Below are 226,196 nucleotides of genomic sequence, written 5' to 3' on the forward strand. Positions count from 1 at the left end.
CGAGGTTGGCGCCCTTGCTCAGGGAGGTGGCTGTCATACGCCCAGTCTGCCGAGACGGGTCCCCGGTGGGGAGGGGGCAGGCCCGGCGGTCCGCCCCCTTCGTCACCTGAGCCGTTCGCTCAGTCGGCGATCGGCAGGTAGACGCGGTTGCCGGCGGCGGCGAACTCCTTCGACTTCTGGGCCATGCCCTCCTCGATCTCGGACCTGCTGCCCCCGTGCTCGCGCCGGATGTCCTGCGAGATCTTCATCGAACAGAACTTCGGCCCGCACATCGAGCAGAAGTGAGCCGTCTTGGCGGGCTCGGCCGGCAACGTCTCGTCGTGGAACTGCCGAGCCGTGTCGGGGTCGAGGGCCAGGTTGAACTGGTCCTCCCAGCGGAACTCGAAGCGGGCGTCGGACAACGCGTCGTCCCACTCCTGCGCACCTGGGTGCCCCTTGGCGAGGTCGGCGGCATGGGCGGCGATCTTGTAGGTGATGACGCCGGTCTTGACGTCGTCACGGTTGGGCAGGCCCAGATGCTCCTTGGGCGTGACGTAACAGAGCATGGCCGTGCCCCACCAGGCGATCATCGCGGCACCGATGCCGGAGGTGATGTGGTCGTACGCCGGCGCGACGTCCGTCGTCAGCGGGCCGAGCGTATAGAACGGAGCTTCATCGCAGATCTCCTGCTGAAGGTCGATGTTCTCCTTGATCTTGTGCATCGGGACGTGGCCCGGGCCCTCGATCATGGTCTGTACGTGGAAACGCTTGGCGATCGTGTTGAGTTCCCCGAGCGTGCGCAACTCCGCGAACTGCGCTTCGTCGTTGGCGTCCGCGATCGAGCCCGGCCGCAGTCCGTCGCCGAGGGAGTACGTGACGTCGTAGGCGGCGAGGATCTCGCAGAGTTCCTCGAAGTTCTCGTACAGGAACGACTCCCTGTGATGCGCCAGACACCATGCCGCCATGATCGAGCCGCCGCGCGAGACGATGCCGGTCTTTCGGTTCGCGGTGAGCGGTACGTACGCCAGGCGCACTCCGGCGTGGACCGTCATGTAGTCCACGCCCTGTTCGGCCTGCTCGATGACCGTGTCCTTGTAGATCTCCCAGGTCAGGTCCTCGGCCCGGCCGTCGACCTTCTCCAGGGCCTGGTAGAGCGGCACCGTCCCGATGGGGACGGGCGAGTTGCGCAGCACCCACTCGCGGGTGGTGTGGATGTTGCGGCCGGTGGACAGGTCCATGACGGTGTCGGCGCCCCAGCGGGTCGCCCAGGTCATCTTCTCGACCTCCTCCTCGATGGAGGAGGTCACCGCCGAGTTGCCGATGTTGGCGTTGACCTTCACCAGGAACCGCTTGCCGATGATCATCGGCTCGATCTCCGGGTGGTTGACGTTGGCCGGCAGTACGGCGCGGCCCGCCGCGATCTCCTCGCGGACCACCTCCGGGCTCACGTTCTCCCGGAGCGCCACGTACTCCATCTCCGGTGTGATCTCACCGCGGCGTGCGTAGGCGAGCTGCGTGACCGCGCCGCCGTCCCGTCCGCGGCGCGGCTGACGCGGGCGGCCGGGGAAGACCGCGTCGAGGTTGCGCAGGCCACCGCGCGGAGAGGTGTGCTTGATTCCGTCGTCCTCGGGACGGACGGGGCGGCCCGCGTACTCCTCGGTGTCCCCGCGGGCGATGATCCAGTTCTCCCGCAGCGGCGACAGTCCCCTGCGGACATCGGTGTCGACGAGCGGATCGGTGTACGGGCCGGAGGTGTCGTACAGCGTGACCGACTGCCCGTTGGTGAGGTGCACCTGACGGACCGGCACCCGCAGGTCGGGGCGTGAGCCCTCGACGTACGCCTTGTGCCAGCCGACGGACTTCCCGGTCTCCGCGGGCTCCTCCTGGGCGGAGTTCTGCGCGGAGGCAGGCGTGCGTGCGTCCTTGATGGTCATGAGACCTACTCCCTACGCCGGCATTACCCGGTAACAGGTTCGGCGGTCGACGCAGCGGCTTCCGTCTGCGGACGCTTCGTGGGAAACATCACTCGATGTCGGTGACGTTTCCCGTGAAACATCGCTGGGACGGAGGTCAGCGCCCTCTCAGCCCGGTGCTCCGAGCTCCCGCGTGTACAAAGGTGCCTCCACGCTAGCGTCAATTCGGGCGCGGTGAACAGAGGGCCCCCCTCGTTCTTGCGATGATCGGTCGGTGACCACTCCGCAGCATCCCCCGTTCCCGCCGCACGAGCCCCGCCGCGGGCCGGGTGCCGAGGACGGTGACGGCCGTGCGGCCGGTCCCGTCCCGCACGGCGCCCACGCCGCTCACGGCGCGGGGGGCGGCAGACACGACGCGGGTGGCGGGCACGACGCGGGTGGCGGCCACGACGCGGGTGGCGGCCACGGTGTCGGTGACGGCCATGGAGGCGGTGGCGGTCACGGTTCCGGTGGGGGCCATGGTGCCGGTGGCGGTCACGGGCACTCCCACAGTCACGGTCCGGCTGCACCCGTCTCCCGGCATCTGCGGAAGGTCATCGCCGCGGTCCTGATCCCGTTCACCGCCGCGGTGCTGGTCGGGCTCGCGGTGCTGTGGCCGGGCGGTGCGCCCCCGCACGAGCGCACGGGCGTCGGTTTCGACCGGCAGACGGAACAGGCCACCGTCACCAAGGTGGTCGAGCTGAGCTGCCAGTCCGCCGGCAACTCGGGCGTCCCTCCGACGGGCGACACCTCCACCGCCGAGGGCTCCTCCGCGGTGCAGCGGGAGAACGGCGACTGCAAGCGAGCGACCATCCGCGTCGACAGCGGCAAGGACAAGGGCCGCACGTTCACCGAGATCGTGCAGCCCGACCAGTCGCGGCAACTGCAGCAGGGCCAGGAGGTCGTGGTCGCCTACGAGCCCTCAGCCCCGGAGGACCTCCAGTACTCGGTGACCGACATCAACCGTCGGCTGCCGCTGGCCCTGCTCGCCGGCATCTTCGCGCTCGCCGTCGTGGTCGTGGGACGGCTGCGGGGCCTCATGGCGCTCATCTCGCTGGCCATGAGCTTCCTGCTGCTGAACTTCTTCATCCTGCCCGCGATCCTTCAGGGGTCGAACCCGCTGGTCGTGGCGGTGGTCGGGGCCAGCGCCATCATGCTGATCGCGCTGTACCTGTGCCACGGCCTGTCGGCCCGGACGTCCGTGGCGGTGCTCGGCACCCTCATCTCGTTGCTGCTGATCGGCGTTCTCGGGTCGCTGTTCATCGACTGGGCCGCGCTCACCGGCAACACGGACGACAACACCGGCCTCATCCACGGGCTGTATCCGACGATCGACATGAGCGGTCTGCTGCTCGCGGGCGTCATCATCGGTTCGCTCGGCGTACTCGACGACGTGACGGTCACCCAGACGTCGGCGGTGTGGGAACTGCACGAGGCCAACCCGACGATGGGCTGGCGCGGGCTGTACCGCGCCGGCATCCGCATCGGCCGCGACCACATCGCCTCGGTCGTCAACACGCTCGTCCTCGCCTACGCGGGCGCCGCGCTGCCGCTGCTGCTGCTGTTCTCGATCGCGCAGAGCGGGGTGGGGACGGTCGCCAACAGCGAGCTGGTCGCGGAGGAGATCGTGCGCACCCTGGTCGGTTCGATCGGCCTGGTGGCGTCCGTCCCGGTGACCACCGCCCTCGCGGCCCTCGTCGTGTCGGCCGATCGTCCGGCCGACCGGGCGACGGCTCGGGTCGCCGGGGCGGGCGCCGCGCCCGCACGCGGCGGGCGGGGCCGTCGGCGCAAGCGCTGAGGTGCTCCGGTGAAGCGTTACGCCACTCCCCGTAGAGCTGCGGGAACGGTTCAGCCCGCGCTCTGTTCCTCCGCCAGGATGCGGTCCAGAGCCTCGTCGAGGTGAGCGTCGAAGTCGGCGAGCGCGCCTTCCTGCCCCAGCGGCACCAGCTTGTCGGTCCGGTCGAGGAAGGCCACCAGGGGCGCCGCCGACGAGCGGAACAGCGCCTGGTCCGTGCCGACCTGAAGACGGATCAGCACCTCGGCCAGCGGCTCGGGATCGACGGGCGCGATGCGCACGTCACCGTCACCGCACGGCCGGCCCACCCCGTCGACCAACAGCTCCCGGCCGAAGGCCCACGTCACCGGGGCGTCCCCGGGCAGATGGAAGGTCAGTCGCACGGCATAGGGATCACAGGTCTCGTACCCCAGCTCCACCGGGATGCGGAACGAGAGCTCCTCGGACACGAGAAAGCTCATCATGACCTCTGCCTGTACGGACTCGCCCATCGCCTACCCCGTCATTCGCCGTCGACTGGCCGGGAATCAAACCTCTAACACTGGTGGCATCTTGCTCAACGTACACACCAGATCACAAGGAGTGAGTTTTCAGATACTGATAGAGAGGGCGAGTGACCCCAGAAGGCGTCCCACTTCGTCCTGCAATCGCTGCGCCGCGGGCAGCAGCCGATCGGCCTGGTGGACGGGCAGGGACAAGGCCATGGTGGCGGCGGTGGTGCCCACGGTGATCGGGATCGCGGCACAGACGGTCCCCAGTGCGTACTCCTGGCGTTCGATCACCGGCACCATCCGGCGCATGCGTTCCAGTCGTTTCAGCATGGCATTGCCATCACGCACCGTGTATGGCGTGACGGGCTGCACCGGGTAACGGTCCAGGTGGTCCCGGCGGGCTTCCTCGTCCAGCTGCGACAGCAGACACTGGCCGATGGCGTGGGCGTGCCCGGTCTCGCGGAAGTCCGCCCACTCCTCCACCGCGGGGTTGCCCGGGGTGTCGGAGACGCACACGACGTCGATCTCGCCGTCCCGGTACATGGCGTAGTACACGGGTGCGCCGATCGCGTCCCGCCAGCGCGCCAGCGCGTCGACCACCGTGCTGCGACGTTTCTGCGCGGCCCCGCTGCTGCTCAGCCGCTCGGCGGCCTCGCCGAGGAAGAACAGACCCTTCTCACGGCGCAGATAGCCCTCGTGCACCAGCGTGCGCAACAGGTGATACGCCGTGGGCAGCGCCAGCCCGGTCTCACGGGCCAGTTGCTTGGCGGGGGCCCCGTACGCGTGCTCGGCGACGCACTCCATCAGGCGCATCGCCCGCTGCACGGAGCCGATGAGGGTCGCGGAGGGAGCGCCCGCGGCAGGGGCGGTGGGTGTCCGGGGCGTCGAGTGGGGCTGCGCGGGCAGGGTGAGCGGAACGAAAGCGGTGTCAGCCGTGGCCAAGGGGCACTCCCGGGACGCGAGGGGGGAGCCCGTGCGGGGAACACGGGTGGGGGTGTACGCCACTCGCGGGGTCGCCCCCGCGTGGAGTTCCGGACTCTAATCGCCGGTCACCGGCCGCCGACGGCCCGTCCGGGAAACTTCCCTCGCGCGAGGGAACCGGTGGTTCCTGTTACCGCCACCGGTGTCCCACGGCTTTCACCAGTCGCTGCGCGACGATGAACTCGACATGAACTTGCGTACGACGTAGATCAGTCCGCCGACGAGCGCGACGAAGACCAGCAGCTTGAACAGCAGTCCGATCACGAAGCCGACCACGCTGGCGATCAGCCCGCCGAACACGACCAGGGCGATGACCGGCACCGCGATCCACTTCACCCACCACGGCAGTCCTGTGAAGATCTCTCGCATCGCCCTCTTCCTTACCTTTCCGCCCGTTCGAGTGCCGGGACCTCCAGCGGCCCGGGATCCCTCTGGGAATCTCCTGGTGTACTGCACTCGATGCTAGGGCCGCGGACGCCCCGGCAGGGCCCTCGCGGCCCTTGTCTCACCCTGACCGATCCCCTAGGGAACCCCGAGGCCGCGGCTCAGCTCTCGGGCGGAGAGAACACCACCAGGACCCTGAGGTCCTCGCTGATGTGGTGGAACTTGTGGGCGACCCCGGCCGGCACGTACACCACGCTGCCGCGGGCGACCTGGGTGGTCTCCATGCCCACGGTGATCGCGGCCCGTCCGCTCACCACGAAGTACACCTCGTCCTGTGCGTGCGGCTTCTGGGGGTCGGCCGTGCCCGCGTCGAGGGCGTACAGGCCGACCGACATGTTCCGCTCACGCAGGAACTGCAGGTAGGCACCGTCGTTGGCGGCGCGCTCCGCCTCCAGTTCGTCCAGCCGGAATGCCTTCATCGCCTCGTCCGCCCCTGCCTCACCGTTCGGTTCCGATCGCGTCTGCCACGATCAGACACATGAAGAATTTCCTAGTCAAGACGATCGCCAACGCGGGTGCCCTCGCGGTCGCCGTGTGGCTGCTCGACAAGATCACGCTGACCGGGGGAAGCACCGGCGAGAAGGCCGCCACACTGATCGTGGTCGCCCTGGTGTTCGGCCTGGTGAACATGCTGGTGAAGCCCGTCGTACAGGTGCTGACCTTCCCGTTGTTCATCCTGACCCTCGGCCTCTTCACGCTGGTGGTCAACGCGCTGATGCTGTTGCTGACGTCGTGGGTCGCGGACAAGGTCGACCTGAGCTTCCACGTCGACGGGTTCTGGACCGCCGTCCTGGGCGGCCTGATCATCTCGGTCGTCTCCTGGGCCCTCAACGCGTTCCTGCCCGACAAGGACTGATCTTGATGACCTACCGCGTCTGCTTCGTGTGCACGGGCAACATCTGCCGCTCCCCGATGGCCGAGGCCGTCTTCCACGCGCGCGTGCAGGACGCCGGGCTGGACGGCCTGGTCGAGGCCGACAGCGCCGGCACCGACGGCTGGCACGAGGGTGAGGGCGCCGACCCGCGCACCCTGGCCGTCCTGGAGGAGAACGGCTACGGCCTCGACCACACGGCCCGCCGGTTCCGGGCGTCCTGGTTCTCCCGCCTCGACCTCGTCGTCGCCCTCGACGCGGGACACCTGCGGGAACTGCGCCGCCTCGCGCCCACGGAACAGGACGCGGCCAAGGTGCGGCTGCTGCGGTCCTACGACCCCGCCGCCGACCGCGCCGACCTCGACGTACCGGACCCCTACTACGGGGGCGCGGACGGCTTCGACGCATGCCTTGAGATGGTGGAGGCGGCGAGCACCGGACTGCTCGCCGCGGTACGCGAGCAAGTGGAAGGACGGGCGGCATGAGTGATTCCGCTACCAACGACGGATTCGGCACGGACGAGGACGGCCGTCCGCACACCGGGGACGGCACGCGCGCCGTGCGGGCCGGACTGCCCGAGCCCGTCAAGCACGAGCCGACGTTGCCCGGCCCCGTCTTCGCCGCCCACTTCCACCTGCCGGGTGAGCCGACCGGACCGTACACCTACGGCCGCGACGAGAACCCGACCTGGACCCGTCTCGAGAGCGCCATCGGTGAGCTGGAGGCGCCCGGGCGGGACGACGTCGAGACGCTCGTGTTCGCCTCCGGCATGGCCGCGATCTCCGCGGTGCTCTTCTCGCAGCTGCGCGCCGGTGACGTGGCCGTTCTGCCCGAGGACGGCTATCAGGTGCTGCCCCTGGTCCGCGCCCAGCTGGAGGCGTACGGCATCGAGGTGCGCACCGCGCCGACCGGCGGGGACGCCCAGCTCGGCGCCCTGGACGGGGCGAAGCTGCTGTGGATCGAGACGCCCTCGAACCCCGGGCTGGACGTCTGCGACGTCCGGCGGCTGGCCGAGGCGGCCCACGCGCGCGGCGCCCTGGTGGCCGTCGACAACACGCTGGCCACCCCGCTCGGGCAGCGCCCGCTGGAGCTCGGCGCCGACTTCTCGGTGGCCAGCGGCACCAAGCAGCTCACCGGCCACGGCGACGTCCTCCTCGGCTACGTGGCCGGCCGCGACGCCGCCGCCATGAGCGCCGTACGGCGCTGGCGCAAGATCGTCGGCGCGATTCCCGGCCCCATGGAGGCCTGGCTCGCACACCGCTCGATCGCCACCCTGCAGCTGCGCGTGGACCGGCAGAACGCCACGGCGCTGAAGGTGGCCGAAGCCCTGCGGACGCGCCCCGAGGTCACCGGGCTGCGGTACCCGGGGCTGCCGGACGACCCTTCGCACAGGATCGCCTCGCAGCAGATGCTGCGCTACGGGTGCGTCGTCTCCTTCACGCTGCCCTCACGCGCGCGTGCCGATCGTTTCCTGGAGACCTTGCGGCTGGTGGAGGGCGCGACGAGCTTCGGCGGGGTGCGGTCCACGGCCGAGCGGCGCGGCCGCTGGGGCGGAGACGCGGTACCGGAGGGCTTCGTCCGGCTCTCGGTCGGTGCGGAGGACCCGGAGGACCTGGTGGCCGATCTGCTGCGCGCGCTGGAGGAATCGGCGGACTGATCGCGGCCGCACTCCTCCGTGACGTGCGGCCCGGATACGACGGACGGTCCGAGCCTCCCCCCTCGTGGCTCGGACCGTCCTCCGGTTCTGCGCGCGAAGAACCGCGCGATTAAGGCTAGTTGACTCTGTGTCAGTGTCCAATCACGGTAACGACAGCGACCTATCGACATATTTATAGTTGAACGCGGCCGGAAGGCTGGAGGAGAACAGCAGAGGGGGAGGGCTGCCGTGGATCTGGCCTTGCTGCGCACTTTCGTGACCGTGCACCGAGCCGGTTCCTTCACGCGCGCGGCGGCCTTGCTGGGCCTCTCCCAGCCGGCCGTCACCTCGCAGATCCGCACGCTGGAGCGGCAGCTCGGCCGCCCTCTGTTCCTGCGCCAGGCCCGGGGTGTGACACCGACGACCATCGGTGACGAGCTCGCCCACAAGACCGCGCCGCATCTGGACGCCCTGGTGGAGATCACGGAGACCGGGCTGGAGGACGACTCGTCCCTGCGCTCCCTGCATCTCGCCGGGCCTCCCGAGTTCACCGCCGAGCGAGCACTGCCCGCGCTCACGCGGCTCACCGGCGAGGACGGTCAGGCCTTCGCCCTGCGTGCCTCGTTCGGGAACGCGGAGGAGATCATGGAGGGACTGGCCGCCGGGCATCACGATCTGGCCATCGGCACGGCCCGGCCGCGCGGCGCGCTGCTCACGGCGACTCCGCTCTGCGACGAGGAGCACGTCCTGATCGCCGCACCCCAGTGGGCGGTGATGGCCGGCGACGAGAGGCCTCACCGCAGCGCCGCACTCGCTCTGCAGCACATCCCCGTGGTCGAGGTGCACGAATCGCTGCCCTTCGTCGCCCGCTACTGGGCATCCGTCTTCGACGCCCGTCCGGCGTCTCCGGGCTCGATCGTCGTCCCCGACCTGCGTGCGGTACTCGCCTGCACGGTCGCCGGCGCCGGACTCGCGGTCCTGCCCCGCTATCTGTGCGCCGACGCGCTGGAGCGCGGTGACGTCGTCGCCCTGCACGAACCGGTGGTGCCGCCGCTGCGGACGTACTTCTTGATCGTGCGCACCGGCACCTTGGCGATGTCGCACGTCGCCCGGGCCCACGAGTGGTTGCTGCGCGCGGCCTCCGGCTGGAACTGAGTCCGCGGAACCGCAGGACGCCCGCGATGTTTCACGTGGAACCAGCCGGGCCACATTTCTCCCATGACCGTCCGACCCGTGGTCAAGCGCACCGCCCGCGCCGTCCTGCTGGACGGCGACAACCTGATCCTGATCAAGCGCACCAAGCCCGGCGTCGATCCCTACTGGGTCACTCCCGGAGGCGGGGTCGAGCCGGACGACACCACCGTCGTGGACGCCCTGCACCGCGAGGTGTACGAGGAACTCGGCGCCAAGATCTCCGACGTGGTCCCCTGCTTCGTGGACACGGTGGAGCACATCGGCGAGGACGACGGCGCAACCGGCGTGAAGGTGCAGCACTTCTTCGTCTGCCGTCTGGAGTCCATGGATCCGTCCCTGCGGCACGGCCCCGAGGTCGACGAGCCCGCCGGCGAGTACGAGATCGTCCGGGTGCCGTTCACCAGGGTCGGGATCGCCTCCGTCCACCTCGTACCGCTGTCGTTGCGGCACTATCTGGACGGCAACATCGAGGGTGTGCGCGCGATGCACGCTCCCGACCTCGGCTGACCGAGCGGCGAGCGACGAGCGTCGGGGGCGGCCTGTCGGTCCGCACGGCGTCCCGCACGTGGCGGGCCGCTCTGCGCACCACCGCGACATGGCCAAAAGATCGCCTCTTCCAGCGGAAAGTGGTGGACGCGGAGGGCCCCCGTCGGACAGCCTGACCTGCGTGCCGACACCTTCCCTCGCCTCGCTGCCGATCCGCCGTCTGACGCTCCGCGACCTCACCGCGTGCGCCGACCTGTCCGAGGACCGGGGGTGGCCCCGCGAGGAGCACAAGTGGGGCTTCCTCCTCACGGCCGGGAAGGGCTACGGCATCGACGATCCCGCCGGCGGCCTGGTCAGCGCCTGTGCGGTCACCGAGTACGGACCCCACGAGCGACCCTCCCTCGCCGCCCTCGGCATGGTGCTCGTCGCCGAGCGGCACGCCCGCCAGGGGGTCGGACGGCGCCTGATGCGTCATGTCGTCGCCGCGCTGGGGACGACCCCTCTGACGCTGCACGCGACCCCGTACGGCCGGCCGCTCTACGAGGAGCTCGGCTTCAAGGCCACGGGGCGGGCGGAGATGGTGCGCGGGCGTTTCACTCCGGGCGGGTCGGAGCCCGCCGTCGCCACGCGCGCGGCCACGGCCGAGGACCTCCCCGCGATCCTCCGGATCGACGAGGAGGTGTTCGGCGCCGATCGCACCCACATCATCACGCGGCTGCCCGCCTTCGCGGACCAGCTGCGCGTCGCCGAGGAGAACGGCCGCCTCACCGGGTACGCGGCGGCCTGGCCCAACATGGACACCCATGTCGTGGGCCCCTTGATCGCCCGTGACACCGAGACCGCCAAGGCGCTGCTCGCTTCCCTCGCCGCCCGCACGGACCGTCCGCTGCGCACGGACATCGACGTACGGCACGAAGAGCTGCTGGGCTGGGCCCGTGAACGCGGATTCGCCTCCGTCGCGTTCAACTCGGTCATGACGTACGGCATCACGGAGCTGCCCGGGGACTGGACCCGGCGGTTCGCCCCACTGACGGTGGCGGCGGGCTGACCGGCGGGCAGGTACGCGCGGTACGACGGCGGTCGTACGAAGAAGCCGGTTCCCGGTGGCATCCCGGGAACCGGCGTCACGTGCGCCGTGGCCGCCGTCAGACGAGGGCCGTCACGGCGGCGGTGGCGAAGGAGTGGTCCTGTTCGGGCGCTCCGCCCCCCACCCCGACCGCGCCGATCAGCCGACCGTCGCGGTGCACCGGCACGCCGCCCGCGATGAACAGCAGGGGCCGGTCGAGCGCGGTGGGCAGGGTGTGGAAGAGACCTCCGGGCTGGACGGCGTCGACCAGGTCGGCGGTGGCGGCGTTCAGCTGCAGCGCCGTGTAGGCCTTGCGGGTGCTGGTCTCCCCGGAGATCAGCACGGCCCGGTCGTCGCGCCGGAAGGCGAGGAGGTGACCGCCCGCGTCGAGGACGGTGACGCTGACGACGACCCCGGCGGCCTCGGCGGCGCGGTGGGCCGCGGTGACCAGGGCCTCGGCGTCCTGGATGGTCAGCGGGGCGACGGCGGTGGTGCTCATGGTGATGCTCCTTGGTCGGTACTCAGTGGTGCGGCGCCTCGGTGTCAGTGAGGCGGGAGGAGCCACAGGGGAAGGGGACGGCCCTGGCCCCGCCCCCTGTGGCCGGTGGTTCAGTGGTGGGCGACGGCCGGCTGCTCGGTGGGCAGGGAGCCCGCGGCCGGTCGGGAAGCGCCGTCACGCCGTTCGAGCGCGGCCGAGAGGAAGGCGAGGACCAGAGCCGCCCCGGCGAGCACGGCACCGACCCAGTTGGGCGCGGTGTATCCGAAGCCGGCGGCGATGACGACACCCCCGAGCCAGGCGGAGAGCGCGTTGCCGAGGTTGAAGGCACCGATGTTCACGGCCGACGCCAGGGTCGGGGCGCCGTGCGCATGGTCCAGGACACGCTTCTGCAGCGGCGGGACGGTGGCGAAGCCCAGGGCGCCGATCAGGACGATGGTCACAGCCGACGCGACCTTGTTGTGCGCGGTGAGCGTGAACAGAGCGAGCACGACGGCCAGTGCGCCCAGCGAGACGTACAGCATGGGCATCAGGGCGCGGTCGGCGAACTTGCCGCCGACGAGGTTGCCCCCGATCATGCCGATCCCGAAGAGGACCAGCAGCCAGGTGACCGAACCGTCGGCGAAGCCCGCGACATGGGTCATCATCGGCGCGATGTAGGTGATGGCCGCGAAGACTCCGCCGAAGCCGAGGACCGTCATGGCCATCGCCAGCAGGACCTGCGCGTTCTTGAAGGCGGCCAGCTCGTGCCGCAGCCGCACACCCTCCGCCCTCGGTACGTCGGGGACCAGCTTGGCGACCCCCGCCAGGCCGACGACACCGAGCGCGGCGACGAGGGCGAAGGTGACGCGCCAGCCGACGGACTGCCCGACCAGCGTTCCCAGCGGAACACCGACGACATTGGCGACGGTCAGCCCGGTGAACATCATCGCGATCGCGCCCGCCTTCTTGTGCGGGGCGACCAGATCGGCCGCGACCACCGAGCCGATGCCGAAGAAGGCACCGTGGGCGAGCGAGGCGACCACACGGCCGGTCAGCATGACGGAGAAGGCGGGGGCGAGGGCGGAGAGCAGGTTGCCGACGATGAACAGACCCATCAGGAGCATCAGCATCCGCTTGCGCGGGACCTTGGTGCCGAGCACGGTCATCAGCGGCGCGCCGAACATGACGCCGAGCGCGTATCCGGTCACCAGGAAGCCGGCGGTGGGGATGGAGACCCCGTAGTCGCTCGCGACCTCGGGCAGCAAACCCATGATCACGAACTCGGTCGTTCCGATCCCGAAGGCCCCGATCGCGAGGGCCAGAAGCGCGAGAGGCATGGAGGGGTACACCTTCCCAGAAGATTGCAGGAGCGCTTTGCGTGCGTTCACAATAATTGCAGACGCGGGCAATATGCAAGCGCCGACAATTGCGGCGCTGGTCTACCCTGGTCTCAGTCACTCCGGGACGGAGGAACCACATGACAGCGACGGACCCCGCGCTCACCGCCCTCTCCCAAGGCTGGTGCGCCCTCTCCCTGCTGCACGGGAGGATCGAGGCCCGCATCGAGCGCGCCCTGCAGGCCGGGCACGACCTGAGCGTGCGCGAGTACTCCCTGCTCGACGTACTCAGCCGGCAGCACGACGGCGACGGGGGGCACCTGCAGATGAAGCAGGTCGCCGACGCCGTCGTCCTCAGCCAGAGCGCCACCACGCGCCTGGTCACCCGACTCGAGGAGCGCCGGTTGCTGGAGCGCTACCTGTGCCCCACCGACCGGCGCGGTATCTACACCAACGTCACCGCGGCGGGCCTGAAGCTGCTGGACGAGGCGCGACCCACCAACGACGCCGCGCTCCGTGAGGCCCTCGACGAGGCTGCCCAGAACCCTGACCTGGCCCCACTGGTCCGGGTGGTGGAAACCCTCAAGACACCGGTGCCCGCCTAGCCGGGGCGACGCCGGCCCGTTCCGTGCCTCTCGCGGCGGCTCTGCATAGGCTGCGGCCATGGGAGATCTTGAGATACGGCCCACCACCGAGGACGACATCCCAGCGGTCGTCGCGATGCTCGCCGACGATCCGCTGGGCGCCCAACGCGAGTCACCGGACGACCTGAGCCCTTACCTGGCCGCGTTCGAGCGGCTCAGCACCGACCCAAACCAGCATCTGGTCGTCGCCGTCCGCGACGGTCACGTCGTCGGCACTCTGCAGCTGACGATCGTCCCCGGCTTGTCCCGGCGCGGTGCCACCCGGTCGATCGTCGAAGGGGTGCGTGTCCACGCCGACGAGCGTGGCAGTGGCCTGGGCACACAACTCATCGAGTGGGCCGTCGAGGAGTCCCGTCGCCAGGGGTGCCAGCTGGTGCAGCTCACCTCCGACAGGAGCCGCGTCGACGCCCATCGTTTCTACGAGCGCCTCGGTTTCTCGGCCTCGCACACGGGCTTCAAGCTCCCACTCTGAGCGAACGGTCCGAGCCGTCCGTAGGCGCCCCCTTCGGGCCGTTGCCGGTCCTGTTTCACGTGAAACAGGACCGGCAACGGCACCCGGGCGGCAGTGGCTAGCCGATCCCCCGCCACCCCTCCGGGTCCACACCTCCCGGTACCGAGGCCCCCTCCTCGTACGGCTGACGCGTGAACACGAACGATCCCAGGTCCAGATGGCTCACGGCCCCGTCCGGACGCCGCACGGCACGCAGGAGTTCCCCGGCGTAGTAGCCCTCGAGCCCGGTCCACGTACCGTCGTCGTTCGCCCGGAAACGCGAACGGCGGCCGAAGCCCGACAGCGGCTCCAGCGATACTCCCCCGTCGGGCGTCAGCCGCAGCGCGAAGGCATGCGTTCCCCAGTACCACTGCCCGGCCAACTCCAGCACGGCGGCGTCGGCTTCCGGCAGGGGACGCCACGGTTCGGGGATCCGGGGCTCCGCCTCGGCGACGATGCGCACGAGGTCGGCACCGACCCCGGCCGTCAGCGGCCCGGAGGTACAGTTGGTCAGCACCACCGCGGCCACGTCGTCCTCCACGCTGATCGTGAGGTTGGCCAGGAAGCCCGGCAGGGACCCGGAGTGGCCCACGAGCAGCCGACCGTCCCGGTACTGGATCTGCAGGCCCAGTCCGTAGGCCGCGCCGTCCACCACGTCCGCGGCCTCGGCCGGTGCCGCCGGCGCCCGCATCTCCCGGACGCTCCGCGCACTCAGTACCCGGTCGTCCCCCCTCGTCAGAAAGACGGCGAACCGCGCCAGGTCCCCGGTGGTGGACCAGAGCTGACCGGCCGGGGCCATTCGCCCGAGATCCTCGGCGGGCTCGGGCAGCAACACGTCCGCCCACGGATGCACCGCCCAGCCACCGGCGTGCGGAGCCTGCGGCTGGGCGGTCGTACGGTCCAGACCCAGCGGCTCCAGGACCTCACGCCGCAGCACGTCCTCCCAGGGAGCACCGCGCAGCTTCTCGACCAGCGCGCCGAGCAGGGTGTAGCCAGGGTTCGAGTAGTGGTGCCGGCGGCCCACCGGATGCACGAGGGGCTGCTTGCCCAGCACATCGGCGAGCTCCGGCCGCAGGGAGCCCGGCGTCCGCTCCCACCACGGCGCGGGCGACTCGGCGGCCAGCCCGCCCGAGTGCGCCAGCAGCTCGGCGATCGTGGCCTCGCCCGCGCCGGTACCGGGCAGATGCTTCTCCAATGCGTCCCCGAGGTCGAGCACCCCCTCGTCGCGCAGACGCAGAACGAGCACGGCGGTGAACGTCTTCGTGATGGAGCCGATCCGGTACTGCACGTTCTCGTCCGGGCCGTGCCCGTCGACCGAGCTCCGTGCGCCGTGCCACACGGCTCGCCCGTCCCGGACGACCGCCGCGACGAGCGACGGCGTGCGCCCCTCGGACTGCGCCACGGCGATCCGGTGCAGCAACGCCCGGCGGGTAGCGGGGAGCAACTCTTCCTGAGGTGTCGTCATGCCCCCAGTCCACCGGCCCGGACACCGCGCGTCGAGCCAATTTGCCCGCGCCGGGCCATCAGGTCTGTGCCATGTCCACGAAGCGGGAGTAGTGGCCCTGGAAGGCGACGGTGATCGTGGCCGTGGGGCCGTTACGGTGCTTGGCCACGATCAGGTCCGCCTCGCCGGCACGCGGCGACTCCTTCTCGTAGGCGTCCTCGCGGTGCAGCAGGATGACCATGTCGGCGTCCTGCTCGATGGACCCGGACTCACGCAGGTCGGAGACCATCGGCTTCTTGTCGGTGCGCTGCTCGGGGCCACGGTTCAGCTGGGAGAGCGCGATGACCGGGATCTCCAGCTCCTTGGCCAGGAGCTTGAGGTTACGGGACATGTCCGAGACCTCCTGCTGACGGCTCTCTGCCCGCTTGGAGCCTCCGGACTGCATGAGCTGGAGGTAGTCGATGACGACCAGCTTGAGGTCGTTGCGCTGCTTGAGGCGGCGGCACTTGGCGCGGATCTCCATCATCGACAGGTTGGGGGAGTCGTCGATGTAGAGCGGGGCGGCCGAGACGTCCGGCATCCGGCGGGCCAGACGGGTCCAGTCGTCGTCCGTCATCGTGCCGGAACGCATGTGGTGCAGCGCGACGCGCGCCTCGGCGGACAGCAGACGCATGGCGATCTCGTTGCGTCCCATTTCGAGCGAGAAGATGACGCTCGGCAGGTTGTTCTTGATCGAGGCGGCGCGGGCGAAGTCCAGCGCGAGCGTCGACTTGCCCATGGCGGGTCGCGCGGCGATGACGACCATCTGGCCGGGGTGCAGGCCGTTGGTCAGCGAGTCGAAGTCCGTGAACCCGGTGGGCACACCGGTCATCTCGCCGCTGCGCGATCCGATCGCCTCGATCTCGTCGAGCGCGCCCTCCATGATGTCGCCGAGCGGCAGATAGTCCTCACTCGTGCGCTGCTCGGTGACGGCGTAGATCTCTGCCTGCGCGCGGTTGACGATCTCGTCGACGTCGTCGTCGGCCGCGTATCCCATCTGGGTGATCCGCGTGCCGGCCTCCACCAGGCGCCGCAGGACGGCCCGCTCGTGCACGATCTCCGCGTAGTACGCGGCGTTCGCGGCCGTCGGCACGGTCTGGACGAGGGTGTGCAGATACGAGGCGCCGCCGACCTTGTTGATCTCACCGCGTTTGGTGAGCTCGGCCGCGATGGTGATGGGGTCGGCAGGTTCGCCCTTGGCATAGACGTCGAGGATGGCCTGGTAGACCGTCTCGTGGGCCGGCTTGTAGAAGTCGTGGCCCTTGAGGATCTCGACGACGTCGGCGATGGCGTCCTTGGAGAGGAGCATGCCGCCGAGGACGGACTGCTCGGCGTCCAGGTCCTGCGGTGGCACCCGCTCGAACGACGGACCACCGCCGTCCCACGCACCGTTGTCCGGGCCGCGCTCGTGCTGTTCGTCGCGGCTGCGTCCTCCGTCACCGCGACGGCGGGAAGCGGGCAGACGATCGCTGGGACCGCTGTCGGCCCACGGGTCGTCCAAGGGCTCGGAAATGCTCACCGAGCCACCTCCTCCCGTCCGCCGAGCGGACCTCGCCGTGCTCTCATTTCTACGGCACGGCACTGACAAATAAGACGCCCCACTTCGCTTCTGGCGCGTCGGTTTTGGGCTGGTTCGAAAGGCGACGGACGGAGGGGGCGCCGGACCACCGTAGGCCTGCCGGCACCGTCAGCCAATCTGGTTATCCACAGGCCATGTGGACGACGGGCCAGATGCTGTGGAGAACTCGGCCAAACCTGTGCACGACCCGGTGGACAGCCCTGTGAACAAGCACTCGCCTCGACCGGAAGAGGGCCTCTGAACTGCGCTTTCACCATCCACGCCCTGTGCAGAAGAAAAACTTTCCCCATCGGATCAAGATCGTTCCGAACCGTGCCCAGAAGCACACGCGGTGAGACGGAGCGTAAGGGTCATCCAGGCATTGCATCTCTTACCTGTGGACGATTAGATTGGTGCTCATGACACAGGCCCCAGCGCGCTCGCGGACCCTCCGGCGCCGACACGACCGAGAGATCATCGCGCTGGCCGTCCCGGCCTTCGGCGCCCTCGTCGCCGAGCCCCTCTTCGTCATGGCCGACAGTGCGATCGTCGGCCATCTCGGCACCGCGCAGCTGGCCGGCCTCGGCATCGCCTCGGCACTGCTCACCACAGCCGTCAGCGTCTTCGTCTTCCTCGCCTACGCCACCACCGCGGCGGTGTCCCGGCGCGTAGGCGCGGGCGACCTGCAATCGGCGATCCGTCAGGGAATGGACGGCATCTGGCTGGCCCTGCTGCTCGGCGCCGCCGTCATTGCGGTGGTGTTCCCGACGGCGCCCGCACTCATCGAGCTCTTCGGAGCCTCCGACACCGCGGCACCGTACGCCATCACCTATCTGCGGATCTCCGCCCTCGGCATCCCCGCCATGCTGGTCGTGCTGGCCGCGACCGGGGTCCTGCGGGGGTTGCAGAACACCCGGACCCCGCTCTACGTGGCCATCGCCGGCTTCCTTGCCAACGCCATCCTCAACGTCGTCCTCGTCTACGGCGCCGGCCTCGGCATCGCGGGCTCCGCCTGGGGCACCGTCATCGCCCAGTGGGGCATGGCCGCGGTGTACCTGTGGGTGGTGGTCCGCGGGGCCCGTCGCCACGGCGCCTCCCTGCGTCCGGACGTCGCCGGGATCAGAGCCTCCGCCCAGGCGGGGGTCCCGCTGCTCGTACGGACGCTCTCCCTGCGGGCGATTCTCATGATCACCACAGCGGTGGCGGCTCGCCTGGGCGACGCCGATATCGCGGCCCACCAGATCATCCTGTCCCTGTGGAGTCTGCTCGCCTTCGCCCTCGACGCCATCGCCATCGCCGGTCAGGCCATCATCGGGCGCTACCTGGGGGCCGGTGACGCCCAGGGTGCCCGCGACGCCTGTCGCAGGATGGTCGAGTGGGGCGTCGCGGTCGGCATCGCACTCGGTCTGCTCGTGGTGCTGTCCCGTCCGGTCTTCCTGCCCCTGTTCACCGGCGACTCCGCGGTGACGGACGCAGCCCTGCCCGCCCTTGTCATCGTGGCCGCCTCGCAGCCGATCTGCGGAGTGGTCTACGTCCTGGACGGCGTCCTCATGGGCGCGGGTGACGGCCCGTATCTCGCCTGGGCGATGCTGCTGACCCTGGCGGTCTTCATTCCCGCGGCACTCCTCGTCCCGGCCGTCGGTGGCGGGCTCACCGCGCTGTGGGCGGCCATGACGCTGATGATGGCGATGCGCCTGGTGACTCTGTGGCTGCGCGCCCGCTCGGGACGTTGGGTCGTCACCGGTGCGACGCGCTGACCGTTTCACGTGAAACACGACGTTTCCCGTTCAGGGCGGAGACACAGACCGCGCAAGGCCGCATGAATACAGCACCGCATCCTCGGGAGACGCGGCCATGAAGAGGGGGCCGCATCCCGTTGCGGGGATGCGGCCCCCTTTCATCGCTTCAGCGTGAGCAGAGCTCAGGCAGCGACGACCTCGATGTTGACCTTGGCGGCAACCTCGGGGTGCAGACGCACGGACGTCTCGTGGGCGCCCAGGGTCTTGATCGGCGCACCCAGCTCGATGCGACGCTTGTCGACGTCGGGACCGCCGGCGGCCTTGATCGCGGAAGCGACGTCGGCCGGGGTGACGGAGCCGAAGAGGCGACCGGCCTCGCCGGAGCGGACGGCCAGGCGAACCTTGACGCCCTCGAGCTGGCCCTTGATCTGGTTGGCCTGCTCGATGGTCTGGATCTCGTGGATCTTGCGAGCGCGACGGATCTGCTCGACGTCCTTCTCGCCGCCCTTGGTCCAGCGGATGGCGAACTTCCGCGGGATCAGGTAGTTGCGGGCGTAGCCGTCCTTGACGTCGACGACTTCGCCCGCGGCACCGAGGCCGGAGACCTCGTGGGTGAGGATGATCTTCATTAGTCGGTCACCCTTCCCTTATCGCGCGGTGGAGGTGTAGGGCAGCAGCGCCATCTCACGGCTGTTCTTCACGGCCGTGGCGACGTCACGCTGGTGCTGGGTGCAGTTGCCGGTCACGCGGCGGGCACGGATCTTGCCGCGGTCGGAAATGAACTTCCGCAGCATGTTCGTGTCCTTGTAGTCCACGTACGTGACCTTGTCCTTGCAGAATGCGCAGACCTTCTTCTTCGGCTTGCGCACAGGCGGCTTAGCCATGATGTCTCTCCTGTGTGATCAAGAAGTGTGGGTAGAGCCCGTCTAGAAGGGGGGCTCGTCCGAGTAGCCGCCACCGCCGCCGGAGCCACCGCCCCAGCCGCCGCCACCCTGGCCGCCGGCACCCTGCTGGCCACCGGCGGGAGCGCCGGTCGCCCAGGGGTCGTCGGCCGGAGCGCCGCCGCCCTGCTGGCCACCGCCGGGGCCGCCGCCCCAGCCGCCGCCACCCTGGCCGCCACCGCCGCCGTAACCGCCCTGGCCGCCTCGCCCCTGGCCCGAGGTCTTGGTGACCTTGGCCGTGGCGCTGCGCAGACTGGCGCCGACCTCGTCGACGTCCAGCTCGTAGACCGTGCGCTTGACGCCCTCACGGTCCTCGTAGGACCGCTGCTTCAGCCGGCCCTGCACGATGACGCGCATGCCTCGCTGGAGCGACTCGGCGACGTTCTCCGCCGCCTGTCGCCAGACCGAGCAGGTGAGGAAGAGGCTTTCGCCGTCCTTCCACTCGTTCGTCTGGCGGTCGAAGGTGCGGGGGGTCGACGCGACACGGAACTTCGCGACGGCCGCACCGGACGGGGTGAAGCGCAGCTCGGGGTCATCGACAAGATTGCCGACGACCGTGATGACGGTCTCGCCTGCCATGGGGGAACCTCTCGGCGGGTTTGCTGCTGGCTGCTTGTGCTGCTACTCGAATCCCGGGATCGGCTGAGCGGGAAGGCTCAGTGCATCTCGGGACGGAGGACCTTGGTCCGGAGGACCGACTCGTTCAGGTTCATCTGGCGGTCGAGCTCCTTGACGACCGCAGGCTCGGCCTGCAGGTCGATGACCGAGTAGATGCCCTCAGGCTTCTTCTTGATCTCGTACGAGAGACGACGACGGCCCCAGGTGTCGACCTTCTCGACCTTTCCGCCGCCGTCACGGACGACAGAGAGGAAGTTCTCGATCAGCGGGGAGACAGAACGCTCCTCGAGATCGGGGTCGAGGATGACCATCACCTCGTAGTGACGCATGTGGAACCCACCTCCTTTGGACTCAACGGCCACGGTCGTTCCGTGGCAGGAGGGTTGCGATGCGTTGGCACCGGCATCCGCGAGTAAAGCAGGACCCACTGACAATCGGGCTTCCTCCGGAGAGGAGGCCCGGGCGCGGCGGGCAGCAGACACCAGTGCAGAAGGTACAGAGTACCCGGCCACCCGCTTGCGGTTGAAATCCGGCTGTGAGGGGACACAATCGGTACTCAGCGGATGTGACGGGCGACGACACACTGCCTTCGGCAGGAGGTTCCCCATGGCACAGATCATGCGACCCGCCAAACCCAGGACCGGCTTGCTGGCCACCGACGGCAAACCGCACCCCCTCCAGGACACCCTGCTGGCCGCGGCCCTGGTGCTGGGCGTGCTCGCCCTGGCCACCGCGAGCTTCCGCGGGCTCCACATCCTGACCTCCTGGGCAGGTCTGCTGGGTGTGCTGACCGCCGGATACGGCCAGCTCATCTCGGTGACGACACGCGAGCGCTTCGGTCTGGTGCTGGCGCTCGGCGCCTCCGCACTCGGCCTGTTCTTCGGCATCAGCCACGGCGGGTTCTTCGGCTGAGCCCCGCACCACCCGTCCTCCCGAGAGACCTCCGGGGGACCCCTTGCACCCGTACGCCGGACGGGGCGCTCACAGGGCGCAGTAGGCTTCGCGCGAGAGCCGGAGCCCCTGTACCCATGGGGACACACCAGCCCGAGGAGCGCCCCGAATGAGCCTGACCCTGAGGACCATCAGTCGTGAGCAGCATCTGGCATACATCCAGAGCCTGCCGGCGGCTAGTCACATGCAGGTCCCGGCATGGGCGGACGTGAAGGCGGAATGGCGCTCGGAGAACCTCGGCTGGTTCGACGACCGGACCGGTGAGCTGGTCGGTGCGGGCCTCGTCCTCTACCGGCAGCTCCCCAAGATCAAGCGCTACCTCGCGTACCTGCCCGAGGGCCCGGTCATCAACTGGTTCGCGCCGAACCTCCAGGACTGGATGGAGCCGATGCTGGCTCACCTCAAGCAGCAGGGCGCCTTCTCGGTGAAGATGGGCCCCCCGGTGATCATCCGCCGCTGGGACGCCGCGTCCATCAAGAAGGGCATCCAGGACCCCGACGTCAAGCGCCTGCGCGACATAGAGGCCGACCACATCGAGCCGCGCGCCTTCGAGGTGGCCGACAAGCTGCGCCGCATGGGCTGGCAGCAGGGCGAGGACGGCGGTGCCGGCTTCGGCGACGTACAGCCCCGCTACGTCTTCCAGGTGCCGCTGGCCAACCGCTCCCTGGAAGAGGTCCACAAGAACTTCAACCAGCTGTGGCGGCGCAACATCAAGAAGGCCGAGAAGGCCGGCGTCGAGGTCGTCCAGGGTGGCTACCACGACCTCGAGGAGTGGCAGCGGCTCTACGAGATCACGGCCGTGCGCGACCACTTCCGGCCGCGCCCGCTGTCCTACTTCCAGCGCATGTGGGCGGCCCTCAACAACGAGGACCCCAACCGCATGCGGCTGTACTTCGCCCGGCACAACGGGGTGAACCTGTCTGCCGCGACCATGCTGGTGGTCGGCGGGCACGTCTGGTACTCGTACGGCGCCTCCGACAACATCGGCCGCGAGGTCCGGCCCTCGAACGCGATGCAGTGGGCCATGCTCCGCGACGCCTACGCCCTCGGCGCCACCGTCTACGACCTGCGCGGCATCTCCGACTCCCTGGACGAGAGCGACCACCTCTTCGGCCTGATCCAGTTCAAGGTCGGCACGGGCGGGCAGGCGGCCGAGTACCTCGGCGAGTGGGACTTCCCCCTGAACAAGCTGCTCCACAAGGCGCTCGACATCTACATGTCGCGCCGCTGACCCCTTCGCTCACCCCTATCCCGCACCTCTGACAGCCACGAGAAAGGTCCCAGGTCCGGCCATGGCGCTCACCCTCTACGTCGACACCGCGCGCTGGCGGGCGCACCACAAGCACGTGCAGGAGCAGTTCCCCGGGCTGGTCCCGGTCTGCAAGGGCAACGGCTACGGCTTCGGGCACGAGCGGCTGGCGGAAGAGGCCACGCGGCTGGGCTCGGACGTGCTGGCCGTCGGCACCACGTACGAGGCCGCCCGGATCAAGGACTTCTTCGGCGGCGACCTGCTGGTCCTGACGCCGTACCGGCGCGGCGAGGAGCCCGTCCCGCTGCCCGACCGGGTCGTGCGCTCCGTGTCGTCCATCGACGGCGTGTACGGCCTCGTGGGCGCGCGCGTGGTCATCGAGGTGATGTCCTCGATGAAGCGCCACGGCATCAGTGAGCAGGACCTGCCCCAGCTGCACGCCGCCATAGAGAACGTCCGGCTGGAGGGCTTCGCCATCCATCTGCCGCTGGACCGCACCGACGGTTCGGACGCCGTCGAAGAGGTCATCGGCTGGATGGACCGGCTGCGCGCGGCCCGGCTGCCGCTGCACACGATGTTCGTCAGCCACCTCAAGGCGGACGAGCTGGCGCGGCTCCAGCAGCAGTTCCCGCAGACCCGCTTCCGCGCCCGGATCGGCACCCGGCTGTGGCTGGGCGACCACGACGCCACCGAGTACCACGGCGCGGTCCTGGACGTCACACGGGTCACCAAGGGCGAGCGCTTCGGCTACCGGCAGCAGAAGGCGGCCTCGGACGGCTTCCTCGTGGTCGTGGCGGGCGGTACGTCGCACGGCGTGGGCCTGGAGGCCCCGAAGGCACTGCACGGCGTCATGCCGCGTGCCAAGGGCGTCGCCCGGGCCGGTCTCGCCACGGTGAACCGCAACCTCTCGCCGTTCGTGTGGGGCGGCAAGCAGCGGTGGTTCGCGGAGCCGCCGCACATGCAGGTGTCCATCCTGTTCGTGCCTTCGGACGCGCCGGAGCCGAAGGTCGGCGACGAGCTGGTGGCTCATCTGCGGCACACCACCACGCAGTTCGACCGGATCCTCGACCGCTGAGGTACCGCGCCGGCCGTGGGTCCCGCGGCAGCCGAAAGGCCGTACACGCTGTTGCGTGTACGGCCTTTCGCATGGCTACCGGCGGCGGACCACCGTGGAGTCCGTTCGCTCAGAGCGAACCTCCGGTCGGCTGCCCCGCTCCCCACCGCACCGTGGAGGCCTCGGAGTGGGCCGCGTGCCGGGCGGGGCGAGCCGCGGGGCCGAGAACGAAGACGTCTTCCGCCCCGTCGAGTGCACCGCCCGACGGATCGTCGTCCCCCGTCCGCCGCACGGGATCCCGGTCCGGCATCAGGATGTCGCGCACGACCATGACGCACAGGAACAGCGTTCCCAGCAGATGCACGGCGATGGCCCAGTGGTAGCCGTCCGTGGGCAAGCCCTTGTGGGCGTCACCGCTGGTCGTGTAGGCGAGGTACATCCAGATGCCCAGGAAGTACGCCACCTCGCACGTCTGCCAGATCAGGAAGTCACGCCACTTGGGCCGGGCCAGCGCGGCCAACGGCACCAGCCACAGCACGTACTGCGGTGAGTAGACCTTGTTGGTGAGGATGAACGCGGCGACGATCAGAAAGGCCAGCTGGGCGAAGCGCGGACGCCGGGGGGCGGTCAGCGTGAGCGCGGCGATGCCTCCGCAGCACAGCAGCATCAGGAGCGTGGCGAGTGTGTTGACTGTCTCGGTGCTGGGCGGGTTGTCGGAGTTGTGGACCAGGATCAGCCAGAAGGACCCGAAGTCGACACCCCGTTCCTGGCTGAACGTGTAGAACTTCGACCAGCCGTCGAAGGCGAAGAGCATGACCGGCAGATTCACCACCAGCCAGGCGACGGCCGCTCCTCCCACGGCCTTTCCGAAGTCACGCCATTTGCCCGCGCGCCAGCACAACACGAGCAGCGGGCCGAGGATCAGGAACGGGTAGAGCTTGGCAGCCGTGGCCAGGCCCAGCAGAACGCCGAAGGCCAGCGGACGTCCTCGGGACCACATCAGGAGGGCGGCGGACGTCAGGGCGACCGCCAGCAGGTCCCAGTTGATGGTCGCGGTCAGCGCGAGGGCGGGCGCGAGGGCGACCAGCAGTCCGTCCCAAGGGCGCCGGGTGTGCGTGCGGGTCACGCAGACGGCGATGACGGCCGCGCACGCCATGAGCATCCCGGCGTTGACCATCCAGTACCACTGCTCCTGGTCCTGGATGCTGCCGCTGCCCGGCGTGAGCCAGGACGCGGCCTCCATGAACACGCCGGTCAGCACGGGGTACTCGAGGTACTCCATGTCGCCGGGGAGCTTGTCGAAGTACGGCACGAGACCGTCGACGAACCCACGCCCCTGGTAGAGGTGCGGGATGTCCGAGTAGCACGCGTGCGTGTACTGGGAACTGGCACCGAAGAACCAGGCGCCGTTGTAACAGGGCGCCTTCTGGACCAGGCCGAGGGCGAACATGCCGATCGCCACGAGCGCGATCACCCGGACGGGCGTCCACCAGGACGTCCCCAGCAGGGCACGCCGACCGGCAGGGCCGCCGATCAGCTCACTGCCCGCCGCGGCGACCGCGTCCTCCCTGGTCGGCCGCACGGGGTCCGGCTCGTGCACGCTCGCTGGTGTCGATTCTGCACTGGGCATGGGGCACATCCTGCCGTACGTACCCGGCCATACGCCGGGGCCGCCGCACCCCGTTGGATGCGGCGGCCCCTGTTTCACGTGAAACTTGCGGGTGTTTCACGTGAAACACCCATGCCGGACGTTCCGACAGCTATCCCTCCTGGCCGGCGATGAAGCCACCGCCTCCGTTCTGATTTCCTCTGGTGTCTTCCTCTTCCCCTGACCCGCTGGGCGACGGCGAGGGTGACGGACTGACGTCCGAGCCACCGTTCTCATTGCCGCTGTTGTCGTTGCCGCTGTTGTCGCCGTCCTCGCAGTTCCACTCGAAGACGCCACAGGTGTCACTCGGCGAGGGGGAGGGGGTGGTTTCGGACTCACTGGGCGACGGCGTCGGCGACGGGCTCGTCTTCTCCTCCGTCTCGGAGGGCGAGGGGGACGGGCTCGGCGGCGGGGTGTCGTTGATGACCTCACCGATGGGCTCGGGCTTCGGGAACTTCTCCTTCGGCTTCCCCTTCAGCGCGTCCGACATGTAGTCCTGCCAGATCACCGACGGGAACGAAGCACCGTGGATCTCCTCCTCGCCGCCCGTTCCGTACATCTCCAGGAACTTGCGGTCCTTGAGGGTTTCGTCATCCGGGTAGCGGAACATGCTGATCGCGGTCGACAGCTGCGGGGTGTAGCCGACGAACCAGGCGGACTTGTTTCCGTCCGTGGTGCCGGTCTTACCGGCCACCTCGCGGCCGGGCAGCTGGGCGTTGGTTCCCGTGCCGTCCTCGACGACGGTCTTCAGGACGTCCGTGACGTTGTCCGCCACCTTCGCGGTGAACGCCTGCTTCGACGTGACCTTGTGCGTGTAGATCGGGCCCTTCTTCGTCACCTTGGTGACGGAGAACGGCTCGCGCTGCTTGCCGCTCGCCGCGAAGGTGGCGTACGAACCCGCCATGCGGATGGCACTCGGGTCCGACACACCGATGGAGAACGACGGGTAGCCGGCCCCTGCCAGGCTGCTCTCCAGCAGCCCCGCGTCGACGGCTGCCTCCTTCACCTTGTCCAGTCCGACGTCCATGCCGAGCTGCACGAAGGCGGAGTTCACCGACTGGCGCATGGCCTCACGAAGATCGATCTTGTACGAGGGCGGCTCGCCGACCGACTCCTTGCCGTCGTTCTCCTGGCGCCACTGCTCGCCCTTCTCGTTCTGCCAGATCGACCCGTCGTAGTTGTTGATCTTCAGGTTGTTCTTGCCGCTGTAGAGACTCTTCGGCGAGACGACGGTGCGCTCGTCCTGGGCCTGGTTCTCACCGAGCTCAGGATCGCGCACACCCCACTTCATCGCGGCCGCGAGCACGTAGGGCTTGAACGTCGAACCGACCTGCGCACCGGTCACGTCGGCGTTGTTGGTGAAGTGCTTGGTCGCGTCCTCGCCGCCGTAGATGGCCTCGATGGCCCCGGTCTCGGGGTTGACGGACGCCCCGCCGAACTGAACGTGGGTGTCCTCCTCGGGCCTCTTCTTGGGGTCGATGTTCTTCTTGTAGACGTTCTCGACCGCGGTTTCGAGCTCCTCGACCTTCTTCTTGTCGAAGGTCGTGTAGATCGAGTAGCCGCCCTTCTCCAGCTGCTGCTCCGTCACGCCGGCGTTCTTGATCACGGAGGACTTGGCGAGCCGGACGAGATAGCCGATCTGGCCGCCCAGCTGCGTGTTCGACTGCGGGTTCTGCACCTTGGGGAGCTCGGTGTACTGGGCCCGCTTCTCCTGGCTCAGGTGTCCGTACTCGACCATCTTGTCGAGCGTGTCCTGCATCTGCCGCTGCGCCCGGTCACTGTTGGCCTCGGCGGTCGCGTTCACCGGGTCGATCGACGGCGAGCCGGCCGGGTCGTAGTACGTGGCGCCCTTGAGCACCGCGGACAGGAAGGCGCACTGGCCCGGGTTGAGGTCGACGGCGTCCACGTTGAAGTAGGCCCGGGAGGCCGCCTGGATGCCGTAGGCGCCGCGTCCGTAGTAGGCGGAGTTCAGGTAGCCCTCGAGGATCTTGTCCTTGGGCTCCTCGGCGCCGACCTTGATCGATACGAAGATCTCCTTGACCTTGCGGGAGATCGTCTGCGACTGGTCGTTCAGCATCGCGTTCTTCACGTACTGCTGGGTGATCGTGGAACCACCCTGCGTCTCGCCTCCCCTGGCCATGTTGAACACGGCGCGGGCGATGCCCTTGGGGTCGATGCCGCTGTCGGAGTAGAAGGTCTTGTTCTCCTGGGAGATGACCGCGTTGCGCATCTCCATGGGGATCTGCGCGAGATCCACGCTCTGGCGGTTCAGCTCACCGCCCGTCGCGACCATCTGGCTGCCGTCGGCCCAGTAGTAGACGTTGTTCTGCGCCGTGGCGGCCTTGTCCGGCTCGGGGATGCCCACCATGGCGTAGGCGATGCCCGCCGCGGCCACCATGGTGCCGAAGAAGCCGATGCACACCCCGGAGACGAGCTTCCAGGAGGGCACCCAGCGACGCCAGCCGTCCCTGTCGAAGCGCGGGTAGTCGATCATCCGCTTCCTGCCGGACGCGGCCGCACGCCGGCCGGCCGCCCCACCCGCGCCGACGGCGGCGGCACGTCGGCCTCCGCGGCCCGGCTCGGCCGCTCTGCGGCGACCGCCTCCATTGCGCTGTGCCGCACGCCGGGCCTCGGCACGGCTGCCGTACGGACGCTCCTCGCTCTCCGGACCGTACGAGCCGGACGGAGACCCTGTGGCGCCTCGCGGTGCCGCACGGCGGCCGGAGGACGAGCCGGACTGGCCGCGTCGGGCCGCGGCACGTCCGCCTCCCTGCGGCTGCGGCGGTTTGCGACGGTGCTCGCTCATCGAACGACTACTCCTCGGGCAGGCGCACCTTACGCGCGCCTGGTAAAGGCGGCTGGTTTCCGGTCCCCCCGAAGTACGGATGCGGTCCCTTCCGCATTCACCCGTACTGCACCGGGGACAAGGACGCCCCCAGGCGTCACTCGGTTCCCGGTGGTCTGCATGGCGCACAGACTACGCACCGTCAAAACCCCCGAGACTCGAAGTTCACCTCAAATCAGGCAACTTGCTCTCCCTGAATCCCTGATGTGATCCCGTTCACCATTCCGCCTCTTGTCGCGCGCGGAAGCTCGTTCTATCGTGCAGATGTATCGAGTCGATACATCACCGCGGCATAAGGGCGAGAGGAGGCGACGATGAGCCGACGTTCCGGCATCCTCGAGTTCGCCGTACTCGGCCTGCTCCGCGAGTCCCCGATGCACGGCTATGAGCTGCGCAAACGGCTCAACACGTCACTGGGTGTGTTCCGGGCGTTCAGCTACGGGACGCTCTACCCCTGCCTCAAGACGCTGGTCGCCAACGGCTGGTTGATCGAGGAACCGGGGAACGTCGGCGAGGCCGCCGCCTCCCTCACGGGACGCCGCGCCAAGATCGTCTACCGGTTGACGGCCGACGGTAAGGAACACTTCGAGCAGCTCCTCTCCCAGACCGGCCCGGACGCGTACGAGGACGAGACCTTCGCCGCTCGCTTCGCGTTCTTCGGGCAGACGTCGCGCGACGTACGCATGCGCGTGCTCGAGGGCCGGCGCAGCCGGCTGGAGGAGCGCCTGGAGAAGATGAGCGCCTCCCTGGCGCGCACCCGGGAGCGACTCGACGACTACACGCTTGAGCTCCAGCGCCACGGAATGGAGTCCGTGGAGCGCGAGGTGCGCTGGCTGAACGAGCTCATCGAGAGCGAGCGGGCGGGGCGGGACCTGCGGGGTTCCGCTGCGGAGGGGACCGCTCAACAGGACACGACATCTGGAGCGACGGGCGGCCTGCCCCGGCCGGGGGACGACCCCCGGCCGGATACGCCCGGCGACACCGCCACGTGAGCGCCCAGTCAGGGCCTCACTCGTACACACAGGGAGCAACCGGAATGGGTTCGGTTCGCGTAGCCATCGTCGGTGTGGGCAACTGCGCCGCATCGCTGGTGCAGGGCGTCGAGTACTACAAGGACGCCGACCCGGCGGCCAAGGTCCCGGGCCTGATGCACGTCCAGTTCGGCGACTACCACGTCCGTGACATCGAGTTCGTCGCCGCCTTCGACGTGGACGCCAAGAAGGTCGGCCTGGACCTCGCGGACGCCATCGGCGCCTCCGAGAACAACACCATCAAGATCTGCGACGTGCCCAACAGCGGCGTCCAGGTCCAGCGCGGCCACACCCTGGACGGTCTCGGCAAGTACTACCGCGAGACCATCGAGGAGTCCGCCGAGGAGCCGGCCGACATCGTCAAGGTCCTCAAGGACAAGCAGGTCGACGTCCTGGTCTGCTACCTGCCCGTCGGTTCCGAGGACGCGGCGAAGTACTACGCCCAGTGCGCCATCGACGCCAAGGTCGCCTTCGTCAACGCCCTCCCGGTCTTCATCGCCGGCACCAAGGAGTGGGCGGACAAGTTCACCGAGGCCGGTGTCCCGATCGTCGGTGACGACATCAAGTCGCAGGTCGGCGCCACCATCACGCACCGCGTCATGGCGAAGCTGTTCGAGGACCGGGGTGTCATCCTGGACCGCACGATGCAGCTGAACGTCGGCGGCAACATGGACTTCAAGAACATGCTCGAGCGTGACCGCCTCGAGTCGAAGAAGATCTCCAAGACGCAGGCCGTCACCTCCCAGATCCCCGACCGGGACATGGGCGAGAAGAACGTCCACATCGGCCCGTCCGACTACGTGGCCTGGCTGGACGACCGCAAGTGGGCCTACGTCCGCCTGGAGGGTCGTGCCTTCGGTGACGTCCCGCTGAACCTGGAGTACAAGCTCGAGGTCTGGGACTCCCCGAACTCGGCCGGTGTCATCATCGACGCCCTGCGCGCCGCGAAGATCGCCAAGGACCGCGGCATCGGTGGCCCGATCCTGTCGGCGTCGAGCTACTTCATGAAGTCCCCGCCGGTCCAGTACTTCGACGACGAGGCCCGCACCAACGTCGAGAAGTTCATCGCCGGCGAGGTCGAGCGCTGACAAGCGCGGACTGAGTCCGTCGGAGGTCCCCGGGTCGCATGACCCGGGGACCTTTCCCGTATGTGAGGCTGTGCACCATGGCCGTCGTCCGTGACCTGCGCGTCCTGCTGCGCCTGAAGGGCTTCCGGCGTCTGCTCGCCGTGCGCCTGCTCTCCCAGGGTGCCGACGGCGTCTACCAGGTCGCGCTCGCCACTTACGTCGTCTTCTCACCGGAGAAGCAGACCTCGGCCGCCGGGATCGCCTCCGCGATGGCGGTCCTGCTCCTTCCGTACTCCCTGGTGGGCCCCTTCGCCGGTGTCCTGCTGGACCGCTGGCGCCGCCGCCAGGTCTTTCTGTACGGCAACCTGCTGCGCGCCGTGCTGGCGGCGGTGACGGCCCTGCTGATGATCGTCTCCGTCCCCGACTGGCTCTTCTACGTCTCCGCCCTCTGCGTCACGGCCGTCAACCGCTTCGTCCTCGCGGGTCTGTCCGCGGCGCTGCCGCGCGTGGTCGACGCGGAGCGCCTGGTCATCGCCAACTCGCTCTCCCCGACCGCCGGCACCCTCGCCGCGACGGCCGGCGGCGGCCTCGCCTTCGTCGTACGCCTCGTGGTCGCGGACTCCGATGCCGCCGTGGTGCTGCTCGGGGCCGCCCTGTACCTGTGCGGGGCACTGGCGTCGCTGCGCATCGCCGTGGAGCTGCTGGGTCCGGACCCCGAGCACGTGCCTCCACGCCTGGCATCGGCCCTGGCCGGTACCGCGCGCGACCTGGTGGCCGGCGTACGGCATCTCGCCGCGCCGGCTCGGCGGGAGGCGGCCTGGTCGCTCGCGGGCATGACGCTGATGCGGTTCTGCTACGGCGCCCTGCTGGTCATGCTGCTCATGCTGTGCCGGTACGCCCTGACCTCGACCACGGACGAGGGGCTCGCCCTGCTGGGGCTGGCGCTGGGCGTCTCCGGCGCGGGCTTCTTCGCGGCCGCGGTGATCACCCCGTGGGCGGCGGGCCGGCTCGGGCCGGGCCGCTGGATGGCCGTGTGCGCGGGGGCGGCCACGGTGCTGGTACCGGCGCTCGGCCTGCCGTTCGCCACCGCGCCGCTGCTGGTCGCGGCGTTCGTGCTGGGCCTGACGACGCAGGGAGCGAAGATCGCGACCGACACGGTCGTGCAGTCCTCGGTCGAGGACGCCTTCCGTGGCCGGATCTTCTCCGTCTACGACGTGCTGTTCAACGTCGCCTTCGTCGGCGCCGCCGGCGTGGCCGCCCTGATACTGCCGCCGGACGGCCGTTCCGTGACGCTGGTCGTGACAGTGACCGCGGTCTACGGAGCGGTTGCGGCGGCTATGACCTGGTTTGAACGGCAGTAAGTGTCACATCAGTGCCACGAAGCCTCGACGGGCTACAGAGATGTCAGTGCGGACCGATAACTTACGTGGGTCTTATTCGCGTCATGTTCGCGACACGCACCTATGTTTCAGGGGGACCCCCAAGTGACTACTCCGCCGTCCCAGGGCAATCCGTTCGCGCAAGGCCAGCCGCAGGCTCCGCAGCAGCCGCAGGGGCAGAACCCCTACGCCCAGGGACAGCCGGGCTTCCCTCAGCAGGCAGGCCAGCCCGGATTCCCCCAGCAGGGTGCGCCGTTCGCACCGGTCCCGCCGCAGCCGGCCCGTCGCAAGCCGAGCTTCAAGACGATCAAGAACATCGTCATCGCCGTCATCGTCGTGTGCGTGGCGGTCGGCGGCTACATCGCCAGCCGGGACGACGCCGACCAGGCCGGCGTGGGTGACTGCCTGAAGTCCGCCTCGTCCTCCTCGGACCGCATGGAGGTCGTGGACTGTACGTCCACGGACGCCGAGGCGAAGGTCCTCAAGAAGATCAAGGGGCACTACTCCCAGATCACCGCCGAGTCCGCATGCCGACCGGTCGAAGGCGCCACGGGCTTCTACGCGGAGACGGGCGACGGCGAAGAGTTCCTCCTCTGCCTCGGTGACGTCTGATCCGACCTGTCACAGGCGTAGGGGCGGTGTTTCACGTGAAACACCGCCCCTACGCATGCTCAGCCTCGCGGTCGTGTTTCACGTGAAACACGACCGCACGGCTCACGCCTCCTGCTCGGCCCACCACTCCTTGAGCGCTGCGACCGCGGCGTCGCGCTCCATGGGCCCGTTCTCCAACCGGAGCTCCAGCAGATGCTTGTAGGCCTGACCGACAGCCGGCCCGGGGCGGACACCGAGGATCTCCATGATCTGGTTGCCGTCCAGGTCGGGACGGATCGCGTCCAGCTCCTCCTGCTGCTGAAGCTGCGCGATCCGCTCCTCCAGCCCGTCATACGCGCGCGAGAGGGCCGAGGCCTTGCGCTTGTTGCGGGTCGTGCAGTCGGAACGGGTCAGCTTGTGGAGCCGGTCGAGCAGTGGGCCTGCGTCCCGGACGTACCGGCGGACCGCGGAATCGGTCCACTCCCCCGTGCCATAGCCGTGGAAGCGCAGGTGCAGTTCGACCAGGCGTGAGACATCCTTCACCAGGTCGTTGGGGTACTTGAGCGCGGTCATGCGCTTCTTCGTCATTTTGGCCCCGACCACTTCGTGGTGGTGGAAGGAGACCCGGCCGTCCTCCTCGAAGCGCCGAGTGCGGGGCTTGCCGATGTCGTGCAGCAGGGCAGCCAGGCGGAGGGTCAGGTCAGGCCCCTCGCTCTCCAGGGCCATGGCCTGTTCCAGGACGATCAGCGTGTGGTCGTAGACGTCCTTGTGCCGGTGGTGTTCGTCCCGCTCCAGACGCAGGGCCGGCAGTTCCGGCAGGATGCGCTCGGCGAGCCCGGTGTCGACCAGCAGGGAGAGCCCCTTGCGCGGCTGCGCGGAGAGAACGAGTTTGTTCAGCTCGTCACGGACCCGCTCGGCCGAGACGATGTCGATGCGGCCGGCCATGTCCTTCATGGCCTGCACGACCTCCGGCGCCACCTCGAAGTCGAGCTGCGCGGCGAAGCGCGCGGCGCGCATCATGCGGAGCGGGTCGTCCGAGAAGGACTCCTCGGGAGTACCCGGAGTGCGCAGCACACGGGCCGCGAGGTCGTCGAGCCCACCGTGCGGATCGATGAACCGTGCCTCCGGCAGCGCCACCGCCATGGCGTTCACCGTGAAGTCCCGCCGGACCAGGTCCTCCTCGATCGAGTCACCGTACGACACCTCCGGCTTGCGCGAGGTGCGGTCGTACGCCTCCGAACGGTAGGTGGTCACCTCGATCTGGTAACCGTCCTTCTGCGCCCCGACCGTCCCGAAGGCGATCCCGACCTCCCAGACGGCGTCCGCCCACGGACGCAGGATCTTCAGGACGTCCTGCGGGCGGGCATCGGTCGTGAAGTCCAGGTCGTTGCCGAGCCGGCCGAGCAACGCGTCCCGGACCGAGCCGCCGACCAGGGCGAGGGAGAACCCGGCCTCCTGGAAACGGCGGGCGAGGTCGTCGGCGACAGGGGCGACCCGCAGCGGTTCCCTCACCGCTCGGTGCTGCTCCTGGCTCAGGGCACTGGGGGTGACTTCCTTGGCGTTCGGCACAACAGAAAAGGGTACGTGGCCCGGGAGGACACCGGCGCCCCGATTGATCCCGCCCGAACACACCCCGTTGCACACCGCTCCCTCTATAGGCGCACATACGGGACAGCCTCGTTCGGCGGCGGATCTTGTGGCGTACACCGCGGCACTTCCCCTCGCCGCACATCGTTACCATGCGTGGACGCACATTCCGACGACCACTGACGACGACGAGGGACGGGCGAGCGCGTGGCCGAGGCGGCAGACTTCCAGGGGACCAGTCCCTCACCTGCCCGCCGGTGGCTAAGGCGCACCACGGCGCTGCTCGCCGGTGCGCCCCTGCTGACCGGCCTGGTCCAGCTGCCGACCGCCGGCCCGGCGCACGCCGACGGCCAGTCCTCCGCCAAGGCCGACGCCGAGACGGGCTCGGTGGACGTGGCGGTCGACTCCCTCACCCCCTCGGCGCCCACGGACGGGGACACGGTGACCGTGTCGGGCACCGTCATCAACAACGGCAAGCAGACCGTCACCGACGCCCACGTCGGCCTGCGCCTGGGGGCCGAGGTCAACACCCGCTCGGCCGTCGACGCGATCGCCAAGGAGAGCACCGATCTCCAGGGCGCCATCGCTCCGGAGATCGACGACAAGTACACCCAGAAGTTCTCCGAGCTCACCCCCGGTGTCGCCGAGCACTTCAACATCTCCGTGCCGGTCGACGACCTCGACCTCGGCGGGGACGGGGTCTACGAATTCGCCGTCTCACTGTCGGGGGAGACCTCGGCGCAGCCGTGGGAGCAGATTCTCGGCATCCAGCGGACCTTCCTGCCCTGGCAGCCCGACGAGGCCGGCACCAGGACGAAGACGACGGCCCTGTGGCCGCTCGTATCGACGACGCACATGGCTGCCGAGACGGGACCGAACGAGGAGCAGACACCGGTCTTCCTCAACGACGACCTGGCCAAGGAGATCTCCCCCGGAGGCCGCCTGAACCAGATGGTGACGCTGGGCAAGGATCTCGACGTCACATGGGTGGTCGACCCCGACCTGCTGGCCTCCGTCGACGCGATGACCCGCAGCTACCGCGTCCGGGACGGCGACAGGACGGTCGCCGGCACCCACCAGGCGGTCGCCAAGCAGTGGCTCACGGAGCTGCGGGAGGCGGTGACCGACGAGGAGGTGGTCGCCCTCCCCTTCGCCGACCCGGACCTGGCGTCTCTGGCCCACAACGGCACGGACGTCACCGGCTCGCTGAGCCAGCTGAAGGACGCCACGGACGTGATCCCCAACACGGTCCCGCCGATCCTCGGTGTGAAGCCGAGCACCGACTTCGCGTGGCCCGTGGAGGGTGCGGTCGACCGGTCGATCGTCAAGGTCGCCACCTCCGCGGGCGCCGACAAGGTGATCGCCCGCAGCGACAGCCTTCAGGAGACCAACGACCTCCCGTACACGCCGTCCGCGGCCCGTCCCATCGGCGGCGGTACGACGGCCGTCGTCGCGGACGCCCGGATGTCCAAGGCGTTCGAGGGTGATCTGACGAAGGCCTCCGCGTCCACACTCGCGGTGCAGCGCTTCCTCGCCCAGAGCCTCGCGCTGGGCCTTCAGACCGGCAAGCAGCGCAGTGTCGTCATCGCCCCGCAGCGCACGCCCTCCGGCAGCCAGGCACGTGCGATGGCCGAGGCGCTGCGGACGCTGCAGGACGGCACCTGGTCCGAGTCCCAGAAGATGGCGGCGGCCGCCGCGGCCAAGCCGGACCCGGACGCCACCACGACGGTGCCGGGAACCTCCTCCTACCCCTCGGCGCTGCGCAGGAAGGAACTGCCCCGGTCGGCGTTCGTGCAGATCGCGCGCACGCAGGACACGCTCGACAACTTCAAGGTCGTCCTGTCCGACCCCTCCCGGGTGGTGACCCCCTTCGGGCGCGCCCTGAACCGGGAGATGTCCGCCTCCTGGCGCGGCCGAGCCACCGAGGCCGAGTCGTTCCGCGCCGGTGTGAAGAAGTACCTCGACGGGCTGACCGGCCGGGTCAGACTGATCGACAAGTCGGAGACGAAACTCTCCGGTCGCAGTGCCACGATCCCCGTGACGGTGCAGAACAATCTGGTCCAGGACGTCGGACCGCTGGTCCTGCGGCTGACCTCGACGAACCCGACACGACTCGAGATCGACGGCGCCGACTACGAGGAGCAGCCGATCTCGGTCTCCGGTGGCCACAGCCAGTCGGTGAAGTTCACCACGTCGGCCAACGCCAACGGCCGTGCGACGGTGATCGCCCAGCTGTACACGATGGACGGGCGCAAGTACGGCGCTCCCGTCACCTTCGACGTGAAGGTCACCGAGATCACGGCGACCGTGATGCTCGTCATCGGCGGCGGAGTCCTGCTGCTCGTCCTCGCCGGCTTCCGGATGTACACGCAGCGCAAGCGGGCGGCAGCCCGTGAGGGCGAGACGGCGGACCCGGACGCCGCGGAGAGGGCCGAGGACCCTGACGAGTCCGAGGAGCCCGCAGAGGCGAAGGAGTCCGAGGACGGCCGGGAGAACCCGGAGGGCTCCGACGAACGTCTTGAGAACGAGTCCGAGGCACACTCTCGGGCAGCCGACCCGGAGCAGCCGAGTGACCCGACACCGGACACCGCAGCGGAAAGCGCCGACCCGTCCGGCACGGGTGAGAGAGTGGACCGTTGAGGATGTCGTGGCCGGTCGGCCCGGGACGATGAGGTGGGGTAACCATGAACGCGCCGTACGACGGTGACCGCGGTCAGACCGTGGACGGCTCGGGTCACTCCGAGGGTCCGCCGCCCGACCCCGGCCAGACGCCGCAGCCGCCCGCGGACATGTACCTCCAGGACGCCTACGACCAGGACCCCTACCGGGCGCAGGACCTCTCCGCCCAGGACCCGGTCTCCGAGGCGCTCTACGACCGCGCCGCGCACCCGCCGCCCCCGCCGGGCGCGTACCCGCCGCAGCAGCCCCTGTACACCCAGCCGTCCCAGTCGCCCTACGCCCCCGACCCACGGGTCTGGGCCCAGACGCCGGCCCCGGAACCGGAGGGCCCGACACAGTACCTGCCCTACGGCGACGATCCGCGCAACACCCAGTTCGTCGGCGTCGACGACCTGGTCACCCAGGCCGGTGAGCAGCGCCACGAGCCGGACGCCTTCGCCCACCTCTTCCGCGACCAGCAGCAGGGCGGCGGCCACCCCTCGTACGACGACCACGCGTCCGTACCCGCGCCTGCCCCGGCACCGGGGCAGTACGGCGGAGCGGCGGGGCCGGGACAGTACGGCGGAACAGCGGATCCCGGGCAGTACGGCGGGACACCGGGACCCGGACAGTACGCCGGGCACCAGGGACCCGACCCGTACGGAGCCGCTCCGGCCCCCGGCCAGTACGGCGGTCCCGCTCCCGCACAGGGCCACTACGGCGGTCCCGCGCCGGCCCCCGGGCAGCACGCGGCGCCGGCGCCGGGCCAGTACGCCGTCGCTCCCACTCCGGAAGCCGCCGAGGCTCCTCTCCAGGAGCCCGAGCCCGTTCCGGCCGCCGCGCCGAAGAAGGGCGGGCGTGCGGGGGGCCTGCTGAAGTCGAGCGCCGTGATGGCCGCGGGCACGATGGTGTCGCGGCTCACCGGATTCATCCGCTCGGCACTGATCGTCTCCGCGCTGGGCGTCGGCCTGCTGGGTGACACCTTCCAGGTCGCCTACCAGCTGCCGACGATGATCTACATCCTCACCGTCGGTGGCGGCCTCAACTCGGTCTTCGTACCTCAGCTGGTGCGTGCCATGAAGGACGACGCCGACGGCGGCGAGGCCTTCGCCAACCGCCTGCTGACCCTCGTCATGGTGGCCCTCGGCGCGCTCACCGTGATCACGGTCTTCGCGGCACCGTTGCTGATCCGGCTGCTGTCCAACCCCGTCGCCAGCGATCCGGCCGCGAACGAGGTCGGCATCACCTTCGTCCGCTACTTCCTGCCCTCGATCTTCTTCATGGGCCTCCACGTGGTGATGGGGCAGATCCTCAACGCCCGCGGCAGGTTCGGCGCGATGATGTGGACCCCGGTCCTGAACAACATCGTCATCATCGTGACCCTGGGGATGTTCATCTGGGTCTACGGCACCGCGGAGAGCTCGGGGATGAAGGTCACGAGCATCCCGCCGGAGGGAGAGCGGCTGCTCGGCATCGGGGTGCTGCTGGGCCTCGTCGTGCAGGCCCTGGCCATGATCCCGTATCTGCGGGAGACGGGGTTCCGGGTCCGGCCGCGCTTCGACTGGAAGGGCCACGGTCTCGGCAAGGCCATCACCCTGGCCAAGTGGACGGTCCTGTTCGTCCTCGCCAACCAGGCGGGTGCCATGATCGTCATCCAGCTCTCGACCGCTGCGGGCAAGGCTTCGCCCGTCGACGGCACCGGCTTCGCCGCCTACGCCAACGCGCAGCTGATCTGGGGCCTGCCGCAAGCCATCATCACCGTCTCCCTGATGGCCGCCCTGCTGCCCCGTATCTCCCGCTCGGCGTCCGAGGACGACGGCGGTGCGGTCCGGGACGACATCTCCCAGGGCCTGCGCACCACGGCCGTCGCCATCGTTCCCGTCTCCTTCGGTTTCCTCGCGCTCGGCATCCCGATGTGCACGCTCATGTTCGGCTCCTCGGGTACCAGCGAGGCCACCAACATGGGCTACATGCTGATGGCCTTCGGCCTGGGCCTCATCCCCTACTCGGTGCAGTACGTCGTCCTGCGCGCCTTCTACGCCTACGAGGACACCCGGACGCCCTTCTACAACACGGTCATCGTGGCCGTGGTCAACGCCGTGGCCTCGGCCCTGTGTTACTTCCTGCTGCCCTCCCGCTGGGCCGTCGTCGGCATGGCCGCCTCCTACGGCCTCGCCTACGTGATCGGCATCGGCATCGCCTGGCGCAGGCTGCGCAAGCGGCTCGGCGGGGACCTGGACGGCGCTCGGGTGCTGCGGACCTACGCCCGGCTGTGCATCGCGTCCGTTCCGGCGGCCCTGCTCAGCGGTGCGGCCTGCTACGCGATCAGCAAGGCGCTCGGCCAGGGCGCCGTGGGATCGCTCGCCGCGCTGCTGGCCGGCGGGCTGCTCCTGTTCGGCGTCTTCTTCGTCGCCGCACGCCGCATGCGCATCGAGGAAGTCAACTCGCTGGTCGGTATGGTGCGCGGACGCCTGGGACGCTGAGACCCGGGGTAGGCGCACAACCATCGTCCGCCGCCGTGTGTCGTGCATAGCGGCGGACTGTGGGCACAATTGGGTTCGGCGTCGGACTGCGCGCATCGGAGTCGGTCGGCGCGCATCGAATGGGGAGGCAGGAACGACGGTGGCGGAACGGAGCACAGCTGCCGTCGACGTGGCAGACAACAGTGGTGACGAGCCGCTGACCGCGGAGACGGACCAGTCCACGGCCGACGGGGTGGCCAACAACCGGGAGCGGGACACGGACAGCGACGAGGCACAGGGGAGCCCCACGAGCGAGGATTCCGGCAAGGCCTCGCCTCCCGAACTCCACAGCGGGCACAAGCTCGCCAGACGCTACCGTCTCGAGGAATGCGTCACCCGTCTGGACGGCTTCAGCAGCTGGCGGGCCGTCGACGAGAAGCTCCGTCGCGCGGTCGGCGTCCACATCCTTCCGTCGGACCACGTGCGCGCCCGCTCCGTGCTGGCCGCGGCGCGTTCCTCCGCCCTGCTCGGTGACCCCCGCTTCGTTCAGGTGCTCGACGCCGTCGAGGACAACGACCTCGTCTACGTCGTACACGAGTGGCTCCCCGACGCCACCGAACTGACCGCGCTCCTCGCCTCCGGACCGCTGGAGGTGTACGACGCCTACCAGATGGTCAGTCAGGTCGCGTCCGCCATGGCGGCCGCCCACCGCGAGGGACTCGCCCACCTGCGCCTGAGCCCGACCGCCGTGTTGCGGACGTCCACGGGCCAGTGGCGGATCCGCGGTCTCGCCGTCAACGCCGCGCTGCGAGGCATCAGTTCCGACTCCCCCCAGCGCACCGACACCGAGGCCATCGGCGCCCTGCTGTACGCCGCGCTCACCCAGCGCTGGCCCTACGAGAGCGACGCCCACGGTCTGGCCGGACTGCCCAAGGACATCGGCCTGATCCCGCCGGACCAGGTGCGTGCGGGTGTCCACCGCGGCCTGTCCGAGCTCGCCATGCGGGCGCTCGTCAACGACGGTGCCACCGCCTCCCGCCACGAGTCCCCGTGCACCACGCCGGAGGAACTGGTGAAGGCGATCAGCGAGATGCCCCGCATCCGTCCGCCGGAGCCGACGTACACCGCCCCGCCCACGTACCAGCGCACCGCCTACCAGCAGGGCGCCTACGGCCGTCCGGCGCCGCACCCCGGTGTCACCCAGCCGGTGCCCTCCCCGCCGCCCCCGTTGCAGAGCCGTACCGGCAGGGCACTGAAGTGGAGCGTTTCCGCCCTGCTGATCGCCGCCCTCGGCCTCGGCAGCTGGCAGCTCGCGGACGCGCTCATGGAGCGGGGCGGCAAGGCCGACGACCAGAACCAGACGCAGACGGTCGACGGTGACAACGACAAGAGCCAGAAGAAGCCGGTGAGCCGGCCGATTCCCATCTCGGGTGGGCACGACTTCGATCCGTTCGGCTCCGACGGGTCCGAGTACCCGGAGGACGTCAGCAAGGCCTACGACGGCGACCCCGCCACCTACTGGCAGACGAGCCACTACGCCAGCGCCGACTTCGGACGGTTGAAGCAGGGCGTGGGCATCGTGATCGACCTGGGCGAGGTCCAGCAGGTCGGCAAGGTGGCGGTGTCGTTCGGTGGCGACACGTCGGTGGAGCTCCGGGCCGGGGGCGACACGGATTCGGAGCCGCAGTCCTTCGGCGGTTACACGAAGGTGGCCGACGGCTCCGGTACGACCGTGGAACTCAAGCCGGGCGAGGCACTGCGGTCCCGCTACCTGCTGGTCTGGCTGACCGAGCTGCCCCTGACGGACGGGCAGTTCCGAGGCCGCGTCACCGACGTCAAGGTGACCAGCTGAGGTCGTCTGCCGACAGGGGAGAGGGTCCGATGGCGGAAGGCGCCGAGTACGACGGGGTGAGCGATCAGGACCTGCTCACCCGCCACGTCGAGGGTGATCCCGAGGCCTTCGGTGAGCTCGTCCGGCGCCACCGTGATCGTCTCTGGGCAGTGGCCCTGCGGACTCTGGGAGACCGCGAGGAGGCCGCTGACGCCGTCCAGGACGCCCTGGTCTCCGCCTACCGGGCCGCCCACACCTTCCGCGGGCAGGCAGCCGTCACGACCTGGCTGCACCGGATCACGGTGAACGCCTGTCTGGACCGTGCCCGCAAGGCGGCTTCCCGGAAGACCGCCCCCGTCGACGACACCGAGCGCCTGGAGCAGCTCCTGGAGCCGCACGAGGCGGCTTCGGCGCCCGCCGAGCGCAACGACCTGCACCGCCAGCTCCTGAAAGCCTTGAGTACCCTGCCCGCCGACCAGCGGGCGGCCCTCGTCCTGGTGGACATGCAGGGCTATCCCGTCGCCGAGGCGGCCCGGGTCCTCGACGTGCCGACCGGCACGATCAAGAGCCGGTGCGCCCGTGGCAGGGCGCGACTCCTGCCGCTGCTCGCCCACCTGCGCCCGGACGGCGGCGGCGGCGAGAACAGGAAGCCTGCTGCGGAACGGAACCGGACGCAGGGGACATCCGTCCCACCCGCAGCGGGTCCCGGCCGTGCGGGTTCCCCGGGTACGGACCAGAGTGATTCAGCCGCAGTGAAGGGCGGAGGTGGACGAGCGTGACGTCGTCGACGACAGACATGGCCGGGCATCCGGACGTCGCGGAGATCTCCGACCTCGCCGAGGGCCTCCTCCCGCCCTCACGGACCACGGATCTACGACGGCACCTGGACACCTGTGAGCTCTGCGCGGACATCTACGCGTCGCTGGAGGAGATCCAGGGTCTGCTCGGAACGCTTCCAGGGCCGTCCCGGATGCCCGACGACGTGGCCCGCCGTATCGACGCCGCCCTCGCGGCCGAGGCTTTGCTGAGCGCCTCAGCACCCGAGCGATCGGAAGGGGCGTCTTCCGCCGCGCCCCCCGAGCATGCCGGTGAGGACGACGACAGCGCACGCGTTTCACGTGAAACACCGGCATCGGCGAGCCGACCCGCCGGGAACGTCCGTCCCTCCTCCACCGGCCCCGGCCGTAAGCAACACCGACGAGGCGGACGACGCAGGATCGCCGCCCTCGGGGCGGTGGCCGCCGCTGCCGCCATCGGGCTCGGTTCTGTGATCGTCTCCTCGATGACCGGGGAGAACCCGTCCGACAGCACCGCACTCGCGGACACCTTCTCCGAGGGCAAGCTGAAGGCAGAGGTCACCAGCCTGATCGCGGACGGGCAGGGCACCCAGAGCGGGCCGCGCACGCCGCGCAGCTTCGGGATGGAATCCGAGACCGGTGACGGGAACCGCGTGTTCAAGCAACCGACGGTCCCCGAGTGCGTGCAGAAGGGCATCGGACGCGACGACGCGGCGCTCGCCACGAAGGAAGGCGTCTACAAGGGCAGGGAAGCGCTTCTCGTGGTGCTGCCGGACGCCTCCAACGACAGCAGGGTCACCGCCTACATCGTGGAGTCCGGCTGTGTGGATCAGCCTGCCGTCAGCAAGGCCCAAGTCCTCCTGACCCACTCGTACGCGCGTTCCTGAGCACTCGGCCGCGCGTTCCTGACCACTCGGCGAGCACCGGCGACGGTTTCCTTCCCGCAGGCCCAGGCCCTCGGCTCCGTGTGCCCGGACACAGCGGGAATGCGCGCCCCGTAGGATCCGTTGGGTGGGGTGAGAGTTCCGAGAGAAGCTCCACCCGGCCCTGAAGACGCAGTCCAGAGACGAGGAATGAAGCCGTGAGCGACGTCCGAAACGTGATCATCATCGGCTCCGGGCCCGCCGGCTACACGGCGGCGCTCTACACCGCGCGCGCGTCGCTGAAGCCGCTGGTGTTCGAGGGCGCCGTCACTGCGGGCGGTGCGCTGATGAACACCACCGAGGTGGAGAACTTCCCGGGCTTCCAGGACGGCATCATGGGCCCCGAGCTCATGGACAACATGCGTGCCCAGGCGGAGCGCTTCGGCGCCGAGCTGATCCCGGACGATGTCGTCGCCGTCGACCTGACCGGTGAGATCAAGACCGTCACCGACACCGCGGGCACCGTCCACCAGGCCAAGGCCGTCATCGTCACCACCGGTTCCCAGCACCGCAAGCTGGGCCTGCCGAACGAGGACGCCCTGTCCGGTCGCGGCGTCTCCTGGTGCGCGACCTGCGACGGCTTCTTCTTCAAGGACCAGGACATCGCCGTCATCGGCGGCGGTGACACCGCGATGGAGGAGGCTACGTTCCTCTCCCGGTTCGCGAAGTCCGTGACGATCGTCCATCGGCGGGACACCCTGCGCGCTTCCAAGGCCATGCAGGAGCGTGCCTTCGCCGACCCCAAGATCAAGTTTGTCTGGGACAGCGAGGTGGCCGAGGTCCAGGGTGACCAGAAGCTGTCGGGCCTGAAGCTGCGCAACGTCAAGACCGGCGAGCTCTCGGATCTGGCGGTGACCGGCCTGTTCATCGCGATCGGCCACGACCCGCGTACCGAGCTCTTCAAGGGCCAGCTCGACCTGGACCCGGAGGGCTACCTGAAGGTCGAAGCCCCGTCGACCCGTACCAACCTGACCGGTGTCTTCGGCGCCGGTGACGTGGTCGACCACACCTACCGCCAGGCGATCACCGCCGCCGGCACCGGTTGCTCCGCCGCCCTCGACGCCGAGCGCTTCCTCGCCGCGCTCACCGACGGGGACAAGGCCGAGCCCGAGAAGACCGCAGTCTGACCCCCATCCTCCTCCCGCACGCACCAACCAGTTAAGGAGCCCGCCGTGGCCGGCAACCTGAAGCAAGTGACCGACGACTCCTTCGAGCAGGACGTCCTCAAGAGCGACAAGCCCGTCCTGGTGGACTTCTGGGCCGCCTGGTGCGGTCCGTGCCGCCAGATCGCGCCGTCCCTCGAGGCGATCGCCGCTGAGTACGGCGACAAGATCGAGATCGTCAAGCTGAACATCGACGAGAACCCGGGTACGGCCGCCAAGTACGGCGTCATGTCCATCCCGACCCTGAACGTGTACCAGGGTGGAGAGGTCGCCAAGACCATCGTCGGTGCGAAGCCGAAGGCCGCGATCGTTCGCGATCTCGAGGACTTCATCGCCGACTGACGTTTCACGTGAAACACGGAGGGGCCGACCTGGGCGGGTCGGCCCCTCCGTCGTACAGCGGGCTCGGCACCGCGCCTCCGTCACAGCGGCCGCAGCACCGGTTCCTTCTGGACGGCGCCGAGGAGGCGGTCCAAGGCCATCTCCACGTCTTCCTTCCACGACAGTGTGGAGCGAAGGTCCAGCCGCAGCCGGGGATGAGCGGGATGAGGCCGGACCGTCTTGAAGCCCACCGCCAGCAGATGGTCCGCGGGAAGAAGGCAAGCGGGCTCCTTCCAGCGAGCGTCTCCGAACGCCTCGATCGCTTTGAAGCCCCGCCGCAGCAGATCCTTGGCAACCGTCTGGACCAGTACCCGCCCCAGGCCCTGTCCCTGGTAGCCCGGCATCACGAACGAGGTCATCAGCTGCACCGCGTCAGGCGAGACAGGGCTCGTGGGAAAGGCCGTCGAGCGCGGCACATACGCCGGCGGCGCGTAGAGGACAAAGCCCACCGGCACCTCGTCGACATAGACCACTCGGCCACATGATCCCCAGTCCAGCAGGACGGCGGAGATCCAGGACTCCTTCTCCAGGGCGGCCGTGCCCGTCTTTACCGCGGCTTCGCCGCTGACGGGGTCCAGTTCCCAGAAGACACACGAGCGACAGCGCTGGGGAAGATCCTGAAGATTGTCCAGCGTGAGCGGTACGAGCCGGCGCCCCATGAAGGCTGTTCCTCGCTTCCTTCGCCCGCAGCAACGCGGGCAGCTGTCAGAGCGCTCCGTTCCCTGAGCAGGCTGCCGAAGAACCCACCCACCGCGGCCAGCCCCAAGCCTGCGCCCACCAGTCCGGTGCGGCTCATCGTTCGCATGGCCCCTGCCTTCGTCTCAGAGGTACCGCCAGGTGATTGCGCCATCCCGATCGCATCGTATCCACGATGCGATGGGCCCGACACCGACGCAAAGCAAAGGGCGGGTCGTGTCCGGTGCGTACCGGACACGACCCGCCCTGTCAGCAGGAGATCCTTCGGGCAGGGCTCCACCTGCCCGAGCTTCAGGAGTCGAGGTCCTCGGCTTCGCCGTCCAGCAGGCCCTTCTGCAGCACAGGACCCTCACCAGGGGCGAGGCTTCCCAGGATCCGCTCAAGGTCCTCCATGGAGGCGAACTCCACGGTGATCTTGCCCTTCTTCTGCCCCAGGTCGACCTTCACCCGCGTCTCGAAACGGTCCGAGAGCCGCGTCGCCAGATCGGACAGGGCCGGGGAAACCAGGGAGCCGGCCCTCGGGCCCTTTGCTCGTTGCGGCTTCTGCGGCCGGGAACCCATCAGGGTGACGATCTCCTCGACCGCCCGCACCGACAGCCCTTCGGCCACGATCCGATGGGCCAGCCGCTCCTGCTCCTCCGAGTCCTCGACGGAGAGCAGCGCCCGCGCATGCCCGGCGGACAGCACCCCGGCGGCCACCCGGTTCTGCACCTTTGGGGAGAGCTTCAGCAACCGCAGCGTGTTGGAGACCTGCGGGCGAGAGCGGCCGATGCGGTCAGCCAGCTGATCGTGGGTGCAGTCGAAGTCCTTGAGCAGCTGATCGTAGGCCGCGGCCTCTTCCAGCGGGTTCAGCTGAGCCCGGTGCAGGTTTTCCAGCAGCGCGTCCAGGAGGAGCTTCTCGTCCTCGGTGGCACGCACGATCGCCGGGATCGCCTCCAGTCCCGCCTCGCGGCAGGCACGCCAACGACGCTCACCCATGATGAGCTCGTAGCGCCCCGGCCCCACCTGCCGAACGACGACTGGCTGGAGAAGACCCACCTCCTTGATGGACGTGACCAGCTCGGCCAGCGCATCGCTGTCGAAGACCACGCGGGGCTGATGCGGGTTCGGCGTGATGTCGTCGAGCGGAATCTCAGCGAAGTGAGCCCCCGGAGGAGAGGCGGGACTATCCGCCGCGCCCCAAACCGACGGCTCCTCCGTTTCACGTGAAACAGGCGGCAGCGTGGCCACCTTCGCCGCAGCCACCCCACGGTCGCTCGGCAGCAGGGGCGCTGACCCCGGGGATGCGGAAGCCGCATTCCCCAGCGCCGCCGACGCCACCGACTTCTCCGTCGGAGCATTGGGGATCAGTGCGCCCAGACCACGGCCCAGCCCCCTCCGTCGCTCACTCACTGGATCCCCTCCACCATGCTCGGGTCGTTCTGTGCACCGATGTGGGCGTGCGTCGCTTCATAGCTGACACCCACACCCTTCAGCGCGATCTCGCGTGCCGCCTCCAGGTAGGAGAGGGCTCCACTCGATCCTGGATCGTAGGTCAGTACCGTCTGTCCGTAGCTCGGGGCCTCGGAGATACGGACGGAGCGGGGAATGCTCGTCCGCAGCACCTCTTCGCCGAAGTGGCTGCGCACCTCGTCGGCCACCTGGGACGCGAGCCGCGTCCGGCCGTCGTACATGGTGAGCAGGATCGTCGACACATGCAGGGTGGGGTTGAGATGTCCCCGGACCAGGTCGACGTTGCGCAGCAGCTGCCCCAGCCCCTCCAGGGCGTAGTACTCGCACTGGATCGGGATCAGGACCTCCTGGCCCGCGACGAGTGCGTTCACCGTCAGCAGACCCAGGGAGGGCGGGCAGTCGATGAGGATGTAGTCCAGCGGCTGCTCGTACGCCTGGATCGCCCGCTGGAGACGGCTTTCTCGCGCCACCAAGGACACCAGCTCGATCTCCGCACCGGCGAGATCGATCGTGGCGGGAGCGCAGAAGAGGCCTTCGACGTCAGGTACCGGCTGGACCACCTCGGAGAGTGGCCTGCTCTCGACCAGGACGTCGTAGATGGAGGGGACATCCGCATGGTGGTCGATACCCAGCGCAGTGGAGGCGTTGCCCTGCGGGTCGAGGTCGACGACCAGAACCCGGGCGCCGTGCAGGGCGAGCGACGCGGCAAGGTTGACGGTCGTCGTCGTCTTGCCCACACCGCCCTTCTGGTTGGCGACCACCATGACCCTGGTCTGCTCCGGCCGTGGCAGGCCCTCGCCGGCGCGGCCCAGAGCCTCCACCGCCAGTTGGGCGGCACGCCCGATCGGAGTGTCGTCCATCGGAGGCGGTGTTTCACGTGAAACATCCGCCCCCATCGACTCGGTACGGGGACCGGGGACCGGATCGGTCATCGGTCCCGCGATATTGGCGTCGGACCGCAAGGATTCACTCTCCTCGACTTCAGGCTCGCAATGAACAGAGCCTCCCATGTCTTCGGGGTCATGAACCAGTGAGGCCTGGTCTTCTGTGGAGAAATCCACCTCTGTGGACAACTCCTTACCCTCTCCGAGCGACCCGAGAGGCTTTCGGTCGCGGGGATCGGCCGCAGCGCGGCCGCGACTGATGATGCCGTGCAGCAGTGAGCGACGTTTCACGTGAAACACGATGCACAGCGGCTGATGCCGAACAGCCGCGACACTCCGGCATGACGGTGTCGGGCAGGCTGTGTGGAGTAGAGGCACCCGTCGAGGCATATCAACGCATCGACGGTACTCATCCGCAGCGCGGCCGACTCCGACGCTCAGCCGCGCCGCCGCCGCGCGCGTCCCGTCCGGGCCGCCTTGGCCCTCTTGGCGGCAAATCGCACGCCTCCCGGGCTCTCCCCGACCTCGACCCGCACCACGGTGGACATGGGGCTCACGACGCCCTCTCCTACATGCAGGATGGAGGTCTCCACCGCACCCAGCTTGGTCAGCGCCGTCGCGGAGGCCTTCAGCTCCTCCTCGGCCGTGTCGCCCTTGAGGGCGAGCATCTCGCCGTACGGGCGCAGCAGCGGGATCCCCCAGGTGGCAAGGCGGTCGAGCGGAGCAACGGCACGAGCCGTCACCACGTGCACCGGCTGCAACTTGCCCATGACCTCCTCGGCCCGACCACGCACGACGGTGACATGGTCCAGGCCCAGCAGCTCCACGACCTCCGTCAAGAAGTTCGTACGCCGCAGCAGGGGCTCCAGAAGGGTGATCTTCAGGTCGTCCCGCACCAGCGCCAGCGGAATGCCGGGCAGGCCTGCGCCCGAGCCGACGTCGCACACCGTGACGCCTTCCGGCACGACCTCCGAGAGCACCGCGCAGTTCAGCAGATGCCGCTCCCACAAGCGGGGAACCTCACGCGGACCGATCAGACCTCGCTTCACCCCCGCCTCGGCGAGCAGCTCCGCGTAGCGGACCGCGTCCGCGTAGCGATCGCCGAACACGTCACGTGCCTTCTCGGGCGCGGGGGGAAGCTCCGCTGCCTCCGTCACGGGGACCGTCCTTCCGTACGACACCGGCGCGCCAGTCGCCGCTACCAGAATCACCAGAACTATCAGGCTGACAAAATTCGGCCCCGCCTGCGCAACAGACGGGGCCGGAGAACGTGAGGACCGATCAGGCGGGAAGCACGACGACGAAGCGCTCCGGCTCCTCGCCCTCGGACTCGCTGCGCAGCCCCGCGGCCTTGACCGCGTCGTGCACGACCTTGCGCTCGAACGGCGTCATCGGCTTCATGCGCACCGACTCGCCGGTGCTCCTGACCTCGGCCGCGGCCTTGGCCCCCAGCTCGGACAGCTCGGCGCGCTTCGTGGCCCGGTGGCCCGCGATGTCGAGCATCAGCCGACTGCGGTCGCCGGTCTCCCGGTGCACGGCCAGGCGCGTGAGCTCCTGCAGAGCCTCCAGCACCTCGCCGTCCCGGCCGACCAGCTTCAGCAGGTCACGGCTGTTCGTGTCGCTGATGATCGAGACAGCGGCACGGTCGGCCTCGACGTCCATGTCGATGTCGCCGTCGAGGTCGGCGATGTCGAGCAGACCCTCCAGGTAGTCCGCAGCGATCTCGCCCTCCTGCTCCAGGCGAGTCAGGGTGTCTGCACCCTCGGCAGCGGCGGAGATGGTGCCTTCCGTCACGGGATGGACTCCTTCTTACTTCTTCGACGGGGACTTGGGCCGCTGCGGGCCCTTGCGCTGTCCGGACTGGGCCTTGCTGCGACCACCGCCACCGGACTTCTGCGCCGGCTTCTTCGCGGCACCGGCGGGTCGGGTGTCCTGCTTGCCGTCCTGCGGCTCGTCCGACTTGGTCAGCGAGGTCTTGGGCTCGGCCTCGCCGGCCGCCTTCGTGGCCTGGCGCTGGGACTTGCTCTGCCGCTTGGGCTGCTGGCGCTTCGGCATGGCCGCGGTGCCCACGGTCGCGCCGTCCTCGGTCTGGGCGGCGACAGTGGTGTCACTCTTCACCACGGTGCCGTCGGTCTGGGCCGCCAGGCCCGCCTTGTTCAGACCGTTGATGAACTTGCGCTCGAACTCGTTGCGGTCCCGGCCCTTGGCGACGATGGCCTTCACGATCGCCCGTTCACCACGCCCACGCGTCTTGCCGTTCTGGGTGACGCTCTTGTGCAGGCGCTCCAGGTAGGCGGCCTGGGCCTTGGAGCCCGGCGTCGGGTTGTTGCGGATGACGTACATCTGCTGGCCCATGGTCCACACGTTGGTGGTCAGCCAGTAGACGAGGACACCGACGGGGAAGTTGATGCCGAAGACGGCGAACATGACCGGGAAGACGTACATCAGCATCTTCTGCTGCTGCATGAACGGCGTCTTCACCGTGGTGTCGACGTTCTTGGTCATCAGCTGGCGCTGCGTGAAGAACTGCGACGCCGACATCAGCACGATCATGATCGCGGTGACGACACGGACGTCGGTCAGCGAGGAGCCGAGGGCCTCCACCTTGGAGGAGCCGTCGGTGAACTTCGCGGCCAGCGGCGCGCCGAAGATGTGGGCCTTCTGAGCGCTTTCCAGCAGGCGATCGTTGATCACACCGATGGTGTCGTTCGACGCGATGCTGTTGAGCACGTGGTACAGGGCGAAGAAGAACGGCGACTGCGCCAGGATGGGAAGGCACGAGGAGAGCGGGTTGGTACCCGTCTCCTTGTACAGCTTCATCATCTCTTCGGACTGGCGCTGCTTGTCGTTCTTGTAGCGCTCCTGGATCTTCTTCATCTCCGGCTGGAGCGTCTGCATGCCGCGCGTCGCCTTGATCTGCTTCACGAAGAGCGGGATCAGGCAGATGCGGATGAGAATCACCAGGGACACGATGGACAGGCCCCAGGCCCATCCCGTGTCAGGGCCGAAGATGGCGCCGTACACGCTGTGGAACTGGACGATGACCCAGGAGACAGGTGTCGTGATGAAGCTGAAGAGGCTGGCAATCGTGTCCACTAATCATGCTCCTTGGGCATGGGACTGGGTCTCTGCGGCCGGGCTCGGAGGACCGGACGGACTCGCGGGAGAAGCCTGTCCTTCGATGGCCGGTTCGGCGGCGGAGGGCCCGCCCTTGCGTGCACGCCACGCACCGCGCACCATTTCGTGCCACCGCGGGCGCTTGCGCTGCGGGACATGGTCCACACCGCCCGGCGACCACGGATTGCACCGCAGGATGCGCCAGGCGGTGAGCGCCGTGCCCTTGATGGCACCGTGCCGGTCGATGGCCGTGTAGCCGTAGTGGGAACACGACGGGTAGTACTTGCAGACCGGCCCCAGCAGCGGACTGATCGTCCACTGGTACAGCTTGATCAGAGCCAGCAGCGGGTACTTCATCGCGCGCCCCCTCCCGTCAGCCGCTCGATGGCGGCGTCCAGGTCTCGGGCCAGCTGTGCATGGTCGGCGTCACCCGCACCGGGCAGCGCTCGTACGACTACCAGGCTACCGGGGGGGAACAGGTCGATCCGGTCGCGCATCAGATGGCGAAGCCTGCGCTTCACCTTGTTGCGCACCACCGCGCCACCCACAGCTTTGCTCACGACGAAACCCGCACGTGTCGGGGGAGCGCTCTCCCCAGGCGCGTGCGGGTCCGTGGCACCGCTTCGGTGGTGGACGACGAGGGCCGGGCGGCCGGCCCGGCGGCCTCGTCGTACCGCGGTCGCGAAGTCCTCGCGCCGCCTCAGCCGGTTCTCGGTGGGCAGCACGATGTCATGACCTGACCGGGATCAGGCGGACAGACGGGCGCGACCCTTGCTGCGGCGGGTCGCGAGAATCGCGCGGCCGGCACGGGTGCGCATACGCAGCCGGAAGCCGTGGGTCTTGGCGCGACGACGGTTGTTCGGCTGGAAGGTGCGCTTGCTCACTCGGGGGCTCCAGAAAGAATCGGGGTTGGCGGGGTGCCGTCCTGGCTGTCACCGTGCGCCCACGAGTAGCTCGCGTTACGCCCGAGTGCACCGCTTTTGGATCACCTTGGACGTGACCTGTGCCCATCGGAGGCAGGCGGCAGCAGCCATCGACAACTCGACCTGGTTACGGTACGTGCGACTGCGCCATTCGGTCAAACCAGCGGTGACCGGGAGACACTTGTCCACAGGCTGGGGACAACAACTTGAACCCTACCGGCCGCGCTGACTACCGTGGCTGAACTCCGATTCGTTCCCTTATCCCTGCCCCACCCGAGTTTCATCCCGACCCGTCCCCGAATCACACCTTCGAGGGACTCGTGAGAGAGCGTGCCCTGTGGCTGACGTACCTGCCGATCTTGCCGCAGTGTGGCCACGCGTACTGGAGCAACTCCTCGGGGAGGGCCGTGGGCAGGGTGTCGAGTCGAAGGACGAGCACTGGATCCGGCGCTGCCAGCCCCTCGCGCTGGTCGCCGACACCGCCCTGCTCGCCGTACCGAACGAGTTCGCCAAGGGCGTACTGGAAGGCCGCCTCGCCCCGGTCGTCAGCGAGACGCTGAGCCGCGAGTGCGGCCGGCCCATCCGGATCGCGATCACCGTCGACGACACCGTCGGCGAGCCCGCGGCCCCCGCCCCGCAGGCGCCGCCCGCCCGGCCGCAGCCCCGCTACGAGGAGCCCGAGCTCCCCGCGCCCGGCCAGGGCCAGGGCGGTCGCGACGAGTACGAGGGCTACGGCCGCCATCGCGCCGAGCAGCTCCCCACCGCGCGCCCCGCCTATCCGCAGGAGTACCAGCGCCCCGAGCCCGGCTCCTGGCCGCGCCCGGCGCAGCCCGACGACTACGGCTGGCAGCAGCAGCGCCTCGGCTTCCCCGAGCGCGACCCGTACGCGTCGCCGCCGCAGGACGCCTACGGCCAGGAGCCGTACCCGAAGGACCCGTACGCGCAGGACTACCGTGCGCAGTCGCAGGAACGCCCGCCGTACGACCCGCAGCGCGGCGACTACGACCAGCCGCGCAAGGACTACGACCGCGGGGACTACGACCAGCCCCGCAAGGACTACGACCGCGGCGAGTACGACCAGTCCCGGAGCGACTACGAGCAGCAGCGCGGTGACTACGACCAGCGCAGGCCCCGCCGGGACCTGCCGGAGCCGCCGTCGGGCACCGGGCACGTCCACCGCGGCGGTCCCGTCGGCCCCGGCCCCACCACCGGCGCCCCGGGCCCGCTCGCGGCCCAGCCCGCGCCGGCGACCGGACCGGGCGAGCCGACCGCGCGGCTGAACCCGAAGTACCTCTTCGACACCTTCGTCATCGGCGCCTCCAACCGCTTCGCCCACGCGGCGGCCGTCGCCGTCGCGGAGGCGCCCGCCAAGGCGTACAACCCCCTGTTCATCTACGGGGAGTCGGGACTCGGCAAGACCCACCTCCTGCACGCCATCGGGCACTACGCCCGGAGCCTCTACCCCGGCACGCGCGTGCGTTACGTGAGCTCCGAGGAGTTCACCAACGAGTTCATCAACTCGATCCGCGACGGCAAGGGCGACAGCTTCCGCAAGCGCTACCGCGAGATGGACATCCTGCTCGTCGACGACATCCAGTTCCTGGCGGACAAGGAGTCGACGCAGGAGGAGTTCTTCCACACCTTCAACACGCTCCACAACGCCAACAAGCAGATCGTGCTGTCCTCCGACCGGCCGCCCAGGCAGCTGGTGACGCTGGAGGACCGGTTGCGGAACCGTTTCGAGTGGGGCCTGACCACCGACGTCCAGCCGCCCGAGCTGGAGACGCGCATCGCGATCCTGCGCAAGAAGGCGGTGCAGGAGCAGCTCAACGCCCCGCCGGAGGTGCTGGAGTTCATCGCCTCCCGGATCTCGCGCAACATCCGCGAGCTGGAGGGCGCGCTGATCAGGGTCACGGCGTTCGCCTCGCTCAACCGGCAGCCGGTCGACCTGGGCCTGACGGAGATCGTCCTGAAGGACCTGATCCCGGGTGGCGAGGACTCGGCCCCCGAGATCACCTCGACGGCCATCATGGGCGCGACCGCCGACTACTTCGGGCTCACCGTCGAGGACCTGTGCGGCACCTCGCGCGGGCGAGCGCTGGTGACGGCCCGGCAGATCGCCATGTACCTGTGCCGTGAGCTGACGGACCTCTCGCTGCCGAAGATCGGCGCGCTGTTCGGCGGCCGGGACCACACCACGGTGATGCACGCGGACCGCAAGATCCGCAATCTGATGGCCGAGCGGCGCTCCATCTACAACCAGGTGACCGAGCTGACCAACCGCATCAAGAACGGCTGAGGGCCGCAGGCCTACGTTCCCGCGCCCACTCGACGAGGCGCCCCCGGGGGAGACCTGGGGGCGCCTTCTCCGTGCCCCGGCGCCCCGCGGGACGGCGGCTCCGGCGCCCTTCGGGACGGCCGCCCCGGCGTCCCTCGCCTTCCCATCAGGCCCCTCCCGTCTCTCCCGCCCCCTGGCGTCTCCACCGGCCGCTCCGGTGCCACGCCTCGCTCTCCCGTCCGCTCCGCCCCTCGCCCGGCGCTCCCACCGCCGCCGTCCGTCGCCCATCCGTCCCCCGCCGACCCTCCTGCCCGCCCCTCGACCGCACCCCACGCCGGCCTCTCCGCATGCGGGCTGTTCGAATACTCGCCGGGTTACGGCCGCCCTCCACAGATTCGGCGACTTTTTCCCGTCCACACCTTGGGGACCGGGAAGTTGTCCCAACGCCGTCCACAGGCCAGGGTGGCGGGAGACGATCAGACCAGGTCAGCCTCCTGTGGATTCGTGGACGAACGATCTCCACAGGCTGTGGACAAGAAAATGGTCCACAGCCTGTGCATCGAGTTGTCCACGGCCGACCCACAGGCCGGAGCGGGTTGTCCCCAGCGATCGCCCGCTTCTCCACATGCCTGTCCACTGTTCGGCAACGTGACGCGCCTCCTCACCGGGTCGAGTGAAAGGCGTCACACCGAGGTGCCTGATTGGGCTGTGGGAAAGACGGGTAAACCTGGGGACGGCTCTGGGGAGAAGTCGCCGCTCCCTGTGCACGGAGTGTGCAGAACTTTCTGTTCTCCACAGAAGCGCCCGGTTGTCCACCGGCTCCGCCCACAGGCCCGGTGGACAAAATTCCTGCGCTGACCTGGGCAAACGAGGTTATCCACGGTATCCACAGGCCCTACTACTACTCCCGACTAGAGAGAGTGCGGAATCCGTTTCGAAGCGGGACCTGTGCACAACTCGCTCTCTCGGGCCCGACCGCCCCTCGGCACGACTTGACCCCGAACGGCACCTACTGTCAGTGGGGTGCGTCAGACTGGTCCCCGGTGTTCTGCCCCCCGAGGGGACCGACGACACCGACCCAGACGACGAAGGCCAGGCAGGGCGAGCAGCGCCGGCAACAGCAGGAGGCGGCAACAGTGAAGATCCGGGTGGAACGCGACGTACTCGCGGAGGCGGTGGCCTGGGCGGCCCGCAGCCTTCCGGCCCGTCCGCCGGCGCCGGTCCTCGCGGGCCTGCTGCTGAAGGCCGAGGAGGGGCAGCTGAGCCTGTCCAGCTTCGACTACGAGGTCTCCGCGCGGGTCTCGGTGGAGGCGGAGGTCGAGGAGGAGGGCACGGTCCTCGTCTCGGGCCGTCTGCTCGCGGACATCTCCCGCGCCCTCCCCAACCGGCCGGTGGAGATTTCCACAGACGGTGTACGGGCGACGGTGGTCTGCGGTTCCTCGCGCTTCACCCTCCACACCCTGCCGGTCGAGGAGTACCCGGCCCTGCCGCAGATGCCGGAGGCCACGGGCACCGTCCCCGGCGAGGTCTTCGCCGCGGCCGTGCAGCAGGTCGCCATCGCCGCGGGCCGCGACGACACGCTGCCCGTGCTCACCGGTGTGCGCATCGAGATCGAGGGCGACTCGGTCACGCTGGCCTCCACCGACCGCTACCGCTTCGCGGTCCGCGAGTTCCTGTGGAAGCCGGAGAACCCGGAGGTCTCCGCGGTCGCCCTGGTGCCCGCCAAGACGCTCCAGGACACCGCCAAGGCGCTGACCAGCGGCGACCAGGTGATCCTCGCGCTGGCCGGTTCCGGTGCGGGCGAGGGCCTGATCGGGTTCGAGGGTGCGGGCCGCCGGACCACGACGCGTCTGCTGGAGGGCGACCTCCCGAAGTACAAGACGCTGTTCCCGACGGAGTTCAACAGCGTCGCCGTGATCGAGACCGCCCCCTTCGTGGAGGCCGTCAAGCGCGTGGCCCTGGTGGCGGAGCGCAACACCCCGGTGCGGCTCAGCTTCGAGCAGGGCGTGCTGATCCTGGAGGCCGGTTCCAGCGACGACGCACAGGCTGTGGAGAGGGTCGACGCGCAGCTGGAGGGCGACGACATCTCGATCGCCTTCAACCCGACGTTCCTGCTGGACGGCCTGAGCGCGATCGACTCCCCGGTGGCCCAGCTGTCCTTCACGACGTCCACGAAGCCGGCGCTGCTCAGCGGCAAGCCCGCGGTGGACGCCGAGGCGGACGAGGCCTACAAGTACCTGATCATGCCGGTGCGGCTGAGCGGCTGAGCGGCTGAGCGGCCGACGCTTCGAGGGGTGACCCCGGACCGTCCACAGGCTGGGGACGAAACCGCAGATGAGGGCGTGCGTCTGAGCGCGTACGCCCACAACTGTGCACGGACGTCCGGGTTTAGGCTCGGCGCGGGTACGAAAGTGCCGCGGCACGCATCCGGCTGGTGAGGACGTGCCGTCCCGCCCCCTCGCACACCTAAGGAAAGCAACTGATGGAGCTCGGTCTCGTCGGCCTCGGCAAGATGGGCGGCAACATGCGCGAGCGGATCCGCCGCGCGGGCCACACCGTCGTCGGATACGACCGCAATCCGGACCTCGCCGACGTCCACAGCCTGGAAGAGCTCGTGGGCAAGCTGGAGGCCCCCCGCGTGGTCTGGGTCATGGTCCCGGCCGGCGAGGCCACCCAGGCCACCGTCGACCGGCTCGGCGAGCTGCTCGAGCCCGGTGACGTCGTCGTGGACGGCGGGAACTCCCGCTGGACGGACGACGAGAAGCACGCCGAGGAGCTGGCCGCCAAGGGCATAGGCTTCGTCGACTGCGGCGTCTCCGGCGGCGTGTGGGGCCTGGAGAACGGCTACGCACTGATGTACGGCGGCGACGCGGAGAACGTCGCCAAGGTGCAGCCGGTCTTCGACGCCCTCAAGCCGGAGGGCGACTTCGGTTCCGTGCACGCCGGCAAGGTCGGCGCGGGCCACTTCGCGAAGATGGTCCACAACGGCATCGAGTACGCCATGATGCAGGCCTACGCCGAGGGCTGGGAGCTGCTGGAGAAGGTCGACTCCGTGGACAACGTCCGCGAGGTCTTCCGCTCCTGGCAGGAGGGCACGGTGATCCGCTCCTGGCTGCTGGACCTCGCCGTCAACGCGCTCGACGAGGACGAGCACCTCGGCGACCTGCGCGGTTACGCACAGGACTCCGGTGAGGGACGCTGGACCGTGGAGGCCGCGATCGACAACGCGGTGCCGCTGCCGGCGATCACGGCGTCGCTGTTCGCGCGGTTCGCGTCCCGGCAGGACGACTCGCCGCAGATGAAGATGATCGCCGCGCTGCGCAACCAGTTCGGCGGCCACGCGGTCGAGAAGAAGTAAGCAACACCCGAAGGTGGGGAGGTCGGCGAACGACCATGCACGTCACGCATCTGTCGCTGGCCGACTTCCGTTCGTACGCCCGGGTCGAGGTGCCGCTGGACCCGGGCGTCACCGCCTTCGTCGGCCCGAACGGGCAGGGAAAGACGAATCTCGTCGAGGCGGTCGGCTACCTCGCCACCCTCGGCAGCCACCGGGTCTCCTCCGACGCCCCCCTGGTGCGCATGGGCGCCGAGCGCGCGGTGATCCGCGCCCAGGTCCGGCAGGGCGAGCGGCAGCAGCTGATCGAGCTGGAGCTGAACCCGGGCCGGGCCAACCGCGCCAGGATCAACAGATCGACGCAGGTCAAACCCCGTGACGTGCTCGGCATCGTTCGCACCGTGCTGTTCGCGCCCGAGGACCTCGCGCTGGTGAAGGGCGACCCCGGGGAGCGCCGCCGCTTCCTGGACGAGCTGATCACCGCCCGCTCCCCGCGCATGGCCGGGGTGCGCTCCGACTACGACCGGGTCCTCAAGCAGCGCAACACCCTGCTGAAGTCGGCCGCGCTCGCGCGTCGGCACGGCGGGCGCACGATGGACCTGTCCACGCTCGACGTCTGGGACCAGCACCTCGCGCGTGCCGGTGCCGAGCTGCTGGCGCAGCGGCTCGACCTGATCGCCGCCGTGCAGCCGCTGGCCGACAAGGCCTACGAGCAGCTGGCTCCGGGCGGTGGACCCGTCGCGCTGGAGTACAAGCCGTCGGCGCCCGGTGAGGCGCACACGCGCGAGGACCTCTTCGAACAGCTGACGGCCGCGCTCGCCGAGTCCCGCAAGCAGGAGATCGAGCGGGGCGTCACCCTGGTGGGGCCGCACCGGGACGACCTGCTGCTCAAGCTCGGTGAGCTGCCCGCCAAGGGATACGCCTCCCACGGCGAGTCCTGGTCGTACGCGCTGGCGCTGCGGCTGGCCTCGTTCGACCTGCTGCGGGCCGAGGGCAACGAGCCGGTGCTGGTGCTCGACGACGTCTTCGCCGAGCTGGACGCACGCCGTCGCGAGCGGCTCGCGGAGCTGGTGGCGCCCGGCGAGCAGGTGCTGGTGACGGCCGCGGTCGACGACGACGTACCGGATGTGCTGGCGGGGGCGCGGTACACGGTGGCCGAGGGCACGGTGGAGCGCGTATGAGCGCGGACGGGCCGGTCCCGGAGAAGCCCTCCGGCGACAGCGCCAGGAACCCGGAGCCGTCCGGCGTCGACCTCGCGCGCGTGGCGCTCAGGGCGGCACGCGAGGCGGCACGCGCGCGTGGGGACGCGGCGCAGCAGAAGCAGCAGGCACGGCGCGGCGGTCTGCGCTCCGGTGCCCGCGCGGACGGGCGTGACCCGATGGCGCTGGGTTCCGCGATCAACCGGCTGATCACCGAGCGCGGCTGGGAGACCCCGGCGGCGGTCGGCGGGGTGATGGGGCGGTGGCCGCAGATCGTCGGTGAGGACGTGGCCAAGCACTGTGTGCCGGAGCGGTACGACGAGGACGAGCGGGTGCTGGTCGTCCGCTGCGACTCGACGGCGTGGGCGACGAACCTGCGGCTGCTCGCGCCGACGCTGGTGGCCCGGCTCAACGAGGATCTCGGCCACGGCTCGGTACGGGTGATCAAGGTGCTGGGCCCCGGCGGTCCCGGCGGCCCCGGCCGTCGATACGGCCCGTTGCGCGCCCCCGGCAGCCGGGGTCCGGGCGACACCTACGGGTGATCTGGCACCCCGTCAGGGGTGGGTGATGTACCTCACATAAATGGGCGTCAGTGGTCGGTGTGAACCGTTGGCGCCCTCTTGGTCGTACCACCGCACACGGTTGCGAATCACGTTCTGACTCCCAAGTAGCCAAGGGTTGACGTCTCGAAGCGCTGAGTGCCGTCGTGAGCCTCTTGAGGCCCCCATCCGCATATCGGGAGTCGGACGAGCACGGTTCAGGGCGGCACATGCGGACTCAGGTACCGGCAAACCCCCATCAGTGTCAGTGCTACCGGTAGAATGGAAGACAATCCCGCCCCGAACGTGGGGACCGTCCGGGACAAGCTGAGCAACGCTGATCAAGGCTTACCAACGCAACATGCCGCAGCCGCTCCGGCAATCCGCCGACGAGCCCGGCTCGTGCTGTGCCAGAAAGGGCGCTTCGTGGCCGATTCCGGCAACCCCAACGAGAACAATCCGTCCACCGACACCGGCGTGAACGACGCGGTGAGCACCTCGACCGGCGAGGCTCCCACCTCGTACGACGCCAGTGCCATCACCGTCCTCGAGGGTCTGGACGCGGTCCGCAAGCGACCCGGTATGTACATCGGCTCGACCGGTGAACGGGGCCTGCACCACCTGGTGCAGGAGGTCGTGGACAACTCCGTCGACGAGGCGCTGGCCGGCCACGCGGACACGATCGACGTCACGATCCTCGCCGACGGCGGCGTCCAGGTCGTCGACAACGGCCGTGGCATCCCGGTGGGCATCGTCCCCTCCGAGGGCAAGCCCGCCGTCGAGGTCGTGCTGACCGTGCTGCACGCGGGCGGCAAGTTCGGCGGCGGCGGTTACGCGGTCTCCGGTGGTCTGCACGGCGTGGGTGTCTCCGTCGTCAACGCCCTTTCCACGCGGGTCGCCGTGGAGGTCAGGACCGACGGCTACCGCTGGACGCAGGAGTACAAGCTGGGCGTCCCCACGGCGCCGCTCGCCCGGCACGAGGCCACCGAGGAGACCGGCACGTCGGTCACCTTCTGGGCCGACGGCGACATCTTCGAGACCACCGACTACTCCTTCGAGACGCTCTCCCGGCGCTTCCAGGAGATGGCCTTCCTCAACAAGGGCCTGAAGATCAACCTCACCGACGAGCGCGAGTCGGCGAAGGCGACCGCCGGTGCGGACGAGGCGGGCGAGGACGAGAAGCACGAGGTCAAGAGCGTCTCGTACCACTACGAGGGCGGCATCGTCGACTTCGTGAAGTACCTCAACTCCCGCAAGGGAGAGCTGGTGCACCCCACCGTGATCGACCTGGAGGCCGAGGACAAGGAGAAGAGCCTCTCCCTCGAGGTCGCGATGCAGTGGAACGGCGGCTACACCGAGGGTGTGTACTCCTTCGCCAACATCATCCACACGCACGAGGGCGGTACGCACGAAGAGGGCTTCCGCGCGGCGCTCACCTCCCTGATCAACAAGTACGCGCGTGACAAGAGGCTGCTGCGGGAGAAGGACGACAACCTCACGGGTGACGACATCCGCGAGGGTCTGACCGCGATCATCTCGGTGAAGCTGAGCGAGCCGCAGTTCGAGGGCCAGACCAAGACCAAGCTGGGCAACACGGAGGTCAAGACCTTCGTCCAGCGCGTGGTCTACGAGCACCTGACCGACTGGCTCGACCGCAACCCGAACGAGGCCGCGGACATCATCCGCAAGGGCATCCAGGCGGCCACCGCGCGCGTGGCGGCCCGCAAGGCCCGCGACCTGACGCGTCGTAAGGGCCTGCTGGAGACGGCGTCCCTGCCGGGCAAGCTCTCCGACTGCCAGTCGAACGACCCGACCAAGTGCGAGATCTTCATCGTCGAGGGCGACTCCGCCGGCGGCTCCGCCAAGTCCGGCCGGAACCCGCAGTACCAGGCGATCCTCCCGATCCGCGGCAAGATCCTCAACGTCGAGAAGGCGCGCATCGACCGCATCCTGCAGAACCAGGAGATCCAGGCGATGATCTCCGCGTTCGGCACGGGTGTGCACGAGGACTTCGACATCGAGAAGCTCCGCTATCACAAGATCATCTTGATGGCGGACGCCGACGTCGACGGCCAGCACATCAGCACCCTGCTGCTGACCTTCCTGTTCCGCTTCATGCGACCGCTGGTCGAGGCCGGGCACGTGTACCTCTCCCGCCCGCCGCTCTACAAGATCAAGTGGGGCCGGGACGACTTCGAGTACGCGTACTCCGACCGCGAGCGCGACGCCCTGATCGAGCTGGGACGCAACGCCGGCAAGCGCATCCGCGAGGACTCCGTGCAGCGCTTCAAGGGCCTCGGCGAGATGAACGCCGAGGAGCTGCGCGTCACGACCATGGACCAGGAGCACCGTGTGCTCGGCCAGGTCACGCTCGACGACGCCGCGCAGGCCGACGACCTGTTCTCGGTGCTGATGGGCGAGGACGTCGAGGCACGGCGCGCGTTCATCCAGCGCAACGCCAAGGACGTCCGCTTCCTCGACATCTGAGTCGGTCTCAGCTGACCGCACCAGGAAGGACCTTCACCAGCAATGACCGACGAGAACACTCCTGTGACGACGCCCGAGGGTGACGCCCTGGCCATGCGTGTCGAGCCCGTCGGGCTCGAGACGGAGATGCAGCGCTCCTACCTCGACTACGCGATGTCCGTCATCGTCTCGCGTGCGCTGCCCGACGTCCGTGACGGCCTCAAGCCCGTCCACCGCCGGGTCCTGTACGCCATGTACGACGGCGGCTACCGCCCCGAGCGCGGCTTCTACAAGTGCGCCCGTGTCGTCGGCGACGTCATGGGCAACTACCACCCGCACGGCGACAGTTCCATCTACGACGCCCTGGTGCGCCTCGCCCAGTCGTGGTCGATGCGCATGCCGCTCGTGGACTCCAACGGCAACTTCGGCTCGCCGGGCAACGACCCGGCGGCGGCCATGCGCTACACCGAGTGCAAGATGGCGCCGCTGTCGATGGAGATGGTCCGCGACATCGACGAGGAGACCGTCGACTTCACGGACAACTACGACGGCCGCTCCCAGGAGCCGACCGTCCTGCCCGCCCGCTTCCCGAACCTGCTGATCAACGGCTCGGCCGGTATCGCGGTCGGCATGGCGACCAACATCCCGCCGCACAACCTGCGCGAGGTCGCGGCCGGCGCCCAGTGGTACCTGGAGAACTACGAGGCCTCGCACGAGGAGCTGCTGGACGCGCTCATCGAGCGCATCAAGGGCCCCGACTTCCCGACCGGCGCCCTGGTGGTGGGCCGCAAGGGCATCGAGGAGGCCTACCGCACCGGGCGCGGCTCGATCACCATGCGCGCGGTCGTCGAGGTCGAGGAGATCCAGAACCGCCAGTGCCTGGTGGTCACGGAGCTGCCGTACCAGACCAACCCGGACAACCTCGCGCAGAAGATCGCCGACCTGGTGAAGGACGGCAAGGTCGGCGGCATCGCGGACGTCCGTGACGAGACCTCCTCGCGCACCGGTCAGCGCCTGGTCATCGTGCTGAAGCGGGACGCGGTCGCGAAGGTCGTCCTGAACAACCTGTACAAGCACACCGACCTGCAGTCCAACTTCAGCGCCAACATGCTGGCCCTGGTGGACGGGGTCCCGCGCACCCTCTCCCTGGACGCGTTCATCCGCCACTGGGTGAACCACCAGATCGAGGTCATCGTCCGGCGGACGAAGTTCCGGCTGCGCAAGGCCGAGGAGCGGGCGCACATCCTGCGCGGCCTGCTCAAGGCCTTGGACGCCATCGACGAGGTCATCGCCCTGATCCGGCGCAGCGACACGGTCGAGATCGCGCGCGGCGGCCTGATGGACCTCCTGGAGATCGACGAGATCCAGGCCAACGCGATCCTGGAGATGCAGCTCCGCCGGCTGGCGGCCCTGGAGCGGCAGAAGATCGTCCAGGAGCACGACGAGCTCCAGGCCAAGATCCGCGAGTACAACGAGATCCTCTCGTCCCCCGTCCGGCAGCGCGGCATCGTCAGCGAGGAGCTGGCCGCGCTGGTCGAGAAGTACGGCGACGACCGCAAGACCAAGCTGATCCCCTACGAGGGCGACATGTCCATCGAGGACCTGATCGCCGAGGAGGACATCGTCGTCACGGTCACGCGGGGCGGCTACATCAAGCGCACCAAGACCGACGACTACCGCGCCCAGAAGCGCGGCGGCAAGGGCGTGCGCGGCACGAAGCTCAAGGAAGACGACATCGTCAACCACTTCTTCGTGTCCACCACGCACCACTGGCTGCTGTTCTTCACCAACAAGGGCCGCGTCTACCGGGTGAAGGCCTACGAGCTGCCCGACGCCGGCCGGGACGCGCGCGGCCAGCACGTGGCCAACCTCCTCGCCTTCCAGCCGGACGAGACGATCGCCCAGATCCGCGCGATCCGCGACTACGAGGCGGTCCCCTACCTGGTCCTGGCCACCAAGGCCGGCCTGGTGAAGAAGACGCCGCTGAAGGACTACGACTCGCCGCGCTCCGGTGGTGTGATCGCCATCAACCTGCGTGAGCAGGAGGACGGAACCGACGACGAACTGATCGGAGCCGAACTCGTCTCGGCCGACGACGATCTGCTGCTGATCAGCAGGAAGGCGCAGTCGATCAGGTTCACCGCCTCGGACGACACGCTGCGTCCGATGGGCCGTGCCACCTCGGGCGTCAAAGGCATGAGTTTCCGCGAAGGGGACGAGCTGCTCTCGATGAATGTTGTTCGAGCCGGTACGTTCGTGTTCACTGCCACCGACGGCGGTTACGCGAAGCGGACCTCCGTCGACGAGTACCGCGTCCAGGGCCGCGGCGGCCTCGGCATCAAGGCCGCCAAGATCGTCGAGGATCGCGGGTCGCTCGTGGGTGCGCTGGTGGTCGAGGAGCACGACGAGATCCTCGCCATCACACTCTCGGGCGGTGTGATTCGTACGCGAGTCAGCGGGGTCAGGGAGACGGGCCGTGACACCATGGGCGTCCAACTGATCAATCTGGGCAAGCGCGATGCCGTCGTCGGCATCGCACGCAACGCCGAGGCGGGACGCGAGGCGGAGGAGGTCGACGGCGATGTGGTCGTCGACGAGACCGCCGAGGGTGCCGCGACCACCGGCACGGACGAGGGTGAGGCGCCCTCGGACGAGTAGCACGAGGAGAGAGTCATCGTGAGCGGAGCCACGGGCGCCGGATCGGCCGGTACCTCCAGGGGTACGGAAACGGGCGGCGGCGGCCGTGGCTCCGCCGCGCGTGCGACCGATCCGCACACCACTCAGCTGCGCAAGATCGACGACGGCGCGACCGACTCGCACTCGGGGAGCCCGTCCACAAGCCATGGATCCCAGGGGGGAACTGTGACGGACACCCGAGGCCAGCAGACTCAGGCGGCCTCGCCGCTGCCGGGAGAACGGCAGCCCCAGCAGCCCGGCGGGCCGTACCACCCGCCGCAGGCCTACCAGACGCAGGGCGGCAACGCGACCGCCGCCGTGCGCCGCCCCCGCACCGGCGCCCGCACCACGCCCCGCGTGCGCAAGGCGCGCCTGCGCGTCTCGAAGGCGGACCCGTGGTCGGTGATGAAGGTCAGCTTCCTGCTCTCCATCGCGCTCGGCATCTGCACGATCGTCGCGTCCGCCGTCCTGTGGATGGTCATGGACGCCATGGGCGTCTTCTCGACCGTCGGCGGCACCATCTCCGAGGCGACCGGCTCGAACGAGTCCAACGGCTTCGACCTGCAGTCGTTCCTGTCGCTGCCCAACGTGCTGCTGTTCGCGACGGTCATCGCGGTCATCGACGTCGTGCTCGCCACGGCCCTGGCCACGCTGGGCGCGTTCATCTACAACCTGTCCGCCGGCTTCGTCGGCGGTGTGGAGCTGACGCTCGCCGAGGACGAGTGATCGTCCCTCCCGGGTCCCGCGCCAACCGATTTTGGGACTGCCCGCCTCGTGCGCTAATCTTCAGGAGTCAGCGCGCGGGACATACACCGCAGAGCGCGGCGGGGCTATAGCTCAGTTGGTTAGAGCGCATCCCTGATAAGGATGAGGCCACAGGTTCAAATCCTGTTAGCCCCACCAGCGAGAAGACCCCCAGTCGATACCGGCTGGGGGTCTTTGTCATCCTCGGCGACATCCCCGGCGACATCCACGGCTGACATCCTGGGCGCCCTTGGGGCACCAGCGCTTACCTCCGAGGTCATTGAGGCGTGCGACGCTCCTGGCTACGTTCGCGTTCTCCCACCGGAACGAACGAAAGGGCCGGACGTGCCCGCATACGGGTTCGCACACCTACGTGACCGTCGCCACCATCCGGACGTCCTCGAGTACCTCGTGAGGATCCAGGACACCCTCGACCCGTTCCATGGCCGCTTCCTGATCCACGGCCCGCCGACGGCGGTGGTAGAGGGCAGCTGGCCGGGCAGCATGGTGCTGATCGAGTTTCCCGGCATGGCCGAGGCCCGCGCCTGGTACGAGTCTCCCGAGTACCAGAGGATCCTGCGGCTGCGGGCCGACCACATCAGTGGAGACCTCGTACTGGTCGAGGGCGTCGGACCCGGATACGACCCGCGTGAACGTGCGGAGAAGCTGCGGGCCCAGACACCCGGGCAGCACACCCGACAGCCCGCGCAGACTCTGGCGACCGCGCCCGCCTCCGCCGACACCGGTCTCTGACACCACCGAGCACGAGGAAGGCCGCGGGTCGACACGGCTGGGGGCCTTCGGCATGCAGGGGGCGGAGCCGTTCACCGGTCGCACGGGTCCTCGTAGGAGAGGCGGGGCAGGTGCTCGTGCCACTTCTCCTCGGTGAGCACGCCCCGGGTGGACGAGCAGATGCGGTCGATGGCGTCGTCCACGTCCAGGTTCCACAGCCGCACGGTGTCCGTGCCGCTGGAGATCCCGAGCATGTGACTCAGGGGGCTGAAGGACAGGAAGGTGCCCGTCTGGGTGTTGGGACTCATCGACTCCCCGATGGGCGCGGCCTCGGCGGGCGTACCGACGTCCCAGAGCCGGACCGTGTTGTCGTTGGCCCCGCTGGCCAGGGTGTCGCCGTCCTCGCTGAACGTCAGCGACACCACCGAGTCGGTGTGACCGGAGAGGGTGGAGTCGGGCCGGGGCGCACCGGAGGGGTCGGTGGTGTTCCAGAGCCGGACGGTGCCGTCGTCGCTGCCACTGGCCAGCGTACGGCCGTCGGGGCTGTAGGCCAGGACGTTGACGGGTCCCAGGTGGCCCGTGCGCGGGGGACCGAGGGGGCCGGCGTGCCCGGGGTCGCCGACGTCCCAGAAGCGGACGGTGTCGTCCGCGCCGCCGCTGGCGAGGGTGCGTCCGTCCGGGCTGAAGGCGAGGGTGTTGACGTATCCCGTGTGGCCGGCGAGCGGTTCGCCGAGCGGGCGGGGGCGGGACGGGTCGGCGGTGTCCCACAACTGGATCGTGCGGTCGTCGTAGGCCGTGGCCAGCGTGTCGCCCTCCGGGCCGAACGCCAGGGTGCCGGGCCCGGCGTAGCGGGTGCGCAGCGCCACGGGCGGGCCGTGCGCGGTGGGCCGGGTGGGGTCGGAGACGTCCCACAGCTGCATCGCCCGGCTGCCCGTCAGCACCGCGAGCGTGCCGCCGTCCGGGGAGAACACCAGCGACCGCACGTCGCCCTCCGCCGGCCGGAAGGGGGCGCCCAGGGCCCTGGGCCGGCCGGGGTCGGACACGTTCCACAGCCGGACCCGCCCGTCGCGCGCCGCCGTGGCCAGCACGTGGCCGTCCGGGCGGAACGCCCCGGTGCGGCCGATCACGTCCGACGTCGGGACCGACCACAGCCGGACCTTGCTGTCGCCGCTGCCGGTGGCGAGCGTGCGGCCGTCCGGGCTGAAGCCCAGGGCGTACATCTCGCCGCTGCTTCCCGAGAGGGGCACGCCCACCTGCGAGGGGTAGGCCGGGTCGCTGACGTTCCACAGGCGCGCCGTGCTGTCGGCGCTGCTCGCGGCGATCGTGTCCCCGTCGGGGCTGAAGGCCACCGACCAGACGGGCCCGGTGTGCCCGGTCAGGGGTGAGCCGATCCGCGTGGCGTCGCCGGGCTCGGCCACGTTCCAGAGCCGGACGGTGTCGTCCGCGCCGCCGCTGGCCAGGGTGCGTCCGTCGGGGCTGAAGGCCACGGAGTGCACCAGGCCGGTGTGGCCGGTCAGGGGCCGGCCGACCGGTGCGGCGTCGCGGGGGTCGGCCACGTTCCAGAGCCGGACCGTGTCGTCGTCGCCACCGGCCGCCAGCGTCCGTCCGTCGGGGCTGAACGCCACCGAGCGCACCGCCGCGGTGGGGCCGGTCAGCGTGCCCAGCTTCTCGGGGCGGCGCGGGTCGGCCACGTTCCACAGGCGGACGGCGTGGTCGTCGTGGGCGGAGGCCAGCGTGCGCCCGTCCGGTCCGAAGGCGAGCAGGTAGACGGTGCCGCCGTTGCCGGGCACGGGTGCGCCGAGCGGGCGCGGGTGGTCGGGGGCGCTGACGTCCCACAGCCGGATGGTGCCGTCGTCCGAGGCGCTGGCCAGGGTGCGCCCGTCCGGGCTGAACACCGCGGCGCTCACCCAGCTGGTGTGGCCGGCGAGGGGAGCGCCCAGCGGTTCGGGACGGGCCGGGTCCGACACGTCCCACAGCCGTACGGTCCGGTCGTAGCTGGCCGTCGCCAGGAGCCGGCCGTCGGGGCTGAAGGACGTGAGGTAGACGGCGCCGGTGTGGCCGAGGAGCGGCGTGGCCAGCGGCGCGTTCACGATGGAGAGCAGCCGGTTCCGCACGTTCTCGTCGTCCGGGCGCAGGCGGTGCGCCGCCAGGTCGAGCTGGGCCGACAGCGAGGGGTCCGTGTACTGGACCTGGTCCGCCTCGGCGACCACCTGGTCGAACACCGCGTCGTTGCGCTGCTGCCAGGCGATCACCGCGGACCCGACCGCGAGCAGCGCCAGGACGACCAGCGCCGACACCGCCGCGCGGCTGATCAGGACGGTGCGCCGGCGCAGCCTGACCGCCGCGGCCAGGAACTCCACGGCGCTCCGGGTGAGGAAGGTGTCGCCCGCCGACTGCGCCCAGCCGCGGGCCTGCTCCAGGCGGGAGCCCCGGTAGAGCAGTGAGGCGTCCCGGTCCGACTCCTCCCAGGCCCGGCCGTCCTCCTCCAGCCGCTGGCGCAGCAGGTTGTCGGCCCGGCCCTCGTCGATCCAGTCGCGCAGGCGCGGCCAGGCGTGCAGCAGCGCCTCGTGGGTGATCTCCACGGTGTCCGCGTCGAGGGTGACCAGCCGGGCCCGTACCAGCGCTTCGAGCGACTCCTCGGTCTTGCCGGGGTCCCTGGACTCCTGTGCGAGCCGGCGCCGCGTGCCGCGCCTGCGGGTGGCCTGGGTGTCCTCGCTCACCCGGACCAGTCTCAGCAGGAGCAGGCGCGCGGCCGTGCGTGCCGCCGGGTCGAGGCCGGACCAGGCCCGCTCGGCGGTCGCCGCCACCGCTCCCTGGATGCCACCGGCCGCGCGGTAGCCGGCCAGGGTCAGCCGGCCCGCCTTGCGCCGCTGCCAGGTGGCGAGCAGCGCGTGGGAGAGGAGGGGCAGCACGCCCGCGTCGTGGGCCCCTCGCGGGCCGTCGCTGCTGACCTCCCGGATGATCAGTTCGGCCAGTCCCGGCTCGAGTTCCATGCCCACGGCCTTGGCCGGGCCGGTCACCGCTTCGCGCAGCTCCGCGGTGGTCAGCGGCCCGAGCACCATGTGCCGGTGCTGCAGCGCGTCGGCCAGTTCGGGGTAGCGCAGGCACTGCTCGTAGAAGTCGGCGCGCACTCCGAGGGCCACGAGCACGGGCGCCGGGTCGTGAGGACCGCCGGGTGTGCAGACGGCCTGGAGAAGCTGGACGAACAGGCGCCGGTCCGTCTCCTCGGCGCAGAGGGTGAAGATCTCCTCGAACTGGTCCACGATGACGACCGGGCGGGCGGGCGAGGACGCCCTGGCGCGGGCCCACGCCGTGACGGCCTCCCGCGCCGCACGCGTGACCTCCGGGGTGCCGGGCCCGTGCGCCGCGGGGTCCTGCGTCGGTCGGTCCTGCGTCGGCCGGTCCTGCGTCGGCCGGTCCTGCGTCGGCCGGTCCTGCGTCGCGTGGTCCGGCGCCGAGGCCGCCTCCGTCGCGGCGGCCTCCGTCGCGGCGACGACGGACGCGAGCCCGGGTATCCGTCGGGTCAGCTCACCGAGCGGATCGCCTCCCGGTACGAGCTGGACCACCTCTCTCCGCGGGCCGCTCCCCCCGTCCAGCGCGCCGTGGCGCAGGGCGGGCACCAGGCCGGCGTTGAGCAGCGAGGACTTCCCCGCCCCCGAGGCGCCCACGAGCATGACCAGGCCGCCTGTGGCCTCGGTCGCGCGGAGCTGGGTGACGAGGGCGTTGGTGCTCCGCTCCCGTCCGAAGAACCAGCCGGCGTCCTCCTGGCGGTACGCGGCCAGCCCGCGGTAGGGGCAGACCCCGCCGGGCGCGGGCCCGGTCTCGGACGCGTGCTGCTCCTCCTCCGGGTCGGACGGCGCCGGGCGTTCACCGGTCGGGTCGGCCACCGCCCGCTCCCACAGGCGCTGCCACTGGGTCAGGTCGTACAGGCCGGCGGAGACCGGTACCGGCCGTGCGCGCCGCGCCTGGGGTATGAGGACGTGCAGCACCGCCGCGAGGGCGGGGAACTGGGCCGGTACGTTCCGGGCCCGCCGCCAGTCGCTGATCCGCTGGGCGGAGACCCGTACCGGGCGCCCGCGTTCGTCGACCCGCTGGAGCCGGACGACCGCTTCGGAGACGCGTTTGAGGGGAGGGTTGCCGGCCTCCCTGTACAGCAGTGCGAGACGTTCGGCGAAGGCCGTGCGTGCCCCTGAGTCGAAACCCAAGGTTTCCACTCCTCACTTCCCCCGCGCCTGGACGTCCGGACCGGAAAACTCACTCTATATGTCTGACCTGCGGCTACGTCATCGTCGCGGCACCAGGACCTCCTCGGTGGCGGCCCCGACTGGCAGGATCGCGTCGCAGTGGCGAGACGGCCGCCCGACGCCCGGACAGGTCAGCGGCCCAGCGCCAGGGGAGCCATCCGGTGAGGCCGCATGTTCTCGGTCAGCTTCGGTCGGCTTCCGTCTGCCCGGCCCCGTCCCGGTCCACACCGCGCGCAGCACGCCGCCGGCATGGTCCGGCACCGGTCCCCACGAGGGGAGGGACCGGTGCCCGATCATGCCGGCGGGGCGCCGGGGGCCGTGACGGGCGGCGGCCTCGGGTGACCGGCTGCGGTGCGGGCGGGGCGGCGGGTCTCGCCCCGGGTGCCGACGGGTCCAACGCGCGCGTGCACGAGGCGGGTTCGGGGCGCCGGTCAGTGGGCAGGCACGTCCTGAAGGTTCCGATGCCGACCGCCGCTGGAGTACGTATGAGGATCTCCGTCGACCCCGAGCAGTGCTACGGCTCCGGAGACTGCGTGCACCGGGCCCCGTCCGTCTTCACCCAGGTGGACGGGCTGGGCGCCGTGATACCGGGCCGTGAGTACGACGTCGACGCGCCGCGGGTGCGGGAGGCGGCCGAGGGGTGTCCGGCCGCCGCGATCACCGTGACGGGGAGGGACTGAGGATCGCGGGGAGACCGGGTATGCGCGTGCCGGAGGCGCTGGTGACGCTCGGCAGCCGCTACGTGCGGAACGCGCCCGGGGGGTGGGGCAAGGCGGAGCTCGCCGCGCGCTGGCTGAACCCCACTCTGCGCGAGCGTCCGCGCCGACGGGTCGTCAGGGTCCGTTCCGGCGACCTGTTCGCCGTGGACACCCAGGACCTCATCCAGCGGTACCTCTACCTGTTCGGCGTCTGGGAGCCGCACATGACGGCCTGGCTGCGGCGCCGGCTGCGGCCGGGGGACGGCTTCGTCGACGTGGGGGCCAACATCGGGGTCTTCAGCGTGCTGGCCGCCCGACTCGTCGGCGAGGAGGGCCGGGTCGTCGCGATCGAGGCCTCCCCCGACTTCCACCGCCGACTGGTGCGGCACGGCCGGCTCAACGGCCGCGGGAACATCCGGGCGCTCAACGCCGCCGTGTCGGACGGTCACAAGACGCTGACCTTCGTGCTCGCCAGCTCACGCAACATGGGCGCGAACAGCATCGTCCCGTACGACGGCCCGGCGGAATCGACCTTCGAGATCGAGGCCCGGCCGCTGCCGGAACTCCTCGAACCGGCCGAGATCGCGAACGCCCGGGTGATCAAGATCGACGTCGAGGGCGCGGAGGGGAGCGTCGTGCGCGGGATGGCGCCGATGCTCGGCGGACTGCGGCCCGACGCGGAGATCAGCGTCGAGGTGACGCCCGAGCGGATGGCCCGGCTCGGGGACTCCATCGAGGACCTGCTGGCGGTGATGGGCGACGCGGGCTTCCACGTCTACCGGCTGGCCAACGACTACGCGCCCGGAAGCTATCCGCCGGCCCTGAGCGGTGAGCCCGGTGTGCCGGTCCGCTGGCGCGGGCCCGTGACCGGGGAGAGCGACCTGATCTTCTCGCGGGTGGACGCGGAGACGCTCCCCTGAACCGCCGGTCCGGTCACCTCGGCGCCCGGTTCACGGACGCTCCCGCGGGCCGCCGGCCGCGGGTGGGAAGCCCCACCCCGAGGAGGCCAGCGCCAGCGCCCTGGCTTCCACGACCGCCATCCGGGCGGCCCGCTCGGCCGGGTCCACGTGGGGCGCCTGACCGGTGACCTGTCCCTGCCACTTGCGGTAGAGGAGCCCCACCTCCTCGGAGAACCAGCCACGGCTGACGCAGTTGAGCGCCAGCAGCAGGCCGGTGTCCTCGGAGGCGGGCAGGGCCATCCAGCCGCCGAGCGCGAGCAGCAGATCGCGCCGTACCAGGAGGGTCGCCGGGTGGACCTGGGAGCGGAAGTCGTTCGCCTTCCAGTGGTCGAGCACCTCGCCGGGCTCGATCGGCCCGTGCGCCGGATCGCCGGGGAAGCCGGCCGTCGAGCCGTCCGGCAGCAGGTCGAGGGCGCGCGACGTGGCCCACCCGAGGGTCGGGTCGGCCTCCAGAGCGGCCAGGTCCCGGGCCAGGGCGCCGGGGGTGAGCTGGTCGTCGGCGTCCAGGATCTTCACGTACTCGCCGTCCGCGTGGGACAGGGCGAGGGTGCGGGCGACTCCGGGGCCGCCCTGGCGGTCCCGCCGTCCCTGCCGGAAGACGACGCGCGGGTCGTCGGGCACGTACGGCCGTACGTCGTCCGTCCGCCCGTCCTCCTGGACGACCCAGCGCCAGTCCCACCCGGCGGGCAACTCCTGTGCGCACAGGGACGCGTGCGCCTCCGTGAGGAAGGGGGCGGAGGGGCCGTGGACGGCCGTGACGACGACGACGTGCCTGCTCATGCCGGTCCTCACCACCTTTCCGTCGTCGGGCCGGGTCCTGGTGCGGCACCAGGCTACGGCTCGCGGGGAACCTCCATGAGAAGGGGCCTCGGCGGACGGGACGACGGCCGAGGGGTCCCCGCACACGGCGGCGGCCCGGCTGCTCTGTCGAGCGGCCGGGCCGTTTCTCGCGTGCGGTGCGGTACGCAGATCGCCGTGACGTCGGTGTCGGGCGGCGCGCCGGGGTCCTGGCGCTCGCCGGGTCGCTCAGCGCTGGAGGGGAGCGGTGTGCTGGGCGGGGGACTCCGCCGTGTCGTCGTCGCACAGGAGACCGGTGGCCGAGGCGGCGTCGGTGAGCGGGCGGTGGCGGCAGCTGGGGGCCTTGCCGTGGGCCTCGGCGCGGATGCGCTGTTTCATCGTGGGGGGCAGGGAGCCGGTACGTGACCCGGACCAGGGGGCCACCGCCGCGGGTGCCGCCTCGGGGGAGGCGCTCTCGCTGTTGCTGTGGGTTCGGGGCTGCGGTACGGCCGCGGAGGCGGTCGTCGTGATGAGTCCGAGCGCCGTGCACAGCGCGAGGAAGGCGGTGACGATGGTGGTCCACAGCGTCATGACCTTGTTCCGGGCCATAACCCCTCACTTTCGGGTTGGGCGATTTGCGTACTTTCCTCATGATGTGTATGCGGGCCGCGAAGTGGTGGACCTCCACACGTGGCGCGGCGATGTTCAGATGAACACCACTCGGATGGCCGCAAGGCGCCGGAAAAGGTCCCCAGACGGGAGGGAGGGGGGCAAAAGTCACCGTCCGTGGAGATGTGATCACCCTCCGATCGGAACGGTTTCGTCCGTCCGTATCGGGCTCCGGAGACGGGAAGTTGGCCGTCGGCACAGGTCACCGATCGGTATCGGCCGGTGTGTATAGTCGGGCGCCAGAGGTCCCCTACGTCAAGGAAAGACGAGGTCGCGCGGTGAAGAAGCTTCTCCTGGTCGCACTGGCCGCCATCGGCGGGCTCCTCGTGTACCGCCAGATCCAGGCGGATCGCGCCGAGCAGGATCTGTGGACGGAGGCGACTGACTCCGTGCCCACGGGTTCGTGAGTAGGACCGACATCCGGTTCTGAGCAGACCCCGGCCGTCCTACGGTCGGGGTTTTGTGTTGCCCGGATTACGTGCGGGGGCGCGGGAGTACGGGGTCGCGCGGCAGGATGGGCCGGGGTCCGGTCCGTACGGCGGCGGCGCCGGCGAGCGCGAGGGGTGGCGGATGGTGGGACGGTGGTGTACGGCTCGACGCCGGGCCGGATCAGGGGACGACCGGCGTCCGGTGCCCACGACCGTGCGGCGTGTGGCGGTGCGACACGGGTCCGCACGCGGGGTGCGGGGGGAGGACGTGTCCGCACGCTCCTCGGGTGCGCGCGGTGATCGGGCGTACGGGGTGCCGGTGCGGTCGGCCGCCCTGACCGCCGTACTGGCCACGGCCGCCGCCCTGCTCGGCGGCCCGGGCCTGCTGGGCGGTCCGGGCCTGCTGAGCGATCCGGCCCTCGCGGCCGGTGCGCCCGCCGGCTACGCATTCGCCGAGGACGCCCGGCCGATCGAGGGCGCGAGCGGCACCGCGGACGCCGCCCCGCTGGAACCCGGCGCCACGTACCGCAGCTCCCTGCCGAGAAACGGCGTCCTCTATTACCGCGTCGCACTCGACGCCTCCTCCGACACCCACGTCTCCGTCACCGCCGTGCCCGGCTCCGCCGGGGAGGTCACCGCCGTCGACGGCATCCGCGTCTCCCTGCGGGACGCCGACGGCAACTCCTGCTCCACCGACAGCGCCACCTTCGGCGCCGCCCACAGTCCCCGCCCGGTCACCGCCTGGACCGTCCGCGAGATGGCGCCCGGCGCGACCCGCTGCCAGGACCCCGGCACCTACTACGTCACCGTCGAGCGGACCCGGCCCCAGGACTCCCCGCCCCGGGCCTGGGACCTGGAACTGGCCGCCGTCACCGAACCGCCCCCCGCGGCGGCCGACACGCCCACCACGCCCGGGCCCTGGGACTCCGCCTCACCCGAACCCCTCGCCGGCGCCCCGCAACGCCGTGCGGCCGGTGAGGGGTTCGCCCAGGCCACCTCGGTCGGGCAGGGTGTGTGGCGCGACGACATCCGACCGGGACAGACCCTCTTCTACGAGGTGCCGGTCGACTGGGGCCGCCGGGTGCACGCGACCGCGGAACTCGACGGCTCCGGCGACGCCTCCGGCTACGCCACCAGCGCCCTGCACCTGGCCCTCCACAACCCGGTGCGCGGCGAGGTCGACGACGCGGCCAAGGGGTACACCGGCCGCCGGACCACGGTCGGCCTCGCTCCCCTGCCTCCGGTGGACCACGCCAACCGGTACGCGGCGGACGGCCAGGTCGGCGGGATGCGGTTCGCCGGCGCGTACTACCTCGTGGTGCACCTCGCGGCGCAGGTCGCCGACGACTTCGGCGAGGGCCCCTTCGAGCTGACCCTGCGGGTCCGGCTCAGCGGGACGGGGCGGGCCGGGCCGCCGTACGCGGGGGAGTCCCGGCCGAAGGGCGTCTTCGAGGTCTCGGCCCAGGACCGGGTGGCCGCCCCGGAGGGCGGGGCCGCGGACGGCGGGGCCGCGGAGGGCGACGACCTCGCCATGAAGGCGGTCGCCGCGGGCGGGATCGGCACCGGCAGTCTGCTGCTCGTCGGCCTGGGCGTGTGGACGGCGGTGGCCCGGCGCAGGGCCTAGCGGACGTCCGTCCTCAAAGGCGGCTCAGGGCCCAGAAGCCCACGGCGTAGCAGGCCAGCGCGAGGAGCAGGAGCGGGACCGCGACCCTGGCCGGAGGGCCGGGCCGACGCCGCCGCCGACGACGCGCGCGGTGCTGCGCGGGCGCCTGCGCGGGAGAGGCCGCCCGCGGGGTGCGGGCGGTGTACGACGCGGTCGGGTCGTCGGCGCGCCGCGGCGGGGACGGTGTCATGGCCGGCGCGGGAGGTGGCGCGTACGCGGCCTCGTACCGCGGGCCGTGGGGACCGACCGGCGACGGCGACGGCGACGGTGCCTGGGGCTGGGGCTGGGGCTGCGGTTGGGGTTGGCGTTGGGGCTGAGGCTGTGAAGGTGGCTGGGGAGCGGGCGCCGGCGGGGAGGTGACGGTCGCCTGCGGGGGCGGCAGGCGGAAGCTGCCGGTCTCCGACATGGCGGCGGGCCGCACGGCCCCGCCGGACGATGCCGACGACCCGTCGTCCGAGGCGGGGACCGGTACCGCCGGGGTGGGCGGTGCCGGCGTGCGGGCCGGCGGGGGGCCGGTCGGGACGGGCGGTGACAGGCCGGGGGCGAGGGGACTTCCCGCCGAGGTGGGCGGAGTGCGGCCCGGTATGCCGTCGTGTCCCGCCGGCGCGTGGCCTGCCGGCGCGTGCTCCGGGAGCGGTGGGGTGCCGTCCGGAGGGCTCGGTGTCCGGCCGAGGGTGGATGGGGTGCCGTCCGGGGGTGTCGGTGGCCGGCCGAGGGTGGATGGGGTGCCGTCCGGAGGGCTCGGTGTCCGGTCCGGCGTCGGTGGGGTGCCGTCCGGAGCCGTCCCCGGGGTGGGGGGCCGTCGTGGGTCCGTCGGGGTGTGGTCGACGCCGGAGGCCCTGACGAGCGGCCCGGCGGGGCCGAACCCGGAGGGCAGCGGCCCGACTTGGTCGAAGATCTCGATCAGCTCGTCGTCGGGTCCGGGCTCCGGCAGCAGCTCCGCCGCGGCGGCCAGCGCCTTGCGCGCCCCGGTGGCGGTGCGGAACCTCGCCGGCGGATCCGGCTGGACCAGCGTCGCGACGACCTGCCACAGCGGCTCGGGAATGCCCTGCGGCGCGGGCGGCGTCCCGTGCTCGGCGAAGTACTGCACCAGCGCCTTGGCGTCCGGCTTGGCCCCCTCCAGCAGATACAGGGCGACCAGGCCCACGGCGAACAGATCGGCGGGGAAGTCCGGCTCCGCGCCCATCATCTGCTCCGGCGCGAGATAACCGGGCGTTCCCACCACGAGGTTGGTCTCCGTCAGCCGGGGCTCCCCCAGCCGCATCGCGATCCCGAAGTCGGACAGCCGCAGCCGGGGCCGGCCCGTTCCGGTGGCCTCCAGCAGCAGGTTGGCGGGCTTGATGTCACGGTGCACGACGCCCTCCGCGTGGACCGCCGCCAGCCCCGACAGGAGCTGGTCGAGCAGGGTGCACACGAACCCGGGCGGCAGGGGGCCGTAGTCCCCGACCAGGTGGACGAGCGAACCCCCGGTGACCAGGTCCATGGTGAACAGGACCTGGTCGTCGTCGGCGGCCCAGCTGGCGGGCGCCAGCACATGAGGGTGATCGATCCGCAGCGCCTGCTCGCGTACGAAGCGCAGCAGGGCGTGCGCGTCCCTCTGCTGGAGCACCTTGGCGGCCACGTAGCGCCGGCGGCGATGGTCCCAGGCGCGCCAGACGGCACCGACCCCACCGCGACCGATCGGGTCGACCAGCTCGTACCGTCCGGCGAAGACCTCACCCATGACCGTGCGTCGCTCCTCCCCTGGCGCCCCTTCGGCGCCCGGCCGCCACCCCCCTGGGCGGCCGGGCCCGCGATCAGTTCTGGTGGGACTGGTAGTGCGCCACCGCGTCCGAGGTGCGGCCGGCGCCGTACACCCGCAGGAACTCCGCCAGCTCCGGGTGGGTGGGGGAGAGCGCGTCCGCCGCGTCGATGATGTCGCCGGCCGCCGCCACCGACCGCAGCAGCGACTGGATCTCGCGCACCACGCGCTTGACCGTGGGTGCCCCCGAACTGTTCGTCGTCTGCGTGGTGTTGCTGAGCACCGAGCCCCCCTGCGACTTCTTGATCTCGTCCATGCGCTCCGTCGCCTCGGCCGCGCTCACGCTGCCGTCCGCGACCTGGCCCGCCAGCTCCTGCAGCAGCTGCACCCGCTGGACCACCGCGGGGTTGCCGATCTTCGCCCGCTGGCCGCTCATCAGCTGCGACAGCATCGGCGCGGACAGCCCCAGCACCCCCGCGAGACGGGCCTGGTTGAGACCAAGATCGTCGATGAGCCTACGGAAGAGCGCCCCCAGCGGCTCCCCGTACCAGTTCCGCTGCAGTTCCCGCGCTCTTGCGGTGGCTTCCTGCTGTGCGGCGTCCATTGCGTCTCCCCATCGCTTCCCCAAGAACCGCAGTTCGCTCCAGCGAACCACGCCGAGCATCTTACGGAGCGTGGTTGTTCCCCGGGAGCCCCAATCATTTGTGAGATACGGGGGGCGACCCGGTACTCTTGTCTGCGGCGCCCGCCGGTACGCGGTTCCTCCGGCTGGAAGCCTCCTACGGGGCCTTAGCTCAGTTGGTAGAGCGCTGTCTTTGCATGGCAGATGTCAGGGGTTCGACTCCCCTAGGCTCCACACCTCAAGAGCCCGTCCGACCTGCGGAAACGCAAGTCCGGACGGGCTCTTCGCATCCACGGCGGAGCCACGCCGCAGCCTCGGCGCGGCCGCGGCCGCGCCCCCGGAACAGCCGGTGGCGCAGCCGGCCCGTCACCCCTCGTGTCCGCCGCACAACGACTCGACGAAGAAGGCCAGTTGATCGACATGAACGACCGACCGCCCCCCGCGCCTCCCCGCGCGGGGGCCCACGGACGGACGCCGCTCGGCACCGGGGCGGTGCGGTCTGCTCTTGATATCGTCACCCCACAGGGCACCAGCGCCACACCCCTGCGGGGCGGTGCCACGTGGCTCATCGCCGTCGGAGCCGTCCGGTCGCTGCCGACGAGGTGGAAGGGGTAACCATGCGGGCGAAGGTTCGGGCCGCTCTCGACAAGCTCTATATGAAGCGCCTGGTCAGGGAGTTGGAGGGACGCCCACGCCCCCAGCACATCGGCATCATGCTCGACGGGAACCGCCGGTGGGCCAAGATGTCGGGCATCGACGACCCGCGTGAGGGCTACCGGGCCGGCGGCGCCAAGGTGCTGGACTTCCTGCGCTGGTGCGACTCCGCGCAGATCGAGCACGTCACCCTGTTCATGCTCTCCGACGACAACCTCCACCGGCCCGAGGACCAGCTGAACCCGCTCATCGACATCATCGCCGAGGTCGTCGAGCAGCTGGCCGCGCCGGGGAACCCCTGGCCCGTCGAAGCGGTCGGGGCCCTGGACCTGCTGCCCGCGGAGTCCGCGAGCCGCCTGAAGACCGCCACCGCCGCCACCCAGGACCGCAAGGGCGGAACCAAGGTCGACGTCGCCGTGGGCTACGGGGGTCGCCGGGAGATCGTCGACGCCGTACGGTCCGCCCTGACCGAGCACAGCTCGCAGGGTGGGGACATCGACGAGTTCATCGAGACCTTCACCATGGAGCACATCTCCAAGCACCTGTACTCCAAGACGCGGTCCGAGTCCGACCTCATCATCCGCACCTCGGGCGAGCAGCGTCTCTCCGGATTCCTGCTCTGGCAGTCCGCCTACGCCGAGGTCCACTTCTGCGAGACCTACTGGCCGGACTTCCGGGAGATCGACTTCCTGCGCGCCCTGCGCTCCTACTCCCTGCGCGAGCGCCGCTACGGTCGCTGAACGACCGTTTCACGTGAAACAACGCCGTGGGGCGGGAGACCTCGAAGTCTCCCGCCCCACGGCGTCGCGCGTCGGCCCCGCTGAGGTCAGCGGGGTTCCTCACCCTCCGCCGCCTCGTCCTGCGCCTGCTTGGCCTGGACCTCGGGGTCGAGGATCGCCTCACCGGTGCCGTCCACCGACGTCAGCCGCCCCGCCTCCGGAACCTCGGTCGCCTCCGGCGGCTCCACCAGCCAGTCCGGGTTGGCCTGCTTGTCCCACCACTTCCAGGCGGCGAATGCGCCGCCCGCGACGACACCCGCCACCGCCAGGGCCTTGGCGATACGACCGGCCCTCGCCCGTCGCTGGTGCCTGCGCGTCAGCTTCTGGATCTCCTTGGCCGTGACCTGGCCCCGCAGCGCGGCCAGCGCGGCGGCACCCCGCGCCGCGGCCTCGTCCCTCACGGGTCCGGCCGCGGCCACCGCCTGCTCGATCATCGGCTTGGAGTAGTCGGCCGCCTGCCGGGCGGCCAGGCGCGTACGGACGGCAGCCTCCTGGGCGGCCGCGTCCATCTTCGGCGGAACATGCGTACGGGCCTGCTCCAACCGCGGCGCGACATGCGTGCCGTACTGGAGACGAGCCTGGCATGCGGCCTGCGACACCTTGGGCGCCAGCCGTCCGCGCGCCTCCTGTGCGTAGTGCGCGGCCCTGTCCTTGGCCGTGTCGGCGTAGGGCGCCACCACTTCCGCGGCGTGCAGCACGCTGTCCTTCGCCGAACCGGTCGCGGCGCGCACGCTGTCGATGCGGGTCACGGGTTCCTCCTCCTCGGTGGCGTACGGTAATTCGACTTTCCACCCTTTTACGGATCATGCCTGCGGACGCACTGCCAGGCATGTGAGGGCGGGCATCCGGGTCACGGACGATGTCTCCGGGCTCTCTGGGGCAAGTGATACGAAGTTGCGGACAAGAGCCGATCAATCTCGATAACGGATGAATACCGGGCAACGGGAGCCTGCCGACGACAATGCCACGGATCGGCGCCCCGCGCTCGTGACCCAGTAGTACTCGTCGTAGCACCTCCTCCCGTCACCCGAGCGGGTATCCGCAACCGGCGTCGCCGAATCGGAGCAGGTTCCGCCCGCCGGTCGACGTACGCGCCCCGGGCCGTGCGAGGATCGGTGGGCACGAGAAGACGACGGAAGGCACATCGTGGCCGAGCAGCTCTACGCCACCCTGAAGACCAACTACGGCGACATCGAGGTCCGGCTCCTGCCGAACCACGCCCCGAAGACGGTCAGGAACTTCGTCGAGCTCGCCAAGGGCGAGCGGGAGTGGACCAACCCCGAGACCGGGGAGAAGTCCACGGACCCGCTCTACGACGGCACGGTCTTCCACCGGGTGATCAGCGGCTTCATGATCCAGGGCGGCGACCCCCTGGGCAACGGCACCGGCGGCCCCGGTTACCAGTTCGAGGACGAGTTCCACCCCGACCTCGCCTTCGACAGGCCCTACCTCCTGGCGATGGCCAACGCCGGTCCCGGCACCAACGGTTCGCAGTTCTTCGTCACGGTCTCCCCGACGACCTGGCTGAACCGCAAGCACACGATCTTCGGCGAGGTCGCCGACGCCGCCGGCCGGAAGACCGTCGACACCATCGCCGCCGTACAGACCAACCCGCGCACCGACCGTCCGCTCCAGGACGTCGTCATCGAGTCGGTCGTCGTCGAGACCCGCGAGGGCTGACCGAGCGGCACACCGGGCAGGAACCAAACGCCCCGCTCATCCGTAAAGATGGGCGGGGCGGTGCGATGGCGCACACCGCTCGCAGGACGATCGAGGGGAAGCCATGGATCACGCGGCAGCCAGCTCACCCGATGCCCGGAGCCTGCCCGGCTGCTACCGCCACCCGGACCGTGAGACCGGCATCCGCTGCACCCGCTGCGAGCGGCCCATCTGCACGGACTGCATGGTCAACGCCTCCGTCGGCTTCCACTGCCCCGACTGCGCCGCCGGTCGCACGGGCGGCCACGGACCCGCCCCGGCCGCGTCCCGGCCGCGCACCCTGGCGGGCGGCACCGTCGCCGCCGACCCGCACCTCCTCACCAAGATCCTCATCGGGATCAACGCGGCGGTGTTCCTCGCCGTCCACGCCCTGTCGGACTCGTTCCTGAGCGACATGGTGCTGATCGGACGCTGGCCCCCGGCCCCCTTCGTCCCCACCGAGGGCGTCGCGGAGGGCGAGTGGTACCGCCTGGTCACCACGATGTTCACGCACGAGGAGATCTGGCACATCGGCTTCAACATGCTCAGCCTCTGGTTCCTCGGCGGCCCCCTGGAAGCGGCTCTCGGCAGAGCCCGCTACCTCACGCTCTACCTCGTCTCCGGCCTGGCCGGCAGCGCCCTCACCTACCTGCTCGCCTCGCCCAGCACGGCCACGCTCGGCGCCTCCGGCGCGGTCTTCGGACTGTTCGGCGCCACCGCCGCTCTCGTACGCCGGCTCAACGCGGACATGCGGCCGGTCGTCATCCTGCTGGCGATCAACCTGGTCTTCACCTTCACCTGGGCCAACATCGCCTGGCAGGCCCACATCGGCGGCCTCGTCGCCGGCGCCGTCGTCGGCTACGCCATGCTCCACGCACCGCGCGAGCGGCGCGTCCTCGTGCAGTACGGAGCCTGCGCGCTGGTTCTCGTGGCCGTCGTAGGGGTGACCCTGTTGAGGACCGTCCAGCTCACCTGAGCACAGGTTTGTCCACAGCGGGTGCCCGATCTTGTGCACAGCGTGCGGGAACAGGTGTGCCCCCTGTCACTGACCCGTGTTTTCGCAGGTCAGGCAGGGGGCGAACATGTTTTCGGTTGCCGGTACTTCCGTCACACCGGCGTCAATGCCCAGCGGGTTATCCACAGATCGTCTTTCTTTTCCCCACCGTGTGGACAGCGCCTGTGGATAACTCCGTGGATAGCCCTGGGCAGAGCTGCTGTCGGGCTATCGCCGGGCTACTTCCACTGCGTGGAGACGCCGAATCCGGCGGCGATGAAACCGAAGCCCACCACGATGTTCCAGTTGCCCAGCGAGTCGACGGGGAGGGAACCGTCGGTGACGTAGAAGAGGACGATCCAGGCGAGGCCGATGACGAACATGGCCAGCATGACGGGCGCGACCCAGCCGCGGCTCGTCAGCTTGATGGTGGTCGCCTGCTTCGAGGGCGGCGGCGTGTAATCGGCCTTCTTGCGGATACGTGACTTCGGCACGAGGGTCTCTCCTGTCGATGCGCTGCGTGGCCGCGCAGGGAACGGGGTCGGGGACTTCGAGCGCTCCCCCGGGCGTCCGTTAGCGTAGTGCTTCCGTGGCGCCGAAGGAGATAAGGGTACGTTGAGCAATTCTGCCGACTCCCCCCAGGCGGGATCCAGCCCTGTCCGCCGGCGCCGTTTCCGGCCCTTGCGGGTACTCACGGCGGCCGTCTTCGCTCTCGCGGGGCTCATTTTCTTCACCAGCTTCGACACCGCCAAAGGCACCGATATCCGTACGGACGCCTCTTTGCTCAAGTTGTCCGATCTCATCCACGAGCGCAGCCGGGAGAACGGCGGCCTGGAGGAGTCCAACGCGGCCCTGCGCGAGGACGTCGACGCGCTCGCCGACCGGGACGACGGCAGCACCAAGGCCGAGGACGACAAGCTCGCGGAGCTGGAGAAGAAGGCGGGCACGCACAAGCTGAAGGGCGAGGCGATATCGGTCACGCTCGACGACGCCCCGCCGGACGCCACCGCCAAGCTGCCCGGCTACCCGGAGCCGCAGCCCGACTACCTGGTGATCCACCAGCAGGACCTCCAGGCGGTCGTGAACGCGCTCTGGCAGGGCGGCGCCGAGGGCATCAAGGTCATGGACCAGCGGCTGATCTCCACCAGCGCGGTGCGCTGCGTGGGCAACACCCTGATCCTGCAGGGCCGCGTCTACTCACCGCCGTACAAGATCCAGGCGGTCGGTGATCCGGAGCGGCTGAAGGAGGCGCTCGCGGCGTCGCCGACGATCCAGAACTACATGGTGTACGTCAACGTCTACGGGCTCGGCTGGAAGGTCGAGGACGACGGGACGGTGACGCTGCCGGGTTACTCGGGCACGGCGGACCTGCACTACGCCCAGCCTGTGGATTGACGCCGTTCCGGAGGGCACCACGCCGCTAGTCTGGTGCGGTACGGCGTGAGTCTGGCGCCGTGGTGCGACGGAAGGGACGGCATGTACGGCTGGATCTGGCGGCATCTGCCGGGGAACGCGTGGGTGAAGGCACTGCTCTCACTCGTGCTGGCGGTGGCCGTGGTCTACGTCCTCTTCCAGTACGTCTTCCCGTGGGCCGAACCGCTGCTTCCCTTCAACGATGTGACGGTGGACAACCAGTGAGCGCGCGCATCCTCGTCGTCGACAACTACGACAGCTTCGTCTTCAACCTGGTCCAGTACCTGTACCAGCTGGGCGCCGAGTGCGAGGTGCTGCGCAACGACGAGGTGTCCACGGCGCACGCGCAGGACGGCTTCGACGGCGTGCTGCTCTCCCCCGGACCGGGCACGCCGGAGCAGGCGGGGGTCTGCGTGGAGATGGTGCGGCACTGCGCGGCGACCGGGGTGCCGGTCTTCGGTGTCTGCCTCGGCATGCAGTCCATGCAGGTGGCGTACGGCGGCGTGGTGGACCGGGCGCCGGAGCTGCTGCACGGCAAGACCTCACCGGTCGAGCACACGGGCCGGGGCGTCTTCGCGGGCCTGCCCTCGCCCTTCACGGCGACGCGGTACCACTCGTTGGCGGCGGAGCCGGCCACGGTGCCGGCCGAGCTGGAGGTGACGGCGCGTACGCACGACGGGATCGTGATGGGGCTGCGCCACCGTGAGCTGCCCGTGGAGGGCGTGCAGTTCCATCCGGAGTCGGTGCTCACCGAGCACGGGCACCGGATGCTGGCCAACTGGCTGGCGGAGTGCGGCGACCAGGGCGCGGTGGCGAGGTCGGCGGGGCTCGCCCCGGTGGTGGGCAGGGCCACGGCGTGACCGCGCTGCGCCCCGAGCGCGACTCCGGCGCGGCCGGTGACCAGGGATCCTCGTACGGGTGGCCGTACGGGGATTCCGGTGCGTTCGGGGACGGTCGTCACGAGGACCTCTCGTCGACCGGGCCGTACGGCCCGGTCGTCGACGACGAGACGGTGGCGCTGCGGGTGCCCGGCCCGCCGCCGGCGCGGGCCGGGGCGGCTCCTCCCGCGGACAGCCCGGCGGTCGGTGGGCGCGCGGCCCGCAGGAAGGCCGCGAAACGGCGTCACGGGCGCCGTGGGGCGTCCCGCGGGCCGTCGACGGTGTCCGGGTCGGCCGCCGAGCCGAAAGCGCCTCTGTCGCGCGTGGAGGCGCGTCGGCAGGCCCGTGCGCGCAAGCCGGGTGCCGCGGTGATCGCCAGCCGTGCGATAGGCGAGGTCTTCATCACGACCGGCGTGCTGATGCTGCTGTTCGTCACCTACCAGTTGTGGTGGACGAACGTGCGGGCGCAGGCGCAGGCGGACAGGGCGGCGAGCAACCTGCAGGACGACTGGGCGAGCGGGAAGCGCAATCCGGGGACCTTCGAACCGGGGCAGGGCTTCGCGCTGCTGCACATCCCCAAGCTGGACGTCGTGGTGCCGATCGCGGAGGGCATCAACAGCAAGAAGGTGCTGGACCGGGGCATGGTCGGGCACTACGCCGAGGGCGCGCTGAAGACGGCGATGCCGGACGCGAAGACGGGCAACTTCGGGCTGGCGGGGCACCGCAACACGCACGGGGAGCCGTTCCGGTACATCAACAGGCTGAGCCCGGGCGATCCGATCGTCGTGGAGACGCAGGACGAGTACTTCGTCTACAAGATGGCGTCGATCCTTCCGGTGACGTCGCCGAGCAACGTCAGCGTCCTCGACCCGGTGCCCCAGCAGTCCGGCTTCAAGGAGCCCGGCCGCTACATCACCCTCACCACCTGCACGCCGGAGTTCACGAGCAAGTACCGCATGATCGTCTGGGGCAAGATGGTCGAGGAACGGCCGCGCAGCAAGGGCAAGCCGGATGCGCTCGTCAGTTAAGGGCGGATGACCAGTGGCATCGACCACCGACACGCAGCACCAGGAGCACGCCGGCGAGGACGGCCCACCGGAGCCCGCGGCACGCCGCCGCGGCCCCGGGCGGATCGTCGCCCAGGTCGTCAGCGTCTTCGGCGAACTGCTCATCACCGCGGGCCTGGTGCTCGGCCTGTTCGTCGTCTACTCCCTGTGGTGGACGAACGTGGTCGCCGACCGCGCGGCGGACGAGCAGGCCGACAAGGTCCGTGACGACTGGGCCCAGGACCGGGTCGGGCCGGACGGCCCGGGAGCGCTCGACACCAGGGCGGGCATCGGCTTCCTGCACGTGCCGGCGATGGGGAACGGCGACATCCTGGTCGAGAAGGGCACGTCGATGAAGATCCTCAACGACGGCGTGGCCGGCTACTACACGGACCCGGTGAAGGCGACGCTGCCCACGTCGGGCAAGAAGGGCAACTTCTCGCTCGCGGCCCACCGCGACGGGCACGGGGCGAAGTTCCACAAGATCGACAAGATAGAGGAGGGCGACCCGATCGTCTTCGAGACGAAGGACACCTGGTACGTCTACAAGACCTACGCCGTCCTTCGCGAGACCTCGAAGTTCAACGTCAAGGTCCTCGACGCGGTGCCCCGGGAGTCCGGCAAGAAGAAGCCCGGCCGCTACATCACCCTGACGACCTGCACACCGGTGTACACGAGCAAGTACCGGTACGTGGTCTGGGGCGAACTGGTCCGCACGGAGAAGGTGGACGGGGACCGGACGCCCCCGGCGGAGCTGCGGTGAGCTGACGGTGCGTGTCCGGGACCTCGGCCCCGGACACGCGAAGGGCCCCGAGAACGCGAAGGAGCCCCGGTCCCTCGTCCGAGGGACCGGGGCTCCTGCGGTGGGTCAGTCGTCGCTGCCGCGGAGGCCGCCGATGAAGCCGCCGCCGTTGTCACCGCCGCCGTTGCCGCCGCCGTTGCCGCCGACGGTGGTGAGGGTGATCTGGGTGGCCGCCGGGTCGTCGACCTCGGTGCCCGCCGGCGGGGTCTGCTGTATCACCACGGCGTTGCCGTCCGCGGGGCCGGAGACCTGGATGTTGGTGAAGCCGGCCTGGTTCAGGGTCTGCTGTGCCTGACCCAGGGGGGTGCCCAGCTTGATCTCCGGGACCTTCGTCTTCGCCACGGCCTTGCCGACGACGATCGTCACCTTCGACCCCTTGTCGACCTGCTGGTTCGCCGAGGGTGTCGTGGAGATGACCTTGTCGACCTGGTTCGGGTCGTTGGTCGGCTGGTCCGTGCAGGTGGCTTCGAGGTCGTTGTTCTGCATCTGGGCCTTGGCCTCGTCGCAGCTGCGGCCGAGCACGTCGGGCACGGTGGCCTTCTCCTCGGCCTTGGCGACCTCCAGGGTCACCGTGGAGCCCTTCTCCAGCTCGGTGCCCGGGTCCGGGTCCTGGCTGAGGACCGTGCCCTCGTCCTGCGAGGACTCGGTCTGCTTGGTCTCGACCTCGAAGCCCTTGGCCTCGAGCTGCCGGGTGGCCTCATCGACGTTCTTGTCGATGACGTTCGTCACGGCGACCTTCGGCGCACCGGTGGAGACCACCAGGTTGACGGTGGACTCCTTCTTGACGTCGGTGCCCTGCTCGGGGTCCTGGTCGCAGACGTTGCCCTTGGGCTGTTCCTCGCAGGGCTTCCGCTCGACCGTACCGAGCTTCAGGTCGGAGTTGGTGAGCAGCTGCTTGGCGTCGGCCTGGGACTGGCCGACCAGGGCGGGCACCGCGACGTTGTCGTTGCTCGGCCCCCCGTCGTCGCCGAAGACCTGCATGCCGATCAGGATCGCGCCGACGAGGACGAGGACGCCGGCCAGGACGAGGAAGATCGTCGAGGTGTTCGACTTGCGCGGCTGCTGGCGGCGCCGGTCGGGGCGCTCGTCGTAGCCGTAGCCGCCGTCGTCCGGGTTCATGGGCGGCAGCATGGTCGTGGCGCCCGCGCCGGCGTCGGAACGCAGGGCGGTCGTCGGCTGGTCGTCCGGATAGGCGCCGTAGCCCCCCGCGGCCATGGCGCCCATCGCGGCGGTGGCGGCGACGGGCTGGCCGTCGAGGCACGCCTCGATGTCGGCCCGCATCTCGTCGGCCGACTGGTAGCGGTAGTCGGGGTCCTTGACCAGCGCCTTCAGCACGATCGCGTCCATCTCGGGCGTGATCTCGGGGTCGAAGACGCTGGGCGCCTGCGGTTCCTCGCGTACGTGCTGGTAGGCGACGGCGACCGGGGAGTCGCCGACGAAGGGCGGCCGTACGGTCAGCAGCTCGTAGAGCAGGCAGCCCGTGGAGTACAGGTCGGAGCGGGCGTCGACCTGCTCGCCCTTGGCCTGCTCCGGGGAGAGGTACTGGGCGGTGCCGATCACCGCGGCCGTCTGGGTCATCGTCATGCCGGAGTCGCCCATGGCGCGGGCGATGCCGAAGTCCATGACCTTGACCTGGCCGTTGCGCGTGAGCATGACGTTGGCCGGCTTGATGTCGCGGTGGACGATGCCGGCCCGGTGCGAGTACTCCAGCGCCTGGAGGATGCCGATGGTCATCTCCAGCGTCCGCTCCGGCAGCAGCTTGCGGCCGGAGTGGAGCAGCTCACGGAGCGTGGAGCCGTCGACGTACTCCATCACGATGTACGGGATCGACACGTTGTCGATGTAGTCCTCGCCCGTGTCGTAGACCGCCACGATCGCGGGATGGTTGAGCGAGGCGGCCGACTGGGCCTCCCGGCGGAAGCGGGCCTGGAAGGACGGATCGCGCGCGAGGTCCGCGCGCAGCGTCTTCACCGCCACGGTGCGGCCGAGCCGGGTGTCATGCGCGAGGTAGACCTCCGCCATGCCACCACGGCCGAGCACCTGGCCCAGCTCGTACCGGCCGCCGAGGCGACGCGGCTCTTCCATGGTTACCTACCAGCCCTCTCCGTCGGTCCCGACCGGCATGCTTGTACGGTCGGAGGCTGCCGTCCGGCCTACCGTACCCGGCTCGTTCCGGGTGACCTGGCCAAGCTCGATACCCGATACAGGACCGGTATCGCAACGTGCGCCTATGTGAAGGGGACGTGACCGGAGTCACGCCCTGTTCAGCTCGTGGTCACTTCTTGCTGTCCAGAACGGCCTCCATCACGTTCTTCGCGATCGGCGCCGCGAGGCCGCCGCCGGAGATGTCGTCGCGGACGGCGTTCTCGTCCTCGATCACCACGGCCACGGCGACGGGCGCGCTGCCGTCGTCGCCCTTGGCGTACGAGATGAACCAGGCGTAGGGGTTCTCGCTGTTGTCGACGCCGTGCTGTGCGGTGCCGGTCTTGCCGCCGACGGTGACGCCGTCGATCCGGGCGTTGGTTCCCGTGCCGTCCTCCACGACGGTCTCCATCATGGACTGCAGGATCTGGGCGTTGTCCGCGGAGAGCGGCTTGCTCATCTCCTCGGGCTCCGTCTTCTCGATGGTGTCGAGGTTCGGGGCCTGGAGCTCGTCGACCATGTACGGCTTCATCAGCGTGCCGTTGTTGGCGATGGCCGAGGTGACCATGGCCATCTGGAGCGGGGTGGCGGCGGTGTTGTACTGGCCGATGGAGGAGAGCGCGGTCTGCGACGGGTTCATGTCGTCGGAGAAGACCGAGGCGCTGGAGCGGACGGGGACGAACTGCTCCTCGGTGAAGCCGAACTTCTTGGCCGTCTCGAGCATCTCGTCGTTGCCGAGGTCGGAGCCGATCTTGCCGAAGACCGTGTTGCAGGACACGCGCAGGGCCTCGCGGAGGGTGGCGTTCTCACAGGGGAGGTCGCCCTCGTTGGGCAGTTCGGTGGTGGTGCCCGGCATGGTCCAGGGCAGCGGGGAGTCCGTCTTCTCGTCCGCCGAGTCGTACCTGCCGTGCTCCAGTGCGGCGGCCGCGGTGAGCACCTTGAAGGTGGAGCCGGGCGGGTAGACCTCGCGCAGGGCGCGGTTGAGCATCGGGTCGTTCGGGTTGTTCTTCTTCTGGAGCCTGTTCCAGGCCTCGCCGGCCGCTTCGTTGCTGCCGGCGATCGCGGTGGGGTCGTACGACGGGTAGGAGGCCATCGAGAGGATCTTGCCGGTGGACGGTTCGAGCGCCACGACGGATCCCTTGGCGCCCTGCTTCTTCAGACCGTCGTAGGCGGCCTTCTGCGCGGCGCTGTTCAGGGTGGTGACGACGTTGCCGCCCTCGCGCTTGCGGCCCGTGATCATGTCGAGGGTGTTGCGGAAGAAGAGCCGGTCGTCGTTGCCGGTGAGGATGCCGTCGTCGATGGCCTCGAGCTGCGTCGCGCCGTAGGCCTGGGAGACGTAGCCGGTGACGGGCGCCCACATGGCGCCGTCCTTGTAGGTGCGCTTGTACTTGAAGTCGCCCTTGGTGGTGGCGTGTCCGGTGATGGCCTTGCCGTCGACGATGATGTCGCCGCGCGGGGTGGCGTACCGCTCGATGGCGACACGGCGGTTGTGCTCGTCCTCCTTGAGCTCGTCGGCCTGGACGTACTGGAGCCAGTTGTCGCGGACGAGCAGGGTGAGGACCAGGAGGCCGCAGAAGATCGCGATGCGGCGCAGTGGCTTGTTCACGGTCGGACCACCTGGGTCATCTCGGCGTCTGGGTTGGCGGGAGCGGCGGGTGCCGGTCTGCGCGCGGTGTCGCTGATGCGCAGCAGGATGCCGATCAGGGCCCAGTTCGCGATGACGGAGGAACCTCCGTACGCCAGGAAGGGCATGGTCATACCGGTGAGCGGGATGAGACCCATGACACCGCCGGCGACGACGAACACCTGGAGGGCGAAGGCGCCGGACAGGCCGATGGCCAGGAGCTTGCCGAAGGGGTCGCGGGCGGCGAGGGCGGTGCGCACGCCGCGTTCCACGATCAACGCGTAGAGCAGCAGCAGCGCCATGAGACCGGCCAGGCCGAGTTCCTCGCCGAAGGTGGCGAGGATGAAGTCGGAGTTGGCGGCGAAGCGGATCAGCTCGGAGTGGCCCTGGCCCCAGCCGGTGCCGAGGGTGCCGCCGGAGCCGAAGGCCCACAGGGCCTGCATGGCCTGCTCGGAGTGGCCCCCGACGCCCGCGCGGGAGAGCGTGTACTCCTTCATCGGGTCGAGCCAGGCGTCGACGCGCTGCTGGATGTGGGGTTCGAAGCTGGCGACGCCGACGGCGCCGACCCCGGACATCAGCAGACCGAAGACGATCCAGCTGGTCCGCTCGGTGGCCACGTACAGCATGATCACGAACATGCCGAAGAACAGCAGCGAGGTGCCGAGGTCGGTCTCGAAGACCAGGATGAGGATCGAGACCATCCAGACGACCAGGATGGGGCCGAGGTCGCGGCCGCGCGGCAGGTAGAGGCCCATGAAGCGGCGGCTGGCGAGGGCGAGCGCGTCGCGCTTCACCATCAGGTAGCCGGCGAAGAAGATCGCCAGGACGATCTTGGCGAACTCGCCGGGCTGGATGGAGAAGGAGCCGACCTGGATCCAGATCTTGGCGCCGTAGATGTTCTTGCCGAGGCCCGGGACCAGGGGCAGCAGCAGCAGGAACAGGGCGCCGACCATGGAGATGTAGGTGTAGCGCTGGAGGACGCGGTGGTCCTTGAGGAAGATCATCACGGCGACGAACAGGGCGATGCCCATCGCGGTGTACATCAGCTGGCGGGGCGCGGCGGTGCCGGCCTGCTGGATGTCCTGGAGCAGCTCGGACTGGTCCAGACGCCAGATGGCGACGAGTCCGAGCCCGTTCAGCAGGGTGGCCAGCGGCAGCATCAGCGGGTCCGCGTAGGGGGCGAACTTGCGCACGACGAGGTGGCCGACGCCGGCCAGCAGGCCGAGCCCGAGGCCGTAGCTCAGCAGGCCGGCGGGCACCTCGTCGTTGATGGCCAGCCCCACGTTGGCGTAGGCGAAGACCGGGATGAGGACGGCGAACACGAGCAGTGCCAGCTCGGTGTTGCGCCGGCTCGGCGCGCCGATGGCGCCGATCGTGGACGTGTGGTGCGTCGGCGAGTTGGTAGTACTGCTCATCGTGTGACAGGGCCTCTCACGGCTTGCCTACTGCTTACCGCACAGCGAGACGACCTTCTGCTCTTCCTCCGAGAGGGTCGGTCCGGAGCCTGGAGTGGGTGCGGTCGTGGACGGGGACTCGGACGATTCGGGTGCCTTCGGCGACTGCGACGCGTTCGGTGACACGTTCGGAGTCGGTGAGGCCTTGGACGTGAAGGAGGCGGGAGTGGTTCCCGTGGTGCCTCCGGCCTCGCCCTCGCCCGTCTTCGCGTTCTTCTCGGTCTCCGCGGTGCGCCGGTCGGCCTGCTTCTTGCAGGCCGAGGCCTGCACCGCGAGTTCCTCGATCTTGGCCCGGGCGTTGTTCAGGTCGCTCTCGGGGATGGTGGCCTCGACCAGTTTCTGCTGGTAGGGCGGCAGGTACTTGAGTTCGATCTCGGGGTGGTCCTTCTGGACCTTCGAGAGCGACACCCAGGCGAGGTCCTGGCTGATGCCCCGGTACAGCGCGAGGTGGTCGTCCTTGGTGCCGACGTAGTACTGGGTCTGCGTCCAGCGCCAGCCGCCGTAGACGCCGCCGCCGATGACGGCGAGGGCGAGCACGGTGTACAGGGATCTCTTCAGCCACCGCCGGTTCTTGCGGGGCTTGACGAAGTCGTCGGGACCGTAGTCGTCGAAGTCGCCGGCGGGGATGTAGCCGGTGGTGTCACCGCTGCCGGGCGGGCCGAACTCGCCGCCCCCGCGGCGCTGTCCGCCGCCCTGGCGGCCGAGGCCGGCGGCGCGGCCGGCCGGGGTCTGCATGATGCCGTTGTCGCCGAACTGGGCCTGGTTCTCGGCGACGGCGCCGACGACCACGGGGGTGTCGGAGAGCTGTCCGGCGAGGGTGTCGCCCGTGTCGAGGTCGAGGACGTCGGCGACGATGACGGTGATGTTGTCGGGGCCGCCGCCGCGCAGGGCGAGCTGGATCAGCTCCTGCACGGTCTCCTGGGGGCCCTGGTAGCTGGCGAGGGTGTCCTCCATCGTCTGGTGGGAGACGACGCCGGAGAGTCCGTCGGAGCAGATGAGGTAGCGGTCGCCGGCCCGCACCTCGCGGATGGACAGGTCGGGTTCGACGTGGTCGCCGCTGCCGAGGGCACGCATCAGCAGGGAGCGCTGCGGGTGGGTGCCCGCCTCCTCCTCGGTGATGCGGCCCTCGTCGACGAGGCGCTGCACCCAGGTGTGGTCCTGCGTGATCTGCGTGAGGACGCCGTCGCGCAGCAGATAGGCGCGGGAGTCGCCGACGTGGACCATGCCCAGGCGCTGGCCGGTCCACAGCAGGGCGGTGAGGGTGGTGCCCATGCCTTCGAGGGCGGGGTCCTCCTCGACCATCTGCCGCAGCTGGTCGTTGGCGCGCTGCACGGCGGTGCCGAGGGAGGTGAGGATGTCCGAGCCGGGCACGTCGTCGTCGAGGGCGACGATGGTCGAGATCACCTCCGAGGAGGCGACCTCGCCGGCGGCCTGGCCGCCCATGCCGTCGGCGATGGCGAGCAGGCGCGGACCGGCGTAACCGGAGTCCTCGTTGCCCTCGCGGATCATGCCCTTGTGCGATCCGGCGGCGAAGCGCAGTGACAGACTCATGCGCACCTCGCCCGTCGGCTCCGACTGCAGCCGGTCGTGTCGAGCCACACTGCCCACCCTCCGGTCGGGAGCGCGCCGGGGCCCGGGGTGCCGGCCGCCGCTGCGTGCTCGCTCCGCTCGCGCTCATTCATTGGTGTAGCACTACTTCCGCAGCTCGATGACGGTCTTGCCGATGCGGATCGGCGCGCCCAGCGCAACGGGCGTGGGGGTCGTCAGCCGGGACCGGTCCAGGTACGTGCCGTTCGTGGATCCCAGGTCCTCGACGATCCACTGACCGTTCTGGTCCGGGTAGATCCTGGCATGGCGGCTGGAGGCGTAGTCGTCGTCCAGCACGATCGTCGAGTCGTGTGCCCGGCCGAGCGTGATGGTCTGGCCCTGGAGGGCAACGGTGGTGCCGGTGAGGGTGCCCTCCGTCACGACCAGTTTGGTGGGCGCGCCCCGGCGGCCCCGGCCGCCGCTCTGCTGCTGGCGCTGCGGTGGAGGCGCCTGGCCCTGGCGCGCGGTGGCCTGCTGTGGTCGGGCGGCTTCGCGCCGCGCCCCGCGCTGGGTGACCCGCGTACCGAACAGGTCGCTGCGGATGACCTGCACGGCCACGATCACGAACAGCCACAGTACGGCCAGAAAACCCAGCCGCATGACCGTGAGGGTCAGCTCTGACATTGCCCCCGGATCACCCTTCGGCTTGCCTATAGATAACGGTGGTGCTGCCCACGACGATCCGCGAGCCGTCGCGGAGCGTAGCGCGGGTGGTGTGCTGCCCGTCCACCACGATGCCGTTGGTGGACCCGAGATCCTGGATCGTCGAGGGCGTTCCGGTCCGGATCTCGCAGTGCCGGCGGGAGACGCCGGGGTCGTCGATCCGCACGTCGGCCTCGGTGCTGCGTCCGAGCACGAGGGTCGCGCGGGAGATCTGATGGCGGGTGCCGTTGATCTCGATCCAGTGGCGGGTGCGTCCGCCGGCCGCGGGTGCGGCCGGGGGCTGCTGGCCGCCCGCGGGCTGCGGGTAGCCGTATCCGCCGGGGCGTCCGCCGGGCGGCGGGGCGCTCGGCATGGGCGGGGCGCCCGCGGGGGCTGCGGGCTGCGGGTACCCGTAGCCACCGCCCGGGGCGCCGGGCCGCCCGGAGGGGGCGGCAGGCGCGGCCGGGCCCGCGGGCGCCGGGCCGCCGCCCTGATGGCTGCTGGAGGAGGCGAGCGTACGGCTGCGCACCCGGTACAGACCGGTGTCCAGGTCGTCGGCCTTCTCCAGGTGGACCTTGATCGGTCCCATGAAGGTGTAGCGCTGCTGCTTGGCGTAGTCCCGGACCATGCCGGCGAGCTCGTCGCCCAGCTGGCCGGAGTAGGGGCTGAGGCGCTCGAAGTCGGGCGTGCTCAGCTCCACGATGAAGTCATTGGGTACGACGGTGCGGTCGCGGTTCCAGATGGTCGCGTTGTTGTCGCATTCGCGCTGGAGCGCTCCCGCGATCTCCACGGGCTGCACCTCGGACTTGAACACCTTCGCGAAGGTGCCGTTGACCAGACCTTCGAGACGCTGCTCGAACTTCTTCAGGACTCCCATGGGGCACCTCCTCCGTCGCTGCCGTCCTGTCCACTGCCGTGCGCACTGCCGCCTTGCGTGCTGCCTTGCGTACTGCGTTGTGTACTGCCGCCTTGCGTACTGCTGCCTTGTGTCCTGCCCGGGTGTCTACCGCTCACCCGCGCACTGTCCACCTGGTACTGCTTACTGATCGTATCCACGCGCCGGTCGATCGGCTGGTTCCCCCTGTCGGCCCGGTCGACAGGTGTCGACGCCTCTCGGAGTTCCCGCCGAAGGTCCCCTTCGAACTCGCGGGGCCCCACGGGACGCGCTCCCGCAGGTACTCATGCCCAGGATCGTAGAGGCGGCCGCAGACCAGTGTCCCGCACCTGGCCGCGGACCCCTACCGGCTCCCGGGGAGACGGCCCGGACCGGTACGAGGTTGATACGTGAACGGCCGGCAGTCGGGACGAGTGCCCGAAGGAGGGCGGGCGCCCCGGTCCCCGGCCCCTCCCGCCTGGAAAGGGATGTGAATCCACCCCGTACAGCGTGCTAATGTTCTCGTGTCGGAAGGCGCCGGACCGCAAGGAAAGGCCCCGAGGACACACCCAATGCGCGGGTGGCGGAATAGGCAGACGCGCTGGATTCAGGTTCCAGTGCCCGCAAGGGCGTGGGGGTTCAACTCCCCCCTCGCGCACCAGTCGAAAGCCCCCCAGGTCTCGGACCTGGGGGGCTTTCGCATGCCTGGGCGCGGTGCGCCGGCCTCCGGTGTGGCGTCGCGTTGTGAGGAAGGTCTCAGGGCTCGGAGCGCCACAGGGCGGGCACGTTGGGCGGTTCCCAGCCCGCCATCGAGGTGTGCGCCTGGAGACAGCGGTAGGAGCGGCCGCCGTGGGTCACGCGGTCGCCGACGGCGTACGGGCGGCCGGCCGTCCAGGTGCCGCTCGGCGGGTCGGTCGGCGGTTCGGTGGGGTCAGGGCCCGGGGCGCCGTCCACGTTCAGGACGAAGTCGAAGGTGGCCGTCCTGCCGCCGCCGACGGCGCGCACGTTCATCAGCAGTGCCGGGTCGAAGAGGGCGTCCGTGCCGTTGCGGGGCTCGCCGGGGAAGTACAGCTGGGTGGTCAGGACGGGTTCACCGGGGGCCTGCGCCTTGACGTGTATGTGCCGGGTACGGCCCGGATAGAGGCCGGGGACGATCGTCCGGAGGGTGAACCCGCCGGAGGCGTCGGTGAACTGGTGGCCGCGGAAGGCGTACCCGGCCATGTCGTAGGCGCCGGCGTTGTCGGCCTGCCAGAAGTCGAGGAGGACGCCGGGCAGGGGGACGCAGTTCCGGCCGAAGACGTAGCCGCTGACGGTCAGTCGGGTGCCGGCGGTGCCGGGCGTCACCAGGTCGGTGCGCAGCGGGGAGTTCGGTCTGAAGTAGGGGCCCTCCATCTGGTCCGGCGTCGGGTCGTCCCCGTCGTCGCAGAAGGGGGTCGGCGGCAGGGGCCGGTCGGTGGAGGAGCGGACGGCGTCCCGGGCGAGCGCCAGGGAGCCGGTGGCGAGCAGCGGGACGGCCGCGCCGGCGGCGACGGCCGCCCTGAGGAGCGTCTTGCGGCTGATGCCGCGGTCGGTGGCGGGGGCGGTGGCGGGGCCGGGCTCGGTGGCGGGGCCGGAACCGGTGCCGGAACCGGTGGCGGGGTCGGGGCCGTCGGGGACGGCGGGCGTGTCGGAGGTCATGGCGGTTCCTCGGTCTCCTCGGTGGGGGTGGTCCCTGGGGAAGGCGGACGGGACGTGCGGCATCCGGGACGTCGGGGACAGGGAGCGCGCCCGCCGGCGCGGGGCAGGCCGCCGTTGTGGCTTCGGCGGGCGCGCTCCGTGGTGATCGCTGGAAACCGTAGGCGCGCCGGTGGGGGCGCGGGCACCCCCTGTTCCGCCCTCTGCCCGGCGTTATGCGGGCGCTGGGGCTGGGCCGTGTACGGGCGGGCCGGCCGGGGGTACGGTCGTGGCGCGGCGGCGTCGGTGGACGGCGGCGGCACGGTGCGGTGCGGGTCGGGTAGGTGTCGGGTCGGGCAGGAGTCGGGTCGGGTGAGGCCCGGGTCGGGCAGGGCTCGCGTCGGGCAAGGCGCGGGTCGGGTACGGGTCGGGGTGCAGGTGAGTCGCGTGCGAGTCGGGTACGGGGAACGGGGAGGGCGGCCGGGATGACCGGGGCGAAGCAGGGGGCGGGTACGGACGCGGGGGCGCCCGCGGGCGCGAAGGAGGGCGCGCGGTTGCCGGTCGTGCCGGGGTTCGCGGAGTGGCCCTGCGGCGGCTCGCCGAAGGCCGAGGGCAAGGCGCTGCGCACGCGCGTCCCGCGCTCCGCGCACGCCGCCCTCGACCTGGACGGTTCCCGGCCGGACGCGGTGAGCGCGGTGGAGGAGTCCAACCGCGGCCGGATACCCGGGCTCGTCCCGCTCCGGGCGGGACGGATGTCGGCCACGCCGTTCGCCTTCCTGCGCGGGTCGGCCGGGCTGATGGCGTACGACCTGGCGCGCACGCCGACGACCGGGATCGGCGCGCAGATCTGCGGTGACGCGCACGCCGCCAACTTCGGCCTCTACGGGGACGCCCGCGGTGACCTGGTCATCGACCTGAACGACTTCGACGAGACGGTCTTCGGCCCCTGGGAGTGGGACCTCAAGCGGCTGGCCACCTCCGTCGTCCTCGCGGGCCGCGAGGCCGGAGCCGACGAGGACGCCTGCCGCGAGGCCGCCCACGGCACGGCCGGCGCCTACCGGCGCACCATGCGGCTGCTGGCCAAGCTCCCGGCGCTGGACGCCTGGAACGCCATCGCGGACGAGGAACTCGTCTCCCACAGCGACGCCCACGACCTGCTCGGCACCCTGGAGCGGGTCTCCGAGAAGGCGCGGGCCAACACCAGCGGGCGCTTCGCCGCCAGGTCGACCGAGTCCACCGAGGACGGCGGACGGCGCTTCGTGGACGCTCCGCCGGTGCTGCGCCGGGTCACGGACGAGGAGGCGGCGGCGGTCGCGGCCTCCCTGGAGCAGTACCTGACGACCCTGTCCGAGGACCGGCTGCCGCTGCTGGCCCGCTACGCGGTGCACGACGTCGCCTTCCGGGTCGTGGGTACCGGCAGCGTGGGCACGCGGTCCTACGTCGTGCTGCTCCTGGACCATCGCGGCGAGCCGCTCGTGCTCCAGGTCAAGGAGGCCCGGCCCTCCGCGCTGCTGCCGCACCTGGCGACCGCGGGCTTCGACGTCCCCGAGGTCGCGCACGAGGGGCGCCGGGTGGTCATGGGGCAGAAGCGGATGCAGGTGGTCAGCGACAACCTGCTGGGCTGGACGTCCGTCGACGGGCGGCCGTACCAGGTGCGGCAGTTCCGCAACCGCAAGGGCAGCGTCGACGCCACGGCCCTGGCCGCCGACCAGATGGACGACTACGGGCGCATGACCGGGGCCCTGCTGGCCCGCGCCCACGCGCACAGCGCCGACCCGTGGCTCATCGCCGGCTACTGCGGCAAGAACGGTGAACTGGACGAGGCGGTGGCCGCCTTCGCCGTGGCCTACGCCGACCGCACGGAGGCCGATCACGCCGAGCTGGCCGCCGCGGTGCGGGCGGGGCGGGTCGCGGCGGAGCGGGGGATGTGAGGACGGTTCCCGGGCTCGGGCGGGCCGCCGCGCGGGCCGGAGGGGGCGGGCGGATCGTGGCCTAGGCTGGACGGGTGACGACGCCGGAAGCTGAGCCCGAGCAGGGGGGTGCGCCGCGTCCCGAGGAACGGCTGGAACAGGCCGTACGGGCCGCCGAGCAGGCACTCATCGAGTACGAGATCGCGCTGGAGACCTTCCGCGTGGAGGTCGAGAACTTCTCCCGGCTGCACGAACAGCGGCTCGGCCCGGTGTACGCGCGGCTCGAGGAGCTGGAGGCGCAGATCCTGGAGGCCCGGGCGGCCCGCACCGGCGACGCCGAGGACCGGCGCCGGGCCGACGAGGCGCGGGCCGCGCTGCTGCCGATCCCCGGGGTCGAGGAGCTGCTGCACGGCTGGATGGACGGGGACGGGCTGTTCCCCGAGGCCTCGGCGATGCTCACCGACCAGGCGGTACGCCCGCCGCAGCGGGTGCGCCCTGGTGAGGAGGCCCGCAAGCTCTACCGCGAGCTGGCCCGCAAGGCCCACCCCGACCTGGCGCAGGAGGAGGACGAACGGGTCCGGCGTGAGGAGTTCATCACCCGGGTCAACGCCGCCTACGCCCGCGGTGACGAGGCGCAGCTGCGGGAGCTGGCCGAGGAGTGGGCCGCCGGTCCGGTGCCCGAGCGGCGCCCGAGTCGCGGCGAGGAGCTGTACGCCCGTCTCGAATGGCTCGACCGGCGCAAGGAGATGCTCACGCTGCTCGCCAAGGAGCTGGAGGAGAGCGCGATCGGCGCCATGCTCCGGCTGGCCCCGGACGATCCCGACCGCCTGCTGGAGGAGATCGCCGAGCAGTTGGCGACCCAGGTGCGGGAGCGGGAGTCGGAGCTGGCGGCGGCGCTCGGGCAGGACTGAGCCGGGGCGCCGGCTCCGGTAGCGTCTGGGGCATGAGTTTCGGAGCTGGTGTGCCCACGGTCGAGGTCACGGACCTCAAGGACGGCGACTTCCTGCTGGACGTCCGCGAGGACGACGAGTGGCAGGCGGGTCATGCCGCCGGGGCGCTGCACATTCCCCTCAGCGAATTCGTGGCCCGGTACGGTGAGCTGACCGAGGCGGCGCCGCAGGACGGCCGGGTCCACGTGATCTGCCGGTCCGGCGGACGTTCGGCCCAGGTCACCATGTACCTGGTCCAGCAGGGCGTCGACGCCGTGAACGTCGACGGCGGCATGCAGGTGTGGGCCGCGGCCGGCCGGCCGGTGGTGGACGGCAAGGGCGAGCCGGGGCACGTCCTCTAGGACCGTCCGGTCCGTCCTGCGCGTCGCCGCGGGTGTGCCGGCCCGTGCCGGTTCGGGCGGTGGACGTGGTGACGGCCACGGCGCCGTCGGTCCGCCGGGGGTGTGCGGGCGGACGGTCCTGAGTACCGTTCCCGTTCGAACGCCGCCGAGCAGCCGCACGAGTGGCGCCCGCGCGCCCCGGTGGGGCGCGGACGGGGGCGGAACGACGGATCGGGACCGGAACGGGGCGGGATGGACGCGTACGACACAGGCTCGGGCGCCCGGCAGGGGCGGGACGAGCGGGAGGGCCGGGCCGAGCGGGAACGCTCGGGCCCGTCCGAGCGGGAGGGCTCCGGCGGGTCCGACCGGCCCGGACAGCCGGAACGGTCGCGCGAACCGTCCCAGTCGGAGAAGTCCCAAGAATCAGAGGCATCCGAACCGTCCGAACCGTCCGAGCGGACGGAGGGGCCGGAGGGGCCGGGACGGGCGGACCGGGAGGCCGGTGCCGCCGTCGGGGTCGCCGACCAGGCCGCAGCCTCCAGCGGGGTCGCCGCCGAGGCCGTGGCCGGTCCCCCGGAGGAGGTCGCGGAGCCCCGTACCGGTGTCGCCGCGCTCTCCCCGCGCTACCAGATCGGTGCCGTGGTGGCCCTCGCGGTCGTCGCGGTCGCCGTCTGCGCCCACATAGGCCTGGTGTTCCTGCACGTGGCCCCGTCGAACACGCTCACCAAGCAGCACGGCGCCGCGGTCGACGAGTGGGTCTTCCCGGAGTTCGAGCAGAACTGGAAGCTCTTCGCGCCCAACCCGCTCCAGCAGAACGTCTCCGTCCAGGTCCGCGCCGAGGTGAGCGCGGCGGACGGCTCGATACGCACGACCGGCTGGTACGACCTGTCCGCCGAGGACGGCCGGGCCATCGACGGCAACCCGCTGCCGAGCCACACCCAGCAGAACGAACTCCGCCGGGCCTGGGACTTCTTCGTCGCCACCCACGACTCCGACAACCGCCCGGTGGGCCTGCGGGGCACGCTGTCCGAGACCTACCTGCGGCGCATCGCGGTGCTCCGTCTGGACCGTGCCGAGGCCGCCGAACCGGGCGGTGTCGTCGAGCGCGTCCAGTACCGTTCCCGGACCACGAACGTGAAACCGCCCTCGTGGAGCGGTGAGAAGGTCTCCGACCGGGTGACGTACCGCGAGCTGCCCTGGTGGCCGGCGTCCACCCGTGAGAAGGAAGGGGAAGCCGCGTGAACGGCATCACCCTCTCGGTCTCCCGCGGCATCGCCCGCGTCACCGGTGCCGCCCTCGGTCCCTACCAGACCGCGGTGATCCGCATCGGTTTCAGCGCCACCTGGCTGCTCTTCCTGCTGCGCGAGCTTCCGCACCGCGACGAGTTGTACGGGCCCGGCAGCCCCTGGACCCACGGCCTCGCCGAGCAGCTGATCGCGGACAACGGCGCCTTCACGGCGCTGATGTGGTCCGACGGCCGGGCGTGGTTCGAGATCGTCTACGCGCTGGCCGTGCTGAGCAGTGTGCTGCTCCTGCTGGGGTGGCGCACCAGGACCATGTCCGTCCTCTTCATGGTCGGCGTGCTCTCGCTGCAGAACCGCAGCGTCTTCATGGGGGACGGCGGCGACAACGTCCTGCACCTGATGAGCATCTACCTGGTCCTCACGCGCTGCGGCCAGGTGTGGTCGCTGGACGCGCGCCGGGCGCGGCGGGAGCACGAGGCCCGCGCGCGCGGGGAGCGGGTCGTGGACCGGGTCGGTCCGGCGCTGTGGTGCGTGTTCGGGTTCGTGCTGCTCACGGTGGTGCTGGCGGGCGGACTGGACGGCGACTGGTTCGTCCCGGCGCTGCTGTGGGCGGTCTGGGTCGCGCAGGGCCTGTGGTGGGCCGTGGGGCGCCTCACCGGGAGCGGCGAGCCGCGTCAGCTGCTCGACGTGATCACCAACATCGTGCACAACGGCGCGCTGGTGGTGATCATGGCCGAGGCCTGCCTGATCTACGCCACCGCGGGCTGGTACAAGATCCAGGGGTCGCGTTGGCAGGACGGCACCGCGGTCTACTACCCGCTGCACCTGGACTACTTCTCGCCGTGGCCCGCGCTCTCCGACGCGCTGTCCGCGAACGGCACCATGGTCATGCTCATCACCTACGGCACGGTCGCCGTGCAGGTCGCCTTCCCGTTCACGCTGTTCAACCGGCGGGTGAAGAACGTCCTGCTGGCCGCCATGATGACGGAGCACGCGGTGATCGCCGTCGTGCTGGGGCTGCCGTTCTTCTCGCTGGCGATGATCGCCGCCGACGCGGTCTTCCTGCCCACCTCGTTCCTGCGCCGTGCGGGGGACCGGGCCGTGCGGGTGCGTGACCGGCTGGCGGGCCGCCGGCGGGCCGGGCGCGAGGGCGGGGCGACGGTGCCCGGCCCCCGGACCGGGTCCGGGGCACTCGGCGCGGCGACCGGGACGGGCGGCCGTGCGGAGGCGGGGACCGGAGCCGGGGCCGGGGACAAGAGGGACGCCGAGCAGGCGCACGTAGGCTTCGGGGCATGACCGACTCCGACCTGCTGGGCGCCTGGCGCCGGCACGCCGGTGCGTGCGTGCTGCTGGACGGCTTCCACGCCCTCAAGCACGCGCTGCGCTTCGGCGCCGAGGTCCCGGTGGCCGTCACCGGCGACCGCGCGGGCGCCCTGGCCCTCGCCGAGGAGCTGGCTCCGGATCTGCGGGAGGCCCTGGACGCTCTGCTGGCCGAGGTGCCGCGGGAGACCTACGCCTCCCTCGTCCCGCGCCCGCACCCCACCGCGGTGGCCGCCCTGGCCGTACGGCCCGCGCGGGAGGCCCAGCTGCGGGCGCTGGGGCACCTGCCCCGCACCGCGCCCGTCGTCGTCCTCGACCAGCCCCGCAACCTGGGCAACGCGGGGGCGGTGGTCCGGCTGGCCGCCGGTTTCGGGGCGACCGGTGTCGTCACCACAGGCCCGCTCGACCCGTGGCATCCCACGGTGGTGCGCGGCGGAGCGGGGCTGCACTTCGCGACCGCCGTGGAGCGGCTGGACGTCGGGGACCTGCCGCCGGGTCCGGTGTTCGCCCTGGACCCGGAAGGCGAGGACATCCGCGGGCTGAAGCTGCCGGACGACGCGCTGCTCGCGTTCGGCTCCGAGCGCAGCGGACTCTCGGACGAGCTGCGCGCGCGTGCCGACCATCTGGTGGCGCTGCCGATGCGCCCCCAGGTCTCCAGCTACAACCTCGCGACCAGTGTGGCCATGACGCTGTACCACTGGAGCGCGACCGGGGGCGCGGTCCGGGCCTCCTAGGCCTCCCGGCGCACCTCCACCACCCGGAAGCGGTTCGCGACGAACGCGCCGTCGCACAGGGCCGCGTTGGCCGCCGGGTTGCCGCCCGAGCCGTGGAAGTCGGAGAAGGCCGCCGTCTGGTTGACGTACACCCCGCCGGTGAGGTTGAGGGAGAGCTGGGCCGCCTCCTCCAGGCAGACCTCCCGCACGGCCTCCTCGACCTGCGTGTCGTTCGTGTACGCGCCCACCGTCATCGCGCCCTTCTCCCGGATGCTGTGCCGCAGCAGCCGCACGGCGTGGTCCGCGGAGTCGACGGCGACGGCGAAGGAGACGGGGCCGAAGCACTCGCTGGTGTAGGCGGCCTCGTCGTCCGGCTTGGCGCCGTCCAGCTTGACGATCACCGGGGTGCGCACGACCGCGTCCGGGAAGTCCGGGTTGGTCACCTCGCGGGAGGCCAGGGCGACCTCGCCGAGGCCGGCGGCGGCCTCCAGACGGGCCTTGACGTCCGGGTTGACGATCGCGCCGAGCAGGGCGTTCGCCCGGGCGTCGTCGCCGAGGAGTCCGTCCACCGCCCGCGCCAGGTCGGCGGTCACCTCGTCGTAGGACTTGGCGCCCTGGTCGGTGCGGATGCCCTCGCGGGGGATGAGCAGGTTCTGCGGGGTGGTGCACATCTGGCCGCTGTAGAGGGACAGCGAGAAGGCCAGGTTGGAGAGCATGCCCTGGTAGTCGTCGGTCGACTCCACGATGACCGTGTTGACGCCGGCCTTCTCCGTGAAGACCTGCGCCTGGCGGGCGTTGGCCTCCAGCCAGTCGCCGAAGGAGGTGGAGCCGGTGTAGTCGATGATCCGGATCTCGGGGCGGGTCGCCAGGGTCTTGGCGATGCCCTCGCCGGGACGCTCGGTGGCCAGCGCGACCAGGTTCGGGTCGAAACCGGCCTCGGCGAGGACCGCGCGGGCGGCCTGCACGGTCAGCGCCAGCGGCAGCACCGCGCGCGGGTGGGGCTTGACCAGGACCGCGTTGCCGGTGGCGAGGGAGGCGAAGAGGCCCGGATAGCCGTTCCACGTGGGGAAGGTGTTGCAGCCGATGACCAGGCCGATGCCCCGCGGCACCGGCGTGAACCGCTTGGTCAGCGCCAGCGGGTCGCGCTTGCCCTGCGGCTTGGTCCACTCCGCGGTGTCGGGGGTGCGGACCTGCTCCGCATAGGCGTACGCCACCGCCTCCAGCCCGCGGTCCTGCGCGTGCGGGCCGCCCGCCTGGAAGGCCATCATGAAGGCCTGTCCCGAGGTGTGCATGACGGCCTGCGCGAACTCCATCGTCCGGTCGCTGATCCGCTTGAGGACCTCCAGGCAGACCATGGCGCGCAGCTCGGCGCCCGCGTCCCGCCACGCCTTCTGGCCGGCCCGCATGGCGGGCAGCAGCACGTCGACGTCCGCGTGCGGGTACGTCACGCCCAGCTCGACGCCGTACGGGGAGACCTCCCCGCCCACCCAGTCGTCGGTGCCGGGCTGGCCGAGGTCGAGGCGGGTGCCGAGCAGGGCGTCGAAGGCGGCCTTGCCCGCGGCCGTGTCCAGGCTGCCGTTCTCCCCGTAGGCCTTGGGGTGCTCGGGGTGGGGGGACCAGTACGCGCGCGTGCGGATCGTCTCCAGCGCCTGGTCCAGGGTCGGCCGGTGCCGGTCGATCAGCTGGTGCGCGGTGAGTTCGGCGGCCATGCGGGACCAACTCCTCGTCTCTCACGAACCCGCCGTCGACTCCTTCGTCGAGTTCGTGACCTGGGGGGAAACCTGGGCAGAAACAGGCGGACACGGCTAGAGTAACCGAACGATCGGTCGGGACAAGGGGGACCGCCGCATCTGTGGAAAACCCCGTGCGGGAGGATCGCGCACATGACAGCACTCGACCTCAGCAGCCCCGTGGCCGTCGTCGGCACCGGCACCATGGGCCAGGGCATAGCCCAGGTGGCGCTGGTCGCGGGCCACCCCGTACGGCTGTACGACGCCGTCGCCGGGCGGGCCCGGGAAGCGGCCGACGCGATCGGCGCCAGGCTCGACCGGCTCGTCGAGAAAGAGCGGCTCACGGGCGCCGAGCGGGACGCGGCCCGCGCCCGGCTGAAGCCCGCCGAGGCGCTCGGCGACCTCGCCGGCTGCGCACTGGTCGTCGAGGCGGTCCTGGAGCGGCTGGACGTCAAGCGGGAACTGTTCCGTGCGCTGGAGGACGTGGTCGGCGACGACTGCCTGCTCGCCACCAACACCTCCTCCCTGTCCGTCACCGCCGTCGGTGGCGCGCTGCGCGTACCCGGCCGCTTCGTCGGCCTGCACTTCTTCAATCCCGCGCCCCTCCTGCCGCTGGTGGAGGTGGTCTCCGGGTACGCGACCGACGCCGCGTCGGCCACGCGCGCGTACGAGACGGCCCGCGCCTGGGGCAAGACCCCGGTCGCCTGCGCCGACACCCCCGGCTTCGTCGTCAACCGCATCGCCCGGCCCTTCTACGCGGAGGCCTTCGCGGTGTTCGAGGAGCGGGCCGCCGACCCCACCACCATCGACGCGGTGCTGCGCGAGTCGGGCGGCTTCAGGATGGGCGCCTTCGAGCTGACCGACCTCATCGGGCAGGACGTCAACGAGTCCGTCACGCGCTCCGTGTGGGAGGCGTTCTTCCAGGACGTGCGGTTCACGCCGTCCCTGGCCCAGCGCCGCCTCGTCGAGTCCGGCCGGCTCGGGCGCAAGAGCGGGCAGGGCTGGTACGACTACCGGGACGGGGCCGGGCGGCCCGCGCCGCACACCGCCGAGCCCGCCGACCGGCCCGCCCGCGTGGTCGTCGAGGGCGACCTGGGGCCCGCCGCCGAGCTGGTCGAGCTGATCCGTGAGGCGGGCATCGAGGTCCGCGAGGAGAGCGGCGACGACCGGCCGTTCGCGCCGCTCGCCGGGGCCGGGGCGCTCACCCTGCCCGGCGGCGGACGGCTGCACCTCACCGGAGGGCAGACCTCCACCGAGCTGGGCGACGTCGTCCACTTCGACCTCGCCCTCGACTACCGGCGGGCCACGCGCGTCGCCCTGGCCCCCTCCCAGACCGCCTCGCCCCGCACCCTGGCCGAGGCCACCGGCCTCTTCCAGGCGCTCGGCAAGCAGGTCAGCGTCATCGGCGACGTGCCCGGCATGATCGTGGCGCGCACGGTCGCGCGGATCGTCGACCTCGCGCACGACGCGGTCGCCCGGGGGGTGGCCTCCGCCGAGGACGTCGACACCGCGATGCGCCTCGGTGTGAACTATCCCCTCGGGCCCGTCGAGTGGGGCCGCCGGCTGGGTCCGTGGTGGGTGCACGACCTGCTCGGCGAGCTGCACCTGCGCGAGCCCACCGGGCGCTACGCCCCGTCCCGCGCGCTCAACCGTCAGGCGCACCTGACCGACGCAGGGGAGGACACCCCCTCATGACCACCGCCAAGCGCGACACGTACACGCCCGAGACCCTCCTGTCCGTCGCCGTGCAGGTCTTCATCGAGCGCGGCTACGACGGCACCTCCATGGAGCACCTGTCCAAGGCGGCCGGCATCTCCAAGTCGTCGATCTACCACCACGTCACGGGCAAGGAGGAGCTGCTGCGCCGGGCCGTGAGCCGGGCCCTGGACGAGCTCTTCGGGATCCTCGGCGAGGAGCACGCGTGCGTGGGGTCCGCCGCCGAGCGGCTGGAGTACGTCGTGCGCCGCATGGTCGAGGTGCTCATGGCCGAGCTGCCCTACGTGACCCTGCTGCTGCGGGTGCGCGGCAACACGGACACCGAGCGGTGGGCGCTGGAGCGGCGGCGCGAGTTCGACCACCGGGTCGCCGACCTGCTGAAGGCGGCGGCGGCCGAGGGGGACGTGCGCGCGGACGTGGAGGTGCGGCTCGCGACCCGCCTGGTCTTCGGCATGATCAACTCGATCGTGGAGTGGTACCGCCCCGAGGGCCCCGACGGCCGGGGCGGCGCACGGGAACGCGAGGTGGTCGACGCGGTGGCGCGCCTGGTGTTCGGGGGGCTGCGCAAGGCCTCCTGAGCCGAGTGGGCCGAGTGGGCCGAGTGGGCCGAGTGGGCCGTTCGGGCCGAGTGGGCCGACTGGGCCGGGAACAGGCTCGCTTTCGGCTCGTCTCCCGGTCCGGCGGTCAGCTCTGCGGTTCCAGGTCCTCGGTCTCGAAGACCAGCAGGGTGCGGGTGCTGAGCACCTCCGGGATGGCCTGGAGCCGGGTGAGCACCAGCTCGCGCAGGGCCCGGTTGTCGGGCGTGTGCACCAGGAGCAGGACGTCGAAGTCACCGCCCACCAGGGCGATGTGGGAGGCCCCGGGGAGCTGCCGCAGCTGCGCGCGGACGGTGCGCCAGGAGTTCTGGACGATCTTCAGGGTGATGTAGGCCGAGGTGCCGTGCCCCGCCCGTTCATGGTCGACGCGGGCGCCGAAGCCGCGGATGACACCGTCCTCGACGAGCCGGTTGATGCGGGCGTAGGCGTTCGCGCGCGAGACGTGCACCCGATCGGCGACCGAGCGTATCGAGGCGCGTCCGTCCGCCTGGAGCATGCGCAGGATGTCCTGGTCGATGGCGTCCAGCGGACGGGCGGGCGGCGGGGGTCCGGCGTCGTCCGGGCCGTCGGCGTCCTGCGGGCGCTCGGCCATTTGTTCAGATGCCATGTGCCCCCGCCTTCCCGCCGTGGACGTACTGCGTCCATCTCAGGCTGTGGAGAACCGTTTGTCCACAGCCTGGGGCCGCCTGTAGCCAAAATGTGCCGGCGACCGAACAATCGGTAGGTGAGGCCCGTCACACCCGTGGCGAGCCCGAAGCCGCTCCCACGAGGAGGTGCCGTCATGACGGTCATGGAGCAGCGGGGCGCTTACCGGCCCACACCGCCGCCCGCCTGGCAGCCCCGTACCGACCCCGCGCCGCTGCTGCCCGACGCGGAGCCGTACCGCGTCCTCGGCACGGAGGCCGCCGGGCAGGCCGACCCCGACCTGCTGCGCACGCTGTACGCCCGGCTGGTCAGCGGCCGGCGGTACAACGCGCAGGCGACGGCACTGACCAAGCAGGGCCGACTGGCCGTCTACCCGTCCAGCACCGGCCAGGAGGCCTGCGAGGTCGCCGCCGCGCTGGCCCTCGAGGAGCGCGACTGGCTCTTCCCCAGCTACCGCGACACGCTCGCCGTCGTCGCCCGCGGCGTCGACCCCGTCGAGGCGCTCACGCTCCTGCGCGGCGACTGGCACACCGGCTACGACCCCTACGAGCACCGGGTCGCCCCCCTGTCCACCCCGCTCGCCACCCAGTTGCCGCACGCCGTGGGCCTCGCGCACGCCGCCCGCCTCAAGGGCGACGACGTGGTCGCGCTGGCCATGGTCGGCGACGGCGGCACCAGCGAGGGCGACTTCCACGAGGCGCTGAACTTCGCCGCCGTCTGGCAGGCCCCGGTCGTCTTCCTCGTGCAGAACAACGGCTTCGCGATCTCCGTCCCGCTCGCCAAGCAGACCGCCGCCCCGTCGCTGGCCCACAAGGCCGTCGGCTACGGGATGCCCGGCCGCCTGGTCGACGGCAACGACGCCGCCGCCGTGCACGAGGTCCTCTCCGACGCCGTACGCCACGCGCGCGCGGGTGGCGGCCCGACCCTGGTGGAGGCGGTGACGTACCGCGTCGAGGCGCACACCAACGCCGACGACGCCACGCGGTACCGGGGCGACGCCGAGGTGGAGACCTGGCGCCGGCACGACCCGATCGATCTTCTCCAGCGGGAGCTGACCGAGCGCGGCCTGCTCGACGAGGACGGAGTCCGGGCCGCCCGCGAGGACGCCGAGACCATGGCCGCCGACCTGCGCGCCCGGATGAACCAGGACCCGCGGCTGGATCCGATGGACCTGTTCGCCCACGTCTACGCCGAGCCCACCCCGCAGCTGCGCGAGCAGCGGGACCTGCTGCGCGCGGAGCTGGCGGCGGAGGCCGAGTCCGGGGCGGCCGAAGGGGGGCACCGATGACGACCGTCGCCGCCAAGCCGGCCACCATGGCGCAGGCCCTCACGCGCGCGCTGCGCGACGCCATGGCCGCCGACCCGGGCGTGCACGTCCTGGGCGAGGACGTGGGCGCCCTCGGAGGCGTCTTCCGGGTCACCGACGGACTGGCCGCGGAGTTCGGCGAGGACCGCTGCACGGACACCCCGCTCGCCGAGGCCGGCATCCTCGGCACGGCGGTCGGCATGGCGATGTACGGGCTGCGCCCGGTCGTGGAGATGCAGTTCGACGCCTTCGCCTACCCGGCGTTCGAGCAGGTCGTCAGCCATGTCACCAAGATGCGCAACCGCACGCGCGGCAAGATGCCCCTGCCGCTGACCATCCGCGTCCCCTACGGCGGCGGCATCGGCGGCGTCGAGCACCACAGCGACTCGTCCGAGGCGTACTACATGGCGACTCCGGGGCTCCATGTCGTCACGCCCGCGACCGTCGCCGACGCCTACGGGCTGCTGCGCGCGTCCATCGCCTCCGACGACCCGGTGGTCTTCCTCGAACCCAAGCGCCTGTACTGGTCGAAGGACGCCTGGAACCCTCAGGAGCCGGCACCCGTTGAGCCGATAGGCCGCGCGGTGGTGCGGCGCCCCGGCCGGAGCGCCACACTCATCACGTACGGGCCGTCGCTGGTCGTCTGCATGGAGGCGGCCGAGGCGGCCCGGGCCGAGGGCTGGGACCTCGAAGTCGTCGATCTGCGCTCCCTGGTGCCGTTCGACGACGAGACGGTGTGCGCTTCGGTGCGGCGGACGGGACGCGCGGTCGTCGTCCACGAGTCGGGTTCCTTCGGGGGCCCGGGCGGGGAGATCGCGGCCCGGGTCACGGAGCGCTGCTTCCACCACCTGGAGGCGCCGGTGCTGCGTGTGGCCGGGTTCGACATCCCGTATCCGCCGCCGATGCTGGAGCGTCACCACCTGCCCGGTGTGGACCGGATCCTGGACGCCGTGGGGCGCCTGCAGTGGGAGGCCGAAAGCTGATGGCACAGGTGCTGGAGTTCAAGCTCCCCGACCTCGGTGAGGGGCTCACCGAGGCGGAGATCGTCCGCTGGCTGGTCGAGGTCGGTGACGTCGTCGCCGTCGACCAGCCGGTCGTCGAGGTCGAGACGGCCAAGGCGATGGTCGAGGTGCCCTGCCCCTACGGCGGCGTGGTCACCGCCCGCTTCGGCGAGGAGGGCGCGGAGCTGCCCGTCGGGGCGCCGCTGCTGACGGTGGCGGTGGGCGAGAGCGCCGCCGACCGTCCGGCCCGGGACCCGGGCACGGGCGGCGAGGCGGCGGAGGCGGCACGAGGGGCGGACACGGGGGCCGGGGAGCCGAAGGCCGGCGAGTCCAGGAGTGAGGGCTCGGGCAACGTCCTCGTCGGGTACGGCACCTCCGAGGCGCCCGCGCGCCGGCGCCGGGTCCGGGTGGACCGGCAGGCGTCCCCCGCGGCGGGCGGAGGGGCGAACGGCCGGGACCGCGGGGCCGATCCGGCCGCGGAGGGCCCCGTCCCCGTGATCTCCCCGCTGGTGCGCAGGCTGGCCCGGCAGCACGACCTGGACCTGCGCGAACTGACCGGCTCCGGCCCCGAGGGACTGATCCTGCGGGCGGACGTGGAGTACGCGCTGCGCGCCGCCGCCGCGCAGGGCGGCCGTACGGCGGGCCAGGAGGACGGGACGCGGGCGGCAGGCGCGGGGCGCACTCCGGCCGGCCTCGCGTCTTCCGCCTCCTCCGCGTCCTCCGCGCCCGTCACGACCGTGGCGTCCTCCGCGTCCTCCGCGGCGCGGTCGGGTGGCATCCGCACCCCGCTCAGGGGCGTCCGCGGCGCCGTCGCCGACAAGCTCTCCCGCAGTCGGCGTGAGATCCCGGACGCGACCTGCTGGGTCGACGCCGACGCGACCGAGCTGATGCGGGCGCGCACCGCGATGAACGCCGCCGGCGGGCCGAAGATCTCCCTCGTCGCCCTGCTGGCCCGGATCTGCACGGCCGCGCTGGCCCGCTTCCCCGAGCTGAACTCCACGGTCGACACCGAGGCCAGGGAGATCGTCCAACTCGACCAGGTCCACCTCGGTTTCGCCGCCCAGACGGACCGAGGGCTGGTCGTGCCGGTCGTCCGGGACGCGCACGCGCGCGACGCCGAGGCGCTCACCTCGGAGTTCGCCCGGCTGACCGAGGCGGCCCGGGCGGGTCGGCTGACGCCCGGCGAAGTGACCGGTGGCACCTTCACGTTGAACAACTACGGCGTGTTCGGTGTCGACGGGTCCACACCGATTGTCAACCATCCCGAGGCCGCGATGCTCGGCGTCGGCCGCATCGTCCCCAAGCCGTGGGTGCACGAGGGCGAGTTGGCGGTGCGTCAGGTCGTCCAGCTGTCGCTGACCTTCGATCACCGGGTGTGCGACGGCGGCACGGCGGGCGGTTTCCTGCGATACGTGGCGGACTGCGTGGAACAGCCGGCGGTGCTCCTGCGCACGCTGTGACACCGGTGCCGACGCGCACCCTCTGATCGCGCGTGCTCCCCCGCGTTCCCTGTGATCGAGCAGGGACGCATACTCAGGGGGTGACCGCGTACGAGCCCACCGGTGAACCCGGCGCCGGCCCCGGACCCGCGCCGGGCCCGGCGTCCGCCGGGTACGACGCCGTCGTGCTCGCGGGCGGGGCCGCCCGGCGGCTCGGCGGCGCGGACAAGCCGGGTCTCCGCGTGGGCGGACGCGCGCTGCTGGACCGCGTGCTCGCCGCCTGCGCCGGAGCGCGGACCACCGTCGTCGTCGCCGGACCACGGCCCACCGCACGGCCGGTGACCTGGGCCCGCGAGGACCCGCCCGGCGGCGGGCCGCTCGCCGCCCTGGCCGCCGGACTGGGTCACACCTCGGCGGAGCACGTGCTGGTGCTCTCCGCCGACCTGCCGTTCCTCGCCGAGCCCACCGTCGGACACCTGCTGTCGGCGCTCGCCGCCGGCGACGTCGACGGTGTGCTGCTCACCGACGCCGACGGCCGCGACCAGCCCCTCGTCGCGGCCTACCGCGCGCGGGCGCTGCGCCGCGAACTGGCCGCGCTCACCCGGGACGGAGCGGATCTCAGCGGCCTGCCCCTGCGCCGCCTGACCGGCGCCCTCCGCCTCACCCGCGTTCCGGACGCCGTCGCGTCCTTCGACTGCGACACCTGGGACGACATCGCCACCGCAAGGGCACGCATCAGGGAGCATGGTCACGTGTTGGATGAATGGATCTCCGCAGCCAAGGACGAGTTGGGCATCGACCTCGAGGTCGACACACACCTCCTGCTCGACCTCGCCCGGGACGCCGCCCACGGTGTGGCCAGGCCCGCGGCCCCGCTGACCACCTTCCTGGTCGGGTACGCGGCCGGGCGGACCGGAGGGGGCCCCGAGGCCGTCGCCGAAGCCGCCCGCAAGGCCGCGGCCCTCGCCCAGCGCTGGGCCGAGGAGGCCGCCTCCGCGTCCGCCCCCGCCGCGGGCCGGCCCGACGTGGCGTCCGACGCCGCCCCCGACACCCGCCCGGACGCGTGATGGCCTCCCCCGGCACACGGGCGGACGAGGAAGCGGAAGACCTCGACGTGGAGGAGGCGCTCGCCCTCGTGAAGGAGAAACCCGTCCCTTCGCACGGCGCCCCCGTACCGGCCGGTGCGCCCTCACCCGCCGCGCACCAAGGCACGAGCCAAGGCACCCCGCTCCGGCCGCCGGGGCCCCACCACCACGCGACGCCCTGGCCCGAAGCACGCGCGACCGCCGAGCGCGCCGCCCGCGCCGCCGTGCGCGCCGCCCACCGGGACCCGGTCTCCGCGCCCCTGGACGCGGCCCTCGGACTGACCCTGGCCGCGCCGCTGGCCGCCCTCACCGACCTGCCCTCCTTCGACACCTCCGCGATGGACGGCTGGGCCGTCGCCGGGCCGGGCCCCTGGGCGGTACGCGACGAGGGCGTGCTGGCCGGGCACGCGGAGCCCGCGCGCCTCACCGACGGCGAGGCCGTCCGCATCGCCACCGGAGCGCGCGTCCCCCAGGACACCACCGCCGTACTGCGCACCGAGCACGGCCGCACCGACGGCAGGGACCGGCTGCAGGCCACCCGTGACGTCGCCCACGGCCAGGACATCCGCCCGCGGGGCCAGGAGTGCCGCAGCGGCGACCAACTGCTGCCCGTCGGCACCCTGGTGACTCCGGCGGTGCTGGGCCTCGCGGCGGCCGCCGGCTACGACACCCTCACCGCGGTCCCCCGCCCCCGCGTCGACGTCCTGGTCCTCGGGGACGAGCTGCTCACCGGAGGGCTGCCGCACGACGGCCTCATCCGGGACGCGCTCGGCCCGATGCTGCCCCCCTGGCTGCGGGCCCTGGGCGCCGAGGTCCGCACGGTCCGCCGGATCGGTGACGACGCCGAGGCCCTGTACCGCACCGTGACGGCCTCCGACGCCGACCTGCTCGTCACGACCGGCGGAACCGCCGCGGGCCCCGTCGACCACGTCCACCCGGTCCTGGACCGGATCGGTGCCGAACTCCTCGTGGACGGCGTCAAGGTGCGCCCCGGCCACCCGATGCTGCTGGCCCGGATCAAGGAGGAACAGCACCTCGTCGGCCTCCCCGGCAACCCCCTCGCCGCGATCTCCGGACTGCTCACCCTCGCCGAGCCGCTGCTGCGCACCCTCGCCGCGCGCCAGGCGCCGGAACCCTACGCGCTGCCCCTGCGGGACGCGGTGCACGGGCACCCGTACGACACCCGGCTCGTCCCCGTCGTCCTGCGGGGCGACGGCGCCGTGCCGCTGCGCTACAACGGACCGGCCATGCTGCGCGGCATCGCCGCCGCCGACGCCCTGGCCGTCGTGCCCCCGGGCGGTGCGCGGCCGGGGCAGGAGACCGAGCTGCTCGACCTGCCCTGGACCACCGGCGGAATCGGAGTGTGTTTCACGTGAAACTTCCGGGCCAGGACGCGATCGCCCGCCAGGCGGACGAGCATCTCGTGACCCATCGGGTGAAACTCCCGAGGAAGCTGGTGGAGCACCCCATCCGCCAGGTCGGCAAACGGTTGTCCATGGCCCTCGTGGTCCTCCTGGCGACGGCGTTCATCGTCTACGCCGACGCCGACGGCTACAACGACAACTCCGACGGCTCCGTCGATCTCCTCGACGCCTTCTACTACGCCACCGTCACCCTCTCGACCACCGGGTACGGCGACATCACACCCGTCAGTGACGCGGCCCGGCTGACCAACATCTTCGTCATCACGCCGCTGCGCGTGATGTTCCTGATCATTCTGGTCGGCACCACCCTGGAAGCCCTCACCGAGCGCACTCGGGAGGAGTGGCGCCTGAACCGCTGGAGGTCCACCTTGCGCGATCACACCGTCGTCGTCGGTTTCGGCACCAAGGGGCGGTCGGCGATCCAGACCGTCTGCGCGACCGGTCTGCGCAAGGAGCAGGTCGTGGTGGTCGACCCCAGCGGGAAGGCCATCGAGGCCGCGACGGCCCACGGCTACGCGGGGGTGATAGGGGACGCGACCCGCAGTGACGTGCTGAACCGTGCCGAGGTGTACCGGGCGAAGCAGATCATCATCGCCACCCAGCGGGACGACACGGCCGTCCTGGTGACGCTGACGGCCCGGCAGCTCAACCGGGGCGCGAAGATCGTCGTCGCGGTCCGCGAGGAGGAGAACGCGCCGCTGCTGAAGCAGTCCGGCGCCGACGCCGTGATCACCAGCGCCAGCGCCGCGGGCCGGCTGCTCGGGCTCTCCGTGCTCAGCCCCGCCGCCGGCATGGTCATGGAGGACCTCATCAGCCAGGGCAGCGGGCTCGACCTCGTCGAGCGGCCGGTCATAAAGGCCGAGGTGGGCCGGAGCCCGCGCGAGACGGACGACCTGGTGGTGAGCGTCGTGCGCGGACACCGGGTGCTCGGATACGACGATCCGGCCGTCGGTGGGCTGGAGTTGGCCGACCGTCTGATCACGATCGTGCGGGCGACGCCGGCCACCCATGTGGCGCCCGACGCCCGCCCGCTGCCCCGCGACTGACGGGGCGCCGACCGCGTACGCGAGGGTCTACTTGCGGTTGTAGAGCCGCATCGTGACGGGGCCGAAGACCAGCAGGAGCACACCCGCCCAGCCCAGCGTCCAGGCGATCTCGGCACCGGGCCAGTCACCGGCCATCAGGCCCCGCACCGCGGATGCCAGGTGGGTGATCGGGCTGTTGTTGACGAACGCCTGGAGCCAGCCCGGCATGGTCTTCGGGTCGACGAAGACGTTGGACAGGAAGGTGAGCGGGAAGATCACCATCATGCTGACGCTCATCACCGACTTCTCGGAGCGCATCATGAGCCCGAACATCGTCCAGATCCACGAGAAGGCGAACGAGAACACCAGCAGCAGCGCGATCCCGGCGACCACCCCCACGAATCCGCCGTCCGGCCGGTAGCCGAGCAGCAGGCCCATGGCGAGCATGACGACGGACGCGATGGTGTAGCGCAGCATGTCACCGAGCAGGTAGCCGACCATCGCCGAGGGCCGCCAGATGGGCAGCGAACGGAAGCGGTCGAAGACGCCCTTCTCGATGTCGATGTTGACCGAGACCCCCGTGTACATCGTGATCATCACGACCGACATCACGAGGATGCCCGGCAGCACGAACTGGATGTACTCGCTGGGCGAACCCGCCAGCGCACCGCCGAAGAGGTACGTGAACATCAGCAGGTTCATGATCGGGAACGCGGTGACGTCGAAGAGCTGCTCCGGCACGTGCTTGATCTTGAGCATCGCGCGCCACCCGAACGTCACGGACGTGGAGAGCGCGCTGGGCCGTGGCGGCCGCTCCTTGGCGACCAGCAGGGCCGCCAGCGACTCGGTGCTGACCGTGGAGAGTTCCTTGGTCTCGGTGCTCGTGGCCGTGCTCATGCCGCCACCTCGTCCTTCGTGTCAGGGCCGGTGCCGGTGCTGTCGTCGGTGCCGTTGCCGGTGTTCTGGCCGGTGTCGCGCCCGGTCAGCGCCAGGAAGACCTCGTCGAGGCTGGGCTGTCCCAGGGAGAAGTTGTCCACGGTGATGCCCTGCCGGACCAGCTCGCCGAGCGCCTTGGCGGCCAGGTCGGCGGCCGCGTCGCTCGCCGCCGTCGCCAGGCGGGCGGTCAGCGCCACCGGATCCGGTTCCAGCTGGATTTCGGCGGTCAGCAGGTCGCGCAGCAGCCGCTCGGCCTCGGGCCGCTGTTCCGCGTTCCGCAGCCGCAGGTGGACGGAGCCGGCGCCGACGGACGCCTTCAGCTCGCCCTTGGTGCCCTCGGCGATCACCCGGCCCTTGTCGATGACGGCGATCCTCGACGCCAGCTGGTCGGCCTCGTCGAGGTACTGCGTGGTCAGCAGCACGGTCGTGCCCTGGGCGACGACCGCGCGCACGATGTCCCACACCTGGTTGCGGCTGCGCGGGTCGAGGCCGGTCGTCGGCTCGTCGAGGAAGAGCAGGTCCGGGGTGTTGAGGATGGACGCGGCGATGTCGATCCGCCGCCGCATGCCACCGGAGTAGTGCTTGACCTGCTTCGCCGCGGCGTCCGTCAGTCCGAATGCCGCCAGCAGCTGCTCGCTCCGCTCCAGCGACGCCTTCTTGCCGTGACCGAGGAGCCGGCCCAGCAGGGTCAGGTTCTCGGTGCCGGTGAGGTCCTCGTCGACCGAGGCGTACTGCCCGGTGAGGCTCACCCGGCTGCGTACCTCGTCGGCCTCGCGGACGACGTCGCGGCCGAAGACGTGGGCCTGGCCGCTGTCCGGCCGCAGCAGGGTGGCGAGCATCTTCACCGTGGTGGTCTTGCCCGCGCCGTTCGGCCCGAGGACGCCGTAGACGGTGCCGGCGGGCACCGCGAGGTCCACCCCGTCCACGGCGCGGGTCTCACCGAACGTCTTCACCAGCCCCGCGGTCTCGATCGCTAGTCCGGACGTCTGCGTGCTCATGCTGGGGGGTCCTTCCGCCTTCTCGGCCGGCCGGGTCGTGGCGGTGCGCTCTGGGCCACGAGCCCTTGGCTGTGCTCTCTTGGGTTGTCCATGGGGAGACCTTTACCCTCGCGCAAACTAATCGGTCGCGCACAGGATTTCCCGAACAGACGGTTCGAAAGTCCGAGGGCGCTCCGGCCGTGGACCGAGGTGGGCGGGTCCGCCCGGGGGCGGAGGAGTAGCGTCGCCCCCATGCATGCGATCACGATTTCCGAACCCGGAGGCCCCGAGGCGCTGGTGTGGGCCGAGGCCCCAGATCCGGTACCCGGCGAGGGCGAGGTCCTGGTCGAGGTGACGGCCAGCGCCGTCAACCGCGCCGACATCATGCAGCGCCAGGGCTTCTACGATCCCCCGCCCGGCGCCTCCCCCCACCCCGGCCTGGAGTGCTCCGGGCGGGTGGCGGCCGTGGGGTCCGGCGTGTCCGGCTGGTCCGTCGGCGACGAGGTGTGCGCGCTGCTCGCGGGCGGCGGTTACGCCGAGAAGGTCGCCGTGCCGGCCGGCCAGCTCCTGCCGGTTCCGAAGGGCATCGACCTCAAGCGGGCGGCGGCCCTGCCCGAGGTGGTCTGCACCGTCTGGTCGAACGTCTTCATGGTCGCCCACCTGCGCCCCGGCGAGACGCTGCTCGTGCACGGCGGCTCCAGCGGGATCGGCACCATGGCCATCCAGCTCGCCAAGGCCGTCGGCGCCAAGGTCGCCGTGACGGCGGGCACCGCGGAGAAACTGGAGCGCTGCGCCGAACTGGGCGCCGACATCCTGATCAACTACCGGGAGCAGGACTTCGTCGCCGAGGTGAAGGAGGCCACGGGCGGCGCCGGTGCCGACGTCATCCTCGACAACATGGGCGCCAAGTACCTGGACCGCAACGTCCAGGCCCTCGCCGTCAACGGCCGGCTCGCGATCATCGGCATGCAGGGCGGCCGGAAGGGCGAGCTGAACATCGGCACCCTCCTCGCCAAGCGCGCCGCCGTCAGCGCGACCTCGCTGCGGGCGCGGCCGCTGGAGGAGAAGACGGCGATCGTGGCGGCCGTGCGCGAGCACGTCTGGCCGCTGCTGGACGGGGGGCACGTCAGCCCGGTCGTCGACCGCGAACTCCCGATGAGCGAGGCCGCCGCCGCCCACCGGATCGTGGAGGAGAGCGGGCACATCGGGAAGGTGCTGCTGGTCACCTCGTCGTAGGGCTGCGTGCGGTCCTCGTCGGCCGGCGTGTGGCCCGTCCCGGCGGGGCGGGCCGGCCGGCCGGGGGGTACGGGACCCGGTCGCCCGGCGCCGGGTGCCCGACGCCGGCAGCGGGTGTCGTCTAACCGCGTCGCAGACGCAGCCCGACGAGACCCAGGGCCAGGCCGAGGCCGATGAGGACCAGGCCGCTGCCCAGCGGAAGGACCCGCAGTACGGGCTCGGTGGCCTGCTCGGTGCGGGTCCGGTCCCCGGACGGGGAGGCGGACGGCACCGCGACGGCCTCCCCGGGCGGCAGGGTGCCGGCCGGGTCCTCGGCGGCGTCCTGGTCGTCACCGTCCACATCGTGACCGGACACCTCGTCCGCTCGGCCCTCCTCGGGCTCCCGCTCCGCGGGCCGCCCGGGGCGCCGGCGGCCCTCGCCCGGCCGGCTCCCCGCGCGGGAGGGGTCCGGGCCGGCCGTCGGGGCGCCGGACGCCGAGGAGGAGGGGGAGGGCGACCCGGAGCCGCGCGCCTCACTGCCCGCCGGGCCGGAGGGCGGCCGTCCGGACGGGCCGGGGTCCGCCGCGGAGGGAGACCCGGGACCCGCCCCCGGGACGTCACGGCCGTCCTCGTCCCCGGAGCCGTCATGCCCGTCAGGCCCGTCGTGCCCGTCCTGTCCGTCGTGGTCCCCGGGCCGCCCGTTGCCGTCATGGTTCTTGGGATGCTCGTGAGCCCCCTGCCCGCCGGAACCGTCCCCGTCGGACTCCGTCCCGGAAGCGGGAGCGGACACGGAGGGAGAGGGGACCACGGCGGTCCTCTCGGCGCGGGCGGTCCTGTCCGCTACCGCGGCCCTGTCCGCCAGAGTGGTCCTGTCCGTCACGGTGGACCTCTCCACGGCGGTGGCCCTCACCCCTGCCGCGGTGTTCGCCGCCTCGGTGGTTCTGTCCGGTGGCGTGGTGTTCGCCCCCTTGGTGGTCCTGCCCGGTGGCGTGGTGTTCGCCGCCTCGGTGGTCCTGCCCGTCGCCGCGGTGCTCGCCACCCCCGCCACCCCCGCGGCCCCCGCGCCGCTCGCCACCCCCACGGCTACCGCGCCGCTCGCCACCCCGGTGGTCCGCCCCGCCGGGCTCCCCGCCCCGTACGCCGCCTCCGTCCCGCAGGCGGACAGCAGCACGCTCACTCCCACAGCCCCCACCAGTCCCGTCGCTCGCAGGGTGCGTCGCCATGGAGTCACGTCCGTGACCCCCTCCCGGTGAGAACCAGTCGCAGAAATCGACGGAACAAGCCTCACACCCCGCCGTCATACCGGCATATCGGGTGCCGCCGATCGTGTCGGGCCGCTCCTGCCCGGGGGGCACCGCCCGGCCGGGGCGGACGCGTGCGAGACAATGGCGCCATGGAGATGCCGAGGAACGACAGGTCGCCGGAGAACCCCCAGATCCTGGTCGTCGGCCAGGACGGTATGGCGCTCAGCAGCGGTGGCGGGGACGACGACTCCCGCGAGATCCCGGTGACCGAGCAGGTGGAACAGCCTGCCAAGGTCATGCGGATCGGCAGCATGATCAAGCAGCTGCTGGAAGAGGTACGCGTCGCACCCCTGGACGAGGCGAGCCGGGCCCGGCTCAAGGAGATCCACGCCAGCTCGGTGAAGGAGCTGGAGGACGGTCTGGCGCCGGAGCTGGTCGAGGAGCTGGAGCGGCTCTCCCTGCCCTTCACGGAGGACACGACCCCGACCGACGCCGAACTGCGGATCGCCCAGGCGCAGCTGGTCGGCTGGCTGGAGGGCCTGTTCCACGGCATCCAGACCACGCTGTTCGCCCAGCAGATGGCCGCGCGCGCCCAGCTCGAGCAGATGCGCCGCGCGCTGCCGCCGGGCGTCGGCCAGGACGGCGAGGAGCCGCCGCACCCGGGCGGCCGCTCCGGCGGTCCCTACCTGTAGGGACACCCAGGACACGCACTGACCGGCAAGACGAGGGGCCCGGCGGCGACTGCCGCCGGGCCCCTCGTCACGCCGGGTGGGATCAGGCCGACGGCGGGTTGCCCGTCGAGACCTTGAGCTGGATCTTCGGCATGTCGTCCGGGTCTACGTCCGTGCCGGGCGCCGGGAACTGGTCCCGGATCGAGCCCTCACCGTAGGTGTTCTCGTCGACCTCGACGACCTCCATCGTCCAGCCGGCGGCCTGGAAGCACTCCTTGACCGAGCCGATGTACTTGAAGGTGAAGTCGGGCACCTGGATCTTCTCGGGGTCGTTGTACGACTCCTCGGGCTCGGTGCACTCGTCCTTCTCGATCGTCTTCGTCTTGTCCGGCCCGCGGTAGCCCGCCGCCTGCGTGTCCGACACGGAGGCGCTGGCGGTGGCGTCACCGCCCTTGGGGTCGTCCCCGCCGCCGCCGTTCATCGCCAGCGCGCCGATCACGCCGCCGACCACCAGGACGGCGACCGCGATCGAGCCGATGACCACCATCTTGTTGCTCTTGCCGCCGCCCGGGGAGCCGGACGCCGGTGTGGAGGGCGTGAGGTTGTACGGCGGCGGCGTGGACGCGCCCTGGTGCTGCTGCGGCGCGTACGGCGAGGCGGCCGGCGTCTGGTAGCCGCTCTGCTGGGGGTAGCCGTACGCGGGGGAGGGCGCGGCGGGCGCCGGGGTGCCGTACGGGCCCGGGGCCGGCGTCGGCTGGTACGGCGTCTGGACGGGGCCGGTGGGAACCGGTCCGCTCTGGTCGACCGGCGGGAACACCGCGGAGCCGACACCCGCGCCGCTCGACGCGGGCGCGCCCGGCACGATGCTCGGCGGGGCCGCGTGGAAGGAGGCCGCGACGCGCAGGCACTCGTCCCGCATGGCCACGGCGCTGGGGAACCGTTCGTTGGGGTTCTTCTTCAGCGCGCGGGACACCAGCGCGTCCACGGCCGGCGGCAGGGCGCGGTTGACCGACGAAGGAGCCACCGGCTCCTCCTGCACGTGCGCGTAGGCGATGGCCAGCGGCGAGTCCGCGTCGAACGGCAGGCGCCCGGTGACCAGCTGGAACAGCATGATGCCGACCGAGTACAGGTCGGAGCGGGCGTCCACGCCGCGGCCGAGGGCCTGTTCCGGCGAGAGGTACTGCGGGGTGCCGACGACCATGCCGGTCTGCGTCATCGAGGTCACGCCGGACTGCATGGCGCGGGCGATGCCGAAGTCCATCACCTTGACCACGCCGCGCTTGGTCATCATCACGTTGCCCGGCTTGATGTCGCGGTGGACCAGGCCCATCTCGTGGCTGATCTCCAGGGCCGCCAGCACGTCGGCGGTGATCTTCAGCGCCTTGTCGGCGGGCATCGCGCCCTGCTGCCGGACGTCCTCGTCGAGCACCGAGCCGAGCGGGCGGCCCTCGACGTACTCCATGACGATGTACGGCGTCGTCAGGCCGCCCAGATCGTCCTCGCCGGTGTCGAAGACCGAGACGATGTTGGTGTGCGTGAGCTTGGCCACTGCCTGGGCCTCGCGGCGGAAGCGCTCGCGGAAGGCCTGCTCCCGGCCCAGCTCGGTGTGCAGTGTCTTGATCGCGACCTGCCGGTCCAGGACCGAGTCGTACGCCAGGTGCACCGAGGCCATGCCGCCCTCGCCGAGCAAGTCGCGCAGCTGGTAGCGGCCGCCGGCGAGCGCCCGCCCCGCGTACCGGCCCTGTCCGGCGTCCTGGCTCATTGTCTGCGTCCCCCATAGGCGTCGGCGCCGTTGGCCGCGGCACGCACGCTCGTGATCGAAAGTGCTATTCCCGGCCAAGTCTGCCCCAGGGCACTGACACGTCAAGCGCGGTGCCCGTTCCGTGACCGTACGCGAAAGAAGCGTCGCGGAAGCGTTACAGCCGGCGTACTGCCGGTACACAGAATTTGCACGACAGTACGGAACCAGGGTTTCATGACCGGTCCGTCTCGATGCCGGTCCCGGCGCCCATCTCGGACCGGAGGCCACCGCGAAGGCTGTAGCGTGGCCGACGGAGACCGTAACAACACCGCGCGCACCGCGGGCAGAAACGACGGCGAGGACTGATGGCACAGCAGCAGCGCGCCCAGGGCCCGTCCGAACCCGAGGCGACTGGCGGCGGTATGTCTGACGCGCCGGAGACCTGGGGCAACGGCGGCCTGGTCGGCGACGGCCGGTACCGGCTGACCCGCAGGCTCGGGCGGGGCGGCATGGCCGAGGTGTTCGCCGCCGAGGACGTCCGCCTCGGACGCACCGTGGCCGTCAAGCTGCTGCGCGCCGACCTCGCCGAGGACCCGGTCTCCAAGGCGCGCTTCACGCGTGAGGCCCAGTCGGTGGCCGGACTCAACCACCACGCCATCGTGGCCGTGTACGACTCCGGCGAGGACTTCGTCGGCGGCCAGTCCGTGCCGTACATCGTGATGGAGATCGTCGAGGGGCGCACCATCCGCGACCTCCTCCTGAACGCCGAGGCGCCCGGCCCCGAGCAGGCCCTGATCATCGTCTCCGGGGTGCTGGAGGCGCTCGCCTACTCGCACCAGCACGGCATCGTCCACCGTGACATCAAACCGGCCAACGTGATCATCACGCACAACGGCGCGGTGAAGGTGATGGACTTCGGCATCGCCCGCGCCCTGCACGGCGCGTCCACGACGATGACGCAGACCGGCATGGTCATGGGCACCCCGCAGTACCTCTCCCCGGAGCAGGCCCTCGGCAAGGCCGTCGACCACCGCTCCGACCTGTACGCGACGGGCTGCCTGCTGTACGAACTCCTCGCGCTGCGTCCGCCGTTCACCGGCGAGACGCCGCTGTCGGTGGTCTACCAGCACGTCCAGGACATCCCGACGCCCCCGTCCGAGGTCTCCGACGCCACTCCGCCGGAGCTGGACGGCCTGGTGATGCGGTCCCTGGCCAAGGACCCCGACGACCGCTTCCAGACCGCCGAGGAGATGCGCGGCCTGGTCCAGTACGGGCTGCAGATGCTGTACGAGCAGGGCGGCCACACCGGCACGTGGAACACCGGCCCGGTGACCGCGCACGACGGCCGTCACACCGCGGCGGCCGGTCTCGCGGGCACCTCGGTGCTGCCGCACCCCGACCACGGCGCCTCGGGCACCCAGCAGATCCCCCAGCCGATCCTGCCGAACGGCTACGGCGGGGGCGACGACGGCGGCTTCGAGGGCCGCGGCAACAAGGGCAGCGGCCGCGGCAAGCTGTGGATACTGGCCGTCCTCGCGGTGATCGCCATCGCCGCGGGCGTCGCGCTGGCCCTGAACAACGGTGACGGCGGCAAGGGCGGCGGCGAGACGGACAAGAGCCCGTCGGCGACCACCTCGCAGAGCACGGACGACGAGTCGGCCTCCGCGTCCCCCAGCGACGAGGAGACGCAGGAGACCACCGACCCGGGCTCGGAGCAGGGCAACGGCGGGGGCGGCACGGGCGACGGGGACTACACGCCGTCGTACACACCGTCGTACACGCCGTCGTACAGCGCCACGCAGGACCCGACGGGGGACCCGACCGGCGACCCGACGACGGACCCGACGACGCCGACGGACGACCCGACGACCGACCCGACCGGCGACCCGACGACGGACCCCACCGGGGACCCGACGGGCGGCACCGACGGCGGCGCGACCGGCGAACCGGGCGGCGGGGGCGAACCGGCCGGCGAGTGACGCGGAATCCGTCCCACGCGCGCGTGCGACCCGGAAACGGGCTCCACGCGCGCGTGGCGTTTCCGGGACGTCACAGGGGGGCGGCGGCGCCGTCCGCGGCGTGCACCGCGCCGAACTGCGGCTCGATCCGCAGGTAGACCGGGTCGAAGGGCTCGCCGTCCACCCGGCGGGGCTCGCGGCCGAACCGTTCCCTCTCGTCGGCGTCCGGTTCGTGGACCTCGCACCGGCCCACGACCTGCACGGCCCACAGGCTCTCGCCGGGCGCGGCGGAGCTCAGGTTGTCGGCCCCGTACGCGACGACGCTCCCCGCGCACAACCGGTGGTACCCGCAGCTCCTGGGCATGCGCAGCAGGATCCGGCCGTCGGCCACGATGTGCCGTGCGAAGGCGAGGAAGGGCAGGGCGCGCAGGGTGGTGGCCGCCCGGCCGTAGGCGGTGCGGCCGAGCAGGCCGACGGCGAGCTGTGCGTCGGAGGGCATGGCCTCACTGTGCGGGAGCGAAGGCGGACGGGAACAGGGCCGCCCGCCCCGACACGGGGGGACGTAGGTCCCGGACTCCTCGGCCATCCGGGTTTCCCGGGTCTCCCCGGCCTTCCGGGTTTCCCGGGTCTCCCCGGCCATCCGGGTCTCCAGGTGTCCCGGAGGTTCCGACCGCCCCGGAGGTCCCGCGCGGGGGTGGTCCGCGTGTCTCAGCGGTTCTCGCCTGGAGCCGGGCCACGAAGGCGGCGGCCTGGGAGCGCCGCTGCATGCCGAGTTTGGCCAGCAGGCTGGAGACGTAGTTCTTGATGGTCTTCTCGGCCAGGTGCAGCCGCTCGCCGATCGCGCGGTTGGTCAGGCCCTCCCCGATGAGCTCCAGGATGCGCCGTTCCTGGTCGGTGAGGCGGGCGAGCCGGTCGTCGGCCTTGGCGCCGCCGTCGCGCAGCCGCTCCAGCACGCGTGCGGTGGCGGCGGGATCGAGCAGGGACTTGCCCGCGGCCACCTCCCGCACGGCGCCCAGCAGCTCGGCGCCCCGGATGTCCTTGAGGACGTAACCGGAGGCACCCGCCATGATCGCGTCGAAGAGGGCCTCGTCGTCGGCGAAGGAGGTCAGCATGAGGCACCGGACGGACTCGTCCCGGGAGCGGATCTCGCGGCACACCTCCACGCCGCTGCCGTCGGGCAGCCGGACGTCCAGGACGGCCACGTCCGGACGGGTGGCCGGGATCCGGGCCAGCGCGTCGGCCGCCGTGCCGGCCTCGCCGACCACCTCGATGTCGGGCTCGCCCGCGAGAAGGTCGTGCACCCCCCGGCGTACGACCTCGTGGTCGTCGAGGAGGAATACCCGGATTTTTCCGTCTTCGCGCACGCGGTCAGTGTCACACACCGACTCTTCCCGTGCCCGGGGTGGCCGGGATAACGTGCCGTTGTTCCGGCCCCCTGCGAGGCTGTGACCAGGAAAACTCCCGCACTTCGCCGATTTACTTGGAAATCCGAGTAAAAACGCAGGTCAGGAGGGGTTTCACAGAAATGTGGAGCACTGGGTAACGTGCAGTTCGCAGGGCGCTCGCCGGGGCACCTGTCACGCCTGTTCCCGACCGGGCCGCACCCACCCTCGTGCGTCCGCCGGGCCGCAGGTGAGCCGCACTGGCTTCCGGCGAACCCGGGGGCCGGACCGACGGAGGAGCACACGTGACCGAGAGCACTGCCGCGCGCAAGCCGCGACGCAGCGCCGGAAGCAAGGCGACCGGCACCACCGGCACCAAGGCCGGCGCCGCAGCCGCGAAGGCCGGCACCGCCGGCGCCAAGCGCACCACCCGCACCGCTGCCACCAAGGGTCCCGCGACGGAGCTGGTGCAGCTGCTGACGCCCGAGGGCGAGCGGGTCGAGACCGCCGCCTACGCCGAGTACGCCCAGTACGTCGCCGGCATCACCCCGGACGAGCTCCGCGGCCTGTACCGCGACATGGTGCTCACCCGGCGCTTCGACGCCGAGGCCACCGCCCTGCAGCGTCAGGGCGAGCTGGGCCTGTGGGCCTCGCTGCTCGGGCAGGAGGCCGCCCAGATCGGCTCCGGCCGTGCCACCCGCGAGGACGACTACGTCTTCCCGACCTACCGCGAGCACGGCGTCGCCTGGTGCCGCGGCGTGGACCCGACCAACCTCCTCGGCATGTTCCGCGGTGTGAACAACGGCGGCTGGGACCCCAACAGCAACAACTTCCACCTCTACACCATCGTCATCGGCTCGCAGGCGCTGCACGCCACGGGCTACGCGATGGGCATCACCAAGGACGGCGCGGACTCGGCCGTGATCGCCTACTTCGGCGACGGCGCCTCCAGCCAGGGCGACGTCAGCGAGGCGTTCAACTTCGCCGCCGTCTACAACGCCCCGGTCGTCTTCTTCTGCCAGAACAACCAGTGGGCGATCTCCGAGTCCAACGAGAAGCAGACCCGGGTGCCGCTCTACCAGCGCGCCCAGGGCTTCGGCTTCCCCGGCGTCCGCGTCGACGGCAACGACGCGCTGGCCGTCCTCGCGGTCACCCGGTGGGCGCTGGAGCGGGCGCGGCGCGGTGAGGGACCGGCGCTGATCGAGGCGTACACGTACCGCATGGGCGCCCACACCACCTCGGACGACCCCTCCCGCTACCGGCACGACGACGAGCGGGTCGCCTGGGAGGCGAAGGACCCGATCCTGCGCCTTCGCCGCTTCCTGGAGTCCGCACACCACGCGGACGAGGGATTCTTCGGGGAACTGGAGGCGGAGAGCGAGGCGTTGGGCAAACGAGTGCGCGAGGTGGTCCGTGCCATGCCGGACCCGGACCGGTTCGCCATCTTCGAGAACGTGTACGCGGACGGGCACGCGCTCGTCGACGAGGAGCGGGCCCAGTTCGCCGCCTACCAGGCGTCGTTCGCTGAGGCAGAGGGGGTCTGACATGGCTACGGAAAAGATGGCGCTGGCCAAGGCGATCAACGAGTCGCTGCGCCGCGCGCTGGAGTCCGACCCCAAGGTCCTGATCATGGGCGAGGACGTCGGCAAGCTCGGCGGCGTCTTCCGGGTCACCGACGGTCTCCAGAAGGACTTCGGCGAGGACCGGGTCATCGACACCCCGCTGGCCGAGTCCGGCATCGTCGGTACCGCCATCGGCCTGGCCCTGCGCGGGTACCGCCCGGTGGTGGAGATCCAGTTCGACGGCTTCGTCTTCCCGGCCTACGACCAGATCGTCACCCAGCTGGCGAAGATGCACGCCCGCTCGCTGGGCAAGGTCAAGATGCCGGTCGTCATCCGCATCCCCTACGGGGGCGGCATCGGCGCGGTCGAGCACCACTCCGAGTCCCCCGAGGCGCTGTTCGCGCACGTGGCGGGCCTCAAGGTGGTCTCCCCGTCGAATTCGGCGGACGCCTACTGGATGATGCAGCAGGCCATCCAGAGCGACGACCCGGTGATCTACTTCGAGCCCAAGCGGCGCTACTGGGACAAGGCCGAGGTCGACCCCGAGGCCATCCCCGGCCCGCTGCACGCCGCGCGCGTGGTGCGCGAGGGCACCGACCTCACGCTGGCCGCGTACGGCCCGATGGTGAAGCTCTGCCAGGAGGCCGCGGACGCGGCGGCCGAGGAGGGGCGCTCGCTGGAGGTGCTGGACCTGCGGTCCATCTCGCCGGTCGACTTCGACACCGTCCAGGCGTCGGTGGAGAAGACCCGCCGCCTGGTCGTCGTCCACGAGGCGCCGGTGTTCCTGGGTTCGGGCGCGGAGATCGCCGCCCGGATCACGGAGCGCTGCTTCTACCACCTGGAGGCCCCGGTGCTGAGGGTCGGTGGCTACCACGCCCCGTACCCGCCGGCGCGCATCGAGGAGGACTACCTGCCCGACCTGGACCGGGTGCTGGATGCCGTCGACCGCTCGCTGGCGTACTGAGGAGAGGGTCGTGACGACGATGACTGCAGGGTCCGTACGCGAGTTCAAGATGCCCGACGTGGGCGAGGGACTCACCGAGGCCGAGATCCTCAAGTGGTACGTCCAGCCCGGTGACACGGTCACCGACGGCCAGGTGGTGTGCGAGGTCGAGACGGCCAAGGCCGCCGTCGAGCTGCCCATCCCCTACGACGGCGTGGTCCGCGCGCTGCACTTCCCGGAGGGCACCACGGTCGACGTGGGCACCTCGATCATCGCGGTGGCCGTCGGTGACGCGGCGGACGCCGGGGAGCCGGCGCAGGCGCCCGTCGAGGACACCTCGGCCGCACCGGCCCCGGCCGCGGCCGAGGAGAAGAAGCCGGAGGGCCGCCAGCCCGTCCTGGTCGGCTACGGGGTGTCCACCTCCGCGACCCGCCGCCGCCCCCGCAAGAGCGCTCAGGCTCCGGCGGCCTCGGCGGCGTCCGCCGCGATCCAGACGGAGATGAACGGCCACGGGCCGGCCGCGCCGGTCACCCGGGACCGTCCGCTCGCCAAGCCCCCGGTGCGCAAGCTCGCCAAGGACCTCGGCGTCGACCTGGCCACGGTCACCCCGACCGGCCCGGACGGCGTCATCACCCGCGAGGACGTGCACGCGGCGGTGGCGCCGGCCCAGACCGCCGGATCCGAGGCGGCACCGGAGGCGCCCGCCGCCACCGCCCCCGCGGCTCCCGCCCCGTCCCCGGCGGCGGTGTCGTACGACACGGCGCGCGAGACCCGCGTCCCGGTCAAGGGCGTCCGCAAGGCGACGGCGGCGGCGATGGTCGGCTCGGCGTTCACGGCGCCCCACGTGACCGAGTTCGTGACGGTCGACGTGACGCGCACGATGAAGCTGGTCGAGGAGCTGAAGCAGGACAAGGAGTTCGCGGGCCTGCGGGTCAACCCGCTCCTGCTGATCGCCAAGGCCCTGCTGGTCGCGATCAAGCGCAACCCGGACGTCAACGCGTCCTGGGACGAGGCGGCGCAGGAGATCGTGGTCAAGCACTACGTGAACCTGGGCATCGCCGCCGCGACCCCGCGCGGCCTGATCGTGCCGAACATCAAGGACGCCCACGCCAAGACGCTGCCGCAACTGGCGGGCGCCCTGGGCGAGCTGGTGTCGACGGCCAGGGAGGGCAAGACCTCCCCGGCCGCCATGCAGGGCGGCACGGTGACCATCACCAACGTCGGCGTCTTCGGCGTCGACACCGGCACGCCGATCCTCAACCCCGGCGAGTCCGCGATCCTCGCGGTCGGTGCGATCAAGCTCCAGCCGTGGGTGCACAAGGGCAAGGTGAAGCCGCGTCAGGTGACCACCCTGGCGCTGAGCTTCGACCACCGCCTGGTCGACGGCGAGCTGGGCTCCAAGGTCCTCGCCGACGTGGCGGCGGTCCTGGAACAGCCCAAGCGCCTGATCACCTGGGCGTAGACCCGAAGGACGGAGCCGCGCGACCCCGAGGGGCCGCGCGGCTCCGTCCTTTTCCGTTCACCCGCCCGTTCACCCTCCGGTCGTCACCGGCCCTCGTCGAAACGGGGGCCGATGACGGCTGCCCCTGGTCCCGGAGATCCCAGCGATCCCGGAGCTTCCGTTCGCCCCCGACGATCCCGGCGGCCGACCGCGGGGGCGCTCAGGGACGGGACCGCTGCCCGGCCAGCGCGTTCAGCAGGGCCGCTCCCCGCTCGGCGTCGTCGACGCTCACCGCGAAGTCGGTACGGCGGCCCCGGGGCCGTACGACGAGGCACTCCCCGGCGCGCAGCATCACCGTGGTGCCGAGGCCGCTGAGGCGGTAGCCCCAGCCGCCGACCTGGGCGGGCCGGCGGACCTCGGCGCGCGCCGCGTCGATGTCGCCGGGCGACCAGCGGCGCCTGGGCCAGCCGAGCGGCCCGAAGGACACCTCCAGGCCCCGCTCCGAGACCCGTGCCTGCACCGAGGAGAAGAGGGCGCAGGAGAGGGAGGCCGCGGCGAACCCGGCGAACAGCGCCCACAGCGCGCCCGGGGCGGCCAGGCCGCCGGCCAGGGCGACGAGCGCGGCCACGGCCACCAGGCCGGTCACGGCAGCCACCAGGTGGAGCCAGGGGTTGGCGGTCCGGGAGAACCACGCCATTCGCCGGCCCTTCGGCAGGATCGGCGCGAGACCGTCAGCGCCGGACGCGGCGTCGTCGTCCGCGCCGGGCGTCGCCTCGCCGTCCCCGCCGGACCGGCGGGTGGCGAGCAGCCGTCCGCCCACTGCCGCGAGCACGGCCAGGACGAGGACCGCCACGATCCAGGCGGTCGGCTGCCGGGCCTCGTGCCAGTCCGCGCGGTCCAGGTTCGCCCGGACGACGGCGGCCTGCGCACCGCCCAGGACGACGCCGGTGGGCAGCAGGACCACCATGGTCCACCGGGCCCCCGCCGCCGGTCCGGCCCGCAGCAGCGGGACGGCGGTCGCCGCCGCGGTCACCAGCCAGATCAGCGCGGGCACGAGGGAGGCCGCCCACAGGGGCATCGAGCCGTCCGGGGGCCCGCCGTCCAGGTCCCAGTGGGTCGCCAGCCGGTCGGGCAGCCGTCCCCCCGCCACGAGCGGCAGTCCGGCGAGTACGGCCGTGACACCGGCCGTCCACACCGCGGCCGTGGCCCGCACCGCCACCGTCTTGTTCTTCACGGCATCCCCCTGATCAGGTCGATGAGATCGGTCCTGCTGTAGCCCAGCCGCGCCGCCTCGGCGACCAGTTCGCGGACGCGGATCTGCAGGCCGGAGTGCTGGTGGGCTCCCTCGGCCACGGTCACCCCCCGGCCCCGCCGGAACTCCAGGAGGCCTTCGTCGCGCAGTCCGCGCAGCCCGCGCAGCACGGTGTTGACGTTGACGTCGAGGGCCTCGGACAGGTCGCGGGCCGAGGGAAGGCGGTCGCCGGGACCGCACTCCCCTTCGGCGATGGCACGCCGGACGGCGCCGGCGACCTGTTCGTGCAGGGGGCGGGTGTCGTTCTTGTCCAGACTCAGCAGCATGGTGCTAATGAAACTATCACCATTCCTTTCATCGGTACAGGGAAGCCGGTGGCCGGGACTCGCGTGGGCCGGCCCGGAGAAGCGGAAACGGGCCCGTCGCCGTGGCGACGGGCCCGTTCCGGTCGGGCGGGGTGGCGGGGTGTCAGCCCAGCTTGGCGAAGCCGTAGTTCATGAGCTTCGTCGCGTCCGTGGCGCGCTGCGTCGACGACGAGGAGGTCAGCACCGTGCCGATGACGGTCTTGCCCTTCCGGGTCGCGGCGAAGACCAGGCAGTACTTGGCCTCCGGGCCGGAGCCGGTCTTCACACCGATCGCGCCGCTGTAACTGCCCAGCAGCGTGTTGGTGTTGGTCCAGGGCGCCATCGTGCGGGTGCCGCCCTTCTTGGTGACCGTCTTCGCCGTGTACTTCTTCGTCTTCACGATCGTGCGGAAGGTGGAGCTCTTCATCGCGCTGCTCGCGAGCTTCGTCAGGTCGCGCGGCGTGGAGTAGTTCTTGCCGTTGCCGATGCCGTCGAACGAGTCGAAGTGGGTGTTCTTCAGGCCGAGGCTCTTGGCGGTGGAGTTCATCTTGCCGATGAACGACTTCACGCGCGCCGCCCGCGTCGAACCCGAGCCGAACTTGTCGGCCAGCGCGTACGCGGCGTCGCAGCCGGACGGCAGCATCAGCCCGTACAGCAGCTGGCGGACGGTCACCTTGTCGCCGACGATCAGGCGGGCCGAGGAGGCGTTCTTCGAGACGATGTAGTCGCTGTACGCCATCTGGACCGTGACCTTGGCGTCCAGGTTCAGCTTGGGCTGCGACAGCACGACCTTGGCGGTCATGATCTTGGTCGTGGAGCCGGTGGAGCGCTTGGTGTCCGCGGCCTTGGTGTAGAGCGACGCCCCGTTCGCGTTGTTCATCACGTAACCGCCCTTGGCCACGATCGAGGGCACGGCGGGAGCGGCCTTGGCGTTGGCCGTGAGGTGCCGCGCGACCAGACCCTTGCCGACCGCCCGGTAGTCCCCGGGGTGCGTGGGGGCCGCCTGTGCGGGCGCGACGGACAGGACTCCGGCCGCGAGCACGGCTCCGCCGGTCACGGCGACGGCGGTGGCTCTGCGGAGGCGGGCGCGCTTCATGTCGTTTATCAAGTCGATTACCCCGATTGTCTGAAATCCCCTGAGGTGCGCCCGAGTTGTGGTCGATCCTGCTTCGGTCGCGTCTGTGCGACTCGTGAATAGCACGAATGGTTGTGCGGCGGCAGGGGGAGGCGGTCCGGTCCCCCCGCACGGGTGGCGGGACGTCCGCATCGTGGACCCTCCCCCTCTTGTGTCCCTGTTGTATCTATCCTGTCGGCATGACCACGGCAGTGAAGCAACCCCCCGCGGCGGACCGCGTCTACACCCACGTCAAGCAGGGCGTCCTGGAGCGCCGCTACGAGGGCGGGACCCTGCTCACCGAGGGAGAGCTCGCCGACGCGGTGGGCGTCTCCCGCACGCCGGTGCGCGAGGCGCTGCTCCGGCTGGAGGTCGAGGGGCTGATCCGGCTCTACCCGAAGAAGGGCGCCATGGTCCTGCCGGTCTCCGCGCAGGAGATCGCGGACGTGGTGGAGACCCGGCTGCTGGTCGAGGAGCACGCGGCGAGGAAGGCGGTACCCGCACCGCCCGGCCTCGTCGAACGGCTGGAGGGACTGCTGGCCCGGCAGCGGGAGCAGGCCGCCGCCGGTGACTACGCCGCGGCCTCGGTCTCGGACCGCTGCTTCCACGCGGAGATCGTCCGCAGCGGCGGCAACGAGATCCTCAACCGCCTCTACGACCAGCTCCGGGACCGCCAGCTGCGCATGGGCGTCGCGGTCATGCACTCCCATCCCGACCGGATCGCCAAGACCCTCTCCGAGCACGAGGAGATCCTCGACGCACTGCGCTCCGGGGACGCGGAGGCGGCCGTCGGCGTGGTCCACCGGCACGTGGGCTGGTTCTCGCACCTGGCCCGGGGTGAGGTCCGATGAGCGGCTCGGCCGGTCTGCCGGGCGACCCGCCGGGCGGCCGGCGCGCGCTCGCCGTGTGGGGCGTCGGCGTCTCCGTCTACTTCGTCGCCGTCATCTTCCGCACGTCCCTGGGCGTGGCCGGACTCGACGCCGCCGACCGCTTCCACGTCAACGCCTCGGCGCTGTCCACCTTCTCCATCCTCCAGCTGCTGGTCTACGCCGGTATGCAGATACCCGTCGGCCTGCTGGTCGACCGGCTGGGCACCAAGAAGGTGCTGGGCATCGGCGTGGTGCTGTTCACGGTCGGCCAGCTCGGCTTCGCCTTCTCACCGTCCTACGGCATGGCGCTCGCCTCCCGGGCGCTGCTCGGCTGCGGGGACGCGATGACGTTCATCAGCGTGCTGCGGCTGGGCACCCGCTGGTTCCCGGCCAGGCGGGGCCCGATGGTCGCCCAGCTCGCCGGGCTGGTCGGCATGGCCGGCAACCTGGTCTCCACCCTCGTCCTCGCCCGGCTGCTGCACGGCATCGGGTGGACGGCGGCGTTCGCGGGCAGCGCGCTGGCGGGCGTGGTCGTGTTCGTCCTCCTGCTGCTGTTCCTCAAGGACCACCCGGAGGGGCACGAGCCGGAACCGCTGCCGCACCAGGGTGCCGCGTACGTACGGCGGCAGATCGCCACCTCCTGGCGGGAGCCGGGCACGCGGCTCGGCCTGTGGGTGCACTTCACCACCCAGTTCCCGGCGATGGTGTTCCTGCTGCTGTGGGGGATGCCGTTCCTCGTCGAGGCGCAGGGGCTGTCCCGGGGCACGGCGGGCGGGCTGCTCACCCTCGTCGTGCTGTCCAACATGGCGGTCGGCCTGGTCTACGGGCAGATCATCGCCCGGCACCACGCGGCACGGCTGCCGCTGGCGCTCGGCACGGTGGGCGCGACGGCCCTCCTGTGGGCGGTGACGCTCGCCTACCCGGCCGACCGGGCGCCGATGTGGTTGCTCGTCGTGCTGTGCACGGTCCTCGGCGCGTGCGGCCCGGCGTCGATGATCGGCTTCGACTTCGCGCGGCCGGCGAACCCGCCGGAGCGGCAGGGGACGGCGTCCGGGATCACGAACATGGGCGGCTTCGTGGCGTCGATGACCACGCTGTTCGCGATCGGCGTGCTGCTGGACGCCACCGGGGACGACTACCGGGTCGCGTTCTCCTCGGTGTTCGTGCTCCAGGCGCTCGGTGTCACGCAGATCATGCGGCTGCGCGGGCGGGCGGCGCGCAGGGAGCGGGAGCGCCTGGTCGCCAGCCGGGTGGAGACGGTGCACGTGCCGGTGTAGGCGGGGGTGGGAGGCGCGGCCCGGCGCTGACGGGGTGCCGCCTCCCCCGCTCCCGGCGTCTCCCCCACGCTCGGCTTCGAGGGGCCGCTCAGGCCCGGGGGAGGCACGACTGCCCGCGGCTAGGGCGTCACCACGAAGTTCCGCAGGATCGCCGCCGTCAGGTCCGGGTCGCCCTCCGCCTTGATGCGGTCCGCCGCCGCCTCCGGGGTCACGCGCCCGCAGGCCAGGCGGACGTAGGTCTCCCAGTCGAGGGTGAGGGTGGCGGCGGGACCGAGGGCGGGGGCCGTCTCCAGGGTGCCGCGGCCCTGGATGTCGACGCGGATGGTGCGCAGGAACTCGACCGGGCCGTGCACGTCGAAGACGACGGCGGAGCTGCGGGGCGCGTCCGCGCGCTCGGCGACGACGGCCGGCAGCTCGGCGAGCAGCACGTCACGGGCGACGTGCGCACCGGGGGAGTCGAGGTTGCCCGGACGGCCGAGGGCCGTGCGCAGGTCCTGCTCGTGCGCCCACACGTCGAAGGCGTGCCGGCGCATCGCCTCCTCCAGGGTCAGCTCGGTGCCGAGCGGTCCGCGCACCTTCGTGCCGGGGTCCCGCGACTCGTTCCGCAGCTGGCGGTTGCGCCGGATGACCATGTACTCCAGCTCGGACGTCATCTCCGGCGCCGTGTGGTGGCGGCGGACGTCGACCTGCATCTCCATGTAGCGCTGGTGCTCGTTGGTGACGTGGAAGAGGTCACGCGGGAGCGTGTGGATGGGCCGCGGGTCCCCCAGCATCTCCGAGTCCAGGCCGAGGACATGGGAGACGATGTCGCGCACCGACCACCCCGGGCAGGGGGTGCGGCGGTTCCACTCTGCCTCCACGAGGGGCTGGACCAGCTCGGATATCGCCTCGATGGAGTGAGTCCAGGCGTCGGCGTAGGGCTGGAGGGTGGGATGCAGACTCACGGAACGGGACCCCTCGGCGGTCGGTACACGGGCGGTTTGCGGCGGCGGTGCCAGTGGGAGGTGGCTGCGGTCGGCGTCTTGGGACTCCCCCGACTCTCGGCTTCGCTCGAGCCGGGAGGGATCCCCAAGTTACGCTGCTGTGCGGCACCCCGGCAGTGCTTTCGTGTGACGATCGTAGGCCCGAGTGGACGGCCCGAATGCCAGGACGGTGGTAGTGTGCGCGCCTCTTTGATCCAAATCGCCGTGAACGAGGACGAATCGGTGGAAGCGCGCCGTCGGCGAACGGCGTCGCTGGTACGGGAGCAGGCGGGCGCCGCGGATCTCGTCGTGCTGCCGGAGCTGTGGACCACGGGTGCCTTCGCCTTCGAGGCGTTCGACGCCGAGGCCGAGCCGCTCGAGGGGCCGACGTACGAGGCGATGGCGAAGGCGGCGAGCGACGCGGGCGTGTGGCTGCACGCGGGCTCCGTCCCCGAGCGCGCCCCTGACGGACACCTCTACAACACCTCTCTCGTCCTCTCCCCCTCCGGTGACCTGGCCGCCGCCTACCGCAAGATCCACCGGTTCGGCTTCGACAAGGGCGAGGCCGTGCTGATGGGCGCGGGGGAGGAGCTGGTGACGGTCCGTCTGCCCGAGACGACCCTCGGTGTGGCGACCTGCTACGACCTCCGTTTCCCCGAGCTGTTCCGCGGTCTCGTCGACGCCGGTGCCGAGACGCTGGTCGTCCCGGCGGGCTGGCCGGAGCGCCGCCGGTCGCACTGGACGCTCCTGGCACAGGCGCGGGCGGTGGAGAACCAGGCGTTCGTCCTCGCCTGCGGAACGGCCGGGACGCACGCCGGGGTTCCGCAGGCCGGTCACTCGATCGTGGTCGATCCCTGGGGCGAGGTGCTGGCGCAGGCCGGAGGGGACGAGGAGGTCCTCACGGTGGAGTTCGACCCGGCGCGGGTGGCGCGGACCCGGGAGCAGTTCCCGGCCCTGAAGGACCGGATGCTGGGACTGCCGGCCCCGCGCCGGTGACGGACCCGGCGCGGACCGTGACGAACGGCCCCTCGCGCCGCCTAGAATCCCGCGCATGGCACCCACCGGTACTCCCGGCATCCGTCGTGTCCGGGTGGACCCGGACGGCGCCCATCGCGCGTCCGCCTTCGCGCTGCCGACCGCCGGACTGCCCCGCCTGACGCCCGAGGAATGGGTGCGCGCCAGCTACGAGGACGTCCCGGCGCCGCTGCGCGAGCTGATCCGCGCGGGCTGGGCCGGCGTGCTCGGTCTGCGGCTGGGGCCGCGGCACTCGGCGCGGCACGTGGCGGGATGGCGCACGGTGGAGTCCGGGCCGGCCAGGCTGGCCGTGGAGGCCCGGGCCCCCTCACTGACCGTCCGCAACGTCGTGACGGCCGACGGCGCGCGTCTGGTCTGGGCCACCTATGTGCGCTACGAGCGCCGGGCCGGGCGGGCGCTGTGGTCCCTGGCCGCGCCGGTGCACCACCTGGCCCTGCCCCTCCTGCTCGGCCGGGCCGTCCGCCGCAGGACCTGAGCCGCGGCCGGGCCCGCCCGTCAGCCGTCCGCCGCGTCCGTCCGGTCCGCCCCGTCCTTCTCGCGTTCCTTCTCCGCGAGGTGGATGACGCACACGGTCAGCGCGATCAGCAGGGCCGGGTCCGCGTCGTCCCGTACGACGTCCACGCCGTAGGTGTCGCGCAGGGTCAGCCACCGCCGGGAGACGACCGCGAGCAGTTCGCCGTCGTACTCGATGGCGAACTCCCGGTCGAGGATCTTGCCGCTGACGTCCAGCTCGGTGCCGTCGGCCAGGGAGACGCGGTAGTGGTTGCGCAGCAGGGACAGCCGCTTGCGCTTGATCCGCGCCAGCGGCTCGTCGCCCCGTTCGATCACCATCGTGTCGCGCAGGGCGAACATCTTCTGGTGGATGTCGACGAGCACCCGTCCCTGGGTGTCCTTCAGCTCCCAGGTGTCCCGCAGACGCATCGCCTTGCCGTCGACGAGGTACACCTTGTTGCCGCTGTCGTCCTCGATCCAGTAGTCGTCACCGAAGCCGAGGAGCCGGTCGTACACGAGGAATCTCATGACGTGATCGCTTCCCCGCGGGGCGTCGCGGGACGCCGCCGGTAGGCCGACAGGCTGAGTGCCGAGGGCGGGGAGGGCCCCCGCCGGGCCGGCAGCCCGCCCGCCCGTCGGACCCGTCCACCCGTCCGCTCGTCCCGTCCGCCTCGTCCCGCCGGCCGCCGGCCGGCGAGGACACGTTGCTGATGTGACGCCCGACGCGTCGGGTGTCAGGCGCCGTAGCCGTTGTTGTAGCCGTCCCGCGTGTGGGGCCTTTCCTCGACGACCGGGGTCGTGGGCGGCATCATGACGCGGCGGCGTCGGGCGATGCTGCTGAACGTCGCGACACCGATCAGGCCGACGATCATGAAGATCACTCCGACGAGGTCGAGGTTGACGCCCTGCATGTCCCAGTCGGTCGCGAACGTGAGGATGGCTCCCACGGCGATGAGGATGATGCACCCGCCGAGGCCCATGAGTATTGCCTCCCTGTAGATCCGGTCGGTTCCGGCTTTCCGGTCGATCCGGTTCCGTTCGGGTACCCCGGGTGTCAACCCCCATGCAGCGGCGTGTCGTTCCGCGGCACGACCGGGCGGCGGGACTACGGGCGGAGGAAGGCCACCAGCGCGTTCGCCAGCAGGTACGGGTCGTCGGCGCCGCACAACTCCCGGGCGCTGTGCATCGAGAGGATGGCGGCGCCGATGTCGACGGTGCTGATGCCGTGCCGGGCCGCGGTGATCGGGCCGATGGTCGTGCCGCACGGCATGGCGTTGTTGGAGACGAAGGTCTGGAAGGGGACGTCCGCCTTCTCGCAGGCCGCGGCGAACACCGCGCGGCCCGAACCGTCGGTGGCGTAGCGGTTGTTGACGTTGACCTTCAGGATGGGGCCGCCGTTGACGCGCGGGTGGTGCGTCGGGTCGTGCCGCTCCGCGTAGTTGGGGTGGACGGCGTGGCCCGTGTCGGAGGAGAGGCAGACCGTGCCGGCGAAGGCGCGGGCCCGGTCCTCGTACGAGCCGCCGCGCGCGAACACCGAGCGCTCCAGCACGCTGCCGAGCAGCGGGCCGTCCGCGCCGGTGTCCGACTGGGAGCCGGTCTCCTCGTGGTCGAAGGCGGCGAGGACGGGGATGTACGGCAGGCCGGTGCCGCCGGACGCGACCGAGGCCAGGGCGGCCACTCCGGCGTGCACGGAGAGGAGGTTGTCCATGCGGGGGCCGGCCACCAGCTCCCTGTCGCGCCCCAGGTACGCCGGCGGCTCCACGGAGTGGGTCATCAGGTCCCAGCCGGTGACCTCGCCGCGGTCCAGTCCCGCCTCCTCCTCCAGGAAGGCGATCAGGTCGCCGTCGCGGACGGTGTCGCCGAGGCCCCAGACGGGCTGGAGGTGGCGCTGCTTGTCGAGCTTGAGGCCCTCCGCGGACACGTTGCGGTCCATGTGGATGGCGAGTTGCGGGACGCGCAGCAGGGGGCGGTCCACGTTCACCAGGCGCGTGGAGCCGTCGCGCAGGGTCAGCCGGCCGGCCAGGCCCAGGTCCCGGTCCAGCCAGGAGTTCATCAGCGGGCCGCCGTAGATCTCCACGGCGACCTGGCGCCAGCCGTGCGTGCCGGTGTCGGGGCGCGGCTTCACCCGCAGGTTGGGGGAGTCGGTGTGCGCGCCGACGATGCGGAACGGGGTGTGCGGCTCGGCGCCCTCGGGGACGTACCAGGCCACGATCGCGCCGCCGCGCAGCACGTACCTCCCGCCGGCCGTCCCGTCCCAGGCCTCCGTCTCCGCGACCTGCCTGAAGCCGGCCTTCTCCAGCCGCTCGGCGGCGTTCGCCACGGCGTGGTACGGCGTGGGACTCGCCGCCAGGAAGGTCATCAGGTCGTCGGTGTGGCCGCGGTGGAAGCGGGACGGTGCGCTCATGGGGTTCACCTTAACGACGTACGAGGGCCCGCTCCCCGGATGGCGGGAGCGGGCCCTCGTGAGGGTGTGTGGGATTGGTGGAGAGACCTCCGGGACCCCTAGAAGGCCGCCTCGTCCAGCTCCATCAGGTCCAGCTCGACACCCTGGGCGACCTTGCGGGCCAGGGTGAGGCCGGGCAGGACGTTGGCCGCGAAGAACTTCGCCGCCGCGATCTTGCCGGTGTAGAACGCCTTGTCCTTCGCGCTCGCCGTCGGCAGCTTCTCGGCGGCGATGGCGGCACCCTTGAGGAGCAGGTAGCCGACGATCACGTCACCGGAGGCGAGCAGCAGGCGGGTGGTGTTGAGGCCCACCTTGTAGATGTTCTTGACGTCCTGCTCGGTGGCGGCGAGGTCGGTGAGCATGACGCCGACGATGGCCTCCAGCTCGACGGCGGCCTTGGCCAGGTGCTCGCGGGCGCCGGCCAGCTCCTCGCCGCCGGTGGCGAGGGCCAGGAACTTCTTGATGTCCTCGGCGAGCGAGTTCAGCGCGGCGCCCTGGTTGCGGACGATCTTCCGGAAGAAGTAGTCCTGGCCCTGGATCGCCGTGGTGCCCTCGTACAGGGTGTCGATCTTGGCGTCGCGGATGTACTGCTCGATCGGGTACTCCTGGAGGAACCCGGAGCCGCCGAAGGTCTGGAGCGACTGGGCGAGCTGCTCGTAGGCCTTCTCGGAGCCGTAGCCCTTGACGATCGGCAGGAGCAGGTCGTTGAGGGCGTGCTCGGTGGCGGCGTCCTCGCCGTTCGCCTCCTTGACCTGGATCTCGTCCTGGACGGAGGCGGTGTACATGACCAGGGCGCGCATGCCCTCGGCGTACGCCTTCTGCGTCATGAGGGAGCGGCGGACGTCCGGGTGGTGCGTGATGGTGACCTTGGGGGCCGTCTTGTCCATGAAGTTGGCCAGGTCGGGGCCCTGCACGCGCTCCTTGGCGTACTCCAGGGCGTTGAGGTAGCCCGTGGAGAGGGTGGAGATCGCCTTCGTGCCGACCATCATGCGGGCGAACTCGATGATGCGGAACATCTGGCGGATGCCGTCGTGCTTGTCGCCGATCAGCCAGCCCTTGGCGGGGTGGCGGTCGCCGAAGGTCATCTCGCAGGTGTTGGAGGCCTTCAGGCCCATCTTGTGCTCGACGTTGGTGGCGTAGACGCCGTTGCGCTCGCCCAGCTCGCCGGTCTCGAAGTCGAACTCGTACTTCGGGACGAGGAAGAGGGACAGGCCCTTGGTGCCGGGGCCGGCGCCCTCGGGGCGGGCGAGGACGTAGTGGAGGATGTTCTCCGACATGTCGTGCTCGCCGGACGTGATGAAGCGCTTGACGCCCTCGATGTGCCAGGAGCCGTCCTCCTGCTGCACGGCCTTGGTGCGGCCGGCGCCCACGTCCGAGCCGGCGTCCGGCTCGGTGAGGACCATGGTGGAGCCCCACTGCTTCTCGACGGCGATCGAGGCGATGTGCTTCTGGACCTCGTTGCCCTCCTCGAAGAGGATGCCCGCGAAGGCCGGGCCGGAGGAGTACATCCACACGGCCGGGTTGGCACCGAGGATCAGTTCCGCGTAGGCCCAGATCAGGGAGCGCGGCGAGGTGGTGCCGCCGATCTCCTCGGGCAGGCCCAGGCGCCAGTACTCGGAGTCCATGAAGGCCTGGTAGCTCTTCTTGAAGGACGCCGGGACCGGCGCGGTGTTGGTCTCCGGGTCGAAGACCGGCGGATTGCGGTCCGCGTCGGCGAAGGACTCGGCCAGCTCGTTCTCCGAGAGGCGGGTCAGCTCCTCCAGAACGCTCTTGGCGGTGTCCGTGTCCATCTCCGCGAACGGGCCGGTGCCGTAGACCTTGTCGCGGCCGAGCACCTCGAAGAGGTTGAACTCGATGTCCCGGAGATTCGGCTTGTAGTGCCCCATGGCGACGGCTCCGTTGAGAGATCGGCGAGGCACTGACTCCTCGCATCTGTACACATACCGACTGCGCGTACCAAGCAGTAGCTACGATGATGCTACCCGTCGGTAATAAGAAGCAACCCCGAGCGGGTCATCTGTGACTCGTTACTCGTTAGTCTGTGCGGCATGTACGGCTACGACCAGACCGCGGGTCCTCAGCAGCAGCAGTACGCCCCGCCGCAGCAGCCGATGTCCGGCGGGTACGGACAGCAGCCGCCGCTGTACCCCGAGCCGTCCCCGCCCTCGCTCGCGGACGCGGTGCGCGCCTTCACCACGGGCCAGATGTCCGCCGAGGACTTCCAGCAGATCTTCGCCACCTCGAAGGTCTACTGCCCGCGCGGCGACAACCCGGGCTTCCTCGCGCTGCACAACACCCAGCAGCCCGTGATCCCGATGTTCACCGGCCTCAAGGAGCTGCGCCGGTACGCGGGCAAGGAGTCCAAGTACTTCGTGATCACCGGCGCGGAGGTGATCGACCTGCTGCCCACCGGCTACGGCTTCGTGCTGGACATGGAGGGCGAGCACCGGATGGTGTTCGACGCCAAGGCAGTCGAACAGATGGTCGATTTCGCGATGCGCCGGATGTACGGCTAGACGTCTTGCCCCACAGGCGGCCGTACGCGACCGCGGATACCGCGAGCCCGGAGGGAATGCCCTCCGGGCTTTCGTGGTTCCAGGTGACAAGAAGTTCAACGCTCAACTAAAGTGAACCGCACACCGCCCGAGGAGGTCGACATGCCTGCCGTGACCGTCGAGAACCCGTTGACGCTGCCCCGCGTATCCGCGTCCGCCGACGCCGTCGCACGTCCCGTGCTCACCGTGACGACCGCGCCCAGCGGTTTCGAGGGTGAGGGCTTCCCGGTGCGCCGCGCGTTCGCCGGGATCAACTACCGCCATCTCGACCCGTTCATCATGATGGACCAGATGGGTGAGGTGGAGTACGCGCCCGGGGAGCCCAAGGGCACGCCCTGGCACCCGCACCGCGGCTTCGAGACCGTCACCTACATCATCGACGGGATCTTCGACCACCAGGACTCCAACGGCGGTGGCGGCACCATCACCAACGGCGACACGCAGTGGATGACGGCGGGCTCCGGCCTGCTGCACATCGAGGCGCCGCCGGAGCAGCTGGTCATGTCCGGCGGGCTCTTCCACGGCCTCCAGCTGTGGGTGAACCTCCCGGCCAAGGACAAGATGATGGCCCCCCGGTACCAGGACATCCGCAGCGGATCGGTCCAGCTGCTCACCTCCCCCGACGGCGGCGCGCTGCTGCGGGTCATCGCCGGCGAGCTGGACGGCCACGACGGCCCCGGGATCACGCACACGCCGATCACGATGGTCCACGCGACCCTCGCGCCCGGCGCCGAGGTGACCCTGCCGTGGCGGGAGGACTTCAACGGCCTGGCGTACGTGATGGCCGGCCGCGGATCGGTCGGCGCCGAGCGGCGGCCGATCCACCTGGGCCAGACCGCGGTCTTCGGCGCCGGGGGCTCGCTGACCGTCCGCGCGGACGACAAGCAGGACGCGCACACCCCCGACCTGGAGGTCGTGCTCCTCGGCGGACAGCCGATCCGGGAGCCGATGGCGCACTACGGTCCGTTCGTCATGAACACCAAGGACGAGCTGATGCAGGCCTTCGAGGACTTCCAGAAGGGACGGCTCGGCACGGTCCCGGCCGTGCACGGCATGTCGGCGGCGGGGCCCGAGGCCTGACACCGGCCCCGGCTGACAGCACGTCACGCTGACACCGCGTCACCCGGGCGGGCGGTCCGCGCAGGACAGCCCGCCCGGTGCGTGATCGGCTGGTGGAGTGCAGCTGCTTCCCGGTCCGGTGCGTCGGTTCGCCGCCTGGTGCGCCGTCATCCTGCTCGCCAGCGGGGTCGTCTACGTCGCGATCCGGCTCTGCGTCGAACTGCGCACCGCCGTGACGCCGGCGCTGCTCGCACTGCTCGGCACGGCCCTGCTCCGCCCGTTGCACCGGCGGCTGGTGAAAGCGCACGTCCAGCGGTCGCTGGCCGCCGGGCTCACCTGCGTCGCCGTCGTCGCCGTGGTCGGCGGGGCCGTGTACATCGTCGTCTCCGCGCTCATCGAGACCGGTGACCAGATCGTCGCCTCGGTGCGCAGCGCGGCGCGGGACATCGCCGACCACTTCGGGGCGGCCGGGACCTCGCTGGACGACATGGCGTCCAACGCGCGCGAGCTGCTCGGGAAGTTCGGCGGTACGGCCGCCTCCGGCGTGGTCACCGGGATCAGCGTCGTCGGCGAGATGATCGCCATGGCCGTGCTCGCGCTGCTGCTCGTCTTCTTCTTCCTGCGCGACTCCGACCGGGCCGTCGGCACGGTGCGGGCCCTCTCGCCGCGGCACAGCGCCGACATGGTGGAGGCGATGGCCCGGCGGGCCTTCGGGGCCGTCGAGGGCTTCATGCGGGGCACCACCCTCATCGCCCTCATCGACGCGGTCTGCATCACCGTCGGGCTGCTCGTCCTGCGCGTCCCCGGTGCGGTCGGACTCGGGGCGCTGGTCTTCGTCGGCGCCTACATCCCCTACCTCGGCGCCTTCATCTCCGGGACCGTGGCGATCCTGGTCGCGCTGGCCGACCGCGGGTTCGTCATCGCGCTGTGGGCGCTCGGCGTGGTGCTGGCCGTGCAGGTGCTGGAGGGACACGTGCTCCAGCCGATGGTCCAGAGCCGGACCGTGCAGATGCACCCGGCCGTCGTGCTGCTGGCGCTCACCGCGGGGGCGTCGGTGGCGGGCATCCTGGGGATGCTGCTCGCCGTTCCGCTCACCGCGGCCGCCTTCGGCGTCGTGCACGAGCTCCAGGGCCGTTACGCGGCCTCGGGACCGCCCTCCGCGCCCGGGCCGAGGCCGGCCTCGGGGTCCGTGGACTCGTAGACCTCGTACCAGATGCTCTTGCCGTCGCCGCGCGGTGCGACGCCCCACGCGTCGGCGAGCAGCTCGATCAGCATCAGGCCGCGCCCCGAGGAGGCCATCTCCCCCGGCCGGCGTTTGTGCGGCAGGTCGTCGCCGCTGTCGGTGACCTCGACCCGGATGCGCCGTTCCCCCGGCTCCCCGGTGACCTCGGCGACCAGCAGGGCGTCGGCGTCCGTGTGGACCAGGACGTTCGTCAGCATCTCGGAGAGCAGGAGCACCGCCGCGTCCCGCTGCTCCTCGCTGGGCCAGTCGTGCAGCAGGTCCCGCAGGTGCTGCCGGGCGGTGGCGATCCGCTCCGGCTCGGCCTGGGCGACCGTGAGCATGGTGCGGCGCAGGGGCGTGCGGAGCACGGGGCTGTCCCCGCAGCCGCAGCCCTCGCCCTGCCGGCACAGCAGCAGCAGGGCGATGTCGTCCTCGCGCCGGTCGGCGAGCGGGCCCGTGGTGTGGTGCGAGGAGGGACCGTGCACGGCCTGGACCAGCGCGTCGGCCAGTTCCTCCAGGGCCCCGTCGTGCTGCTCCAGGATGACGCGGAGCCGGTCCCAGCCGGAGTGCAGGTCGTGGCCGCCGGTCTCGACCAGGCCGTCCGTGCACAGCATCAGGGTGTCCCCGGGCTCCAGGGCGAGCCGGGTGGTCGGGTAGTCGGAGTCCGGGTCGATACCGAGCGGCAGCCCGCCCGCCGTGGCCCGGATCAGTGCCGTCCCGTCCGCCATGCGCACCACCGGGTCCAGATGCCCGGCGCGGGCGCTCTCCAGGGTGCCGGTGGCCGGGTCCACCTCGGCGTAGTAGCAGGTGGCGAAGCGCATGTCGGCGGGGTCGTCGTCGGCCTGGGTGAGGCCGTGGAAGAAGTGGGAGGCGCGGGAGAGCACCGCGTCGGGACGGTGCCCCTCGGCGGCGTAGGCGCGCAGGGCGATGCGCAGCTGGCCCATCAGTCCGGCCGCGCGCACGTCGTGACCCTGGACGTCGCCGATGACCAGGGCGAAGCGGCCGCCGGGCAGCGGGATCATGTCGTACCAGTCGCCGCCCACCTGGAGGCCGCCGCCGGTGGGGACGTAGCGGGCGGCGATGGCCATGCCCGGGACCTCCGGGACGAGCACGGGCAGCATGGAGCGCTGCAGCCCGTCCGTCAGCTCCCGCTGGGTCTCGGCGGCGCCCGCCCGGGACAGGGCCTGCGCCAGCATCCGCGCCACCGTGGTCAGCACCGACCGCTCGTCCGGCGTGAACGCGACCGGGTAGGCGAAGGCGGCCATCCACGCCCCCATGGTGCGTCCCGCGACGGTCAGCGGCAGGAAGGCCCAGGAACGGCGGCCGAAGCGCTCGGCGAGCGGCCAGGTGAGGGGGTAGCGGGAGCGGTACTGCTCGGGGGAGGAGAGATAGACGGCGCGTCCGGTGCGGACCACCTCGGCGGCCGGGTAGTCCGTCTCCATGGGCATGTTCACGAACGGGTTCATGTCGTTCTCGGGCTGCCCGTGGTGGCCGATGACCGTCAGGCGGTCGCCCGAGACGCCGAAGACCGCCAGCCCGTCCGGCGAGAACCCCGGCATCGACAGGCCCGCCGCGACCCGCAGCACCTCTTCGGTGGACCGCGCCTCGGCCAGTGCCCGGCCCGCGTCCAGCAGGAAGGCCTCCCGGGAGCGGCGCCAGTCGCCGGTGACCGCGCGGCGTCCGGCGGGGGTCCCCGGCGCCGGCTCGGCGACCTCCTGGAGGGTGCCGATCAGCTTGTAGGCCTTGCGCACGGGGTCGACCGAGGGCCTGGAGCGGCTGCGCACGATGCGGACGACATGGCCCTGCTCGTCCATGATCCGGATCCGTACCTCGGCGAGGGTGCCCTCGGTGGCGGCCAGCTGGATCACACCGGTGATCTCGTTCCAGTCCACGGGATGCAGCCGGGACCGCACCCGGGCCTCGGTGAGCACGGCGCACCGTGTCGGCAAGCCGAGCAGCCGGGCGGCCTCCGCGTCGACCGTGACCTCCCCGGTGGCGGTGTCCCACTGCCACAGGCCGGTCGCGAGAGCGGCAAGGAGGTCCCCCACCTCGGGCAGGGGGTCACCGGTGCGCATTGCCCCACTGTAAGAACAGGTGATCGCACGCTGCCACCGGTCGCTCCTCCCGGCGCCCCTCGGCACCTATGGGGAGGAACGCAGCGGTGGGTCCCCGGTACGCTGGGGTTGTTTCACGTGAAACGCGAAACACCATCCCCGATCCACGAAGGCTGGATGAACGACGATGCATCGGTACAGGTCCCACACCTGCGGCGAGCTCCGCTCCTCTGACGTCGGCACCGACGTCCGACTGAGTGGCTGGCTGCACAATCGGCGCGACCTGGGCGGCATCCTCTTCATCGATCTGCGCGATCACTACGGCATCACGCAGCTCGTCGCCCGTCCGGGCACCGAGGCGTACGAGGCGCTCGACAAGCTGACGAAGGAGTCGACCGTCCGGGTCGACGGCAAGGTCGTCTCCCGCGGCGCCGACAACATCAACTCCGAGCTGCCGACCGGTGAGGTCGAGGTCGAGGTGGGCGAGGTCGAGCTGCTGGGCGCCGCCCAGCCGCTGCCCTTCACCATCAACACCGAGGACGGGGTGAACGAGGAGCGGCGCCTGGAGTACCGCTTCCTGGACCTGCGCCGCGAGCGCATGCACCGCAACATCATGCTGCGCACGGCGGTCATCTCCGCCATCCGCCACAAGATGGTGGCCCTCGGCTTCAACGAGATGGCGACGCCCATCCTCACCGCCACCTCCCCCGAGGGCGCCCGCGACTTCGTCGTGCCCTCGCGCCTGCACGCGGGCCGCTTCTACGCCCTGCCGCAGGCGCCGCAGCAGTTCAAGCAGCTGCTGATGATCTCCGGCTTCGACCGGTACTTCCAGATCGCGCCCTGCTTCCGCGACGAGGACGCCCGCGCCGACCGCTCGCCGGGCGAGTTCTACCAGCTCGACGTCGAGATGAGCTTCGTCGAGCAGGAGGACGTCTTCCAGCCGGTCGAGCGGCTGATGACGGAGCTGTTCACGGAGTTCGGCGGCGGCCGTGAGGTGACCTCGCCCTTCCCGCGCATCCCGTTCCGCGAGGCGATGCTGAAGTACGGCTCCGACAAGCCGGACCTGCGCGCCAAGCTGGAGCTCGTCGACATCTCCGATGTCTTCGAGGGCTCGGAGTTCAAGGCCTTCGCCGGCAAGCACGTCCGCGCGCTGGCCGTCCCGGACGTCTCGGGCCAGCCGCGCAAGTTCTTCGACCAGCTCGGTGACTACGCCGTCTCGCAGGGCGCCAAGGGCCTGGCCTGGGTCCGCGTCGGCGAGGACGGCACGCTGAGCGGCCCGATCGCGAAGTTCCTCACCGAGGAGAACGTCGCCGAGCTGACCAAGCGCCTCTCCCTGGCCGCCGGCCACGCGGTGTTCTTCGGTGCGGGCGAGTTCGACGAGGTCTCGAAGATCATGGGCGCGGTGCGGGTCGAGGCCGCCAAGCGTGCCGGGCACTTCGAGGAGAACGTCTTCCGCTTCTGCTGGATCGTCGACTTCCCGATGTACGAGAAGGACGAGGACACGGGGAAGATCGACTTCTCCCACAACCCCTTCTCGATGCCGCAGGGCGGGATGGACGCCCTGGAGAACCAGGACCCCCTCGACATCCTGGCCTGGCAGTACGACATCGTCTGCAACGGTGTGGAGCTGTCCTCCGGCGCCATCCGGAACCACGAGCCGGACATCATGCTCAAGGCCTTCGAGATCGCGGGCTACGACGCCGAGACCGTCGAGCGCGAGTTCGCCGGCATGCTCCGCGCGTTCCGCTTCGGCGCCCCGCCGCACGGCGGCATCGCCCCGGGCGTCGACCGCATCGTCATGCTGCTGGCCGACGAGCCCAACATCCGCGAGACCATCGCCTTCCCGCTCAACGGCAACGCCCAGGACCTGATGATGGGCGCGCCGACCGAGCTGGACGAGTCCCGGCTGAGGGAGCTGCACCTGACGGTGCGCAAGCCGCAGCCGAAGTAGTCCGCCGACGGCACTGCGTAGGGCCCGGCACCGGATCGATCTCCGGTGCCGGGCCCTTCGTCGTCGTCACGCCTGGTCCTCGCCCCGGTAGAGCGGCAGGTTCTGGGTCGGGATGGTCCAGTCGGCGATGGTGACGTCCTCGCCGTAGACGAAGTCCTTGCGAGTGGCGTAGCGGGGGCCGTCGGGGGTGGTGTGGATGTCCGTGAATACGGCGCCGGTGCCCGTGCGGGGGTCGAAGACCGCGTAGACGGGGATGCCGAGCAGGGGGTAGTCGCGCACTTTGCCCACCCAGTCGTTGCTCGGGTTGGAGCGGGAGACGACCTCGACGGCAGCGATGAGCGACCGAGGGTCGAACGACCCCTCGATGTCCATGTCCTCCTCGGCGATCACCATCAGATCGGGCCGCCGCATGACGCCTTCGGGCTCGTCCTCCACGTCCGGCTCACCGGTGTGCGCCACGATCTCTTCCGGCATCACCTTTTCCAGGCGCTTCCGGAGCCGCAGTGTGGTCAGCTCGTGCCGACCGCTGGGCGACATCATGTCGTGGACGATCCCTTCCTTGGTGATCTCGAACTTCCCGGGCAGCGTGTCGTCCGAGGACTGAACGAAGTCGCGCATGGCCCGGTAGAGGTGGGAGGCGCCCTGCTGTGCGTCGTCGGGTGCGATGGTCATGGCGCTCGCTCCTCGTCGGGTGTGCCCACGGGCTCGGGCAAGGATCGTCGAATTCATGCTAGGCGCTTTCCAGGTGATCGGTTCGGCAGTCGCGGCAGTGGCCTGGGACGGGGGCGCGGAAGGCTCGGTCGCAGCCGTCGCAGGTCTGGAGGGGGTGCTGAGGCTCGGGGACGGCCGAAGGAACTGGTGGCCGGAACGGCGGTGGGGGCGGCAGCTGGGCGGTCAGGCGGTGGGCGAGGAAGGCGGCGGGCCGGATCAGGGGCTCGTTGGGCAGGTTCTCGGTCAGGGCGTGGCGTACGGCGGTGGGGGTGACCTCGCGCTCCAGCCAGGCGGCGACGCCCGGGGCGAGGTGTTCGGCGTCGGTGGCGGAGAGGAGGAGCCGAGGGTCGCGGCGGCGCAGGCCGGTGAGGACGTCGACGGCCGCCTGGAGGAGGGCGGGGGCGGGACACGACGGCCGGGGTACGGCGGGGAGGCGCTTGCGCGGCGGCGGCTTCTCCTGGGCCGCGCGCCGGGCGGAAGAGCGGGATGCCGTCTCCCGTGCGCCGCCGGCGCTGTGTCCGGGCCTGTTGCGGGAGACCGTGCGGGTGACGATCCGGCCGGTGGACGTGCGTGTACACGTGCGTTGCAGGTAGCCGTGCTTCTCCAGCTCGCGCAGCCCGGCGGCGATGCGGGTGGGGCCCTCGGGGAAGCGGGCGGCGAGGGTCTTGATGTCGACGGAGGTGCCCTGGCGCACGGACTGGATGTAACAGGAGAGTCCGATGGCGAGCAGGGACAGCTCCTCGTGCTGGACGAGGTGGTTGCCGACCACCGTGAAGCTCTCGGTGTGGCGGACGTTGTCGTGGACGACGCCTGCGAGGGGCTGCTCGTGGGGGTGGTCTTCGTCCGGGGTTCGGGACGTGGCGGGCATGGGCGCGTTAGGGTGCTGTGCATCCATCGGGGAAGCCTTTTTCTTCCTTGGCGGTCAGGCCCTCGCATCGGGAAGCCACTCCCGGCGGGGGCCGTCGCATGTCTGGTGGTCGTGTCGCCGCTGAGCGTAGGGCAGACAACCGGTCCCGAATCCAGCCGAGTTGGCATATTCACTCTCGGGAGTGACCGCGCCCGACGGGAGGGAGGGGAGGGGCTTGGTGGGGTGCTTCTCCCCAGTTGGTGGTTCACAGGGGGCGCCGGTGGGACCGGCACCCGGCTCGTCGCGTTCCGGAGTTCCTCAGTGATGGCGCCGTCGCGTACGGTCACTGTCCGTCAGTTGTCCGGTGATGTCCGGGCTTGTCAGGGCGGTGCGTACGGGTAGGGCGTGGCCGTTACACGGCGGTACGACGGAGGGGCGCGCGCATGTCGGTGGACGGTGAGGTTCGACAGCTCAGGACCGAGGCTGACGAGCCCGGGTGGGAGGTGGACCCGGACGACGATTGGGGCGTGGCGGTGGTCGCCACCGTGGGGCGGCAGTTGAAGCTGCGCCGGGAGGCCGTGGGGATGCGGGCCGGTGACTTCGGCAGGGCCGTGGGGTACGGCGAGGATCTCGTCTACAAGATCGAGGGCGGGAAGCGGATTCCCCGTCCGGAGTACCTGGAGATGGCCGACGAGGTGCTGGAGGCCGGTGGGCTGCTCGCTGCCATGAAAGAGGACGTGGCGAAGGTCCGGTATCCGAAGAAGGTGCGGGATCTTGCGCAGATGGAGGCGCGGGCGGTCGAGATCGGGGTGTACGAGAACAGCAACATCGCTGGTCTCTTGCAGACTCCGGAGTACACCAGGGCGCTGCTTGAGTCGTGGCAGCCCGCCTACACGCCGGAGGACCTGGAACGTCGAGTAGCCGCCCGTATCGCTCGGCAGACTGTGTACGAGCGGTCTCCTGCGCCCGCGCTGAGCTTCGTCCTGGAAGAGGGGACGCTCCGGCGCAAGGTTGGGGGCACAATGGTTCGACGGCAGCAATTCGAACGCTTGCTGGAGGTGGGGCGGATGAACAGCGTCACCCTCCAGGTCATGCGGATGGACAGTGGACCGCACCCCGGCATGAGCGGCAGGATCGAGGTGCTGAAGTTCGAGGACGGCACGGCGGTGGGGCGCTCCGACGGGGCGTTCAACGGCCGCCCGACGTATGACCCGAGGCAGCTTCGCATCCTTGAGCTTCGCTATGGCACCATCCGGGCGCAGGCTTTCCCGCCTGGGGAGTCGCTGGCCTTCATCGAGCAACTCCTGGGAGACACATGATCGGCAAGGCCCCCGCTGGCGACGCCTCCGCACTGGCGTGGTTCAAGAGCAGCTACAGCAGTGGCCCTGACGGCGACTCCTGCGTCGAGGTGGCGGCCACCCCCGGCACCGTCCACGTCCGTGACTCCAAGTACCGCGACGCGAGCCCACGCCTCGCGTTGGCGGCGCAGGCGTGGGCGGGCTTCGTGGCGTACGCGTCCGGGAGCTGAAGAGCTGCCGTAGTGCTACCGCGCCACGAACTGGGTGAGGATCGCCTGGACCTCGTAGATGTCGACGCCCTTGGTGAAGGTCTTCTGGATGGGGGCCTGGGAGCCGGAGAGCCAGATCTTCAGCTCGGCGTCGAGGTCGAAGGTGCCGGCCGTCTCGACCGCGAAGTGCGTGATGCTGCGGTACGGGATCGAGTGGTACTCGGTCTTCTTGCCGGTGATGCCCTGCTTGTCGACCAGGATCAGTCGCCGGTCGGTGAACAGGATGGTGTCGCGGATCAGCAGGTAGGCGGCGTGTACCTGCTCGCCGTGGCCGAGCAGTCGCGCGTACTCCTGCTGCGCCTGGGCCGGGTCGATGCTGTGCGCGTTGCCGAACAGTGCCATGGCTGGCTCCCCCCGTGTGAGCTGGTTGCTCGTCCGATCCTCGCAAAACGCGGGGCCCGGGAGAAGGGCTGCTTCTCCCGGGCCCCGCGCTGTGGCGAGCGCGTTACGCGGTCGGCTTCTCCTCGAGACGAGGGAAGAGCACCGCGCCCTTGGTGACCGTCGAACCGGCCGGCAGCCGGCCCCAGTCCGCCGCCTCCTGGACCCGCTGGTCCGCGAGGCCGCCGAGGGAGGCTTCGGCGCCGAGGGAGTCCCAGAGCTTCTGGGAGGTGTCCGGCATGACCGGGTTCAGCAGGACGGCCACGGCGCGGAGCGACTCGGCGGCCGTGTAGAGGATCGTCGCCAGGCGGGCCCTGCCCTCCGGCGAGTCGTCCTTGGCGACCTTCCAGGGTTCCTGCTCGGTGATGTAGCCGTTGACCTGCTTCACGAAGTCGAAGACCGCCAGGATGCCGCCCTGGAAGTCCAGCTCCTCGCCGATCTTCCGGTCGGCCTCCGCGACGGCCTTGGTCAGGCCGTCGTGGATCGCCTTCTCCGCGTCACCGTCGGCCGTGGCGGCCGGCAGCTCGCCGCCGAAGTACTTGCCGACCATGGCGGCGACGCGGGAGGCGAGGTTGCCGTAGTCGTTGGCCAGCTCGCTGGTGTAGCGGGCGGAGAAGTCCTCCCAGGAGAAGGAACCGTCCTGGCCGAACGCGATCGCGCGCAGGAAGTACCAGCGGTACGCGTCCACGCCGAAGTGCGAGGTCAGGTCCTGCGGCTTGATGCCGGTCAGGTTGGACTTGCTCATCTTCTCGCCGCCGACCATCAGCCAGCCGTTCGCGGCGATCTTCCCGGGCAGCGGGAGGCCCTGGGCCATCAGCATCGCCGGCCAGATGATCGCGTGGAAGCGGAGGATGTCCTTGCCGACCAGGTGCACGTCGGCGGGGAAGGTGGCCTCGAACTTCTCCGGGTTCTCGTTGTAGCCGACCGCGGTGGCGTAGTTCAGCAGGGCGTCGACCCACACGTAGATGACGTGCTTGTCGTCCCAGGGGACCGGGACGCCCCAGTCGAAGGTCGAGCGGGAGATGGAGAGGTCCTGGAGGCCCTGGCGGACGAAGTTCACGACCTCGTTGCGCGCGGACTCGGGCTGGATGAAGCCCGGGTTGGCCTCGTAGTGGGCGAGCAGCTTCTCGCTGTACTCGCTCAGCTTGAAGAAGTAGTTCTCCTCACTGAGGATCTCCACCGGCTTCTTGTGGATCGGGCAGAGCTTCTGCCCCGCGTACTCGCCCTCGCCGTCGAGCAGCTCGCCGGGGAGCTTGTACTCCTCGCAGCCGACGCAGTACGGGCCCTCGTAGCCGCCCTTGTAGATCTCGTCCTTGTCGTACAGGTCCTGCACGAACTCCTGGACGCGGTCGGTGTGCCGCTTCTGCGTGGTGCGGATGAAGTCGTCGTTCGCGATCTCCAGGTGCTCCCACAGGGGCTTCCAGGCCTCGGTGACGAGCTTGTCGGCCCAGGCCTGCGGGGTGACCCCGTTCGCCTCGGCCGTACGCATGATCTTCTGACCGTGCTCGTCCGTGCCGGTGAGGTACCACACCTTCTCGCCGCGCTGGCGGTGCCAGCGGGTGAGCACGTCGCCTGCGACGGTCGTATAGGCGTGGCCCAGGTGAGGAGCGTCGTTGACGTAGTAGATGGGGGTCGAGACGTAGTACGCCTTCGCCCCCTGCTTCTCGTTTCCAGTGGCCGCCATGGGCGAAATCCTACTGGTCCGCCGGAGATCGGCTCACACGCGTTTCGGGGGGTGGACGGGGGTTCCCCCGTCCACCCCCCGAAGGGTTGTTCGTGGTGGCGCGGTGCGGCTACGGGCGCCAGGCGGCCAGTACGCCCTCGTAGAGCTCCTTGTCGGTGAGCTCCTTCGGGGTCTCGCCGGCCAGGAAGTGCGACGCGTTGCCCGTCTTGAGCTTGCGGAGGTAGTCGAAGGCCTTGTTCTCCGGGTCACCGAACGCGACGAAGGAGAAGTGGACGTGCGGGTGGTTCGCCGCGGCGTCCGTCAGGGCCTGGGTGGCCGGGGTCTTGGCGTCCGGGGCGCCGTCGGTCTGGAAGACCACCAGGGCGGGGGTGCCGGGGGCCTCCTTCTCGTGGTGCGCGAGGACGGCCTCCACGGCGGCGTGGTAGCTGGTGCGGCCCATGCGGCCGAGCGCCGCGTGCAGCTCGTCGATCTTGTTCTCGTGCTCGGTGAGGGTGAGCTCGCCGGTGCCGTCCACCTCCGTGGAGAAGAAGGTGACGTGGACCGCGGCCTCGGGGTCCAGGTGCGCGGCGAGGGCGAGGGTCTGCTCGGCGAGGGCCTGGGCGGAGCCGTCCTTGTAGTACGGGCGCATGGAGGCGGAGCGGTCGAGGACGAGGTGGACCTTGGCGCGGGCGCCGGTGAGGTCGTGCTTCTTGAGGGCGGTGGCGGCGGCCTTGTAGGCGGTGGTGAGGCCGGGGGCGTGCGAGCGGATTCGCGCCGCGGGGGTGGCGGGTTTGGGGGTCTCCGTCTCCGGCTCCGGGTCCGGCTCCGGGTCCGGGTCCGGCTCCGGGTCCGGCTCCGGGTCCGGCTGGGGGGCCGGCTGGGGGGCCGGTGACGCCTCGGCTTCGCCTTCGGCGTCCGTGTTCCCACCCGCACCACCCGTGCTGCTTTCGTCGTCGGGTGCGGGTGGCCCCTGTGGGGCTTCCTCGCCGTCGGCGGGTGCGGGTGCGGGTGCGGGTGCGGGTGCGGGTGCGGATTCGGTTGCGGCTGCGGCTGCGGCTGCGGCTGCGGCTGCGGGTTCGGGGGACGGGGTCGGGTCGGGCTTGGCCTCGGCCTCCGGCTTCGCCTCGGCCTCCGGCTCCGGCTTGGCCTCAGGCTCCGGCTCGGCTTCGGCCTGGGGCTTCTGTTCCGGCTTCGCCTTCGCCGCGAGCTCCGGCTCTGCCTCGGCCTCCGGCTTCGCCTTGGTCTCCGGCTTCGCCTTGGTCTCGGGCTCGGGTTCCGCCTCCGCCTTCGGCTCCCGCTCCGGTTCCGGTTCGGTCTTCGGCTCCGGCTTTGCCGAGGCTTCCGGCTCCTGCGCTGCTTCGGGTTCCGGCTTCTGGGCCGCCTCCGGCTTGGGCTCCGGCTCGGCCTTCGGCTTCTGGGCCGCCTCCGGCTCCGGCTCGGGCTTCGGCTTCTGGGGCGTCTCGGGAGCCGGGTCCTGTGCTGCCTCGGGTGCCGGTTTCTGTGCTGCCTCGGGCTTCGGGGGCTGGGGGGTCTCGGGCTTCTGTTCCGGGGTGGTGGTGGCCTTCTGTTCTGGTTCCGGGGCGGGGTCCGGGGACTCCGTCGGCTTCGGGACCGTGACGTTGGCGAAGGCGGCCTTGACGAGTTCGTGCTCGTCGGGGGAGAGGCCCGCCGTGCGGGGCTCGGGGACCTGGGCGGTCTCCGCCCGGTCCGGGGCCTCGGCCGGCTCCGGGGGTGCGGTGGGCTGGGACGGGAGCTTCGGCTCCGGCGCGGTGGCCGGCGGTGCCGTCTCCTGCGTCGCACCCTCCGCCTGGGCGGTCCGGTCTTTGCGTGACCGGCCGAACACGTTCCGCAGAGAGGTGAGAATGCCCATGTGCGCAACCCTTCGCGTGAGTTGATGCCCGTCAATCCCTGGCCAGGACGGACACGTAAGGTTAGCGGCCCTGGATTGTGATCTTGTGCAGGGTCTGCCACGAAAGTATCGGCGCGTCAAGACGGGATCGAGACGCCGCGGCAATTCCCCTCCGGCTGCCACGGGTTCACCCGCCGTTCACCGCGGCGCCCGTCTCCCGCACGTATGTGCACCTACGGTCGCGCTGACACCAAGGGCATCCAAGGGCTTCTCAGGGGAGAACACAGTGCGCAAGCTGCTGCCGTTGATCGGAACGCCGTCCGGTTCGCATCCCGGCGGCCGGTCCGCCATGACCTGCCGTTTCCGGTGTGGTGACGCCTGCTTCCACGAGGTGCCCAACACCAGCTCCAACGAGTACGTCGGCGACGTCATCGCCGGCGCCCTCAGCCGCCGTTCCATGATGCGCGCCGCGGCCGTCGTCACCGTCGCCGCGGCGGGCGCCGGGGCGGTGGGCGTGGCCGGGGCACCGTCGGCGCAGGCCGCGCCGGCGACGACCGGCCGGGGCCACGGGAAACCGGCGCGGAACGAGGGTGCGCGCGGGCTGCGGTTCACGCCCGTCGCCCCGAACACCGACGACGCCGTCACCGTCCCGGAGGGGTACCGGCAGGACGTCGTGATCCGCTGGGGCGAGCCCATCCTGCGCGGGGCGCCCGCCTTCGACCCGGAGCGGCAGACCGCCAAGGCGCAGGCCGGGCAGTTCGGGTACAACAACGACTTCCTCGCGCTGCTGCCGCTGCGGGGCGAGCACGGCCGGCAGGTCCTCGTCGCCAACCACGAGTACACCGACGAGGTGCTCATGTTCCGCGGCTACGACCCCGAGAACCCGACGCGCGAGCAGGTCGAGATCGCCTGGGCCGCGCACGGGCTGTCCGTCGTCGCCGTGGAGGAGGAGCGCAGGAGCGGGAAGCTGACGCCCGTCTCCCGGCACCGGCTCAACCGGCGGGTCACCGCGACCACCGAGTTCCGCCTGACCGGGCCCGCCGCCGGGTCCGACCTGGTGAAGACCTCCGCCGACCGCAGCGGCCGCAAGGTGCTCGGCACCCTCAACAACTGCTCCGGCGGCACCACGCCGTGGGGCACGACGCTGCACGGCGAGGAGAACTTCAACCAGTACTTCGCCCACAGCAGCCGCGCGACGGACAAGCGGTACGGCATCGGCACCGGCGCCACCGAGCGCAAGTGGGAGCGGTTCGACAAGCGTTTCGACGTCGCCCAGGAGCCGAACGAGGTGCACCGCTTCGGGTACGTCGTCGAACTCGATCCGTACGACCCGGAGTCGACCCCGCGCAAGCACACCCTGCTCGGCCGCTTCAAGCACGAGGCGGCGACCGTGCGGCTGACCCGCGACGGGCGTCCGGTCGTCTACACCGGCGACGACGAGCGGTTCGACTACTTCTACAAGTTCGTCGGCAGCAAGCGGATGCGGCACGGCGCCAGCCGCTGGGCGCGCGAGCACAACCTGTCGCTGCTCGACGAGGGCACCCTCTACGTCGCCAAGCTCAGCGGCGACTCCCCGGCGATCGAGATCGACGGCACGGGCAAGCTGCCGTCCGACGGCGAGTTCGACGGCAGCGGTCACTGGATCCCGCTGGTCACCGCGACCGAGGACGGCGCCGTCTCGCACGTCGAGGGCATGACCGCCGAGGAGGTGTGCGTCTTCACGCGGCTGGCCGGTGACAAGGTCGGCGCCACGAAGATGGACCGCCCCGAGGACATCGAGCCGTCTCCGACGACCGGCAAGGTGTACGTCGCCCTCACCAACAACTCCAACCGCGGGGTCGGCTCGGGCGCCAAGGCGGACGAGGCCAACCCGCGCAACGCCAACAAGCACGGGCACGTCCTGGAGCTGACCGAGCGCTGGAACCGGGCCGACGCCACGTCCTTCGCCTGGTCGCTGTTCCTCGTCGCCGGGGACCCGGAGGACCCGGCGACCTACTTCGCGGGCTTCCCGAAGGACCGGGTCAGCCCGATCTCCTGCCCCGACAACGTGGCCTTCGACGACCACGGCAACCTGTGGCTGTCCACCGACGGCAACGCCCTCGGCAGCCACGACGGCCTCTTCGGCGTCGCGACCAAGGGCGACCGGCGCGGTGAGCTGAAGCAGTTCCTGACCGTGCCGACCGGCGCGGAGACCTGCGGTCCGCTCATCCAGGACCGGCGTTTGCTGGTCGCCGTACAGCACCCGGGCGAGGTCGACGGTGCCTCGGTGGAGGAGCCGGCCAGCACCTGGCCCGACGGACCGGGGAAGCTCGTGCGCCCGGCGGTCGTGGCGGTGTGGCGCGCGGACGGCCGCGACATCGGCGTCTGAGCGCCTCCTAGGAGCGGGGCCGGTGTCAGCCGGCCCCGTGCAGCGTGAGGTCGACGACCAGGGCGCGGTGGTCGGTGTCGGCCAGGTCCAGGAACCGGGCGCGGTGCGCGGTGAAGTCGTCCGACACCAGGACGTGGTCGATCTGCACGCCGAACGCCGGGGCGGTCCGGGCCGGCCAGGTGGCCGTACGGTCGGCCCCGGTCAGCCGGGCCGCGTCGCTCAGCCCCGTGTCGAGGATGCGGCGGAAGGCGGCGTGGTCCTGGGAGGCGTTGAAGTCGCCGGCCAGGACGGTGGGGGTCTCGCCGTCCTCGGCGGCGGCGTCGCGCAGGGCGTCCAGCTCCTCGCGCCAGAGGCCGACCTGGTCCGGCAGCGGTGGCATCGGGTGGGCGAGCTGCAGCCGTACGGCGTGGCCGCGCACGTCGGCCACGGCGCCGGGCATGCCCATGGTGCCGGGGACCCCGGGGGTGGCCTCCAGCGGGTAAGTGCTGAGGATGACCGACCCCTCGGAGCCGCCGCCCTCGACGGCCTGCCGGTGGGGATAGGCGGCGGCGAGTTCGCGCCGCAGTGTCGCGTCGCACGCGTATTCGCACTCCTGTACGAACACGAGGTCGGGCTTCGTCCGCCGCACGGCGGAGACGAGCTCGTCGGTGCCCTGCCCGAACTCGACGTTCGAGGTCAGCACCCGCAGCTCGGCGACGGGCGGCCCGGCGGGCTCGCCGGTCCTGCCGTAGGGCTCGATGAACCACGCCAGCAGTCCGAGCAGCGTGACGCCCCACACCGCGCCGGCCCACCACCGGGTGAGCAGGGTCAGCAGCAGCCCGGCCCCGGCCGGCACGAGCAGCCAGGGCAGGAAGGCGAGCAGCTGCGGTACGGGCGTGACCCCGTCGCTGTCGGCGAGGCGGCAGCCGACGACCGCGCTCACCCCGGCGAGCAGCAGCCCCGCGCACCCTCGGGCGAACCGCCGTCCGGCGCGGCGGGGCGCCGGACGCCCGCCGGAGTCCGTCCACTGGTCGGTCGCCGTGTCGGTGTCCAAGTCCCGGCCTTCCCCTCGCGGGCGCGACGCCTGCCTCTGCGATGCCCGCATCCTCCCTCGAAGACGGGAACGGCGCGCGGAAAGTTGCGCCCGGCGCGGCAGCCGGCCAGGAGGCTCACGAGGCGGCGGGCGGCTCAGAGGCGGGCTCGGGGCGGGGCCGGGTCGACGGCGGTGCCGGCCGGGGCCCGGCGGCGGCGCGGACGTCCGTAGCGTCCCGTGAGCCAGGAGGCCAGGGCGACCGCCAGGCCGAGGCCGACGAGCAGCCAGGAGGCCGTGCGCAGGGTCTCGGTGAGGGCGTCGTAGACGGCGCCCGCGGCCGGTCCGTCCACGGCGCCGTCCACCGCGCCGGGGAGTTCGGCGACGGTGAGCCGGCGGCCGACCACGACGGCGAGGGCGAGCAGCGCCCCGCCGAGGGCGGTGCCGACCCCGGCGGCGGTGACGGCGCGCCGGCGGCACGCGGCGACGGCGATGCCGGTGACCGCGAAGACGACGGCCGCGAGCGGCAGCCAGAAGGCGGCGACGTCGAGCACGTGGTAGCCCTTCCTGAGCCGGTCCACCTCGTGGGCCGGGAGCACGGTGACCGCGGTGTGCCGGACCGGGATGCGCCGTGCGAACGGCACGTCCTCGGTGAGCCGGTCCTTGACGCGTGTGGTGACCGGGGCCAGGTCGACGGTGACCGCGCGGCCGTGCGCCCCTTCGTCCCGCAGCGCGCGCAGGACGGCCTCGTGCACCGTCCGGTTGGCGGCCTCCCAGCCCTCGCGGAAGGCCTCGGTCCGGGTGAACGACCGTGTCGCGTCCTGGGCGAACAGCCGCACGGAGTCGTGCAGGGGGCCGGCCGCGACCTGTTCCGAGAAGCGGTCGCCCACCGCGGCGGCGACCGCGTCGCGCACGTTTGGATCGTCGGCGAGCGGCGCCACGGCGGCGACGTACCGCCCGGTGTCGCCCGGCCCGTACGTCGCCCAGGCCGCCAGCGTGCCGCACGGCGCGAGCAGGCAGGCGAGGGCGATGAGGGTGGTGGACAGGGCGGTCCGCAGGCGTGGGGGCACCCTTCCAGGCAAGGTCCCGGCGACGGTCGGGGCGACCGGCGTGACTGCATTCGGCGGCCCATGACGAGCCGAACGGGCGGTTGGGCGGGACCGGAGGGCACCGGGTCACCGGGTCACCGGGTCACCGGGTCACCGGGTCGCCGGGTCGCCTGGCCACCGTCGTATTCCCATGGGGGAAGCACCGGTGTACGGGCGGACGGCAGCCGTGGCCGATCGCCCGACCGCCCTTCCGCCCTTCCGCCCGACCGCCCGGGACCCGCGCCGGCGGACCTCAGTCGACGCGGCGGTGCCCCTGCGCGTCCTCGTGGGTGTAGTAGCGGTAGAAGAGGGAGGCGAACACCGCCGCCGCGAGCAGCAGGGACACGACGACGGAGGTGAAGACGGCCACGCCGCTGCGGGAGTACAGGAATCCCAGCGCGCAGCCCGCGAACGCCGCCCACAGCGCCGCGTGTCCTTCGCGCGGCAGCCGCTCGGCGACCGCCCGGACCACGGCGAAGAGGACGACGAACGCGAGCACGGTCAGGAAGCCGAACAGGACGTTCCAGCCGGTGATGGGGCCGCCGCGGCGGCTGATGGACGCGGCCCAGTAGCCGTAGACCAGCCCGATCCCGACGGGCACCGCCCACTTCGCCATCCGGTGGGCCCGCGGGCCGAAGACGTCGGGTGTCGTCGTACGGTCACGGGTGCCCGGCCCGCCGGGTGCTCCGGTGGGCGCCTGGGTGGCCGTGCCGCGTGTCGGTACCGCATGAGCCATGAGCGCACTCCTCTCACCTCGCCCCCGACTACCAGCGCACACCTCGGCAGGCCCGTCGGCAAGTCAGGATGCGGGCCGCCGGGGAGCGTGCTTCGCTGAGGCCCGTGAGGGGTCGCTACCGCAGTCCGGTGCGCGGCCGGTGGCGGCTGCTCGGCCGGCTCGTCCAGGCCGCCGGCCGGGGCGACGCCGTGTCCCGGCACGAGCTGCTCAGCGTCCGGGGTCACAGCGTCGCCTGGATGTTCCCGCTGCTGCTGCTCGCCGCCATCACCATGGCCGACACCACGACCGGCGCCTTCGAGATCATCTCGTGGACGGTGCTCGTCCCCGGGGTCTCCGCCGCGGTCTGCGGGGTGCGGACCACCGCGGTGTACGCGGTGATCGCCGTCGCCGTCTACGTCATGGCCGACACCGTCTGGCAGCACCGTGCCCAGACCGGCCTGCCCGGCCTGTTCCTGGTCGCCCTCGGCGGCGCGATCGCCGTGGTGGCCGCCGCGCTCCGGGTGGGCGGCGAGCAGCGCATGGTGCACATGCGGGACATCGCCGACACCACCCGCCGCACCGTGCTGCGGCCCCTGCCGGTGGGTTTCGGCGGCCTGGAGCACGCCGCCGTCTACCTCTCGGCGGACACCGAGGCCCGCGTCGGCGGCGACTTCTACGACATCCAGCCCGGCCCGCACGGCACCCGCGTCCTCGTCGGTGACGTGCAGGGCAAGGGGCTGGGCGCGGTGGAGGCGGCGGCCGCGCTGCTCGGCACCTTCCGTGAGGCCGCCTACCACGAGCCGGACCTCGCGACGGTCGCCGAGCGGCTGGAGATCCGGATGCGCCGTCACCGCGCGCACACCGCGGCCCTCGGCCGGTCGGACGGAGACCGCTTCGCCACCGCCGTGCTGATCGGCTTCTCGGAGGACCGGTCCGACACCGTGGAGGCCGTCGTCTTCGGCCACGATCCCCCGCTGGCGGTCGGCCCGGCCGGCGTACGGTCCGTGACGGTCGCCGGAGGACTGCCGCTGGGCATGAACGACCTCGTCCCCGGCCCGCCGGTGCCGCCGGTGCACCGCGTCGCGCTCGCCGCGGACGAGACGCTGCTGCTGGTCACCGACGGGGTGACCGAGGCCCGCGACCCCGAGGGCTGCTTCTACCGGCACGCCGAGGAGGTCGCCCGCGCGGTGGCCGCCGACCCGTCGGGAGCCGCACCGGGGCGGCTGGTGGCGCTGGTGCGGGACGGCACCCTGCGGCACTGCCGGGGGCGGCTGGCCGACGACACCACGGTCTTCGCGGTACGGCGGTGGGGGCGGCCGCCGGACTGGTAGGTGCCCCGCTGTGCGTCCGCAACGGTTACGGTGCTGCCGTACGTGATCGACAGGGGGAGGGACATGCCCGGAACCGTGCTGCTGCTCGCGGCGTCGCCCGTGGGCAGGGGGTGCCTGGTGGACGCCGCCTCCGTGCTCCCCGTGCTCGCGGCCGTGCCGCCCGCCGTGCTCTCCGGCACCGACACCGCGAACGTCGTCGAGCTCGCCGATCCGCTGGAGCCGCAGGCCGTCCTCACCCGGCTGCGTGCCGCCGCGGCGGCTCCCGGCCCGCTGACGGTGTACGTCGTCGGGCAGCTCCAGCTGGACCGGCGCCAGCGCCTGCCGCACCTGGCGCTGGCCCGTACGACACCGGCGACCGTCCGCTACACCGCCCTGCCCTGGCACTGGATCCGCGAGGAGCTGCGGCTGCGGCCGAGTGGCGCGACGACGCTCCTGCTCGACCTGCACGCCGACCAGGAGACCTGGCAGTGGCTGCGGGCCAACCCGCTGGACTCCGGGCGCAACAACGCCGTCTACGGCCGTGTCGCGCCGCCGCCCTCGCGGCGGACGGTGGGCACGCCGTCGTACATGCGCGCCGTCGCGACGATCCTGCGCAGCGGGCACCGGCCGCCGCCGGACCAGTTGCACCAGCAGGCGCTGGCCCGGACCGCGGCCGAGAGCGCGGCCGGCGGGGCGGCGGCCGGTGCCGACCTGGTGCTGACGGCGCCGGGCCCGGTGGCGGGCGATCCGCACGCCGTCATCGCCGACGCCGTGCGGTCCGGCCGGCACGCGGACGCCGACGCGCTCGCCGCCCGGCACGAGCACGCCGCCGCCCTCGCGCACGGGCCCGCCTCCGCGGACGCGCTGCACTGGGCGGAGGTCCGGGCGGACCTGGCGATGTTCGCGGGCGACCCGGTGCGCAGCTGCCGTGCCTGGCTGAGGGTGGCCGAGGCCCGGCTGGGCGCCGGGCAGCCGCCCGGGGCGCCCGCGGTGGAGGCGGCCGTGGACCGGGCCCACCACCAGTGGGGGAAGATCCACGACACCGGCCCCGCCCGGGAACTGGGCGCGGCGCTCGCCGTGCTGCGGGGCCGGGTACCCGGCCGGCGTGAGGGTGCGCTGGACCATGTCCAGCGCGAGCTGAGCCGCTTGCAGACCCAGGGCTGAGGCGGCCCCTGGCACCGGTCCGCCGTGTGCGGGTTGGGGTGGCTGCGGGCGTCGGTCCGCCGTGTGCGGGGTTGGGTGGCTGCGGCGTCGGTCCGCCGTGTGCGGGGTTGGGGTGGCTGCGGGCGTCGGTCCGCTGTGCGCGGGGTTGGGGTGGCTGCGGGCGCCGTCCGCTGTGCGCGGGGCTGAGGCGGCCCCTGGCACCGGTTCGCCGTGTGCGGGGCTGGGGTGGCTCGGGTGCCGGTTCGCAGATCCTGGGTGGGGTTCGGTGGGGTGGCGTCCGCTGATGCGGGGGCGAGGCGGCCCTCGGCGTCGGTCTGCCGGCGCGGGGCGGCTGCGGGCGCCGGTGCGCAGGCCCAGGGGCGAGGCGGCCCGGGTGCCGTCCGCCGGCGCGGGGGCTGGAGCGCCCCCGGGCGGGCTCGGTCGGCCCGCGCGCCCGCGTGCGCATCGCGAGAGCGGCGCACAGACCCTCCCCTGCACGCAACCGCGGTGCCATGATGGTGAGTTATGGCTGAGGGGGACGGAGTGGCGACGCACGGTATCCGCGTCCGGTTGGACGGGACGGCGAGCGAGAGCGACATCGACGCACTGCACAAATGGCTGGAGCGGGAGAAACCGCTCGCCGACCTGGCCCGCACCGACCAGCTCCGTATCGACGAACGGATCCGGATCGACGAGGCCGGCGCTCCCATGGGCACCGGCATGGACATCGTCGTGGCGGTGCTCGGGGGCGCCGCGGGCGCGATCTTCCAGTCGGTGGTGGACCAAGTCAGGCGGTCCGTGGAGGCCTGGCGGGCCAACCGCCGCGAGGTGGAGAACGGCGAGCCGCCCGAGGCGAGCGTCGAGCCGGTGCGACCCGACGGCAGGTAGGCGGCCGGTGACCGGTTACGACCCGCGGGGGAAGGCGAACCGGGCGCTGCTGGTCGGAGTGTCCGAGTACGACCACACGGCTCCGCCGGACGGCGTGCCCGGCGACCTTCCCGCGGTCAGGCACAACCTGAACCGGCTGGAGGAGGCGCTGCGGCACGGCGGCGTGTTCGGCGAGCGGGGGATCACGGTGTGCCGCTCCCCCGACCAGGGCACCTTCGACCAGGAGCTGTGGAAGGCCGGCACGGAGGCCGACGGCGTCCTGCTGCTGTACTTCGCCGGGCACGGGGCGATCCCCAACGCGGGCGACGAGCTGTTCCTCCAGATGCGCAAGGCACGCGTGGTCGCGGGAGGGCACGCCGTCTTCCCGGGGGCGGAGCTGTTCAGCGTCGCCCAGGCGATGCTGGCCGCCAGTCCCGCCCAGCGGATCGTCATCGTCCTCGACTGCTGCTTCGCGGGCAACGCCGCCTGGATCCGCCCGGACCCGCGCGACAAGCGGCGGGTGCTGCTGCTGATGAGCGTGCAGGCCAACCACCGGATCGACGCGGGCGATCCGGGGACTCCGACGCCGTTCACCGCCGAGCTGGCGGCGCTGCTGGAGCGCGACGGCGAGGTGTGGTTCAGCGAGCTCGTGGACGAGCTGCGGGCCCGGATGTCCGCGGGCGGCCGGCGGACGCTGCGCGGCGATCCCTGGGAGCCCCAGAGCCGCACCGAGCCGGGGGAGGACGTGCTCCTCGGAGCCCGCTCCCCCTCGGGCGGCCCGGGTGTCCCGCTCCCGCCGGACGCGCAGGAGGACGAGACCACCGAGCCGGAGCCCTCGTGGTGGGCGGTGGCCGCCCGCCGGACGTGGACCGGCCTGACCAGGGCGGCGGGGGTGGTGGCCGGGGCCGTGGGCGGGCTGCTCCGGCCAGGGCCCGACGGGCCGCCCTTCGGGGTCGCGGCGCGGCGGCTGGTCGCGGGAGCGGCGGTGCTGCTGTTCGTGGCCGTCGTCGGCATCGGCACGTACCGTTTCGCCGCCATGAACGGTGACTCGTCCACCTGTCCTCCGCCCCTGGAGCTGCGGGTGCTCACCGACCCGGACCTGGAGTCGACCGTCCGGGCCGCCGCCGACGCGTACCTGACCTCGGAGGAGAACACCGCCGACGGCTGCCGGTCCAGCGGCATCACCGTCTACAGCGCGGGCGCCGCCGACGCGGTCACCGCCCTGCGCAGGCAGACCGGCGCCTGGCAGGAACCCCGCGACGACGACACCAACCCGCAGCGCGACGTCGGCCCGCAGCCCGACGTGTGGATACCCGGCTCCCCGGCCGACGCCGCCCGGGTCTCCGCGGGACAGGACACCGACGCCGTGGCCGCCCTGGACCCCGACGAGGAGCCCTTCGCGTACTCGCCGATCGTGCTCGCCGTCCCGCAGGACATCGCCGCCGACAAACTCGGGGAGCGCACCGGTCTCCCGCTCACCCGGATGATCGACGCCCTGCGCGACCGGCGCGAGGACGCCGAGGTGCGCCGTCCCGACCCGGAGTTCACCGACACCGGGCTGCTCGCCACGATCGGCCTGCACCGGGGCGCCGGCGACACCGGCGCCCCCGACGCCCGCCGCGCCGAGGCCCGGGTGGACCAGCCGGGACCGCCCTCGCCGACCGCCGCCGAGCTGCTGTGCGCGCTGCCCGACGACGACGCCCTCGACAACCGCACCGCGGCCCTCGTCCCCGAGTTCCTGCTGCGGAGCGGCGTCGGCTGCGACAGCGCCCGCCGCACCCCGCGCATGGCGCAGTACCCCGGCGACGTGCCCGGCCTGGAGCCGCTCTTCGTCCGCGTCCGCTGGCAGGGCGCCGACCGCGACGAGGCCGACCGGGACCGGGCGGCGGACGGTTTCCGGCAGTGGCTCACCGGCGGGGGAGGACGGGCCGCCCTCGCCCGGGACGGCTTCCGCGCGCCCACCGGCGACCGGGCCCTGCTGGACACCGAGGAGGTGGCCGACGCGGTGTTGCGGGCGCCGTCCCCGCTGACCGAGTCCGCCGGACGGGACGCGATGGAGGCGTCCCTGGAGGGCTACCGGGGTGCCAACGGCCCGGGACGCGTGCTGTTCCTGCTCGACAGCTCCGGCTCGATGGCCGGCCAGTGGGAGGGCGCCAGCGGCGGCCCCGGCCTGCTGAAGCAGTCGCTCGGCGGGCTCGGCGACCGGGACGAGTACGGCGTGTGGGCGGTCTCGGGCACGGGCGAGGACACGTACGACACGCTGCTGCCCTTCGGCCGGCACACCCGCAAGGACGCCGAACGCGCCATCGACCGCGAGGCCCGGGTCCGGGACGCCGGGGCCGACCCGGCCGGGGCGCTGCGGGAGGCGCTCGACGCCATGGAACGGCGGGGCGCCCACGACGAGCGGCCCGGCCTGATCGTCTTCGTCACCGACGACGAGGACGCGGGCCGGCCCTCCGGCGACCGTTTCACCGGCCTCCTCGCCCTCGCCGGCGCGGGGGAGACGCCGGTCGCGATGGTCTCCCTCAAGGGCGGCGCCTGCGACGCGGGGAAGCCGGACGCCCTGATCTCCGAGGCGAGCGGCGGGCGCTGCGTGGACGCCGACGAGGACCTCGGCGCGGCCCTGCACGACGAGGTGGCACGCATCGGAACGGGGGAGACGTGATGCTCCGACCACGGCTCGCCGGGGCGGCGGGGCGACGGCTCGCGGTCCTGGCGGCCCCTCTGCTCCTGCTCCTGCCGACCGCCTGCGGCGGGGGCGGAGGCGGGGGCGGGGGGAACGGGCACGCGGCCACGCCCTCCGCCGACGTGCCCGGTGACATCGTGGTCGCCAGCGGACGGGACGTCACCGGCAAGAACGGCATCCGCCAGCGGCTCATCGACGTGTGGAACACCGGACAGGAGAAGTCCGGCACCGGCTACCGCGCCCGGCTGGTCGAACTCCCCGGCAACGCCGACGAGCAGCGCAGCCAGCTGCTCGGTGCCCTCCAGTCCGGCAGCGCCGCCTACGACGTGGTCAACCTCGACGTCACCTGGGTCCCGGAGTTCGCCGCCGCACGTCTGATCAGCCCGCTGCCGAAGACGCTGCTCGACGACGACGTGATCGAACCCGTGGCCCGTACGGCCCGCTGGGACGGTGAGGTGTACGCCGCGCCCTTCAACAGCGACGTCGGCCTGCTCTACTACCGGCGGGATCATCTGCGGGAGGCGGGCGTCGAACGCCCCGACCTGGGCGGCGGCCTGGAGTGGCCGGAGCTGAAGAAGCTGATCACCACCCTCGACGAGCGCCGGCCCGACGGCTACGAGAAGGGCTGGACCACCCAGCTCGCCGCCTACGAGGGACGCACCGTCAACGCCGTGGAGGCGTTCGCGTCGGCGGTACCCGGCTTCACGCTCACCGACGAGGACGGCCGCTACGAGGCGACCGTCGAGGAGCTGACCGAGGGCATCACGGAGCTGCGCCGCCGCACCGAGGCGGCCTCCGTCCTGCCGGACGCCTTCCGCTCCGACGAGGCGGCCTCCCTCGGTGACTTCGCCGCCGGCCGCACCTCCTTCCTGCGGCACTGGCCGTACGTGTATCCGGCCCTGCACCAGACCTTCCCGAAGGACCGGCACGGCGAACGGCTCGGTGTGACCGCGCTGCCGGGCCGCGCCGTGCTCGGCGGCCAGAACCTCGCCGTGACCGCCGCCTCCCAGCGGGCGGACAAGGCGACCGAGCTGATCAGGTTCCTGACCGGCAAGGAGAGCGAACGCTGTCTGCTGGACGCCGGTTTCGCGGCGACGCGCGTCTCCGCGTACACGGACGACGCGGTGACCTGCGCGGTGGGCGCCGCGCCGACTCCCTCGGCGGCCCCCACCGGGGAGGGCGCCGACACCGTTCCCCGGGACGCGGCGGGGCGGCCCGAGTACGCGCACGACGTCCTGCTCCCGGCGTTGCAGGAGGCGGCCCACCGCCCCCGCACCCCGCTGTACGGCGCCTTCACCCAGACCTTCACCACCGAACTGGGCGCCCTCTTCGCCGACGATCCGCCGGGCGACGCGGAACTGGCACGGCGCCTGGCCGGGGCCCTGGAGCAGGCCCTGCCGCACTGACCCCGGGCAGCGGGCCCGGTCGGCACGCCCGGGTCAGCGGGTGACGGTGACCAGGGAGTCCGTGACCGGGACCGCGTCCCGCTCCGGTGCGGGGGCCGGTGGGGGCGCGGGGTCCGCCGGGCCCGCGTTCGCGGCCAGCAGCAGGCAGGCCATGGCGGCGACGGCGGCGGCGAGGGCCCTGGCGTAACGTGCGGCGGTGCGTGTGCGTTCGAGCACGGCGTCCTCTGCGGGTGGTACGGGTGGCGCCAAGCGCGGTTAAGCACGCTTAATCCGCCGTTTAACCTAGAGTCGGCGGAGTCGAACGGCAAGGGCCGCAGGGGGAGTTGGCAGTGGGCGACCGTGACGACCGGGAGACCATAGGGCGCCGCGTGCAGCGGCTGCGGGCCGAGCGGGGGATGACCCAGCGCCAGCTCGCCGAGCCGGCGTACACGCCCGCCTACATCTCCACCCTGGAGGCCGGCCGCGTCCGCCCCTCCGACGAGGCGCTGCGGCATCTCGCCGAACGGCTCGGCGTCGATTACGAGGAACTGGCCACCGGGCGCCCGGCGCGGCTCGCCACCGGTCTGCGGCTCAGGCTCACCGAGGCGCGGCGCACGCTCGCCACCGGGGCCGCCGAACAGGCGGCCGGGCAGTACGCCGAGCTGCTCGCCGAGGCCGAGGCGTACGCGTGGCCCGAGGAGCGGGCCGACGCGCTGCTCGGACTCGGGGAGTGCGCGGTGGAGACCGGCGAGCTGGTCACCGCCCGGCAGTACTTCGAACGGGCGCAGGAGTGCCTCACCGACGCCGGCGCCCCCCTGCCCGCCCGGGTCCCCGCCCTGCGCGGACGGGCCCTCGCCCACTACCTCGCCGGTGAACTCCGGTACGCCGTGTACCTGCTGGAGTCCACCCTGGACGAGCTCAACCGCGGCGGCCTGCACGACCCCGACGCGCTGCTGCTGCTGTACGCCAGCGCCATCGGCCCGTACATGGACATGGGCGCGCACGCGCGCGCCGCCCAGGCCGCCGAGCTCGCCCTCGCCCTCGCGCCCCGGGCCGGCGACCCGGCGCTGGTGGCCCGCATGCACCGCTCCGTCGCCCGCACCCTGCTCGCCGAGGGCCGCCTGGAGGAGGCCGACGCCTCGCTGGCCAAGGCCGCCGAGCTGTACCGCACGCTGCAACTGCGCACCGAGCTGGCCAACTGCCACTGGATGCGCGGCTACGTCTGCGCGCAGAACGGTGAACTCCCCCGCGCCGAGGAGGAGATGCGGGAGGCCCTCGGCATGCTCTCCGCCACCCGCGCCGCCCTCTACACCAGCCAGGTCGCCGTCGAACTGGCCGACGTGCTGCACCGGCGCGGCAAGTCCGAGGAGGCCGCCGGGCTGCTGCACGGGGTGCTGGACGACCTCTCCTCCGAGCGCGGCGCCGTGCACGCCGCGGGTGCGCACCGGCTGCTCGGCGTCATCGCCGAGGACGCCCGGGACACCGAGGCCGCCGAGGAGCACTACGTCCGCGCCCTCAGTCTGCTGGAGCGGGCGGGCGCGGCCGGTGACCTGGCCGACCTGTGCCGGCTGCTGGGCGACCTGCTGCGGCGCACCGGCCGCGTCGAGGCGGCCCTCGACGCCTACCGCACCGGCCTCGGGCACCGCACGGCACCGGGCACGACCACGCTGGGCCCGGCCCCCGCCCCGCCGCCGCTGTAGCGGGCCGCGGCGCGGGTTTCCCCCGGTCGGGCAGGGGTAACCGGGTCTCCGGCCGCTTTCGAGCGAAGGAGGCGGTGCGCGTGCGGCCCAGTGACGGAGGCTGGTGGCCCTCGGACGGGTCACGTGCCGCCGAGGTGATCGCCGCCCGTGTGCGCGGCGCTTCGCCCGGCGAGGTGCCGGGCCGGCTGTGCGAGACGGTACTGGGGCTGCTGCCGGTGAGCGGCGCCAGCGCGTCGCTGCGCAGTGCGGGCCTGCCGGTGCGGCTGTGTGCCACGGGCGACCGGGCGTCGTACCTGGCGGAGATCCAGGCCACGCTGGGGGACGGGCCGTGCGTGAGCGCCGCCGAGTCGGGCACACCGGTGCTCGCCCGTGATCTGACGGCCGGCGCCGACGCCGGCCGGTGGCCCGTCTACGCCCAGCAGGCCACGGCGCTCGGCGTACGGGCGGTCTACGCGCTGCCGCTGGGCAGCGACTCGGCGTGTCTGGGCACCCTCGACCTCTACCGGGACACCCCCGGCGGGCTGACCGGCCCGCAGCTGCGCACGGCACGGCTGGTGGCCGGTGCTATGACGGTGGCGCTGATGGCGCTGCCGCACGGGGAGGGCGCCTGGCTGGACGAGCTGGCCGGCGACCACGACGAGGTGTACCGGGCCGTCGGCATGATCATGGCCCAGTTGGGCGTGGGCGCCGACGAGGCCCTGGCCCGGCTGCGTGCCGACGCGTTCGCCCGGGGCCGCAGCGCCTACGAGGCGGCCCGTGACGTCACCACCCACCGACGCCGCTTCGCCGGAGAGGGCTAGGCCCCCGCGCCCTCGGCCCCGCCTCCGGGGTGTCCGTCCCGGGCCTTCCTCCGAGGCTGTTCGCCAGGTCCGCCGACAGCTCCTCAGACCTGCGCCCGCCCCTGCCGCCGGACCTCCGCCAGCCGGCCGGCCCCGACCTCCGCGGCCGTCCGTGTGGCGTCGTCGACGGGTTCGCCGAGGGTGCCGTGGGTGAGGCTGATCGCGTCGTCGCCCACGCGCACGGCGGCGAGGTCCACGGTGAGGACGGCACCCGCGGTGTCCGCGCCCCCGGCGTCCGCCGGACCGCTGACCGTCACCCGCAGGCCCTGTCGGGCGTCCCCCGGCTCCGGCAGGGGCACGGCGGTGACCCGCACGTCCCGGACGGCACCACGGGCGGAGCGTGCCGTGAAGTGCCCGCAGGTGTCCGGCAGCGTCCCGAGCCAGGCCAGCGTCCGGTCGATGTCGGCGGCGCGGTGCGAGGTGACCCGGTAGTGCAGCTGGGCCCCGCCCGCCGTGTCGTCCAGGGCGACCGTGGCCCGCGGCGCGGTGGCGGAGCCGAAGAGCTCCTCGGTGTAGAGGACGTCCAGCAGCCGCCGGCAGTCGGCCCGCTCCGCGGTGGCCTTGAGGACACCGTCCCGCCAGGTCGCGGCGCCCCGCGTCGGCTCCCAGGTCTCCCCGAGGTCGGCCTCCGTGATCAGGGCCGCCCGGGCCTGTCCCCGGGTGAGCACGGGCGGCACGGCGGGTGACGGGAGCGCGGCCGGGGACCGTGTGCTCGCCGGCGCGGTGCCCGTCGGCCGGTCCCCGTGCCGCTCGCCGCCGGCGCAGCCGGCCGCCGTCAGCGCCAGCGCCGCCGAGAGCGCGCAGGCGAGCGGGGGGCGGGCGGCGGCGTGCTGCATGGGCGTGCCTCCTGGGGGGCCGGGCGGGCGGCCCTCCGGGACCGGCCGCACCCTCCACGGCACCACCGCCCCCGCCCCGCCACCAGCGTGCGGGGCCGTCCGGGTGAGGCGGGGACGGGCGGAGCGCCTAACGCCCCAGCCACACCGTCGTGTCCGGCCCGAGGCGGCCGTCGTCCAGGGGTGCGCTGCTCAGCAGGACCTCCCCGGCCGGCAGGTCGACCGTCGTGCCGGAGAGATTGGCGACGCAGCGCCAGGTGTCCGTGCGGTCGAACTGAAGCACCCCCGCCGGGACATCGTCCGCCCAGGTCAGCGACTCGCCGTCGAGCAGTTTGCGGCGCAGGCGCAGGGCCGTCCGGTACAGCTCCAGGGTCGAGCCCTCCACCCCGTCCTGGGCCTGGACGGCGTACGACGCGAAGTCCGGGGGCTGCGGCAGCCACGCCCCGCCCGCGCCGAAGCCGTACGACGGTCCGCCGGTCGTCCACGGCAGCGGCACCCGGCATCCGTCGCGGCCCTTGCGGACGTGCCCGGTCTGCTCCCAGATCGGGTCCTGGAGCACCTCGGTGGGCAGGTCGGCCACCTCGGGCAGTCCCAGCTCCTCGCCCTGGTAGACGTACGCCGACCCGGGCAGCGCCAGCATCAGCAGCGTCGCCGCCCGGCCCCGGCGCAGCCCGGCCCGCCGGTCGACGGCCGGTGCGTGGCCGCCGGACAGCAGCCAGGCGTCGGTGTCGGTGCCCGGCGGCAGGGCGAGGCGGGTGGCGTGGCGGACCACGTCGTGGTTGGAGAGCACCCAGGTCGCCGAGGCACCGGCGGCGCGGGCGTCGGCCAGGGAGCCGGTGATGATCTCGCGCAGCTCGGCGGCGTCCCAGCCGCCCTGGAGGTACTCGAAGTTGAAGGCCTGCCCCAGCTCGTCCGGGCGGGCGTACAGCGCGCGCCGGGCACCCGGCACCCAGGCCTCGGCCACCGCCATCCGGGGCGGGGTGTAGGCGTCCAGGATCTTGCGCCAGTCGCGGTAGACCTCGTGCACCTCGTCGCGGTCGTAGAACGGGTGGGCGCCCGGTGCGAACTCCGCGAGCGCGGCCTCGCTGCTCAGTTCGGGGGCGCCGAGGTCGCGCAGCGGCTCGGTCAGGTCCTTGACCAGCGCGTGCGCCACGTCGACGCGGAAGCCGTCGACGCCCCGGTCGCACCAGAACTTCAGCGTGGTGCGGAAGTCGGCGCGGACCTGCTCGTTGTCCCAGTTCAGGTCGGGCTGCTCGGGGGTGAAGAGGTGCAGGTACCACTGCCCGTCGGGCACCCGCTTCCAGGCGCTGCCGCCGAAGACGGACTGCCAGTCGGTGGGCGGCAGTTCCCCGTGTTCGCCGCGGCCGTCGCGGAAGACGTACCGGTCGCGGGCCGCGGAACCGGGGCCCGCGTCCAGGGCCTCCCGGAACCACGCGTGACGGTGCGAGGAGTGGTTGGGGACGAGGTCGACGATCACCTTGAGGCCCAGCCGGTGGGCCTCGGCGGCCATCGCGTCGAAGTCGTCCAGGGTGCCCAGGCGGGGGTCGACGTCCCGGTAGTCGTCGACGTCGTAGCCGCCGTCGGCGAGTTCTGAGGGGTAGAACGGGCTGAGCCACAGGGCGTCGACGCCCAGGGCGGACAGGTGGGTCAGGCGCTGGGTGACGCCGCGCAGGTCACCGAGCCCGTCCCCGTCGGCGTCGGCGAAGCTGCGGGGGTAGACCTGGTAGATGACGGCCTGCCGCCACCAGTTGGGGTCCTTGGACGACAGATCGGGCGTGCTGCTGGTGGTGGGGCGGACGGTCACGCGGTCTCCTTCGCGGTGCGTGCGGGCGACACGAACAGGTCTGTCCACATCACCCGAAAAGTGAACCCGCGCGAGGGAGCGACGCGCCGTCTCCCGCGCGCCCCCTACTCGACCTTGTGTTCGACGGTGCTCAGGTACAGCTCCACGTACCGCGCCACGTCCACGTCCAACGCCACGTCCACCAGCGGCTGTTCGCGCGTGCCCTCGTGCAGCTCGGACTCGCCGGGGCGGCCCCGGCGGTCGACGAGGGTCTGCCCGCGGGCCGGGCCAGGCGCCAGGGACACCTCGACGGGCAGCCGGTGGGTGGTCAGTCCCCGCGGGTCGATCACCGCGCAGACCGCGCCCGCGTCGCCGAGGCCGCCGCCGGGGTCCGCCTCGTCGGTGGCCGGACCGCGGTGGGCGAGCAGCTCGCCGGCGAGCCGGGTGCCGGGCTCGGCGCTCGCGCGCAGCCGGCGCACGTCCGGGCCCGGGACGATCACCCGCTGGAACACGTCCAGCCCGTACATCGTGATCGGCACCCCGGCGGTGAGCAGGATCGCGGCGGCCTCCGGGTCGTGCCAGACGTTGAACTCGGCGACCGGTGTGGCGTTCCCGGTGGCCACCGCGCCGCCCATGAACACGATCCGCTCGATGTTGCCGGTCACCTCCGGGTGGGTGCGCAGCAGCAGCGCGATGTTGGTCGCCGGAGCGGTGGGGATCAGGGTCACCGGACGGGGGGAGGCGAGGATCTCCCGGCGCAGCAGGCTCACCGCGTCCAGGTCGACCGGGGTGCGGGCCGGCGCGGGCAGACCGAGGTCGCCCATGCCGTCCTGCCCGTGCACGTGACGGGCGGTGCGCACGGCCTCGATCAGCGGGCGCCCGGCGCCCCGGGCGACGGGGACGTCGGGGGCGCCGGCCTGCTCCAGCACCGTGAGGGTGTTCCGTACGACCCCCTCCACGTCCGTGTTCCCCGCCACGCAGGTGACCGCGCGCAGGTCGAGCCCCGGGTGGCGGACCGCCAGCAGCAGGGCCAGGGCGTCGTCGATGCCGGTGTCGCAGTCGACGATCACCGGGATGGGCGGCCGGCCGGAGTCGGTCGTCACGGCGGGGCTCCTCGGACTGGGTGGGGGACGCGGGCCCCGCGACCCTAGCGGGCCCATCCGCCTTCCCCCGGTCCGGGTCCGCGCCCACGGGCCCGGCGGTCCGGTGCGGCGGACCGGCGCCGGTCACCCCGCCCGGGGCGGGGGACCGGACCGGCCTGCCCGCGTCCGGCGTCCGCCGTGGGCCCGGGTCACACGTGTCCCGACCCACCGCTGCCGAAGGAGCCGCTCGATCCCGGCAGCCAGCGGCGGCGGTTCTGGTCCTCGCCCCGTCTGCTGCCCGAGTGGTGGAGCTCGTACGGCATGAGCCGTGGGCTCCCGTCGGCCGCCAGCGGGATCTCGTCCGGCTCCCGCATCTCCCGCTCCTCGTGGACGGCGCCGGTCGCGGGAAGCTTGCCGTGCTCGTCGGCGTGGGGGCGTTCGGGTTCTCGCTCCATGACGTTCAGGCCCATGCGTACGGCCCAGATCAGCGCTCCCACGATCACCAGCCCGCCGATGAAGGCCACCGTCATGTTCACCGCGTGCGAGGACGCGGCCAGCAGTTCATACGTTGCCGTACTCATGTTCTGATTATGTACCCCCAAATGAGATAAAGCGCCAGGAATGCCCGATTGCTCCCCGGGGTCGGCTCCCCCGGCGGCCACCGCTCAGCAGAACGTTCCCCTGATGGCGTCCAGGACCGAGCCGGTCTGCTCCCACGTCACCCGGAACCGCTGGAGCACCACGCCTCGCACCTCGTCCTCGGGCTGTCCCCGCCTGATGTCCACGCAGATCCAGCGGGCGTCCTCGACCGCCTGGTCCTCGTCCGCCACGAGACCGGAGCCGATGGCCTCCAGGTCGTCGAGCAGCAGCTCCCGCTGGCCGGCGTCCGGGGACGGCACGACGTGCTGTTCCCCGGCGCCGATGGTGCGGGAGTGCTCCGTGTCCGAGGTCCCGTCGTCCCCGTCGCCCCCGCCGCCGAACGCCACCGCGGCCACCGTGACCGCCGCGGTGACGAGCCCCGACACGGCGACCGCCGTCCGCTTCCTCATCCCGCCCCCCTTGATCGGCTGCCGAGCCTACGCCGCCCGTCCCCGCCGCCTCAGCGCGCCCGCAGCGCGTCCACCGCGATCCGGGCCGCCGTGCCGATCACCGCGTCCGCCGCCGGGAGCGTGGCCGCCGTGCGGGCGGTGCGGGTGAAGACGGCCACGGCGTAGCGTCCGCCGTCGGGGTACTCGACGACGCCGACCTCGTTGCGCAGGGTCGGCAGGGTGCCGGTCTTGCCGGCCACGTGGACGTCGTCGAAGGGGAAGCCCGAGGCCAGGCGGTGGGGCCACACCTGGAGACCCATGATGCGGCGCATGGCGGCGCCGTACTCGGGCGGACAGGCCTCGTCCCGCCAGAGGGCGGAGAGCAGCCGGGTCATGTCGCGGGGGGTGCTGCGGTTGGTGCGGGCCGGGTCCAGGGCGCGCAGCCGGCTGATGACGTGCGGGTCGGTCAGCGCCCGGGCGCCGGCCGGTCCGGCGTCCTCGCGCATCAGGCCGAGCATCTCGCCGAAGCCGTGCACCGCCCGCGTCCTGGTGAGACCGAGCCGGGCCGCGGTGCGGTTGACGGCGTCCAGCCCGACCCGGCCCAGCAGCAGGTCGGCGGCGGTGTTGTCGCTGACGGACATCATCAGGAACGCCGCGTCGCGCAGCGACAGCCGGACCGGGTCGAGCATGGCCGCGAGCCCGGTGGGCCCCGGCGTGCGCCCGGCCGGCGGGCACTCGACCCGCTCGGTCAGGTCCAGCGCCCCGGCCGCCGCCAGCTCGTGCAGCGTGACCAGTACGCACACCTTGTGGACGCTGGCCGTGCACACCGGCTGGTCCGGCCCGTGCTCGACCTGCGCCCCGGAGTCGATGTCCACGGCGTGCAGCCAGCCGGTGACCCCGGCGTCCGCGAAGGCCGCGTGCAGCCGGCCGGGGGCGGTGGTGTCGGTCATGGCCGGTCCTCCGGTGCCGGGCGGGGCCGCGAGGGCCGGTGGCCGGGGGCGGCGGTGTCGTTCACAGCCAGAACTCCGATGCCGGGCGAAGGTGCAGGGGGCGGGCGGGTGCCTCGGCGTGGGCGTCGGCCGTGGTGCGCAGGGCGTGCGTGGCCGCGTCCGCGAAGGCGCCGACGGCGGCGTCGCCGCGGCCCCTGGGCCACGCCACGGAGTGCCGCCAGGCGGGCGCGGCCCCCGCCAGCGGACGCCAGACCAGGTCCCCCTCGGCGGGCGCGGCGAGGTGGGTGTCGCGGGGGCCGAGGGCGACGGCGCCGGCCGACAGCACCAGGCCGCGGACGAAGCTGGCGCCCTGTCCGTGCCGTACGGCGGCGGGGGTGTAACCGCCCCGCGCGCAGGCGGTGAGCAGGTCGTCGTAGACCGCGGGGGCGTGGGCGCGCGGGAAGAGGACCAGGTCGTAGCCGTCGAGAGCGGCGAGCGGTACCTCGTCGAGGTCCGCCTCGGGGGCGCCGCGCGGCAGCAGCACCCCGAGGTCGCGGCGCAGGACCGGGCCGAGCTCAAGGCCGGTGACGTCGCACGGGTGGTGGATGAGGCCGACGTCCAGTTCACGGGCGGCGAAGGCGGTGAGCTGCTCGGCGGTGGACAGCTCGTGCAGCTCCAGTTGCAGGCCGGCGTGCCGGCGCCGGAAGTCCGCCAGCAGCGCGGCGACGGTCTCGCCCGAGATGTCGGGGGACAGGGCGGCGCGCAGCAGGCCGGTCTCGCCGTCCCGGATGCGGCGCGCGACGGTCAGGAAGGACTCGGAGCGGTCGAGCAGCGCACGGGCCTCGGTGAGCAGCAGGGTGCCCGCCTCGGTGATCGTCACCTGACGGCTGGTGCGCTCGAAGAGCCGGACGCCCAGCTCCTCCTCCAGCCGTCGGATGCGCTGGGACAGGGGAGGCTGGGCCATGCCGAGGCGGGCCGCGGCACGCCCGAAGTGTGACTCTTCTGCAACAGCCACGAAGCACTCCAGGTGCCGCACCAGGTCCACGACCAGTAATCATATCGGGGATTGATCGATCCGACATCCATATGAATCTTGGACAGGGGTGCGGTGGTGTTGCTCTCCTCGGGGGCATGCGCTCCCTCCGTGACCTCACGCTCCGCCCCCGCCGGTGGCCCGGCGCGCTCGCCCTCGTCCTCGCCCTCCCCCTGGCCGGCTGCGCCGGCGACTCCGAACGCCCGGACCCGGCGCCGTCGGCGAGCGCTCCGTCCCGGGCCGGCGCGACGGCGGGCGCCGCGCCGGACGTCCGCGCACGCCTGAGGGTGGACGGAGTCACCCGCGAGTACCTCCTGCACCGGCCCGCCGACGGTGCCGGCGGAGGCCCGAGGCCGCTCGTCATCGCCTTCCACGGCCGCGGCGCCGACGCCGCCGAGCTGCGCGAGAAGAGCCGGCTGGAGCGGGCCGCCGGGGCGCGCGGCATGCTGGTCGCCTACCCCGAGGGCCTCGACGAAGGCTGGGGGGCGGGCACCCGGGCCACCGAACGGCGCCCGGACCCGGACCTCGACGTGCGGTTCACCGAGGCACTGATCGAGCACCTGGTCCGCGCCGAGCGGGCCGACCCCGAGCGCGTCTACGCCACCGGCTTCTCCAACGGCGGCTCCATGGCGCTGCGGGTGGCCGCCCAGCGGCCCGGCCTGCTGGCGGGGGCGGCCTCGGTCTCCGGCCAGCTCCCCGCGGGCGCCGCCGGGATCGAACCCACCGGTCCCGTCCCCGTCATGGTCGTCTACGGCGCCGACGACCCGGTGCGCCCCCTGGCCGGGTGGCCCTCCCCTCCGCCGGACCCCGAGGAGCCGATCCTGCCGAGCCTGTCGGCCCGGGACAGCGCGGAGGCGTTCGCCACCGCGGGGGGCGCCGGCGCACCGGTCACGGAGGAGAGGAAGGGCTACGACCGCACGGTGTGGCGCCTCGGGGCGGCACCGCGCTCCGCGCACGGGGCGGCGGCCACCGTGCAGCTCCTCGTCGTCCACGACGCCGGCCACACCTGGCCGGGCTCGGACGTCACCCCGCCCAAGGGCTTCGGCCCGACCAGCAGGGCCCTGGACGCCACCGACACGATCCTCGACTTCTTCACCGACGAACCCTGAACCACCCCTGCGACGCCGCCCACCTCTCACGGCCCCCGAGCCCGGCTCGGGACGGCACCGGCTCGGCGCGATGCCCACCCCGGCCCCCAGGTGAGCCGTCGCCCTCCGACCGGACGCTGCCCGCCGCCAGACCCGCCGGCCGCCGGACCCGCCGCCCGCCAGACCCGCCCGCCCCAGGACCCGCCCGCCCACAGACAAGGACCCCTCCGATGCCGGACACCCCTTACGTCACCTCGCCCCGCCGCCGTGGGCCGCGCAACGGTGTGCGCGCCGTCGCCGCCGTGGGGGTCGTGCTCGCGATCGCCGCCGGCGGTTCGTACGCCACCGGCTTCGGCCCCTTCTCGCGCGGCGACGACGGCCCCGACCCGGCCGCGACGGAGCAGGCCCGTGCCTTCCTCGCCGACTGGGCCGCCGGACGTCTGCCGAGCGCGGCCGGCCGTACCACCGAGCCCGGCAAGGCACGGGAGGTGCTGCGGAGCTTCACCGCGGGCCTGGACATCGGCAAGCCCCGGCTGACGGCGGCGGGGGAGGTGAAGGAGGCCGAGGACGGCACCCTCGGCGTCCCCTTCACCGCCCGGATGCCGATCACCGGCCTGGGCACGTGGACGTACCGGTCACGACTGCCGCTGCGCGAGCAGGACGACGGCAGCTGGAAGGTGGACTGGCGGCTGTCCCTGGTCCACCCGCGGCTGAGCGACACGGAGAAGTTCCGGCTGGAGCGCGAGGAGGCGACCCTGCCCGAGGTCACCGACCGGAACGGCACCTCCCTCTCGGGCGGCGGCCACCCCTCGCTGGCCCCGCTCCTGGGCCGGCTGGCGGGCGGAGCCGACGGCGGGCCGCGCGGCGCGGTCGAACTGATCGACCGGGCCACCGGCGAGACCGTGCGCACCGAGGCGCGCTTCGGGAAGGAGCCCGACCCGGAGAAGGCCGGCCGGCCCGTCCGCACCACCCTGGACGCCACCTGGCAGTCCGCCGCCGAACGGGCCCTCGGCGAGGCCGACGGCAAGAACGCCTCCCTGGTCGCCCTGCGCGTCGACGACGGCGAGGTCCTCGCCCTCGCCAACTCCCCCGCCGGCGGCTTCAACCGCGCCGCCTCCGGCACCTACGCGCCGGGCTCCACCTGGAAGATCGTCACCAGCAGCGCCCTGCTGCTCAAGGGCGCCGTCGCTCCCGACGACGTCGTGGACTGCCCCAAGTACCTGACGGTCGGGAAGGAGTTCCACAACGTGGAGACGTCCGAGTACCGGGGCGCCACCTTCCGCAAGGACTTCACGGAGTCGTGCAACACCGCCTTCATCAGCCTGCGCGGCGAGCTCGACGACGGGGAGCTGGGAGAGGTCGCCCGTACCTACTTCGGCGTCGGCCAGGAGTGGCACATCGGCATCCCGACGTACGACGGTTCCGTGCCGGTGCCGAAGGACGAGACGGAGAAGGCCGCGTCGATGATCGGTCAGGGACGGGTCCAGGCCAACCCCCTGATCATGGCGTCGGTCACGGCCACCGCGGTCTCCGGCGAGTTCCACCAGCCGTCCGTCACCGCCGGGAACGCCGACGGGACCCGCACCGAGCCGCTCCCCGACCGGGTCGTCACCCAGCTGCGCGGGCTGATGCGCGCCACCGTGACCGACGGCACCGCCCGGGTCCTGGCCGACCTGCCCGGCGAGATCGGCGCCAAGACCGGCACCGCCGAGGTCTCCGACGACCAGGACAACAACGGCTGGCTCGTCGCCCACCGCGGCAACGTGGCCGTCGCCGTCGTCGTCGAGGAGGGCGTCACCGGCGGCGGCTCGGCGGGCCCGGTCATGCACAGCCTGCTGTCCGCCGTACCGGAGGGCCCGTCCTGAGTCCGGCCGTCGCGCGACTCAGCCGAGGCGCACCGGCAGTTCCGTCAGGCCGCGCAGCAGGGTGCCGGTGCGCCAGGTGAGCGTCGCCGGGTCGGCGGCGAGGGAGAGCGAGGGGTGCCGCCGCAGGAGCAGCCGTACGGCGACGGCGGCTTCGAGGCGGGCCGCCGGGGCGCCGAGGCAGTGGTGGAGGCCGTGCCCGAAACCGAGGTGGCCCGCCGTCCGGCGGCCGATGTCGAAGCGGTCGGGGTCGGGGAAGTGGCCGGGGTCGCGGGAGGCGGCGGCGAGGGAGACGAGTACCGAGTCGCCGGCCGCGATCCGGGTGCCCGCCAGCTCCAGGGGTGCGGCGGCGTACCGGAACGCGGTCGAGTGGACCGGGGAGTTGAACCGCAGCGACTCCTCGACCGCGCTCCCGGTCAGGCCCGGGTCGGCCCGCAGCAGGTCGAGCAGGCCGGGGTGGGTGAGGAGGCTGTGGACGGTGGCGGAGATCAGGTCGACGGTCGTCTCGTGTCCGGCGACGAGGATGAGGAAGACCATGCCGAGCAGTTCCTCGGCCGTCAGCACACCGCTGTCCGCGGCGACGACCAGCTCGCCGAGCAGCGTGTCGTCCGGGGCGCGCCGCTTGCGGCCGGTCAGCTCGGTGAGGTAGCCGGTCAGCGCCTCGGACGCCGTCGAGGCCGCCTCGGCGGAGGTGGGCGCGACCAGCTCGCCCGACCAGGTGTGGAAGCCTTCCCGGTCGGCCTCCGGGACGCCCAGCAGGTCGCAGATCACCGTGACGGGCAGCGGCAGCGCGTACCGGCCGACCAGGTCCGCCGTGCCCCGTCGCGGCAGCGCGTCCAGCAGTTCCTCCGCGACGCGCTCGACGCGGGGGCGCAGGGCGGCGATCCGGCCCGGCGTGAAGTGGCCCGCCACGAGCCGGCGCAGCCGCGTGTGCTGCGGCGGGTCGCTCTGCACCATGTTGCGGCCGATGGCGTGCCCGCCGTCGGTCCGCCAGGAAGCGGAGTGCCGGATGTCGTTGCGCAGCCGCGGATCGGTGAGCGCGGCCCGTGCCGCGTCGCGCGTCACGACCAGCCAGGCCTCCCCGCTCCCCGGTACCCGTATCCGGTGCACGGCTCCCTCGGCCCGCAGGGCGGCGAGGACGGCGTACGGGTCGGCCACCGGGTCGTGTCCGGCGGGTGCGAGTTCGTCGAGGGTGGGCGCGGTCATGGGACCTCCCGGCGAGGATGAAACGGGGAGTACTCCCCGTTTGGGGCCGACGATAGCATCGGCAGCCGGAGCGCGGGGAGCAGTCCCCGGTTCACCGGACCCGTGGGATCAGGAGCGTGAGGATGACCGTCGGCGCACACGACGGAGCTCCCCGGCAGCGGCGCGACGCGCGGCGCAACCGGGAGCTTCTGCTGGGGGCGGCCCACGAGGTGTTCACCGAGCAGGGGCTGGACGCGCCCCTGGACGTGATCGCGCGCCGGGCCGGGGTCGGCAACGCGACGCTCTACCGCCACTTCCCCACCCGCGCCGCGCTCGTGGACGCCGTGTTCCGGGACTCGCTGACGGACACGATGGACGCCGGTGAGCGGGCCAGGAAGGCGCCGGACGCGTGGGCGGGCCTCACCGCCTACCTGGAGGTCGTCTTCGCCACCCTGGCCGCCGACCGCGGCACCAACGACCTCATGACCACGCGTCTGCGGGGTGTCGACAGCCTGGAGGCCGTGCACGAGCACAACCGCCGGACCGTGGACGCGCTGCTGTCCCGCTGTGCCGACGAGGGCACCGTCCGCCCCGACGTCACCACCGAGGACGTGCTGTTCGCGCTCGCCGCTCTCGGCCGTGCCGTCCCCGCCCTGACCGCCGCGACGGCACCGGACGCCTGGCGCCGCCCCCTCGCCCTGCTCCTCGCCGGGCTGCGCCCCGCACCGGCCGCGCCGCCCCTGCCCGCGCCCGCGCTCACCGCCGCCGAACTCGGCGACGCCCTGCGGGAGCTGGGCCCGCACCGCACCCGAGGTGCCGACGGGGAGCCCGACGCGTGAGGCGCCCGCGCCGACGCGCGGGAGGGCGGCGCGGGAGGGCCGGCCCCGCGGCGGAGCGGGCGCGGGGAACGGGGGCGTCAGCCCTGCGGGCCGACCCGGTGCCCGGACTCCGGGCCGCCGTCCCCGGCGTCGCTGGTGCCGCCGGTGTTCCTGGTGTCCCCGGTGTCCTCGTGCCGCACCGCCTCGCCCCGGACGACCCGGTGGCCCTCCCGGTCCCTCGCCGGCTCCCGCTCCTCGCCCTTCGTCTCCCGGGCCTCGGCCTTGAGGATGCGGGCCGACCTGCCCGCCGAGCGGCTCAGCTCGGGGAGCTTCCTGGCGGCGACGACGGCTATGACGACGATGAGGATGATCGCGAGCTCGCTCAGTCCGAACACGGCACTCCCCTGGTGGACGTACGGTCGGGCCCGCGGCACGGGCCCCCACGGAATCTACGGCACGGCGGGCGGAGGTCAGAGGCCGAACTCGTGCGGCGGCAGGTCCCGCGCGAGGCAGGCCTCGCGCACCACGTCTCCCTCTTCCGCACGCCTCCCTCTACGCGTCTGCAAGAGCTGTCGGCCCGTCGGGTCGCCGGGTCCGCGGAACGGACGGCTCCCCGGTTCCGTGGCCGTACACGGCCTGGGAGCCGTACGCCGCACGGTGCTCGACCAGTTCCCGGACCCAGCCGTCGACCAGGGCGGTCCAGTCCCGCGACCCGGCCGGCCCGTCGTGCGGGACGGTGAACCGGCTGAGCGCGTCGTGGCCGTCGGAGCACGCGCCGCCGCGCTTGTCCGCCTCCAGCACCACCTCCAGGGCGCCGGGCACCGCGAGGAAGGTCAGCTCGATCTCCTCCACCTGGTCGGCGTAGCGCGGGGGCGCGGAGAGCTCGATCTCCTGGCGGAAGGGCAGCCGCTGCCCGGTGCCGCCGATGCGGCCGTGCTCCAGACCGGCGGAGCGCAGGCCGAAGCCGAGCCGCCCGAGGGCCTCCAGGACGGCCTCCTGGGCCGGCAGGGGCGTCACGGCCAGCGGGACCGCGCCGCCCGTGTCCGCGGTGCCGGCGACCGCCAGCTCGGTGCGGACGCCGAGCGCGATGCCCGGCGGCCGGCCGTACGGCTCGGTGACCGGCGTCTCCCAGGGCAGCGGCAGCGAGAAGGGCACGCTGCGCCGCTCTCCCGAGGCCAGCCGGAAGGGCCCGCCGAGGCGGCGCCGCTCGAAGACGACCACCTCCTCGCGGCCCCCGCCCTCCTCCCCGTCCCCGCCCTCGCGCCGGACCCCGTCTCCGCGCCCACGCCGGTCCCCGTCCCCGGTGTGCCCGGCCGCCGCCACGTGGGCCACCAGTTCCAGCACGACGTGCTCCACGTCGTGGCCGGCGGTGCCGCCGACGAGGTCGACCCGGCCCGACAGGACGCCCCCCGGCCGGGCGGCGCCCGGGTCGAGGACCGTGTCGACCGTGGGGCCGTCCACGCCGAGGGGACCGGGCAGCGGCTTGAACACCATCGAGGCGTGCACTCCTTCACGTCGGTGCGAGGGACTTCCGTGCGGGGAACATCCGGAGGCGTCCGACTGTTCTCTACAGGCGAGTAGAAGCCTAGGGGTCCGAGGACTCCCTGTCGTTTTGCTCGTCCTTTACCATGAGGGGGAACCCTCGGGCGACCGGCTGGTACCGGCGCCCACCGAGCTGTCAAAGGAGTCCCGTTCCGTAATGGAGCCTCCCAGTACCGGCCGTGCCACGGCCGGCCCGCAGTCCCCCCGGTACACGCGTGAGGGAAGCGGGGTGGCACGGTGACCGAGGTCCTGCTGCTCCTGCTGGCCCTCCTGCTCACCCTGGCCTGCGCCGTCTTCGTCGCCGCCGAGTTCTCCCTGACCACCGTCGAGCGCGGTGACCTGGAGCGTGCCGCGGAGTCGGGCGAGCGCGGTGCCGACGGCGCCCTGAAGGCCGTCCGGTCCCTGACCCTCCAGCTCTCCGGCGCCCAGCTCGGCATCACCGTGACCTCCCTGGTCATCGGCATGCTGGCCGAACCGTCGATCGCCGTGCTGCTGCGCGGCCCCCTGACGGCGATCGGCCTGGGCGGCGCCGCCTCGACGGTGGCGACCGTGCTCGGCGTGGTCCTGTCCACCGTCGTCCTGATGGTCGTCGGCGAGCTGGTCCCGAAGAACTGGGCGATCTCCCGCCCGCTGGCCGTCTCGAAGGTCGTCGCGGGTCCGCAGCGCGGCTTCACCACCGCGTTCGGCCCCTTCATCCGGCACCTGAACAACACGGCGAACCGCTTCGTACGCCGCTTCGGCCTGGAACCGGCCGAGGAACTGGCGTCCGCCCGCAGCCCCGAGGAACTGGTCGCCCTCGCCCAGCACTCGGCCGCCGAGGGCGCCCTGGAGGCGGACTCCGCCGAGCTCTTCGTGCGCACCCTGCACCTGGGCGAGCTGACCGCGGAGAACGTCATGACACCGCGCGTCGACGTCAAGGCGCTGGAGGCCCACGCCACCGCCGCCGACGCCGCGAACCTCTCGCACGCCACCGGCCTGTCCCGCTTCCCGGTCTACCGGGACAGCCTCGACGAGGTCATCGGCACCGTGCACATCCGCGACGTGCTGGCCCTGGAGCCGGACCGGCGCGCGTCCACCCCCGTCACCGAGCTGGCCACCGCGCCGCTCCTGGTGCCGGACAGCCTGCCCGCCGACCGCCTCCTGGAGCGCATGCGCTCCACCCGCACCATGGCCGTCGTCATCGACGAGTACGGCGGCACGGCCGGCGTGGCGACCGTCGAGGACATCGTGGAGGAGGTCGTGGGCGAGGTCCGCGACGAGCACGACCCGGTCGAGATACCGGACCTGCTGCCCGCCCCCGCCGAGTCGGACGGCCGCGCGGCCTGGGAGGCCGACGGTTCGCTCCGCCTGGACCGGCTCGCCCGGATCGGCCTGGCCGCACCGGACGGACCGTACGAGACCCTGGCCGGCCTGGTCGCCACCCATCTGGCGCGGATCCCGGCCAAGGGCGACGTCATCAACCTCGACGGCTGGTGCCTGCACGTCCTGGACGTCGACCACCACCGCGCCGACCGCCTCCGGGTCACCGCACCCGCGCCGGTCCCGTCGGCCGACCGTGAGCCGGAGGTGGCCCGATGACCGCCGTGCAGCTCCTCATCGGCGCCCTGACGCTGCTGACCAACGCGTTCTTCGTCGGCGCCGAGTTCGCCATGATCTCCGTACGCCGCAGCCAGATCGAGCCGCGCGCGAAGACGGGCGACAAACGCGCCCGGATGACCCTGTGGGGCCTGGAGCACATCTCCGCGATGATGGCCACGGCCCAGCTGGGCATCACCGTCTCCTCGCTGGTGCTCGGCGCGGTCGCGGAACCGGCCATCGCGCACCTGATGGAGCCGGTGTTCGAGGCGGTCCACATGCCGCACGCGCTGGTCCACCCGATCGCCTTCGCGATCGCGCTGGCCCTGGCGACGTACCTGCACATGCTGATCGGCGAGATGATCCCGAAGAACATCGCGCTGGCCGCCCCGGCGACCACCGCGCTGATCCTCGGCCCGCCGCTGGTCGCCCTGACCCGGGCGCTGAAGCCGTTCGTCTTCGGCATCAACGCCTTCGCCAACACCCTGCTCAAGCTGCTCAGGGTGGAGCCGAAGGACGAGGTCGAGGCCGTCTTCACCGACGACCAGCTCGCCCGCATGGTGGTGGACGCCAGCGAGGCCGGGCTGCTCAGCCCGGCCGACGGCGAGCGGCTGCGCGACGCGCTGGAGCTGGGCACCCGCCCGGTCGGCGAGATCCTGGTCCCGGCGCAGAAGATGCGCACGGTCGGCCACACGGTCACCCCGGCCGAGCTGGAGCGCCTGGCCGCCGAGGCGGGTTTCTCCCGCTTCCCGGTCACCGGTCCGGGCAACGCCGTCCTCGGCTACCTGCACATCAAGGACACGCTGGGCCTCACCGACCGGGACGCCCCCTTCCCCCGAGCGGCGCTGCACCGCGTCACGCGGGTCCGCATCGACACCCCGCTGGACGACACCCTCACCGCCCTGCGCGCCGAGGACAGCCACCTGGCCGCGGTCACCGGCGAGACGGGCGCTGTCCTGGGCTTCGTGACGATGGAGGATGTCCTGACCGAGCTGGTGGGACCGGCCGCGGTCACGTCGTGACCTGACCCGTGCTCAGGAGTCGCGGGCGCCCGGGAACCCCCGGGCGCCCGCGGCCGTCTCCCCCGGTGACACCGCTGGGGGAGGCGCTCATGGCCATGGTCGGCCTGTTCTGGATCACCGAGGACTGCGTGTACGTGGGCGCCGAGCCCACCGGCACCGCGCCGGGCGTGCGGCTGACCAAGGACGGGGTCGAGATCCTGGGGCTCGGCCAGGGCGGCCGCGGCCGGCGCTGGGACGAGATCCGGGAGATCGACGTACGGGACGTCGCCGTGCGGTCCGCCGCGCGGCGCCTGCTGTCCATGGCGTTCGACTCCGCCCTCGTGCTGATCAGCGGCGACGGCGAGCAGCCGCCGGCCTTCACCGTACGGGTGGTGACCGAGACCGACGGCACGATCGAGGCGAGCGCCCTGGCCGCCGTCCCCGGCGGCATCCACACCCCGGACGAGTACGCCCTCTCCCGCGCCCTGCTGACCCGGCTCGTCGACGGCGACACCCTCGTGGACGACCTCCTCACCTGGTGCCGGGACCGGTTCGGCGAGCCCGCCCCGGCCGGCGACGAGCGCCTGGCACTGCTCCGCCGCTGGACGGCGTCGCCCGCCTGACCCGTTCCCGGACCGACGTGCCCCCCCGGATGTACGTTCGCCGCGACAGCTTTCCGGCAGGCGCGACTAGAGTTCAGGTGTGGGGGGACCGGTCCCCCGTGGCGGCCCGTGTCCGATGCGGTCCGCGGAAAGGCATGCATGACCCCGGAGAGCAGGCTGAGCGCCGCAGGTCGGCCGCAGGCCGCCGACCGGCTCGACGACGACCAGTACCCGGCGTACACGATGGGCCGGGCGGCCGAGCTGATCGGCGCCACGCCCGGTTTCCTCCGCGCTCTGGGTGAGGCGGGTCTCGTCAGTCCGACACGTTCGCAGGGCGGGCACCGCCGTTACTCGCGCCGGCAACTGCGCCGCGCGGCGCGCGCCCGTGAACTGGTCGATCAGGGAACGCCCATCGAGGCCGCCTGCCGCATCGTCCGCCTGGAGGACGACCTGGAGGTGGCGCTGCGCATGAACGAGGAGCTCCGCCGCGAGGCCGGACGGCGCGACGAGTGAAAAACTGACCCCGGTGAAACAGATATTCGGCGGACGCCGGAAAAACATTCCGTGTCGAAATCTCCCGGCGTTTCATTTCCAGTGGCGGCGATTCATTTCGTGCTAGGCTGGACATCAGTTGCAGTTGTGGTTGCCATTTGTGTTACCGGTTTTCCGGGCAGGTGATCGCCGCAGCGATGTGAAGGCCCGCAAAGTGCGGGCCTCAACACTGCCTAGGAGTAAAAACATGGCTTCCGGTACCGTGAAGTGGTTCAACGCCGAAAAGGGCTTCGGTTTCATCGCGCAGGACGGCGGCGGCGCCGACGTCTTCGCCCACTACTCGAACATCGCCACCCAGGGCTTCCGTGAGCTCCAGGAGGGCCAGCGCGTCAACTTCGACGTCACGCAGGGCCAGAAGGGCCCGCAGGCGGAGAACATCGTTCCCGCGTAACGCGCGCGCAGTACGCATCACGAAGCAGGGCCCGCACCGGTCGGTGCGGGCCCTGCTCCGTATGCCGTGTCGGTCGTGGCCCCGCTCACCAGCCGGTGGCCACCAGATGGTTCAGGAGCAGGGCCAGGACGGCCTGTGCCGCGAGCCAGGCCCTCGGCCGGGTGAGGAACGCGCCGGCCGGCAGCAGCCACAGGGCGAAGGGCAGCCAGATGCGTTCCGTCTCCGCCTTGCTCATGCCGGACAGATCGGCGATCAGCAGGGCGAGCAGCCCGGCGGCCACCAGGAACGCCAGGCGCGGCTCCTCGGCGACCGCACCCGCGCCGCGCCGCCGGACCAGCGGGCCCGCGGCGCGCCGCAGGCCCGCCACCGTCGCCAGACCCGTGATGAGCACCGTGCAGGCGAGGTTCGCCCACACCCAGTAGCCGTACGGGCGGACCCCGGCCGCGCCCTCGTAGTACCGCTCGACCAGCAGGCGGTACGCCTCCCACCAGTCGAACCCGGCCACGGTGAACGCCAGCGGCACCACCGCCGCCCCCGCCAGTAGGGGTACGAACAGCACGGGACGCTCCCGCACCCCGCGCCGGCCGAGCCACAGCACCGCCGCCCCGATCACCGCGAAGAGCGTCAGCCCGTACGAGAGGTAGCAGGTCAGACCGAACAGCAGTCCCGAGCCCGCCGCCCACCACGGCGAGCGGCCGGTGACCGCGAGCGCCAGCAGCGCCACGGCCCACGCGGCGACCGCCGCGAAGTACCCGTCGGCCGACGTGCCCGTCCACACCGCGGCCGGCGCCAGCACGAGGAACGGCGCCGCCCGCCGGGCGGGCCGCTCGCCGGCCAGCGCCCGCACCGCCACCAGCACCGCCACGCACCCCGTCGCGCCGACCGTGATGCACCAGGCTCCGGCCCAGCCCCCGCCGCCCAGCCCGATCCGGTCGAGCAGCACGAAGGTGAGCGTGGCTCCCGGCGGGTGGCCGGCGACATGGGCGGGCCAGTTGTCGGGGGACCGCAGCAGGATGTGCCCGGTGAAGTCGCGCAGGGTCGCCGGGACGTCGTGCCAGCGGTCGATGACCGTGAGGTACTCCTGGCCGGTGGTGAGCCGGCCGGCGACGCCCCGGTGCCACCCGTCGACCAGGGCCAGCGACCAGGTCCAGGCCATCGCGGTGCCCCAGGCGGCGGCGAGCAGCGCGCGCCACGGCAGACGGCCGGCGAGTGCCGGTCCGTACGCCACGGCCGCCGTCGCCACCAGGACGGCCGCCGGGGTGCCGGGGCCCACGTGCGGGTCCCAGCGGCCGAGCAGCGGGGGCCAGCCGACGATCAGGGTGTCGTAGGTGTACACGGTGCGGCCGACCAGGACGGCGGCCGCGACCAGCAGCACGGCGGCCGCGGCGGCGCAGAGGTCGAGGGTCAGGGAGCGCGGGCGGGTCACCTCGGCACCGTAGGACGCGCGACCGGCCCGGGGACGGCGCACACGGCGGACGTCAGCGTTTCGTCATGGGTCGCGGACCGCTCCCGGGGCCGGTCGCGGCCTACCGTCGGGACATGCGCGTCCCCGCCTCACGGCTCCCGTCCGCACCGGGCTTCTGGCGCAGCCCCCTGCGCGGTCCCCGGTTCACGTCGTTGCTCGGCCTCGTCCTGCTCGTCGGCCTCACCGTGCTGTTCGCGACGGGACTGCTCTCCTACGCCGCGTACAACCCCGGCCTGGACCCGGTCAACGACAAGACACCGGACCGGGGGATCCTCGGTTGCTACCTCTTCGCCTGGCCGACCGACCCGCACTGGCTGTACCGCCTCACCCAGGGCGTCCACGTCACCCTCGGCCTCACCCTGGTCCCGGTGCTGCTGGCCAAGCTGTGGTCGGTCGTGCCGAGGCTGTTCACGCTGCCGCCGGCCCGCTCGCTCGCCCACGCGCTGGAGCGGGTCTCCCTGCTCCTGCTGGTCGGGGGCGCGCTGTTCACCTTCGGGACCGGGGTGCTCAACATCCAGCTGGACTACGTCTTCCCCGGCTCCTTCTACCCGCTGCACTTCTACGGGGCCTGGGTCTTCTTCGCCGCCTTCGTCGCGCACGCCGTGCTCAAGGTGCCGGTGGCGCTGCGCAACCTCCGCGCGCTGCGCGAGGAGCGCGACGACGACCTGATCTCCCCGCGGCCCGATCCGCCCACCGTCTCGCGGCGTGGGGCGCTGTGGGTGGTCGGGGGCGGCTCGCTGCTGATGTTCGCCACCAACGCCGGCCGCAGCTTCGACGGGCCGCTGCGGGAGACGGCCGTGCTCTCGCCGCACGGCGGCCCCGAACCGGGGCACGGGCCGGGTGGCTTCCAGATCAACAAGACGGCCCGCTACGCGGGCATCGACCCGGCCGAGACGAGCGAGGACGCCTGGCGGCTCGTCCTCACGGGACGCACCGGGACCGTCCGGCTCGGCCGCGGCCGACTGCTGGGCATGGAGCAGCACAGCGCCGCGCTGCCGATCGCCTGCGTCGAGGGCTGGTCGACGTCCGACCAGTGGTGGCGCGGGGTGCGGCTGCGCGATCTCGCCGCGCTCGTGGGCTTCGAGGACGACCCGCCGGACGTGTTCGTCGAGTCCCTCCAGCGGCGGGGCGCCTTCCGCAGCGGGGCCCTGCGGGCCAACCAGGTGGCCGACCCGCGCTCGCTGCTCGCCCTGTCCGTCAACGGCGAGGCGCTGAGCGCGGACCACGGACATCCGGCGCGGATCATCGTGCCCGCCGCGCCCGGCGTGCTGAACACCAAGTGGGTGGCCCGGATGACGTTCGGAGACCGGTGATGAGCCCTGGGCGCGGTCTGCGGTCCGCGAAGCCGTCCGGGAAGCGGCCCGCGCCGCGGCGGCTGATCGGCAGCCCCTTCCGGCTTCTGCTGCTCGCCTGCTCGTTCGCGCTCGCCGGCTACGCGGGGGTGCGGCTGCTCACCGGCGACCCGCTCGGTGTGGTCCTGTGGTTCGTCGGGGCGGCCCTGCTGCACGACCTGGTGCTGCTGCCCCTGTACACGGTGGCCGACCGGGCGGTCGTACGCGGGCTGGGGGCGGCCGGACGCCGCGGGTGGGCGCTGTACGTGCGGGTGCCGGCCCTCTTCTCCGGGCTGCTGCTGCTCGTGTGGTTCCCGCTGATCAGCGGCCGGGTCGACCGGCGCTACGAGGCGGTCGCCGGGCAGTCGGCGGAGGGCTTCCTGGCCCGCTGGCTGCTGATCACGGCTGTCCTGTTCGGCGGGTCGGCACTGCTCCTGGCGTCGCGGTCGCTGCGCAGCGCGACGAAGCGGCGGCCACCCGACGTCCACTGAGCGGCGGCCCGCCAGCCGGCGGCGCCCGCGTGGCGGAGCAGGGCGGCCGAGCCGATCCGGGCCCAGGGGAAGGGGCTGCCCGCCGTGCGGGCGTCGGTGACGTCGACGACCTGCACCTCGGCGCGTTCGTCGACGTCGGCCTCGGCGGTCTCGGCGATGAGCAGGCCGCCGGGCGCGAGCAGGGCGGCGACGCGGGCCAGCAGGGCACGGGGGTCGCCGCCGATGCCGACGTTGCCGTCCATCAGCAGGACGGTGTCCCAGCGTCCCTCGCCGGGCAGCGGGTCGAAGACGGAGCGCCGCAGCGACCGGCCCCCGAGCCGCAGGGTGCGGGCGACGGCGGCCTCGCTGACGTCGATGCCGAGGACGATCCGGCCGCGGGCGGCGAGCTCCGCCACCAGCCGGCCGGGTCCGCAGCCCACGTCGAGCACGGCCCCCTCGCACCGGTCCAGCACCTCCAGGTCCACCGGATCGGCCCGCGCGCACCAGCGCTCCACGTCCAGGGGCAGCAGCCAGCCGTCCGCGCGGCGCAGGAACAGCGGGCCGCGGCCGGTGCGCAGGGCGGCGGCGTAAGGGTCGGAGACGGCCCAGGCGGGGGGAGCGGCGGTGCGCGGGGCGGCTTGTCCGAGGCGGCCGGCACCGACCGGCCGGCCGTTCGCCGGGCCGCCGCCCGCACCGCTGCAAGGCCCTGCTCATCGGCCCCCCCGCCGCTCCGTGCCCGTCGCGCACGCGGCCAGCCGGGCGGCGAACCGGCCGTGCGGCGCGCAGGCGGCGACGGCCCGCGCGTCGGCGGCGGTGTCGACGTCGCGCAGCCGCGGCAGGTCGCGCACGCGCAGTCCCGCCGTGCACAGCCGCTCCCGCTGCACGGCCCCCGTCACCGGTGTCGACATGGGCACGCCCCGGACCAGCGCGGGGTCGGGACGGGCCAGGCCCAGGGCCCAGAAGCCGCCGTCCTCGGCGGGACCGAAGTACGCGTCGCAGTCGGCGAAGTCCACGGTGAGCAGCTCCGGCGTCACCTGCGGTGTGTCCATCCCGATCAGCAGGGCGGGCCCGGCGCACCCGGCGAAGGCGTCCGCCAGCCGTTCGTCGAGCCCGCCCGCGCACTGCGGTACGACGTCGAAGCCGGGCGGCAGCCAGGGGCCGGGGGAACCGTCCAGCACCAGTACCCGGCGCCGTGCGGGGGCCGCGGCCACGGCCCGCAGGGAGTCACCGAGGGCGGCCTCCGCGAGCGCGGCGGCCTCGTCCGGGCTGAAGGGCGGTGTGAGCCGGGTCTTGACCCGCCCGGGCCGCGGCTCCTTGGCGATGACCAGGAGGGTGGTGCTCACCATGTTCACCGTGAGTTCCCTTCGTGGGCGCCGCCACGCGCGTCCGGGCCGGCCGGAACCTCGGCGAGGACCGCGCGCATGTCCCGGACCGCGTGCCAGGTGCCGCGCCAGGTCCCCGTCACCTTGGAGGCCCCGGTGCGCGGCAGGTAGGGGACGTCGCGTTCGGTGATCCGCCATCCCGCGTCGGCGGCGCGCACCACCATCTGGAGGGGGTAGCCGCTGCGCCGGTCGGTGAGCCCGAGGGCGAGCAGCGGCTCGCGGCGGGCGGCGCGCAGCGGGCCGAGGTCGTGCAGGTCCAGGCCGGTGCGGCGGCGGAGCATCCGGGCGAGGGCGAGGTTGCCGGCCCGGGCGTGCGCGGGCCACGCGCCGCGTCCCCGCGGGCGCCGACGGCCGAGCACCAGGTCGGCCGTGCCGGCGCGGATCTCGCCGACGAACGGTCTCAGCAGTCCCGGGTCGAGGGAGGCGTCGCAGTCGCAGAAGCAGACGATCTCGGCGGTGGCGGCGGTCAGCCCGGCGTGGCAGGCGGCGCCGAAGCCGCGGCGCGGCTCGGTCACGACCGTGGCGCCGAGTCCGCGGGCGATCCGTGCCGAGCCGTCGGTGGAGCCGTTGTCGACGACGAGCGCGCGCCAGCCGGCCGGGATGCGGGTGAGGACCCAGGGCAGTGCCCCGGCCTCGTCCAGGCACGGGAGCACGACGTCGACGTCCGGGGGAGGCGAGGTGGTCACGGCTTTCACCCTACGAACCGGAATCGGGCGTATCGGACTTCCGCTCCTTACGAAACGCGGACGTCGCGGCCCCGGCCGCCCGCACCGGCGACGGCGGCGGCGGCACGGTGCGAGGCTGGGCGCATGCGTCAGCAGCAGCCGTACGAGTCCGTCCCCCGGGGCGCTTCCCCGAACGAGGTCTCGAACGGAGACCGGGACGGCCCCGCCCGGGTCCTGGTCGTCGACGACGACCCCACGGTCGCGGAGGTCGTGGCCGGCTACCTCGACCGCGCGGGTCACCTCGTCGACCGGGCCGCCGACGGCCCGGCCGCGCTCGCCCGGGCCGCCGAGCACCCGCCGGACCTGGTGGTGCTCGACCTCATGCTGCCCGGCATGGACGGCCTGGAGGTCTGCCGGCGGTTGCGGGAGCGGGGGCCCGTGCCGGTGGTCATGCTGACCGCCCGCGGCGACGAGGAGGACCGTGTCCTCGGCCTGGAGGTCGGCGCGGACGACTACGTGACCAAACCCTTCAGCCCGCGGGAGCTGGTGCTGCGGGTGGACTCCGTGCTGCGCAGGACCCGGTCCGTCCCGGCGCCGCACCCGCTCGCCGCGGCGGGCCTGACCGTCGACCCTGCCGCCCGGCGGGCCACCAGGGCGGGCACGGAACTCGCCCTGACCCTGCGGGAGTTCGACCTGCTCGCCTTCTTCCTGGGGCATCCGGGGCGGGCGTTCGCCCGGGAGGAGCTGATGCGCGAGGTGTGGGGCTGGGACTTCGGTGACCTCTCCACCGTCACCGTCCACGTCCGGCGGCTGCGCGGCAAGGTCGAGGACGACCCGGCCCGCCCCCGGCTGATCCGGACCGTGTGGGGCGTGGGCTACCGCTTCGACCCCGTCGGCGGGGAGGCGGACTGACCGTGCACGACACGCTCCTCATCGCCCTCTACGCCTTCGCCGGTGCCGCCACCACCGGACTGCTCGGGGCGGGCGTGCTGAGGCTGATCCGCCGGCGCTCGCTGACCGCGTCGCTCACGGTGGTGGCGGCGGTCGCCGTCCTCGCGATGCTCGCGGGCACCCTCGCCGTCGCGTGGGCGATGTTCCTGTCCCCGCACGACCTGTCCGTCGTCACGACGGTCGTGGCGATGGCGGCCGTCGTCTCCCTGGCCACCGCCCTGCTGCTGGGCCGCTGGGTGGTCGCCCGCAGCCGCGAACTGACCGCCGCCGCCCGCACGTTCGGCGACGACGGCGGCTACGCGGCCCCCGCCGGCCCGGCCACGGCCGAACTGGACGCGCTCAGCCGCGAACTGGCGGCGACCGGTGACCGGCTCAGGCGGTCCAGGGAGCGGGAACGCGCCCTGGAGACCTCACGGCGGGAACTGGTCGCCTGGATCTCGCACGACCTGCGTACGCCGCTGGCCGGACTGCGCGCCATGTCCGAGGCGCTGGAGGACGGCGTCGCCGCCGACCCCGACCGCTACCTGAAGCAGATCCGCACCGAGGTGGAACGCCTCGACGACATGGTCGGCGACCTCTTCGAACTGTCCCGCATCCACGCCGGCACCCTGCCCCTGACCCCGGCCCGGATCTCGCTCTACGACCTGGTCGGCGACGCCCTCGCGGGCGCGGACCCGCTGGCGAGGGAGCACGGTGTGCGGCTGGTCGGCGACGCGGTGGCCGCGGTGCCGGTCGAGGTCGACGGCAGGGAGATGAGCCGCGTCCTGGGCAACCTGCTGGTCAACGCGATCCGCCGCACCCCCGCCGACGGCACGGTCGCGGTCGCCGCCGAACCCTCGCCCGCGGGGGTGGTGCTCTCCGTCACCGACGGCTGCGGGGGCATCCCCGAGGAGGATCTGCCGCGCGTCTTCGACACGGGCTGGCGCGGCAGCCACGCCCGCACCCCGCCGGCCGGGGCCGGCCTGGGCCTCGCCATCGTCCGCGGCATCGTCGAGGCCCACCGGGGCCAGGCCACCGTGCGCAACATCCCCGGCGGCTGCCGCTTCGAGGTGACCCTGCCCCTGGCGGACGCCTGAGCGGGCGGCGGCGAGCCGTTCAGTCCCCCCGCAGTCCGGCCCGCGCGAACTCCCGCATCCCCTCCGCGAAGGCGACCCGCGGCCGCCAGCCCAGCTCCTCGCGCAGCCGTGCGGAGTCGGCGGTGATGTGCCGTACGTCGCCGAGGCGGTACCCGCCGGTGACGACGGGTGCGGGCCCGCCGTACGCGGCGGCCAGGGCGGTCGCCATCTCGCCCACCGTGTGCGGCGTACCGCTGCCGGTGTTGTAGGCCCTGAGCGTGCCGGCCGGTGGCACGCCCGGGGCCTCCAACGCCGCGACGTTCGCCGCGGCCACGTCCCGTACGTGCACGAAGTCCCGTCGCTGGCGGCCGTCCTCGAAGACGCGGGGGGCCTCGCCGCGGGCGAGGGCGGAGCGGAAGAAGGAGGCCACACCGGCGTACGGGGTGTCGCGCGGCATCCGCGGCCCGTACACGTTGTGGTAGCGCAGCGAGACCGCGCTCGCGCCGGTCGTCCGGGCCCAGGCGGCGGCCAGGTGCTCCTGGGCCAGCTTGGTGGTCGCGTACACGTTGCGCGGGTCGGCCGGGGCGTCCTCGCCGACCAGCCCGGGGGTCAGCTCCTCGCCGCACGCCGGGCACGCGGGCTCGAACCGTCCCGCCTCGAGGTCGGCGACGGCACGCGGCCCGGGCCGCACCACCCCGTGCCGGCGGCACGCGTAGTGCCCCTCCCCGTACACGACCATCGATCCGGCCAGCACCAGCCGCCGCACGCCCGCCTCGGCCATCGCGGAGAGCAGCACGGCGGTACCGAGGTCGTTGCGCGAGACGTACTCCGCCGCGTCCGCGAAGCCGCTGCCGAGCCCGACCATCGCCGCCTGGTGGCAGACGGCGTCCACGCCGGCCAGCGCCCGGCCGACGGCCACCGGATCGCGCACGTCGGCGCCGGGGTCCTCGCGGACGTCGTAGCCGACGGGCTCGTGCCCGCGCGTGCGCAGCGCCGCGACGACGTGGGACCCGATGAACCCGGCAGCGCCGGTGACCAGTACGCGCATACGGCCACGCTAGGTCCGTGCGGGCCCCGGACCGGACGTCCGCACCGGCACGTCACGGCTCCGTAAGAAGACGGCGGACGCCGATCCGCGCCGACTTTGCCTTCTCTTTGCAACCCGTCCCGCCGCCGCCTCGTCTCTCCGTCCGATCCACCACCCGCGCGGCCTCCGCGCACACGGAACCCGACGAGAGAGAGCGACCCGATGCGCCGCACCATCCTCAGCGCCGTGACCCTGGCGTGCGCCGCCGTACTGGCCGGCACCGCACCCGCGTTCGCCGACGACCCCACCCCGGCACCCGCCGCCCCCGCGTCCGCCACCCCGAGCCCCGGCACCGAGCCGAGCGAGGCGCCGTCGCCGTCCGTCAGCTCACCGGCTCCGGCGGCCGAGCCGACCCAGGCACCGGCCGACGGCCAGGTCTCCGCCGTGCCCGAGGGCGCGCCCGACACCGGGGTCGCCGCACCGGCCTCCTCCGGCGCCGGCGAAGGGGCGGTCGGCGCGGGCGCCGGTGCCGTGCTCGCCGCGGGCGGCGCCGTCCTCTTCGTCGTACGCCGTCGGCGGGCGGCGACCCGGGCATGACGCCCCTCTCCGGGCGCGTCCTCGCCACCGCGGTGCTGGCCGTGGCCCTCGCGGGCTGCGGTGCCGGCCGGGGGGACGAGGCGGCCGCGCCCGCGCGCACCACGAGCACGGCGCCGCCCGCGCACTCCTCCGGCGAGCCGGTGCGGCCCCTGGAGCGCTCGGTCCCCGTCGGCCTGCGCATCCCCGCCATCGGCGTCGACACACCGGTGATGCGGCTGGGCCTTGCGGCGGACGGCACGGTGGAGGTGCCGCCGGTCACGGACGACGACCGCGCGGGCTGGTACCGGCACTCGCCGACCCCGGGTCAGCGGGGACCGTCGGTGGTCCTCGGCCATGTCACGGTCGGCGCCCACGGGGACGGCGTCTTCCGGCACCTCGCGCGGCTGCACCGGGGCGACCGGGTCGAGGCGCGCCTGGAGAACGGCACGACGGCACGGTTCACGGTCACCGCCGTACGGACCGTGGCGAAGGCCGACTTCCCGACGGAGGACGTCTACGGGGACGTGGACGGACCGGAGTTGCGGCTCATCACCTGCGGCGGCCCGCGCGTCGGCGAGGAGTACCGGGACAACGTGATCGCCTTCGCCGAGCTGGACCCGGCCCGTCCCACGGGCTCCTGACCGACCGTGTGCAGTGCACCGCGGCCCCTCACCACCATGGAGAGCGTTGAAACGGTCCCGAGACAGGGCGGCCTCCGAGCTGTTCGCCGCCCTGTATCCACGCCTCGCCGGCTGGTGCCGCCGGCTCGTCGACGACGACGAGACGGCCCACGAGATCGCCTCCGAGGCGTTCACCCGGCTCTGGGCCCGCTGGACGTCCGTGGAGGAACCCCGCGGCTTCCTCTACGTCACCGCCGCCAACCTGGTCCGCGACCACTGGCGCAAGCTGGAGCGCGAGCGCCGGGCGGTGCGCCGGGTCACCGCGGAGGTCGCCGTGCGCCCGCACCCCGAGCAGTCGGACCCCTCGGTGCGGATGCTGGTGCAGTCCCTGCCCGAGCGGCTGCGCGTACCGATCCTCCTGCACTACTACGCTGACATGCCGATCCGGGAGGTGTCCGTGCTGACCGGGCGCAAGGAAGGAACCGTCAAGGCCGACCTCCACGCGGCCCGCGAACTGCTCCGCGTCCACCTGAGGAGAAGCCTTGATCACACGCCTTGAGGACGATCCGGAGTTCGAACGGGACGACGACGATCCGCTGCTGGTCGTGCTGCGTCCGGGCGCCGACCGGCTGGGCCCGCCGCCCGGGCGCTACGAGGCGGTCCGCCGGGCGGCGTCCCGTCGGCGCCTGCTGCGGACCGCGGCCGGGGCCGCCGCGACCGCCGCTGCCGCCGCCCTGATCGCCCTGCCGCTGCACCGGGCGGCCGCTCCCGCACCGCCCACCCGTCCGACGGCTCCGCTGGCCCCGGCTCCCGCGGCCCCCACGCCGTCGGTCCCGCCGGCTCCGGCCCCGCCCCGGGACTCCTCGCCGAGCCCCGTGCCGGAGGCGTCCGTCTCCTCCGCTCCGGCCCCGCCGCCGTCGGCCGCGCCGAGCACCGCTCCGTCCGAGCGGTCGGCCACGCCGAGCGCCTCGCCCACGCCGTCGGAGGACGGCGGCGGGGCCGCTGCTACAACGGAACGATGATCTATCACGTGGTGCCGCTCGCCGACTGGGACGCCGACCCCGGCCGGCCGTACGCGCCCGCCTCCCTGGCGGAGGACGGGTTCGTCCACTGCTCGCCCGACGAGGAGACCACGCTCACCGTCGTCGACGCCTTCTACCGCGGCGCGCCCCGGCCGCTGCTGGTGCTGGTCATCGACGAGGAGCGGCTCACCGCCAGGTGCGTGTGGGAGGCGGCCGAGCCCGCCCCGCCGCCGGGAGTGCCCGAGGGCACCCTGTTCCCGCACGTCTTCGGGCCCGTCGACCGCGAGGCCGTCCGGCGCGTGCTGGAGGTCGGGTGGGACGAGGCGGGCCGGGCCACGGGACTGTCCTGACGCGAAGAGGGCGGGACCGGAAGCTGGTGCTTCCGGTCCCGCCCTCTTCTCGCGCGTCTCTCAGGCGTCCGGGGACGTCGCGCCGCCGAGCAGCGCGGACGCGGTCTGGACCGGCGTGGCGGCGGGCGCCGGCGTGGCGTCGGGGGCCGCGTGGCAGGTGAACCCGAGGCGCGCCATGGCCCGGGTGACCTCGCCGCCGGAGAAGTCACGGCGGTCCTGCCGGGTGATGACCTCGCCCACCTGCTTGACGGGGTAGCGACGGCGGCCGATGGTCACGGACTCACCCGTGACGGGTTCGGGCGTGACGCCCTTCATCGAGTCCAGCACCCCGTCCTTGGTGAGGTCGAACGGGTACCGGGCGATGACACAGCGCATGATGCCTCCACAGGGGAGAGGGGACGTGGATTGCTGTTCGCTGGGGTTCAGGCGGCCGAGCCACCGGCGGACTGGTGCCGCGGCCTGCGGCGCGCGGCCTCGCCGGCGGGCCGGCCCTGGGCGCCGCGGCCCTGGCCGCTGCGGCCCTGCGTGGGGGTGCCCTGTCCGGTGCGGCCCTGCGCGGAGCGGCCGCGCCGGCCACGGGACGAGGAGCCCCCGCCGGACGCGGCGCGCCGGGGGCGCTCGGCCACGGGTGCGGTGATGACGACGGGGATGCCGGAGGGCGTCTGGGCGCCGGTGATGCGGTGGAGGTCCTCGGTGCCCGCGCGGACCTGGGTGGTCTGCGGGACGATGCCCGCGGTGGCCATGAGGCGGGTCATGCCGCGGCGCTGGTTGGGGGTGACCAGGGTGACGACGCTGCCGGACTCGCCGGCGCGGGCGGTGCGGCCGCCCCGGTGGAGGTAGTCCTTGTGGTCGCTGGGCGGGTCGACGTTGACGACGAGGTCGAGGCTGTCGACGTGGATGCCGCGGGCCGCGACGTTGGTCGCCACCAGCACGCTCACGTGTCCGTCCTTGAACTGGGTGAGGGTGCGGGTGCGCTGCGGCTGGGACTTGCCTCCGTGCAGGGCGGCGGCCCGTACCCCGCTGTTGAGGAGGTGCTCGGTGAGGCGGTCGACGGCGTGCTTGGTGTCCAGGAACATCAGCACCCGGCCGTCGCGTGCGGCGATCTCGGTGGTGGCCGCGTGCTTGTCGGCGCCGTGGACGTGCAGCACGTGGTGCTCCATCGTGGTGACGGCACCGGCCGACGGGTCGACGGAGTGGACGACGGGGTCGCTGAGGTAGCGGCGCACGAGCAGGTCGACGTTGCGGTCCAGGGTGGCGGAGAACAGCATGCGCTGGCCCTCGGGGCGGACCTGGTCGAGCAGGGCGGTGACCTGGGGCATGAAGCCCATGTCGGTCATCTGGTCGGCCTCGTCCAGGACGGTGACGGCGACCTGGTCCAGGCGGCAGTCGCCGCGGTCGATGAGGTCCTTGAGCCGCCCGGGCGTGGCGACGACGACCTCGGCGCCGGCCCGCAGCGCGCCGGCCTGCTTCCCGATCGACATGCCGCCGACGACCGTCGCCGACCGCAGACCCACGGAGCGGGCGTACGGGGCGAGCGCGTCGGTGACCTGCTGCGCGAGCTCACGGGTGGGGACCAGGACGAGGGCGAGAGGCCGCTTGGGCTCGGCGCGCCGGCCGGCCGTACGGGCCAGCAGGGCGAGGCCGAAGGCGAGCGTCTTGCCCGAGCCCGTGCGTCCGCGGCCGAGCACGTCGCGGCCGGCCAGGGAGTTCGGCAGGGTCGCCGCCTGGATCGGGAACGGCGCGGTCACGCCCTCGGCGCCGAGCGCGGCCAGCATGCGGGCCGGCATGTCGAGCTCGGCGAACGACTCGACCGCGGGCAGCGCCGGGGTGATCGTCTTCGGCAGGGCGAACTCGCCCTGCGGGGCGGCCGGCCGGCGCCCGGAGGTCTGGGAACGGCGGGGGCCGCCGCCGCCCGAACGTCGGCGGTCGTTGGTGCGTACGCGGTTCATGGGGAACCTTCCTTGATATGGCACGTATCAAGGGAGACCCGCAGCGGAGGAGCAGCGCAGGGAATCGCAAGAACGAGCCGGCCCCGGTCGGTCTCGGCGCAAGGAGCCGATCGGACCGGGAGAAACGATGGAAACGGGAAAACTGAATGCGTGGGGCGATGCGCGGGGCGGAGACGAGAACCCCGTGGGGCGCTCTGCACCCGGAAACGCGGCGAGCTGGGGCCCGCACCCCAAGGTGCGGGCCCCAGCTGCGAAGTGTGCGTGCGCGTGGTGTGCGTCAGGCGGGAGTGATGTTCTCGGCCGTCGGGCCCTTCTGGCCCTGCGCGATGTCGAACGTCACCTTCTGGCCCTCGAGCAGCTCACGGAAGCCCTGGGCGTTGATGTTCGAGTAGTGGGCGAAGACGTCGGGGCCGCCGCCGTCCTGCTCGATGAAGCCGAAGCCCTTTTCCGCGTTGAACCACTTAACGGTGCCGGAAGCCATGTTTTTCTCCTTCGGTACGGTGCTCGGACTTCACCCTGTGTGAACTCCGGTCGCCGTGATCACCCCGTCGGAAAACCTTCAGGCAACCACAACTGCAACTTCCAACGACACTAGCACGCCGTGATCGGTCGGTCGCTTGCAATACTCTTGCCCCGGTCTGACCTATCGGGCCGGGTGAGGAATATTCCCCGGGCGTGCTTCCGGTTTCTCACGCGTTGACGGCAGATATTGCTCCGCACCGGCCGCAGGATCGTCGCCCGGCCCGTCTCCGAACACCGCCATGACCTCCTACGACGGCCTTCCGCGCGGCCTTCGGGCACCGGGCGGGCGCCCTGCGCGGCGCACCGGCTCACGGAGACGAACGCCACGTCGGCCGTACGGGCGCACGGACGGTCGGTTGCGGACGGTCAGTTCTCGAGAAGCGCCGGCGGCCCGACCGCCCCTAACGTCGCGGACATGAACGCCATCGACTCCGTCGTCCTGGAGGTGGCCGACCCCCAGGCCGCCGCCCGCTTCTACTCCGCCGCCTTCGCACTGGACCCCTCGCGGGTGCGCGTGCGGGCCTCCGAGGCCCCCTCGACCGGCTTCCGCGGCTTCACGCTGTCGCTCGTGGTGTCCCAGCCCGGCAACGTCGACGCCCTCATGGGCGCCGCCCTGGACGCCGGTGCCACCACCCTCAAGCCCGCCTCGAAGTCGCTGTGGGGGTACGGCGGCGTCGTGCGCGCCCCGGACGGCACGGTCTGGCAGATCGCGACGTCGGCCAAGAAGGACACCGGCCCGGTCACCCGGGACGTCGACGACCTCGTGCTCCTGCTGGGGGTCGAGGACGTGAAGGCGGTCAAGCGGTTCTACGTCGAGCGGGGCTTCACCGTGGCGAAGAGCTTCGGCGGCAAGTACGTCGAGTTCGCCGCCGGTCCGGACTCCGTCAAGCTGTCCCTGTACAAGCGCCGCGGTCTCGCCAAGGTGGCCGGCGTCCCGGCCGAGGGGACCGGCTCCCACCGGCTCGTCCTGACCGGCGCCGGCGGCCCGTTCAGCGACCCGGACGGGTTCGTGTGGGAACCCGCGACGCCGGTGGCGGCGGCCGGCTGACAGGGAATCCGTATTCACCTCGACTTACGCGGCCGGAACCCGCAATGTAATCCTTCCGTCTTCTCCGCCGAAGTGGCCCTTCGGCGGAGAACGCGCAATGGGACGCAATAGGAATCATCCATCTCAAAAAGAGCAAAACGAATAAAGAATGAGACGCATGCCATCACGGGTGTTTTCGCGAATAACCGGCGGAACCGAGCCTTCTGCTGAGCGTCGGTCACGGGCGGGACTCTGGGCCGTGGCGGGGGCGGCGACCCTCGGTTTCCTCGTCGTGCTGGAGATCGCCGCTCGTCGCTACGGCCTGCCGGGACCGATCACCACCCAGGCGAAAGAGGTCGTGTTCGCCCCCAAGTCGGGGCCGCTGCTGTACGCCAGCATGGCGTTGATGATGGTGGTGCTGACCTGGCGGCAGCGGTTCGTCGCGGCCGGTCTCGCCATCGGTGTCGACGTCGTCTTCGCGCTGGTGCGGTGGGTGGCCGACGCCGAGGTGACCGAAGGCTCCCACTTCGGCAACGGCGCGTTGTGGGTGATGCTGGGCTGCGCGGTCGTCGCCGTCACGCGGCGCACCGGCCGGGAACGCCTCCTGCTGCTCAAGGGCGTCGGGCTGGGACTGCTGCTGGTGGCCGGCCGCAAGACGGGTGACACCTGGCTGCTGATCACGTCCAAGACCCGTCCGGCGGTGCTCGACCAGTACGTCGCGACCGCGGACCACGCGCTCGGGGACCCGGCCTGGGTGGCGGGCCGGATCGTCACGGCCGCCGGCCCCGCCGCCGCCCACGTCCTCGACTGGGTCTACACCCAGCTCGCGGTGGCCGCGGTCGTCGTCGCCCTGTACCAGCTGCGCCGGGTGGCCGCCGAGCGCCGCTTCCCGGGGCACCACCTGGTCCGCACCTTCCTGGTGATCGGTCTCCTCGGACCGGCCGTCTACATGATCTTCCCGGTGGTCGGACCGGTCTTCGCCTACGGCACCGGAGCGTTCGGCACCGGCGGCGAGCAGTGGGCGGTGGCTCTCCTGTGGCCGGACCTGCCGCTGCCGTCGGGCCCCCCGCAGCCGATGACGTACGACGGGATCACCCCCCGGAACTGCATGCCGAGCCTGCACACGGCATGGGCCGTCGTGATCTTCATCCACTCCCGCGGGGGCCCGCGGATCCTCCGTTACGCGGGAACGTTCTGGCTGGTGGCCACGCTCTCCGCGACGCTGGGATTCGGCTACCACTACGGCATCGATCTCGTCGCCGGCGTGGTGTTCGCGGTCACCGTCGAGGCGGCGCTGCGCACGTTCGACCGGGGCTGGGACCGCTCGGGAGTGCGGCTGGTGGCCTACGGGGCATCGGTCTTCGCCGTGCTCCTGCTGTCGTCCCGCTACCTGTCGACGGAGATGGCCGCACACCCCTGGCTGTTCGGGCCGCTTCTCCTGCTGCTGATGGCCACGGTGGTGTACGGCTACGTACGGACCACCAGGGCGTGGCGGCCGAACGCCGTGGTGCCGGCGCAGCGGTCGAGGCCGCTCCTCGAACCGGTACGGGCCGACCACCCGGAGGCCGTGGTCCCCGTCGCCGAGCGGGTCGCTCTCGCGAACGACGGGGAGCAGCCGGCGAGCACCTAGTACCGGACGGACGAGAGCGGCCGGCGGCGAGCCGCCCGGGCGGCTCGTGGACCTGCGGCGGGGCGGGGCGGGGCGGGGCAGGTCGCGGACCGGGGGTCAGCGCACCGGGAAGCCGAAGGAGTAGCCCTGCTGCCGGAGCCAGGGCAGGACGCGGCGCAGGGCCTCGACCGTCTGGGAGCGGTCGCCTCCCGCGTCGTGGAAGAGGAGCGTCGGCCCGTTGGAGAGCTCCCGTTCGACGGTGGCGACGATGGCGTCCGCACCGGGCCGCTCGAAGTCCTTGGTGTCCACGTTCCAGCCCAGCGGACGCATGCCGTGGGAGGCGGCCAGCTCGCGGCTGTAGGGGGTGAACGCCCCGCCGGGAGCCCGGTAGTACATCGGGCGCACACCCCCGGACGCCTCGATGATCATGCGTTCGGCGTCGAGGATCTCCCGCGACTGGTACGCCTCGGACTTCTGGTCCATGGCGGTGTCGTGCGACACGGTGTGGTCGCACAGCCGGTGTCCGGCCGCGACCACCTCCTTCACGAGCTCCGGGTGGGCCTGCGCCTGCGTCCCCGTCACGCAGAACGTGGCTTTGACCCCGTACTCGCGCAGCAGGTCGAGCACCTGGGGCGTCCACGCCGGGTCGGGACCGTCGTCGATGGTGATGTTGACGCCGCGCGCCCCCGCGTCCGAGGCGTGCGCGATGGTCACGTCGACCGGCTCGACCTCACCGCCCGGTGCGGCGGACGCGGTCGCCTTCGGGGGCGCCCCGCCGACGGAGTCGGCCTGCGCCGTCCACACCGAGGCACCGACGGCGAGCACCGTCACCCCGAGCGCCGCCCCGACCACCTTGCCGTACCAGCCCCGCCCGCCGCCGTGCCGTGCCATGTCCGCCCCGCCTTCGCCCAGTCCGTCGTCCGATCCACCTGGCAGGACGAGGGACGGCGGCCCCGGGATGCGTCCGTTACCGATCACGGACAATCCCGGGTGAGTTCACGGACAACCCGGCGGGCGACGACCGCGACGGAGCCGAGCCCCCTCGGGCCGCCGGCCTGAAGTCACGAGGGGGCGCTACGACTCCGGAGAGACGCCGTGGGCGAGGCGGAGTTCGGCCTGGTACAGAAGCAACTCGACCTCTCCGCCTCCGTGGTGAGCAAACACGTCACCGTGCTGACGGACGCCGGCTACGTCGAGCACCGCAAGGCCGTCCGCGACACCCGGCAGCGAGTGTGGCTCCGGCTGACCCGGCGAGGCCGGGACGCCTGCCGGGGGCACGCTCTGGCTGCCCTGCGACGGTTCAGATCCGGCCGAGGTCGATCTCCGCCGCGAAGGGGGCGGTGATCTTCAGGGTGCCGGCGAACACGTCCCCTTCGCGGTACGTCCTCGTGGCGGGATCGAGCAGGTACGTATACACCAGCGGGGTGCCCGTCGCGGCCTGCTCGATCCGCCAGTAGAAGCCGATCCCGGCCCTGGCGTACTGGTCCACCTTCACGATCCGGTCGGTGGTCTCCGAGCCCGGCGACACCACCTCGGCCACGAGCAGTACGTGCTCCGGACGGGTGGGCGTGATGTCGATCGTGTCCGCACGGTAGACGATGACGTCGGGGCGGCGATTGGTCAGCGGGACGTCCTGAAGCCGGACGTCGAAATCCGTGTCGGCGTTCCAGTCGGGACCGGCTGCGGCGTCCAGGGCGTTCGCCAGGAGCCGGGCCAGCCGGTTGTGCCGCTTGGAGGCGCTGGGGCTCACGACGACCATTCCGTCCACGATCTCGATGCCGGCGCACTGCTCCTCGGACCACGACTCGTACTCCTCGGCCGTGATCTGCTCGTGCATCCACGCCGGAGCCACCATCTCGGCAGTCATGACACGCCTCCCGGACACTGTGCGGCGGGCCCGATCCCGCTTCACTCAGCGTACTGACTCCCACGCGCCGGGGCGGCCCGGAGACCTTGGTCGCCCGTGCACGAGGCCGGCGCCGAAGGTGACACTGCCAGTGACAGTCTCCGCGGGACTGCCCTCAGGCAGTGGCTGGCTGGCCCCGTTCCAGCCGCCGAGCATGGGGGCATGACCACAGCGGATACCAGTACGAGCGCCGCAGCCGCGCACCCGATCCCCGTCCGGATGACCGGACGCCAGGTCGCCGCCCTGGTGGTGCTCCTGGCTTCGCAGTTCATGATGGCCGCCGACTTCTCCGTGCTGAACGTCGCGCTGCCCGAGGTCGGCACCGCCCTCGGGTTCTCCACCGGCAGCCTGCAGTGGATCTCCACCACGTTCGCCCTGTGCGCCGCCGGATGCACCCTGGTCTTCGGACGCGTCGGCGACTACGTGGGGCGCCGGCGCATCTTCACCGCCGGCATGGCCGTCCTCGCCGTCTCGTCCCTCGTCGGCGGCATCGCGGAGTCGCCCGCGATGCTGCTGACCGCCCGCACCCTCCAGGGCCTGGCCACGGCGGCCGTCACGCCCGCCGCGCTCGCGCTGCTCACCACCGCCTTCACCGAGCCCTCCCTGCGCACCCGCGCCCTCGGCCTGAACAGCGTGATGATGAGCTCCGGCTTCAGCGTCGGCGCCATCCTCGGCGGATTCCTCACCGACGTCTTCTCCTGGCGCTGGGCGTTCTTCATCAACATCCCCGTGGCCGTCGCGGCCATCCTGATCGTGCCGTTGGTCGTCGACGAGAGCCGCGCCGAGAAGCGCAGCCGGATCGACCTGCCCGGTGCCGTGCTCATCACCCTCGGCCTGTTCTCCGCGATCTACGGCGTCACCCGGGTCGGCGAGGACGGGTTCGACCTCGTCGCCGGCGCCTCCCTGGTCGCCGCCGCCGTACTGCTCGGCGTCTTCTGGGCCGTGCAGAGCCGTACCGTCGACGCCCTGGTGCCGGTGCGGGTCCTGAAGAAGCCCGACATCGCCTTCGGCAACCTGGCCGCCCTGTTCATCTTCGGCGGCGAGACCGCGCTGATCTTCTTCACCGGCCTGTACGTCCAGGACGTCCTCGGCCTGTCCTCCCTCGCCGCCGGTCTGGTGCTGCTCGGCATCGGCGTCGGCCAGATCATCGCCGGTACGGTCGGGCCGCGCATCCTCCAGCGCGTCCCTCCGCGCACGCTGCTCGGTGTCTCCCTGTTCCTCCAGGGCGCGTTCATGCTGCCCGCGCTGTGGGCGACCTCGGACACCCGCTGGCTGATCCCGCTGATCGCCACCCAGTTCGTCAACGCGTTCTTCTCCATGACGGCAGCCCTGTCCTTCATGGTCATCGCCACCTCCTCCGTCGACTCCGACATGCAGGGCATGGCGACCGGCATGGCCACCCAGAGCCAGCAGGTCGGCATCGCCATCGGCATCCCGCTGATCAGCGCGGTGTTCGCGGCCGTCATCGGGCACGGCACGGTGACGGCGGCCGAGGAACTGAGCGGTATCCACACGGCGATCGGCGTCGCCGGCGGCTGCCAGGTCGTGGTCGGCCTGCTGCTGTGGGCGGTGCTGCGCCGCAAGACGGCCCTGCCGGGCTGAGACCCGGGCAGCGGCCCCACGCGGCCGGGAAGGCGGATCCCCCGTACCGCCTCCCCGGCCGTCGTGGCATCCATCACCGCTCCTCGGGGCGGCATTGCCGATCCCGTACGGCACCTCATAATCGAAAGGGTGGAGCACATCGTGAACACGGACCTCGGCAGCTACCTGCGCCAGATGCGCGAGCGCGTGCGGCCCGAGCAGATGGGACTGCGCTCCAGCGGCTCCCGGCGGGTCCCGGGGCTGCGGCGCGAGGAGGTGGCCGCGCTCGCGGGAGTGAGCCAGACCTACTACACGCGGCTGGAGCAGTCGCAGACCGCGCACGCCTCGCCGCAGGTGCTGCTCTCCATCGCCCGCGCCCTGCAACTGAGCCCCGACGAGCAGGACTACCTGCTCAAGATCGGCACGCCGGTGCAGAACCCGCACGCGCCGGCGCCGTGCGGCGACCAGGTGAGCCCGTACACGAGGATGCTGGTGGAGTCCCTCGGGAACGTGGCGGCGGCCGTGCTGAACTACCGCTGCGACATCCTCAGCTGGAACTCCCTCTACCACCGGCTGTTCGCGCCGCACATCGACTTCGAGGCCCCCGAGCGCGCCGAACAACGGCCGAACATCATCAAGATGAACTTCCTCGACGACGAGGTCCGCTCGCTGTACGCCGACTGGGCCGCGGAGTCGGAGTCGAACGTGACGTACCTGCGATTCATCTCCGCCGACCACCGGCACGATCCGCAGCTGGCCGAGCTGATCGGTGAACTCACGATCCAGAGCGAGGAGTTCGCGGAGCTGTGGTGCCGCCAGCGGGTGTCCAACTGCATCGAGGGCACCAAGCTCTTCGACCATCCGGTCGTGGGCGAGCTGGAGTTGATGTACCAGTCCGCGGACCTTCAGGACGGCAACATCCTGAAGTTCTACCACGCCGATCCGGACTCCCCGCACGAAGCGGCACTTCGGCTGCTGACGGTGGACCTGGACTCGGTGCACCACCGCTGACCCGCGCGGACGACGGTACGACCGCACCCCGGCCCGCAGGGACCGGGGTGCGGTGGTTCGGCGCCGTCACGTCCGCCGCAGCGCCGTGACCCCCCAGGTGAAACCCGACCCGGCCGTCGCCACGATCACCAGGTCGCCGGGACCGATCCGGTCCTCCCGCTCCAGCTCCTCCAGGGCCTGGAGCGGGTCGACACCGCCGAGGTGGCCGTCGCGCTCGTACTGGAACACGCTGCGGGAGGCGTCCACCCCGAGCGCGGCCAGGTACGAGCGGTGGGTGTCCTGGTTGCCGTGCGTGACGAGGAAGTGGGCCACCTCGGCCACGCCGGCGCCGATGCCGGCGAGGACCCTGTGCGTCAGGGTGGTGAAGTTGTCCAGGAAGGCGTCACCGAGGCCGTCCTGCTTCCCGCCCCGCTCGACCTTGATCCGGCCGTCCTTGATCTCGCCGTAGTAGGAGTCCACCCACTGCGGGTCGGTGTGGTGGGCCCCGCCCAGCACCTCGTACCGGGTGGCCGCCGCGTCGGCGGTGAGCAGCACCGCGGCCGCGCCGTCCGCGAAGTTGAACAGTTCGAGGTATCCGGTGCCGTACTCGACGAGTTCGCTGAGCCGGTCCGCGATGATCACCAGCGCGTACGGGTGCGTGCCCGCCCGCACCTGGTCGTCGGCCAGCTTCACGGCCACCATGCCGGCGTTGCAGAAGTTGGAGACCTCGTAGCAGTGCGCCTGGGTGATCCCCAGCTCGCCCGCGATCTTGGCCGCGGGCGACCAGAACGGCGTGCCCCATTCGCTGGAGCCCGCGTAGAGGACGAGGCCGATCTCCTCCAGCGGCACGGGGCTGCGGGCCAGCAGCCGGGCCGCGGCGTCCCGGCCCAGGCCCCAGGCCGTCTCGCCCTCGGCCAGCACCGAGAACTTCCCCGACGGCAGGACCTGCCCGAGCTTGTCCAGGCCGTAGCCGGACTCCCGGGCGACCTCGTCGACGCTGCGCTTGCCACTGGGCATCGCCAGGGCGTAGTCGGCTATTCCCACGGTTCCTCCACCTGCCTGTCAGACGTATTCCACGACGGCGTGCGGCACATAGGGCGCCGCGAGCCGGGCCGCCTCGGTGTCGTCGAGTTCCAGTTCCAGGGCGGCCACCGCGTCCTGGAGGTGATGCGGTTTCGTCGCTCCGACGACGGGTGCGGTGACCGCCGGCTGCCGCAGCAGCCACGCCAGGGCCACCTGTGCCATGGGCACGCCCCGCTCGGCGGCGATCTGCGCGACCACCCGGGTGACCGCGCGGTCGGCCTCCTCGGTGGGGGCGTAGAACCGGTCCTGGACCGGATCGCCGGCCGTGCGCGCCGACTCCGTCTCCCAGTCCCGGGCGAGCCGGCCGCGGGCCAGCGGGCTCCATGGGGTGACGCCGACGCCCTCGGCCAGGCAGTACGGCAGCATCTCCCGCTCTTCCTCGCGGTTGATGAGGTTGTAGTGGTTCTGCATGCTCACGAACCGGGTCCACCCGTGCAGGTCCGCGACGTACTGCGCCTTCACGAACTGCCAGGTGTGCATCGACGACGCGCCGAGGTAGCGGACCTTTCCGGCGCGCACGACGTCGTGCAGCGCCTCCATCGTCTCCTCGATCGGTGTGTGAGGGTCCCAGCGGTGGACGATGTAGAGGTCGATGTAGTCGGTGTCCAACCGGCGCAGGCTCGCGTCGAGTTCCCGCATGACGGCCGAGCGGGACAGGCCGCCGGAGAGCGGGTTGGCGTCGAGCTTCTCGTACACCTTCGTCGCGATCACGACGTCCTCACGGCGCGTCAGCTTCCGCAGGCCGCGGCCGAGGAACTCCTCGCTGGTGCCGAGGGAGTAGATGTTCGCGGTGTCGAAGAAGGTGATGCCGAGGTCGAGGGCCTGTGCGAGGAAGGGCAGGCTCTCCTCCTCGGGCAGCGACCAGGGGTGGGTGCCGAGGCCGGGCTCGCCGTAGCTCATGCAGCCCAGCGCGAGGCGGGACACCTTCAGGCCGGACGAGCCCAGTCGTACGTACTGCACGTCGGTTACCTCAGCCCTCGACCTCGTCCTGGACCTCGGTCAGCCGGCCCCAGGAGGCGATGCCCTCGTCCAGGGGGATGTCGAGGCTGGCGAGGTACATGGCGGTCATGGCGCTGTGGCCCGCGAGGTGGGTGACCTCGGCGATCTCGTTCTCGGAGTAGTACGTGCGCAGCCCCCAGTACGCCTCCTCGCTCGCCTTGTGGTCGACCATGCAGTCGGTGACGTAGCGGACCAGCGCGGCGCGCTCGGCCGGCAGTTCGTCGTACAGGGCGTCCTCGATCGCCTTGATCTCGGTGTCGTCCAGGCCGGCCTTCCTCGCCAGCGGGTAGTGCAGCAGGCGCTCGAACTCGCTGTCGCGCAGCTTGGCCACGCGCAGCACGATCACCTCGCGGTCCAGCAGGCTCAGCAGGCCGACCGTGAAGGTGCCGCCGAGCGCGAGGTGGGCGGCGGCCGAGTTCTTGGTCAGCAGCAGCGCGCGGGTCAGGTTGGACTCGAACTTCTCGTACACGGACCGCTGTTCGGGCGTCATGTCGGCGACTTCGGTGAGGGTGACGCGGGGGGTCATGGAGAGCTCCTCGGAGTTCGGTAAGGGCAGGGGGTGAGTGGTTACGCGGGTACGGCGGTGAGGGCCGCCGGTGCCGTGTCGCGCACACGGTGGGCGAGCGCCCGGGCGACGGTGCGCACGCAGGTCTCGGGCGCGTGCGCGTCCAGCGGGACCAGGGTGTCCAGGTGGCCGTCCGGACGGACGAGCAACGCGTGCGCCGCGCGCGGGAGTCTGCCGAGCAGCGGGCCGGGCGGCCGGCCGCCGAGGTCGGCGAGCGCGGCGCCGGACGTCTCGGCGCGCACCGCGTCGACGACGCGTGTCCAGTGTTCGTGGCGGTACCGGAGCCCCGGCCACAGCAGGACCGTGAACCGGTCCACGGCGAGCACGGGCTGGGTGCTGGACCCGCGCCAGCCCAGCGGCAGCCGCTCGCCCGGCACCAGGGTGCTCCGCCTCGGCCGGGCGCCGTAGTGGGTGTCGATCTGGGCGAGCCGGGGCGCGAGCGCCTTCTCCAGGGCGCGGGTCGCGCTGCCCAGCCGGTAGACGGCGTCGCGGGCCAGGGTCCGGCGCCGGGAGGAGTACAGGCCGATCCGGGCGAGGCGGGTGGACAGCGCGGCCACCCGGTCGACGGCCGGCCTGCGCTCGGTGTCGTAGCTGTCCAGCAGCTCGGGGTGGTAGTCGCCGCGCACCACACCGGCCAGCTTCCAGCCCAGGTTGACCGCGTCCTGGATGCCGGTGTTCAGGCCCTGCGCTCCGGACGGGCTCATGGCGTGGGCCGCGTCGCCGACCAGGAAGACACGGTCGCTGCCGTACGTGCTCGCCGAGCGGACGTGCGCGGTGAAGACGCCGCTGAACCGCATCTCACCGAGGCGCCGAGCCCCGGGGACGCGTTCGGCGAGCAGTGTCTCGAAGAAGGCGCGGTCGGGGGTGTCGCCGTGGTAGCCGTCGGGCACGCTCGCGCCGACCCGGAAGACCCCGTCACCGAGCGGCGCCAGCACCATGTTGCCGGTGCGGGTGAAGTAGTAGGCGGCTTCGCTGCTGGTCGTCTCGCCAAGGATCTCGGCGTCGGTGATCGCCAGCCGGGTCCTGAGGGTGCGGCCGGCGAACCGGAAGCCGAACGCCTCGCGGACGGCACTGTTGTACCCGTCGGCCCCGACCACGTAGTCGTAGGTACGGGACTGTTCGGTGCCGTCGGGCAGACGGAGCCGGCAGTCCACGCCGTGCGGGTGGCGGGTGCCCTCGAGGAAGGTGTGGTCGTAGTCGACGGCGCCGCCGAGTCCGGCGAGGTGCTCTTCGAGGATCGCCTCGGTGCGCCACTGCGGGATGGTGATGGCGAAGGGGTAGCCGACGCCGCGCAACCGGTCGAAGCGGACCAAGCCGACCATCTTCTTGTTCGAGTAGTAGTTCATCTGGTCGAAGTAGTGACCGCCTTCGACCAGTTTTCGGCCCACGCCCACCCGGTCCAGCAGTTCCAGGACGCGCGGCCACAGGATGGTGGCCCGGGAGTGCGGGCTCTGCCTGCGGAGCTTGGAGACGACGTCGGCCCGGACACCGTGCGCGAGGAGTTCGGCGGCGAGCACCATCCCCACGGGACCGGCCCCGACGACGAGGACGCGTGGTCGCTGCATGTCGCTCACCACGGCTCAGGCACCGAGCGCGCGCAGGCGGTGGACGTACGGCGGGCGGACGAACGAGCCCTCGGTGCGGGCCAGGAAGTCGGCTACGTACGGCTCCTTCATGTGCAGGTCGATGGCCTCCTGGTCGGCCCAGTCCTCCACCAGCACGACGACGTCCCGGTGCTCCTCGGACCGGAAGGCGTCGAAGCGCAGCGCGCCCTCCTCCTCGCGGGTCGCGTCGCACAGCTCCTGGAACGCGGCCGTGACCGAGTCCATGCGGTCCGGCACGACGTCGAAGACGACGGTGATCTCGATGCTCATGTGTGGGTCACTTCCTTGGCGTGGTCGACGAGGTCGACGAAGGTCACAGGTGGGGAGGGGCGGCCCGTAGCGGCGCACTCCCGCGGGTCGGCGTTCCACCGGCGCAGGGCGACCCGGGCTCGGCCCCGCGCGGTCCACTCGGCGTCCAGGCAGAGCGCGCGGCACGTGCCGACCATGAGCCGGGGCGGCTCGTCACCGGCGGCGAGCAGGGACCTGGCCAGCAGGTTCAGCACCCCGCCGTGCGCCACCACGAGGACCTGCCCCGCGGTCCGCTCCGCGGCGAGCACCTCGTGCAGTGCCGCGCAGAACCGGGTCCGCGCGGCATGGCCGCTCTCGCCGCCCGGCGGTGCGTAGCCGGGGTCGTCCAGCAGCCGTCGCAGCGTGGCGGGCCGGCTCCGGGCGAACTCGGCGCGGGACAGCCCGTCGAGACCGCCGAGATGGCGCTCGCGCAGGCCGTCGACCCGGTGGTGGGGTACGTCGAGCCGGCCCGCGGCGTACGCGGCGGTCTGGGCTGCCCGGGCCATCGGCGAGGAGTAGACCGCCGCCCAGTCGCCGGGCGGCAGCGAGCGCGCGGCCCGCTGGGCCTGCCGCACCCCCTCGTCGTTGAGCGGGATGTCGGCCTGGCCCTGGAAACGGTCGGCGGCGTTGCGGTCGGTCTCCGCGTGCCGGAGCAGGACGACGCGCACGGCTCAGACGGCGCTGCCGACGGCTGCCGGGGCACCGAGGGCCTCGACGGCGCGGGCGGCTTCGTCGATGCTCTGCTGGGAGGTCAGCACTCCTTCGGCGATGGAGACGCCGAGCCGCTTCTCCAGCAGCAGCGACATCTCCAGCAGGGCCAGGGAGTCCACCGCGAGGTCCTCGAAGACGGTGCTCCGGGCGACCTCCTCCTGCGGTATCTCGAACTTTCCGGTGAGGATCTCGATGATCATCGTGGACACGGAACCGGTCATGGGGCACCTCGGGACGTGAGGGGTGTACAGGGAACGAGCAGGCCGCGACGGTGGGGCCTGTCGGGTTCAGCCGATCGGCAGATCGGGCCAGACGAGGGTGGCCGAGCCCCAGGTGGCGCCGCCGCCGAACGCGGTCAGCAGCACCCGGTCGCCGGCCGTGAGGGTGCCGTCGGCCAGGCCGTCGGCGAGGGCGAGCGGGATGGAGGCGGCGGAGGTGTTGCCGACGCGCTCGATGTTGAGCACGGCGCGCTCCGGCGGCAGCCCGAGCTGTTCGGCCACGGCGTGGATGATGCGGGTGTTGGCCTGGTGGCCCACGAGCCGGTCGACGTCCGCGACCTCCCAGCCGGTGCGGGCCAGGGCCGTGCGCGAGGACTCCGCCATCCGGCGCACCGCGGCGAAGAACACGGACTTGCCGTCCATCCGGAAGTACCGGTCCTCCGGGCGGGGGACCCCGCCCCGGGACCGCTCCTCGGCTCCGCCGCCGCGCACCGTGATCAGGTCCGCCATCGAGCCGTCGCTGCCGAGGTGGACGTCCAGGACCGCACCCGGCTCGGTGCGCTCACCGGACCGCAGCAGTACCGCGCCCGCCCCGTCGCCGAAGATCACGGACGTGGTGCGGTCCGCCGGGTCCAGGATGGTGCTGAAGGACTCGGCGCCGACGACCAGCACCCGCTCGGCGAAGCCCGCGGTGACGGCGGCGGCGCCGGCCTGGAGCGCGTAGACGAAGCCGGAGCACACGGCCGCGACGTCGTACGCCGGTACGCCGGTCAGGCCCAGGCGGGCGGCCACGGCCGGCGCCGTCGCCGGGCACGGGCGGTCCGGCGTGGTGGTGGCGACGATCACCAGGTCGGCGCCGTCGGCACCGGCGTTCTTCAGGGCCCGCCCGCCGGCCTCGACGGCCAGGTCGCCGGTGCTGGTGCCCGGGTCGACGACATGGCGCGCGGCGATGCCGGTCCGGGTGCGGATCCAGGCGTCGGACGTGTCCAGGCGCCGGGACAGCTCCTCGTTGGTCACCACGCGCGGGGGCACGTAGCCGCCCACGCCGGCGAGTACGGCGGCCCGGGTCATGCCGGCACCTTCCCGTCCGGGAGCCGGTGGGCGACCGCGGAGCGCACCCGGAGACCGGCGAGTTCGGCCACCACGTCCAGCGTGCGCCAGGTGCCTTTGCCCATGCGCAGCAGCCCGGGCTCGTCCAGTGCGGTCGTCACCGGCACCGCCGTCGTGGGGCGGTCCGGGCGGGCGGCGGTCAGCGTGGTCTGCCGCATCCACAGGGTGTTGCTGTCCTGGCGGCGCATGTCGTCGAGGTCGTAGAGCATGATCTGGGCGAGCTGGAGGGCCGTGACGAAGGCGTCGACCATCGACACGCAGGGTTGGTGCGCACCCTCCAGACCCGCGGTGGGCACCACCGCGCCGTCCTCGTGGACGACGGTCAGCGCGGCCTCGGCGCTCAGCGCCCGGTGGTCCACCGCGACGTCGCGGACGAGCTGACGCCGGGTGGTGAACCCGGTACCGAAGTAGCGGTCCGCCGCCGGGCCGAGGAGGGCGTCCAGGCCGGCGTACGGGCCGGAGGCCGGGACCGTCCCCGTGGGCAGGGCGTGGACGACCTCGCACCGCGTCCGCATGGTGCCGACCGCGCAGTCGACCAGGGAGACCGCGCGCCCGGGTTCCCCGGCGAGCGGGTCGGTGCGGCGCAGCGTCGCCTCGGCCGGCAGCCGTGCGAGGTCCTCCTGCGGGCTGGTGCCGGCTGTGATCCGTACCTTGCGCAGCCAGCCGTCGCGCAGGTCCGGGACGAGGCCGGTGAGGCACGCCTCGGCGAGCTGGGCGGCGACGACGAGGCCGTCGACGGTGCTGAAGTGGGGGAGCAGATCGGTGCCGGCCGCCTTCTTCGACCAGTCGGCGGGGTACCTGACGCCCACCGAGGACGCGGCCCGCACGGTCCCGTCCGCTCCACGGGTGAGGCGCAGTTCGCCGATGTCGTAGGCGACCCGGCGGAAGCCGCGGCCGAAGAAGCGCTGCTCGGCCGGGCCGAGGTGGTCGTCGACGGACGCCACCACGGTCGGTGCTGAAGTCGGGGTCATCGGTGCTCCGTTCGTCGGGGTTGGTCCTGCGCGGGCCTTCGGCGGGGCGCCGTGCGCCCGCCCGGTCCGCGCCGGTCGCCGCGCCGGACGGCGCAGGTGAGCCGCGCCGTGCAGGTCCGGTTGCCGGAGTCATCGGTGATGACGATCTCGTACGAGGCCATGGCCTGCCGCTCGCCCAGGGGCCGGCACACCCCGGTGACGGTCCCCGAGGAGACCCAGCGGTGGTGGGTGCATGACAGGTCGACCCCCACGGCGTTGCCGCCGGGCCCCGCGTGCAGGAACGCGGCGAGGGAACCCAGGGTCTCCGCGAGGACGGCATTGGCGCCGCCGTGCAGAATCCCCACCGGCTGGCGATTGCCCGAGATGGGCATGGTGCCCACCACGAGTCCCGGTTCGCAGGTGACGATTTCTATACCCATGCGTCGGGTCAGTTGTTCGCCTTCGTATGCACCGTCGACCCGCATCGGGCCGAGCATGATGTTCGGCATCACGGTCTCCGTCTGTTTCCGGGCCCGCACCGGCGGGCCGATTCGAGTCAAACACCGCGACGTGAAAGGCGACAGCCTCATGGCCTGTTGCTGCCAAGTAGCTGGCGCTTTTACCAAATCCAGGAAGACTTGTTCTCGCCTGGTAACCCGCAGGAAAGATGCGAATGCTTCGGTGCGGGTGCCCATTCGTGCTTGGATGGGTGCGGAGTTGAGAAAAGAAAGGGGCGCGGTCTCAGTGCAGCGCGTTTCGCTCGGCGGTCTTGATGTTTCCGGCATCGGCCTGGGCGCCATGTCGATGTCCGACTACTACACGGGAGCGGGCAACGACGAGGAGGAGGCCGTCCGCACGATCCGGCGGGCACTGGACCTCGGCGTCGACCTCATCGACACCGCCGAGATCTACGGCCCGTTCGTGAACGAGGAGCTGGTCGGGCGGGCCGTCGCCGGACGGCGTGACGAGGTGGTGATCGCCACCAAGTTCGGGCTGGTCTCGCACGACGGCGGCGGTCCGAACGTGCTCGACAGCTCACCGGCCAATGTGCGCAAGGCGGTGGAGGGTTCGCTCAGGCGCCTGGGCACCGACCACATCGACCTCTACTACCAGCACCGCGTCGACCCGGACACGCCGATCGAGGACACCATGGGCGCGCTCGCCGAGCTGGTGCGCGAGGGCAAGGTCCGGCACGTCGGACTGTCCGAGGCCGGCCCGGACACCATCCGGCGCGCCCACTCCGTGCACCCCGTGACGGCGGTGCAGACCGAGTACTCGCTGTGGTCCCGGGAGCCCGCCGAGACGCTGCTGCCGCTCCTGCGGGAGTTGGGCGCCGGGCTCGTCGCCTACTCGCCGCTCGGCCGGGGTTTCCTGACCGGCACCATCCGCTCCACCCGGGAGTTCGCCCCGGACGACTTCCGGCTGTCCACACCCCGGTTCGCCGAGGGGAACTTCGAGCGGAACCTGCGCATCGTCGACGAGGTGGAGGACGTGGCCCGGAGCGTCGGGGCCACCCCCGCGCAGGTCGCGCTCGCCTGGCTGCTCGCCCAGGGCGACGGCATCGTCCCCGTCCCCGGCACCCGGCGCGTGACCCGCGTCGAGGAGAACGCCGCCGCGGCCGAGGTCGTCCTCACGTCCGGGCAACTGGCCCGGCTCGACGCGCTCACCCCGCCCGTCGGCGACCGATACGCCGAGCAGGACCTGGCCCGCACGGGACTGTAGGACCCCCGCGGGGCCCCGGGCCGGGGCCGTTCAGATCCACTGCCGCCGGGCCGCTTCCACCCCCGCCTGGAAGCGGCTCTGGGCACCCATCCTGGACATCACGCCCGCTATGGTCCGGCGGACCGTGCGGACCGACAGGCCGGTGCGGCGGGAGATGCCCTCGTCGGTCAGCCCCTCGGCGAGAAGCACCAGCGCCTCTCGCTCCCGCTCGTCCAGCCCGCCGCGCCCGGGCCCGCCGGCCCCGCTGTCCGTCGGCACCGGCGCGCAGCCCGCCCACACCTGGTCGAACAGGGCCTGGTGGCCGGCGACCAGAGACCGTCCGCGCAGCAGTGTGGCCGAGGACTCACCCAGTGCGGGGTCCGACGGCACGATCGCCAGATCGCGGTCGACCACGGCCATCCACACCGGCAGCCGCGGCAGGCCCCGCACCTGCGCGCCGGACGCCGCGATCCGCCGCAGGTCCTCGGCCTGGGCGGGATCGCGGGCGACGTCCGCCGGATGCAGGACGCGCACCCGCGCGCCACGGCGGACCAGTTCCCCGCTGAGCAGTGCCGCCCGCTCCCGCACCCGGCGGTCGTAGGGGCGCCGGGGCAGCGCGAGCCGTAACTCGCGCACCGCGCGGTGGTGCAGGGCGTCCAGTTGGTCCGCCACGGAGTCGGAGTCGGTCAGCGGCTGAAGTGCCGTCCGTGTGGTGTCGGATCTGACGAGCGTCTGACTTTCCATGTCACCATTCCGCAGCAAAAAGAGATACCCGGACTTGGCACGGACCCCCCGTGCAGCGCAACCCGCAGTCCCCAACAGGAGGTAAAGATCCGGAATGGAAGGTAAAGAGCTGCCGCTGTGAGGGCAGAATCCACACGGGTCTCAGGCTGCGCCTCAATGAGGTTGCAAGTGCTCTTCAAGGCTTGTCAAGCGGCAAAAACTTGCCGCTTGCCAGTCATCTCTTTCTGTGTAGAGTTGGTGGCGCACAGGCACTGTTACGCCGGCATCAGAGCCACGAAGCGGGCGCCTGGCCGGTAAGCGGGGAGGAGGACCTGGGCGGTGACAACCAACTCGGTCTGGGAAACATGGGGGAGTGCGAGGCGGAATTTTCCGCCCTGCCGGAACGCGATGATGCGGGGCCCGGCATTCCAGAGTTCACGACAGACCGGCTCGTGCTGGACACTCGTCAGTAAATCATTGAGAGTCGGGTCGTCCGGACTGCGAAAGAGCGCGAATCTCAACTGTGCGAGATACAGCGCGGCCTGTTTCCTCCATTCCACTATCTGTTCACGCGATTCGGGGTTCAGCAGAACCCAGCGCATCAGATTGGCTTCCGGCTCACGGACCCAGGGAAACCACCGGGCCATGAGCGCGTTGTAGGTGATGATGTTCCACGCGTGGTCGATGAGATAGGCCGGAAACGTCGTCTGTGCGTCGACCAGGTCCTTGAGCCGGCCCAGTCTGCCGCCGTCGTCCGCCGTCCGCTCCTCGTCCGACACCTCGGCCAGCCGGTACCAGTACAACGCCGTACGTTCGTCCGGTCCGAGGTCCAGCGCTTCTGCGAGCTGGGTCAACGTGTCCAGGGTGAGCGGAACCTGAGCCCCGCTCTCCAGCGCGCGGTACCAGCGCTCGCTGACGCCCATGCGCTGGGCGACCTCCTTCTGCGGCAGCGCCTTGCCCCGTCCGAGCTTGGCGCCCGCCTCTGTGCGCCAGGCCCGCAAGAGGTGCGGAAGGTCAGCGAATTCGAGCTGGAATTCCGCTGCTTCGGGTATGTCTGAACCACGCGATTCCGTCATGTTTCCCCCGTTCGTGGCATGTCTTCGAACGATCAAACACTAGTCGGAGGCGTCGTCGACCCCTTGGGGCGTGAGCGCGTCCGAAGCCGCGATCACCATGCAGTCGATCAACGGGCCCGCATGGAGAACGTGCGGGAAGTCGTAGGAAAGAGAAGGGAAAGCGATTGCCATGAGAAATGTCAGGTACATGTCCAGACGGGTCGTCGTCACCGGCCTCGGCACCATGTCCCCGCTCGGCGCAGGCACCGACTCCCTCTGGGAAGGGCTGCTCGCCGGCCGTTGCGGCATCCGGCCACTGACGGGCGCCGAGTTCGCGGCGCACCCGGTCAGGATCGCCGGGACCGTCCCCGTCGACCCCGCCGGGCTGCTGCCCCCGCCGCGGGCACGGCGGATGAACCGGGGCGCGCTGCTGGCGGTGACGGCGGCCAGGGAGGCATGGCGGGACGCCGGGTTCTGTGCGGGCGGCACCCGGGACAGCGGCCTCGACCCGGACCGGGTCGGGGTGAGCGTCGGCACCATCATCGGCGGCGCCGGCGTACTCGTGGAGGGTGCCCGTCGGCTGCGGGACCGGGGTGCCCGGGCGGTGCCACCGCTCACCGCGCCCATGACCGTGCCCTCCCAGGCGGCGTCCCAGATCTCGCTCGATCTGTGCATCACCGGGGAGGCCCGCACCGTGGTCAGCGCGTGCGCCTCCGGTACGGAGGCCATCGGGCAGGCCATCGACCGCATCCGGTACGGCCATGTCGACATCGCGCTCGCCGGCGGGGCGGAGGCCGCCGTGACGCCCGAGGTCATGGCCGCGTTCAGCGCGATGCGCGCGCTGTCCGCCCGTAACGACACCCCCGAAGCCGCCTCCCGGCCCTTCGCCAAGGACAGGGAGGGCTTCGTGAACAGCGAAGGGGCAGGGCTGCTGGTGCTGGAGTCGGAGGAACACGCGCTGGCTCGCGGCGCCCGGATCTACTGCGAGGCCGCGGGCTGGGGCCTGTCGGCCGACGCCTACCACATGGCCGCGCCGGACCCGACGGGCGGCGGAGTGGCGACCGCCCTGCGGCGCGCGGTCACGGACGCGGGGTCCCGTACCGCCGACGTGGTGCACATCAACGCGCACGCCACGGGGACCGTCGAGGGCGACCTCGCGGAGGCGGCAGCTCTGAGCACCGTCTTCGGCGACGCGGACGGCGCCGTCCCCGTGCCGGTCACCGCCCTCAAGGGAAGCCTGGGGCACCTTCAGGGCGCCGCGGGCGGTGTGGAGGCGGTGGCGACGGCACTCACTCTGCACCACGGGATCATCCCGCCGACCACGGGCTGCGACGATCTCGACGACGCGATCCCGCTCGACGTGGTCACCAACCTCGCCCGCCCGCTACCCGCCCGCGGTGACCTGGCCCTCAGCAACTCGTTCGGCTTCGGCGGCCACAACGCGGTCCTGGCCCTGCGGCGCCGGTGAGGTCCACGGTGGCCGGCGAATCCCGCGCACGCCGGTGACACCACGGCCGGGCCGGGGCCTCGCGGGCCGTGGCGCAAACGTCCTGCGGTCGGTCCCTGCCTCCGCGCGGCCCGCAGGCCCGTTCTCCGCCGGAGCTGCGCGCTCCGCCGGTTGGGCCGCACACGGCGAGACGGCTCACCAGGGTGTGGTGCGGTCGAGGGGCGCCCGGGTGGGCTGTGGATGGTGGAAAAACCGGCCGGTGTGTGAGCGCGTGCACCAGCAGCTCAGGGGGACGATGGTGCGGGCCTACCGGCCGTGCGGGAAGGCCGCGCCGGTCCACCGGCATCCCGACGAGGAGCGGCAACGGGAGGTCGCCGGGCTCGACGACAACAAAGAGCCCCAGGTTTCTAATCTGGGGGTTTCACGCGGAGCGGGTGACGAGAATCGAACTCGCGCTCTCAGCTTGGGAAGCGACGGCGCTTGCGCGCGCGTGAAGCTGCTGACCTGCGTGGATCCAATGTGCTGCGGTAGGCGTGGACGTTCTGTGGCACTGCTGTTGACCGTAGGTGTCCGCTCTGAAGGGCACACCGTGGGCACGACACTGCGATGTGGACGACCACTTCGCTGATGTGGATTGCTCGGTGTGCGGGCTTGGGGATGCACAGAGTGGCTGACGCGGCAGTCGCGGTCGCACATGGCTGCCGGGCCCTCGCCTCGGCTCGGTGGGCGCGGCCGGCATCTGATGATCCGAAGAACGAGGCACCTGCGTGTGTCAATCCGGTACATGGACTACTCTTGGTACATGTCCATGAAGCGCACGAACGTCTACGCCGACCCCGAGGACCTGGCGATCATCAAGGAGGCCGCGAAGCGTCGGGGGATCAGCGAGGCCGAGATCATCCGCCAGGGCATCCACCTCGCGGCCATGGCGAACAGGGTCTGGGACGAGCCGCTGTTCTCGCGCACCTTCGAGGGGACGGGCCGCACGCCCTCCAAGGCGGAGGTCCGTGATGCGGTCGCCGACGCCGTCCGCCGTGAGGCCGACTCGAGTTCCGGAACCGCCGCGTGATCATTGTCATCGCCGACACGTCCGGCCTCCTGGCGGCCCTGGACTCGGCTCACCCGGAACACCGGGCGGCGAACGAGGCGATCATGGCGGCGGGCCTCCTGGTCATGTCCCCATTGCTGCTGGCCGAACTGGACCACGTCGCCACGCGCGAGCTCGGCAGGGCGGCCGCCCTCGGCGCGGTCGACGACCTCCGGCGCTGGATGAGCCGGGGGCGCGTCGTCATGCCGGAGATCACGGAGGGCCACCTGGGCGCCGCCCAGTCCGTCCGTGTCCGCTACCGTGCGCTGGACCTCGACCTCGCCGACGCGGTCAACGTGGCGCTCGCCGCCGACTACGACACGGACGCGATCCTCACCCTCGACCGACGTGACTTCCGGGCCGTACGCCCCTTGGGCCACCACAAGGTGTTTCGGGTACTCCCCGACGATCTCCCGCTCTGATACGACGAGAGCTGAACTTGCGCTCGTCGCTCGGGAAGTGACGGTGCTCGGGCAACTCGTGCGGCTCTGGTACGCACGGATGTTGTGCAGCAGGGTGGGAACGGTGGTCGCTGAGAACACGTGCAGTCGTGTCTCCACCATGCTGTCCGCGCTACGTCGGCCTCACTTCCGTGGGGTTCACGCAGGAGCTCTCCCACACCTGTCTGCAGTCGGCCAACTCTGAACGACCTGACACGCTTTTCGGAACATCCTGGTGCGGCCGCGCGCGTTCACCTCTGCTGGGAAGCACCGCGTGCGCGGGCCACAGCTCAACCGTCGGGCAGAGTGTACAAACGGTGCGATTCCCTGGTCGGTGTAGACGACAAAGAAGGCCCGGGTCTCTGACCTGGGCCTTCTTCATGGAGCGGGTGACGAGAATCGAACTCGCGCTCTCAGCTTGGGAAGCTGATGTTCTACCATTAAACTACACCCGCGTAAGACGCCGACCGAGGTCGGTGCCTGGACGCTCCGTCACTCTACCCCATCGTCGGTCCCCGGTGTCCGCGCCGTGGGACCGACGCGCGTTCCGGGGGTGTGACGCGGCTGCGGAGCGCCGGAGTTGGGGCGTACGGTGGGGGCCCTGGAGAGGGTCCGGGAGGGGCCGGAGTGCCGCCTGGAGAGTCGTCTCTTTGATCCCGTACTGTGGCTTTTGTCGTCAGGGTAGTCAGCCAGACGCGGCTCTTGGGGAAGGGACTTGAAGGACTTGATGGATCACACCGTCCTCCGCTGTGCCGATGGGCACGTGTTCACCGCCGCCTCGTTCCCGATGCAGAAGGCCGAGCGGCTCGGCCCCGGCCGGCTCGTCCGATGTCCGCGGTGCGCGCGGCTGCGGAGTGCCGTGCCGGTGGGTGCGGTGAAGCGGTAGCACACACCCCGGGTGAGGTTCGGGCGCGCGGCGCGGCGGCGGTTGTCGCAGCTCCGCGCGCCTTGCGTATCCTCGGTGCGTGCTTCTCTCAGACAAGGACATCCGGGCCGAGATCGACGCCGGGCGGGTCCGCATCGATCCCTACGACGACTCCATGGTGCAGCCGTCGAGCATCGACGTGCGTCTCGACCGCTACTTCCGGGTGTTCGAGAATCACCGGTACCCGCACATCGACCCCTCGGTGGAGCAGGCGGACCTGACCCGGCTCGTGGAGCCGGAGGGCGACGAGCCGTTCATCCTGCATCCCGGCGAGTTCGTGCTGGCCAGTACGTACGAGGTCGTCTCGCTGCCCGACGATCTCGCCTCACGGCTGGAGGGGAAGAGCTCGCTGGGGCGGCTCGGGCTCGTCACGCACTCCACCGCCGGGTTCATCGACCCCGGGTTCTCCGGGCACGTGACGCTCGAGCTCAGCAATCTCGCGACCCTGCCCATCAAGCTGTGGCCGGGCATGAAGATCGGGCAGCTGTGCATGTTCCGGCTCACGTCGCCGGCCGAGCACCCGTACGGGAGCGAGCGGTACGGGTCCCGTTACCAGGGGCAGCGGGGGCCGACCGCCTCCCGGTCCTTCATCAACTTCCATCGGACCCAGGTATGAGCAGGACGCGCGCATGAGTGATGTACGGGAGAACCTGACCTACGAGCAGTTCGGCGTCGCGGTGCGCGAGCTCGCTCAGGCCGTCGCCGACGACGGCTACGAGCCCGACATAGTGCTGTCGATCGCCCGCGGCGGCGTCTTCGTCGCCGGCGGTCTGGCGTACGCGCTCGACTGCAAGAACATCCACCTCGTGAACGTGGAGTTCTACACCGGGGTCGGGACCACCCTGGAGATGCCGGTCATGCTGGCGCCCGTGCCCAACGTGATCGACTTCTCCCGCAAGAAGGTCCTCATCACGGACGACGTCGCGGACACCGGCAAGACGCTCAAGCTGGTGCGGGACTTCTGCCTGGACACCGTCGCCGAGGTCCGCAGCGCCGTGATCTATGAGAAGTCCCACTCGCTCGTCCAGTGCGAGTACGTGTGGAAGCGGACCGACGACTGGATCAACTTCCCGTGGAGCGTCCAGCCGCCCGTGGTGCGCAAGGACGGTCAGGTGCTCGACGCCTGAGTGGCTGAGCGTCCGGGACGCGCGGTACGTGGAAGGGCCCCCGGCGCGACGCCAGGGCCCCCGGCGCGACGCCGGGGGCCCTTCCACGTACCACGCGTCGGCGACTAGAACGTGCCCAGCTTCACGATCGACAGCAGCGCGATCAGCTGGATCGCCGACGCGCCCAGCGCCTTCGGCCAGGGCAGGTCGTGGGAGCGGCCGACCATCAGGGTCAGCAGGGCGCCCGCCGCGACCCAGGTGGCCCAGCCCAGGATCTGGACGAAGGGCGCGTCGCCGCCGGCGAACAGCGCGACGACCAGGCGCGGGGCGTCCGTGAGGGACATGATCAGCATGGAGAGGCCGACGGTGGGCTGCCAGGCGCCGTCGCCGCCGAGCTGGCGGGCCAGGGTGTGGGTGACCACGCCCAGGACGAACGCGCTCAGCACCATCGCCACGGCCGTGGTCAGGACGATCGGGACCGCGTTGGAGAGGGTGGCGTTGATCGCCTCCTCGCGGGCGCCGTCGAAGCCGAAGACCGCCAGCAGGCCGTAGAGGAAGGTCACGATGAGCGCCGGGGCCCACATCGCGTAGTCCCGCATCTGGAGGAAGGTCGCGCCGGGGGCGAGGACGACGCCCCTCAGCAGTGCCTTCCAGTGCAGGCGGGGACCGACCGGACCGGGCGGCGGCGCGGAGCCGGCGCGGTAGGTCTCGCCCTGGTTGTAGGGGTCGTCGACCGTGAACGCCTGCGTGTGGCCCGGGTTGTTGGCCGCGTACGGGTCGTGGGGGGCCTGGCCCCCGTGAGGGCCGCCCTGGGGGTGGCCGCCGTCGCCGAAGTACTCCGGCTCACCGTGCCCGCCGCCGTGGGGCTGTGGCCACGGTGAGCCGCCGGCGCCGGGGCCGGGTCCGCCACCCCCGTACGGCTGCTGCGGGTACGGCTGCTGAGGCGTCGCGGGACCGCCGTACGACGGTCCCTGGGGCGCCTGCTGTCCGTACGGAGGGCGTTGCGGTCGCGCGTGCGGAGCGCCGTTGTCCCGGCCGCGTCCGATCCTGAATCCAGCCACGCCTTCGAACGTACCTGGTCCCGGAGAGTGACGTGCGGGGCGTGGCCTTTCGGGGCGGCCTTTGCGGCCGAGCTGTGACATCCCTTACGGGGCACCCCCGAGGACTCCCCGACCTCCCCGCGGCGTCCGCGCACGGGTCCGCCGGTCCGTCCCCTACGGGGTCAGGAACACCGACGTGGAGAACGTGACCGCCGCCTCCGCCGTCACCAGGCCCTCGGCCGCGCCCCGGTACACCGCGACGGCGTCCTGTGTGTCGCCCCGGTACGTCCGCACCACCAGGTCCGCCAGGTCGTCGCCGTCGAAGTCGCCGGTGGTCAGCACCTGCGTCGTGCCGGTCGCCGCGGGGCGCACCGTGACCACGCCCGTGGTCGCGGGGCCCGTGCCGCGGCCCGGGAGGACCCGTACCCCGTTGCCGCTGGACACCAGTTCGCTCAGGCCGTCGCCGTCGAGGTCGGCGGCGTCGAGCGTCGAACCGGGGAGGTCGAGGGTGCCTCCCCCACTGCTCGATGCGTGGGAGGTACCCCCAGCGGCGGTGGGGAGGTCGTAGCGCATCGCGGTGCCGTCCATGGCGCCCACGGCCGCGTCCAGCGCCTTGCCCCTGCCGAAGGCGCCCAGGGCGATGTCGACGCCGGCGGGGAGGGTGACGCCGGTGCGGGTGGGGCCGGCCGGGCCGCCGAGGACGACGGCGGCCTCGCCGGGGCCCGCCGAGGCGCGGACGACCAGGTCGTCGTACCCGTCGCGGTCCACGTCGGCGGCGGGACCGGTCGGCGCCTCGCCGGGGGAGGCGAGGGGCGCGCCGGCCTCGCGCGGGGCGCCCTCGCGGGTGAAGGGGCCGCGCAGGTAGCTGAGCCGGCCGGCGGTGGCGTGGACGACCAGGTCCCGGGCGCCGTCGCCGTCGAAGTCGCCGCACACCGGGCGTTCGGGCCAGTCGTTGCCGTAGCGGGCCCGGTCGGGGACGGTCAGCGGGACCGCGCGGCCGGCCGGGCCGGACGGGGAACCGAAGAGGAGCTGGAGGGGCACCGGGGGGCGGCCCTGGCCGTCGTAGGGCGGGTCGGTGGTGACCACCAGGTCGGTGAAGCCGTCGCCGTCGAGGTCGCAGGTCGCCTCGGTCTCGAAGACCGCCGGCAACTGCCCGTCGGTGGGGGCCGCGTACTTCTTGGGGGTGAGCAACTGCCGGGTGCCGGGGACCGGTCCGCGGGAGGAGCCGTAGACGATGCCGATGCCGGCGTCGTCCGCGTGGCTCTGCGCCTTGACGAGGTCGTCGAGGACGAGGTCGCGGTGGCCGTCGCCGTTGAAGTCGTCGGGGACCTCGCTGCCGTCGCCGCGCGGGACGGGGAGCGGGGCGGGGGCGGGGGCCTGGGCGGCGCGTACGGGGGTGGGGGCGGTGTCCCCGGTGGTGTCCGCCGTCGGGCCGTGGCCGCAGGCGGCCAGCAGCAGCAGGCAGCCGAGGGCCGTCGCCCTGGTCAGGGTGCTTCTTCGCACCGGGGTGCTTCTTCGCACGCGCACCGTCCACCTCGTCCGTCTCGTCCGTAGCAGTACGTGTCTCCGACAACGACCGGGTAATGATGCACGTGTTCGACATACGGCGACACCCCCAGGTCCGGACGGAACCTGGGGGTGTCGGTCGAGAGGGTGCGCGGACCTCGGCTACTTCACCGGTTCCGGGGTGGGCTCGGTCTCCGGCTCCGGCTCGCCCGCGGGGTCGGCCGGGGTCTTGACGGAGTCCAGCAGGAGCTGGGCGACGTCGACGACCTGGATGGACTCCTTGGCCTTGCCGTCGTTCTTCTTGCCGTTCACGGAGTCCGTGAGCATGACGAGGCAGAAGGGGCAGGCGGTGGAGACGATGTCGGGGTTGACCGACAGGGCCTCGTCGACGCGCTCGTTGTTGATGCGCTTGCCGATCCGCTCCTCCATCCACATCCGCGCGCCGCCGGCGCCGCAGCAGAAGCCGCGTTCCTTGTGGCGGTGCATCTCCTCGTTGCGGACGCCCGGGACGGCGGCGATGATCTCGCGCGGAGGGGTGTAGATCTTGTTGTGGCGGCCCAGGTAGCACGGGTCGTGGTACGTGATGATGCCCTCGACCGGGGTCACCGGGAGCAGCCTGCCCTCGTCCACCAGGTGCTGGAGCAGCTGGGTGTGGTGGATGACCTCGTAGTCGCCGCCGAGCTGCGGGTACTCGTTGCCGAGGGTGTTGAGGCAGTGCGGGCAGGTCGCGACGATCTTCTTGGCCGACTTGGGCTTCCTCGACTCGTCGGTGACCTTGCCGTCGTCGTCCATCTCCTCGCCGAAGGCGGCGTTGAGGGACATGACGTTCTCCATGCCGAGCTCCTGGAACAGGGGCTCGTTGCCGAGGCGGCGGGCGGAGTCGCCGGTGCACTTCTCGTCGCCGCCCATGATCGCGAACTTCACGCCCGCGATGTGCAGCAGCTCGGCGAAGGCCTTGGTGGTCTTCTTGGCGCGGTCCTCCAGGGCGCCGGCGCAGCCGACCCAGTAGAGGTACTCCACCTCGGTGAGGTCCTCGATGTCCTTGCCGACGACCGGGACCTCGAAGTCGAGCTCCTTGAGCCACTCCAGGCGCTGCTTCTTCGCCAGGCCCCAGGGGTTGCCCTTCTTCTCCAGGTTCTTGAGCATCGTGCCCGCCTCGGACGGGAACGCCGACTCGATCATGACCTGGTAGCGGCGCATGTCGACGATGTGGTCGACGTGCTCGATGTCGACCGGGCACTGCTCGACGCAGGCGCCGCAGGTGGTGCAGGACCACAGGACGTCCGGGTCGATGACGCCGTTCTCTTCGAGGGTGCCGATCAGCGGCCGCTCGGCCTCGGCGAGGGCGGCCGCGGGGACGTCCTTCAGCTGCTCCTCGGACGCCTTCTCCTCGCCCTCCATCGTCTTGCCGCCGCCGGCCAGCAGGTAGGGGGCCTTGGCGTGCGCGTGGTCGCGCAGGGACATGATCAGGAGCTTGGGGGAGAGCGGCTTGCCGGTGTTCCACGCGGGGCACTGCGACTGGCAGCGGCCGCACTCGGTGCAGGTGGAGAAGTCCAGCAGGCCCTTCCAGGAGAACTGCTCGACCTGGGAGACGCCGAAGACGTCGTCGTCGCCGGGGTCGGTGAAGTCGATCGGCTTGCCGCCCGACGTCATCGGGAGCAGGGCGCCGAGCGAGGTGCCGCCGTCGGCGTTGCGCTTGAACCAGAT

At 71.8% G+C, this 226,196-nt stretch carries 211 protein-coding genes, 4 tRNA genes and 1 pseudogene (2 of these 216 only partly in view); 114 read left to right on the forward strand and 102 right to left on the reverse strand.

All coding sequences use genetic code 11. The annotated features are described in order from the left end of the window. On the reverse strand, positions 1-37 hold the 5' end (the start) of the coding sequence (locus tag SAM23877_RS17665) for a VWA domain-containing protein (RefSeq protein WP_053133825.1). The gene continues 1,436 nt to the left of window position 1, outside the view; 37 of the gene's 1,473 nt are visible here — the first part of the coding sequence; the start codon lies at positions 35-37; its stop codon lies beyond the left edge, outside the window. Positions 38-119: 82 nt separating this feature from the next. Beyond that, positions 120-1,913, reverse strand: a complete 1,794-nt coding sequence (gene thiC / locus SAM23877_RS17670) for a phosphomethylpyrimidine synthase ThiC (RefSeq protein ID WP_053133829.1) — start codon at positions 1,911-1,913, stop codon at positions 120-122. A gap of 253 nt (positions 1,914-2,166) precedes the next feature. On the opposite strand from thiC, the gene SAM23877_RS17675 reads away from it, so the two are divergent. Continuing rightward, positions 2,167-3,729: a YibE/F family protein gene (locus tag SAM23877_RS17675; RefSeq protein ID WP_053133832.1), complete on the forward strand. Its 1,563-nt coding sequence runs from the start codon at positions 2,167-2,169 to the stop codon at positions 3,727-3,729. 50 nt (positions 3,730-3,779) lie between these two features. Here SAM23877_RS17675 and SAM23877_RS17680 read toward each other — a convergent pair whose 3' ends face one another. The 4 genes from SAM23877_RS17680 to SAM23877_RS17695 all read right to left on the reverse strand — a co-directional run bounded on the left by SAM23877_RS17680 (position 3,780) and on the right by SAM23877_RS17695 (position 6,061). Beyond that, positions 3,780-4,217: an SsgA family sporulation/cell division regulator gene (locus SAM23877_RS17680; protein WP_053133836.1), complete on the reverse strand. Its 438-nt coding sequence runs from the start codon at positions 4,215-4,217 to the stop codon at positions 3,780-3,782. Between the two features lie 99 nt (positions 4,218-4,316). Then, a complete protein-coding gene (locus SAM23877_RS17685; RefSeq protein ID WP_053142591.1) occupies positions 4,317-5,042 on the reverse strand; it encodes a helix-turn-helix domain-containing protein in 726 nt (241 codons plus the stop codon). A 312-nt stretch (positions 5,043-5,354) separates the two neighbouring features. Beyond that, positions 5,355-5,567, reverse strand: coding sequence for a DUF5326 family protein (locus tag SAM23877_RS17690; RefSeq protein ID WP_007388908.1), 213 nt, complete (start codon positions 5,565-5,567; stop codon positions 5,355-5,357). 176 nt (positions 5,568-5,743) lie between these two features. Next, positions 5,744-6,061, reverse strand: coding sequence for a cupin domain-containing protein (locus tag SAM23877_RS17695; RefSeq protein WP_053133839.1), 318 nt, complete (start codon positions 6,059-6,061; stop codon positions 5,744-5,746). 59 nt (positions 6,062-6,120) lie between these two features. On the opposite strand from SAM23877_RS17695, the gene SAM23877_RS17700 reads away from it, so the two are divergent. The 6 genes from SAM23877_RS17700 (at position 6,121) to SAM23877_RS17725 (ending at position 10,877) form a co-directional block, all read left to right on the forward strand. Continuing rightward, positions 6,121-6,498: a phage holin family protein gene (locus SAM23877_RS17700; RefSeq protein ID WP_053133842.1), complete on the forward strand. Its 378-nt coding sequence runs from the start codon at positions 6,121-6,123 to the stop codon at positions 6,496-6,498. 5 nt (positions 6,499-6,503) lie between these two features. Then, positions 6,504-6,998, forward strand: coding sequence for a low molecular weight protein-tyrosine-phosphatase (locus SAM23877_RS17705; RefSeq protein WP_053133845.1), 495 nt, complete (start codon positions 6,504-6,506; stop codon positions 6,996-6,998). Continuing rightward, positions 6,995-8,170, forward strand: a complete 1,176-nt coding sequence (locus tag SAM23877_RS17710; RefSeq protein WP_053133848.1) for a cystathionine gamma-lyase — start codon at positions 6,995-6,997, stop codon at positions 8,168-8,170. The genes SAM23877_RS17705 and SAM23877_RS17710 overlap by 4 nt, the downstream gene beginning before the upstream one ends. A 228-nt stretch (positions 8,171-8,398) precedes the next feature. Next, complete coding sequence (locus SAM23877_RS17715) at positions 8,399-9,304, forward strand: LysR family transcriptional regulator (RefSeq protein WP_053133851.1); 906 nt, start codon at positions 8,399-8,401, stop codon at positions 9,302-9,304. 63 nt (positions 9,305-9,367) lie between these two features. After that, a complete protein-coding gene (locus SAM23877_RS17720; protein WP_053133854.1) occupies positions 9,368-9,850 on the forward strand; it encodes an NUDIX domain-containing protein in 483 nt (160 codons plus the stop codon). Between the two features lie 160 nt (positions 9,851-10,010). Continuing rightward, positions 10,011-10,877: a GNAT family N-acetyltransferase gene (locus tag SAM23877_RS17725; protein WP_053133856.1), complete on the forward strand. Its 867-nt coding sequence runs from the start codon at positions 10,011-10,013 to the stop codon at positions 10,875-10,877. 97 nt (positions 10,878-10,974) lie between these two features. Here the strand turns inward: SAM23877_RS17725 and SAM23877_RS17730 are convergent, their stop codons facing one another. Further along, entirely contained in the window at positions 10,975-11,394 is a 420-nt protein-coding gene (locus SAM23877_RS17730; protein WP_053133859.1) for a GlcG/HbpS family heme-binding protein, read from the reverse strand. 110 nt (positions 11,395-11,504) lie between these two features. Further along, entirely contained in the window at positions 11,505-12,710 is a 1,206-nt protein-coding gene (locus SAM23877_RS17735) for an MFS transporter (protein WP_053133862.1), read from the reverse strand. A gap of 140 nt (positions 12,711-12,850) precedes the next feature. On the opposite strand from SAM23877_RS17735, the gene SAM23877_RS17740 reads away from it, so the two are divergent. Further along, positions 12,851-13,315 carry a MarR family winged helix-turn-helix transcriptional regulator gene (locus SAM23877_RS17740; RefSeq protein ID WP_053133866.1) on the forward strand — a complete coding sequence of 155 codons (465 nt, stop codon included), beginning with the start codon at positions 12,851-12,853 and terminating at the stop codon, positions 13,313-13,315. 58 nt (positions 13,316-13,373) lie between these two features. Beyond that, entirely contained in the window at positions 13,374-13,826 is a 453-nt protein-coding gene (locus tag SAM23877_RS17745) for a GNAT family N-acetyltransferase (protein ID WP_053133869.1), read from the forward strand. A gap of 97 nt (positions 13,827-13,923) precedes the next feature. Here the strand turns inward: SAM23877_RS17745 and SAM23877_RS17750 are convergent, their stop codons facing one another. Then, positions 13,924-15,309 carry a serine hydrolase domain-containing protein gene (locus SAM23877_RS17750; RefSeq protein WP_053133872.1) on the reverse strand — a complete coding sequence of 462 codons (1,386 nt, stop codon included), beginning with the start codon at positions 15,307-15,309 and terminating at the stop codon, positions 13,924-13,926. Positions 15,310-15,367: 58 nt separating this feature from the next. Beyond that, on the reverse strand, positions 15,368-16,846 hold the full coding sequence (gene dnaB / locus SAM23877_RS17755) for a replicative DNA helicase (protein ID WP_053133874.1): 1,479 nt from the start codon (positions 16,844-16,846) through the stop codon (positions 15,368-15,370). Between the two features lie 458 nt (positions 16,847-17,304). Here dnaB and SAM23877_RS17760 point away from each other — a divergent pair, with 458 nt between their 5' ends. Then, the gene (locus SAM23877_RS17760; protein ID WP_053133876.1) at positions 17,305-18,642 is read left to right on the forward strand and encodes an MATE family efflux transporter; all 1,338 of its coding nucleotides are present in this window, start codon (positions 17,305-17,307) and stop codon (positions 18,640-18,642) included. A gap of 164 nt (positions 18,643-18,806) precedes the next feature. Here the strand turns inward: SAM23877_RS17760 and rplI are convergent, their stop codons facing one another. The 4 genes from rplI to rpsF all read right to left on the reverse strand — a co-directional run bounded on the left by rplI (position 18,807) and on the right by rpsF (position 20,512). Further along, positions 18,807-19,253, reverse strand: a complete 447-nt coding sequence (gene rplI / locus SAM23877_RS17765; RefSeq protein ID WP_053133879.1) for a 50S ribosomal protein L9 — start codon at positions 19,251-19,253, stop codon at positions 18,807-18,809. An 18-nt stretch (positions 19,254-19,271) separates the two neighbouring features. Then, the gene (gene rpsR / locus SAM23877_RS17770) at positions 19,272-19,508 is read right to left on the reverse strand and encodes a 30S ribosomal protein S18 (protein WP_003949403.1); all 237 of its coding nucleotides are present in this window, start codon (positions 19,506-19,508) and stop codon (positions 19,272-19,274) included. 42 nt (positions 19,509-19,550) lie between these two features. Beyond that, the gene (locus SAM23877_RS17775; protein ID WP_053133882.1) at positions 19,551-20,144 is read right to left on the reverse strand and encodes a single-stranded DNA-binding protein; all 594 of its coding nucleotides are present in this window, start codon (positions 20,142-20,144) and stop codon (positions 19,551-19,553) included. A gap of 77 nt (positions 20,145-20,221) precedes the next feature. Further along, a complete protein-coding gene (rpsF, locus tag SAM23877_RS17780; protein WP_003975025.1) occupies positions 20,222-20,512 on the reverse strand; it encodes a 30S ribosomal protein S6 in 291 nt (96 codons plus the stop codon). Positions 20,513-20,789: 277 nt separating this feature from the next. Here rpsF and SAM23877_RS17785 point away from each other — a divergent pair, with 277 nt between their 5' ends. From SAM23877_RS17785 to SAM23877_RS17795, 3 genes are all read left to right on the forward strand, one after another. Then, entirely contained in the window at positions 20,790-21,095 is a 306-nt protein-coding gene (locus tag SAM23877_RS17785; protein WP_053133885.1) for a hypothetical protein, read from the forward strand. A 148-nt stretch (positions 21,096-21,243) separates the two neighbouring features. Then, entirely contained in the window at positions 21,244-22,365 is a 1,122-nt protein-coding gene (femX, locus tag SAM23877_RS17790; protein ID WP_053133888.1) for a peptidoglycan bridge formation glycyltransferase FemX, read from the forward strand. A gap of 61 nt (positions 22,366-22,426) precedes the next feature. After that, positions 22,427-23,458 (forward strand): alanine racemase, encoded by a 1,032-nt coding sequence (locus SAM23877_RS17795; protein ID WP_053133891.1) that lies wholly within the window; start codon positions 22,427-22,429, stop codon positions 23,456-23,458. 109 nt (positions 23,459-23,567) lie between these two features. On the opposite strand, the gene SAM23877_RS17800 is transcribed toward SAM23877_RS17795, so the two are convergent. After that, positions 23,568-25,076, reverse strand: a complete 1,509-nt coding sequence (locus tag SAM23877_RS17800; RefSeq protein WP_053133894.1) for a glycosyltransferase family 87 protein — start codon at positions 25,074-25,076, stop codon at positions 23,568-23,570. A 121-nt stretch (positions 25,077-25,197) separates the two neighbouring features. Beyond that, positions 25,198-27,579, reverse strand: coding sequence for a transglycosylase domain-containing protein (locus SAM23877_RS17805; RefSeq protein WP_053133898.1), 2,382 nt, complete (start codon positions 27,577-27,579; stop codon positions 25,198-25,200). A 665-nt stretch (positions 27,580-28,244) separates the two neighbouring features. Here SAM23877_RS17805 and SAM23877_RS17810 point away from each other — a divergent pair. The 4 genes from SAM23877_RS17810 (at position 28,245) to SAM23877_RS17825 (ending at position 32,019) form a co-directional block, all read left to right on the forward strand. Next, complete coding sequence (locus SAM23877_RS17810) at positions 28,245-28,922, forward strand: PadR family transcriptional regulator (RefSeq protein WP_053133901.1); 678 nt, start codon at positions 28,245-28,247, stop codon at positions 28,920-28,922. Between the two features lie 44 nt (positions 28,923-28,966). Then, on the forward strand, positions 28,967-30,049 hold the full coding sequence (locus tag SAM23877_RS17815) for an inositol-3-phosphate synthase (protein WP_053133904.1): 1,083 nt from the start codon (positions 28,967-28,969) through the stop codon (positions 30,047-30,049). 77 nt (positions 30,050-30,126) lie between these two features. Continuing rightward, complete coding sequence (locus tag SAM23877_RS17820) at positions 30,127-31,389, forward strand: MFS transporter (protein WP_053133907.1); 1,263 nt, start codon at positions 30,127-30,129, stop codon at positions 31,387-31,389. Between the two features lie 123 nt (positions 31,390-31,512). Beyond that, positions 31,513-32,019, forward strand: coding sequence for an LppU/SCO3897 family protein (locus tag SAM23877_RS17825; protein ID WP_053133910.1), 507 nt, complete (start codon positions 31,513-31,515; stop codon positions 32,017-32,019). Between the two features lie 102 nt (positions 32,020-32,121). Here SAM23877_RS17825 and SAM23877_RS17830 read toward each other — a convergent pair whose 3' ends face one another. Then, on the reverse strand, positions 32,122-33,567 hold the full coding sequence (locus tag SAM23877_RS17830; RefSeq protein WP_053133913.1) for a CCA tRNA nucleotidyltransferase: 1,446 nt from the start codon (positions 33,565-33,567) through the stop codon (positions 32,122-32,124). A 225-nt stretch (positions 33,568-33,792) separates the two neighbouring features. Between SAM23877_RS17830 and SAM23877_RS17835 the strand changes: the two genes are divergently transcribed. The 7 genes from SAM23877_RS17835 to trxA all read left to right on the forward strand — a co-directional run bounded on the left by SAM23877_RS17835 (position 33,793) and on the right by trxA (position 43,761). Continuing rightward, positions 33,793-36,225, forward strand: a complete 2,433-nt coding sequence (locus SAM23877_RS17835) for a DUF6049 family protein (protein ID WP_053133916.1) — start codon at positions 33,793-33,795, stop codon at positions 36,223-36,225. A gap of 44 nt (positions 36,226-36,269) precedes the next feature. After that, on the forward strand, positions 36,270-38,726 hold the full coding sequence (murJ, locus tag SAM23877_RS17840; RefSeq protein WP_053133919.1) for a murein biosynthesis integral membrane protein MurJ: 2,457 nt from the start codon (positions 36,270-36,272) through the stop codon (positions 38,724-38,726). A gap of 139 nt (positions 38,727-38,865) precedes the next feature. Continuing rightward, positions 38,866-40,557 carry a serine/threonine protein kinase gene (locus tag SAM23877_RS17845; protein ID WP_053133924.1) on the forward strand — a complete coding sequence of 564 codons (1,692 nt, stop codon included), beginning with the start codon at positions 38,866-38,868 and terminating at the stop codon, positions 40,555-40,557. A gap of 29 nt (positions 40,558-40,586) precedes the next feature. Continuing rightward, a complete protein-coding gene (gene sigM / locus SAM23877_RS17850; protein ID WP_053133927.1) occupies positions 40,587-41,315 on the forward strand; it encodes an RNA polymerase sigma factor SigM in 729 nt (242 codons plus the stop codon). Positions 41,316-41,332: 17 nt separating this feature from the next. After that, positions 41,333-42,220 (forward strand): anti-sigma factor family protein, encoded by an 888-nt coding sequence (locus SAM23877_RS17855; RefSeq protein ID WP_053133930.1) that lies wholly within the window; start codon positions 41,333-41,335, stop codon positions 42,218-42,220. 194 nt (positions 42,221-42,414) lie between these two features. Then, complete coding sequence (gene trxB, locus SAM23877_RS17860) at positions 42,415-43,383, forward strand: thioredoxin-disulfide reductase (RefSeq protein ID WP_053133932.1); 969 nt, start codon at positions 42,415-42,417, stop codon at positions 43,381-43,383. Positions 43,384-43,428: 45 nt separating this feature from the next. Then, the gene (gene trxA / locus SAM23877_RS17865; RefSeq protein ID WP_053133937.1) at positions 43,429-43,761 is read left to right on the forward strand and encodes a thioredoxin; all 333 of its coding nucleotides are present in this window, start codon (positions 43,429-43,431) and stop codon (positions 43,759-43,761) included. A gap of 80 nt (positions 43,762-43,841) precedes the next feature. On the opposite strand, the gene SAM23877_RS17870 is transcribed toward trxA, so the two are convergent. From SAM23877_RS17870 to rpmH, 9 genes are all read right to left on the reverse strand, one after another. After that, positions 43,842-44,459 (reverse strand): GNAT family N-acetyltransferase, encoded by a 618-nt coding sequence (locus SAM23877_RS17870; RefSeq protein WP_053133940.1) that lies wholly within the window; start codon positions 44,457-44,459, stop codon positions 43,842-43,844. A 328-nt stretch (positions 44,460-44,787) separates the two neighbouring features. Next, a complete protein-coding gene (locus SAM23877_RS17875; protein ID WP_053133943.1) occupies positions 44,788-45,888 on the reverse strand; it encodes a ParB/RepB/Spo0J family partition protein in 1,101 nt (366 codons plus the stop codon). Continuing rightward, on the reverse strand, positions 45,885-46,958 hold the full coding sequence (locus SAM23877_RS17880; protein WP_162492156.1) for a ParA family protein: 1,074 nt from the start codon (positions 46,956-46,958) through the stop codon (positions 45,885-45,887). The genes SAM23877_RS17875 and SAM23877_RS17880 overlap by 4 nt, the downstream gene beginning before the upstream one ends. 311 nt (positions 46,959-47,269) lie before the next feature. After that, positions 47,270-47,989 (reverse strand): 16S rRNA (guanine(527)-N(7))-methyltransferase RsmG, encoded by a 720-nt coding sequence (gene rsmG / locus SAM23877_RS17885; RefSeq protein ID WP_053133948.1) that lies wholly within the window; start codon positions 47,987-47,989, stop codon positions 47,270-47,272. Positions 47,990-48,113: 124 nt separating this feature from the next. Beyond that, on the reverse strand, positions 48,114-48,626 hold the full coding sequence (locus SAM23877_RS17890; protein ID WP_053133952.1) for a Jag family protein: 513 nt from the start codon (positions 48,624-48,626) through the stop codon (positions 48,114-48,116). A 15-nt stretch (positions 48,627-48,641) separates the two neighbouring features. Next, the gene (gene yidC, locus SAM23877_RS17895) at positions 48,642-49,928 is read right to left on the reverse strand and encodes a membrane protein insertase YidC (protein WP_053133956.1); all 1,287 of its coding nucleotides are present in this window, start codon (positions 49,926-49,928) and stop codon (positions 48,642-48,644) included. Between the two features lie 3 nt (positions 49,929-49,931). Next, entirely contained in the window at positions 49,932-50,306 is a 375-nt protein-coding gene (yidD, locus tag SAM23877_RS17900; protein WP_053133959.1) for a membrane protein insertion efficiency factor YidD, read from the reverse strand. Continuing rightward, positions 50,303-50,674: a ribonuclease P protein component gene (gene rnpA / locus SAM23877_RS37510; RefSeq protein ID WP_079030275.1), complete on the reverse strand. Its 372-nt coding sequence runs from the start codon at positions 50,672-50,674 to the stop codon at positions 50,303-50,305. Before rnpA ends, yidD begins: the two co-directional genes overlap by 4 nt. Before the next feature lie 21 nt (positions 50,675-50,695). After that, the gene (gene rpmH, locus SAM23877_RS17910; protein WP_003975051.1) at positions 50,696-50,833 is read right to left on the reverse strand and encodes a 50S ribosomal protein L34; all 138 of its coding nucleotides are present in this window, start codon (positions 50,831-50,833) and stop codon (positions 50,696-50,698) included. A 376-nt stretch (positions 50,834-51,209) separates the two neighbouring features. Here rpmH and dnaA point away from each other — a divergent pair, with 376 nt between their 5' ends. The 10 genes from dnaA (at position 51,210) to SAM23877_RS17960 (ending at position 64,861) form a co-directional block, all read left to right on the forward strand. Then, positions 51,210-53,171 carry a chromosomal replication initiator protein DnaA gene (gene dnaA / locus SAM23877_RS17915; protein WP_053133964.1) on the forward strand — a complete coding sequence of 654 codons (1,962 nt, stop codon included), beginning with the start codon at positions 51,210-51,212 and terminating at the stop codon, positions 53,169-53,171. Between the two features lie 1,115 nt (positions 53,172-54,286). Beyond that, complete coding sequence (dnaN, locus tag SAM23877_RS17920) at positions 54,287-55,417, forward strand: DNA polymerase III subunit beta (RefSeq protein ID WP_053133967.1); 1,131 nt, start codon at positions 54,287-54,289, stop codon at positions 55,415-55,417. Positions 55,418-55,632: 215 nt separating this feature from the next. After that, positions 55,633-56,508: a phosphogluconate dehydrogenase (NAD(+)-dependent, decarboxylating) gene (gnd, locus tag SAM23877_RS17925; protein ID WP_053133970.1), complete on the forward strand. Its 876-nt coding sequence runs from the start codon at positions 55,633-55,635 to the stop codon at positions 56,506-56,508. Positions 56,509-56,543: 35 nt separating this feature from the next. Beyond that, on the forward strand, positions 56,544-57,665 hold the full coding sequence (gene recF, locus SAM23877_RS17930) for a DNA replication/repair protein RecF (protein ID WP_053133975.1): 1,122 nt from the start codon (positions 56,544-56,546) through the stop codon (positions 57,663-57,665). Further along, positions 57,662-58,225, forward strand: a complete 564-nt coding sequence (locus tag SAM23877_RS17935; RefSeq protein ID WP_053133978.1) for a DciA family protein — start codon at positions 57,662-57,664, stop codon at positions 58,223-58,225. Before recF ends, SAM23877_RS17935 begins: the two co-directional genes overlap by 4 nt. Before the next feature lie 423 nt (positions 58,226-58,648). Then, positions 58,649-60,709, forward strand: a complete 2,061-nt coding sequence (gene gyrB / locus SAM23877_RS17940) for a DNA topoisomerase (ATP-hydrolyzing) subunit B (protein ID WP_174532228.1) — start codon at positions 58,649-58,651, stop codon at positions 60,707-60,709. A gap of 42 nt (positions 60,710-60,751) precedes the next feature. Next, positions 60,752-63,346 carry a DNA gyrase subunit A gene (gyrA, locus tag SAM23877_RS17945; protein WP_053133983.1) on the forward strand — a complete coding sequence of 865 codons (2,595 nt, stop codon included), beginning with the start codon at positions 60,752-60,754 and terminating at the stop codon, positions 63,344-63,346. Between the two features lie 18 nt (positions 63,347-63,364). After that, positions 63,365-64,090 carry a DUF3566 domain-containing protein gene (locus SAM23877_RS17950; protein WP_162492111.1) on the forward strand — a complete coding sequence of 242 codons (726 nt, stop codon included), beginning with the start codon at positions 63,365-63,367 and terminating at the stop codon, positions 64,088-64,090. Between the two features lie 100 nt (positions 64,091-64,190). Then, positions 64,191-64,267 (forward strand) — tRNA-Ile (locus SAM23877_RS17955). Between the two features lie 186 nt (positions 64,268-64,453). Beyond that, entirely contained in the window at positions 64,454-64,861 is a 408-nt protein-coding gene (locus SAM23877_RS17960; RefSeq protein WP_063796782.1) for a DUF1330 domain-containing protein, read from the forward strand. A gap of 71 nt (positions 64,862-64,932) precedes the next feature. Here SAM23877_RS17960 and SAM23877_RS17965 read toward each other — a convergent pair whose 3' ends face one another. Beyond that, positions 64,933-69,054: a WD40 repeat domain-containing protein gene (locus SAM23877_RS17965; protein WP_053133990.1), complete on the reverse strand. Its 4,122-nt coding sequence runs from the start codon at positions 69,052-69,054 to the stop codon at positions 64,933-64,935. Positions 69,055-69,569: 515 nt separating this feature from the next. Between SAM23877_RS17965 and SAM23877_RS17970 the strand changes: the two genes are divergently transcribed. Continuing rightward, positions 69,570-69,764, forward strand: a complete 195-nt coding sequence (locus SAM23877_RS17970) for a ferredoxin (protein WP_053133993.1) — start codon at positions 69,570-69,572, stop codon at positions 69,762-69,764. A 20-nt stretch (positions 69,765-69,784) separates the two neighbouring features. After that, on the forward strand, positions 69,785-70,702 hold the full coding sequence (locus tag SAM23877_RS17975; protein WP_174532229.1) for an FkbM family methyltransferase: 918 nt from the start codon (positions 69,785-69,787) through the stop codon (positions 70,700-70,702). A gap of 30 nt (positions 70,703-70,732) precedes the next feature. On the opposite strand, the gene SAM23877_RS17980 is transcribed toward SAM23877_RS17975, so the two are convergent. Both SAM23877_RS17980 and SAM23877_RS17985 read right to left on the reverse strand, forming a co-directional pair. After that, positions 70,733-71,521 carry a glycosyltransferase family 2 protein gene (locus SAM23877_RS17980; protein WP_053133996.1) on the reverse strand — a complete coding sequence of 263 codons (789 nt, stop codon included), beginning with the start codon at positions 71,519-71,521 and terminating at the stop codon, positions 70,733-70,735. 246 nt (positions 71,522-71,767) lie between these two features. Beyond that, positions 71,768-72,127 (reverse strand): DUF6344 domain-containing protein, encoded by a 360-nt coding sequence (locus SAM23877_RS17985; RefSeq protein WP_053133999.1) that lies wholly within the window; start codon positions 72,125-72,127, stop codon positions 71,768-71,770. A gap of 338 nt (positions 72,128-72,465) precedes the next feature. On the opposite strand from SAM23877_RS17985, the gene SAM23877_RS40825 reads away from it, so the two are divergent. After that, positions 72,466-72,594: a DLW-39 family protein gene (locus SAM23877_RS40825; RefSeq protein WP_003999697.1), complete on the forward strand. Its 129-nt coding sequence runs from the start codon at positions 72,466-72,468 to the stop codon at positions 72,592-72,594. 163 nt (positions 72,595-72,757) lie between these two features. After that, positions 72,758-74,239 (forward strand): hypothetical protein, encoded by a 1,482-nt coding sequence (locus SAM23877_RS17990; RefSeq protein ID WP_244902960.1) that lies wholly within the window; start codon positions 72,758-72,760, stop codon positions 74,237-74,239. 13 nt (positions 74,240-74,252) lie between these two features. On the opposite strand, the gene SAM23877_RS17995 is transcribed toward SAM23877_RS17990, so the two are convergent. Next, on the reverse strand, positions 74,253-76,001 hold the full coding sequence (locus tag SAM23877_RS17995; protein ID WP_053134005.1) for a serine/threonine-protein kinase: 1,749 nt from the start codon (positions 75,999-76,001) through the stop codon (positions 74,253-74,255). Between the two features lie 73 nt (positions 76,002-76,074). Then, positions 76,075-76,623, reverse strand: a complete 549-nt coding sequence (locus SAM23877_RS18000) for a helix-turn-helix domain-containing protein (protein ID WP_053134008.1) — start codon at positions 76,621-76,623, stop codon at positions 76,075-76,077. Between the two features lie 179 nt (positions 76,624-76,802). Between SAM23877_RS18000 and SAM23877_RS18005 the strand changes: the two genes are divergently transcribed. Together SAM23877_RS18005 and SAM23877_RS18010 are read left to right on the forward strand one after the other, a co-directional pair. Continuing rightward, a tRNA-Ala gene (locus SAM23877_RS18005) sits at positions 76,803-76,875 on the forward strand. Between the two features lie 383 nt (positions 76,876-77,258). Continuing rightward, positions 77,259-78,035: an isoprenyl transferase gene (locus SAM23877_RS18010; protein ID WP_053134011.1), complete on the forward strand. Its 777-nt coding sequence runs from the start codon at positions 77,259-77,261 to the stop codon at positions 78,033-78,035. Positions 78,036-78,121: 86 nt separating this feature from the next. Here SAM23877_RS18010 and SAM23877_RS18015 read toward each other — a convergent pair whose 3' ends face one another. Next, on the reverse strand, positions 78,122-78,823 hold the full coding sequence (locus SAM23877_RS18015; protein ID WP_053134014.1) for a DUF5324 family protein: 702 nt from the start codon (positions 78,821-78,823) through the stop codon (positions 78,122-78,124). A 397-nt stretch (positions 78,824-79,220) separates the two neighbouring features. On the opposite strand from SAM23877_RS18015, the gene SAM23877_RS18020 reads away from it, so the two are divergent. Both SAM23877_RS18020 and SAM23877_RS18025 read left to right on the forward strand, forming a co-directional pair. Further along, positions 79,221-79,754, forward strand: a complete 534-nt coding sequence (locus tag SAM23877_RS18020; protein WP_053134017.1) for a peptidylprolyl isomerase — start codon at positions 79,221-79,223, stop codon at positions 79,752-79,754. 103 nt (positions 79,755-79,857) lie between these two features. Next, the gene (locus tag SAM23877_RS18025) at positions 79,858-80,748 is read left to right on the forward strand and encodes a rhomboid family intramembrane serine protease (RefSeq protein WP_053134021.1); all 891 of its coding nucleotides are present in this window, start codon (positions 79,858-79,860) and stop codon (positions 80,746-80,748) included. A 257-nt stretch (positions 80,749-81,005) separates the two neighbouring features. Here SAM23877_RS18025 and crgA read toward each other — a convergent pair whose 3' ends face one another. After that, the gene (crgA, locus tag SAM23877_RS18030) at positions 81,006-81,260 is read right to left on the reverse strand and encodes a cell division protein CrgA (RefSeq protein ID WP_053134024.1); all 255 of its coding nucleotides are present in this window, start codon (positions 81,258-81,260) and stop codon (positions 81,006-81,008) included. A 121-nt stretch (positions 81,261-81,381) separates the two neighbouring features. Between crgA and SAM23877_RS18035 the strand changes: the two genes are divergently transcribed. From SAM23877_RS18035 to SAM23877_RS18050, 5 genes are read left to right on the forward strand one after another with little or no spacing between them, the layout of a single operon-like run. Beyond that, complete coding sequence (locus SAM23877_RS18035; protein ID WP_053134027.1) at positions 81,382-82,161, forward strand: DUF881 domain-containing protein; 780 nt, start codon at positions 81,382-81,384, stop codon at positions 82,159-82,161. A gap of 45 nt (positions 82,162-82,206) precedes the next feature. Next, positions 82,207-82,404, forward strand: a complete 198-nt coding sequence (locus tag SAM23877_RS37525; protein ID WP_174532177.1) for a hypothetical protein — start codon at positions 82,207-82,209, stop codon at positions 82,402-82,404. Continuing rightward, entirely contained in the window at positions 82,401-83,039 is a 639-nt protein-coding gene (locus tag SAM23877_RS18040; RefSeq protein ID WP_053134030.1) for an aminodeoxychorismate/anthranilate synthase component II, read from the forward strand. The genes SAM23877_RS37525 and SAM23877_RS18040 overlap by 4 nt, the downstream gene beginning before the upstream one ends. Further along, positions 83,036-84,085: a class E sortase gene (locus tag SAM23877_RS18045; protein WP_053134034.1), complete on the forward strand. Its 1,050-nt coding sequence runs from the start codon at positions 83,036-83,038 to the stop codon at positions 84,083-84,085. The genes SAM23877_RS18040 and SAM23877_RS18045 overlap by 4 nt, the downstream gene beginning before the upstream one ends. A 13-nt stretch (positions 84,086-84,098) precedes the next feature. After that, entirely contained in the window at positions 84,099-84,866 is a 768-nt protein-coding gene (locus tag SAM23877_RS18050) for a class E sortase (protein WP_053134037.1), read from the forward strand. Positions 84,867-84,971: 105 nt separating this feature from the next. Here SAM23877_RS18050 and pknB read toward each other — a convergent pair whose 3' ends face one another. The 6 genes from pknB to fhaA all read right to left on the reverse strand — a co-directional run bounded on the left by pknB (position 84,972) and on the right by fhaA (position 93,231). After that, positions 84,972-86,990 (reverse strand): Stk1 family PASTA domain-containing Ser/Thr kinase, encoded by a 2,019-nt coding sequence (gene pknB, locus SAM23877_RS18055; RefSeq protein ID WP_053134040.1) that lies wholly within the window; start codon positions 86,988-86,990, stop codon positions 84,972-84,974. Positions 86,991-87,180: 190 nt separating this feature from the next. Next, entirely contained in the window at positions 87,181-88,653 is a 1,473-nt protein-coding gene (locus SAM23877_RS18060) for a peptidoglycan D,D-transpeptidase FtsI family protein (RefSeq protein WP_053134041.1), read from the reverse strand. Then, positions 88,650-90,086, reverse strand: coding sequence for an FtsW/RodA/SpoVE family cell cycle protein (locus SAM23877_RS18065; RefSeq protein ID WP_053134044.1), 1,437 nt, complete (start codon positions 90,084-90,086; stop codon positions 88,650-88,652). The genes SAM23877_RS18060 and SAM23877_RS18065 overlap by 4 nt, the downstream gene beginning before the upstream one ends. A gap of 27 nt (positions 90,087-90,113) precedes the next feature. Beyond that, positions 90,114-91,676: a Stp1/IreP family PP2C-type Ser/Thr phosphatase gene (locus tag SAM23877_RS18070; RefSeq protein ID WP_053142594.1), complete on the reverse strand. Its 1,563-nt coding sequence runs from the start codon at positions 91,674-91,676 to the stop codon at positions 90,114-90,116. Positions 91,677-91,817: 141 nt separating this feature from the next. Continuing rightward, on the reverse strand, positions 91,818-92,336 hold the full coding sequence (fhaB, locus tag SAM23877_RS18075; protein WP_053134047.1) for an antibiotic biosynthesis regulator FhaB: 519 nt from the start codon (positions 92,334-92,336) through the stop codon (positions 91,818-91,820). A gap of 10 nt (positions 92,337-92,346) precedes the next feature. Beyond that, entirely contained in the window at positions 92,347-93,231 is an 885-nt protein-coding gene (fhaA, locus tag SAM23877_RS18080; RefSeq protein ID WP_053134050.1) for an antibiotic biosynthesis regulator FhaA, read from the reverse strand. A gap of 571 nt (positions 93,232-93,802) precedes the next feature. Here fhaA and SAM23877_RS18085 point away from each other — a divergent pair. Beyond that, a tRNA-Leu gene (locus tag SAM23877_RS18085) sits at positions 93,803-93,889 on the forward strand. Between the two features lie 95 nt (positions 93,890-93,984). Here the strand turns inward: SAM23877_RS18085 and SAM23877_RS18090 are convergent. Next, a complete protein-coding gene (locus tag SAM23877_RS18090) occupies positions 93,985-94,905 on the reverse strand; it encodes a dioxygenase family protein (RefSeq protein ID WP_053134053.1) in 921 nt (306 codons plus the stop codon). A 461-nt stretch (positions 94,906-95,366) separates the two neighbouring features. Here SAM23877_RS18090 and SAM23877_RS18095 point away from each other — a divergent pair, with 461 nt between their 5' ends. From SAM23877_RS18095 to SAM23877_RS18120, 6 genes are all read left to right on the forward strand, one after another. Continuing rightward, positions 95,367-96,812: a DUF2252 domain-containing protein gene (locus SAM23877_RS18095; RefSeq protein ID WP_053134056.1), complete on the forward strand. Its 1,446-nt coding sequence runs from the start codon at positions 95,367-95,369 to the stop codon at positions 96,810-96,812. Positions 96,813-96,886: 74 nt separating this feature from the next. Next, positions 96,887-97,702, forward strand: a complete 816-nt coding sequence (locus tag SAM23877_RS18100) for a hypothetical protein (RefSeq protein WP_053134059.1) — start codon at positions 96,887-96,889, stop codon at positions 97,700-97,702. A 50-nt stretch (positions 97,703-97,752) separates the two neighbouring features. Further along, a complete protein-coding gene (locus tag SAM23877_RS18105) occupies positions 97,753-98,082 on the forward strand; it encodes a rhodanese-like domain-containing protein (protein ID WP_053134062.1) in 330 nt (109 codons plus the stop codon). Positions 98,083-98,313: 231 nt separating this feature from the next. Continuing rightward, a complete protein-coding gene (locus tag SAM23877_RS18110) occupies positions 98,314-99,303 on the forward strand; it encodes a DUF5819 family protein (protein ID WP_053134064.1) in 990 nt (329 codons plus the stop codon). Next, positions 99,300-100,601, forward strand: coding sequence for an HTTM domain-containing protein (locus SAM23877_RS18115; protein WP_053134067.1), 1,302 nt, complete (start codon positions 99,300-99,302; stop codon positions 100,599-100,601). The genes SAM23877_RS18110 and SAM23877_RS18115 overlap by 4 nt, the downstream gene beginning before the upstream one ends. Beyond that, a complete protein-coding gene (locus SAM23877_RS18120; RefSeq protein ID WP_053134071.1) occupies positions 100,598-101,359 on the forward strand; it encodes a TrmH family RNA methyltransferase in 762 nt (253 codons plus the stop codon). Before SAM23877_RS18115 ends, SAM23877_RS18120 begins: the two co-directional genes overlap by 4 nt. Here the strand turns inward: SAM23877_RS18120 and paaN are convergent. Further along, positions 101,356-103,047 (reverse strand): phenylacetic acid degradation protein PaaN, encoded by a 1,692-nt coding sequence (gene paaN, locus SAM23877_RS18125; RefSeq protein ID WP_053134074.1) that lies wholly within the window; start codon positions 103,045-103,047, stop codon positions 101,356-101,358. The two genes, SAM23877_RS18120 and paaN, sit on opposite strands and share 4 nt — an antisense overlap. A 174-nt stretch (positions 103,048-103,221) precedes the next feature. Between paaN and SAM23877_RS18130 the strand changes: the two genes are divergently transcribed. After that, positions 103,222-104,763: a 3-hydroxyacyl-CoA dehydrogenase gene (locus tag SAM23877_RS18130; protein WP_053134077.1), complete on the forward strand. Its 1,542-nt coding sequence runs from the start codon at positions 103,222-103,224 to the stop codon at positions 104,761-104,763. Then, positions 104,760-105,362, forward strand: coding sequence for a TetR/AcrR family transcriptional regulator (locus SAM23877_RS18135; protein WP_053134081.1), 603 nt, complete (start codon positions 104,760-104,762; stop codon positions 105,360-105,362). Before SAM23877_RS18130 ends, SAM23877_RS18135 begins: the two co-directional genes overlap by 4 nt. Before the next feature lie 106 nt (positions 105,363-105,468). Here SAM23877_RS18135 and SAM23877_RS18140 read toward each other — a convergent pair whose 3' ends face one another. Further along, positions 105,469-105,987, reverse strand: coding sequence for an Lrp/AsnC family transcriptional regulator (locus SAM23877_RS18140; protein ID WP_174532230.1), 519 nt, complete (start codon positions 105,985-105,987; stop codon positions 105,469-105,471). A 174-nt stretch (positions 105,988-106,161) separates the two neighbouring features. Between SAM23877_RS18140 and pdhA (SAM23877_RS18145) the strand changes: the two genes are divergently transcribed. The 6 genes from pdhA (SAM23877_RS18145) to SAM23877_RS18170 all read left to right on the forward strand — a co-directional run bounded on the left by pdhA (SAM23877_RS18145) (position 106,162) and on the right by SAM23877_RS18170 (position 113,326). After that, positions 106,162-107,313, forward strand: coding sequence for a pyruvate dehydrogenase (acetyl-transferring) E1 component subunit alpha (gene pdhA, locus SAM23877_RS18145; protein WP_053134087.1), 1,152 nt, complete (start codon positions 106,162-106,164; stop codon positions 107,311-107,313). Next, a complete protein-coding gene (locus SAM23877_RS18150; RefSeq protein ID WP_053134091.1) occupies positions 107,310-108,314 on the forward strand; it encodes an alpha-ketoacid dehydrogenase subunit beta in 1,005 nt (334 codons plus the stop codon). Before pdhA (SAM23877_RS18145) ends, SAM23877_RS18150 begins: the two co-directional genes overlap by 4 nt. Next, a complete protein-coding gene (locus SAM23877_RS18155; protein WP_053134094.1) occupies positions 108,314-109,792 on the forward strand; it encodes a dihydrolipoamide acetyltransferase family protein in 1,479 nt (492 codons plus the stop codon). The genes SAM23877_RS18150 and SAM23877_RS18155 overlap by 1 nt, the downstream gene beginning before the upstream one ends. 80 nt (positions 109,793-109,872) lie before the next feature. Continuing rightward, positions 109,873-110,838 carry an NTP transferase domain-containing protein gene (locus tag SAM23877_RS18160; RefSeq protein WP_425314760.1) on the forward strand — a complete coding sequence of 322 codons (966 nt, stop codon included), beginning with the start codon at positions 109,873-109,875 and terminating at the stop codon, positions 110,836-110,838. Continuing rightward, positions 110,838-112,232, forward strand: a complete 1,395-nt coding sequence (locus SAM23877_RS18165) for a molybdopterin molybdotransferase MoeA (protein WP_053134097.1) — start codon at positions 110,838-110,840, stop codon at positions 112,230-112,232. The genes SAM23877_RS18160 and SAM23877_RS18165 overlap by 1 nt, the downstream gene beginning before the upstream one ends. Beyond that, positions 112,229-113,326, forward strand: a complete 1,098-nt coding sequence (locus SAM23877_RS18170; RefSeq protein ID WP_053134100.1) for a potassium channel family protein — start codon at positions 112,229-112,231, stop codon at positions 113,324-113,326. The genes SAM23877_RS18165 and SAM23877_RS18170 overlap by 4 nt, the downstream gene beginning before the upstream one ends. 27 nt (positions 113,327-113,353) lie before the next feature. On the opposite strand, the gene SAM23877_RS18175 is transcribed toward SAM23877_RS18170, so the two are convergent. Together SAM23877_RS18175 and SAM23877_RS18180 are read right to left on the reverse strand one after the other, a co-directional pair. Then, complete coding sequence (locus SAM23877_RS18175; protein WP_053134103.1) at positions 113,354-114,202, reverse strand: ABC transporter permease; 849 nt, start codon at positions 114,200-114,202, stop codon at positions 113,354-113,356. Further along, complete coding sequence (locus tag SAM23877_RS18180) at positions 114,199-115,239, reverse strand: ATP-binding cassette domain-containing protein (RefSeq protein WP_053134106.1); 1,041 nt, start codon at positions 115,237-115,239, stop codon at positions 114,199-114,201. Before SAM23877_RS18180 ends, SAM23877_RS18175 begins: the two co-directional genes overlap by 4 nt. A gap of 231 nt (positions 115,240-115,470) precedes the next feature. Here SAM23877_RS18180 and SAM23877_RS18185 point away from each other — a divergent pair, with 231 nt between their 5' ends. Then, complete coding sequence (locus SAM23877_RS18185) at positions 115,471-116,454, forward strand: NAD(P)H-quinone oxidoreductase (RefSeq protein ID WP_053134109.1); 984 nt, start codon at positions 115,471-115,473, stop codon at positions 116,452-116,454. 121 nt (positions 116,455-116,575) lie between these two features. On the opposite strand, the gene SAM23877_RS18190 is transcribed toward SAM23877_RS18185, so the two are convergent. Further along, on the reverse strand, positions 116,576-117,223 hold the full coding sequence (locus tag SAM23877_RS18190) for a hypothetical protein (protein ID WP_159041986.1): 648 nt from the start codon (positions 117,221-117,223) through the stop codon (positions 116,576-116,578). A gap of 73 nt (positions 117,224-117,296) precedes the next feature. Here SAM23877_RS18190 and SAM23877_RS18195 point away from each other — a divergent pair, with 73 nt between their 5' ends. Together SAM23877_RS18195 and SAM23877_RS18200 are read left to right on the forward strand one after the other, a co-directional pair. Continuing rightward, complete coding sequence (locus tag SAM23877_RS18195; RefSeq protein ID WP_053134115.1) at positions 117,297-117,686, forward strand: hypothetical protein; 390 nt, start codon at positions 117,297-117,299, stop codon at positions 117,684-117,686. A 140-nt stretch (positions 117,687-117,826) separates the two neighbouring features. Further along, positions 117,827-118,369 carry a bacterial proteasome activator family protein gene (locus SAM23877_RS18200; protein WP_053134118.1) on the forward strand — a complete coding sequence of 181 codons (543 nt, stop codon included), beginning with the start codon at positions 117,827-117,829 and terminating at the stop codon, positions 118,367-118,369. 82 nt (positions 118,370-118,451) lie between these two features. On the opposite strand, the gene SAM23877_RS18205 is transcribed toward SAM23877_RS18200, so the two are convergent. Continuing rightward, a complete protein-coding gene (locus SAM23877_RS18205; RefSeq protein ID WP_053134122.1) occupies positions 118,452-120,110 on the reverse strand; it encodes a Stk1 family PASTA domain-containing Ser/Thr kinase in 1,659 nt (552 codons plus the stop codon). 344 nt (positions 120,111-120,454) lie between these two features. On the opposite strand from SAM23877_RS18205, the gene SAM23877_RS18210 reads away from it, so the two are divergent. Beyond that, the gene (locus SAM23877_RS18210; RefSeq protein ID WP_053134125.1) at positions 120,455-122,068 is read left to right on the forward strand and encodes a protein kinase domain-containing protein; all 1,614 of its coding nucleotides are present in this window, start codon (positions 120,455-120,457) and stop codon (positions 122,066-122,068) included. 70 nt (positions 122,069-122,138) lie between these two features. Here the strand turns inward: SAM23877_RS18210 and SAM23877_RS18215 are convergent, their stop codons facing one another. Next, entirely contained in the window at positions 122,139-122,546 is a 408-nt protein-coding gene (locus tag SAM23877_RS18215) for a pyridoxamine 5'-phosphate oxidase family protein (RefSeq protein ID WP_053134127.1), read from the reverse strand. A gap of 220 nt (positions 122,547-122,766) precedes the next feature. Beyond that, positions 122,767-123,411: pseudogene (locus SAM23877_RS18220) on the reverse strand (response regulator); the annotation flags it as partial. Positions 123,412-123,734: 323 nt separating this feature from the next. On the opposite strand from SAM23877_RS18220, the gene pdhA (SAM23877_RS18225) reads away from it, so the two are divergent. From pdhA (SAM23877_RS18225) to SAM23877_RS18235, 3 genes are read left to right on the forward strand one after another with little or no spacing between them, the layout of a single operon-like run. Beyond that, positions 123,735-124,973, forward strand: a complete 1,239-nt coding sequence (pdhA, locus tag SAM23877_RS18225; RefSeq protein WP_053134130.1) for a pyruvate dehydrogenase (acetyl-transferring) E1 component subunit alpha — start codon at positions 123,735-123,737, stop codon at positions 124,971-124,973. Between the two features lie 16 nt (positions 124,974-124,989). After that, the gene (locus SAM23877_RS18230; protein ID WP_053134133.1) at positions 124,990-125,955 is read left to right on the forward strand and encodes an alpha-ketoacid dehydrogenase subunit beta; all 966 of its coding nucleotides are present in this window, start codon (positions 124,990-124,992) and stop codon (positions 125,953-125,955) included. A 19-nt stretch (positions 125,956-125,974) separates the two neighbouring features. Further along, positions 125,975-127,396, forward strand: coding sequence for a dihydrolipoamide acetyltransferase family protein (locus SAM23877_RS18235; protein WP_053142597.1), 1,422 nt, complete (start codon positions 125,975-125,977; stop codon positions 127,394-127,396). A 199-nt stretch (positions 127,397-127,595) separates the two neighbouring features. On the opposite strand, the gene SAM23877_RS18240 is transcribed toward SAM23877_RS18235, so the two are convergent. From SAM23877_RS18240 to SAM23877_RS18250, 3 genes are all read right to left on the reverse strand, one after another. Beyond that, a complete protein-coding gene (locus tag SAM23877_RS18240) occupies positions 127,596-128,609 on the reverse strand; it encodes a DUF1648 domain-containing protein (RefSeq protein ID WP_053134136.1) in 1,014 nt (337 codons plus the stop codon). Continuing rightward, the gene (locus SAM23877_RS18245; protein WP_053134139.1) at positions 128,606-128,953 is read right to left on the reverse strand and encodes a GntR family transcriptional regulator; all 348 of its coding nucleotides are present in this window, start codon (positions 128,951-128,953) and stop codon (positions 128,606-128,608) included. Before SAM23877_RS18245 ends, SAM23877_RS18240 begins: the two co-directional genes overlap by 4 nt. 142 nt (positions 128,954-129,095) lie before the next feature. Beyond that, complete coding sequence (locus tag SAM23877_RS18250; RefSeq protein ID WP_079030281.1) at positions 129,096-130,067, reverse strand: D-alanyl-D-alanine carboxypeptidase family protein; 972 nt, start codon at positions 130,065-130,067, stop codon at positions 129,096-129,098. Between the two features lie 218 nt (positions 130,068-130,285). On the opposite strand from SAM23877_RS18250, the gene SAM23877_RS18255 reads away from it, so the two are divergent. Together SAM23877_RS18255 and SAM23877_RS18260 are read left to right on the forward strand one after the other, a co-directional pair. After that, positions 130,286-130,936, forward strand: a complete 651-nt coding sequence (locus SAM23877_RS18255; protein ID WP_053134147.1) for a GntR family transcriptional regulator — start codon at positions 130,286-130,288, stop codon at positions 130,934-130,936. Continuing rightward, the gene (locus tag SAM23877_RS18260) at positions 130,933-132,231 is read left to right on the forward strand and encodes an MFS transporter (RefSeq protein ID WP_053134149.1); all 1,299 of its coding nucleotides are present in this window, start codon (positions 130,933-130,935) and stop codon (positions 132,229-132,231) included. The genes SAM23877_RS18255 and SAM23877_RS18260 overlap by 4 nt, the downstream gene beginning before the upstream one ends. 119 nt (positions 132,232-132,350) lie before the next feature. On the opposite strand, the gene SAM23877_RS18265 is transcribed toward SAM23877_RS18260, so the two are convergent. Continuing rightward, entirely contained in the window at positions 132,351-133,175 is an 825-nt protein-coding gene (locus SAM23877_RS18265; RefSeq protein WP_053134151.1) for a maleylpyruvate isomerase family mycothiol-dependent enzyme, read from the reverse strand. A 216-nt stretch (positions 133,176-133,391) separates the two neighbouring features. On the opposite strand from SAM23877_RS18265, the gene SAM23877_RS18270 reads away from it, so the two are divergent. Further along, positions 133,392-134,189 carry a carbon-nitrogen family hydrolase gene (locus SAM23877_RS18270; protein WP_053134154.1) on the forward strand — a complete coding sequence of 266 codons (798 nt, stop codon included), beginning with the start codon at positions 133,392-133,394 and terminating at the stop codon, positions 134,187-134,189. A gap of 55 nt (positions 134,190-134,244) precedes the next feature. After that, entirely contained in the window at positions 134,245-134,703 is a 459-nt protein-coding gene (locus tag SAM23877_RS18275) for a DUF2867 domain-containing protein (protein WP_053134157.1), read from the forward strand. Positions 134,704-134,723: 20 nt separating this feature from the next. Here the strand turns inward: SAM23877_RS18275 and SAM23877_RS18280 are convergent, their stop codons facing one another. The 4 genes from SAM23877_RS18280 to SAM23877_RS18295 all read right to left on the reverse strand — a co-directional run bounded on the left by SAM23877_RS18280 (position 134,724) and on the right by SAM23877_RS18295 (position 139,049). After that, the gene (locus SAM23877_RS18280) at positions 134,724-135,248 is read right to left on the reverse strand and encodes an LURP-one-related/scramblase family protein (RefSeq protein ID WP_053134159.1); all 525 of its coding nucleotides are present in this window, start codon (positions 135,246-135,248) and stop codon (positions 134,724-134,726) included. A gap of 206 nt (positions 135,249-135,454) precedes the next feature. After that, positions 135,455-135,700, reverse strand: a complete 246-nt coding sequence (locus tag SAM23877_RS18285) for a DUF6458 family protein (RefSeq protein ID WP_053134162.1) — start codon at positions 135,698-135,700, stop codon at positions 135,455-135,457. A 125-nt stretch (positions 135,701-135,825) separates the two neighbouring features. Next, a complete protein-coding gene (locus tag SAM23877_RS18290) occupies positions 135,826-137,124 on the reverse strand; it encodes a M18 family aminopeptidase (protein ID WP_053134165.1) in 1,299 nt (432 codons plus the stop codon). 98 nt (positions 137,125-137,222) lie between these two features. Beyond that, a complete protein-coding gene (locus tag SAM23877_RS18295) occupies positions 137,223-139,049 on the reverse strand; it encodes an acyl-CoA dehydrogenase (RefSeq protein ID WP_053134168.1) in 1,827 nt (608 codons plus the stop codon). A gap of 162 nt (positions 139,050-139,211) precedes the next feature. On the opposite strand from SAM23877_RS18295, the gene SAM23877_RS18300 reads away from it, so the two are divergent. The 3 genes from SAM23877_RS18300 to SAM23877_RS18310 all read left to right on the forward strand — a co-directional run bounded on the left by SAM23877_RS18300 (position 139,212) and on the right by SAM23877_RS18310 (position 141,978). Further along, complete coding sequence (locus SAM23877_RS18300) at positions 139,212-139,679, forward strand: SseB family protein (RefSeq protein WP_053134171.1); 468 nt, start codon at positions 139,212-139,214, stop codon at positions 139,677-139,679. A gap of 141 nt (positions 139,680-139,820) precedes the next feature. Beyond that, complete coding sequence (locus tag SAM23877_RS18305) at positions 139,821-140,798, forward strand: pirin family protein (protein ID WP_053134172.1); 978 nt, start codon at positions 139,821-139,823, stop codon at positions 140,796-140,798. Between the two features lie 97 nt (positions 140,799-140,895). After that, complete coding sequence (locus tag SAM23877_RS18310; protein WP_053134176.1) at positions 140,896-141,978, forward strand: AI-2E family transporter; 1,083 nt, start codon at positions 140,896-140,898, stop codon at positions 141,976-141,978. Here the strand turns inward: SAM23877_RS18310 and SAM23877_RS18315 are convergent. Next, positions 141,912-144,074, reverse strand: coding sequence for a SpoIIE family protein phosphatase (locus tag SAM23877_RS18315; RefSeq protein ID WP_053134178.1), 2,163 nt, complete (start codon positions 144,072-144,074; stop codon positions 141,912-141,914). The two genes, SAM23877_RS18310 and SAM23877_RS18315, sit on opposite strands and share 67 nt — an antisense overlap. 166 nt (positions 144,075-144,240) lie before the next feature. Between SAM23877_RS18315 and aspS the strand changes: the two genes are divergently transcribed. Next, positions 144,241-146,004, forward strand: coding sequence for an aspartate--tRNA ligase (gene aspS, locus SAM23877_RS18320; RefSeq protein ID WP_053134182.1), 1,764 nt, complete (start codon positions 144,241-144,243; stop codon positions 146,002-146,004). 66 nt (positions 146,005-146,070) lie between these two features. Here the strand turns inward: aspS and SAM23877_RS18325 are convergent, their stop codons facing one another. Together SAM23877_RS18325 and SAM23877_RS18330 are read right to left on the reverse strand one after the other, a co-directional pair. Further along, positions 146,071-146,676: a Uma2 family endonuclease gene (locus SAM23877_RS18325; protein ID WP_053134185.1), complete on the reverse strand. Its 606-nt coding sequence runs from the start codon at positions 146,674-146,676 to the stop codon at positions 146,071-146,073. A 58-nt stretch (positions 146,677-146,734) separates the two neighbouring features. Then, complete coding sequence (locus tag SAM23877_RS18330; protein WP_244902961.1) at positions 146,735-147,583, reverse strand: helix-turn-helix domain-containing protein; 849 nt, start codon at positions 147,581-147,583, stop codon at positions 146,735-146,737. Between the two features lie 422 nt (positions 147,584-148,005). Here SAM23877_RS18330 and SAM23877_RS18335 point away from each other — a divergent pair, with 422 nt between their 5' ends. Both SAM23877_RS18335 and SAM23877_RS18340 read left to right on the forward strand, forming a co-directional pair. Then, positions 148,006-148,881 carry a helix-turn-helix domain-containing protein gene (locus tag SAM23877_RS18335; RefSeq protein WP_053134191.1) on the forward strand — a complete coding sequence of 292 codons (876 nt, stop codon included), beginning with the start codon at positions 148,006-148,008 and terminating at the stop codon, positions 148,879-148,881. Beyond that, positions 148,878-149,090 (forward strand): DUF397 domain-containing protein, encoded by a 213-nt coding sequence (locus SAM23877_RS18340; protein ID WP_053134193.1) that lies wholly within the window; start codon positions 148,878-148,880, stop codon positions 149,088-149,090. Before SAM23877_RS18335 ends, SAM23877_RS18340 begins: the two co-directional genes overlap by 4 nt. Before the next feature lie 15 nt (positions 149,091-149,105). Here SAM23877_RS18340 and SAM23877_RS18345 read toward each other — a convergent pair whose 3' ends face one another. The 3 genes from SAM23877_RS18345 to SAM23877_RS18355 form a co-directional block, all read right to left on the reverse strand. Continuing rightward, positions 149,106-149,471 (reverse strand): PH domain-containing protein, encoded by a 366-nt coding sequence (locus tag SAM23877_RS18345; protein WP_053134196.1) that lies wholly within the window; start codon positions 149,469-149,471, stop codon positions 149,106-149,108. Between the two features lie 103 nt (positions 149,472-149,574). Then, positions 149,575-151,191 (reverse strand): methionine--tRNA ligase, encoded by a 1,617-nt coding sequence (gene metG / locus SAM23877_RS18350; RefSeq protein WP_053134201.1) that lies wholly within the window; start codon positions 151,189-151,191, stop codon positions 149,575-149,577. Positions 151,192-151,300: 109 nt separating this feature from the next. Then, positions 151,301-153,040: a VWA domain-containing protein gene (locus SAM23877_RS18355; RefSeq protein ID WP_053134204.1), complete on the reverse strand. Its 1,740-nt coding sequence runs from the start codon at positions 153,038-153,040 to the stop codon at positions 151,301-151,303. Between the two features lie 265 nt (positions 153,041-153,305). Between SAM23877_RS18355 and SAM23877_RS18360 the strand changes: the two genes are divergently transcribed. After that, positions 153,306-155,387 carry a PhoX family protein gene (locus SAM23877_RS18360; protein WP_053134208.1) on the forward strand — a complete coding sequence of 694 codons (2,082 nt, stop codon included), beginning with the start codon at positions 153,306-153,308 and terminating at the stop codon, positions 155,385-155,387. Between the two features lie 25 nt (positions 155,388-155,412). On the opposite strand, the gene SAM23877_RS18365 is transcribed toward SAM23877_RS18360, so the two are convergent. From SAM23877_RS18365 to SAM23877_RS18375, 3 genes are all read right to left on the reverse strand, one after another. Continuing rightward, positions 155,413-156,471 (reverse strand): endonuclease/exonuclease/phosphatase family protein, encoded by a 1,059-nt coding sequence (locus SAM23877_RS18365; protein WP_079030282.1) that lies wholly within the window; start codon positions 156,469-156,471, stop codon positions 155,413-155,415. 83 nt (positions 156,472-156,554) lie between these two features. Further along, positions 156,555-157,466 carry a hypothetical protein gene (locus tag SAM23877_RS18370; RefSeq protein WP_053134214.1) on the reverse strand — a complete coding sequence of 304 codons (912 nt, stop codon included), beginning with the start codon at positions 157,464-157,466 and terminating at the stop codon, positions 156,555-156,557. A gap of 271 nt (positions 157,467-157,737) precedes the next feature. Then, positions 157,738-158,220: a hypothetical protein gene (locus SAM23877_RS18375; RefSeq protein WP_053134217.1), complete on the reverse strand. Its 483-nt coding sequence runs from the start codon at positions 158,218-158,220 to the stop codon at positions 157,738-157,740. Between the two features lie 68 nt (positions 158,221-158,288). On the opposite strand from SAM23877_RS18375, the gene SAM23877_RS18380 reads away from it, so the two are divergent. From SAM23877_RS18380 to SAM23877_RS18400, 5 genes are all read left to right on the forward strand, one after another. Beyond that, a complete protein-coding gene (locus SAM23877_RS18380) occupies positions 158,289-159,530 on the forward strand; it encodes a PP2C family protein-serine/threonine phosphatase (protein WP_079030283.1) in 1,242 nt (413 codons plus the stop codon). Positions 159,531-159,593: 63 nt separating this feature from the next. After that, positions 159,594-160,673, forward strand: coding sequence for a hypothetical protein (locus SAM23877_RS18385; RefSeq protein WP_053134224.1), 1,080 nt, complete (start codon positions 159,594-159,596; stop codon positions 160,671-160,673). A gap of 504 nt (positions 160,674-161,177) precedes the next feature. Beyond that, entirely contained in the window at positions 161,178-161,540 is a 363-nt protein-coding gene (locus SAM23877_RS18390) for a hypothetical protein (protein WP_053134227.1), read from the forward strand. Between the two features lie 7 nt (positions 161,541-161,547). Beyond that, the gene (locus SAM23877_RS18395) at positions 161,548-164,184 is read left to right on the forward strand and encodes a vWA domain-containing protein (RefSeq protein ID WP_053134230.1); all 2,637 of its coding nucleotides are present in this window, start codon (positions 161,548-161,550) and stop codon (positions 164,182-164,184) included. After that, entirely contained in the window at positions 164,184-165,611 is a 1,428-nt protein-coding gene (locus SAM23877_RS18400) for an extracellular solute-binding protein (protein ID WP_053134232.1), read from the forward strand. Before SAM23877_RS18395 ends, SAM23877_RS18400 begins: the two co-directional genes overlap by 1 nt. A gap of 33 nt (positions 165,612-165,644) precedes the next feature. Here SAM23877_RS18400 and SAM23877_RS18405 read toward each other — a convergent pair whose 3' ends face one another. Further along, positions 165,645-165,827, reverse strand: a complete 183-nt coding sequence (locus SAM23877_RS18405) for a hypothetical protein (RefSeq protein WP_053134235.1) — start codon at positions 165,825-165,827, stop codon at positions 165,645-165,647. Positions 165,828-165,940: 113 nt separating this feature from the next. Here SAM23877_RS18405 and SAM23877_RS18410 point away from each other — a divergent pair, with 113 nt between their 5' ends. Both SAM23877_RS18410 and SAM23877_RS18415 read left to right on the forward strand, forming a co-directional pair. After that, positions 165,941-167,290 (forward strand): helix-turn-helix domain-containing protein, encoded by a 1,350-nt coding sequence (locus SAM23877_RS18410; RefSeq protein ID WP_053134238.1) that lies wholly within the window; start codon positions 165,941-165,943, stop codon positions 167,288-167,290. Positions 167,291-167,364: 74 nt separating this feature from the next. Beyond that, positions 167,365-168,090 (forward strand): GAF and ANTAR domain-containing protein, encoded by a 726-nt coding sequence (locus SAM23877_RS18415; RefSeq protein WP_053134241.1) that lies wholly within the window; start codon positions 167,365-167,367, stop codon positions 168,088-168,090. Positions 168,091-168,173: 83 nt separating this feature from the next. Here the strand turns inward: SAM23877_RS18415 and SAM23877_RS18420 are convergent, their stop codons facing one another. From SAM23877_RS18420 to SAM23877_RS18450, 7 genes are all read right to left on the reverse strand, one after another. After that, positions 168,174-168,965, reverse strand: coding sequence for a hypothetical protein (locus tag SAM23877_RS18420; protein WP_053134244.1), 792 nt, complete (start codon positions 168,963-168,965; stop codon positions 168,174-168,176). Between the two features lie 127 nt (positions 168,966-169,092). Then, complete coding sequence (locus SAM23877_RS18425; protein ID WP_053134247.1) at positions 169,093-170,766, reverse strand: glycoside hydrolase family 13 protein; 1,674 nt, start codon at positions 170,764-170,766, stop codon at positions 169,093-169,095. Between the two features lie 104 nt (positions 170,767-170,870). Continuing rightward, positions 170,871-171,848, reverse strand: coding sequence for a nucleoside hydrolase (locus SAM23877_RS18430; RefSeq protein ID WP_053134250.1), 978 nt, complete (start codon positions 171,846-171,848; stop codon positions 170,871-170,873). A gap of 188 nt (positions 171,849-172,036) precedes the next feature. Further along, entirely contained in the window at positions 172,037-172,408 is a 372-nt protein-coding gene (locus tag SAM23877_RS18435) for a DUF6479 family protein (RefSeq protein ID WP_053134253.1), read from the reverse strand. Positions 172,409-172,492: 84 nt separating this feature from the next. Continuing rightward, on the reverse strand, positions 172,493-172,876 hold the full coding sequence (locus tag SAM23877_RS18440) for a DUF732 domain-containing protein (RefSeq protein ID WP_053134256.1): 384 nt from the start codon (positions 172,874-172,876) through the stop codon (positions 172,493-172,495). 50 nt (positions 172,877-172,926) lie between these two features. Beyond that, on the reverse strand, positions 172,927-173,805 hold the full coding sequence (locus SAM23877_RS18445; protein ID WP_053134259.1) for a serine hydrolase: 879 nt from the start codon (positions 173,803-173,805) through the stop codon (positions 172,927-172,929). A 61-nt stretch (positions 173,806-173,866) separates the two neighbouring features. After that, on the reverse strand, positions 173,867-174,799 hold the full coding sequence (locus SAM23877_RS18450; protein WP_235614582.1) for a LysR family transcriptional regulator: 933 nt from the start codon (positions 174,797-174,799) through the stop codon (positions 173,867-173,869). Between the two features lie 116 nt (positions 174,800-174,915). Between SAM23877_RS18450 and SAM23877_RS18455 the strand changes: the two genes are divergently transcribed. After that, complete coding sequence (locus tag SAM23877_RS18455; RefSeq protein WP_053134261.1) at positions 174,916-175,926, forward strand: CE1 family esterase; 1,011 nt, start codon at positions 174,916-174,918, stop codon at positions 175,924-175,926. A 209-nt stretch (positions 175,927-176,135) separates the two neighbouring features. Then, complete coding sequence (locus SAM23877_RS18460; protein ID WP_053134264.1) at positions 176,136-177,770, forward strand: penicillin-binding transpeptidase domain-containing protein; 1,635 nt, start codon at positions 176,136-176,138, stop codon at positions 177,768-177,770. A gap of 18 nt (positions 177,771-177,788) precedes the next feature. Here the strand turns inward: SAM23877_RS18460 and SAM23877_RS18465 are convergent, their stop codons facing one another. After that, positions 177,789-178,973, reverse strand: a complete 1,185-nt coding sequence (locus SAM23877_RS18465; protein WP_053134267.1) for a cytochrome P450 family protein — start codon at positions 178,971-178,973, stop codon at positions 177,789-177,791. Between the two features lie 122 nt (positions 178,974-179,095). Here SAM23877_RS18465 and SAM23877_RS18470 point away from each other — a divergent pair, with 122 nt between their 5' ends. Next, positions 179,096-179,791, forward strand: a complete 696-nt coding sequence (locus SAM23877_RS18470; RefSeq protein WP_053134270.1) for a TetR/AcrR family transcriptional regulator — start codon at positions 179,096-179,098, stop codon at positions 179,789-179,791. Between the two features lie 77 nt (positions 179,792-179,868). On the opposite strand, the gene SAM23877_RS18475 is transcribed toward SAM23877_RS18470, so the two are convergent. Both SAM23877_RS18475 and SAM23877_RS18480 read right to left on the reverse strand, forming a co-directional pair. Continuing rightward, positions 179,869-180,165, reverse strand: a complete 297-nt coding sequence (locus SAM23877_RS18475) for a twin-arginine translocase TatA/TatE family subunit (RefSeq protein WP_079030285.1) — start codon at positions 180,163-180,165, stop codon at positions 179,869-179,871. Between the two features lie 157 nt (positions 180,166-180,322). Continuing rightward, positions 180,323-181,264 (reverse strand): sporulation protein, encoded by a 942-nt coding sequence (locus SAM23877_RS18480; RefSeq protein ID WP_053134272.1) that lies wholly within the window; start codon positions 181,262-181,264, stop codon positions 180,323-180,325. Between the two features lie 285 nt (positions 181,265-181,549). Here SAM23877_RS18480 and SAM23877_RS18485 point away from each other — a divergent pair, with 285 nt between their 5' ends. From SAM23877_RS18485 to SAM23877_RS18505, 5 genes are all read left to right on the forward strand, one after another. Then, positions 181,550-182,890 carry a hemolysin family protein gene (locus SAM23877_RS18485; protein ID WP_053134275.1) on the forward strand — a complete coding sequence of 447 codons (1,341 nt, stop codon included), beginning with the start codon at positions 181,550-181,552 and terminating at the stop codon, positions 182,888-182,890. After that, on the forward strand, positions 182,887-183,909 hold the full coding sequence (locus tag SAM23877_RS18490; RefSeq protein WP_053134278.1) for a hemolysin family protein: 1,023 nt from the start codon (positions 182,887-182,889) through the stop codon (positions 183,907-183,909). The genes SAM23877_RS18485 and SAM23877_RS18490 overlap by 4 nt, the downstream gene beginning before the upstream one ends. A gap of 89 nt (positions 183,910-183,998) precedes the next feature. Continuing rightward, complete coding sequence (locus tag SAM23877_RS18495) at positions 183,999-184,511, forward strand: hypothetical protein (protein WP_053134280.1); 513 nt, start codon at positions 183,999-184,001, stop codon at positions 184,509-184,511. A 138-nt stretch (positions 184,512-184,649) separates the two neighbouring features. Beyond that, the gene (locus tag SAM23877_RS18500; RefSeq protein WP_053134283.1) at positions 184,650-185,003 is read left to right on the forward strand and encodes a MerR family transcriptional regulator; all 354 of its coding nucleotides are present in this window, start codon (positions 184,650-184,652) and stop codon (positions 185,001-185,003) included. A gap of 226 nt (positions 185,004-185,229) precedes the next feature. Beyond that, entirely contained in the window at positions 185,230-185,433 is a 204-nt protein-coding gene (locus SAM23877_RS18505) for a cold-shock protein (RefSeq protein ID WP_003975194.1), read from the forward strand. Between the two features lie 85 nt (positions 185,434-185,518). Here SAM23877_RS18505 and SAM23877_RS18510 read toward each other — a convergent pair whose 3' ends face one another. Continuing rightward, the gene (locus tag SAM23877_RS18510; RefSeq protein WP_053142602.1) at positions 185,519-186,859 is read right to left on the reverse strand and encodes a hypothetical protein; all 1,341 of its coding nucleotides are present in this window, start codon (positions 186,857-186,859) and stop codon (positions 185,519-185,521) included. A 113-nt stretch (positions 186,860-186,972) separates the two neighbouring features. Here SAM23877_RS18510 and SAM23877_RS18515 point away from each other — a divergent pair, with 113 nt between their 5' ends. After that, on the forward strand, positions 186,973-188,211 hold the full coding sequence (locus SAM23877_RS18515; RefSeq protein ID WP_053142605.1) for a molybdopterin-dependent oxidoreductase: 1,239 nt from the start codon (positions 186,973-186,975) through the stop codon (positions 188,209-188,211). A 361-nt stretch (positions 188,212-188,572) separates the two neighbouring features. Here the strand turns inward: SAM23877_RS18515 and SAM23877_RS41955 are convergent, their stop codons facing one another. The 3 genes from SAM23877_RS41955 to SAM23877_RS18530 form a co-directional block, all read right to left on the reverse strand. Next, entirely contained in the window at positions 188,573-189,277 is a 705-nt protein-coding gene (locus tag SAM23877_RS41955; RefSeq protein WP_079030288.1) for a methyltransferase domain-containing protein, read from the reverse strand. A 132-nt stretch (positions 189,278-189,409) separates the two neighbouring features. Next, on the reverse strand, positions 189,410-190,045 hold the full coding sequence (locus SAM23877_RS18525; RefSeq protein WP_053134287.1) for a TIGR04282 family arsenosugar biosynthesis glycosyltransferase: 636 nt from the start codon (positions 190,043-190,045) through the stop codon (positions 189,410-189,412). A gap of 2 nt (positions 190,046-190,047) precedes the next feature. Then, positions 190,048-190,776 (reverse strand): glycosyltransferase family 2 protein, encoded by a 729-nt coding sequence (locus tag SAM23877_RS18530; RefSeq protein WP_053134290.1) that lies wholly within the window; start codon positions 190,774-190,776, stop codon positions 190,048-190,050. A gap of 114 nt (positions 190,777-190,890) precedes the next feature. Here SAM23877_RS18530 and SAM23877_RS18535 point away from each other — a divergent pair, with 114 nt between their 5' ends. Together SAM23877_RS18535 and SAM23877_RS18540 are read left to right on the forward strand one after the other, a co-directional pair. Next, on the forward strand, positions 190,891-191,658 hold the full coding sequence (locus tag SAM23877_RS18535; protein WP_053134293.1) for a response regulator transcription factor: 768 nt from the start codon (positions 190,891-190,893) through the stop codon (positions 191,656-191,658). A gap of 2 nt (positions 191,659-191,660) precedes the next feature. Further along, positions 191,661-192,773 (forward strand): sensor histidine kinase, encoded by a 1,113-nt coding sequence (locus SAM23877_RS18540; RefSeq protein WP_053134296.1) that lies wholly within the window; start codon positions 191,661-191,663, stop codon positions 192,771-192,773. 19 nt (positions 192,774-192,792) lie between these two features. Here the strand turns inward: SAM23877_RS18540 and SAM23877_RS18545 are convergent, their stop codons facing one another. Continuing rightward, on the reverse strand, positions 192,793-193,800 hold the full coding sequence (locus SAM23877_RS18545) for an NAD-dependent epimerase/dehydratase family protein (protein ID WP_053134299.1): 1,008 nt from the start codon (positions 193,798-193,800) through the stop codon (positions 192,793-192,795). Between the two features lie 201 nt (positions 193,801-194,001). Between SAM23877_RS18545 and SAM23877_RS18550 the strand changes: the two genes are divergently transcribed. The 5 genes from SAM23877_RS18550 to SAM23877_RS18570 are packed head-to-tail and all read left to right on the forward strand — an operon-like array spanning position 194,002 to position 196,347. Further along, a complete protein-coding gene (locus tag SAM23877_RS18550; protein ID WP_053134302.1) occupies positions 194,002-194,376 on the forward strand; it encodes a hypothetical protein in 375 nt (124 codons plus the stop codon). Beyond that, positions 194,373-194,996 carry a class F sortase gene (locus SAM23877_RS18555; RefSeq protein WP_053134305.1) on the forward strand — a complete coding sequence of 208 codons (624 nt, stop codon included), beginning with the start codon at positions 194,373-194,375 and terminating at the stop codon, positions 194,994-194,996. The genes SAM23877_RS18550 and SAM23877_RS18555 overlap by 4 nt, the downstream gene beginning before the upstream one ends. 46 nt (positions 194,997-195,042) lie before the next feature. Beyond that, positions 195,043-195,534 (forward strand): RNA polymerase sigma factor, encoded by a 492-nt coding sequence (locus SAM23877_RS18560; RefSeq protein WP_053134308.1) that lies wholly within the window; start codon positions 195,043-195,045, stop codon positions 195,532-195,534. Beyond that, complete coding sequence (locus SAM23877_RS37540) at positions 195,518-195,997, forward strand: hypothetical protein (RefSeq protein ID WP_079030290.1); 480 nt, start codon at positions 195,518-195,520, stop codon at positions 195,995-195,997. Before SAM23877_RS18560 ends, SAM23877_RS37540 begins: the two co-directional genes overlap by 17 nt. Then, positions 195,994-196,347, forward strand: coding sequence for a DUF952 domain-containing protein (locus tag SAM23877_RS18570; protein ID WP_053134314.1), 354 nt, complete (start codon positions 195,994-195,996; stop codon positions 196,345-196,347). The genes SAM23877_RS37540 and SAM23877_RS18570 overlap by 4 nt, the downstream gene beginning before the upstream one ends. A gap of 60 nt (positions 196,348-196,407) precedes the next feature. On the opposite strand, the gene SAM23877_RS18575 is transcribed toward SAM23877_RS18570, so the two are convergent. The 3 genes from SAM23877_RS18575 to SAM23877_RS18585 all read right to left on the reverse strand — a co-directional run bounded on the left by SAM23877_RS18575 (position 196,408) and on the right by SAM23877_RS18585 (position 198,777). Further along, positions 196,408-196,722: an SCO5918 family protein gene (locus SAM23877_RS18575; protein ID WP_053134317.1), complete on the reverse strand. Its 315-nt coding sequence runs from the start codon at positions 196,720-196,722 to the stop codon at positions 196,408-196,410. A 47-nt stretch (positions 196,723-196,769) separates the two neighbouring features. Then, positions 196,770-198,296 carry a DEAD/DEAH box helicase gene (locus SAM23877_RS18580; RefSeq protein ID WP_079030291.1) on the reverse strand — a complete coding sequence of 509 codons (1,527 nt, stop codon included), beginning with the start codon at positions 198,294-198,296 and terminating at the stop codon, positions 196,770-196,772. 277 nt (positions 198,297-198,573) lie between these two features. After that, positions 198,574-198,777, reverse strand: a complete 204-nt coding sequence (locus SAM23877_RS18585; RefSeq protein WP_003975209.1) for a cold-shock protein — start codon at positions 198,775-198,777, stop codon at positions 198,574-198,576. Between the two features lie 456 nt (positions 198,778-199,233). Between SAM23877_RS18585 and SAM23877_RS18590 the strand changes: the two genes are divergently transcribed. After that, positions 199,234-199,866 (forward strand): VOC family protein, encoded by a 633-nt coding sequence (locus tag SAM23877_RS18590; RefSeq protein ID WP_053134323.1) that lies wholly within the window; start codon positions 199,234-199,236, stop codon positions 199,864-199,866. A 148-nt stretch (positions 199,867-200,014) separates the two neighbouring features. Further along, the gene (locus SAM23877_RS18595; protein WP_162492113.1) at positions 200,015-201,475 is read left to right on the forward strand and encodes a phosphatase PAP2 family protein; all 1,461 of its coding nucleotides are present in this window, start codon (positions 200,015-200,017) and stop codon (positions 201,473-201,475) included. A 96-nt stretch (positions 201,476-201,571) separates the two neighbouring features. Here SAM23877_RS18595 and SAM23877_RS18600 read toward each other — a convergent pair whose 3' ends face one another. After that, complete coding sequence (locus tag SAM23877_RS18600) at positions 201,572-202,345, reverse strand: polysaccharide deacetylase family protein (RefSeq protein ID WP_053134327.1); 774 nt, start codon at positions 202,343-202,345, stop codon at positions 201,572-201,574. A 204-nt stretch (positions 202,346-202,549) separates the two neighbouring features. On the opposite strand from SAM23877_RS18600, the gene SAM23877_RS37545 reads away from it, so the two are divergent. Further along, on the forward strand, positions 202,550-202,798 hold the full coding sequence (locus tag SAM23877_RS37545) for a transcriptional regulator (RefSeq protein WP_079030293.1): 249 nt from the start codon (positions 202,550-202,552) through the stop codon (positions 202,796-202,798). On the opposite strand, the gene SAM23877_RS18605 is transcribed toward SAM23877_RS37545, so the two are convergent. After that, positions 202,755-203,321 carry a Uma2 family endonuclease gene (locus tag SAM23877_RS18605; protein WP_053134331.1) on the reverse strand — a complete coding sequence of 189 codons (567 nt, stop codon included), beginning with the start codon at positions 203,319-203,321 and terminating at the stop codon, positions 202,755-202,757. The two genes, SAM23877_RS37545 and SAM23877_RS18605, sit on opposite strands and share 44 nt — an antisense overlap. Positions 203,322-203,522: 201 nt before the next feature. Between SAM23877_RS18605 and SAM23877_RS18610 the strand changes: the two genes are divergently transcribed. Beyond that, complete coding sequence (locus SAM23877_RS18610) at positions 203,523-204,962, forward strand: MFS transporter (RefSeq protein WP_063482580.1); 1,440 nt, start codon at positions 203,523-203,525, stop codon at positions 204,960-204,962. Between the two features lie 129 nt (positions 204,963-205,091). Then, positions 205,092-205,952 carry a helix-turn-helix transcriptional regulator gene (locus SAM23877_RS18615; protein WP_053134337.1) on the forward strand — a complete coding sequence of 287 codons (861 nt, stop codon included), beginning with the start codon at positions 205,092-205,094 and terminating at the stop codon, positions 205,950-205,952. 66 nt (positions 205,953-206,018) lie between these two features. On the opposite strand, the gene SAM23877_RS18620 is transcribed toward SAM23877_RS18615, so the two are convergent. The 10 genes from SAM23877_RS18620 to SAM23877_RS18665 all read right to left on the reverse strand — a co-directional run bounded on the left by SAM23877_RS18620 (position 206,019) and on the right by SAM23877_RS18665 (position 213,968). Continuing rightward, positions 206,019-206,975, reverse strand: a complete 957-nt coding sequence (locus SAM23877_RS18620) for a 3-oxoacyl-ACP synthase III family protein (RefSeq protein WP_148663818.1) — start codon at positions 206,973-206,975, stop codon at positions 206,019-206,021. An 18-nt stretch (positions 206,976-206,993) separates the two neighbouring features. Beyond that, positions 206,994-207,974 carry an aldo/keto reductase gene (locus SAM23877_RS18625; protein ID WP_053134343.1) on the reverse strand — a complete coding sequence of 327 codons (981 nt, stop codon included), beginning with the start codon at positions 207,972-207,974 and terminating at the stop codon, positions 206,994-206,996. A gap of 10 nt (positions 207,975-207,984) precedes the next feature. Then, complete coding sequence (locus SAM23877_RS18630; protein ID WP_053134345.1) at positions 207,985-208,539, reverse strand: carboxymuconolactone decarboxylase family protein; 555 nt, start codon at positions 208,537-208,539, stop codon at positions 207,985-207,987. A 41-nt stretch (positions 208,540-208,580) separates the two neighbouring features. Next, a complete protein-coding gene (locus SAM23877_RS18635) occupies positions 208,581-210,143 on the reverse strand; it encodes an FAD-dependent oxidoreductase (RefSeq protein ID WP_063796819.1) in 1,563 nt (520 codons plus the stop codon). Between the two features lie 15 nt (positions 210,144-210,158). Then, on the reverse strand, positions 210,159-210,452 hold the full coding sequence (locus tag SAM23877_RS18640) for a putative quinol monooxygenase (RefSeq protein ID WP_053134350.1): 294 nt from the start codon (positions 210,450-210,452) through the stop codon (positions 210,159-210,161). After that, the gene (locus SAM23877_RS18645) at positions 210,449-211,138 is read right to left on the reverse strand and encodes a histidine phosphatase family protein (RefSeq protein ID WP_053134353.1); all 690 of its coding nucleotides are present in this window, start codon (positions 211,136-211,138) and stop codon (positions 210,449-210,451) included. The genes SAM23877_RS18640 and SAM23877_RS18645 overlap by 4 nt, the downstream gene beginning before the upstream one ends. A 3-nt stretch (positions 211,139-211,141) precedes the next feature. Beyond that, positions 211,142-211,402: a phosphopantetheine-binding protein gene (locus tag SAM23877_RS18650; protein WP_053134356.1), complete on the reverse strand. Its 261-nt coding sequence runs from the start codon at positions 211,400-211,402 to the stop codon at positions 211,142-211,144. A 66-nt stretch (positions 211,403-211,468) separates the two neighbouring features. Continuing rightward, positions 211,469-212,470, reverse strand: coding sequence for a beta-ketoacyl-ACP synthase III (locus SAM23877_RS18655; RefSeq protein ID WP_053134359.1), 1,002 nt, complete (start codon positions 212,468-212,470; stop codon positions 211,469-211,471). Next, positions 212,467-213,480, reverse strand: a complete 1,014-nt coding sequence (locus SAM23877_RS18660) for an AvrD family protein (protein WP_063796783.1) — start codon at positions 213,478-213,480, stop codon at positions 212,467-212,469. Before SAM23877_RS18660 ends, SAM23877_RS18655 begins: the two co-directional genes overlap by 4 nt. Continuing rightward, complete coding sequence (locus tag SAM23877_RS18665) at positions 213,477-213,968, reverse strand: hotdog fold thioesterase (RefSeq protein ID WP_053134364.1); 492 nt, start codon at positions 213,966-213,968, stop codon at positions 213,477-213,479. The genes SAM23877_RS18660 and SAM23877_RS18665 overlap by 4 nt, the downstream gene beginning before the upstream one ends. Before the next feature lie 235 nt (positions 213,969-214,203). Between SAM23877_RS18665 and SAM23877_RS18670 the strand changes: the two genes are divergently transcribed. Then, a complete protein-coding gene (locus tag SAM23877_RS18670) occupies positions 214,204-215,181 on the forward strand; it encodes an aldo/keto reductase (protein ID WP_053134367.1) in 978 nt (325 codons plus the stop codon). A 30-nt stretch (positions 215,182-215,211) separates the two neighbouring features. Here SAM23877_RS18670 and SAM23877_RS18675 read toward each other — a convergent pair whose 3' ends face one another. Both SAM23877_RS18675 and SAM23877_RS18680 read right to left on the reverse strand, forming a co-directional pair. Further along, entirely contained in the window at positions 215,212-215,904 is a 693-nt protein-coding gene (locus tag SAM23877_RS18675; RefSeq protein WP_053134370.1) for a helix-turn-helix transcriptional regulator, read from the reverse strand. A gap of 254 nt (positions 215,905-216,158) precedes the next feature. Next, positions 216,159-216,959: a helix-turn-helix domain-containing protein gene (locus tag SAM23877_RS18680; protein ID WP_053134373.1), complete on the reverse strand. Its 801-nt coding sequence runs from the start codon at positions 216,957-216,959 to the stop codon at positions 216,159-216,161. A gap of 169 nt (positions 216,960-217,128) precedes the next feature. On the opposite strand from SAM23877_RS18680, the gene SAM23877_RS18685 reads away from it, so the two are divergent. From SAM23877_RS18685 to SAM23877_RS18695, 3 genes are all read left to right on the forward strand, one after another. Then, positions 217,129-218,406: a beta-ketoacyl-[acyl-carrier-protein] synthase family protein gene (locus tag SAM23877_RS18685; RefSeq protein WP_167355235.1), complete on the forward strand. Its 1,278-nt coding sequence runs from the start codon at positions 217,129-217,131 to the stop codon at positions 218,404-218,406. A gap of 781 nt (positions 218,407-219,187) precedes the next feature. Continuing rightward, the gene (locus SAM23877_RS18690; protein ID WP_053134376.1) at positions 219,188-219,454 is read left to right on the forward strand and encodes a ribbon-helix-helix domain-containing protein; all 267 of its coding nucleotides are present in this window, start codon (positions 219,188-219,190) and stop codon (positions 219,452-219,454) included. Continuing rightward, positions 219,451-219,894 (forward strand): PIN domain-containing protein, encoded by a 444-nt coding sequence (locus tag SAM23877_RS18695; protein WP_053134378.1) that lies wholly within the window; start codon positions 219,451-219,453, stop codon positions 219,892-219,894. Before SAM23877_RS18690 ends, SAM23877_RS18695 begins: the two co-directional genes overlap by 4 nt. A gap of 399 nt (positions 219,895-220,293) precedes the next feature. Here SAM23877_RS18695 and SAM23877_RS18700 read toward each other — a convergent pair. Next, positions 220,294-220,367, reverse strand: a tRNA-Gly gene (locus tag SAM23877_RS18700). Positions 220,368-220,877: 510 nt separating this feature from the next. Here SAM23877_RS18700 and dcd point away from each other — a divergent pair. Both dcd and SAM23877_RS18710 read left to right on the forward strand, forming a co-directional pair. Further along, on the forward strand, positions 220,878-221,453 hold the full coding sequence (gene dcd / locus SAM23877_RS18705; protein WP_053134381.1) for a dCTP deaminase: 576 nt from the start codon (positions 220,878-220,880) through the stop codon (positions 221,451-221,453). A gap of 13 nt (positions 221,454-221,466) precedes the next feature. Then, positions 221,467-221,964 (forward strand): phosphoribosyltransferase, encoded by a 498-nt coding sequence (locus tag SAM23877_RS18710; RefSeq protein WP_053134384.1) that lies wholly within the window; start codon positions 221,467-221,469, stop codon positions 221,962-221,964. A gap of 104 nt (positions 221,965-222,068) precedes the next feature. On the opposite strand, the gene SAM23877_RS18715 is transcribed toward SAM23877_RS18710, so the two are convergent. The 3 genes from SAM23877_RS18715 to SAM23877_RS18725 form a co-directional block, all read right to left on the reverse strand. Continuing rightward, entirely contained in the window at positions 222,069-223,085 is a 1,017-nt protein-coding gene (locus SAM23877_RS18715) for a Yip1 family protein (protein WP_053134387.1), read from the reverse strand. A 72-nt stretch (positions 223,086-223,157) separates the two neighbouring features. Further along, the gene (locus tag SAM23877_RS18720; protein WP_053134390.1) at positions 223,158-224,486 is read right to left on the reverse strand and encodes an FG-GAP repeat domain-containing protein; all 1,329 of its coding nucleotides are present in this window, start codon (positions 224,484-224,486) and stop codon (positions 223,158-223,160) included. Positions 224,487-224,651: 165 nt separating this feature from the next. Continuing rightward, positions 224,652-226,196 carry the 3' portion of a heterodisulfide reductase-related iron-sulfur binding cluster gene (locus SAM23877_RS18725; protein ID WP_053134393.1) on the reverse strand. Its footprint extends 738 nt past the window's final position, so 1,545 of the gene's 2,283 nt are visible here — the last part of the coding sequence; the start codon falls outside the window, past its right edge — the gene reads right to left on this strand; the stop codon is at positions 224,652-224,654.

This window comes from Streptomyces ambofaciens ATCC 23877, assembly GCF_001267885.1.
GTDB lineage: Bacteria > Actinomycetota > Actinomycetes > Streptomycetales > Streptomycetaceae > Streptomyces > Streptomyces ambofaciens.

Excerpts from the sequence above, each read along its gene's own strand:
- thiC (WP_053133829.1), bottom strand. The coding sequence starts at position 1,913 with ATGACCATCAAGGACGCACGCACGCCTGCCTCCGCGCAGAACTCCGCC.
- SAM23877_RS17680 (WP_053133836.1), bottom strand. The coding sequence starts at position 4,217 with ATGGGCGAGTCCGTACAGGCAGAGGTCATGATGAGCTTTCTCGTGTCC.
- SAM23877_RS17690 (WP_007388908.1), bottom strand. The coding sequence starts at position 5,567 with ATGCGAGAGATCTTCACAGGACTGCCGTGGTGGGTGAAGTGGATCGCG.
- SAM23877_RS17695 (WP_053133839.1), bottom strand. The coding sequence starts at position 6,061 with ATGAAGGCATTCCGGCTGGACGAACTGGAGGCGGAGCGCGCCGCCAAC.
- SAM23877_RS17700 (WP_053133842.1), top strand. The coding sequence starts at position 6,121 with ATGAAGAATTTCCTAGTCAAGACGATCGCCAACGCGGGTGCCCTCGCG.
- SAM23877_RS17705 (WP_053133845.1), top strand. The coding sequence starts at position 6,504 with ATGACCTACCGCGTCTGCTTCGTGTGCACGGGCAACATCTGCCGCTCC.
- SAM23877_RS17710 (WP_053133848.1), top strand. The coding sequence starts at position 6,995 with ATGAGTGATTCCGCTACCAACGACGGATTCGGCACGGACGAGGACGGC.
- SAM23877_RS17720 (WP_053133854.1), top strand. The coding sequence starts at position 9,368 with ATGACCGTCCGACCCGTGGTCAAGCGCACCGCCCGCGCCGTCCTGCTG.
- SAM23877_RS17730 (WP_053133859.1), bottom strand. The coding sequence starts at position 11,394 with ATGAGCACCACCGCCGTCGCCCCGCTGACCATCCAGGACGCCGAGGCC.
- SAM23877_RS17735 (WP_053133862.1), bottom strand. The coding sequence starts at position 12,710 with ATGCCTCTCGCGCTTCTGGCCCTCGCGATCGGGGCCTTCGGGATCGGA.
- SAM23877_RS17740 (WP_053133866.1), top strand. The coding sequence starts at position 12,851 with ATGACAGCGACGGACCCCGCGCTCACCGCCCTCTCCCAAGGCTGGTGC.
- SAM23877_RS17745 (WP_053133869.1), top strand. The coding sequence starts at position 13,374 with ATGGGAGATCTTGAGATACGGCCCACCACCGAGGACGACATCCCAGCG.
- SAM23877_RS17750 (WP_053133872.1), bottom strand. The coding sequence starts at position 15,309 with ATGACGACACCTCAGGAAGAGTTGCTCCCCGCTACCCGCCGGGCGTTG.
- SAM23877_RS17760 (WP_053133876.1), top strand. The coding sequence starts at position 17,305 with ATGACACAGGCCCCAGCGCGCTCGCGGACCCTCCGGCGCCGACACGAC.
- rplI (WP_053133879.1), bottom strand. The coding sequence starts at position 19,253 with ATGAAGATCATCCTCACCCACGAGGTCTCCGGCCTCGGTGCCGCGGGC.
- rpsR (WP_003949403.1), bottom strand. The coding sequence starts at position 19,508 with ATGGCTAAGCCGCCTGTGCGCAAGCCGAAGAAGAAGGTCTGCGCATTC.
- SAM23877_RS17775 (WP_053133882.1), bottom strand. The coding sequence starts at position 20,144 with ATGGCAGGCGAGACCGTCATCACGGTCGTCGGCAATCTTGTCGATGAC.
- rpsF (WP_003975025.1), bottom strand. The coding sequence starts at position 20,512 with ATGCGTCACTACGAGGTGATGGTCATCCTCGACCCCGATCTCGAGGAG.
- SAM23877_RS17785 (WP_053133885.1), top strand. The coding sequence starts at position 20,790 with ATGGCACAGATCATGCGACCCGCCAAACCCAGGACCGGCTTGCTGGCC.
- femX (WP_053133888.1), top strand. The coding sequence starts at position 21,244 with ATGAGCCTGACCCTGAGGACCATCAGTCGTGAGCAGCATCTGGCATAC.
- SAM23877_RS17795 (WP_053133891.1), top strand. The coding sequence starts at position 22,427 with ATGGCGCTCACCCTCTACGTCGACACCGCGCGCTGGCGGGCGCACCAC.
- SAM23877_RS17800 (WP_053133894.1), bottom strand. The coding sequence starts at position 25,076 with ATGTGCCCCATGCCCAGTGCAGAATCGACACCAGCGAGCGTGCACGAG.
- SAM23877_RS17805 (WP_053133898.1), bottom strand. The coding sequence starts at position 27,579 with ATGATCGACTACCCGCGCTTCGACAGGGACGGCTGGCGTCGCTGGGTG.
- SAM23877_RS17810 (WP_053133901.1), top strand. The coding sequence starts at position 28,245 with ATGAGCCGACGTTCCGGCATCCTCGAGTTCGCCGTACTCGGCCTGCTC.
- SAM23877_RS17815 (WP_053133904.1), top strand. The coding sequence starts at position 28,967 with ATGGGTTCGGTTCGCGTAGCCATCGTCGGTGTGGGCAACTGCGCCGCA.
- SAM23877_RS17820 (WP_053133907.1), top strand. The coding sequence starts at position 30,127 with ATGGCCGTCGTCCGTGACCTGCGCGTCCTGCTGCGCCTGAAGGGCTTC.
- murJ (WP_053133919.1), top strand. The coding sequence starts at position 36,270 with ATGAACGCGCCGTACGACGGTGACCGCGGTCAGACCGTGGACGGCTCG.
- sigM (WP_053133927.1), top strand. The coding sequence starts at position 40,587 with ATGGCGGAAGGCGCCGAGTACGACGGGGTGAGCGATCAGGACCTGCTC.
- SAM23877_RS17855 (WP_053133930.1), top strand. The coding sequence starts at position 41,333 with ATGGCCGGGCATCCGGACGTCGCGGAGATCTCCGACCTCGCCGAGGGC.
- SAM23877_RS17870 (WP_053133940.1), bottom strand. The coding sequence starts at position 44,459 with ATGGGGCGCCGGCTCGTACCGCTCACGCTGGACAATCTTCAGGATCTT.
- SAM23877_RS17880 (WP_162492156.1), bottom strand. The coding sequence starts at position 46,958 with ATGGGAGGCTCTGTTCATTGCGAGCCTGAAGTCGAGGAGAGTGAATCC.
- yidD (WP_053133959.1), bottom strand. The coding sequence starts at position 50,306 with ATGAAGTACCCGCTGCTGGCTCTGATCAAGCTGTACCAGTGGACGATC.
- gnd (WP_053133970.1), top strand. The coding sequence starts at position 55,633 with ATGGAGCTCGGTCTCGTCGGCCTCGGCAAGATGGGCGGCAACATGCGC.
- recF (WP_053133975.1), top strand. The coding sequence starts at position 56,544 with ATGCACGTCACGCATCTGTCGCTGGCCGACTTCCGTTCGTACGCCCGG.
- SAM23877_RS17935 (WP_053133978.1), top strand. The coding sequence starts at position 57,662 with ATGAGCGCGGACGGGCCGGTCCCGGAGAAGCCCTCCGGCGACAGCGCC.
- gyrA (WP_053133983.1), top strand. The coding sequence starts at position 60,752 with ATGACCGACGAGAACACTCCTGTGACGACGCCCGAGGGTGACGCCCTG.
- SAM23877_RS17970 (WP_053133993.1), top strand. The coding sequence starts at position 69,570 with ATGAGGATCTCCGTCGACCCCGAGCAGTGCTACGGCTCCGGAGACTGC.
- SAM23877_RS17975 (WP_174532229.1), top strand. The coding sequence starts at position 69,785 with ATGCGCGTGCCGGAGGCGCTGGTGACGCTCGGCAGCCGCTACGTGCGG.
- SAM23877_RS17980 (WP_053133996.1), bottom strand. The coding sequence starts at position 71,521 with ATGAGCAGGCACGTCGTCGTCGTCACGGCCGTCCACGGCCCCTCCGCC.
- SAM23877_RS17985 (WP_053133999.1), bottom strand. The coding sequence starts at position 72,127 with ATGGCCCGGAACAAGGTCATGACGCTGTGGACCACCATCGTCACCGCC.
- SAM23877_RS17990 (WP_244902960.1), top strand. The coding sequence starts at position 72,758 with ATGGTGGGACGGTGGTGTACGGCTCGACGCCGGGCCGGATCAGGGGAC.
- SAM23877_RS17995 (WP_053134005.1), bottom strand. The coding sequence starts at position 76,001 with ATGGGTGAGGTCTTCGCCGGACGGTACGAGCTGGTCGACCCGATCGGT.
- SAM23877_RS18000 (WP_053134008.1), bottom strand. The coding sequence starts at position 76,623 with ATGGACGCCGCACAGCAGGAAGCCACCGCAAGAGCGCGGGAACTGCAG.
- SAM23877_RS18010 (WP_053134011.1), top strand. The coding sequence starts at position 77,259 with ATGCGGGCGAAGGTTCGGGCCGCTCTCGACAAGCTCTATATGAAGCGC.
- SAM23877_RS18025 (WP_053134021.1), top strand. The coding sequence starts at position 79,858 with ATGGATCACGCGGCAGCCAGCTCACCCGATGCCCGGAGCCTGCCCGGC.
- pknB (WP_053134040.1), bottom strand. The coding sequence starts at position 86,990 with ATGGAAGAGCCGCGTCGCCTCGGCGGCCGGTACGAGCTGGGCCAGGTG.
- SAM23877_RS18065 (WP_053134044.1), bottom strand. The coding sequence starts at position 90,086 with ATGAGCAGTACTACCAACTCGCCGACGCACCACACGTCCACGATCGGC.
- SAM23877_RS18070 (WP_053142594.1), bottom strand. The coding sequence starts at position 91,676 with ATGAGTCTGTCACTGCGCTTCGCCGCCGGATCGCACAAGGGCATGATC.
- fhaB (WP_053134047.1), bottom strand. The coding sequence starts at position 92,336 with ATGTCAGAGCTGACCCTCACGGTCATGCGGCTGGGTTTTCTGGCCGTA.
- fhaA (WP_053134050.1), bottom strand. The coding sequence starts at position 93,231 with ATGGGAGTCCTGAAGAAGTTCGAGCAGCGTCTCGAAGGTCTGGTCAAC.
- SAM23877_RS18090 (WP_053134053.1), bottom strand. The coding sequence starts at position 94,905 with ATGACCTCCGACACGCCCGCCGTCCCCGACGGCCCCGACCCCGCCACC.
- SAM23877_RS18095 (WP_053134056.1), top strand. The coding sequence starts at position 95,367 with ATGACCGGGGCGAAGCAGGGGGCGGGTACGGACGCGGGGGCGCCCGCG.
- SAM23877_RS18110 (WP_053134064.1), top strand. The coding sequence starts at position 98,314 with ATGGACGCGTACGACACAGGCTCGGGCGCCCGGCAGGGGCGGGACGAG.
- SAM23877_RS18120 (WP_053134071.1), top strand. The coding sequence starts at position 100,598 with ATGACCGACTCCGACCTGCTGGGCGCCTGGCGCCGGCACGCCGGTGCG.
- paaN (WP_053134074.1), bottom strand. The coding sequence starts at position 103,047 with ATGGCCGCCGAACTCACCGCGCACCAGCTGATCGACCGGCACCGGCCG.
- SAM23877_RS18130 (WP_053134077.1), top strand. The coding sequence starts at position 103,222 with ATGACAGCACTCGACCTCAGCAGCCCCGTGGCCGTCGTCGGCACCGGC.
- SAM23877_RS18135 (WP_053134081.1), top strand. The coding sequence starts at position 104,760 with ATGACCACCGCCAAGCGCGACACGTACACGCCCGAGACCCTCCTGTCC.
- SAM23877_RS18140 (WP_174532230.1), bottom strand. The coding sequence starts at position 105,987 with ATGGCATCTGAACAAATGGCCGAGCGCCCGCAGGACGCCGACGGCCCG.
- pdhA (WP_053134087.1), top strand. The coding sequence starts at position 106,162 with ATGACGGTCATGGAGCAGCGGGGCGCTTACCGGCCCACACCGCCGCCC.
- SAM23877_RS18150 (WP_053134091.1), top strand. The coding sequence starts at position 107,310 with ATGACGACCGTCGCCGCCAAGCCGGCCACCATGGCGCAGGCCCTCACG.
- SAM23877_RS18155 (WP_053134094.1), top strand. The coding sequence starts at position 108,314 with ATGGCACAGGTGCTGGAGTTCAAGCTCCCCGACCTCGGTGAGGGGCTC.
- SAM23877_RS18165 (WP_053134097.1), top strand. The coding sequence starts at position 110,838 with ATGGCCTCCCCCGGCACACGGGCGGACGAGGAAGCGGAAGACCTCGAC.
- SAM23877_RS18175 (WP_053134103.1), bottom strand. The coding sequence starts at position 114,202 with ATGAGCACGGCCACGAGCACCGAGACCAAGGAACTCTCCACGGTCAGC.
- SAM23877_RS18180 (WP_053134106.1), bottom strand. The coding sequence starts at position 115,239 with ATGAGCACGCAGACGTCCGGACTAGCGATCGAGACCGCGGGGCTGGTG.
- SAM23877_RS18185 (WP_053134109.1), top strand. The coding sequence starts at position 115,471 with ATGCATGCGATCACGATTTCCGAACCCGGAGGCCCCGAGGCGCTGGTG.
- SAM23877_RS18200 (WP_053134118.1), top strand. The coding sequence starts at position 117,827 with ATGGAGATGCCGAGGAACGACAGGTCGCCGGAGAACCCCCAGATCCTG.
- SAM23877_RS18205 (WP_053134122.1), bottom strand. The coding sequence starts at position 120,110 with ATGAGCCAGGACGCCGGACAGGGCCGGTACGCGGGGCGGGCGCTCGCC.
- SAM23877_RS18210 (WP_053134125.1), top strand. The coding sequence starts at position 120,455 with ATGGCACAGCAGCAGCGCGCCCAGGGCCCGTCCGAACCCGAGGCGACT.
- SAM23877_RS18215 (WP_053134127.1), bottom strand. The coding sequence starts at position 122,546 with ATGCCCTCCGACGCACAGCTCGCCGTCGGCCTGCTCGGCCGCACCGCC.
- SAM23877_RS18230 (WP_053134133.1), top strand. The coding sequence starts at position 124,990 with ATGGCGCTGGCCAAGGCGATCAACGAGTCGCTGCGCCGCGCGCTGGAG.
- SAM23877_RS18235 (WP_053142597.1), top strand. The coding sequence starts at position 125,975 with ATGACTGCAGGGTCCGTACGCGAGTTCAAGATGCCCGACGTGGGCGAG.
- SAM23877_RS18245 (WP_053134139.1), bottom strand. The coding sequence starts at position 128,953 with ATGCTGCTGAGTCTGGACAAGAACGACACCCGCCCCCTGCACGAACAG.
- SAM23877_RS18250 (WP_079030281.1), bottom strand. The coding sequence starts at position 130,067 with ATGAAGCGCGCCCGCCTCCGCAGAGCCACCGCCGTCGCCGTGACCGGC.
- SAM23877_RS18255 (WP_053134147.1), top strand. The coding sequence starts at position 130,286 with ATGACCACGGCAGTGAAGCAACCCCCCGCGGCGGACCGCGTCTACACC.
- SAM23877_RS18260 (WP_053134149.1), top strand. The coding sequence starts at position 130,933 with ATGAGCGGCTCGGCCGGTCTGCCGGGCGACCCGCCGGGCGGCCGGCGC.
- SAM23877_RS18275 (WP_053134157.1), top strand. The coding sequence starts at position 134,245 with ATGGCACCCACCGGTACTCCCGGCATCCGTCGTGTCCGGGTGGACCCG.
- SAM23877_RS18280 (WP_053134159.1), bottom strand. The coding sequence starts at position 135,248 with ATGAGATTCCTCGTGTACGACCGGCTCCTCGGCTTCGGTGACGACTAC.
- SAM23877_RS18285 (WP_053134162.1), bottom strand. The coding sequence starts at position 135,700 with ATGGGCCTCGGCGGGTGCATCATCCTCATCGCCGTGGGAGCCATCCTC.
- SAM23877_RS18290 (WP_053134165.1), bottom strand. The coding sequence starts at position 137,124 with ATGAGCGCACCGTCCCGCTTCCACCGCGGCCACACCGACGACCTGATG.
- SAM23877_RS18295 (WP_053134168.1), bottom strand. The coding sequence starts at position 139,049 with ATGGGGCACTACAAGCCGAATCTCCGGGACATCGAGTTCAACCTCTTC.
- SAM23877_RS18300 (WP_053134171.1), top strand. The coding sequence starts at position 139,212 with ATGTACGGCTACGACCAGACCGCGGGTCCTCAGCAGCAGCAGTACGCC.
- SAM23877_RS18305 (WP_053134172.1), top strand. The coding sequence starts at position 139,821 with ATGCCTGCCGTGACCGTCGAGAACCCGTTGACGCTGCCCCGCGTATCC.
- SAM23877_RS18315 (WP_053134178.1), bottom strand. The coding sequence starts at position 144,074 with ATGCGCACCGGTGACCCCCTGCCCGAGGTGGGGGACCTCCTTGCCGCT.
- aspS (WP_053134182.1), top strand. The coding sequence starts at position 144,241 with ATGCATCGGTACAGGTCCCACACCTGCGGCGAGCTCCGCTCCTCTGAC.
- SAM23877_RS18325 (WP_053134185.1), bottom strand. The coding sequence starts at position 146,676 with ATGACCATCGCACCCGACGACGCACAGCAGGGCGCCTCCCACCTCTAC.
- SAM23877_RS18330 (WP_244902961.1), bottom strand. The coding sequence starts at position 147,583 with ATGCCCGCCACGTCCCGAACCCCGGACGAAGACCACCCCCACGAGCAG.
- SAM23877_RS18335 (WP_053134191.1), top strand. The coding sequence starts at position 148,006 with ATGTCGGTGGACGGTGAGGTTCGACAGCTCAGGACCGAGGCTGACGAG.
- SAM23877_RS18340 (WP_053134193.1), top strand. The coding sequence starts at position 148,878 with ATGATCGGCAAGGCCCCCGCTGGCGACGCCTCCGCACTGGCGTGGTTC.
- SAM23877_RS18345 (WP_053134196.1), bottom strand. The coding sequence starts at position 149,471 with ATGGCACTGTTCGGCAACGCGCACAGCATCGACCCGGCCCAGGCGCAG.
- metG (WP_053134201.1), bottom strand. The coding sequence starts at position 151,191 with ATGGCGGCCACTGGAAACGAGAAGCAGGGGGCGAAGGCGTACTACGTC.
- SAM23877_RS18355 (WP_053134204.1), bottom strand. The coding sequence starts at position 153,040 with ATGGGCATTCTCACCTCTCTGCGGAACGTGTTCGGCCGGTCACGCAAA.
- SAM23877_RS18365 (WP_079030282.1), bottom strand. The coding sequence starts at position 156,471 with ATGCGGGCATCGCAGAGGCAGGCGTCGCGCCCGCGAGGGGAAGGCCGG.
- SAM23877_RS18375 (WP_053134217.1), bottom strand. The coding sequence starts at position 158,220 with ATGGCTCATGCGGTACCGACACGCGGCACGGCCACCCAGGCGCCCACC.
- SAM23877_RS18380 (WP_079030283.1), top strand. The coding sequence starts at position 158,289 with ATGCGGGCCGCCGGGGAGCGTGCTTCGCTGAGGCCCGTGAGGGGTCGC.
- SAM23877_RS18385 (WP_053134224.1), top strand. The coding sequence starts at position 159,594 with ATGCCCGGAACCGTGCTGCTGCTCGCGGCGTCGCCCGTGGGCAGGGGG.
- SAM23877_RS18390 (WP_053134227.1), top strand. The coding sequence starts at position 161,178 with ATGGCTGAGGGGGACGGAGTGGCGACGCACGGTATCCGCGTCCGGTTG.
- SAM23877_RS18400 (WP_053134232.1), top strand. The coding sequence starts at position 164,184 with ATGCTCCGACCACGGCTCGCCGGGGCGGCGGGGCGACGGCTCGCGGTC.
- SAM23877_RS18420 (WP_053134244.1), bottom strand. The coding sequence starts at position 168,965 with ATGCAGCACGCCGCCGCCCGCCCCCCGCTCGCCTGCGCGCTCTCGGCG.
- SAM23877_RS18435 (WP_053134253.1), bottom strand. The coding sequence starts at position 172,408 with ATGAGTACGGCAACGTATGAACTGCTGGCCGCGTCCTCGCACGCGGTG.
- SAM23877_RS18440 (WP_053134256.1), bottom strand. The coding sequence starts at position 172,876 with ATGAGGAAGCGGACGGCGGTCGCCGTGTCGGGGCTCGTCACCGCGGCG.
- SAM23877_RS18445 (WP_053134259.1), bottom strand. The coding sequence starts at position 173,805 with ATGACCGACACCACCGCCCCCGGCCGGCTGCACGCGGCCTTCGCGGAC.
- SAM23877_RS18455 (WP_053134261.1), top strand. The coding sequence starts at position 174,916 with ATGCGCTCCCTCCGTGACCTCACGCTCCGCCCCCGCCGGTGGCCCGGC.
- SAM23877_RS18460 (WP_053134264.1), top strand. The coding sequence starts at position 176,136 with ATGCCGGACACCCCTTACGTCACCTCGCCCCGCCGCCGTGGGCCGCGC.
- SAM23877_RS18465 (WP_053134267.1), bottom strand. The coding sequence starts at position 178,973 with ATGACCGCGCCCACCCTCGACGAACTCGCACCCGCCGGACACGACCCG.
- SAM23877_RS18470 (WP_053134270.1), top strand. The coding sequence starts at position 179,096 with ATGACCGTCGGCGCACACGACGGAGCTCCCCGGCAGCGGCGCGACGCG.
- SAM23877_RS18480 (WP_053134272.1), bottom strand. The coding sequence starts at position 181,264 with ATGGTGTTCAAGCCGCTGCCCGGTCCCCTCGGCGTGGACGGCCCCACG.
- SAM23877_RS18490 (WP_053134278.1), top strand. The coding sequence starts at position 182,887 with ATGACCGCCGTGCAGCTCCTCATCGGCGCCCTGACGCTGCTGACCAAC.
- SAM23877_RS18495 (WP_053134280.1), top strand. The coding sequence starts at position 183,999 with ATGGCCATGGTCGGCCTGTTCTGGATCACCGAGGACTGCGTGTACGTG.
- SAM23877_RS18500 (WP_053134283.1), top strand. The coding sequence starts at position 184,650 with ATGACCCCGGAGAGCAGGCTGAGCGCCGCAGGTCGGCCGCAGGCCGCC.
- SAM23877_RS18505 (WP_003975194.1), top strand. The coding sequence starts at position 185,230 with ATGGCTTCCGGTACCGTGAAGTGGTTCAACGCCGAAAAGGGCTTCGGT.
- SAM23877_RS18515 (WP_053142605.1), top strand. The coding sequence starts at position 186,973 with ATGCGCGTCCCCGCCTCACGGCTCCCGTCCGCACCGGGCTTCTGGCGC.
- SAM23877_RS18525 (WP_053134287.1), bottom strand. The coding sequence starts at position 190,045 with ATGGTGAGCACCACCCTCCTGGTCATCGCCAAGGAGCCGCGGCCCGGG.
- SAM23877_RS18535 (WP_053134293.1), top strand. The coding sequence starts at position 190,891 with ATGCGTCAGCAGCAGCCGTACGAGTCCGTCCCCCGGGGCGCTTCCCCG.
- SAM23877_RS18545 (WP_053134299.1), bottom strand. The coding sequence starts at position 193,800 with ATGCGCGTACTGGTCACCGGCGCTGCCGGGTTCATCGGGTCCCACGTC.
- SAM23877_RS18550 (WP_053134302.1), top strand. The coding sequence starts at position 194,002 with ATGCGCCGCACCATCCTCAGCGCCGTGACCCTGGCGTGCGCCGCCGTA.
- SAM23877_RS18555 (WP_053134305.1), top strand. The coding sequence starts at position 194,373 with ATGACGCCCCTCTCCGGGCGCGTCCTCGCCACCGCGGTGCTGGCCGTG.
- SAM23877_RS18570 (WP_053134314.1), top strand. The coding sequence starts at position 195,994 with ATGATCTATCACGTGGTGCCGCTCGCCGACTGGGACGCCGACCCCGGC.
- SAM23877_RS18575 (WP_053134317.1), bottom strand. The coding sequence starts at position 196,722 with ATGCGCTGTGTCATCGCCCGGTACCCGTTCGACCTCACCAAGGACGGG.
- SAM23877_RS18580 (WP_079030291.1), bottom strand. The coding sequence starts at position 198,296 with ATGAACCGCGTACGCACCAACGACCGCCGACGTTCGGGCGGCGGCGGC.
- SAM23877_RS18585 (WP_003975209.1), bottom strand. The coding sequence starts at position 198,777 with ATGGCTTCCGGCACCGTTAAGTGGTTCAACGCGGAAAAGGGCTTCGGC.
- SAM23877_RS18590 (WP_053134323.1), top strand. The coding sequence starts at position 199,234 with ATGAACGCCATCGACTCCGTCGTCCTGGAGGTGGCCGACCCCCAGGCC.
- SAM23877_RS18595 (WP_162492113.1), top strand. The coding sequence starts at position 200,015 with ATGAGACGCATGCCATCACGGGTGTTTTCGCGAATAACCGGCGGAACC.
- SAM23877_RS18600 (WP_053134327.1), bottom strand. The coding sequence starts at position 202,345 with ATGGCACGGCACGGCGGCGGGCGGGGCTGGTACGGCAAGGTGGTCGGG.
- SAM23877_RS18605 (WP_053134331.1), bottom strand. The coding sequence starts at position 203,321 with ATGACTGCCGAGATGGTGGCTCCGGCGTGGATGCACGAGCAGATCACG.
- SAM23877_RS18610 (WP_063482580.1), top strand. The coding sequence starts at position 203,523 with ATGACCACAGCGGATACCAGTACGAGCGCCGCAGCCGCGCACCCGATC.
- SAM23877_RS18630 (WP_053134345.1), bottom strand. The coding sequence starts at position 208,539 with ATGACCCCCCGCGTCACCCTCACCGAAGTCGCCGACATGACGCCCGAA.
- SAM23877_RS18635 (WP_063796819.1), bottom strand. The coding sequence starts at position 210,143 with ATGCAGCGACCACGCGTCCTCGTCGTCGGGGCCGGTCCCGTGGGGATG.
- SAM23877_RS18640 (WP_053134350.1), bottom strand. The coding sequence starts at position 210,452 with ATGAGCATCGAGATCACCGTCGTCTTCGACGTCGTGCCGGACCGCATG.
- SAM23877_RS18650 (WP_053134356.1), bottom strand. The coding sequence starts at position 211,402 with ATGACCGGTTCCGTGTCCACGATGATCATCGAGATCCTCACCGGAAAG.
- SAM23877_RS18655 (WP_053134359.1), bottom strand. The coding sequence starts at position 212,470 with ATGACCCGGGCCGCCGTACTCGCCGGCGTGGGCGGCTACGTGCCCCCG.
- SAM23877_RS18660 (WP_063796783.1), bottom strand. The coding sequence starts at position 213,480 with ATGACCCCGACTTCAGCACCGACCGTGGTGGCGTCCGTCGACGACCAC.
- SAM23877_RS18665 (WP_053134364.1), bottom strand. The coding sequence starts at position 213,968 with ATGCCGAACATCATGCTCGGCCCGATGCGGGTCGACGGTGCATACGAA.
- SAM23877_RS18675 (WP_053134370.1), bottom strand. The coding sequence starts at position 215,904 with ATGGAAAGTCAGACGCTCGTCAGATCCGACACCACACGGACGGCACTT.
- SAM23877_RS18680 (WP_053134373.1), bottom strand. The coding sequence starts at position 216,959 with ATGACGGAATCGCGTGGTTCAGACATACCCGAAGCAGCGGAATTCCAG.
- SAM23877_RS18685 (WP_167355235.1), top strand. The coding sequence starts at position 217,129 with ATGAGAAATGTCAGGTACATGTCCAGACGGGTCGTCGTCACCGGCCTC.
- SAM23877_RS18690 (WP_053134376.1), top strand. The coding sequence starts at position 219,188 with ATGTCCATGAAGCGCACGAACGTCTACGCCGACCCCGAGGACCTGGCG.
- SAM23877_RS18710 (WP_053134384.1), top strand. The coding sequence starts at position 221,467 with ATGAGTGATGTACGGGAGAACCTGACCTACGAGCAGTTCGGCGTCGCG.
- SAM23877_RS18715 (WP_053134387.1), bottom strand. The coding sequence starts at position 223,085 with ATGTCACAGCTCGGCCGCAAAGGCCGCCCCGAAAGGCCACGCCCCGCA.